Annotated in this window: 138 protein-coding genes, 4 tRNA genes and 1 pseudogene; 89 read left to right on the forward strand and 54 right to left on the reverse strand. The window is 49.3% G+C overall.

Annotated elements, in window-relative coordinates; translation table 11 throughout:
- Positions 1–327 precede the first annotated feature (327 nt).
- From I6E38_RS01550 to I6E38_RS01570, 5 genes are all read left to right on the forward strand, one after another.
- Complete coding sequence (locus I6E38_RS01550) at positions 328–948, forward strand: hypothetical protein (RefSeq protein WP_235392343.1); 621 nt, start codon at positions 328–330, stop codon at positions 946–948.
- A 48-nt stretch (positions 949–996) separates the two neighbouring features.
- A complete protein-coding gene (locus I6E38_RS01555; protein WP_235392344.1) occupies positions 997–2,787 on the forward strand; it encodes a tetratricopeptide repeat protein in 1,791 nt (596 codons plus the stop codon).
- Positions 2,788–2,791: 4 nt separating this feature from the next.
- Positions 2,792–3,301 (forward strand): hypothetical protein, encoded by a 510-nt coding sequence (locus I6E38_RS01560; RefSeq protein WP_235392345.1) that lies wholly within the window; start codon positions 2,792–2,794, stop codon positions 3,299–3,301.
- Positions 3,298–3,648, forward strand: a complete 351-nt coding sequence (locus I6E38_RS01565) for a hypothetical protein (RefSeq protein WP_158214790.1) — start codon at positions 3,298–3,300, stop codon at positions 3,646–3,648. Before I6E38_RS01560 ends, I6E38_RS01565 begins: the two co-directional genes overlap by 4 nt.
- Before the next feature lie 252 nt (positions 3,649–3,900).
- Positions 3,901–4,140 carry a hypothetical protein gene (locus I6E38_RS01570; RefSeq protein WP_235392346.1) on the forward strand — a complete coding sequence of 80 codons (240 nt, stop codon included), beginning with the start codon at positions 3,901–3,903 and terminating at the stop codon, positions 4,138–4,140.
- Positions 4,141–5,170: 1,030 nt separating this feature from the next.
- Here the strand turns inward: I6E38_RS01570 and I6E38_RS01575 are convergent.
- On the reverse strand, positions 5,171–6,625 hold the full coding sequence (locus I6E38_RS01575; protein WP_235392347.1) for a DUF3843 family protein: 1,455 nt from the start codon (positions 6,623–6,625) through the stop codon (positions 5,171–5,173).
- Between the two features lie 267 nt (positions 6,626–6,892).
- Positions 6,893–8,767 carry a TonB-dependent receptor gene (locus tag I6E38_RS01580; protein ID WP_235392348.1) on the reverse strand — a complete coding sequence of 625 codons (1,875 nt, stop codon included), beginning with the start codon at positions 8,765–8,767 and terminating at the stop codon, positions 6,893–6,895.
- Between the two features lie 417 nt (positions 8,768–9,184).
- Between I6E38_RS01580 and I6E38_RS01585 the strand changes: the two genes are divergently transcribed.
- Complete coding sequence (locus tag I6E38_RS01585) at positions 9,185–9,970, forward strand: hypothetical protein (protein ID WP_235392349.1); 786 nt, start codon at positions 9,185–9,187, stop codon at positions 9,968–9,970.
- A 71-nt stretch (positions 9,971–10,041) separates the two neighbouring features.
- Here the strand turns inward: I6E38_RS01585 and I6E38_RS01590 are convergent, their stop codons facing one another.
- The 3 genes from I6E38_RS01590 to I6E38_RS01600 form a co-directional block, all read right to left on the reverse strand.
- Positions 10,042–10,758 carry a porin family protein gene (locus tag I6E38_RS01590; RefSeq protein ID WP_235392350.1) on the reverse strand — a complete coding sequence of 239 codons (717 nt, stop codon included), beginning with the start codon at positions 10,756–10,758 and terminating at the stop codon, positions 10,042–10,044.
- The gene (locus I6E38_RS01595) at positions 10,755–11,873 is read right to left on the reverse strand and encodes a hypothetical protein (RefSeq protein WP_235392351.1); all 1,119 of its coding nucleotides are present in this window, start codon (positions 11,871–11,873) and stop codon (positions 10,755–10,757) included. The genes I6E38_RS01590 and I6E38_RS01595 overlap by 4 nt, the downstream gene beginning before the upstream one ends.
- Before the next feature lie 117 nt (positions 11,874–11,990).
- Positions 11,991–13,139 carry a PDDEXK nuclease domain-containing protein gene (locus tag I6E38_RS01600; RefSeq protein WP_235392352.1) on the reverse strand — a complete coding sequence of 383 codons (1,149 nt, stop codon included), beginning with the start codon at positions 13,137–13,139 and terminating at the stop codon, positions 11,991–11,993.
- A 180-nt stretch (positions 13,140–13,319) separates the two neighbouring features.
- On the opposite strand from I6E38_RS01600, the gene fldA reads away from it, so the two are divergent.
- Together fldA and I6E38_RS01610 are read left to right on the forward strand one after the other, a co-directional pair.
- Complete coding sequence (gene fldA / locus I6E38_RS01605; RefSeq protein WP_235392353.1) at positions 13,320–13,817, forward strand: flavodoxin FldA; 498 nt, start codon at positions 13,320–13,322, stop codon at positions 13,815–13,817.
- Positions 13,818–13,869: 52 nt separating this feature from the next.
- Positions 13,870–14,241 (forward strand): DUF2023 family protein, encoded by a 372-nt coding sequence (locus I6E38_RS01610; protein WP_235392354.1) that lies wholly within the window; start codon positions 13,870–13,872, stop codon positions 14,239–14,241.
- A 1-nt stretch (position 14,242) separates the two neighbouring features.
- Here the strand turns inward: I6E38_RS01610 and I6E38_RS15385 are convergent, their stop codons facing one another.
- Complete coding sequence (locus I6E38_RS15385; RefSeq protein ID WP_303645737.1) at positions 14,243–15,127, reverse strand: patatin-like phospholipase family protein; 885 nt, start codon at positions 15,125–15,127, stop codon at positions 14,243–14,245.
- A 202-nt stretch (positions 15,128–15,329) separates the two neighbouring features.
- On the opposite strand from I6E38_RS15385, the gene I6E38_RS01620 reads away from it, so the two are divergent.
- Positions 15,330–16,454 carry an AAA family ATPase gene (locus I6E38_RS01620; RefSeq protein WP_235392355.1) on the forward strand — a complete coding sequence of 375 codons (1,125 nt, stop codon included), beginning with the start codon at positions 15,330–15,332 and terminating at the stop codon, positions 16,452–16,454.
- Positions 16,455–16,599: 145 nt separating this feature from the next.
- Positions 16,600–17,262, forward strand: coding sequence for a DUF4476 domain-containing protein (locus I6E38_RS01625; protein WP_235392356.1), 663 nt, complete (start codon positions 16,600–16,602; stop codon positions 17,260–17,262).
- A gap of 40 nt (positions 17,263–17,302) precedes the next feature.
- On the opposite strand, the gene I6E38_RS01630 is transcribed toward I6E38_RS01625, so the two are convergent.
- On the reverse strand, positions 17,303–18,460 hold the full coding sequence (locus I6E38_RS01630) for a CD0519/CD1768 family membrane protein (RefSeq protein WP_235392357.1): 1,158 nt from the start codon (positions 18,458–18,460) through the stop codon (positions 17,303–17,305).
- A 97-nt stretch (positions 18,461–18,557) separates the two neighbouring features.
- The gene (locus I6E38_RS01635; protein ID WP_235392358.1) at positions 18,558–19,589 is read right to left on the reverse strand and encodes a porin; all 1,032 of its coding nucleotides are present in this window, start codon (positions 19,587–19,589) and stop codon (positions 18,558–18,560) included.
- A gap of 133 nt (positions 19,590–19,722) precedes the next feature.
- Between I6E38_RS01635 and I6E38_RS01640 the strand changes: the two genes are divergently transcribed.
- Positions 19,723–22,605: a chondroitinase family polysaccharide lyase gene (locus tag I6E38_RS01640; RefSeq protein ID WP_235392359.1), complete on the forward strand. Its 2,883-nt coding sequence runs from the start codon at positions 19,723–19,725 to the stop codon at positions 22,603–22,605.
- A gap of 64 nt (positions 22,606–22,669) precedes the next feature.
- On the opposite strand, the gene I6E38_RS01645 is transcribed toward I6E38_RS01640, so the two are convergent.
- Both I6E38_RS01645 and I6E38_RS01650 read right to left on the reverse strand, forming a co-directional pair.
- Positions 22,670–24,352 (reverse strand): RluA family pseudouridine synthase, encoded by a 1,683-nt coding sequence (locus I6E38_RS01645; protein ID WP_235392360.1) that lies wholly within the window; start codon positions 24,350–24,352, stop codon positions 22,670–22,672.
- Between the two features lie 39 nt (positions 24,353–24,391).
- Positions 24,392–27,793: a helix-turn-helix domain-containing protein gene (locus tag I6E38_RS01650; protein ID WP_235392361.1), complete on the reverse strand. Its 3,402-nt coding sequence runs from the start codon at positions 27,791–27,793 to the stop codon at positions 24,392–24,394.
- 337 nt (positions 27,794–28,130) lie between these two features.
- On the opposite strand from I6E38_RS01650, the gene I6E38_RS01655 reads away from it, so the two are divergent.
- The 5 genes from I6E38_RS01655 to I6E38_RS01675 all read left to right on the forward strand — a co-directional run bounded on the left by I6E38_RS01655 (position 28,131) and on the right by I6E38_RS01675 (position 37,951).
- Positions 28,131–31,109: a SusC/RagA family TonB-linked outer membrane protein gene (locus I6E38_RS01655; protein ID WP_235392362.1), complete on the forward strand. Its 2,979-nt coding sequence runs from the start codon at positions 28,131–28,133 to the stop codon at positions 31,107–31,109.
- A gap of 63 nt (positions 31,110–31,172) precedes the next feature.
- A complete protein-coding gene (locus tag I6E38_RS01660; protein ID WP_235392363.1) occupies positions 31,173–32,834 on the forward strand; it encodes a RagB/SusD family nutrient uptake outer membrane protein in 1,662 nt (553 codons plus the stop codon).
- An 85-nt stretch (positions 32,835–32,919) separates the two neighbouring features.
- The gene (locus I6E38_RS01665) at positions 32,920–34,305 is read left to right on the forward strand and encodes a DUF5111 domain-containing protein (protein ID WP_235392364.1); all 1,386 of its coding nucleotides are present in this window, start codon (positions 32,920–32,922) and stop codon (positions 34,303–34,305) included.
- Between the two features lie 20 nt (positions 34,306–34,325).
- Positions 34,326–35,375: a glycoside hydrolase family 53 protein gene (locus I6E38_RS01670; RefSeq protein WP_235392365.1), complete on the forward strand. Its 1,050-nt coding sequence runs from the start codon at positions 34,326–34,328 to the stop codon at positions 35,373–35,375.
- Between the two features lie 113 nt (positions 35,376–35,488).
- On the forward strand, positions 35,489–37,951 hold the full coding sequence (locus I6E38_RS01675; RefSeq protein WP_235392366.1) for a glycoside hydrolase family 2 TIM barrel-domain containing protein: 2,463 nt from the start codon (positions 35,489–35,491) through the stop codon (positions 37,949–37,951).
- Positions 37,952–38,174: 223 nt separating this feature from the next.
- Here I6E38_RS01675 and I6E38_RS01680 read toward each other — a convergent pair whose 3' ends face one another.
- The gene (locus tag I6E38_RS01680; protein WP_235392367.1) at positions 38,175–38,411 is read right to left on the reverse strand and encodes a fibrobacter succinogenes major paralogous domain-containing protein; all 237 of its coding nucleotides are present in this window, start codon (positions 38,409–38,411) and stop codon (positions 38,175–38,177) included.
- 724 nt (positions 38,412–39,135) lie between these two features.
- Positions 39,136–39,990 (reverse strand): helix-turn-helix domain-containing protein, encoded by an 855-nt coding sequence (locus I6E38_RS01685; protein ID WP_235392368.1) that lies wholly within the window; start codon positions 39,988–39,990, stop codon positions 39,136–39,138.
- A 189-nt stretch (positions 39,991–40,179) separates the two neighbouring features.
- On the opposite strand from I6E38_RS01685, the gene I6E38_RS01690 reads away from it, so the two are divergent.
- The 3 genes from I6E38_RS01690 to I6E38_RS01700 are packed head-to-tail and all read left to right on the forward strand — an operon-like array spanning position 40,180 to position 44,245.
- A complete protein-coding gene (locus tag I6E38_RS01690; protein WP_235392369.1) occupies positions 40,180–41,487 on the forward strand; it encodes a TolC family protein in 1,308 nt (435 codons plus the stop codon).
- A gap of 56 nt (positions 41,488–41,543) precedes the next feature.
- Positions 41,544–42,572 carry an HlyD family secretion protein gene (locus I6E38_RS01695; protein ID WP_235392370.1) on the forward strand — a complete coding sequence of 343 codons (1,029 nt, stop codon included), beginning with the start codon at positions 41,544–41,546 and terminating at the stop codon, positions 42,570–42,572.
- 5 nt (positions 42,573–42,577) lie between these two features.
- Positions 42,578–44,245: a hypothetical protein gene (locus I6E38_RS01700; protein WP_235392371.1), complete on the forward strand. Its 1,668-nt coding sequence runs from the start codon at positions 42,578–42,580 to the stop codon at positions 44,243–44,245.
- 119 nt (positions 44,246–44,364) lie between these two features.
- On the opposite strand, the gene I6E38_RS01705 is transcribed toward I6E38_RS01700, so the two are convergent.
- The 6 genes from I6E38_RS01705 to I6E38_RS01730 form a co-directional block, all read right to left on the reverse strand.
- Positions 44,365–45,279, reverse strand: coding sequence for a glutaminase (locus tag I6E38_RS01705; RefSeq protein WP_235392372.1), 915 nt, complete (start codon positions 45,277–45,279; stop codon positions 44,365–44,367).
- A gap of 29 nt (positions 45,280–45,308) precedes the next feature.
- Positions 45,309–46,607 (reverse strand): DUF2851 family protein, encoded by a 1,299-nt coding sequence (locus tag I6E38_RS01710; RefSeq protein ID WP_235392373.1) that lies wholly within the window; start codon positions 46,605–46,607, stop codon positions 45,309–45,311.
- A gap of 17 nt (positions 46,608–46,624) precedes the next feature.
- Positions 46,625–47,659 carry a Holliday junction branch migration DNA helicase RuvB gene (gene ruvB, locus I6E38_RS01715; protein WP_235392374.1) on the reverse strand — a complete coding sequence of 345 codons (1,035 nt, stop codon included), beginning with the start codon at positions 47,657–47,659 and terminating at the stop codon, positions 46,625–46,627.
- 163 nt (positions 47,660–47,822) lie between these two features.
- Positions 47,823–48,761, reverse strand: coding sequence for a HipA domain-containing protein (locus tag I6E38_RS01720; RefSeq protein WP_235392375.1), 939 nt, complete (start codon positions 48,759–48,761; stop codon positions 47,823–47,825).
- A 40-nt stretch (positions 48,762–48,801) separates the two neighbouring features.
- A complete protein-coding gene (locus I6E38_RS01725) occupies positions 48,802–49,125 on the reverse strand; it encodes a HipA N-terminal domain-containing protein (RefSeq protein WP_235392376.1) in 324 nt (107 codons plus the stop codon).
- 81 nt (positions 49,126–49,206) lie between these two features.
- A complete protein-coding gene (locus I6E38_RS01730) occupies positions 49,207–49,425 on the reverse strand; it encodes a helix-turn-helix transcriptional regulator (RefSeq protein WP_235392377.1) in 219 nt (72 codons plus the stop codon).
- Positions 49,426–49,621: 196 nt separating this feature from the next.
- Here I6E38_RS01730 and I6E38_RS01735 point away from each other — a divergent pair, with 196 nt between their 5' ends.
- The gene (locus I6E38_RS01735; RefSeq protein ID WP_235392378.1) at positions 49,622–51,163 is read left to right on the forward strand and encodes a YifB family Mg chelatase-like AAA ATPase; all 1,542 of its coding nucleotides are present in this window, start codon (positions 49,622–49,624) and stop codon (positions 51,161–51,163) included.
- A gap of 533 nt (positions 51,164–51,696) precedes the next feature.
- Here the strand turns inward: I6E38_RS01735 and I6E38_RS01740 are convergent.
- The gene (locus I6E38_RS01740) at positions 51,697–52,263 is read right to left on the reverse strand and encodes a 6-carboxytetrahydropterin synthase (RefSeq protein ID WP_094389332.1); all 567 of its coding nucleotides are present in this window, start codon (positions 52,261–52,263) and stop codon (positions 51,697–51,699) included.
- A gap of 5 nt (positions 52,264–52,268) precedes the next feature.
- The gene (locus I6E38_RS01745; RefSeq protein ID WP_094389333.1) at positions 52,269–52,685 is read right to left on the reverse strand and encodes a Fur family transcriptional regulator; all 417 of its coding nucleotides are present in this window, start codon (positions 52,683–52,685) and stop codon (positions 52,269–52,271) included.
- A 563-nt stretch (positions 52,686–53,248) separates the two neighbouring features.
- Here I6E38_RS01745 and I6E38_RS01750 point away from each other — a divergent pair.
- From I6E38_RS01750 to I6E38_RS01765, 4 genes and pseudogenes are all read left to right on the forward strand, one after another.
- A pseudogene (locus I6E38_RS01750) lies at positions 53,249–53,653 on the forward strand (magnesium chelatase subunit ChlI family protein); the annotation flags it as partial.
- A gap of 88 nt (positions 53,654–53,741) precedes the next feature.
- Complete coding sequence (locus tag I6E38_RS01755; RefSeq protein ID WP_235392379.1) at positions 53,742–53,993, forward strand: virulence RhuM family protein; 252 nt, start codon at positions 53,742–53,744, stop codon at positions 53,991–53,993.
- 9 nt (positions 53,994–54,002) lie between these two features.
- Positions 54,003–54,191 (forward strand): RhuM family protein, encoded by a 189-nt coding sequence (rhuM, locus tag I6E38_RS01760; protein ID WP_235392380.1) that lies wholly within the window; start codon positions 54,003–54,005, stop codon positions 54,189–54,191.
- 172 nt (positions 54,192–54,363) lie between these two features.
- The gene (locus I6E38_RS01765; RefSeq protein ID WP_235392381.1) at positions 54,364–55,671 is read left to right on the forward strand and encodes a uracil-xanthine permease family protein; all 1,308 of its coding nucleotides are present in this window, start codon (positions 54,364–54,366) and stop codon (positions 55,669–55,671) included.
- A 111-nt stretch (positions 55,672–55,782) separates the two neighbouring features.
- Here the strand turns inward: I6E38_RS01765 and I6E38_RS01770 are convergent, their stop codons facing one another.
- From I6E38_RS01770 to I6E38_RS01780, 3 genes are all read right to left on the reverse strand, one after another.
- Complete coding sequence (locus tag I6E38_RS01770; RefSeq protein WP_235392382.1) at positions 55,783–57,129, reverse strand: glutamate synthase subunit beta; 1,347 nt, start codon at positions 57,127–57,129, stop codon at positions 55,783–55,785.
- 261 nt (positions 57,130–57,390) lie between these two features.
- Positions 57,391–61,911: a glutamate synthase large subunit gene (gene gltB / locus I6E38_RS01775; protein ID WP_407936637.1), complete on the reverse strand. Its 4,521-nt coding sequence runs from the start codon at positions 61,909–61,911 to the stop codon at positions 57,391–57,393.
- Positions 61,912–62,120: 209 nt separating this feature from the next.
- A complete protein-coding gene (locus tag I6E38_RS01780) occupies positions 62,121–62,999 on the reverse strand; it encodes a helix-turn-helix domain-containing protein (protein WP_235392383.1) in 879 nt (292 codons plus the stop codon).
- 181 nt (positions 63,000–63,180) lie between these two features.
- Between I6E38_RS01780 and I6E38_RS01785 the strand changes: the two genes are divergently transcribed.
- A complete protein-coding gene (locus tag I6E38_RS01785; RefSeq protein WP_235392384.1) occupies positions 63,181–63,732 on the forward strand; it encodes a DUF3332 domain-containing protein in 552 nt (183 codons plus the stop codon).
- Positions 63,733–63,876: 144 nt separating this feature from the next.
- Here I6E38_RS01785 and I6E38_RS01790 read toward each other — a convergent pair whose 3' ends face one another.
- The 7 genes from I6E38_RS01790 to I6E38_RS01820 all read right to left on the reverse strand — a co-directional run bounded on the left by I6E38_RS01790 (position 63,877) and on the right by I6E38_RS01820 (position 72,112).
- Entirely contained in the window at positions 63,877–66,009 is a 2,133-nt protein-coding gene (locus I6E38_RS01790) for a S46 family peptidase (protein WP_235392385.1), read from the reverse strand.
- 24 nt (positions 66,010–66,033) lie between these two features.
- On the reverse strand, positions 66,034–67,533 hold the full coding sequence (locus I6E38_RS01795) for an oligosaccharide flippase family protein (RefSeq protein WP_235392386.1): 1,500 nt from the start codon (positions 67,531–67,533) through the stop codon (positions 66,034–66,036).
- A 127-nt stretch (positions 67,534–67,660) separates the two neighbouring features.
- Complete coding sequence (locus tag I6E38_RS01800; RefSeq protein WP_235392387.1) at positions 67,661–68,230, reverse strand: four helix bundle suffix domain-containing protein; 570 nt, start codon at positions 68,228–68,230, stop codon at positions 67,661–67,663.
- Between the two features lie 74 nt (positions 68,231–68,304).
- Positions 68,305–69,534, reverse strand: a complete 1,230-nt coding sequence (locus I6E38_RS01805; RefSeq protein WP_235392388.1) for a nucleoside recognition domain-containing protein — start codon at positions 69,532–69,534, stop codon at positions 68,305–68,307.
- Positions 69,535–69,627: 93 nt separating this feature from the next.
- Complete coding sequence (locus tag I6E38_RS01810; protein ID WP_235392389.1) at positions 69,628–70,209, reverse strand: DUF3109 family protein; 582 nt, start codon at positions 70,207–70,209, stop codon at positions 69,628–69,630.
- A 99-nt stretch (positions 70,210–70,308) separates the two neighbouring features.
- Positions 70,309–70,974 (reverse strand): uracil-DNA glycosylase, encoded by a 666-nt coding sequence (locus I6E38_RS01815; RefSeq protein WP_235392390.1) that lies wholly within the window; start codon positions 70,972–70,974, stop codon positions 70,309–70,311.
- Between the two features lie 13 nt (positions 70,975–70,987).
- Positions 70,988–72,112: a Fic family protein gene (locus I6E38_RS01820; protein ID WP_235392391.1), complete on the reverse strand. Its 1,125-nt coding sequence runs from the start codon at positions 72,110–72,112 to the stop codon at positions 70,988–70,990.
- Between the two features lie 213 nt (positions 72,113–72,325).
- On the opposite strand from I6E38_RS01820, the gene I6E38_RS15285 reads away from it, so the two are divergent.
- Positions 72,326–72,460, forward strand: a complete 135-nt coding sequence (locus tag I6E38_RS15285; RefSeq protein ID WP_262911530.1) for a hypothetical protein — start codon at positions 72,326–72,328, stop codon at positions 72,458–72,460.
- A 231-nt stretch (positions 72,461–72,691) separates the two neighbouring features.
- Here I6E38_RS15285 and I6E38_RS01825 read toward each other — a convergent pair whose 3' ends face one another.
- The 7 genes from I6E38_RS01825 to I6E38_RS01855 all read right to left on the reverse strand — a co-directional run bounded on the left by I6E38_RS01825 (position 72,692) and on the right by I6E38_RS01855 (position 80,863).
- The gene (locus I6E38_RS01825; protein ID WP_235392392.1) at positions 72,692–74,425 is read right to left on the reverse strand and encodes a calycin-like domain-containing protein; all 1,734 of its coding nucleotides are present in this window, start codon (positions 74,423–74,425) and stop codon (positions 72,692–72,694) included.
- A gap of 54 nt (positions 74,426–74,479) precedes the next feature.
- Positions 74,480–75,175 carry a porin family protein gene (locus I6E38_RS01830; RefSeq protein ID WP_235392393.1) on the reverse strand — a complete coding sequence of 232 codons (696 nt, stop codon included), beginning with the start codon at positions 75,173–75,175 and terminating at the stop codon, positions 74,480–74,482.
- A gap of 95 nt (positions 75,176–75,270) precedes the next feature.
- Entirely contained in the window at positions 75,271–76,437 is a 1,167-nt protein-coding gene (locus I6E38_RS01835) for a PCMD domain-containing protein (RefSeq protein ID WP_235392394.1), read from the reverse strand.
- A gap of 188 nt (positions 76,438–76,625) precedes the next feature.
- Positions 76,626–78,485, reverse strand: coding sequence for a DEAD/DEAH box helicase (locus I6E38_RS01840; protein WP_235392395.1), 1,860 nt, complete (start codon positions 78,483–78,485; stop codon positions 76,626–76,628).
- 40 nt (positions 78,486–78,525) lie between these two features.
- Positions 78,526–79,299, reverse strand: a complete 774-nt coding sequence (locus I6E38_RS01845) for a CPBP family intramembrane glutamic endopeptidase (protein WP_235392396.1) — start codon at positions 79,297–79,299, stop codon at positions 78,526–78,528.
- A 19-nt stretch (positions 79,300–79,318) separates the two neighbouring features.
- Positions 79,319–80,218 (reverse strand): bifunctional riboflavin kinase/FAD synthetase, encoded by a 900-nt coding sequence (locus I6E38_RS01850; RefSeq protein ID WP_235392397.1) that lies wholly within the window; start codon positions 80,216–80,218, stop codon positions 79,319–79,321.
- Positions 80,219–80,248: 30 nt separating this feature from the next.
- On the reverse strand, positions 80,249–80,863 hold the full coding sequence (locus I6E38_RS01855) for an HAD family hydrolase (RefSeq protein WP_235392398.1): 615 nt from the start codon (positions 80,861–80,863) through the stop codon (positions 80,249–80,251).
- A 166-nt stretch (positions 80,864–81,029) separates the two neighbouring features.
- Between I6E38_RS01855 and citD the strand changes: the two genes are divergently transcribed.
- From citD to I6E38_RS02095, 48 genes are all read left to right on the forward strand, one after another.
- On the forward strand, positions 81,030–81,311 hold the full coding sequence (gene citD, locus I6E38_RS01860; RefSeq protein WP_235392399.1) for a citrate lyase acyl carrier protein: 282 nt from the start codon (positions 81,030–81,032) through the stop codon (positions 81,309–81,311).
- 17 nt (positions 81,312–81,328) lie between these two features.
- Complete coding sequence (citE, locus tag I6E38_RS01865) at positions 81,329–82,216, forward strand: citrate (pro-3S)-lyase subunit beta (RefSeq protein WP_235392400.1); 888 nt, start codon at positions 81,329–81,331, stop codon at positions 82,214–82,216.
- A complete protein-coding gene (gene citF / locus I6E38_RS01870) occupies positions 82,213–83,754 on the forward strand; it encodes a citrate lyase subunit alpha (RefSeq protein WP_235392401.1) in 1,542 nt (513 codons plus the stop codon). Before citE ends, citF begins: the two co-directional genes overlap by 4 nt.
- Positions 83,755–84,013: 259 nt before the next feature.
- Positions 84,014–85,393, forward strand: a complete 1,380-nt coding sequence (locus I6E38_RS01875) for an ATP-binding protein (RefSeq protein ID WP_235392402.1) — start codon at positions 84,014–84,016, stop codon at positions 85,391–85,393.
- A gap of 123 nt (positions 85,394–85,516) precedes the next feature.
- Positions 85,517–86,074 (forward strand): RNA polymerase sigma-70 factor, encoded by a 558-nt coding sequence (locus tag I6E38_RS01880; protein WP_235392403.1) that lies wholly within the window; start codon positions 85,517–85,519, stop codon positions 86,072–86,074.
- 942 nt (positions 86,075–87,016) lie between these two features.
- Positions 87,017–87,586, forward strand: coding sequence for a citrate lyase holo-[acyl-carrier protein] synthase (citX, locus tag I6E38_RS01885; protein WP_235392404.1), 570 nt, complete (start codon positions 87,017–87,019; stop codon positions 87,584–87,586).
- Between the two features lie 59 nt (positions 87,587–87,645).
- Complete coding sequence (citC, locus tag I6E38_RS01890; RefSeq protein WP_235392405.1) at positions 87,646–89,484, forward strand: [citrate (pro-3S)-lyase] ligase; 1,839 nt, start codon at positions 87,646–87,648, stop codon at positions 89,482–89,484.
- 129 nt (positions 89,485–89,613) lie between these two features.
- The gene (locus I6E38_RS01895; RefSeq protein WP_235392406.1) at positions 89,614–91,854 is read left to right on the forward strand and encodes a hydratase; all 2,241 of its coding nucleotides are present in this window, start codon (positions 89,614–89,616) and stop codon (positions 91,852–91,854) included.
- 207 nt (positions 91,855–92,061) lie between these two features.
- Positions 92,062–93,276, forward strand: a complete 1,215-nt coding sequence (locus I6E38_RS01900; protein ID WP_235392407.1) for an NADP-dependent isocitrate dehydrogenase — start codon at positions 92,062–92,064, stop codon at positions 93,274–93,276.
- A gap of 379 nt (positions 93,277–93,655) precedes the next feature.
- Complete coding sequence (locus I6E38_RS01905; protein ID WP_235392408.1) at positions 93,656–94,609, forward strand: transporter; 954 nt, start codon at positions 93,656–93,658, stop codon at positions 94,607–94,609.
- A gap of 42 nt (positions 94,610–94,651) precedes the next feature.
- Positions 94,652–95,563 (forward strand): endonuclease/exonuclease/phosphatase family protein, encoded by a 912-nt coding sequence (locus I6E38_RS01910; protein ID WP_235392409.1) that lies wholly within the window; start codon positions 94,652–94,654, stop codon positions 95,561–95,563.
- A 151-nt stretch (positions 95,564–95,714) separates the two neighbouring features.
- The gene (locus tag I6E38_RS01915) at positions 95,715–96,038 is read left to right on the forward strand and encodes a DUF3467 domain-containing protein (RefSeq protein ID WP_235392410.1); all 324 of its coding nucleotides are present in this window, start codon (positions 95,715–95,717) and stop codon (positions 96,036–96,038) included.
- A gap of 158 nt (positions 96,039–96,196) precedes the next feature.
- On the forward strand, positions 96,197–96,631 hold the full coding sequence (locus I6E38_RS01920) for a nucleotidyltransferase substrate binding protein (RefSeq protein WP_235392411.1): 435 nt from the start codon (positions 96,197–96,199) through the stop codon (positions 96,629–96,631).
- Between the two features lie 2 nt (positions 96,632–96,633).
- On the forward strand, positions 96,634–96,951 hold the full coding sequence (locus I6E38_RS01925; RefSeq protein WP_235392412.1) for a nucleotidyltransferase domain-containing protein: 318 nt from the start codon (positions 96,634–96,636) through the stop codon (positions 96,949–96,951).
- 235 nt (positions 96,952–97,186) lie between these two features.
- A complete protein-coding gene (gene rpsL, locus I6E38_RS01930; RefSeq protein WP_094879331.1) occupies positions 97,187–97,570 on the forward strand; it encodes a 30S ribosomal protein S12 in 384 nt (127 codons plus the stop codon).
- A 145-nt stretch (positions 97,571–97,715) separates the two neighbouring features.
- A complete protein-coding gene (gene rpsG / locus I6E38_RS01935) occupies positions 97,716–98,192 on the forward strand; it encodes a 30S ribosomal protein S7 (RefSeq protein ID WP_235392413.1) in 477 nt (158 codons plus the stop codon).
- Positions 98,193–98,215: 23 nt separating this feature from the next.
- The gene (gene fusA, locus I6E38_RS01940; protein ID WP_235392414.1) at positions 98,216–100,330 is read left to right on the forward strand and encodes an elongation factor G; all 2,115 of its coding nucleotides are present in this window, start codon (positions 98,216–98,218) and stop codon (positions 100,328–100,330) included.
- Between the two features lie 272 nt (positions 100,331–100,602).
- Positions 100,603–100,908, forward strand: a complete 306-nt coding sequence (gene rpsJ, locus I6E38_RS01945) for a 30S ribosomal protein S10 (protein WP_007899799.1) — start codon at positions 100,603–100,605, stop codon at positions 100,906–100,908.
- A gap of 28 nt (positions 100,909–100,936) precedes the next feature.
- Positions 100,937–101,551 (forward strand): 50S ribosomal protein L3, encoded by a 615-nt coding sequence (gene rplC / locus I6E38_RS01950; protein WP_235392415.1) that lies wholly within the window; start codon positions 100,937–100,939, stop codon positions 101,549–101,551.
- A complete protein-coding gene (rplD, locus tag I6E38_RS01955) occupies positions 101,551–102,180 on the forward strand; it encodes a 50S ribosomal protein L4 (RefSeq protein WP_235392416.1) in 630 nt (209 codons plus the stop codon). The genes rplC and rplD overlap by 1 nt, the downstream gene beginning before the upstream one ends.
- 15 nt (positions 102,181–102,195) lie before the next feature.
- Entirely contained in the window at positions 102,196–102,540 is a 345-nt protein-coding gene (rplW, locus tag I6E38_RS01960) for a 50S ribosomal protein L23 (protein ID WP_235392417.1), read from the forward strand.
- An 8-nt stretch (positions 102,541–102,548) separates the two neighbouring features.
- Complete coding sequence (rplB, locus tag I6E38_RS01965; RefSeq protein ID WP_235392418.1) at positions 102,549–103,373, forward strand: 50S ribosomal protein L2; 825 nt, start codon at positions 102,549–102,551, stop codon at positions 103,371–103,373.
- A 17-nt stretch (positions 103,374–103,390) separates the two neighbouring features.
- Entirely contained in the window at positions 103,391–103,657 is a 267-nt protein-coding gene (rpsS, locus tag I6E38_RS01970; RefSeq protein ID WP_007899787.1) for a 30S ribosomal protein S19, read from the forward strand.
- 35 nt (positions 103,658–103,692) lie between these two features.
- Positions 103,693–104,097 (forward strand): 50S ribosomal protein L22, encoded by a 405-nt coding sequence (gene rplV / locus I6E38_RS01975; protein WP_235392419.1) that lies wholly within the window; start codon positions 103,693–103,695, stop codon positions 104,095–104,097.
- Positions 104,098–104,105: 8 nt separating this feature from the next.
- Entirely contained in the window at positions 104,106–104,831 is a 726-nt protein-coding gene (gene rpsC / locus I6E38_RS01980) for a 30S ribosomal protein S3 (RefSeq protein ID WP_235392420.1), read from the forward strand.
- A gap of 15 nt (positions 104,832–104,846) precedes the next feature.
- Complete coding sequence (gene rplP / locus I6E38_RS01985; protein ID WP_235392421.1) at positions 104,847–105,275, forward strand: 50S ribosomal protein L16; 429 nt, start codon at positions 104,847–104,849, stop codon at positions 105,273–105,275.
- Between the two features lie 3 nt (positions 105,276–105,278).
- On the forward strand, positions 105,279–105,473 hold the full coding sequence (rpmC, locus tag I6E38_RS01990; RefSeq protein ID WP_022158817.1) for a 50S ribosomal protein L29: 195 nt from the start codon (positions 105,279–105,281) through the stop codon (positions 105,471–105,473).
- A gap of 2 nt (positions 105,474–105,475) precedes the next feature.
- Positions 105,476–105,742 carry a 30S ribosomal protein S17 gene (gene rpsQ, locus I6E38_RS01995; RefSeq protein WP_094879342.1) on the forward strand — a complete coding sequence of 89 codons (267 nt, stop codon included), beginning with the start codon at positions 105,476–105,478 and terminating at the stop codon, positions 105,740–105,742.
- A 3-nt stretch (positions 105,743–105,745) separates the two neighbouring features.
- Positions 105,746–106,111 carry a 50S ribosomal protein L14 gene (rplN, locus tag I6E38_RS02000; protein ID WP_235392422.1) on the forward strand — a complete coding sequence of 122 codons (366 nt, stop codon included), beginning with the start codon at positions 105,746–105,748 and terminating at the stop codon, positions 106,109–106,111.
- A 21-nt stretch (positions 106,112–106,132) separates the two neighbouring features.
- Complete coding sequence (rplX, locus tag I6E38_RS02005; RefSeq protein ID WP_235392423.1) at positions 106,133–106,453, forward strand: 50S ribosomal protein L24; 321 nt, start codon at positions 106,133–106,135, stop codon at positions 106,451–106,453.
- Entirely contained in the window at positions 106,453–107,007 is a 555-nt protein-coding gene (rplE, locus tag I6E38_RS02010) for a 50S ribosomal protein L5 (RefSeq protein WP_007899758.1), read from the forward strand. Before rplX ends, rplE begins: the two co-directional genes overlap by 1 nt.
- 5 nt (positions 107,008–107,012) lie before the next feature.
- Positions 107,013–107,315, forward strand: a complete 303-nt coding sequence (gene rpsN / locus I6E38_RS02015) for a 30S ribosomal protein S14 (protein ID WP_235392424.1) — start codon at positions 107,013–107,015, stop codon at positions 107,313–107,315.
- Between the two features lie 87 nt (positions 107,316–107,402).
- Entirely contained in the window at positions 107,403–107,798 is a 396-nt protein-coding gene (gene rpsH / locus I6E38_RS02020; RefSeq protein WP_235392425.1) for a 30S ribosomal protein S8, read from the forward strand.
- 16 nt (positions 107,799–107,814) lie between these two features.
- Positions 107,815–108,381: a 50S ribosomal protein L6 gene (gene rplF, locus I6E38_RS02025; RefSeq protein WP_235392426.1), complete on the forward strand. Its 567-nt coding sequence runs from the start codon at positions 107,815–107,817 to the stop codon at positions 108,379–108,381.
- A gap of 19 nt (positions 108,382–108,400) precedes the next feature.
- On the forward strand, positions 108,401–108,745 hold the full coding sequence (gene rplR / locus I6E38_RS02030; RefSeq protein WP_235392427.1) for a 50S ribosomal protein L18: 345 nt from the start codon (positions 108,401–108,403) through the stop codon (positions 108,743–108,745).
- Positions 108,746–108,751: 6 nt separating this feature from the next.
- On the forward strand, positions 108,752–109,264 hold the full coding sequence (rpsE, locus tag I6E38_RS02035) for a 30S ribosomal protein S5 (protein WP_235392428.1): 513 nt from the start codon (positions 108,752–108,754) through the stop codon (positions 109,262–109,264).
- Positions 109,265–109,279: 15 nt separating this feature from the next.
- Positions 109,280–109,456, forward strand: coding sequence for a 50S ribosomal protein L30 (gene rpmD / locus I6E38_RS02040; RefSeq protein WP_235392429.1), 177 nt, complete (start codon positions 109,280–109,282; stop codon positions 109,454–109,456).
- A 23-nt stretch (positions 109,457–109,479) separates the two neighbouring features.
- Positions 109,480–109,926, forward strand: coding sequence for a 50S ribosomal protein L15 (gene rplO / locus I6E38_RS02045; RefSeq protein WP_235392430.1), 447 nt, complete (start codon positions 109,480–109,482; stop codon positions 109,924–109,926).
- A 4-nt stretch (positions 109,927–109,930) separates the two neighbouring features.
- Positions 109,931–111,268 carry a preprotein translocase subunit SecY gene (gene secY / locus I6E38_RS02050; protein ID WP_235392431.1) on the forward strand — a complete coding sequence of 446 codons (1,338 nt, stop codon included), beginning with the start codon at positions 109,931–109,933 and terminating at the stop codon, positions 111,266–111,268.
- A gap of 13 nt (positions 111,269–111,281) precedes the next feature.
- The gene (map, locus tag I6E38_RS02055; RefSeq protein WP_235392432.1) at positions 111,282–112,067 is read left to right on the forward strand and encodes a type I methionyl aminopeptidase; all 786 of its coding nucleotides are present in this window, start codon (positions 111,282–111,284) and stop codon (positions 112,065–112,067) included.
- 19 nt (positions 112,068–112,086) lie between these two features.
- Positions 112,087–112,305 carry a translation initiation factor IF-1 gene (gene infA, locus I6E38_RS02060; protein WP_004341775.1) on the forward strand — a complete coding sequence of 73 codons (219 nt, stop codon included), beginning with the start codon at positions 112,087–112,089 and terminating at the stop codon, positions 112,303–112,305.
- 12 nt (positions 112,306–112,317) lie between these two features.
- Positions 112,318–112,434, forward strand: coding sequence for a type B 50S ribosomal protein L36 (ykgO, locus tag I6E38_RS02065; RefSeq protein WP_007899708.1), 117 nt, complete (start codon positions 112,318–112,320; stop codon positions 112,432–112,434).
- Between the two features lie 96 nt (positions 112,435–112,530).
- Positions 112,531–112,911 (forward strand): 30S ribosomal protein S13, encoded by a 381-nt coding sequence (gene rpsM, locus I6E38_RS02070; protein WP_154535289.1) that lies wholly within the window; start codon positions 112,531–112,533, stop codon positions 112,909–112,911.
- An 81-nt stretch (positions 112,912–112,992) separates the two neighbouring features.
- Positions 112,993–113,382 carry a 30S ribosomal protein S11 gene (rpsK, locus tag I6E38_RS02075; protein WP_235392433.1) on the forward strand — a complete coding sequence of 130 codons (390 nt, stop codon included), beginning with the start codon at positions 112,993–112,995 and terminating at the stop codon, positions 113,380–113,382.
- A gap of 79 nt (positions 113,383–113,461) precedes the next feature.
- Positions 113,462–114,067 carry a 30S ribosomal protein S4 gene (gene rpsD / locus I6E38_RS02080; RefSeq protein ID WP_235392434.1) on the forward strand — a complete coding sequence of 202 codons (606 nt, stop codon included), beginning with the start codon at positions 113,462–113,464 and terminating at the stop codon, positions 114,065–114,067.
- Between the two features lie 11 nt (positions 114,068–114,078).
- Positions 114,079–115,071, forward strand: a complete 993-nt coding sequence (locus I6E38_RS02085; RefSeq protein ID WP_235392435.1) for a DNA-directed RNA polymerase subunit alpha — start codon at positions 114,079–114,081, stop codon at positions 115,069–115,071.
- A 6-nt stretch (positions 115,072–115,077) separates the two neighbouring features.
- The gene (gene rplQ, locus I6E38_RS02090) at positions 115,078–115,563 is read left to right on the forward strand and encodes a 50S ribosomal protein L17 (protein WP_235392436.1); all 486 of its coding nucleotides are present in this window, start codon (positions 115,078–115,080) and stop codon (positions 115,561–115,563) included.
- A gap of 169 nt (positions 115,564–115,732) precedes the next feature.
- Positions 115,733–116,365, forward strand: coding sequence for a ribonuclease HII (locus I6E38_RS02095; protein ID WP_235392437.1), 633 nt, complete (start codon positions 115,733–115,735; stop codon positions 116,363–116,365).
- A gap of 60 nt (positions 116,366–116,425) precedes the next feature.
- Here the strand turns inward: I6E38_RS02095 and I6E38_RS02100 are convergent, their stop codons facing one another.
- From I6E38_RS02100 to I6E38_RS02110, 3 genes are all read right to left on the reverse strand, one after another.
- Positions 116,426–118,348, reverse strand: coding sequence for a heparinase II/III domain-containing protein (locus I6E38_RS02100; RefSeq protein ID WP_235392438.1), 1,923 nt, complete (start codon positions 118,346–118,348; stop codon positions 116,426–116,428).
- Positions 118,349–118,507: 159 nt separating this feature from the next.
- Positions 118,508–120,247, reverse strand: a complete 1,740-nt coding sequence (locus I6E38_RS02105) for a RagB/SusD family nutrient uptake outer membrane protein (protein WP_235392439.1) — start codon at positions 120,245–120,247, stop codon at positions 118,508–118,510.
- A 20-nt stretch (positions 120,248–120,267) separates the two neighbouring features.
- Positions 120,268–123,414, reverse strand: a complete 3,147-nt coding sequence (locus I6E38_RS02110) for a SusC/RagA family TonB-linked outer membrane protein (RefSeq protein WP_235392440.1) — start codon at positions 123,412–123,414, stop codon at positions 120,268–120,270.
- Between the two features lie 522 nt (positions 123,415–123,936).
- Here I6E38_RS02110 and I6E38_RS02115 point away from each other — a divergent pair.
- Positions 123,937–127,890 carry a hybrid sensor histidine kinase/response regulator transcription factor gene (locus tag I6E38_RS02115; RefSeq protein WP_235392441.1) on the forward strand — a complete coding sequence of 1,318 codons (3,954 nt, stop codon included), beginning with the start codon at positions 123,937–123,939 and terminating at the stop codon, positions 127,888–127,890.
- A gap of 275 nt (positions 127,891–128,165) precedes the next feature.
- On the opposite strand, the gene I6E38_RS02120 is transcribed toward I6E38_RS02115, so the two are convergent.
- Positions 128,166–129,833 (reverse strand): S41 family peptidase, encoded by a 1,668-nt coding sequence (locus I6E38_RS02120; protein WP_235392464.1) that lies wholly within the window; start codon positions 129,831–129,833, stop codon positions 128,166–128,168.
- Positions 129,834–130,086: 253 nt separating this feature from the next.
- Between I6E38_RS02120 and I6E38_RS02125 the strand changes: the two genes are divergently transcribed.
- Positions 130,087–130,160, forward strand: a tRNA-Asn gene (locus I6E38_RS02125).
- Between the two features lie 255 nt (positions 130,161–130,415).
- On the opposite strand, the gene I6E38_RS02130 is transcribed toward I6E38_RS02125, so the two are convergent.
- The 4 genes from I6E38_RS02130 to I6E38_RS02145 form a co-directional block, all read right to left on the reverse strand.
- A complete protein-coding gene (locus I6E38_RS02130; RefSeq protein WP_235392442.1) occupies positions 130,416–131,777 on the reverse strand; it encodes a sodium-dependent transporter in 1,362 nt (453 codons plus the stop codon).
- 4 nt (positions 131,778–131,781) lie between these two features.
- Positions 131,782–133,140, reverse strand: a complete 1,359-nt coding sequence (locus I6E38_RS02135; protein ID WP_235392443.1) for a sodium-dependent transporter — start codon at positions 133,138–133,140, stop codon at positions 131,782–131,784.
- A 100-nt stretch (positions 133,141–133,240) separates the two neighbouring features.
- On the reverse strand, positions 133,241–134,788 hold the full coding sequence (locus I6E38_RS02140) for a sulfatase (protein ID WP_235392444.1): 1,548 nt from the start codon (positions 134,786–134,788) through the stop codon (positions 133,241–133,243).
- Positions 134,789–134,894: 106 nt separating this feature from the next.
- Positions 134,895–134,967 (reverse strand) — tRNA-Pro (locus tag I6E38_RS02145).
- A 247-nt stretch (positions 134,968–135,214) separates the two neighbouring features.
- On the opposite strand from I6E38_RS02145, the gene I6E38_RS02150 reads away from it, so the two are divergent.
- Together I6E38_RS02150 and I6E38_RS02155 are read left to right on the forward strand one after the other, a co-directional pair.
- Positions 135,215–135,287, forward strand: a tRNA-Phe gene (locus I6E38_RS02150).
- A gap of 89 nt (positions 135,288–135,376) precedes the next feature.
- Positions 135,377–135,462 (forward strand) — tRNA-OTHER (locus tag I6E38_RS02155).
- A gap of 1,353 nt (positions 135,463–136,815) precedes the next feature.
- Here the strand turns inward: I6E38_RS02155 and rnr are convergent.
- A complete protein-coding gene (gene rnr, locus I6E38_RS02160; RefSeq protein ID WP_235392445.1) occupies positions 136,816–139,011 on the reverse strand; it encodes a ribonuclease R in 2,196 nt (731 codons plus the stop codon).
- 568 nt (positions 139,012–139,579) lie between these two features.
- Here rnr and I6E38_RS15290 point away from each other — a divergent pair.
- The 5 genes from I6E38_RS15290 to I6E38_RS02185 all read left to right on the forward strand — a co-directional run bounded on the left by I6E38_RS15290 (position 139,580) and on the right by I6E38_RS02185 (position 146,034).
- Positions 139,580–142,729, forward strand: a complete 3,150-nt coding sequence (locus I6E38_RS15290) for a DUF4988 domain-containing protein (protein ID WP_262912305.1) — start codon at positions 139,580–139,582, stop codon at positions 142,727–142,729.
- 158 nt (positions 142,730–142,887) lie between these two features.
- A complete protein-coding gene (locus I6E38_RS02170) occupies positions 142,888–143,481 on the forward strand; it encodes a hypothetical protein (RefSeq protein WP_235392446.1) in 594 nt (197 codons plus the stop codon).
- A 64-nt stretch (positions 143,482–143,545) separates the two neighbouring features.
- The gene (locus I6E38_RS02175; RefSeq protein ID WP_235392447.1) at positions 143,546–144,661 is read left to right on the forward strand and encodes an OmpA family protein; all 1,116 of its coding nucleotides are present in this window, start codon (positions 143,546–143,548) and stop codon (positions 144,659–144,661) included.
- Between the two features lie 168 nt (positions 144,662–144,829).
- Complete coding sequence (locus I6E38_RS02180) at positions 144,830–145,150, forward strand: iron-sulfur cluster assembly protein (RefSeq protein ID WP_235392448.1); 321 nt, start codon at positions 144,830–144,832, stop codon at positions 145,148–145,150.
- A gap of 119 nt (positions 145,151–145,269) precedes the next feature.
- On the forward strand, positions 145,270–146,034 hold the full coding sequence (locus I6E38_RS02185) for a UDP-2,3-diacylglucosamine diphosphatase (RefSeq protein WP_235392449.1): 765 nt from the start codon (positions 145,270–145,272) through the stop codon (positions 146,032–146,034).
- Positions 146,035–146,375: 341 nt separating this feature from the next.
- Here the strand turns inward: I6E38_RS02185 and I6E38_RS02190 are convergent, their stop codons facing one another.
- Positions 146,376–146,963, reverse strand: a complete 588-nt coding sequence (locus tag I6E38_RS02190; protein ID WP_235392450.1) for a porin family protein — start codon at positions 146,961–146,963, stop codon at positions 146,376–146,378.
- A 163-nt stretch (positions 146,964–147,126) separates the two neighbouring features.
- On the opposite strand from I6E38_RS02190, the gene I6E38_RS02195 reads away from it, so the two are divergent.
- The 4 genes from I6E38_RS02195 to aat all read left to right on the forward strand — a co-directional run bounded on the left by I6E38_RS02195 (position 147,127) and on the right by aat (position 150,875).
- Complete coding sequence (locus I6E38_RS02195; protein WP_235392451.1) at positions 147,127–147,429, forward strand: ATP-dependent Clp protease adaptor ClpS; 303 nt, start codon at positions 147,127–147,129, stop codon at positions 147,427–147,429.
- A 58-nt stretch (positions 147,430–147,487) separates the two neighbouring features.
- Positions 147,488–149,704 carry an AAA family ATPase gene (locus tag I6E38_RS02200; RefSeq protein ID WP_475595047.1) on the forward strand — a complete coding sequence of 739 codons (2,217 nt, stop codon included), beginning with the start codon at positions 147,488–147,490 and terminating at the stop codon, positions 149,702–149,704.
- A gap of 70 nt (positions 149,705–149,774) precedes the next feature.
- Complete coding sequence (locus I6E38_RS02205; protein WP_235392452.1) at positions 149,775–150,146, forward strand: four helix bundle protein; 372 nt, start codon at positions 149,775–149,777, stop codon at positions 150,144–150,146.
- A 78-nt stretch (positions 150,147–150,224) separates the two neighbouring features.
- A complete protein-coding gene (gene aat / locus I6E38_RS02210) occupies positions 150,225–150,875 on the forward strand; it encodes a leucyl/phenylalanyl-tRNA--protein transferase (RefSeq protein WP_235392453.1) in 651 nt (216 codons plus the stop codon).
- On the opposite strand, the gene I6E38_RS02215 is transcribed toward aat, so the two are convergent.
- The 4 genes from I6E38_RS02215 to I6E38_RS02230 form a co-directional block, all read right to left on the reverse strand.
- On the reverse strand, positions 150,862–152,202 hold the full coding sequence (locus tag I6E38_RS02215; protein WP_235392454.1) for an MATE family efflux transporter: 1,341 nt from the start codon (positions 152,200–152,202) through the stop codon (positions 150,862–150,864). The genes aat and I6E38_RS02215 overlap by 14 nt on opposite strands.
- Positions 152,202–152,381, reverse strand: a complete 180-nt coding sequence (locus I6E38_RS02220; protein ID WP_235392455.1) for a DUF4250 domain-containing protein — start codon at positions 152,379–152,381, stop codon at positions 152,202–152,204. Before I6E38_RS02220 ends, I6E38_RS02215 begins: the two co-directional genes overlap by 1 nt.
- Positions 152,382–152,593: 212 nt before the next feature.
- Complete coding sequence (locus tag I6E38_RS02225; protein WP_235392456.1) at positions 152,594–154,582, reverse strand: glucosamine-6-phosphate deaminase; 1,989 nt, start codon at positions 154,580–154,582, stop codon at positions 152,594–152,596.
- A gap of 34 nt (positions 154,583–154,616) precedes the next feature.
- Positions 154,617–156,791 (reverse strand): GH92 family glycosyl hydrolase, encoded by a 2,175-nt coding sequence (locus I6E38_RS02230; RefSeq protein WP_235392457.1) that lies wholly within the window; start codon positions 156,789–156,791, stop codon positions 154,617–154,619.
- A gap of 199 nt (positions 156,792–156,990) precedes the next feature.
- Between I6E38_RS02230 and I6E38_RS02235 the strand changes: the two genes are divergently transcribed.
- Together I6E38_RS02235 and I6E38_RS02240 are read left to right on the forward strand one after the other, a co-directional pair.
- Complete coding sequence (locus tag I6E38_RS02235; RefSeq protein WP_235392458.1) at positions 156,991–158,172, forward strand: MalY/PatB family protein; 1,182 nt, start codon at positions 156,991–156,993, stop codon at positions 158,170–158,172.
- A gap of 29 nt (positions 158,173–158,201) precedes the next feature.
- Complete coding sequence (locus I6E38_RS02240) at positions 158,202–159,572, forward strand: UDP-N-acetylmuramoyl-tripeptide--D-alanyl-D-alanine ligase (RefSeq protein ID WP_235392459.1); 1,371 nt, start codon at positions 158,202–158,204, stop codon at positions 159,570–159,572.
- A 279-nt stretch (positions 159,573–159,851) separates the two neighbouring features.
- Here I6E38_RS02240 and I6E38_RS02245 read toward each other — a convergent pair whose 3' ends face one another.
- The 3 genes from I6E38_RS02245 to I6E38_RS02255 form a co-directional block, all read right to left on the reverse strand.
- Positions 159,852–161,537: a sulfatase family protein gene (locus tag I6E38_RS02245; RefSeq protein ID WP_235392460.1), complete on the reverse strand. Its 1,686-nt coding sequence runs from the start codon at positions 161,535–161,537 to the stop codon at positions 159,852–159,854.
- A 159-nt stretch (positions 161,538–161,696) separates the two neighbouring features.
- The gene (gene fucP, locus I6E38_RS02250; RefSeq protein ID WP_235392461.1) at positions 161,697–163,007 is read right to left on the reverse strand and encodes an L-fucose:H+ symporter permease; all 1,311 of its coding nucleotides are present in this window, start codon (positions 163,005–163,007) and stop codon (positions 161,697–161,699) included.
- 16 nt (positions 163,008–163,023) lie between these two features.
- Positions 163,024–164,421: a rhamnulokinase gene (locus I6E38_RS02255; RefSeq protein WP_235392462.1), complete on the reverse strand. Its 1,398-nt coding sequence runs from the start codon at positions 164,419–164,421 to the stop codon at positions 163,024–163,026.
- Positions 164,422–164,463: the final 42 nt, after the last annotated feature.

Consider the following 164,463-nt stretch of genomic DNA (forward strand, 5'->3'; position numbering starts at 1 on the left):
TTTGGTGGTCAAGCGCATCAATACTATAGGTAAAAAATGCGCAGGATTTTAAAGCGATTTTGAACACCCTACCCAAAGGGGTGTATTATATACATACCCTTAATGACCTCATGCGCTTATTTTGCGCATGAGGCATTAAGGGGTATCATATACTTACTCATCCACGTGGGGCTTCCGTCGTTGCTCGTTTCGACGAACAGGGCAATGCGAAGGCCTTCAGAATGTGGAACGAGCGGCAGACTGGCTCCACGTTTCTTATTTTTGTATATATGCCAGTTAGAATCGTTATCAACTCTGTGGTAGCCAAGAGTCAAAATTCGTCGAACTATGGCTATTGCATTAAGACATCCAATTGCAGCAAAAGTTAATGATAGAGCAAGTTTTTTACGCACTCTTTTAGAGGAATATCCAAGATTCTTGAATGAATGGGAGAATAGCACAGAGGAAGAATTTGCACAAACAGCTAAAGACAATGCTGATGGTGACAAAGAAACAGAGTCTACAATATATTCTTCGCTTTGTTCTGCATTTAATGATAATGCAGATAGAATGAATATATTTTATCAGTCGGTTTTCTTGATGTGCTATTCATATTATGAGAGTTGTGTAGCGCAACTAAGCAAAAACACGAAGACTAAAGAAGCCATACAAGCGATATGTAAGTCTAAGAATATCTCATTGTCAGAAGAGTCTCTCAATGCTATTGACTACTTGCAAAATGACATAAATGACTTGAGAAACAATATTTGTCATAATAATTTTGGAACATACCGTAAGACAAATTCTCTAAAAAGGCTGTCAGAACTTAATATTGGTTTTGATTATGATGACAATACTTTGATTTTTACAGATTCAAAGCTAATAATAGATGCTTTGGATAAGATGCATATGGTCCTACATGAATTGTGCGAAAAGCTGGGATATAAAACTAAATTTATTGGAAAGTAAAATTTCGTATTCGCAAATAGAATTGTTAACAATCTTATTATTAATCAAATGAAACATTATTTATTATTATTGTTTTGTATTTTTACTTCTATTTCTTGCATTAGTCAAGTTAAAATAATAATGGAGAAACATGGCAACGTATATTACATTCCAGGCAAAGTGAATGGACTTCCTATGAAATTCATTTTTGATACGGGAGCAAGTAATGTGTGTCTATCTTTGACAGAAGCTATCTTCATGTTGAAGAATGGATACATCAAAGAATCAGACCTTGGTGATAAAAGTTTTTCCCAAATAGCAGATGGTAATATCGTGGAGAACACAAAAGTTATTCTTCGCAATATCGAGATTGGAGGTATCACAATAAATAATGTAGCTGCCGTCATTACAAATAGTCTTGATGCTCCATTGTTGTTAGGCCAATCAGCCATCCAAAAGTTGGGACCAATTCAGCTTGATGGCAATATGCTTGTCATTGCTAATGGTAAGAATTTTCCATCAGAAGAAATGGCAATGAAGCTATATAAACAAGCTTACCAACAAGTGGAAGCAAAAGAATACAACAAAGCCATTGAAAGTTCGTTGGAGGGTATAAAAAACACGAACGATACAAAATTACTTGCTTCACTATATGACAATTTGGGAACTGCATATTATTTAAACGGCGACAAAGAAAAGGCAATAGAAAGCCTGAACCATGCTTTGGAGAACGACATGAATAATGTTCAAGCAAGGTATAATCTCGGCGTATATAGTTATGAAATGGGACTACTGGGACAAGCTTTGCGAGCCTTTAAATTGGTGACATCCAATCCTAACAGCAATAATACAGATTATCTTCCTGCGGCATATGCCTATTTAGGAGAAATACAGGGACTACAAGGATGCTATAAGGAAGGAGAAGAAAACTTCTTAAAAAGTATCCAGTTGCATCCAAGTTCAATGGCATATTTGGGATTGGCAGACCTTTATGGTGCGAAAAACGATTTTGCGAAAGCAGCAGAATATTATAAAAAAGGAATAGAGTATGAACCCAACCGCCCAAGCAACATAAAGCGCTATCATCAACTTGGAATGTGCTTATTTTTTGAAAATAGAACGAATGAAGCATACAATGCGTTCAACAAATGTATACAAACGTCTGTTTTGTACCATGATGTAATGAGTAAGTTAATAAATGAAAATGATAGCATAACTATACAACTTGCTTCGTTCTCCTTAAACGCAGGATTATGGGCAGCAAGGACTGCCCCCAGTGCAGCTGAATCGATAAAAAGGTATACTTTATTTATTGATACAAATAGAGAAAATGAACTCATTCGTGATGACTATTTTTTGCTGGCTAGCGCATATACATCATGTAAAGAGAAGGAGAAAGCTATTTACATATTAAATAAAGGGTTGGAAAAATATAATGACGATTCAGAATTGCTCTTTGCGAAATCATTTTGTTGTCAGCATTGGCAAGAAAAAATAGATATACTAAGAAAAGTGCTAAATAATGAGTATAGATATGAACCTAGAAATTTTGATTATGGAACAGTGTATAACAATATAGCATGGGAGTATTGTCTTCAAGAAAAATATAACGAAGGATTACCATATTCATTAAAAGCCATACAAAGAAATCCAGAACATGGCTACATTTGGGAAACCCTTGGGGAAATCTATTTTAACCTTGGAAAATATCAAGAATGTATAGATGCTATGACAAAATGCATCAAATGCAATGATACATCGCAATATAAATCAGCCTACAGATTTAGAGGACAAGCTTATATCCAGATAGGAAAATCTAAGGAGGGTAAAGCAGATATAAATAAATCTCAAAATATGTAATAGTATGAACAACAGAATTACGATAACAAATATAGCCAGATATTATGTAACAATAATATTTGTATTTATAACAACCTTGTGCAGCGCAAGAGGAAATGAACCTGGAAACAATCTTGGTAAGACAATTAGTGAATTACGTCAAGTATTTCCAAATGCACGTTATGTGCGTACTGAAGTTAAGGGCGACTTCTATACTGATGGCGAAGATCCATCAGAGGGATTAAGTTGTTTTTTCTACTTGAAGAACAATAGGGTTATTGAAGAGTGCATGATTATACAGAGTAATGATGGTTTCCCCAAGATGGTATACGACCAATGGATAAAAACATTCTCTAAGTATATGCAAGTTGCCGCGTTTGGAGATGGAGTTAACCATATGTGTTTTTCTACATTTTCTACGCATATAATGTTCTTTGCAGAGTATGGCAAAAACACAGCCTTATTGGTTTACCAAGCAGGTGGAGTTAATAATGGTATTACATATAACGATTTTATGAACAAATGGAGCAAATGAGATATATAAAAAAAACACTGCAAATATCTTTATTTATGATTGCTTTTCTTACAATGCAGTCATGCTATACCACTCAACTTGTTGATAGGTATGTGTCTGTTATAAACGATTTAAACGATAAATACATAGGTAAAACAAAAGAGTATATTATAGAAAACTTTCCAGTCTCTCCAACTGATGTTAAACGTTTAGACAATCAATATGAAATACTTATATTTGAAAGATACCGAAATCAACTTGTTGGTTATGGTATAACAAAATTCCTTTTAAAAAATGGGGTATGTTATAAAATAGAAACGAATGAATACAAATTAGAACAGCGATTAGAAAAAGTAAGCATTTTTTGATTGACCTATTATTGTTTTAGAGTCTGTCAATAGGCAATATGCATTCTTAGTATTCAATATCAAAATAGTATGGGGTGACTTTAAAATCACCCCATAATCCACTTACTTTTCTATGCCCGATGCAACAAAATATACAATCGAAATGACTGTATAAAGGAAACACGGCAAGAATATCCAAAGAAAAGCCTTCACCCAACCATTTGACAACCACACACCTTCATTTCTTAACATCATATTAGACATGTCATAGAAATGGCGAGTAAGGATTTCCTTATTTGCCTTTCGGTGGTCTTCAAGAAGTTTGGACTCATCGCCAATGAGTTTCTTTCTGTCATCTGTCAGTTTCTCAATGTCGGCATTCAAGGCTATATTCTTGTTGATGACATCCAGACAGTTCTGAGTAATCTCTTGCGCAAACTTAGAAAGGAAGGAAAGATTAGCAACACTACTATAGCTGGCAATAAATCAACTTGGGCGCTTGTAAATGGCTAAAATTTACAAGCGCTTACAAGGTTTTACACGCGGTTTTTACTTGCAATAGAGGATGTACGCATAACGTAAGTGCCTGATTATCTGGATTTATTGTTATACAGTGAGAGCTTGTAAGAAACAGAAAAATTCCGCAAGGTTTCCGTGTGCACAACTATCATAGACAAAGACATCGTATGGTATGGCGCTATAAATACTCTTGGCTATGCCAACAGAAGAGGACAATGTGATAAAAGTGGTAGACAACAAACTTTCCAATGAATTATTAGACATTCTGCTCACTTCCTAAATTCTGCGTAAACAATGCGTAAACCAACTGTTTGAGTTGGGGATGTTTACGTTGTGATATTCTCTGAAACTCCCCATCATTCCATAAGATGTTATAAGAAGAGTGGATTTTGTTTGGGTTTTAATGAGTAATTCCAAAGAATACTTTTGTACAATAATCAAAAATATACATGCCAGATGCGGTTATTTCAGCTAAAAGTTCTATATTTGCCATCGAAAGATGGGATTTTACTCAGTCCGTTGAGTAAAATTACTCAGCCGACTGAGTAAAATTACTCATTATGCTGAGTAAAACAACTTGAAGCATGCTGCATAGCTCTATATTCAATAGGACTTACACCATATTTCCGCTTAAAGGCTGTGCAGAGAATGCTGTCAGAATCCAAATCTCATCGGCAATTATAGCCTATTACCTCGTTGCTATCGTACAACATGATTTAACTGTCGTTGTCAACAGACAATGTGGGTGATTTTCGTTTAGGGAATTAACCCCATTGCTTTGGCAACCTTTCAGGCTTCTATGGCATTGCGACTTTTAGTTTCTGTAAAATGTTCTGGCGGTGCCTATGAGGTTCATCCGGAATATAGAGTGATTTGATTGTAACGACACAAGGCTACAACTAACGACACCAGTGAATATGTCCATTTACGATCGTGAAACTAATGTCTTTAGTGGAGTCTATAAGCATCTTTGCGAGCACGCTTACAAAGAAACTTCCTATACTTTGCAGTTTTAAACTTCTTGTCAATAATCATGGTCCCAATAAAGATGTCTGCGATGATGACGAGCAATAAAGTCTATATTACGTGTAAAAATAAACTTGCCCAATTCACTGGGATAGTTACCACTTAGATCACCATCCTGCAACATGTTGTTCTCAAGCAGATAATGGAGAAACTCAGGGTGCATGGCCCCCGTATTGATTAATGCATCCATAGTTTCCTTTTGCAATGTACGTGCGTCACATTTTCTATAGTATGGGTTGTAACTGCATTTTATCACATGAATAATATTAGGTGCAAAAATAATTCCTGCTTTCTCAGATATAAAGCCTACTTGTGGACCACTTGGCAAATGATGGCAAACCTCTGTCATATCCAATTCTGGCGAAATCTTAGTCAACCATTCTTTCAGTTCATTAGTGTCCTTAAAGAATGCAAGACGCTTCTCTTCCGCCCGTTTCATATATAAAGGATAGGCATGTTCGTAAGAGTTTCTTAATTCAGCCTGACGCTCGTGCATCTTGTCATACACCTCTTTCTTCGAGTTGAACAACACACCATTGATTTCCCAATCATTATCAGCATACTTCACAAGTGCTGTACAAATATATGAACCTTTAATGAAAACATCAGGATAAACATTCTTCAATTTGTACACTTCGTCCTTCGAGCTCTTCAGCACAGCATTTCCCGAATCCACATCAGAAACCTCAAATATATCCTGCTGACAATACTTAAGATTCCTCAGTTTTTCAGACTCCTCTTGCATGCAATTTTCTAAATACATATCTGCCAGCCACAGATGAGGCATCTCTGCCATTGGTCCTATCTCGCAATTCAAAGAGAAAGCCGTTTCAGCATAGTACATAGCTTCACCTTTACTAAACTGTCCTAAATACAAATCCAAATATTCCTCAAACCTATCTTCAGATAAAGGAGAGCAGAGCAGGTAGGAGCGACGAAGCCATATTAGCACATGCTTCAACTTGAAATAATCATTGGCCGTATCTGAGTTGTATATAAAATCATACAAAGAATCGTTCACATCAACCTCATCATCCTCGGTAAGTATATCCATAATAATATTTGCCGCATCCTCACCCATAGCTAAAGGATTGAGAAAGCGGTCGTCAAAATTTCTGGACAACACAAGCCATACCAACAGTTCTACTTCTTTGGCATTCACATCATTCTTATCAGGAACATGGGAATCAAAGAAAGGCAAAGAGTGTGTATATGCGAGCGAGTGCTTATGTACAAAGGCGTTCCATAACCCGATATCAGACATCTTGTCCTCATAGTAAATTGCCACATTAATGGCAATCTCTTTCTTCAGTTTATCTGCATCAGGCAAACTGATGTCCATATTCTTTATTCTATCATAAATACGATTTGCTACATCCACATACATGGGGCATGGCTGAATTCCAACCGGATAGTACGGAGAGAGATCATATGGAAATATTGTTCGTTTCATTTTATATTATGGTTGCAAGTGAGTATTTTATATAGTGGAAACACCATTGCGGTCATGGCTTGCCTTAAATGCATAAGGCAATGGCAAAAATAATGGCTTTCTCATACATCGCCAAATAAATGTAATATTTTTTGAGTCTATTTAACCATCATACTTTTTATAGAAACACAAACTTAACTTGAAAACGAGTCGTACATTATCTAATACAAGGGAAAAGTGGCAATATTGCTTTTGCCCTTACAAGGCGTTTGCTTTGATTCATTTGCATTATTCCAATATCGCTGACCCGGCACCATTTTGCTGTGAAGCCTCATTGTTTTGTTTTACGTGTTTGCCGAAGCCGAACACATAAGAAGCGCCCAATTTTACATAGCAATGACTATCCACTCCATAACCAGACTGCTTGCGGTCGAAATACCTGCTGTACATCTCATTGCTTGAATTCTTCCAGCTCCATGTGAATGGATTTGCAATCTGGGCCAATACATTCCATGATGAGTTTCCCCATCCTATACTCAAGGAGTAGGTTTCTTTATGTTTAGTCCATAATCCATTTATTTCACTTCCCGGTGCACTCTTATCTGAGAAATATTGAGCACCTATATTCCATCCACCGAAATACCAATAAGCTTGCAGCGAGTAGTTCACATCTACATGATCCGAGTTGAAAGGTTCGCCGTTATGGCAGAAAGGCATTGCTATTTGTCCTGCAATCTGCAATCTGTTTTGTAGCAGCCTCACTCGTCCGTAGGCTCCCGTTGTCAATGATGTGAAACCGCCCATAGGCTGTTCTATTGTTCGTAATATTCCGGTTGAGGATGGAGTATATACAAAGGCGTATCGGTCGCGTACCGACCATGCAGTGGCATAGACTGAAAAGCTGATACTGTTGTTCGGTATGCAGGTGTAAGTTATGCCATAGTCGAAACTCTTGTAGGGCTTAAGGGCAGGATTGCCGGTATAGCTCATCAACGGGTTTGACTGTACGACAGCCTCACTACGGTAAGACGAGAGTGGCACGGAGGTCATGTAGTGAAATACGGCTGAGATATAATTCTTTCCGTTGAACGAGTACTGAACCGATGCGTCTGCCCAAGGTTGGGTGGAATGTTCGATGGTTTGTCTATACTTCGAGTGGTCGTAATTGTATCCCACACCTAAATATATATAGTATTTATTCTTTGAAAATGAATAACCCAATCCCGGACCTATACGGTATGTAGTGAGTCGGTCGTACATGTCTGTAGTTCCTGAATATCTTGTCGAAGCTCTGTAAAACAGACCCTGACAGAAGATCTTCAGGTTTCCATAGTTGCCGAACGAGTGGTTGAACTGCAGTCTGGCGCGGACGGAATGAGAATCGTCCTCGGCATAATTGGGAAATTCAGCAGTCCCTTCTCTATAAAGGTTTGATTGCCGAGAATGGGTATATGAGTAGACGGGGTAGAAGTTGATTGTATTTCTCTTTCCCAGGATGAAATTCCAGTTGCCCGAATATGACAGAGAGTTCTGACGCATGGCTTCGTTCTTGTCGAAACTGATCAAGTCTATATTGTCGGGATAAATGCCGACAGTTCCCGTCGTGTTATTGATAGGCGTATGGTCGAAAGCTGCTCCGACAATGTTGCTGATAGTGATTTTATCGGTATTGTAGACAACTTTCAGGGTAGGCCACAATAATCTGTTGTGTCTATCGGCAGCTATGACCGATTCTGTCCGTCTGAATGTCTTTTCCGAGCCGTCATTCTGAGGAAGTCGGTAGGTCTCGAAGCTTTCTGCGAAATCATGTGTCGATTTACTATACGAAGCTCCCAATCCCAAATCAAAGGTGAATCTCTTTGACTGGAATTTACCAAAAAGGTTAATCTGACCGTCATTGGCTATAAAGCGTTCCGAGCCTAAAGTCTTTAAATAACCTCCATATTCATACCGTTTCATGACAAAGTTCACGACATGTGCATTACCAAGAAATCTTGGGTCGGATGGATAGTCGTAATATTCAACCTTTTTGACATCAGTAGTCCTCATGTTCTTTAAATCGTCTGTAGAAGCAGGAAGCCAGTCGATGAACACTCCCACAGACTTGTTGCTTACGGTGTTAATCTTTGTACCTGCTCCAAGTGCCAACTGAGGAATAGCCATGCGGTTAAGCAAATCTATTCCGCTTTGTGAAGCATTTTTCTGTTTTAAAGTAGGAAAATATGTTGAGACAGAGGCTGATATGTTTTGTTGATCAGCCTCAACCACTACCTCCTTTAATTGTATTGATAAAGAGTCGTTTGTTTTTACTTGTGCATCAAGAGTAAGGCAAAAACTTATACTGCAGAATAGCAAAAGCACTGTTTTGGTTAAGAGATATTTCATAAGCATTCTAAATTTTGTTTCAATCTAATATCTTCCTTTTGGGATGGTTTATTAGACTAACGTAAAAGGTATAGAATTATGAATGGTTATTAACTGTTTTTAAGTGTAATGAATCTAACAGTTCTCTTTAAAAATCGTATTTTTGCCATTAACAAAGACAAATGGTATTTCCGATAACAATAAGTGTGATATGTTATGAAGAAACTGATAGCTTTTTTAATATTCTTGTTGGCAGCAATGCAGGGGGCAACGGCGCAAGAAGTGCTGGGGCAGCAAATACCATTGCCTTTAGCTGATGACTATAAAAATACGGAGTTCCATCCTGTCGCGCCTTCCTACTCGGACATTCTAATGATGAAGGCGTTGTCTTCTTCCGAACTTCTTGCCATGCCTATAACACCACTTACGCCTATGCCGTTCGCTACAGAGCCACCGCTTGCCTACAAATATGACGCAAGCCATTCAGGGGCGATGTCGACAAAGATTTCAAAAGACTTGAAGTTTACTGCCGTTGGAACATACCGCAGTTACATAGGACTGATGGATGTGCAGTCGGTAAGTGGCAACATGCAATATAGCTTTGGAGCAATTAATATGCAGGGTGCGCTTATTGCCAACCGCTATCACTACTATAGGGGCATCATCTCGCAATACGGCATATCAGGACAGATAGTCTATAGCTTCAACCCAAATCTTTCAGCCACCATCTTTGGCACCTATTATAATACCAATCCATTCATCAGTATGGCGGCATTTCCATTCGTGCCTACAACAAGCTATGGTGGATATATGACCGTTGGCAACAACAGTTTCTATATGAACCTTGGCGTTGAACGCCGCTACAATACGTTCGAACACAAAATGGAGACAGTGCCTATCATTTCTCCTGCTTTCAAGATATCAAATAAAGTAACCATTGAACTGCCATTGGGCGACCTCGTGAAGCATGTTGTTGAGGATGTGGTTATGAAAAATCGCTGAACAGTAGGCTAATCGTATAAACAAGCTATTCCTATTTTGCTCAATATGAATGAGTGAAGTCCGGCTTCCTCCTACAGCGTGAACTTATATCCCGCCGTAATATACACAGCATGGTTGCGTGCCGAAGGTGAGTCGACCGTGGTGACCCAAGGGTCGTTTGACTTCAGGTTTATGGCCTTTCTGAATTCGAAGCAATATGAGGCGTCGAGGGTGATGTGCCGCCATTCATAGCTCAGGCCAAAGGGAATGCCAGCCACGATGTTGCGGAAGATGCTTTTCACACTCTCCGACTTCTTCTCCTTGTACGTCTCCCATAGATACATTGATGATGTGCCGTCGCCGAGATTCATGGTGCGAATGCTTTGTATGGTTATCTTGTCCTTTGCCGAGACGAGCAAGCCAGCCTGCACACCGATATGGGCTGCCAGTCCCTTCACGCCCGGGAAGTAAGCTTTTATCTGCAGAGGCACGGATACGTAAGTCACATCAAGTTTTTCATTTGCAGATGCGTATTTCTCTTTCTGCTCCTTGAATCTGGTGCCTATAAGACTGAAGTCGGCTCCCGTCGTCAGCGAGTAATACTGCGACAGTGGTATCTCCACGCTTGCTCCAAACGTGTATCCTGCTTTCCATTCCTTTGATGCTGTAAGTGCAGAGCCGTCCATCTTGGATATGGTTACACCTGCATGTGGAATGATTGACACACGGTGACCTTCGTTCTGAGCCGATGCCCACATAGGCAGCAGCGATATGACAACGGCAGATATGATATTTTTTATAGTGTTCATTTTCTTTTGTAAGTATATATTTCAGTTGTATTACACTGTTTACAGGTGAGCTTCATTTTGTCTTCTGTCTTGTCGCTGACGGTCCAGGTTTCTGTATAAAAACATTCGGGTATAATGAGTGCATTGATGTCTCCGGATTTAGTTATGTTTTCACCGTCCATTGTGAACCATTGGTCTAAGACAACAGTTCCAAATCTGTCCCATTTGTACGTTTTATGGTTATCCATAAAAGCGAGAGTATGGTAGAACAGCGAATTCCAACTGTCGTCATTCTGAGTGTCCATATCCGTGATACAGTTGCCATCCACAATGTAAGTATAGTGTGTGGTTACCCACTTGCCCAAGATGTATTCGGGCACAGGTTTCTTCATTATCTCGTCAGCCCGCAACATCTCTTCGGGCACGTCTTTCTTCACAAAGTGTTCCACACTATTATTATTGTCGCCATTGGCAAAGGCAAGCAATGAATTGTTACCCACGGCATACACATTCCAATTGGTTCCTGATGAGAGAATTGTGCAGTTGTCGTCGTCAAGTTCCACCTTAGCCGAATGATACTGCACGGTATGATGATAAGTCCCACTCCATATCTGTGATATGTCGGAGATATTGCCTTCTTCGTCTACGTAGAATCCACAGCCAGTCTCATTGTCCTGTTCCCAATAGCCCGTGAAGTCGGTCATGTTGAATCCCGACATCTTCATTCCTTCAAGTTCGCTTATCATCTTGTCGCCATCGCCAGGCAGCGACGTGAGTCTGTAGAAAGGCACCACAGATGTCTTGCCGTTATAGGCGAGATACATCTTTTGGTCGTCGTTTCCTGCCACGGTCACGTTGTAGTATTTGTCGTAGTCTTTTGGTAGTTGCATCTCATAGTGGTTGCCGTTCACACTCCACTTGCCCGTCTTGTATCCCAATTTATAAGGATTGTCAGTGACGCTGGTGTACATCCATTCTGTCACAGTATTGTCATTATGTACTACAATGCCTTGAATGGCACCGTCGCCATTTATGTCCTCACCTGCTATCTGCCAATAGCCAGTGATTGGCACATTGATGTCGGGTGATACTTTGGGGACTGTAAATGCTTGGTCGTCGCTGCATGATGTCAGCATAATGATGGCAAACAAGCATAATGAAAGGGTTGTGAAACAAACGTGTTTCATGATTTTGTGTATTTAGTTGTTAATATATTGCAAAACGCTACAAAGGTATAAATTTTACCTTTCCTCTCAACGCTCCTTCTCCAACTGTTTCAATAAAAACTCCTCCAACGTCTTCTTGTCGGGCAGCTGAAGCATATATGTAGACACGAAGAGTTGGTTGTCCATACCGGCAAGGGCATACTCCACCATTTTCTTTCCCTTGCGTGTGCAAAGGAGGATACCGATAGGAGGGTTGTCGCCGGGTTGCATCTCGTTCTCGCGGTAATGTGATACGTATGCGTTTAGCTGTCCGAAGTTCTCATAAGAGAATTCCTCGTTCTTTAATTCGATGATTACTCCGCAATGCAGAATGCGATTGTAGAACACAAGGTCGGGATAATAATACTCGTCGTCAATGATAATACGCTTTTGTCGAGACTCAAAGCAGAAACCCTTGCCAAGTTCAAGAATGAACTCTTGCAAATGACTGATGAGAGCTTCCTCCAAGTCATGCTCGTCAACTATATCCTGTGCCTTAAGTCCAAGAAACTCGAATGTGAAAGGCTGACGTATCTGCAACTCTGCGGAATCATGGCCTTGCACGGAAGGCAGCGACAATAGTTTGTCGGGATTGGCGCTTATACCAGCCCTAACGTATAGGTTTGTGCTTATCTGACGACGAAGCTCACGAACAGACCATGTACACTTGATGCACTCCTGCTCGTAGAAGTAGCGGGCGAGAGGGTCGTTGAGAGTCATAATCTCACGTAAATGAGTAAAAGACAAGTGAGAGATAATAGTTTTGCCTGGTGTTACAAATTGGTGCATCACTGTCGCACTTTTTTGTTTTCCAAAATCATCAGATACAGTTCGAAAAATATTAAGAGGTAGATTATCCGACATTTGTGGATAGAGTCTATAGAACTTTCTTGCCCATTTGAACAAAGTAGTTGTCATTCCCTTCCTATTCACTCTCTCCTCCAACTTCTTCAGCAGCTTCGCCCCATACTCAGCCCTATCCTTACCATTCTGTTCATATTCCACTATATAATATCCTATGAGCCAGTTGCGCATTGTCTGCATACGGTTTATCGCTTTGACAGCAGAAGAGAGGGCAGCATCGTGAGTTGTCTGAATTATGGAAGTCAAGTCGCCAAAGGAGTGAAGCGTGTTGCTCCAATCCTCAAAAGGAAGTTCCATGCCGTCATGGGTGTATGTTGATATTTCTTTCGCCATAATGTAGTAATTGTTTAGATTTTTACAAAGTTATAAAATGTAACTCATAATCAACAATACAATCTTCTAAAAAATCATAGAATTTAGGTATTGTGTAGTAGTTAAAACCGAGCTAATTTTGCAGCGGTGATAAGACCAAAACTTTAACCATAAATTTCTAAATAAAAACAACTGAAGATTATGAAGAAGACTGTAATCATCTATGGCACAAGCACCGGTACTTGTGAAGACTTGGCTGGCAGAATAGGAGCCAAATTGGGCGTAGACAACATCATCAACGTCACCGACCTTGACGACAGCGTTATTGCCGACAACGACAACCTGATTCTCGGCACATCAACATGGGGCGCAGGCGAGATGCAGGACGACTGGTATGATGGCATTAAGACGCTCAAGAATGCCAACCTTGAGGGCAAGACTGTGGCTCTTTTCGGCTGCGGCGACTCTGAGTCTTATCCCGACACTTTCGTGGGTGGAATGGCTGAGATATACAATGCTGTAAAGAAGGCTGGTGCCAACGTAATTGGAGCCGTGTCTACTGACGGCTATACATTCGACGACTCAGAATCGGTGGTTGACGGAAAGTTTGTGGGTCTGGCTCTCGACGAAGTCAACGAGGACAACAAGACCGATGAGCGTATCGACGCTTGGGTGGCTGAAATACAGCCTAATCTCTAACACACATATATTTGTTCTTACACTCACATTTTAATATCTCAAGTTTTCAATCATGCAGCAATCCACAGCATTACCCATAGACATGAAGGTTCTGATGAACCATATCTACGAATATCAGAAGGGAGTGCGCCGTATGGTGCTCTTCACTTTCAATAAGAAATATGAGGACTTTGCCATACGTAGACTGGAAAGCCAAAACATCAAATATGTCATCCAGCCAGTTGGCAACGAACGCCTGAATCTTTACTTCGGCAGGGAGGAGTGTCTTAATGCCATACGAATGATTGTGACACGTCCTCTCAACCAGCTCACTCCCGAAGAGGATTTCATGCTCGGTGCAATGCTCGGTTATGACATCTGTGCGCAATGCGAGAGATACTGTGAGCGTAAGGACAAATGCAACTGTAGTTGTAATTGCAACTGATTCAAGTGTTCAGAAACTCTTTTATCTGTGGAAGAAGCGATATAGCTTTTTCCTTTCCTGCTTCATATACCCTCCTCATCTTGTCCTCTTTAAGACTGAGTCTGCCAATGTCAAGTCTTTCGTCGGGACAGATGAGGAAAGTGTCGCCTTTCTTAAATTCAGAATGTATATAATCCAGTTGGTCGTTGTACATGATATGTCGTCTTGACATCAGTTCCGCCACCTTTGGATATTCCTTCAGAAACATCTTCATTGCCAGTCCTACATGTGCCTTCTTCTTGTAGTAGTCGGCTGGTTGTGTCAGAATCACCACATTTTTTCTGTATCCTTTAGCTTGAATGAACTTCAAGGGTATGCTGTCGGTTATTCCTCCGTCAAGATAGTGTCGTCCGTCAATCTCTACCGGACGCGCAAATATCGGCATTGAGGCAGAAGCCTGCATCCATCTCAATCCGATACCGTCGGCATCGTCTATCTCATGATATACGGGCAGGCCCTCGTCTATGTCTGTACACACGGCATAGAACTTCATGGGATTCTCCCGGTAAGCCTGGAAATCCATCGGGTCGTACTCGTATGGCAGCAGATGGTAGGAGAAATGCTCGTTGACATAGTTGCCAGTACGGAACAACGACCTCCAGCTCATATATTCCGGATTGTCCTTGAATCTGATATTGTATCTCAAGGCTCTGCCAGGCTGGTTGGACTTGTAGTTGCAGCCGAACAAAACTCCAGCCGAAACGCCTACTGCGGCATCAAACTTGATGCCGTTCTGCATAAAGACATCAAGTACACCGCTTGTGAACATAGCCCTCAAGCCTCCTCCTTCAAGAACAAGACCTATGGAAGACGCAGAGGGTGGTGTGGTGTTATATTCCTTTGTCATCTTTTATTCTTCCTTTTATTTTAATTGATGTCCACAAAGTTATAGAAAATTATTTACAATCCACAATAATTTTCCTTTTGGGATTTAACTGAATGAACTCCGAATAACAATATTTCTGTGAAAGTTCACAAAGTTGTGGTCCACGACTTTGTGAACTTTATTTTTTTCTTTAACTTTGCAATAGTAATAATGACTGAAAGTTATGGAAAAAGCTTTTGTATATGGTATGTCGGTAGGTGGCAACAACTTCACCGACCGAATTGAAGAAACCAAGCGCATCAAGCTTGATTTTGAAAATGGCATCAATGTTATTCTCATTTCTCCACGACGCATGGGAAAAACTTCGCTTATAAAAAAAGTTATTTCGGAGATAGACAATCCGATGCTTAAAATCGTATATATGGATATATATGACTGCCGTAGTGAATACGATTTCTATAATCGATTTGCCGAAACTATAATGAAATCCACTGGCAATCATCTGGAGCAAGTGATGGAGAACATTAAGCGTTTCTTGGTTAGAATTTCGCCAAAGCTGTCATTTAGTCCAGAACCTAATTCTGAGTTTTCTGTTTCATTGGGAATAACGCCAAAGGATTATTCTCCAGAAGAAATCTTGGATCTTCCAGAACGTATAGCTAAGGAACAGGGCATCAGACTTGTGGTATGTATTGATGAGTTTCAGCAGATAGGGGAGTTTCCCGATTCGCTGACTATACAAAAACGACTGCGTGGTGTTTGGCAGCACCATCAGAATGTGTCTTATTGTTTCTTTGGCAGCAAGAAGCATCTGATGGAGAACATTTTCCAAAGTCGTCGCATGCCTTTCTATCAGTTTGGCGAAATGCTACATCTCAAGTGCATTCCAACGGAATATTGGGTGCCTTTTATTTGTTCTCGATTTGAGAAGTTTGGCAAGAAGATAAGCGAAGAGTATGCCCGCAGAATCTGTCAAGAAGTTAGGAACTATTCCTCTTATGTGCAGCAACTTGCATGGAACGTGATGGCTGAAACGGAGAATGAGGTTGATGAGGAGAGTTTCACAGAAGGTCTGAAGGCCTTGTTGGAGCAAAACAGCAGTCTCTTTATACAACAGACGGAGGGGCTTACTACCTATCAACTCAACTTTATTCGTCTTTTGTGTAATGGCATTCATTCTGGATTTACCACTCAATCGGTCGCTGAGTCATATCCCCTTGGCAGCAAGTCGAATGTCGACCGCATAAAGAAAAGTCTGATAGACAAAGAGATTATTACTATTGAGAAGGATGGCGTATATCTTGCGGATTGTGTGTTTGAACTATGGTTTAAAAGAGAAATGATGTAGCTGGTAGCATAAGTAGCGTTGTTTTTAGGGATTTTCCCCTCAACTAATAGGGAATTTTCTCCATTCTGTCCGATATGAATAAGCTACTTTTGCAAGCATAAAAAAATAAAGCAAACAATAACTTTCAATAAAACGAATATTGCTTATGAAGAGAAATGAATGGATGGCAATTATAGTCACAAGCTTTATGATGTTAGCGGTATGCCTCTCGGCATCGGCAAAGGTGAATAAGACGGTGGAGCGAGGTATGACCAAGCAGGAGGTTATAGCCATACTGGGACAGCCGAAGCTCACGAGCTTCGACGCTTACGGCGACAAGTGGGAGTACTACAAGATGAATGTCTTAACAGGCGAGAGCAAGCGCATCGTCGTAGGCTTTGACCTTAACGGTAGGGTAGTGGCTTATGAAACTAAATTTTGGGATGACAACACTAATAGCGAAATCGGAAGCTGCAATCAGCGACCTACTCTTCCTCCATCTGGAGTAGGTCCTGACGGTCCGATTTATTACGGCTACTGTCTCGACGACGCCTCCTTCAGCCGACTGTACAACAAGGTGAAGAATGCAAACTTCGACGACAACAAGTTCGACCTGATAGAGGTGGCAAGTCTCGGCTGTTACTATTCATGTGCCCAGACAGCCCGCATGATGAGGCTCTTTACGTTCGGCGACAAGCAACTCAGAGTGCTCCGCATGATGGCTCCACATATTGTAGACCCGCAGAACGCCACTGACATCTACAATGTGTTGACATTCGACAGCGAGAAATCAAAGGCAGGAGAGATTATAAGAAATTCAAGACAGTAATAAAAAAAGTAGCGGAGGCCTCATACCTCCGCTACTTTTTTTATCCTGCAACACACATATACAGAGCGAACATCCAGTGGGCACTGATGGCTGCTACGAGTCCGCCGCAGAAATGCGCCATGATGGCTTTGGGTGTAAGGTCGCGATAGCCGATGGAGTCGAGCATGGCGGTATGGGTGCTGAGGAATCCGCTCCAGCACATACCGATGGCCGTGAATACGGCTATGGCATTGCCGTCAATCCATCCGTGAGTGATGAATCCCGGAATCAGACTGAGGGCTGCACCTACCGCTCCGAGAGCAGTAATCGGGAAGGCTACGAGGTGCGGGTCGTGGAATCCGAACAGCCACTCGAATACGAAGTCAATCTTATTGGCAAGCCAAGGCAGCAGTTCTACGCCCTGATAGGCAGCGCCGTTGTACGTTCCGTCCACAGCCGGACCGAACGTAAATATCATCACAAAGGTAGAGATGATGAGCACGCCGGGGATGATGGCAATGCCCACCTCTACACCGCTGCGTCCGCCGTCGAGCATAGCGTTGAGCAGACGGATGAATACGGTCTTCTCGGTCTTCTTGTCTTCCTCCTCTTCTTCCTTTATATCTTCCTTCGATACGGCATCCTCAACGGCATATTGCGGATAGGCCTTGAGCACGAAGCGCTGCATCAGCCGTGTGGAGCATACGCATCCGCAGCACGCTCCTACAAGTCCTATGAGCGGGGCGACGTAATATCCCTGGCTTGCCATGAACACTATGACGAGCAGTCCCATTCCGAATGCCGTGCCGAAGTTGGTGAGCGATATGAACTGGTACTTCTTGAAGTAGCTTGCAAAGCGCTTGTCGTTGGCAAGCGAGATGATGGCGGGATTGTCCGATAGGAATGTCATCACGGCGCCCAACGATGTCACGCCGGGCAGATTGAATATAGGGCGCATCAGCGGACGCAGCGTGCGCTCAAGCAAAGCCACCACGCCAAACTCCACAAACACTCTGCCCAGGGCACCCGTTATCACACATATACTCATCAGATAGAACACGGTGTTGAGCAAAAGGTCGTGGGCTGTCTTCATGATTGTGTTGAGCATGTTGGGTACGCCCATTATTATGCCCAGATAGCCGAACAAGACTATTACTGACGCGATGCACCACACTCCGCTCGGAATGAGTGTCTTGCTTTTTTGATTGTTCTTACTCATAGTTCATAAATTATTAACCATTGTCCATTAACTTCACGAGCGAAGCGAGTTATCTTCCTATAACTTCCAATAACTTCTTTCGCTTGCGAAACTTAGGTTATTTGCTTTTCCACGACAGCAGATGCAGTTTGGCTATGAATGCCAGTCGCACAGTAGTCTGATTGTCTTTCATTGTTCCGGCAGGGTTGGTGTTGGTGCCGGTAGAGTGCGATACGGCAAGGCTTACACGCACGTCGGGCTTGCCCTTTGTGGGGAAGTATTCCAATCCACCGCCGTAGGCAGTCATCTCAGTGCCCGGCAACACACACTTGTCAGCTTCGGTGTCGGTGCGGTTCACGTCGTAAGCGAACTTGCCGAACAGTCCGAGATGCGGAATAAGACGGTAGTCGAGGCGCGCCATCACCGAACAGTCCTTGAAGAAGTAAGTCTGATGGCTTGCCGCACGGTTCATAAAGTCGAGTTCCAGAGAAGCATTGCCTGCGTTGAATTTGTTGCCGAGGGCAATGTACGAGATAAATTTACCGGGCATATACTCAATCATATTTGCCGAATAGAGAGTGTTGAGCCAGCCATAGTTGCCTGCCCAGTGCAGATGATAAGCCATCATGTCGCGGTTGGCAGGAGTGTTGAATAGGCTTTGTGTCACCTGACCGGTGAAACGGCTCTTGCCGTTGGTGGTAGTATATGTAGCGCTGGCGCCAAACTGGAACGGAGCGATGTTGTTCCAGAATTCCGAAGCGAGGTATATGTCGATAGGGCAGCGGTCGTACTCATATCCGCCTACCATAGCCACCTGCTTACCGGCTGCTACGTTCCAGTGGTTGCTCAGCTTATAGTCGAGATATACCCAGTCGGTGCCGTCAAATCGGTCGTTTTCGTTCTTCTTTTGGTTGATGCGCTGACGCCAAGAGTAGGTGAGGCGGTCGGTAATCTGTCCGCTTACGCTGAACATAAAGTAGTCGCCTTTGAATCCCGAGGCATCGTGGCGTATCTGGTGGTCGACGCGGTCGTTAAGATAACTCACGCGAGTCTGAAGGTCGATGTTTACGCTGGGCTTGAATTCGCCATCGGCAAGCGATGGTGTTGCCACACTGAGCAAACCCGCAATGAGGACATGGTATGGTCTCATATAATGAATAATTAGTTTAATAGATTTTGGGTTATTATTAACATTGCAAAAGTAATAAATAAATTTGATTTGTCAGAAATATCTTGTAATTTTGTGATATAAATAATAAATTACCGTATCTAACCAATTTACTATGACACAGAAGATCTTAAAATTGCTATTGTTCTTATTATCGTTCAGCGCTGCGGCTTCAGCCCAATTCGTAGGGTTTGAGGACCGGATTCCGCAAAACTTCAAATGCACGAATCCCCAGGAACTCACCCTTTCTACAGCCTATTATAAGGAAGGTGCGAAGAGCTTGGAATGGAATTTCACACCAGGCAGCGTGATTGACGTTGCTGCTGAAAAACCCTTCGCTGCGAACGACGCTGGCGGCATAATGTTATGGATATACAACGAGCGGCAGCAAAGCGACTCGTTGCGATTCGAATTCTACGCCCCCAACGGCGACGTATCTTATCGGTTTGCTTTCCGCCTTTATTCTGCCGGATGGCGTGCCTGCTGGATTGGCTTCAAAAACATGCAGGGCGACAAGAAGAACCATAACGTTGCCGGCTACCGCATCATTGCTCCCGAGCGCAAGGGTAGGGTATATCTCGACCGCCTCACCTTCCCAGTGAAGAAGATAAACGACCGCACCACTCCCGACCTTCAGATGCCCAGCAACAATTCGCTGACCTATCGCGACCTCTGGCACTGGTGCCGTGTGTGGCAGTGGGAACAGTACAAGTACGACATTCCTTTGGCCAAGCAGCTGACAGCCGACGAGAAGCAAGACCTCGCAACTGTTGAAAAGCGACTCACTGAGGCTCTCAACGTGCGCGTAGCTCCAAAGAAACAGGTAGAGAAAGCTTACGCTACATTCAAGAAAGTGAATATACGCAAGAGCGGCGACGGCTTCACCGGTGCTCCGATTGTAGCCCCCGATGAACTCAATCGCAAGAATGGCGAGATAACTCTCAATGATGTTGAGGACATGCTTGCAGGTTTTGCTCTTGACGCCTATTGCAATCACTCGGCTGAGGCATCCAATAATTACTTCCTCGTTTGGGACTATGCCATCAATCAGGGATTCGCCTTCGGCAGCGGAATGGGCACCAACCATCACTACGGCTATCAGATTCGCCGCGTGTACAACACCGCATGGCTCATGCGCGATGCTATATGGCGTTCGAAGAATCGCGACAACATACTCTCGGCACTCATCTTCTGGTCGGCATTGCAGGAGACTCGCGTCCCTGCCAAAGCAGGACGTGACGAGCTGCTCGACTCGTGGCACACTCTGCTCATGGCAAAGACCGTATCGTCTTTGCTTATGGTCAATCCGTGCGAACGTGCCCGTGCCCTTGCCGGACTGACACGTTGGCTCAGCGGAACACTTCAGTATACTCCCGGAACAATAGGCGGCATCAAGGTCGACGGCACCACCTTCCATCATGGCGGTTTCTATCCTGCCTACACTACGGGCGTGCTTGCCATGATAGGCCAGTACATCTCGCTCACCAACCATACTCGTTACGTGCCTACGGTTGAGGCTCGTCAGGTGCTGAAGCAGGCTTTCCTCTCAATGCGCAATTACAGCAACATGTACGAGTGGGGCGTAGGCATCAGTGGCCGCCATCCGTTCGGCTCGTCGATGAAGGACGACGACATAGCCTCGTTTGCATATCTGGCACTTGCCGGCGACCTCTCGGGCGAAGGCAACAAGTTCGACCATCATCTTGCAGCCGACTATCTGCGCCTCTGCAAGAAGAACACTCCCGAAGCTGCCTACTTCCGTAAGGAGGGCATCAAGCCTGCCAAGGCTCCGCAGGGATTCTTCGTGTACAACTACGGTTCGGCAGGCATCTTCCGCCGCAGCGACTGGATGGTGACGCTGAAGGGCTACACCACCGACGTGTGGGGTTCGGAGATATACAAGAAGGACAACCGCTACGGCCGCTACCAGAGCTACGGCTCGGTACAGATTATGGGCTATCCGTCGCGTAAGGCGAGCGGTTTTGACGAGAATGGTTGGGACTGGAACCGCCTGCCCGGTACCACTACCATTCATCTGCCGTTCGATATGCTCGACAGTCCGCTTCCCGGCACTACTATGGCACACAGCAAGGAGAACTTCTCCGGAACGAGTTCGCTTGAGGGAATGAACGGTATGTTTGCCATGAAGCTAATGGAGCGCAAGATGAAGAACTTCACTCCCGACTTCGTAGCACGTAAGTCGGTGTTCTGTTTCGACAACCGTATGGTTTGTCTCGGCACCGGCATCAACAATAGCAATGCCTCTTATCCTACCGAGACCACTCTCTTCCAGAGCACATTCACTAAGGGCAAGAGCGACATTTATGTTGACGGTAAGCTGAAGGATGCCGCTTTCAGCATGGAGCTGAACGACGGCAAGGCACACTGCATTCAGGACGGCTACAACAACTACTACATCTTCAATTCAGGCGACGTCCGTGTGCAGATAGCCGAGCAGGAGTCGTGCCACGAGAAGACCCGCAAGCCAACTCAAGGAACGTTTGCCTCGGCATATATCAACCACGGTGTGTCGCCCAAGGATGCCTCATACGAATATCTGGTACTCGTACAGCCCACCAAGCAGGAACTTGACGCTGCCCGCAGCAAGGCGCCTTATCAGATACTCTGCAAGGACAACACTGCCCACGTTGTGACGGACAAGCTCACGGGTATCACAGCCTACGCTGCCTTCGACACCTATCAGCCGCAAGGCGACAAGCTGTTCAGTCTGATCCCTGCCGAGACAATGGTGATGCAGAAGGCTTCGGACAAGGGTGTCGTGATGAGCGTGTGCGACCCTAACCTGAATATCTCGGAGAAGACATTCACCACTAAGGAACCAAGCCGACCCATCGTGAAGAAGATTGTGATGAAGGGCAAGTGGAACCTGGCACAGCCTAACGACAAGGTAAAGGTACAGACCACAGCCACGGAGACAACTCTCACTGTGACTTGCCAGCACGGTCAGCCGGTGGAGTTTAGGATGATTAAGGGATAAAGCCCTACCCTGGAAGCCCCTCCCCGTAGGGAGAGGAGTGATGTGCTATGCAGGAGGTAAGGCACTAATAAAATGGAAAGGCTGACTCCGATTTCCATTGCATTCTACGCCCCGTAACGGGGTGAGTGATTTCAAGTTCGGCGGCATTCAGATACATTCTGGGTGCCGCCGTTCCGCGTCCATACAGCGGGTCGCCGAGTATCGGGGTGGCGAGTCCGAGAGGGTGGGCACAGTGTACGCGCAACTGATGTGTGCGCCCCGTGTGGGGAAATAGCCATACGAGGGTGCGATGGTTTTGTGTGCTTACGACACGATATGTGGTGACCGACGGTTTGCCATGCTCCATGTCGACACGTTGGCGCGGACGATCCGTTATGTCGGGCATCAGGGGCAGACTGATGGTGCCCTGCTGCAAGGCAGGAACGCCGTCGAGCACAGCCTCGTAGCGCTTGGCTGCGGTGCGGCAGGCAAACTGCTGCTGCAAGGAATGATAGGCTTCGAGGGTACGGGCTACAACCATCAGTCCGCTGGTGTCGCGGTCGAGCCGGTGCACCATTATCGGATTGCCGTCATACTGGTGCCAACGCTGGCGCATTATCGACTCTACGCTCTCCACATTGTCCTTGCCCGGCACCGAGAGCATGCCTGCCGGCTTGTCGACAACGCATATTGCGTCGTCCTCATACACTATCTTCAGCTCTTCCGATGCGGTCGCTGTGAGCGGATTGGGTTCTACGTCGAGCCCCTGAAGCATGTGCGTCAGTATGGGCAGACACTTTGAACGGCATGCGGGATAATAGCTCAGATGATGGCGTATCTCCTGCCGTGGCGACTCGCCCCACCAGAATTCAGCCATGCACACGGGCTGTAGTCCGTGGCTGTAGGCATACTGCAACAGTTTGGGTGCGCAGCAGTCGCCAGCCCCGGCTGGTGGAATGCCGTGTGTGGTGGTGCTGAATATGTCGATGAGGTTGCGCTCTTCGCCACGCGCGTTGAGCATGCGGTATTGCATGAAGAGCCACCGTTGCAGTTCGTCGCTCATGCTGCGGCGGCGCTGTCGCAATGCAGCTATGCGCTCGTCGTATTGAAATGTAAGGGCATGGGCAGCCGAGAGTTCCATGTCGAGACGTTGTTTCAGTCGGCGCAGGTCGGCTTTCAGCGTCTGGCTCTCGCGCGTCATGGCAGCCGTTTCAGCCTCGCTGATGTGCACGAGTCCTGCCTGGGCATCGCTGCGACGGCGGTCGCGCTCAGCCTTGGCGCTTGCTATGTGCTGCTTCATGGCAGCAATACGGTCGGCAGCCTTCTGTCGCAGCGCCGCTTCTTCGGCTTTGACACGCTTGTATTCATCCGAATGGCGTATGCAGTCTATCTCTCTGTTGATGTCGGATATGCTGCGTTCGGTCACCTTAAAGTGTCCGTCGGGCTGTTGGGCATCGAATACGGGTGGCACAAAGTAAGCCCAGTCGTTGCGTCCGGCAAGCAATCCGGAGTAAGCGGCAATAAATCCTAACTCGCAACTCCTAACTCCTAATTCGTAATTCCTAACTCCTAATTCGTATCTCACCACCAGTACACCGAACATTTTGCCACAACTCGTCTCGCCCTGCCATACGCCCGACTCGACGATGTGGTGCTCGACTTCGGCGGCGGCAAGGCGGCATAGCGGATGCGGCTCGTAGCAAAACGGGAAGGTGAACTGGTGGGGTGGCTGTATGTCGGTATTTAAATGATGTACGATTTTATTCATAGTGACAAGTAGACGAGTAGACGAGTAGACATGCTTTGTCTACCCACGTGAATACTCATTTGGCGTGATGCCGTAGGTTTTCTGAAACACTTTTGAGAAATAGCTTGAGTTGGAGAATCCCACCATATACATCACCTCCGACACCGAGAACCGTCCCTCGCGCAGCATGATGGCGGCGCGTTGCATGCGTATATGGCGAATGAATTCAACGGGAGTCTTGCCCGTCATCTGCTTCACCTTGCGATAGAGCAGCTTCGAACCCAGTCCGAGCAATTCCTGGAGGCGCGTAACGTTGAAGTCGGAGTCGGCTATATGCGCCTCTACGGTGTCTGTAATCTTGGCGAGCAGACGAGCGTCGGCAGTGTCGATGTCAATGTCTTTTGGTGTTGCGGTGTCGCTGCCAGCGTGCTGAGTTGACGTTGAGGCTGTCTGAGCAGGTGCAAAGCCGATAGTCACGACGGTAAGGTTGTCGGTGCTCTCCACTGCTGTCAGCGCCCCTTGCTGCTCGGCAAATTCACGAACGAGGGCGAGCGTGTTGGTGGAGTCGGGCTTGCTGTTGTCGGCTACTGAGTAGTAGCGGTTGAACACAAACGGTATGTCGGTCTGATGTATCGTCATGCCGGGTATCGACACGTTCAGCTTCACCCTCTTGTCGTCGGCTGTAAGGGTCAGGTGTAGGGGCTCGTCGTCGGTGCGGTTGTTGACGGCGAAGTCGATAAGCTCAGCCAGTACGGGCTGCAGGCGCACCACGTCGACACACACGTAGGCAGTAGGCACATCGGTGCGATAGTCAATCTCCACCGCCTTGCCGTAGCGCGAGCGTGCATCGTCGGCTGCGCGTCGGCAGAAATCAACGATGTCGAGCGTTGTCTTCGGTGTATAGTCGGAGTCGGTTTTGGATTGCTGCACGTCGAGAGCCTTATACACAAGCATGTTCATGTCAACTACGTCGTGGCGCATCTGCTCCAGTCGACGCACGCCGCTGGTGTCCTTTTCGGCATGAAGCATGTCGAGCACCGAGCCGAACAGCGAGCCGAGCGGCTGCTTGATCTGTCTCGACAGATTGTCGAAGAACTGCGAGCGTGCTGCCGACTCCTGCATGATGCGCTCCTTGGCGGCACGCTCCTCGTGCAGACGGCGTCGCATCATGTAGAAGTTCATTATCCACACGAGCAATGCTGCAATCACAAGCAGATAAACAATCTTAGCCCACAGCGACCAGTACCATGGCGGAAGGATGGTAACGCCATAGCTGAGCACGTCGTCGCTGGCTTCGCCCAAGGCATCAATCTGGCGCACTTCAAGCGTATAGCTGCCCGGAGGAAGGGCGTTGTAGCTTATCTCGTGGCGCTCGCCGTGCATGTATTGCCACGTGCGGTCGATGCCTTTCAGACGATAGGCGTACACGCAGGGTTGCTGTCCCGAGAAGGGAAGGTCGGACAGTTGGAACGTGACGTTGTTCTGTGTGGAGGCGAGCGTCACTGCCGACAGATATGCCGTGCTACCCTCTTCGGGTACAAACGACTTGCCGTCGACCATCATGCCCGACATGAACATGTGGCTGTGCTGCCGCTTCTCGTTCATACGGGCAGTGGGTATGCTCACCACAGCGTCGTTGCCGCCAAGCAGAACGCTGCCTGACACGCGGTCGTAACAGATGGCAAGCGGACGGAATCCGGGCACGGCGAAGCGTAGCGATGTTCCGTCGGCACGCAATATGCAGCAGTCGTTGCCCATGACAGCCCACATGTCGCCCTCTACCTGACACAGCATTGCAGAGGCTTCGTCTCCATATCCGGCTATGCTGAAGCTGCGGTCGGCGCCGGCAGAGATTCCGAAGCGGCGTATCTCACCATCCATTGCCGCCCAGAGGTTGCCCTCGCGGTCGGCAGCAAGGTCGTTGATGATGCGGTCTTTGCCTACGACGTGCTCCACACGCATCGTCTTGGGGTCGATACGGTCGAGTCCGCGGTCGTACATTCGCGCCCATATGCGGCCGCGTCCGTCCCTGACGAGCTGCCACACGTGTATGCCCTGCAACTGCGAGAGCAGATGTCGGTCGGCTACTACCACGCCATCGGTGGCGTTGAGCAGCTTCTGCTTAGCCACCACGAAAACGCCTCCCATATACGAGCATATCCAGTAGCGTCCCATTCCGTCGTCCACAACGTCGTAAGCCCACGCCGTGCTGTAGCGTCGCGAGTGGTCTACCACCACGACGTTGCGCATCTGTCGTGTCTGCGGATTGTATATGTTGAGTCCGTGGTCGGTGCATACGAGCACACGGCCTTCACGGTCTGAATAGACACGGCGCACACGGTTGTGCGACATATAGTGTGTAGTTGAGGTCTGCCGATACCACGCCATGTCGGCACCCGCATCGGGCAGGAATCCATGCCGTGCGCTGTAGCCGATGAGTCCGTTGGTGCCGCCGAGCCACAGCATATTGTCTGTGCTGCGGAATATGAGATGCAGACAGTTGCCGTCGCCCGTACGTGTGATGTCGCTGAGCGGAGTGTAGGTGTAGAATGGGCGCTGCTGTATGTGCGACACGCCCTGGTCGGTGCCAGCCCAGAGGTTGCCCCAGCGGTCGCTGAACACCGCCCACACTATGTTGTTGGCTATGGAGCGAGCCGAGCGCGAGTCGTGCAGAGCATGGCGCACGGCATTTGTTACCTTGTTATATATGAACATTCCGTTGTCTGTGCCTGCATATATGTTGTCGCCGTGCAATGCAAGCGACTTGATGGAGTTGCCAGTGAGCGGCGCTACGGGCTGTAATGTGTGCCAGTCGTAACGGAAGAGCGCGCCTTCGGTGCCTATCCACACGTCATTGGTGCCACGGTCGGGGGCGAGAGCGTTGACGAGCGGCTGCGGACTGTTGCCTATTGATATGCGGCGCACGCTGCCATTGGGCAAGCGTAGCGCCAGTCCGCCTAAGGTTCCGACAAGCAGTCCGCGAGGGGTGGACAGCAGCGAGTACACGTTCTGCAACTGTCGGTTCTCCAGACGTATGTCGTTGGCGGCGAGGCTGCAGCTGTACAGTCCCGTCGCGCTGCCCATCCATAGGCGTCCTTCGTGCATAGCCACGGCACGAATGTCCTTGGGCGACTGACCGAGGGGTTGCTTGTAGCGTCCGCTTCGTATGTCGTATACGAGCAGTCCGCGCTCCGTTCCCATATATATGATGTTGTGGCTGACGAGCATCGAGTGTATGCGTGTGGCTATCGTAGTGCCGTTGGCAGAAGTGTTGTGCGGTATGGTGCGGTAGCCGTCGTACGAGTATAGTCCGCCCTCAGTGCCGAGCCATACCATTCCCTGCTCGTCCTGTGCAATGGAGCACACGGTCGATGCCTCGGCAATGGATATATTGCTGAAGGTCTGGGCTGAAGTCAGCGCTGAGAGTAGTGTAAGGATAAAGGTAAAAAGTAAATTCTTCATTCCAACGTTAGTGGATTATGGTGTATTTTTTATGTTTTTGTTTCACGGCGTTAAATTACAAAAAAAATGTCAGACACGGAAGACATTTCGGTCTTTTGCTCTTTACATTTTTGCCAAACCCTTTGTTTATGGGCGTTTGCGGGCGTTTTTGTCTGTTTTGTTTTGTCTTTTGTCCAATATGTAATGCGGTGTTTTTATCAACTGTCGTAATTTTGCAACCGACGAAAAACCTATCCGTTTCAAATCTTCAAGTGAATAAGTGAAAAGGGAAAAGTGAAAAATTCTCTACCGTAAGGAATTAAAATTTAAAACCATAATTTACCTAAACGTTTTCAACATGAACCAAACAAAAGGAAACAAATGTAGCCGTTTCTTTGCGTTGCTTCTGGCCGGTGTTCTCTCGGTAGCATCGCTTTCGGCGCAGGCGCAGAACCGCACCATCAAAGGATGCATCACCGACGCCAATAACAAAGAACCGCTTATGGGCGCCACCATCACATTGGACGGAGGCAAAACGGGTGCCGTGACCGATCTCGACGGCAACTACACTCTCGTCGTTCCGGCAGGAACCAAGCAAATCACAGTATCTTATATTGGTTATATAGCCAAAACCGTGCAGCTCAACGGCGACGTAATCAACATCACACTCGACTCCAACGACCGTCAGTTGGGCGAGGTTGTGGTGGTGGGTTATGGTACCGCACGCAAGAGCGATCTTACGGGTTCGGTGGCAACTGTCAGTGCCAAGGACTTCAACAAGGGCTCTATTTCGTCGCCTGAGCAGCTCATCAATGGCAAGGTTTCGGGTGTTCAGATCATGTCGAACTCCGGTTCGGCATCGGCAGGTAGCACTATTCGCGTACGTGGTGGTGCTTCATTGAACGCTTCTAACGACCCGCTTATCGTGCTCGACGGTGTGCCTTTGGAGCATGGCGGAATCTCGGGCAATAGCGACAACTTCCTCAGCATGATCAATCCGGCCGACATCGAGAGCATGACTGTGCTGAAGGATGCTTCGTCGACAGCCATCTATGGTTCGCGTGCGTCGAACGGTGTAATAATCATCACCACAAAGAAGGGACAGCAGGGAGGCGTGAAGGTCAACTTCAACACTACCAATAGCATCCAGACTCGCGCCCAGATGGTGGAAATGCTGAGCCGCGACCAATTTGTGAACGTTATCAACCAATATGGCACCGACAACCAGAAGTCGCTCTTGGGCGATGCCAATACCGACTGGAACGACGAGGTTTATCGCACTGCTTTCGGCACCGACAACAACTTGAGCGTCAGCGGTAGCATGGGCAAGTGGCTGCCGTTCCGCGTGTCGGTGGGCTATTTCAACCAGAGCGGATTGGTACGCAAGGACAATGTGGAGCGCTGGACGGGCAACGTTGTGCTCACCCCAAGCTTCTTCCAGGATCACCTGAAGCTGACCATCAACGCCAAGGGAACGCTCAACAACAACTCGTTTAATAATGGCGGAGCCGTCTGGGCAGCCGCAACATTCAACCCCACCATACCCGTTTATTCTGGCAATAATAGCTACGGCGGATTCAACGAGGCTCTCGATGCCGACGGTTATCCCGTGAATGCTGGTGTGAGAAACCCTCGCGGACTGGTTGACCTATATGATTCGAAGAGCAAGGTGAGCCGCTTCATCGGTTCGATGGACGTAGACTATAAGGTTCACTTCCTGCCCGAACTCAAGTTCCACGCCACTGTCGGAGCCGACTATGCCAAGGGCGACGGCACCATCTATGTGCCGGGATATGCAGCCCAGGCATTCAACAAGGACGAGTCGTTGAGCGGTAGCGACTACAAGTATGGTCCGCAGAAGAACGAGAACCGTCTGCTCACTCTCTATGCCAACTACGCCAAGTACTTCGACGAGCTTAAGAGCAACGTAGACCTCACCGCCGGTTACGACTATCAGTACTGGAAGAGCACCACACCTCTTTATTATACCAAGAGTGGAGCAGGCACAACGCTGTCTACAGTGAAGGCTTCCGACTATCGCCACGTGATGCTGTCGTACTACGGTCGTCTGAACTATTCGTTCGACGGTAAGTATCTCCTTACAGCTACTGTTCGTCGCGACGCTTCTTCACGATTCTCTAAGGACACCCGTTGGGGTACCTTCCCGTCAGTAGCATTGGGCTGGACATTGACCGAGGAGCCGTGGCTGAAGGACAACAAGGTGCTCTCCAACCTCAAGCTCCGCGCCTCGTACGGTGTTACGGGCCAGCAGGAAGGCATCGGCAACTACAACTATCTGCCCGTCTACACTTCGAGTGTGACTGGTGCCGAGGCGCTCATCAACGGACAGTACATCAAAACTTATCGCCCGGAGGCATACGTAGAGAATCTGAAATGGGAGACAACATCATCTTGGAACTTCGGTGTTGACTTCGGATTCCTCAAGGGAAGACTCACTGGAGCTGTCGATTTCTATACACGTAAGACAAAGGACCTGCTCGCTTCGGTACCGACAGCAGCCGGCACCAACTTCTCGAAGACAATCCTCACCAATGTGGGCAATGTGGACAGCAAGGGTGTTGAGGTTTCGCTCAACGCTACACCTATCCAGACTAAGGACTGGGAGTGGAACCTGAGCTACAACTTCACATGGCAGAACATGAAGGTGAAGAACCTCTCGCTCACCAAGGGTGGCAACCAGACCAATGTCAAGGTGGGCCCGTCGATCGATGCTTATCAGTTCCAGGTACTCACTGAGGGCTACGAACCGTACATGTTCTATGTATATCATCAGCTCTACAACCGCGAGACGGGCAAGCCAATCGAAGGCGCTTATGCCGACCTTAACAAGGATGGCGAGATAAACGAAGCCGACCTCTACCGCTATCATTCGCCCGCTCCTAAATATATTATGGGTCTCAGCACTTCGCTCCGCTACAAACAGCTTACGCTGGGCATGAGCTTCCGCGCCAACATCGGCAACTACGTATATAACGGAATGGCTATGAACGCTGGCGCATGGGAGACCGTGAGCTACAACAACTCACAGCTCAACAACCTCAACGCAAGCTTCCTGAAGACCGGATTCAAGACCCGCCAGTATCTGTCGGACTACTATGTGGAGAACGCTTCGTTCCTTAAACTCGACAATCTCAGCCTCAGCTACAACGTGGGCAAGATAAGCAAGTGGGCATCGCTCACCGTGTCGGCTATGGTTCAGAATGTGTTCACAATCACGGGATACTCGGGAGCCGACCCTGAGGTGCCCAACGGAATGGACAACTCGTTCTACCCACGTCCACGCACTTACTCACTCAGCCTCGGACTGCAGTTCTAAGGGAAGAGTGAAGAATTAAGAGTGAAGAATCCTAATGCTTTAAATACTAAAAAGAAAACTATAATGAAACTAAAGAATATATTATACGGCGTGATGATGGGAACTGCGGTGCTGACCGGCACTACAAGTTGTGTTTCCGATCTCGACCAATATCCTAAGACGGAAACCACCTCGAAGGATGTCTATACTTCACTGGCCAACTACGAAGCGGTGCTTGGCAAGATATACGCTTCAATGGTAACGAGCGGTCAAGGCAAAGGCGGCGACAACAAAGACATGGAGTCTGTACTGAACGCTGGCAACGGTTTCGACTATATGCGTATGTTTATCAATCTGCAGGAGTGCGGAACCGATGAGTTTGCCTCTACCTGGCTCACTGGCGAGCAGACCACCGGACTGAGTTATCTCTCATGGGATGCCAACGACGCTTGGGTGTCTGACATGTACTATCGTATATATTACAACATCGCACTCTGCAACGAATTCCTGCGCAATGCCAACAGCGCCAACTTCTCGGGTGCTGACGCTGAGAAGATGAAGGTGTATAAGGCTGAGGCACGTTTTATGCGCGCACTGTTCTACTATCACGCCCTCGACTTCTTCCGCAACATCCCTATGGTGACCGAGAACGACCCCGTGGGCAGCTATATTCCTCCACGCTACACCGCACAGCAGACCTTCGACTATATCGAAAGCGAACTGAAGGACTGCGTAGGCGACATGCTTCCTGCCTCTACATGTCCTTATGGCCAGGCTTCGCAGGGCGCTGCCTACACTCTGCTTGCCAAGCTCTACCTCAACAGCGAGACCTATACTGGCGTGGCTAAGTATGCCGAGTGTAAGGAGGCTTGCGAGAAGGTGATGAACATGGGCTACTCGCTTGAGTCGGACTATAGCAAACTGTTCAATGCCGACAACCATAAGCGCACCAACGAGATTATCTTCGCTCTGCCCGTAAGCGCTGAGCATACTGTGAGCTGGGGTGCTTCTACCTACTTGGTTTGCGGACAGCTGAGCATGTCGAATGCCAATCAGAATGTTGCTGACTTCGGCGCTACAAATGGCTGGAGTTCGTTCCGTCTGCGTCCGGAGTTTGTCGACAAGTTCACACAGACCGACATCGACGGCAATGGTGACAAGCGCTGCAAGTTCTTCACCAACGGACAGAGCAAGGACATAACAAGCATGACCGACGAAAACGCTGGCTATCTCTCGGAGAAGTGGAGCAATGTGAAGGACGACGGCACAACAGCTTCTAATTCATCCAACGACGGTGTGGAGACCGACTTTCCGCTCTTCCGCCTTGCCGATGTGTACTTGATGTATGCCGAGTGCGTGGTTCGCACAGGTGGCGACTGGGACAACTGGGCTGGCGGTACTGATGCTACCGACCCTACGGTGATTGCTTCGCGCAAGCAGGGCGCTATCTACTGGATAAACCAGCTGCGTGAGCGTGCCGGCAATACGGATGTATGGGCTAACAACTTCGACAACAACGACGCTCTTCTACAATTCATACTCGACGAACGTGCCCGCGAGCTGTATCATGAGGGCTACCGCCGCACTGACTTGGTTCGCTTCGGCGAGTTCACTACGAGCAAGTACGTATGGCAGTGGAAGGGTGGCAGCCACGACGGTCAGGCTGTAGATAGCAAGTACAACATCTATCCTATACCTAACACCGAGCTTACTGCCAACCCCAATCTTCATAATGAAGGATACTAAAAAGGGAAAAGTGAAGAGTGAAAAGTGAAGAATCCTATAGTTTTATAGATTAATTACTAATCATAAAGTTCAATTTACATAAAACATGAAAAAGATATTTGGAAACTTGATTATGCTTCTCTGCGCACTCATCGCCTTGGTGAGTTGCGACGAGAGTGGCGACAAGATATACTTGGATGGCTTCAAGGCATCCAATTTGATGGCATCGGCATCGGACGTTAAGCTGTCGGTCGACAACAGCAAGGACATCGTGCTGTCGATGGCTTGGCAAAACCCTACATTGCTTTCGAGCGACGACACTAAGCCGGCAGGCAACGGCACGCTGCTCACTTATCTCCAGGCTTCAGCCTCAGAGGACTTCGAGACGGTGAAAGAGTATACCGTCAGCAATCTGTCGAAGGCTTTCGTGGGCACCGACCTCAATGCTGTGGCAAAGGATTTGGGATTGACTCCAGGCGAGAGCGCACCTCTTTATTTCCGCATCAAGAGTCAGATGGGCGCCAATATGGATGCTGCCTACAGCAACGTATGTCAGGTTAATGTGACACCGTATCTCATCGACATGAGCTACATAAACATTCTGGACAAGGATAAGGACAATGTGCTGACCCATCTCTACTCGCCCGCATCTGACGGAATATACACCGGTTATATGAACGCATCGGCATGGTTCAACTTCTATGGTAAAGAGAACGATGGAACCGTATGGGGCAACTCGGCTACAGACGGCACCTTCGCCATCGACAACACCGAGAGCGCATGGAACTTCTGGTTCCCCGGTGTTGCTGGCATCTACTACACCGTGATCGACACAAAGGCTAAGGAATGGAAGGCAACTCTCTTGAAAACAGTGAAGCTGAACGGTGAGGACATGACTTACGATGCTCCTAACTATGCTTGGGTGAAGGTTGTAACGACAACTGCCGACAACTCGCCTATCACCATTGCTGCTACGGGTGCCGAATACAGCAAAGCTACCGACACCGATGATGCCGCTGCTGTAGCCAAGACATTGAACTACACTCTCGCCGATGGCAAGATGACCGATTCGGATGCTGCGGGTAGTGTGAACATCAGTAAGGCTGGCACATACACCATCACCGTTAAGGTGGGCGAGAAGAGCGAATTGACTTACTCAATAGAGTCTGGCGACAACTCAACTCCAGAACCAGAGGCAAGCAACACGCTCTGCATGTTCACAAAAGACGGCAGCTCACTCCTTGCCGTTATGACCAAGGTGAGCGACGGTGTCTATACCTGCAAATACAAACCGAGCGCTTGGGAGAACTTCCGCTTTATCTTTGTAGGCGACGGAAAGGACGATAAGCAGACATGGTATGGTGCCGATGGCGAGCAGTTCAAGCTGACTTCGGACGGCACAGCTTGGGATATTTGGTTCGGTGAAGAGAATGGCGAGACAGAGTTTACAGTCACTGCCGACCTCAACACCATGACTTGGAAATACGAATAACTAATAAACGACAAATAGCAATGAAGAATATTATAGGAAAGACATTATTGCTGGCATCAGCTTTGCTGTTCTCTATAACAGGCACAAGTTGCAGCAACGACGACAATGCTACTCCCGAGAAGGAGAAAACATACGACATGAGCGGCTTCGCTAAGGGTGCCGACGTGAGTTGGCTGACCGAGATGGAGCAGAACGGAAAGAAGTTTTACGATGCCAACGGAAAGGCAACGGAGTGTATGGCGCTACTTCGCGACCTCGGAACCAACTCTGTACGTCTGCGTGTATGGGTGAACCCTGACGGCGGATGGAACGCCAAGGACGACGTTCTGACCAAAGCTTGGCGCGCAAAGAACCTCGGCATGCGCCTGATGATTGATTTCCACTACTCTGATTCGTGGGCTGATCCGGGCAAACAGAACATCCCTGCCGCATGGAACGACTTCAAGGACGACCTCGACAAGATGAAGGCTGCCGTGGCAGCACATACAACCGACGTGCTGAAGACTCTTAAGGACAACGGCATCGACGTGGAGTGGATACAGATAGGCAACGAGACACGTGTGGGCATGCTTTGGCCGCTCGGCCTTGTAAGCAACAACAACTTTGCCAACTATGCTGCTCTCAACAATGCTGGATACGATGCTGCCAAGTCGGTTTATCCCGATGCACAGTGCATCATCCACATCGACCGCGGCAACGAGATTGGCGGATTCACATGGATGTTTGACGGGCTGAAGTCTGCCGGTGCCAAGTGGGACGTTATCGGAATGTCGCTCTATCCCGAAGACGACAACTGGCAGACCGCCACCGATGACTGTCTCGCCAACATCTCAACCCTCGCCACACGCTACAACTGCAAGGTTATGGTCAGCGAGATTGGTATGCCGTGGGATTCGGAGAATGCCGCTGCCATGATGAAGAAGATGGTGGACGGCTGCAAGGCAAAGCCTGAATGCCTTGGAATTTTCTACTGGGAACCCGAATGCTACGGCGGCTGGAACGGATACAATAAGGGAGCGTTCGACTCTAACGGCAAACCGACTGATGCGCTGAAGGCTTTCGCGAATTGAGAGTTCAGAATTGAGAGTTCAGAATTATGATTAGCATTTGTGAATGACTGAATATACGTTGTTAACGAATATAATCGATACTCAATATATAATCAACATTTAATATATAATCAATGAATCGTTTAAATACATTAATATCTAACATGCTCAACAGCATACCTCTCCCCTCCCTGCGGGGGAGGGGCAGGGGGTGGGGCTTCTGTGGCTTCTGCGCCCTTTCTCTCGCTGCATCCCTCACAGCTTCTGCCCAACGCAGCACAATCAATCTGAAGACATGGCAGTTCTCGCGCGACAGCGTCAACTACAATCCCGTCACTGTTCCGCACGACTGGGCTATCAACGGACCCTTCGACAAGAAGTGGGACCTTCAGTTTGTTGCCATTGAGCAGAACGGCGAGAAGGAGAAGACGGAGAAGTCGGGTCGCTCGGGTGCTCTGCCTTGGATTGGCAGGGGATTCTACAAGACTACCGTCAACTTGAAGCGCTTGCCCAAGACAGCTGTACTGGAGTTTGACGGAGCCATGGCAGACCCTCATGTGTATATTAATGGTAAGCTTGCGGGCCACTGGGCTTACGGATATAATGCCTTCCGTGTTGATGCTGCGCCATACTTTAAGAAGGGCAGAAACGAGATTAGCGTGAGTCTCAACAACCGCGAGGAGAGTTCGCGATGGTATCCCGGTGGCGGAATATATCGTCCCGTGCAACTCGTGACTAATGCCGACGCAGCCACAATCAATCCTTGGGGCTGCTACTTCCGCACAGAGTCTATTGCCGACGGCAAGGCTGAGGTGAGCATCTGTACCAATATAAACAATGTAGACAAGACTCTCTCTATAGAAAACCAGCTCGTCGACAATGCTGGCAAGGTGGTGGCGCAGTTCAAACACGGCGACTTCGACGCTCAGGGCAATGTGGTTAAGACGCTGACTGTGGACAATGCACAGCTATGGTCGCCCGAATCGCCTTATCTATATAAGCTCGTCACACGCCTGTATCGCAACAACAAGCTTATAGACCAGACTCAGCAGAAGGTCGGCATACGCACAGTAAGCGTGTCAAGGTATGACGGTTTTCAGCTGAATGGAGTTTCGCGCAAGATAAAGGGAGTGTGTCTGCATCACGACCTCGGTCCGATAGGTGCCGCAGTGAACAAGGCTGCACTCATCCGACAGATACGCACGATGAAGGATATGGGTTGCGACGCCATACGCACGGCTCACAATATGCCGTCGACATGGCAGATGGAGATATGCGACTCGATGGGTATGATGGTGATGGCTGAGAGTTTCGACATGTGGATTTATCCTAAATGCAAGAACGGATATGCCCTCAACTTCAAGCAGTGGGCTGACAAGGACATAGAGAACCTTGTGCTCAACCACCGCAACCATCCCTCAATCATAATGTGGAGCATTGGCAACGAGATACCAGAACAATGGAGCGAGGAGGGCAGAAATATCTCCAAGCACTTGCAGGACCTTTGCCATAAGTTCGACCCTACACGTCCGGTGACGCAGGGAATGGATCGTGCTGAGGATGCCTTGAAATCGGGCTTCGCCCAAGTGATGGACGTTCCGGGATTCAACTATCGTGTACACAAGTACGACAAAAATATAAAACAACTGCCTAAGGGATTCCTCCTTGGTTCGGAGACAGCCTCTACAGTCAGCTCACGTGGTGTGTATAAGTTCCCAGTTGAGGCTTCCGACTCGAAGACATATGCCGATGGACAATGTTCAAGCTATGATGTGGAATATTGTCCGTGGAGCAATCTGCCCGATGATGATTGGCGCATGCAGGACGACCGCGACTATGTGATAGGCGAGTTCGTATGGACCGGCTACGACTATCTGGGCGAACCGTCGCCCTACGACGAGTATTGGCCGTCGCGCTCGAGCTACTTTGGCATCTGCGACCTTGCGGGTCTGCCCAAGGACCGTTACTACTTGTATCGCTCACACTGGCGCAAGGACGACGCTACGCTGCACGTTCTGCCGCACTGGACATTCCCCGGACGCGAGGGCGAGACTACACCGGTGTATTGCTACACGTCGTATCCGATGGCAGAACTCTTCGTCAACGGCAAGAGTCAGGGACGTATTACGAAGAATCTCGGCTCGCGACTTGACCGCTACCGTCTGCGTTGGAACAACGTGAAGTACGAGCCGGGCGAGATTCGCGTTGTGGCTTACGACTACGACGGCACGCCTAAGGCAGAAAAGACGATACGCACGGCTGGCGCTCCGGCTCGCATCGTGCTGAAAGCCGACCGCAACAGCATCTCGTCGAAGGGCGAAGACCTCTCGTTTGTAACCGTATCGGTAGTTGACAAGGACGGCAATGCGTGTGCCACGGCTACCAACAAGATGAAATTCCATGTGACGGGCGCTGCCAAGTTCCGCGCAGCCTGCAACGGCGACGCGACATCGCTCGTGCCATTCAACTCAACCGAAATGCCGCTGTTCAGCGGTGAACTCGTGGTTGTTGTGGAAGGACTGAAGCACGGCACGGCAACGCTCAGCGTGTCGGCAGAGGGAATGCCAATGGCAACACTACCGATAACGGTAGAATAATATAGAGAAATTTCGCAAGTTTGCCGCTCGGCTTCGCCGCTTGCTTTGCAAGAACTTGCTCTGGCAGTAGACAAGTAGACAAGATACAAGTAAACAAGGAGAAATGCTTTTTCTCTAAAAATAGTTGTTTGCAAGGCTTAAACTGGTAAGGCAAATCTCCTTGTTTACTTGTATACTCGTTTACTGACAGTATGTCGAAGACATACGAAACTTGAGTTATAGATTAATCTGATACGGGGCGGACGACGAGTCCGTATGCACGGTTTGCTCCGCTGTATTTGGTCTCTACCTTTGTTTTGTTTACATACATATAGTAGGCGTGCTTTGGGTCAGTGGTGTAGAGCGACGACGACCAATAGGCACAAAGTGTACCTTTGCTTTCGCGTTGTATGTTTCGTACGTCGCCTGCTGCGGGGAAGAATACGCGCTTGGTGCGGTCGGCTGAGGCTACGCACAGCACGCCACTGACGCTGTATGTAGTGCCGTCAATGGTCTTGGGGGCTTCAATCCAGGAATGTGCGTAATGATTGAGTTTTTCACACCTCTACCTCTCACTTTGGAGCGCTGCTCCATGACAATATTTGCATTTTCTATCGCTCAAAACTACGAGTTGAACGCACAAGGAATTCCTTGGCTCGGAATTCGTGAGTTTTGAGCGATTTGTGTTATGTGGCTTATAGTCAGTAAGTTATAATGTTTGCGGCTTCGGCGGACAATTTTTAGCGAAGCAAAAATGCTTCTTTTTGTTTCAACGGGACTCCTTTTGCCTTCTCACTGTAGTCCTTTTAGAAGTCAAAAGGGCTACAGTTGCATAGCAAAAGGACTACATTTGGAAGTGAAAGAAGCTCCGAATTGGGAGTAGGGTGGTGTCGGGCACAGTAAAAACCACTAAAAACGCTCTCTCCAATCTCTATAATCGATTTTTCATTTGTAACACTTTTTTACTGCCTGTACAATATTTGCATGAAGCCCCACCCCCTTGCCCCTCCCCCGTAGGGAGGGGAGTGGTATGATTTGTAAGCTTGTGTAGGAGGAGAGTGTGTCAAAACAGAAGTTAGAGGAAGTTTGGGCTTTGCCCGTAGTTAATAGAAGTTAGCGGACATATGTATAAATTGCTGAAAGACAAAGCATTTGTCCGTTAACTTCCATTCATCGTAGATGGATTAACTTCTTCTTAACTTCCTCTAACTCCTATTCTGACACGCCCTCCTTCTGAACTGTTGCGGTGTCATGCCCGTGTGCTGCTTGAAGTAGCGGCAGAAGAACGATAGGTCGCTGAAGTGATAGTCCCAAGCTATTTGTTTTATGGATTTCTCCTCGGTGGTGAGCGACTGCTTTATCTGCAACACCACATACTGATTGATAATAGTCTTGATGGTGTGGCTGGTGATGCGCTGCGTCACCATGTTAAGGTATTTGGGCGAGATGTTGAGCAGTTCGGCGTAGAAGCTTACGTCGCGCGACTCGCGGTAGCGGTGCTCCAGTTCGCGCATAAATCGGTTGAAGAGTTCCTTGGTGCGTGGTGTGCCGTTATCCGTAGTGCGCTTTATCGGGTTGCGATACAGATAGTCGTAGAATCCGAGGAAGAAAGCCTTCAGCTGCAGCAGCACCAGTTGGTCGAGACAGGTGCAGCCCTCCTGCTCGAAGTACATACGTAGCAGTGCGAACATATTGCTCACGATGCTTGTCAGCGTGGCCGACTCGGTACGGCAACGGTCGGCCTTCAGTTCGGAGTATACGGTATGCTCCAGTTGCAGACTGGCTTCGCGCAGCAGCGAGGCGGCATAGCGCAGCGTCTCCGCCTTGAACTCCTCGCTCTTGCTTGTTATCGACACCACGTCGCTCGGAAACAGCGTTATCACCGCGCCGGGATTCAGCCGCCATTCCGTGAAGTTCACCCTGATGTCAGCCTCGCCCTCCCTGCATAGCATAATCATTCCGTAGTCGATCACTACGTACTCGCCCAGCCATTCGTCCAGACTGCGCGTCTTGAGTGAAGCCTGGCGGTTGGGGCGCATTTCTATATCCTTCAGTTCCATATATGTAAATAATCAGATGCGAGTATTCTGTTTTATGCTGCAAATATCGCTATTTTAGATGATAAAACGGCATAATAGTTCCGAAATATCCCATTCCTGTGGATATTTCATAAATCATTTGCGTTGCGAAAATGCGTAACTTAGCACTCGCAAAATCAATGTATTTTTATTTTAAGCATCATCGTAATAATGAAGAAAAGATTATTATGCGCTGTCTGCGTATGTCTGTTTTCGTTTGGAAGTGGCATGGCTCAGACACAGCGCAGCATGACAATTGACCAACTATTCAGTCTGATTGAGAGCGGCAGCAATGTGCTCACGGCGCAGAAGACGGGCGTCGACGTAGCCAGCCGTGCCGTGGAGGAGGCCAAGAGCAAGCGCCTGCCCGACATCAACGCATCGCTGTCGGCAAGCTACAACGGCAACGTGCTCATGACCGACCGCGACTTCTCAAACGCCAAGGGCATAACACAGCCCCACTTCGGCAACTCCTTTGCGCTTGAGGCGCAGCAGGTGGTGTATGCAGGCGGAGCCATAAATAGCGGCATACGACTCGCCGAACTGCAGAAGGCACGTAGCGAGAACTCAGTACAGATGACTCGCAACCAGATGCGATTTGTCGCTCTTGGACAGTATCTGGAGCTGATGAAACTCAGCAACGGCATCAAAGTGTACGACAGCAACATCACGCTGACCTCAAAACTGATTGACGACATCAAGTCAAGACAGAAGCAGGGCATGGCACTGAAGAACGACGTGACACGATACGAGCTGCAAATGGAGTCGCTCAGACTCGGCAAGCGACGCCTGGAGGACCAGAAGGGCATCGCAAACCACCAACTTTGCAACACGCTCGGGCTTACTGATGTTGACATTGTGCCCGACATGAATCTTGAAGCCATTGGCGACAACCTCGATTCGGAGCAATTGCTGCAAACCGAAGCAGCTAATCTTTCGCCCGTATTGCAGCAGACGGCTATCGACGTGAAGATGGCTGAACAGCAGCTGAAGCTGAGCAAGAGCGAACTCCTGCCCAAGATAGCCGTCGTAGCAGCCGACAACTTCGCCGGACCGTTTACTTACGACATTCCGCCAATCGACAAGAACTTCAATATATGGTACGTAGGTGTGGGTGTGAAATATTCGCTCAGTTCGCTCTTCAAGGCCAACAAGACCATTCGCCGAGCCAAGGAGCAGCTGCGACTGAGCAACACCGCCCACAGCGTTGCCGCCGAAACTGTCAACAACAACATGCAGCAGGCGTATACAATGCACAAGCAATCGTTTGTAGAACTGCGCACTCAGCAGAAGAGTGTGGAGCTGGCACAGCAGAACTATCAGGTCGTGAACAATCGCTATCTGAACCAGCTGGCACTCATCACCGACATGATCGACGCGTCGAACATAAAGCTCAACGCCGAACTGCAGGAAGTGAACGCACGCATCAACATAGCCTATACTTACTACAACGTACGCTATGTGGCAGGAAACATATAAAAATATCGGTAGGAAACAAACAATAATGACAACACCAATAAAATAACAATAACGACATGGACAAGAAACTTTTGCGAACCATATACAACATCTTCGTACTCGTACTGCTGCTCATCGGAGCATGGCTTGTGGTGAATCATTTCGTGCATTTCGGCGACGGCGAGTTCACCGACAACGCCACCGTGCAGCAGCACATCACACCCGTCAACACACGTGTGGGCGGATTCATCAAGGAGATACGATTTAACGAATATCAGCCCGTACACAAGGGCGACACTCTCGTGATTATTGAGGACAGCGAGTTCCGCCTTCAGCTGGCGCAGGCCGAGGCAAACTTGCAGCGCGAAATGGCTGGCGGTGAGGCCACGACTTCGGGCATCGGCGTGACACGTCAGAACATGAGCGTGTCGGATGCCGGCATAGACGAGGCTCGTGTACGGCTCGACAACGCACGCCAGGACGACCAGCGCTACGCCCAACTGCTCAAAGCCGACGCTGTGACACAGCAGCAGTACGACCAGATACACACCAACTATCTCGCTGCCAAGGCTCGCTATGAGCAGGTGGTGCGCAGCCGTGCCACACTGAACCGTGTCGAGCAGGAGCAGGGCCATCGTCTGTCGCAGAACAAGGCTGCCATCGACGTGGCGCAGGCACAGATCAAGCTCGCCCGACTCAACCTCTCGTACACCGTCATCACGGCTACAGCCGACGGCGTGGTGGGCAAGAAGAACATACATGTAGGGCAGCTCGTGCAGCCCGGTCAGGCCATGGTCGACATCGTGGACAATTCCGAACTGTGGGTAGTGGCAAATTATCGCGAGACCCAACTGCCCGGTATCAGCCTCGGAGCAAAGGTGAGCATCAAGGCGGACGCTGTGCCCGACGTAGAGTTTGAGGGCACCGTGGAGCGCATAAGCGACGCTACGGGTTCGGCTTTCTCCGTGATTCCGCAGGACAATGCAACGGGCAATTTCGTCAAGGTGGAGCAGCGCATTCCGGTGCGCATACATCTTAAAGGCGACAAGGCGAACATAGCCAGACTGCGTGCAGGCATGAACGTGGAATGTACTGTCAACAAATAGCGCCTATGGACAACAACACTAATAACAAGCATGCGGCTGGCGGACCTCCCATGACGTTCGCCATGCCCATGTATCACGACTTTGTGCCCAAGTGGATAAGGCCGTGGATATACGTCGTTCTGGCGTTCTGCTTCCAGCTGTCCAACGGCATGTATCTGGGTGCAATGAACAATATAGTGGGCGAGTGGGGCATAATGCGCGAGGACGTGCAGATGTGTCTATACGCCACACTCATCGGTATGGCGCTATACTTCCCCGTACTCTTCCGCATGAAGTTCCGCTTCAGCAACAAGCTGCTGCTCATGATGTCTGCCGCCGTGATTGTAGTGTGCAATATTTTGGCAACATTCCGTATGCCGCTGCCGCTGCTGTGGGCGCTGTGTGTGGTGTGCGGCATGGCTAAGATACAAGGCACCTTCGAGTGTATGTCGAACATTCAGCTGTGGATGACGCCCAAGCGTGACTTCGGCGTCTTCTTCCCTATACTGCACATCATTCTGCTCAGCTCCATTGAGGTGGCTGGCTATCTTGCCGCATGGTTTGCCTTCGACATGCACTGGACCTACATGCACTGGCTCGTCATGGCGCTGATGCTCGTCGTTCTGCTTGTGCAGGCGCTGCTGACGTGGCCCTTCCACGCCATGCCGCAGATTGTTCCGCTCAAGGGCATCGACTGGATGGGTGCGCTGCTGTGGTGTGCGCTGTGGCTGCAGGTGGCTTGGCTGCTCAACTATGGCGACTGGCTCGACTGGTGGCACTCGTCCGACTTCCGCCTTGTCATGGGCACTATGCTCATCACACTCGCCGTGTGTCTGCAACGCATGATGCACCATCCCAAGCCGTACATCGAACCTGCCATGTGGACCTATCACAATGTGGTGCCCGTCATACTGCTCATCGGAGTGGTGGAGGCGCTTTTCTCGTGCGAGCATGTGCTCGAAATGGTGTACTACGAGGAGGTGATGCACTACGCCGACCATACCTACGAGGCGCTCAACCAGTGGTCGCTGCCGGGCATTGTGGCAGGATGTCTGTTCTCGATAGGCTGGCTCAAGCTGATGCGATGGAATGTGTACAAGCTGATAGCGCTGGCGCTGGTGGCGTTCTGCATCTATGCCGGCGGATTCTACGTGCTCGTCGACTCCAACATCAGCATCGAACAGCTGCGCATACCAATCCTCTGGCGCGGATTCAGCTACGCCGTTCTGTGCATTTCTTTTATGTGGTGTCTGCATGCCATCATGTCGTTCGAACACTTCTTCCAGGCGTTGTCGGTGTTCAACGTGCTGCACATGTTTGTCGGCGGACTCGTCGGTGCGGCGCTGCACGGACGTGGCATGAAGTATTACGTTGCCGACGGATTTGCCCGTTGTTCGGGTTATGTCGACAGCGTGCGCATGAGTGCCAGGGCGGTCGACTTTCCGCAGATGATGAATGGTATTGTGGAGGGATTTCTGGCGCAAAGCGTCAAGATTATGTTCGGATGGACTCTGATAGCCGGACTCTTCTTTGCTGTCCTCATGCTGTTGTGGGATATCCCGATGGTACGCCATCAGGTGAAGCACATTCCGGCATGGCCCGTAGTGGGAATGAGAGTGTTGCGCGGTGTGCAACGACAGCGACGGCTGAAGCGGCTGCGCCACTTGCGGCGGAGTTTGAGAGTTGAGAGTTGAGGGTTGAGAGTTGAAAGTTATGATTACCTTTTTTGATAATAAATAGAAAAAGACTTTGTATAACAAATCATTTCATAACTCTCAACTTTCAACTCTCAATTCTCAACTAAAAAATTCTTTCAAAATATTGATTCTTCAGTTTCGGACGTGAACAACTCCAATGCCTTTATTCCCATGATGGAGTTGCCCTTTGAATTGAGTCGCGGACTCCATACCGCAATAGAGTAGCGTGAGGGATAGAGTGCTGCAATGCCTCCACCCACGCCACTCTTGCCGGGTAGTCCGACAAGGAACGCGAAGTCGCCTGCCTCATCGTAGAAGCCGCAGGTCTGCATTATGGCATTGATACGCTTCACTCTTGATACGGTGAGATTGACACCGGCGTGCGAGAACGGTTCGTTGCTCTTGGCAAAAGCCAAGAAAGCGTGCGAAAGGTCTTCGCAACTCATCTCTACCGAACACATCGTACAATAGAATTGCAGAACGTCGTGAACGTTGTTCTGCAAGTTGCCGTGATGCTTCAGCAGATAGGCTATGGAAGCATTCAGATAGCAGCAACTCATCTCCGAACGCGTCACTTCCTCGGAGTAGTTGATGTTGGGATTGCCGGCGAGAGTGCGTACAAACTCAATGAAGAATTCTTTCGGGTTGTCGATATGCGTCAGAATAACGTCGGCAGTGACCAAGGCACCGGCATTGATGAAAGGATTGCGAGGCTTGCCGTGCTCGTATTCCAATTGTACAAGCGAATTGAAAGCCGAGCCAGACGGCTCCTTACCTATTCTTGTCCATAGCTCTTTGCCCAAAATGCTTAAGGCTATGGCAAGCGAGAAAACTTTGGCTATACTCTGTATGGAGAACTTCACATCAGATTCGCCAAGACGATAGGTTCGGCCGTCGAGCATTCGTAGACAGAGTCCAAACTGGTCGGGATTGACATTTGCCAATGCCGGAATGTAATCGGCTTGTTTGCCTTCGTGAGCGTATATCTCAATCTCTTTTCTTATCTTCTCTAATAAAGGTTGGTAGTCCATATTTCCAGTATTATTTTGTTAGGTAACGTTTATTGTTTGGAGCGCAGTTCCCAATATCCGAACCTGCATCGCAGACAGTCCTTGCGCTCGCAATAGCGGGCGTGCAGTTGTATGAGCGACTGGGTGTCGGCGGCGTTGTCGGCTGTTATGCCACACTCTTGCCATAGGCGTATGTGGGTGTTGTCTTCGGGCGGTAGCGACTGGAGCAAATCGTTGGCGCGTGCCATGAGCAGTTCGTCCTTGCGATGGCGACCGTAGGCGTAGAGCATGGGCACTATGGCGTTGATAATGAGCAGGTCGATGGATGCCGACGAGAGATGCTTGGCATTAGAGCGCGACTCATTGCCGAAGGTGTAGTGGGTGCGCCAGTAGGAACTTACTTCGGTTTGCAACGCTTCGCGCATATCGCTTAGCGAAGCACAGGTGACGATACGGCTCAGGTCGGCATGGCGCGAGCAGTATAGCTGGGCGAGTTGCGAAAGACGTATATAGGGAAAGTTCTGCGGACGCAGACGCAGGAAACGCCACGTCTGACGCGGCATGGCTGTGAGCGAGAACTTATGGGCGAGATATTCCCACTCGCTTTTGAGACGCACGAAGTAGGGGTCGGCAGTGGCAGCAGTACGCTGACGGTCGGTCATGGCTTCGGTGTCGAGCAGACCGGCAAAGCCTATGAACAGTGCCTCGACCTGAAACGAGTCGTCGCGATGGTGTGCCACCTGCATGAAGGGCAACTGCGCTGCCCACTGCTCGAACGCCTCGCTGTTGACACCGAAGCCGAAGCTGCGTGCTATGGTGGCGAAGAACGCCTGCTCCCACGACCCGCCCGACGCCCGGACGCGCTGCTCTATGGCGGCACACTTGTCGGCAAGACGCTCGGCTCCGAGGGCGCTCATCCATGAGTGGACGGTGAGCCGTGGCAGCTGCATCACCGTGTTGCGGCACGGTGGATAGCGGTCGGCTGCAAGCAGACGGCGATAGTTCTGCATGATATATGGCGGAACGTGCAGCTCCATTTGTGGCGGGCGCGAGCCGTCGGCAGTAACTACGTCGGCATCTATCACCGATGCCACGTGCAGCACTACATTGTTATAAGCCGGGTCTTGGTCGTGCGAGTGCATAAACCAGTCGGCTGAGCGCTCGTGTATCTCCACGTTGCCCACCCACATGGTGCCGTCGATGCGCAGCTTGGCGTTGAAGAAGTCGGGCCCCGAATGCGTGTTGTGCAGTCCGGGATCGATGATTTCCACCGTTCTTCCGTCGGTGGTGCGCAGTTCATGCAGCGGCATTATGCGGTGCTTCCATATATAGTGCAGTAGTTGTTCCATAGATTCGGTTTAGGATATTAGTCGAACAGCGACGGTTCTGCGGCGTTGCTGCCCGTCATTGGGCGTCCGAGATGCTGGTAAGCGAGTGGTGTGACCATGCGTCCGCGCTGCGTTCGCTTGATGAATCCCTCCATGATGAGATACGGCTCGTACACTTCCTCGACGGTGCCGGTGTCTTCGCCGATGGCGGTGGCTATGGTGCTGACGCCAACAGGACCTCCGTGGAACTTGTCGATGATGGTCAGCAGTATCTTGTTGTCAATCTCGTCGAGACCATACTGGTCGATGTTGAGCGCCGAGAGCGACAGCCGTGCTATGTCGCGGTCGATGCGTCCGTTGCCCTTCACCTGCGCAAAGTCGCGCACACGGCGCAGCAGGGCGTTGGCTATACGGGGCGTTCCGCGTGAGCGGCGTGCTATCTCTATGGCGGCATCGTCGTCGATTGGTACCCGCATTATGGCTGCCGAGCGCTTTATAATCTTCTGAAGCATCTCGGGGCCGTAATATTCCAGGTGCAGATTGATGCCGAATCGGGCGCGCAACGGGGCTGTAAGCAGACCGCTACGAGTGGTAGCTCCGACGAGCGTAAAGGGATTAAGGTCTATCTGGATGGAGCGTGCCGACGGTCCCTTGTCTATCATTATGTCGATGCGATAGTCTTCCATTGCCGAGTATAGATACTCCTCGACGACGGGCGACAGACGATGTATCTCGTCGATGAAGAGCACGTCGCGCGGCTCAAGCGATGTGAGTATGCCGGCAAGGTCGCCCGGCTTGTCGAGCACGGGTCCGCTTGTTATCTTGAATCCCACGCCGAGTTCGTTGGCAATGATGTTGCTCAGTGTGGTCTTGCCTAGTCCCGGAGGACCGTGCAAGAGAGTGTGGTCGAGCGGTTCGCCACGATACTTGGCAGCCTCAACGAACACCTCAAGGTTGTCAACCACCTTCTGCTGTCCGCTGAAGTCGCCGAATCGCAGCGGTCGGAGGGCGTTTTCAAAGTCCTTTTCGCCCTTACGCGCCTGCTCCTCGCGTATATCGAAATCTTCTTCCATTATGCTTTATTAAAATCGTTATCTTCTGCAAAGATAACGATTTTTATTAAGAAAGGCTTTGTAGAGCCAAACTAAATTGTAAGGTTGATTTAGTGCGCCTTCGCAAATCATTGCGACCGTTGTTTTTGTCAAATATTAATAATGATGTAGTGTATGTATAACATCACTTCAACCTCAGCATTCTGCCTATTATCAACCGCTTGTATTGCCGCTTGAAATCGTCGGGCAGAAACGATATGTCGATAAGGTCGAGCCACTTGATGAGCGCCTTGCGAAACTTCTTGGCAATGTTGTCGAGCACCTTTTCGTTCACTCCCGACGCTATTATCGAATTCTCGAAGTCGCTGCGCTTTATCCTTGCCTTCTTGCCATTGAGCGTAAGCGCAAGTTCTTCCTTGTCCTCGGGCATAACGATGGCTGTCGAAAGGAGGTCGTAGGCGGGCGTTAGCGTGTAGCCGAGGGGGGTCTTGTAGAGCGAGAAGTTCTTGAGGTGCATGTCCGAATTGCCCGTTATCCACGAGAATACCACCACTTCCCAGTAGTTCACGAGGTCGAGTTGGGGCGTGGCTGAATACTTCTTTATCTGCTTTGCTATCTGCTCGTACGACCCTTTGTACTTGTATTCCGTCAGACGTTCGGACAGTTGGCACATGTCTTCCATTGCTATCTTCATGCCATTGCGCTCGCGGTCGATGCGACGGGTGATGTAACACAGCTCGCCGTCGGCAAAACGGATGAGCGAATGGGGCACTACGGCTATCTTTGCAGCCTCAGCCATGTGCATGGTGAGGTCTTCCAGCTCCGGCAAAGCACGATAAGCGTCGGTCTGAGGTTTCAGTATGTAGCGTCCCCAAAGTCCTACTATGGTGAAACGGTCGGGCTCGTTGCGTCCGCCGGGGTTTACATCGAGCGACAGTTTGGCCTGAACACCGGTCAGCGTTGTCTGCGCCCGCACTACTCTTTTTGCCAAATCAGCAATCTGACTGCGACGATAAGGCAGAGACGGGGCCTCCTTCACGCCGAAAAGCTTGCGTGCGCAGGCTGGATGGAAGTCGGTTTGTCCTTCTTTCAGTGGCTTATAGCAGTATAGACATCTGTTCATAGTCAATGGAGTGTTAATGTGGTTAGGTGGGTTTGTTGGGTTAGACATCTTCTACGGGCACTACGCTTACCGCCCCGATGCAGTCCTTGCAGCATGCAAGCAAGAGCGACATGCGGTCGCGCTGGTTGATTTTCCAGCTGCGTTCGGCAATGTTGAGCAGCCATCCTTCGGGAATTAGTCCGTCGAAGAATGGGAACAGCACCTTGTCTTCGTATGGTTCGCTGCGCAGGGGCATTGTAAGGCTAATCGGTTCGACGTCCAACCGCTGCAGATAATCAGCATCGTAGACAAACGAAAATCCGTTTTCGTCCTCGGTAAGCAGTCCGGCATACCGATCGTACATGTAAATCTTGGCACTCTTCATGATTACTCGTATTTTATAAACATTTATACTCGTCAACTCGTTTACTTGTGTACTTGTCAACTCGTCTACTTGTCAATTCGTCTACTCGTCACCCATTCTACTTGCTGTCGGCACCGCCCCCAACTCGTGTCCGAACAATGCCAGCACTTGATTTACTTTGTCGAGACGCAGCGTTGGTTTGCCTTGCTCAAGCTCGCGAACGAACCTCAGTCCCACTCCCGACTTCTCTGCAAGGTCTACCTGGGTGAGATTGAACATCTTGCGACGCTCCTTTACGAATGTTGATATTGGTGTATCCATATCGAATAGTTATGTTGAATTATACCCTTTCGGGTGCAAATATAACGAATTTATTTTATATTGCACCCGAAAGGGTATAAAATTATGATACCAATATTATTAAAATTAAAAAATTCCGTACTGTTTCTTTGTAAAATCCATGCAAAACCGCTACTTTTGTTTTTTATATATTAACCTTTCAATCCAACTTACTATTATGCTCGTAAAGACTTATTCTGCTGCTGTGAACGGCCTTGATGTGACCACTGTGACTGTTGAAGTGAACATTGTACCCGGTGTGATGTACCGCATGACGGGACTCGGCGACATGGCTGTAAGGGAAGGTCGCGACCGCATAGCATCTGCCGTTCAGTTCAACGGATATAAGTTTCCGCACGGCGACATCACCATAAACCTTGCTCCTGCCGACCTCCGAAAGGAGGGAAGCTCGTTCGATCTGCCGCTTGCCATTGGCATTTTGGCGGCAAGCGGAGCCATAACAAGCGACGTGCTCGACCAGTTTATGATGGTAGGAGAGTTGGGGCTTGACGGAAACCTGCAACCTATAAAGGGTGCGCTGCCTATAGCCATAAAGGCACGTAAGGAGAAACTGAAGGGATTGATTGTACCGAAGCAGAACGAACGCGAGGCTGCTGTGGTCAACAACCTTGAAGTCTACGGCATGGAAAACATCCTTGACGTGATAAAACTGCTTACCGGCGCATCGGTGTTTGAGCCTACTATTGTTGACACACGGCGCGAATTTTACGAGCAGCAATACCAATACGACCTCGACTTTGCCGACGTTCGCGGCCAGGAGAACGTGAAGCGTGCCCTGGAAGTAGCTGCGGCGGGCGGTCACAATCTTATCATGGTGGGCCCACCGGGGTCGGGCAAGTCGATGATGGCAAAGCGTCTGCCGTCCATACTGCCTCCGTTGTCGCTTGCCGAGAGTCTGGAGACAACGCAGATACACAGCGTTGCTGGCAAGTTGAAGCGCGGAACGTCGCTCATTTCGCAACGTCCGTTCCGCTCGCCACATCATACTATTAGCGAAGTGGCGCTCGTCGGCGGTGGCACGAACCCCCAGCCGGGCGAGATTTCATTGGCTCACAACGGCGTTCTTTTTGCCGACGAGTTGCCGGAATTCAACAAGCAGACCCTCGAAGTGCTGCGCCAGCCGCTCGAAGACCATAAGATAACCATCTCACGATCTAAATATACTGTTGAATTTCCATGCTCCTTTATGTTCATCGCTTCGATGAACCCATGCCCATGCGGCTATTACAACGACCCAACGCACAAATGCTGCTGCACGCCGGGACAAATACAGCGCTACATGAACAAGATTTCGGGCCCGCTGCTCGACCGCATTGACATCCAGTGCGAGATAACGCCCGTGCCGTTCAAGGACATCTCGAAAGCGCAGCCCGGCGAGCCGAGTGCCGCTATCCGTGAGCGCGTCATCAAGGCACGCGACATACAGACCGCCCGTTACAAAGACTTCAAGGGCGTACACTGCAATGCGCAGATGACCGAGCGCATGATTCACCAATACGCCGAACTCGACAATGCCGGCATGGACCTCCTACGCATGGCGATGGAGCGCTTCTCACTGTCGGCACGCGCCTACAGTCGCATACTGAAGGTGGCGCGCACCATCGCCGACCTCGACGCCAGCGACAGAGTGCAGCCACACCACCTCGCCGAGGCCATAGGCTACCGCAACCTCGACCGTGGCGATTGGGCGGAGAGGTAGTCAGCCGAACCTTAAGGACCTCACGAACGTGCGTCCCCCCTCAAGAAAAACTTGGTGATGCCACGATGCTTCCCTTAGCAAGGATAAAGAATAATCACTATTATTGCTGTTCGGTAAAACTAATAATGAGGTCAAAGACGGGCTGAAAGCCCAAAAGCACATAGCCCAGGGCATCGCCCTGGGTAAGCATTATATCCCCACATCTCCATCCGCCCTGAAAGGGCAAAAGCCTAATTATTAAGGTGTTGCCCTTACAGGGCGCACTACTCAACCTATACACTCAACACCCAGGGCGTTGCCCTGGGCTATGTGATTGTTGGGCTTTCAGCCCGCATAGTATACAGGCAAGCCCCTTTAGTAAATATTGCTATAAAACACTGAACAACAAAACAATATAAGGGTGAATTATTGTTTACCGGACAGCAATAATTATTTTTCTAACTTGTAAAAAACGGGGCTGCGCCGTAAACCTTAATTACGACACAGCCCCATATTTTCATCATCGCTTTATTTTATATGCAGCTTTACGTGGATTATTTTTTACGATAACCACATTTTGGGCATACTCCATCCGCATTGAGGGCGACACCGCAAAGAGGACAGCGGTCGATGTTATTCTTTGTGGTAAACTCGGCAGACGCGGCATTCACACCGCTTGTGAAAGTGATTTTAGCGATGTTCAGTTTGTCTTTCAACAAGTCATATACAATCTTAATCATACCTTCCACTGTCATGGTTTCTTTGGTAACAACCAGACGGGCATTGGGGTAAGCCGTTGCCAATTCGGTCTTGAAGGCCTCTCCTTTCATTTTGTTTTGCGGATGGCCGTTTTTGATGCCTTGCTTTTCATACACATCAAGAATGGCAGGAAGCAAAGGGTCATCTTCGCGGAGCACCAAGGCATGGTCAAAATTCTTCAACAGGCTCCATGCTACCTTTTGGATTTCATTACAAGGGTACACCATGTTTACACCTTCTTCAACCGTATCTTCCACCTCAATGGTCAGTGTGCCAGTGTGACCGTGAAGATACTGGGCTTCGCCTTGGAAGCCATAGAACCGATGTGCATACTGCAAATCGAAAGTCGTGATACTTCTCATACTTTTTACTTTTTAGAGTTTAACTTTGGGTTATTTATCGTTATCTGCACCTGTATTCGGCTAATGTCAACCGATGCAAAATTCTTTTCTTTCAAATACTGTCGTATCAATTCCGTAAGCCCTTCATCCATATAATCCAAGATGCTCTCTCCCTCGAATATGTGGTGATGCTCTGTCACGGTAATGTCATAATAGCTTTTCCCCACTTCGGGATGGAACACAAGTGATAACAGATTAGCCTTGCAAAACGAATCAAGAATGCGATAGATGGTTGAGATGGTTATCTCATTATCTTTGGATTGCACACACTTGATTATTTCATCAATGGCAGCATGACGCAATTCCATCATAACCTCATAAACCACTTTACGTTGCGGAGTGATTTTTAGGCCTGCGTTCTTTATAATCTCCGTACTTTCCATTCCTCTCGTATTTTGATGCAACAAAGTTAATGATAATATTTCGCATTTGCAATTTTTTTATCAACAAAATTGCTGCTTTTTGAAGAATAAAACCGCATCACCTATTTATCTGTTCGAAGATAGTGGCATACTGGTGGGGGTTCACATATAATGATGTGGTTCCCGAGTGTTATATTATCACTATGGATGGTCTTGAATCGGAACCTTTCGCCGACGTTGCGCCCTACATTTTTGAGGATCTGGGACGCGCCTATGCTGTCGTAAAGAAGCAATACCGCAATACAGACCTCAAAAAACATGTTATCGGACTCAACCTCGTCGAAATATATTCCTTAGATTCTGTCTATCAGAAATTCACCTGGCCCATGTGGGAATGTATAGAGTCTATGCACAATGGAGCAATTCTAATCAAAAAGACTCGACTAATTAAACAAAAGTATTATCTTTGCATCGTGAACATAAACAATGGCCATTCATCTATGTCCTTGATAAATCATCGTAGGCGTAGTGCTAGATGGCATGGAGCGAGCCAAAAAGTGGGACAATCAGCGGCCCCTCTTTTCTTAGACCGAATAGACATTCAATGCGAGATCACTCCCGTGCCGTTCAAGGACATATCGAAGGCCGAACCGGGCGAACCCAGCTCGGCAATACGCGAGCGTGTGATCAAGGAGCGCGACATTCAGACTGCACGCTTCAAAGAATACCGTGGCATTCATTGCAATGCTCAGATGACAGAGCGCATGATTCACGAGTTTGCCGAGCCCGAAGACGCTTCCATCGCTCTTCTGCGCACAGCCATGGAGAAGTTCTTGCTGTCGGCACGCGCCTACAATCGTATTCTGAAAGTAGCACGTAGTATTGCCGATCTTGACGGTTCGGAGCGTGTAGAGGTGCAGCACATCAGCGAAGCCATTGGTTATAGAAATCTCGACAGAGGCGATTGGGCAGAGCGAAGGTTGTATTAGAAAGGTAAAAGAGTTGAAAAGTAAAAAAGTAAAAGGGTTAAAAAGTAAAAAGGACTTTTTGATCTTAATTTGATAAAAGAAAACAAATATGAACAATCAAATAGAAATATACCGTTCGCAAGACGGCAGCGTACAACTTAACGTTAAGTTGGAGAATGAGACAGTGTGGCTTACACAAAGTCAGATGGCTGAGTTGTTTGGAGTAGATAGAACTTCAATAGTACGTCATATTCGTAATATCTATAAATCGGAAGAACTCGAAGAGAATTCAACTTGTGCAAAAAATGCACAGGTTCGAATAGAGGGACAAAGACAGATAGTTCGAGAAATACCATATTAAAATCTTGATATGATTATTTCCGTAGGATATAGAATAAATAGCAAGAATGCAACATCGTTTCGTCGTTGGGCAACCTCCGTTCTCAAGCAATACCTCATCAAAGGCTACGTCATCAACCAGCAGCTCAAGCTCGACCGATACAACGAGCTTAAGGACGTGGTGCGGCTGATGGGACGTGCCATTCCCTCGTTGCACTAACCTTGATGATTGCAGAGAGCCGTACAGAGGAGAAGGATGTAATGGTTAAGGTTGTAGTGAACTTGATAAACAAGGAGAACCAATAAAGCATTTTTTTTGTAACTTTGCACCCTATATTGTGCAAAGTCGCAATTTCTGAGTGATATATCAATTCACTTTACATATAAAAACAATGTCAAATTCCTCTGAGAATCTCTACCGACTTGACGGTAGAGTACCGTTGGGAAAAGCTCTCCCGTTCGGTCTACAGCACGTGCTGGCCATGTTTGTCAGCAACATCACTCCAATCATGATTCTTGCCGCTGCCGTCGGACTCGACAGCGCAGTCAGTGCCGCGCTCATACAGAACTGTATGGTGATTGCCGGTATCGGTACTCTGGTGCAGCTCTTCCCCGTATGGCGTATAGGTTCACGTCTGCCTATCGTCATGGGCATCTCGTTCACGTTCCTCTCGCTTGCCATCGGCATTGCCGGAACATACGGTATGGGCACGCTTATAGGTGCCGTCATCGTCGGCGGACTTGTTGAAGGACTGCTCGGACTCTTCGTCAAATACTGGATTAAGCTCATCCCGCATGTCGTTTCGGCTACTGTCGTTACGGCTATCGGCTTCTCGCTCCTGCCCATCGGAGCCAACTCGTTTGCAGGAGGTATGGGTGCGCCCGACTTCGGCAGCATGAGCAACTGGATTGTGGGCACTGTAACGCTTCTTGCCTGCCTGCTCTGCCAGGTGTTTGCCAAGGGTTTTCTGCGCTCGCTCTCGGTTCTTGTGGGCCTCATCGTGGGCTATGTGCTCGCCTGCTTCATGGGAATGGTCAACTTCGACAGCCTCAGCGGACATTCCATCATTGCCCTGCCGCGCTTAATTCCCTTCACTCCCGAATTCAACATCGGCGCCATCCTCTCTGTAGTAGCCGTATATCTGGTGTCGGCTACTGAGACTATCGGCGACACTTCAGCACTCTGCAACAGCGCCTTGAAGCGCGACCCTGAGACCAAGGAGATGGGTTCTGCCATCTGCTGCGACGGTTTCGTCAGCTCTGTATCGGGTCTGTTCGGCTGTACTCCAATCACATCGTTCAGCCAGAACGTAGGTCTGGCAGCCATATCGGGTGTCGTAAACCGCTTCACTATCGGCGTAGGTGCCATGGTGATGATTATCGGCGGCGTGTTCCCCGCTATCGGTGCCGCCCTTACCACAATCCCGCAGGCTGTGCTCGGCGGCTGTACTATCATGATGTTCGGAAGCATTCTGTTTGCCGGATTCGGCATGATGGCACGCGCAGGTTTCTCACAGCGCAACATGGTCATTGTCAGTCTGTCGCTCAGTGTAGGCCTTGGCTTCACCCAAGCCACCGGAATGTTTGCCATATTCCCCGAAATCGTGCGCACCGTATTTGCCGAAAACTGCGTGGCTGTAGTGTTCCTGCTTGCCGTTATACTCAATCTTGTATTGCCTAAGAAGGTGATGGGCGAGTAAGCCAATCGCTTTAAGGACAAAAAATAACGGGGTCGTTGCCTCTTCGGCGACGACCCCGTCTCTATATAGCTGCATTATGTTCTGTTTCAACAACAGGACGTATAAAAGCAATTACTTCGATAGGAAATTATCTATTTCAGCAGCTATTTTCTTTCCGCTTGCCATAGCTCTTACAACAAGCGATGCTCCATTTGCTGCATCGCCCGCTACGAATACGTTCGAGGCAAACTTTGGTTGCTCGGGCTTGAGGAATCCCATTGCGAGCAACACCATTTCACACTTTATTATTTCTGGCTTGCCCACTGGCTCCATGAGCGGACGTCCGCCATCGGGGTTGGGTTTCCATGTTATTTCTTGTACACGTACTCCGGTAAGCTTGCCGTTCTTGTCGCCGAGGAACTCCAACGAGTTGATGTTCCAGCGGCGTGTACAACCCTCCTCGTGCGACGAGGTAGTCTTGAGTGTACGAGGCCAGTTTGGCCAAGGATTCTTCGGGTCGTCGGGTCCGTCTACGGGTCGCGGCATAATCTCTATTTGCGTCACCGACTTGCATCCCTGACGGTGTGCCGTGCCGATGCAGTCTGATCCGGTGTCGCCACCGCCTATTACGAGCACGTCTTTGCCCTTGGCGTTGACCAGTTCTTCCTTCTTGAACTCCATACCAGCCAATACGCGGTTTTGCTGTGAGAGCATTTCGAGGGCGAAGTGTACGCCCTTCAGTTCGCGTCCGGGAATCTTGAGGTCGCGTGCAGTAGGTGTACCGGTTGATACAACGTAAGCGTCGAATCCTTCGGGCAGATGTTCTACGTCGACTGGCGAGTTGTATTTGAATACGATGCCCTCTTCTTCGAGCAGGGCGATACGGCGGTCGATGACAGCTTTGTTGAGTTTGAAGTTAGGAATGCCGTAGCGCAACAAGCCGCCTGCGCTTTCGTTCTTCTCCATCACGGTGACCGAGTAGCCCATGTGGTTGAGGCGGTTGGCAGCCACGAGTCCGGCTGGTCCGGCTCCTATGACGCATACTTTCTTGCCGTTGCGCTCGGGTTGTTCTACTCGTACGTAGTTCTCCTGAAATGCGTGTTCGGTAATGGCACACTCGTCTTCGCGGTTGGTTGTAGGTTCGTGCTCAACGAGATTGAGCACGCAAGCCTTCTCGCACAGTGCCGGACAGATTCGTCCGGTGAACTCGGGGAAGTCGTTGGTTGAGTTGAGCAGGCGATAAGCCAGCTCCCAGTCGCCCTTGTAGAGAGCGTCGTTCCATTCGGGTGCCTTGTTGCCCAGCGGACATGCCCAGTGACAGAAGGGTACGCCACAGTCCATACAGCGTGATGCCTGCTGACGGCGGTCGTTGCTGTTGAGTGTTTGTTCGACTTCACCAAAGTCGTGAATGCGGTCGTGTATGGGGCGGTAGCCCGCCTCTTTGCGGTGTATAGTGAGGAATGCTTTTGGATTGCCCATAATTCCTAATTTTGAATTTTGACTTTTGACTTTTGAATTGTTGCGACTTGCAGTCGCAATTTTGAGTTTTGAGTTCTGAATTTTGAGTTGTGCGCTTTGCGCATTTTGAATTATTCAGTTTTGAGTTTTGGGTTGTTCAGTATTGATTTTAACATGATTCTATCAATCAATTCAAAATTGAACAATTCCTAATCGGCTCTGTCCGATAATTCAAAATTCAAAATTCAAAACTCAAAACTCCGATTTGCGCTCTCGCGCAAATCAGTAGTCTCTCTGCATGTCTGCAATCTTCTGTTGCAGCTTGCGTACCTGCTCTTCCTGCAGCACACGCTTATACTCGATGGGGACAATCTGTATGAAGTCCTCCACGTAGTGGTTCCAGTCGTCGAGCATGGTGCGTGCGAGTTTCGAACCGGTGTATAGGTAGTGCTGGCGTATGAGTTCGTGCAGCTCCTTGCGGTAGTTGCTGTCGTCGACAAGATTGATTTCGACCATATCCATATTGCAGAAGTAGTCGAAGTTGTGGTTCTTGTCCCAAACGTAAGCTACACCACCAGACATACCGGCGGCGAAGTTGCGTCCCGTCTCGCCCAATACTACTACGCGACCGCCCGTCATATACTCGCAGCAGTGGTCGCCTGCGCCTTCGATTACGGCTGTGGCTCCCGAGTTGCGCACTCCGAAGCGTTCGCCAACCTTACCGTTTATGTAGAGTTCGCCGCTTGTTGCGCCATACAGTCCGGTGTTGCCGGCTATGATGTTGTCCTCGGCTGCGAAGTTGCTTCTTATCGGCGGGAGTATTGATATGCGTCCGCCTGAGAGACCCTTGGCGAAGTAGTCGTTGGCTTCGCCTTCCAGTTTGAAGTCGACACCCTTAACGAGGAATGCGCCGAAGCTCTGTCCTGCCGAGCCCTTGAACTTCACGTTGATGGTCTTGTCGGGCAGTCCTGCCTCGCCATACTTCTGAGCTATCATTCCGCTGAGCATTGCGCCGACGGCACGGTCGGTGTTCTTGATGGCGAAATCGAGCGAAACCTCGTCCTGACGTTCTATCGCGTTCTGCGCTCCACGTATCAGATGCTGGTCCAATACGTCGCCAAGCTTGTGTCGTTGCTGTGCTGTATGATAGAGCGAGCAACCGTTGGGCTCCTGGAACAGAAGTCGGTGGAAGTCGAGCAGAGCCGACTTGGGGTTCTTCTCGTCCTTCTTGGTGACGACGAGTTCGGTGTGTCCTACTATCTCGTTGAGGCTGCGATAGCCCATCTGAGCCAAGTATTCGCGAACCTCTTGTGCCACGAAGGTGAAGTAGTTGACCAGATATTCTGCCTTGCCGCGGAACAGCTTGCGCAGTTCGGGGTTCTGTGTGGCTACGCCCATTGGACATGTGTTGAGGTTGCATTTACGCATCATCACACAACCGAGCACGATTAGCGCTGCAGTACCGAATCCGAACTCTTCTGCACCGAGCAGAGCCATGAGCACGACGTCGCGTCCAGTCTTCAACTGGCCGTCCACTTGCAGACGAACCTGACCGCGCAGACCGTTCTTGACGAGTGTCTGCTGGGTCTCAGACAATCCGATTTCGGGCGAAATACCTGCAAATCGCATGCTCGATGCGGGCGAAGCGCCGGTGCCGCCTTCGGCTCCTGAGATGACGATGAGGTCGGCTTTGGCCTTGGCAACGCCAGCTGCGATGGTGCCAACGCCACTCTCGGCAACGAGCTTCACGCTGATGGCTGCCTTAGGATTGACGTTCTTGAGGTCGAAGATGAGCTGAGCCAGGTCTTCAATAGAGTAGATGTCGTGGTGAGGAGGAGGCGAAATGAGCGAGATTCCGGGAATAGAGTGACGCGTCTTGGCAATCACCTCGTTCACCTTGAAGCCCGGCAGCTGTCCGCCTTCACCCGGCTTGGCACCCTGCGCCACCTTAATCTGTATCTCCTCGGCGTTGACCAGGTATTCTGTAGTTACGCCGAAGCGTCCCGAAGCAACCTGCTTGGTCTTGCTCGAAAGCGAAACGCCGTCCACAGTCTCGTGGAAACGCTCGCTCAACTCACCGCCTTCGCCTGTGTTTGAGCGTGCGCCGAGCTTGTTCATGGCAAGAGCCATTGCCTCGTGAGCCTCCTTTGACAGAGCTCCGAACGACATGGCACCCGTCACGAAGTGTTTAACAATGTTCTCGACGGGTTCTACCTCGTCGACTGGTATCGGATTTTGTTTGAAATCGAAGAAGTCGCGGATGAAGATAGGTTCTTCTTTCTCGTCGACAAACTTCGTGAACTCTTTGTATTTAGCGTAATTGCCAGTGCGTGTGGCAAGCTGAAGTGTAGCGATGGTTTCGGGGTTCCAGGCGTGGCGTATGCCGTCTTTGCGCCAGTGGAATTGTCCGAGGTTGGGCAGGAAGTCGAGTTTCTTGTGGTTGTTGAAGGCCTTGTTGTGCATGCTGATTGCGTCGCGGGCGATGGTTTCGAGTCCAACGCCGCCTATAGTGCTCACTTCTGTACCGAAGTAGGTCTTCAACAACGCCTCCGACAGACCTATGCTCTCGAATATCTTGGCTCCGCGATATGAGCGGATGGTTGAGATACCCATCTTTGCCATAATCTTCAACAGACCCTTCTTCACTGCCTTGATGTAGTTGGCTTCGGCTGTCGGATAGTTCTCTTGAATCTTTCCGCGCTTCACAAGGTCGTCGAGTATGGCGTATGTCATGTACGGACAGAGTGCCGAAGCACCGTAGCCCAAGAGTAATGCGGCGTGCATCACCTCGCGAATCTCACCGCTCTCTACGATAAGTGCGGTCTGAACGCGCTTGCCTACAGATATCAAGTAATGGTGAACGGCACTCACTGCGAGCAGCGAAGGAATTGCTGCATGATTCTCATCGACATCGCGGTCGCTGAGGATGATGTAGTTGTAGCCGTCGTCGACGCTGCGTTCGGCCTTCTTGCAGAGTGCATCGAGCGACTCGCGCAGTCCGTCTTCGCCCTTGCTGCACTCAAACAGCATAGGCAACTTGACTGTGTTAAATCCCTTGTAGCGTATATTGCACAGTATATCGAGCTGAGTATTGGTCAGAATGGGGTGGGGCAGGCGCACCATCTTGCAGTTCGACTCGTCGGGCGAGAGAATACCGGAGCCCACGCGACCAATATATTCCGACAAAGACATGACCAATGACTCGCGGATAGAGTCGATGGCAGGGTTGGTAACCTGCGCAAACTGCTGGCGGAAGTAGTTGAAGAACACTTGCGCGTGGCCGCTCAGTACAGCCAGCGGAGTGTCGTTGCCCATTGAGGCGGTAGGTTCCTGACCGTTGGTAGCCATCGGAACGATTGTGCCGTCGACATCTTCCTCGCCGAATCCGAACATCAGTTCCTTGCGTGTGAGGTCGTCGACAGAGTTGTCAACCTTACGTCCGGAGTGCAGTTTTTCAAGTTGTATACGGTTAGTTGATAGCCACTGACGGTAAGGATGGGCGCTTGCGAGGCGCTCCTTAATCTCACCGTCGTAGTAGATTTTGCCCTCCTGAGTGTCGATAAGGAGAATCTTGCCTGGTTGCAGGCGTCCCTTTTCGGCAATCTCAGTCGGGTCAAAGTCCATGACACCCACTTCGGATGCCACGACCATGGTGTCATTCTTGGTAATAGTATATCGTGCCGGGCGCAGACCGTTGCGGTCGAGCATTCCTCCGGTGTATCTTCCGTCGCTGAACAGCAGTGCGGCAGGGCCGTCCCACGGTTCCATAAGTATAGAGTGATACTCGTAGAAAGCCTTCAAATCTTCGGGTATCGGGTTCTTGTCGTTGAAGCTCTCAGGCACCATCACAGCCATGGCGTGCGGCAGTGAGAGTCCGCTCATCACGAAAAACTCGAATACGTTGTCGAGACTTGCAGAGTCTGACATGTCGGGCTGTATGATAGGTGATATGCCACGGATGTCGCCCAATGCCTCGCTTGAGAGCACGCTCTCGCGTGCCTTGAACCAAGAGCGGTTGCCGCGGATGGTGTTTATCTCGCCGTTGTGTGCCAGAAGGCGGAACGGCTGGGCAAGGCTCCATGTTGGGAACGTGTTGGTAGAAAAGCGCGAATGAACAAGCGCCAGTCCTGAAGTGAAGTAATTGTTGGTGAGATCGGGGTAGTACTGGCGTACCTGCATTGACGACAGCATACCCTTATAAACTATGTTTCGGCTCGAAAGCGAGCAGATGTAGAAGTCCTTGTTATTGACACGGTTTTCAATGCGCTTACGTATAATATATAATGTGCGCTCAAAAGTGGGCACCTTGTCGTCGGTCACGCCCGTAATGAAAACCTGCTTGATGGCCGGTTCGGTAGCAAGTGCCGACACGCCGAGGCATTCGGGATTGGTAGGCACAGTGCGCAGGTGCATGAGCGAGAGTCCTTCGCGCTCGATTTCTTCAATCATTATTGACAGAATGGCCTGCTGCTGTGGCTCGTCTTTAGGAAGAAAGACGAGACCTGTGCCGTATTTGCCCTTCTCAGGCACCGGAATGCCCTGCAACAGTATGAATTCGTGAGGAATCTGAAGCATGATTCCCGCACCGTCTCCAGTCTTGTTGTCGGCACCTTCGGCTCCGCGGTGGCGCATATTCTCAAGTACGCGCAGCGCGTTGTCTACTAATTCGTGGCTCTTGTTACCATGAATATTCACTACCATTCCTACACCGCACGCGTCGTGTTCGTAGGCGGCATTGTAAAGTCCTGAAAATTTCTCACCAACCATTGCATGGCTGGCTTGATGGCCTTGTGTTTTTCCCATCTCAATTGCTTTTAATTAGTAAACCATTGAAAAACCTATCAAAGTGTTTGCAAATTTAATGATTTACTTTCAAAAAGCAATATAAAAATCGAAAAAATAAATACTGTTTTTGATTTATAGCAAGAAAGATGTATTATTTTGTAATGTTATCGACATGTAAAGTACCGTTTTGTAACATAGCTGCATGTTTATTGCTACGGAATGTAACTTCAACTGCGTCTGTATTCCGACGGCGACATACCCACATGCTCCTTGAAATACTTGCCGAGGAACGACTGATTGGAGAAGTTAAGGCTTTGTGCTATCTCCTTGATGCTGCGTTGTGTGTTGCGCAGAAGCATGCGCAGCTCCATCGTAACGTATGCGTCTATCCACTCGTTGGGTGTTCGTTTGGACACGTTCTTTACCGTTTCCGACAGATATTTGGGCGATATGCAGAGCTGTTCGCTATACCAGCTAACACGACGCTCGCTGCGGAAGTTATTTTCGACAAGCAATATGAATTTGGTGAAAATCTCTTCGGCACGTGTGTTTCGCTCGTCTTTCTGCGACTGTACGTTGTATATCACATTGCTCACCTCATAAACCATAGAAAGGAACATCGACTGCATCATCTCACGGCGGAAGTGGTTGTCGGGTTCGTCAATCTTCTGGTTCATGCATGTCAGTGTGTTGCGTATGAAGCTTGCCTTCTCAGCCGGCAGGCTGAACACGGGGTGGGTGCGTGCAAATAGGAAAAGCTGTGACAGTTCGTGCACGCTCTTAATGGTCTCGTTGAAGAAGTCGTAGCTGATGATGATGCCCATGCCACGGCAGTCGGGCGACACAGTGCAGTCGTAGATGACGCGTCCCTGATTGATGATGATAAGGTCGCCGGCTACGACGTTATGTTCTACAGAATCGACAACGTATCGTCCTGATCCTTTTGTGCACAATGCCAAGAGCAGGCATTGTATACGACGCGGCTCGCGAGGCAAGGGTATATTTGCAATCTCGTCCAGTATTAATATGTCATTGCCGATATGGTTGCCTCCGCACATGCGTATGGCGTATTCTACTGTTATGTCTCTTAAGTCAGGTAAGGTCATCTATGTATGGTTTATATTAGTATAAAATAATTGCAAATGTACTAAATAAATCTGATATACCGAGATTTTTTTTAGTTATAACTTGTCAATGTGTTTGTGCATAAAACTGTTAAATAGGCATGGATATAACCAACGATACGTTTTTTTTACTAACTTTACGGATGTTTTAAATTATATGCTTATGAAAATCAGACATCTTAAGGTCTCGGCGCTATTGCTTGCCGCCACCTTGCTAACAAGCTCGTGCGTTGGTTCATTCTCACTGTTTGGCCGTGTTGCCAAGTGGAACACCCACGCTACAAACTCGAAGTTTCTCAACGAGATTATATTCATTCTTATCTCGCCGGCTTATGCTGTGTGTGCAGTTGCTGATGCCTTGGTGCTTAACACAATCGAATTCTGGTCGGGGAGCAACCCTATGGCTCAGAAGGTGGGCACTGTGCAGGAAGTGACGGGTAAGGACGGACTGATTTATGCAGTTAAGACGCTGCGCAATGGTTATGAAATAACTTCGCCAAATGGTGAAGTTGTTAGTTTCATATACGATAAGAAGACCAATTCGTGGTCGCAGGAGCAGGATGGCAAGCAGGTTGAGATTTTCCGCTTCAATCCTGACGGTACTATCCAGGCACGTCTCAGCGACGGTCAGACATTACGCGTTAAGCCAGATGAGGCAGGCGTGTTCGAAGCCCGCATGGCTGTCAATGGCGCTCGCTTCTGGGCTAGCCGATAACTCTTTTTTATAATATAAGTTGAGAGTTGAGAATTGAGAGTTGAGAGTTATGATTACCGATTTTTAATATTTAAAATCATAGCATTAATAACAATGCAAATCATAACTCTCAACTCTCAATTTTCAACTCTCAATTGTTTTTTTTTACTTCTCGCCCGAAACGCCCATTTCCTTGAGCAGACGATCAGCATGTCCCCATTTGTCCATGAGGAAGAGTACGTAGCGGATGTCTACACCGATGCAGCGAGCCAGACGCTTGTCAAACCAGATGTCGCTTGACAATGAGTCCCAGTTGCCGTCGAATGCCAGACCGATAAGGTTGCCCTTGCCGTCGAACATGGGCGAACCAGAGTTACCGCCGGTGATGTCGTTGTTGGTGAGGAAGCAGAGCTGCATCTTGCCAGTTGTCTTGTCGGTGTACTTGCCGAAGTCGTTGGCAGAGAGGAGCTGCTTCATGATAGGCTCAGCCTGGTAGTCGATGGTGCCCTTTTCGCCCGACTCCATCTTGCGAACGATTGAGGCAGCGTCGGTGTAGTAGCCCGACGGATTGCCACCGAGCAGATAACCGCCTACCTGACCGTAAGAAAGACGCATGGTGAAGTTGGCATCTGAGTAGTGGGGCAGTTCCTGCTCCATGCGCACCTTGGCGTCGCAGAGATACTTCTCCTGCTCGGCTATCTCCTCGCGGAGCGGCATGAGCTGCTTGCGGCAGTTGTTCATCATCTCGTTAATCTGCTTGCCATACTGATAGCCGGGGTCTTTGGCGAGAGCCTTCTCGTCGAGCTTGATCTTCTTGCCGCTCTTCATCACTACCGAAGTCTGGTACAACCAGTCGACATACTTGCGCGAATCGCCGCCGAACTTCTCCTCAATGGTCTTGTAGAAGGCCGGAAGCTGGTCGGCAGATACATACTTGCGGAAGTTGTCGATGAGCGCTGCCTGCACGTCTTTGTCAAGAGCTGCGTCCCATTCGGCGCTGTTGTCCTCGAATACATAGGTCGACTTGCCCTTCTTGGCAGCCTTGCTGTCCTTTGCAGGCACCATCATAGCCAGACGTATGGCGCGTGAGTTGAACTCAGAAGTGCCGCCGAATGTCTCGCGCAGAGCTGTGAACTCCTTAGTAACGTCAAGCTGCTTGGCATAGAGCTGTGCCATCTTGTCGAAGTCGAGCTTACCCTTGAGGTAGCCGGTCCACTTCTGATACTCCATGATGCGGTCCTCAAAGTCGGCCTTCTGACGAACGATACCTACAGAGTCGATACACTTGTTCATACCCAGTGAGTTCTTCCAGTAGTTGGAACTCTGTGCATACTTAGAGTCGTACTTGATGCGTACAGCCTCGTCGGCACGCATGTGCTTGATCATAACGTCCTGCTTCACGCCGCGTACTTGTGCACGTGGAGCGTTCTCAGCGTCGCGCATCTGGCGAATGCCGTAGCTTGAGAGATAGCGTTCGGTCGAACCGGGATAGCCGATGGTCATGGCGAAGTCGCCTTCCTTATATCCGTCCATCGAAACCTTTGTCCAGTGCTGCGGGTGATAGGGCACGTTGTCCTTCGAATATTCTGCCGGTCCGTTGGTCTTCGGGTCGGCGTAGATGCGGAATACAGAGTAGTCGCATGTCTGGCGCGGCCACATCCAGTTGTCGGTCTCGCCTCCGAACTTGCCCATTGACTTAGGAATGGCGAACACCAGACGCAAGTCGCGGAATGTGCGGTAGGTAGTGGCGTAGTACTTGTTGCCCTCGTAGAACGGCTTTATTTCCAGGTCGAGAGTCTTGTCCTTAGCGTGTACCTCCTTGATCATTTCGTTCTCCACCTCGTTCAAGAGCTTGGCGCGCTCGTCGTTGGTCATGTTCTTGATGCCACGCTTCTCCAGTTCGGGAGTGATGTCCTTCTGTTCAACCATGAAACTTACGAACATGCTCTTGTTGGGCAACTCCTCGGCGAACGACTTTGCGTAGAATCCGTTGAGCATGTAGTCGTGCTCAACAGTAGAATGAGAACGGATGGCTTCAAAACCACAGTGGTGGTTGGTCAGCACGAGTCCGTCGGGCGATACGACAACGCCCGAGCAGTAGCCCGAGAAGTTGACAACCGACTTCATGATGGCGTCTTCGCCCTTGTACAGCTTCTCGTAGGGAGCCGAGAATCCGTACGTCTTCATCTGCTCGTACACTGCGTGTGGCAGGTTGTAGAGCGTCCACATGCCTTCGTCGGCATGGGCGGCGGCTGATGACAACAGCATGGCAGCCGCGAGAATAAGATTCTTTTTCATTTAGAGATTGTTATTGATTGTTGATTATTTCCTAAAATATTTTCCCACAACGGGCAGACTCTTCAGCGGCATATCATGATATATGATGTACGCTACGAACATTATCACGAGCACAGTGTTTACTGCGAGCGCTGCCCAGTTGGGCAGATGCTCGTTGGCGAAGTTCATGCAGAAGTAGAACAGCACCGTTATAGCCACGTAAACGCCTATCGACTTGAGCGGATAATTTATCGGATACTTCTTCTGACCCACAATATACGACAGCACCATGGCCGTTGCGTAGCCTGCAAAACCAGCCCATGCGCACGCCATATAGCCGTATCGCGGCACGAACAGCACGTTGACGGCGATGAGCACGGCGCATCCTGCGCCCGAGAACCAGGCTCCCCAGATGGTCTTGTCGATAAGCTTGTACCAGAACGAGAGGTTGAAGTACACGCCCATCATTATCTCGGCAGCCATCACAATGGGCACAACGCGCAGTCCCGACCAGTAGTCGCGGCCGATGATATGCTTCAGTACGTCGAGATAGCCTATCACTACGAGGAACGCCAGCAGAGTGAATATGATGAAGAACTTCATCGCCTGGGCATACGTTTCGCGGTTGTCCTTGTCCTTCGATTTGCCGAACACGAACGGTTCGTAGGCGTAGCGGAACGCCTGTGTGATCATTGCCATAATCATGGCAATCTTCGATGCGGCGCCATATATGCCCAACTGGGCGTGAGCGTCGCTACGTTCGTAGATGTAGGGGAAGAGAATCTTGTCGGCAGTCTGGTTGAGAATGCCGGCTATGCCGAGCACCAGTATAGGCCATGAGTAGGAGAACATGCGGCGCAGCAGCGCCTTGTCAAACTGGTATTTGATGCCCACCAGCTCCTTCCAGAAGAAGAACGTGAGCGCTGCCGAGCAGAAAAGGTTGACATAGAAGGCATAGCCAGCGCCTATCGTCGGGTCGTATATCTGTGCGATGAGTCCCGTCGCGCCGTTGCTTTCGTATATGGCAGGCAGCACGAGGAAGAACATCAGATTGAGTGCTATTGCCATAAAGATGTTCAGAAGCTTCAGGGTAGCGAACTTGATAGGGCGTTTCTTGTATCGCAGATAGGCGAAGGGGATGCACTGGAAGGCATCTATCGCCACCGTGACAGCCATCACCCATATATACGACGGATGGTCGGCATAGCCCATGAACGATGATATCGGGCTGATGAACGTAAGCACCAGCACCACGAACAGCAGCGATGTGAATCCTACAGACATCAATGTTGTAGAGTATACCTTCTGCGGATCCTCGCCTTCCTTGTTGGCGAAGCGGAAGAAGGTGGTCTCCATTCCGTATGTGAGAATCACCATCAGCAAAGCCGTATAGGCATATACGTTTGTGATGATGCCATAGCCTCCACTCGCGGCAGACAGTTTTGCCGTGTACAAAGGTACAAGCAGATAATTAAGAAATCTGCCTACGATGCTGCTAAGACCGTAAATGGCGGTGTCCTTAGCAAGGGATTTGAGATTTGCCATATTGACTTTTTGTTATTGTTTTGTATGTTTTGTATGTTTGGTAGGTTTTGTAGGTTTTGGCTGCTGCCTACTATACCTACTATACCTACGCCACCTACCAAACCCACCAAACTAATCCTGCGCACACCTATCTTTTTCCGTTTCTCCAGTCAACTCTTGCCTTGTATCTCTGCTCCTTTATTCCACCTTCTTCCAAGAACTTGCGGTTCTGGTAGTCGATGAGTCCGCGTAGCATGGCGAGAGTCTGATGAATCACTATCAGAGCGATGTTGGCTATTTCTTCAGCGCAGCGTCCTTCTATCTGCCTTCGATACCATGCGCTGTCGTTGATGCGTCGGCACAGTGGCTGTGCCATCCGGTATTTGGGATGCTGAGGCCCCCATATCTCCAGACCATGGTTGCGCAGATAGTCCTTGTAGTCCTCTTTGAGTTCCTCAAGGCTGCCCTTGGCTATTACCGTCAGTTTATGTTCAATCTCGGTAGAGCCTTCAGCGTCGCTATAGCCTTCTACTATGTTCTGCTTGCCCGAGCGTGCCGCCTGCTGCATTTGGTCGACCGTGCGGTCGTGACTGCGCTCAAGAAATCGGCTTACGAAGTAGAAAGTGATGTCGTAGACGCACTCCGACTTACGGAAAACAATCAGCGTCTTGTAGCTGTCGGGCTGATTGGTAGGACGGTTGAATGGATTTTGCTGCATAGGGGTGGATTCTTTTATTGCTTGATTTCTATTACTTAACTCTTTTACTCTTTTACCTTTTTACTTTTTTACCTTTAAAAGAACATGTAGCAGATAGCTATCGCCGCTATAACTCCAGCCAAGTCTGCCAGCAGTCCGCAGGCTACTGCGTGACGGGTATAGCGTATGCCTACGCTGCCGAAGTAGACGGCGAGGATGTAAAAGGTGGTGTCGGTAGAGCCTTGGAAGATGCAAGAGAGTCGGCCTACGAACGAGTCGGCACCGTAGGTGGTCATAGCGTCGACCATCATGCCGCGTGCTCCGCTGCCCGAGAGAGGCTTCATCAGCGCCGTAGGCAGAGCGCCCACGAAGTCGGTGTTGCCACCCAGAGCCGCAACGGTCCACTTGATGCCGTCCACCAGCATGTCCATTGCGCCCGAAGCACGGAACACCCCGATGCCCACGAGTATAGCCACGAGATAGGGGATGATTCTGACGGCAGTGTTAAATCCGTCCTTTGCACCCTCGATGAAGGCGTCGTAGACGTTCACCTTCTTGCGCATGCCAGCCAGGATGAACATCACTATGATGAGCATCAGCAGGATATTAGCCACCGAAGTGCTCACAACGTTCATCTGCGCCTTGTCCATCTGTGCGAAGCCCCATATTATAGCAGCCACCACAGCCGACATGCCGCCGAGCGTGAGCAGCATTGTACGGTTGATGAGATTGATGCGCTGGTAGAGCGAGGTGAAGACGATACCCGCCAGCGTAGAGAAGAACGTGGCGAGAAGAATGGGCACGAAGATGTCGGTAGGTTGCGCTGCCCCCATCTGCGCACGATACACCATGATGCTCACGGGAATCAAGGTGAGTCCCGACGTGTTGAGCACGAGGAACATAATCATCGGATTGGTGGCGGTGTCCTTCTTCGGATTCAGCTCCTGCAGTTGTTCCATAGCCTTCAGTCCGAGCGGAGTGGCAGCGTTGTCAAGCCCCAGCATGTTGGCAGCCACATTCATGAAGATGCTGCCCGTGACGGGATGACCCTTCGGAATGTCGGGAAACAGACGTGTGAACACGGGCGACAGCACGCGCGCCACAACGTTTATGACGCCGCCTTTCTCGCCAATCTTCATTATGCCGAGCCACAGCGAGAGTACGCCGGTGAGTCCGAGCGAGATTTCGAACGCAGTCTTCGACGTGTCGAACGTGGAGTTCATAATGGCTGGAAACACCTCGGTGTCGCCCATAAACACCAGCCGCACGGTGGCAATGACGAATGCTATGAGGAAGAAGGCTATCCAGATGTAGTTGAGTACCATATTTTCTGAGATACGTTGTTATTATTATAATAGGTGCAAAATTACCCATTAAATTTGGAATATCTCAATAAAATCGTCATTTTTGCGTCCCGTCTACTTATAAGCCTTGATGTATTCGTCGGCTACGGCACACAGTTCGTCGTACCATTCCTGACCGAAACGGCGCACCAGCGGACCCTCAAGGAAGCGGTATACACGCAGTCCCAACTCCTTGCCCTTCTTCACTGCGTCCTCGCATACGTCCCAACGGTTGTAGTTGAGAGCCACGGTGCCGTCCTTGAAACGCTTCTCGCGGATAGGGTAGAGGGCGCATGATATGGGCTTGATGAACTGGGTCTTGCCCTGGCGGTAGGCTCGTTCGAGCGCGCACAGACAGCAGTTGCCCTCGTAGCAGGTGAACACGCAGTCCTTGCCGCCCACAATACTCGTCACGAGGTCGCCGTCGCGGTCGGTGTAGGCTACGCCCTGATGGTCGACCACAGCCTGCGCCGATGCCGACATGTCGCCCCACACCGTGTCAAGAGCTGACTCAATGCCGGCTATCTCGTCCATAGTCACGGGTGCTCCGGCGTCGCCTTCCACACAACAGATGCCCTTGCACTTGTCCAGATCGCAGCAGAACTGCTCGGTGATGATGTCGCTCGACACCAATACATTCGAAATTTCTAATATCATATAATTTATCTTTCAAGTCTTTATCAATATGCAATTCTAATGAGGAAATCACAATTCTCAACTCTCAATTTTCAACTTTCAACTGAAACGTCAGTTTCCTTACCACTCAATCGGTGCTATTCCGTTCTGTTCGAGATAGGCGTTGCAGCGTGAGAAGTGGTGGTTGCCGAACCATCCGCCGCGGTTGGCTGAGAGCGGTGAGGGGTGAACCGATTCGAGGATGAAGTGGCGCGAGCGGTCGATGAGTTGCGCCTTGGAGCGCGCATATCCGCCCCACAGAATGAATACGAGGTGCTCGCGACCGGCTGAGAGAGCACGTATGGCGGCATCGGTGAACGTCTCCCATCCGTGGCGCTGGTGCGATGCAGCCTGGTGGGCACGTACAGTCAGAGTGGCGTTGAGCAGCAATACGCCTTGTTTAGCCCAACGGGTAAGGTCGCCCGAGGTAGGAATCGGCTTGCCCAGGTCGTTCTGTATCTCCTTGAAAATGTTCTGCAACGACGGCGGAAACGGCACTCCGTCGGCAACGGAGAAGCTCAGACCCTGCGCCTGACGAGGTTCGTGGTAAGGGTCCTGACCTATTATCACCACCTTCACCTTGTCGAACGGACACAGATTGAAGGCGTTGAAGATGAGGCTACCCGGCGGATAGCAGGTCTGGGTGGTGTATTCCTGGCGCACGAAGTCGGTGAGCTGGGCGAAGTAAGGTTGCTCAAACTCCTGCTGCAAGTGCTCGTGCCATGAGGGTTCTATCTTTACGTTCATATATGTAAGTGTATTATTCGTTCAATTCATAGTTTGTATTTCTACCGCCATCGTCGGTTTTCCGTAGTACGCCTTTATTGACAAGGTCGTTCAAGTCGCGTGTTGCAGTGTCCTGCGAGCAATGGCATATCTTATACCATTTTGAAGAATTCAGCTTGCCTTCAAATCCGTCAAACAGTCGGTTGAGCATTTTGCGCTGGCGCTCGTTGAACGGCGTCTGCTCATGCCGGTTCCAGAATTGGCGTTTGCGTACAACGTTCTCGGTCTTGGTGAGCGATGCGTTGATAGCGTCCTTCAGTGTACTGAGAAACCACGCCACCCATTCCGTCACGTCCATTCCGCCCTTCTGCGCATGCTCGAGGCAGTCATAGTAAGCCTTACGGTTCTGTAGAATCTGCGACGACAGACTGTAGTAGCGCTTGCCCGTATGGTCTGCCCGCGACAGCAGCATCTCGGTGATGGTTCGGCATATACGTCCGTTGCCGTCGTCGAAGGGATGAATGGTGACAAACCATAAGTGGGCTATAGCCGCCTTTATGAGCGGATCGGTCTTGGAGTCGTCCGCCTCAATCCATTCGAGCAGGTCGTTCATCATGCGTGGCACCTCTTCTGAAGGCGGAGCTTCATAGTGTACACGTTCCTTTCCCATCGCTCCCGACACCACTTGCATTGCCTCCTTGCCTTCACGCCATTTGCCTACACTGATTTTGTACATTCCGCTGTATCCGTTAGGAAACAGAGCGTGGTGCCATCCGAACATACGCTCAAAGCTAAGTGGACGGCTGAAGTTGTGTGTAGCATCGAGCATCACCTGCACAACGCCCTCTATGTAGTGGTCGGTTGGAGGCAATCCGTCGTATTTCAATCCGAGTTGGGTGGCAAGCGAAGAGCGCACGCTGTCGGCGCTGAGCATCTGACCTTCAATCTTTGACGAGTGTACAATCTCGGAAGTCATCGTTTCGAGCATTGATGTGTTCTGCTCTTCAAAGCCGAACATCGACACGCGTCCCATAAGCTGACCGCGCAGCAAGTTTGTCTCAGCAACAAGACCTGCCAAAGCCTGCATGTCTACCGTCATGCTTGGCCAATCGGCGTGTTGCCATATATATTGTGTTGCTCCGTTGTATTTGTGTGCCATATCTGAAATGTTTTATTGGCAAATTTACGATTTATCGACGATTACCGCAAGTTTTGCGGAGATTAACTGGTTTATTCTCCGCAAATTTGCGGAGAATAATGCCGCAAGCAATGAGTAGGAGAAGGATGTGTCAAAAGTCAAAGCAGCACGCCCCGAAGGGGCAGAAGCCCATAGCCCAGGGCAACACCCTGGGTAAAAGTATCACAAAAACCAATGCGCCCTGCAAGGGCAAAAGCGTTAATTATCAATGCTTTTGCCCTTGCAGGGCGTTTTGCTATTTTCAATCCGTACACCCAAGGCGCTGCCTTGGGCTATGTGCTTTTGGGGCTTTCAGCCCGCTTTGTTTGACTTTTGACACATCCTCCTGAGCAAGCAACGTCGCAAATGATTAATAACAAGAATACTCAAGCTAACTGCTCAGGCTATGGCGGGGACGCCATAGCCTCCTACAGATTGCCTTGTTCTTGTCTTTTCGACTTTTGACTTTACTTGCTATAATAAAAAAAACTGCGGCACAGAAGCTTTTTTGCATTGCTTCTGTGCCGCAGTTGTTATTGCGAACTGTCGTTGTCGACGTGTTTACTTCATCACCTTGATCATCTTACCGTCCTTACCGCGAACGATATTGATGCCCTTCTGCATGGTCTTAAGCTGACGACCAGAGAGGTCGTAGATTGCGCCATTGGCAGTGTTGGTGCTGGTTGTGATGCCGTTGATGCCTACAGTACCGTCGAACTTGATTGTATAAACGGTCTTGCTTGACGGATTAACGTCGTAGTCGTTACCCTTTACGGTGATTGTAGCAACGTTGTTTGCCTCGTCCTTTGCTACGTCGTAAGAGGCACCTACACCCTTTACAGTGAACTCAACCTTGTCGAAGTCCTCTGCAAGTTTACCATTCAATGTGTATTCTGTTGTTCCCTCATCAAAGTTGGCAACCGGAGTGCCGTTGTATGTCAGGCTATTAAGAGCGTGATAGTACACGAGCTTAACGTTGTCGATGGTGAGCGAGTTTCCCTTGATAATGCTCTTGCGGTCGCCGAAGTAGTCGTTGGCAGCAAATATCACATTGATATGCTCAGGTACGGCAGTATCGTCATTGTATGTGAAAGGTATTGTCATGCTCTTCCATGTGCCTTTAGTGCTCTCTGAGATTGGCTGCTCGAGCTTGGCAATGAGCTTTGCGTCTTCTGATGGTTTAGCAGGGTCGCCTAATGTAGCAGATGTTTCGTTGCCAAGGATGTTGCGGTCACGGTTGACCATGGTGCATTTAGTTGCAGTGCCATATTCTAAAGGATTCAAGCTTACAGCTGTATTTCCAGGAACATTTGTTTGTGTCCATGTGCCCTTCCATAGGTAGGCTATGGCAGTCGCATTCTCTTTGCCATTAGAGTTGTTGCGTTGATAGTCGAAGCTAATAGCATCAGGACGATATGTAAACTCAAGTCCACCGAACGTTCCTCCGTCTGCATTGCGTACATTAATTAGTTTTGTTTCAGCTGTCGCCCAAGGCGTACCCAATGACATATATGCAGGAATCATTTGTCCGGCCTTTTCCTGATTTGTTAGCTTAACGGCAACTGTAGTGCCATTGCTACCTTCGGCTTTTGCTCCTGCTACTACTGCTCCGAGGGCTGTTTGTACGTTCGATATATGCCATCCTTTAGGCTGTGTTCCAGATGATTCTGTATTACCTTTGCTGTCCCAAGGTATGCAAGTCTCCCAATCGCCACTGAAATCATTAAGTTGTGGAGCTGTTGCAGTAGGAAGAGTGTAAGATTCCGACTTGAAATCAGCCTTAACCGGTATTTCACTATATCCCAGATCCTCTTCTTCATCAATAAGTCTTACTGTCAGTTGGCTTATGTCTGTTGTCAAGACATAATTGTCTATAGTAGACTTCATGGTTATTATAACCTTGTTGTCTTTCAAGATGCCATCCATTCCGCCATTAGTGACGGGCGCATCTTTGTCTGTACACTCCAATGTGATTACTCCATTACTTTCTTTAGGCTCAAGATTAGAAATGGTAGCGTCACCAATATTCAATGTCTGACCAGCAACTGTTACAGAGAAATCCTTCAGGACAAAAGTATATGTACCGTTAGATTCTTTTGAAACAACAATTGTTGCGTCAGTCGGATCTAAATGTCCGCCATATACTTCGATGTTCAATTTTCCTTTATATGTTACTGTTTCTTGCGCAGCTTTAGCTTCAGCCTGCTGCTCAGCAGCCATATTCGCCTGAAAACTTGTGGCGTTAGCGTTTACTGCGAGAGCAAGCGCGAAAGCCGGGAGTAAAAATCTTTTCATAATTATTCCTTTCTTATAAAATTGTTGTCTTGTTTTATATTATATAATGTTATATTACAGTTTGTACATCAGTCCTACGCTGCCGTAGATGGGGTAGAGCTTTTGTTCAATTGTCTTGAATCGCTTATGGAATATGGCAGAAAGTCCCCACGCCAAATCGGCATAAGCGCCCACGCGCTTTGAGAAATACCAGTCGGCTCCCACGTCAACACCAAACTGCCAGTGGCGCAAATCGTCTGTGAAGTCGTAGTCGCCACGCTCTCCGTCGTCATGTCCCAATTCTACTTTCTGTCCCGTTGGATCGCCCTCACGCAGATAGCCGTCGTAGGCATAGCCCGAGAAGTCGTTCGACATTACGTAAGAGAAGTAAGGTCCTGCTTTAAGGCGTACTTTCTTCGACACGTTATATGTGGCTTGTATCGGCATGGTAAGCATCCATTCGGTCACCTTTGTAACGACTTGTCCCGTGAACATACCCTCAATCACCTGGTCGCCGTAGCGCATCTCCATATGATAGTTCTTCACACGGGCATCGGTTTGCATACCCTTGTTCTCGTAGTGGAATCCAGCCATAAGTCCCCAACGCTCAGTCAGAGGCTTGTAGGCGTCGAGTCCTACTGTCATGTTGTTGCCCAATGTGAACTTGTCGAGTGTGCGTATTGTGGCTGGCATGCCCAGTGGAGCTGTGCCACCGATGTTGTAGCCCAGTCGCACGTGATAGCGCAGGTCGTCGAAAATGCCTATTGCCATACTTTGTACTGTAGTAAGTGCTAAGAGCAATAAGGCAAGAATATATCTTTTCATATCTGTTGCGGTGTTAGATGTTGTTGCTTGTAGCCGACTGTTTATTCCTCGTCGACAAGTACATGGAGTTCGTCAACGAGTAGTTGGCTGCCAACAGCTCCCTGGAAGTTGGCGCCCTCTATGCTCGATGTACATACAACAGCAAGGCTATAGCCACGGTTGGCAAGGATGACGGGGTCGATTTCCGCAAGATAGTTGAACACTACTTCAAATTTATGCCATCCACCTTCGGTCTTGTTTATCTCGCCAGCCTCGGCAATTGCAACAATCTGCTTGCTCGTCTTTACGTTGGTGCCGTCAAGATAGAATATCTGGTCTTCGCCATTCTCGTCCTTTATGGTGTTGCGGAACAATACGGCATAGATGTCGCCTTTGTCCACTACACCTTCAAGCACCTCCTTTTTGCGGTTGGTAACCTTCTCACCCGGAGTATACTGATAATAGCCGCTAAACTTAAGAGGCTTCTTGGTAATCACGCAGAAGTCGCCTGAGCCGAAATGGGTTGACTCCAAAGGCTTTGTTGTAGCCGTATTACTGATAAATTCGCCCGTGAAAAGGTTTCCCGCAGCGATAGGCATCTTGAATAAGTTGCCTGCTGTACCCGTTGAACGTGTAGTAAGGCATACGCCATGACCCTTATATCCCTCTTCGAGAGGGACTGTCGGATATTTATCTGGTGCCTTATTACCACCCACAATGGCAAAACCTGCGTTGCCCGAAGCCCAGTTGAGCAGTCGTGTACCGTCCTCAGTGAGGTCGGTCCAGATGTAATACTTGTTCTTGTCGGGTTCGAGGAAGAAGTTTTCGAAGTCGTACGAAGGCGAGTGGTCAGCCACTTCGTTTACACGTACGGTATAGGTACGACTCCAAGCCTTGTCTTCAGAAGTCACGGTATAAGTAACACCGCCATTAGAAAAGTCTTGAGTAGAACCGTTTTCAGGAGAAATTGTAGCACCCGGAGTAATCTGAAACAATGGTGCCACGGCTGTGCGGTCGGTGCCTTTGCGCACCGAGAACGTCACTACATTGGCAGTCTGGTCGGTAGTAGCCAATGTATCGGTTTTCTTGACGAACATATCAAGCGGTTCGTCAACATGTATATAAGCTTTCTCGATGTCGCATTCGGCATTGAGCGGTTCTTCCTTAAAGCAGGAAGTAAGCGTCATTGTAGCCGCAGCGAAAGCGAGCAAGATATGCGATTTTGTCATATACGGAAATCTAATGATGTGATGCTATCATCGTGAAATTCATTTCATTACACGGATATTTCGTGTGCAAAGTTACGAAAAACTATGCATACGCATCAAGTTTTCATATATTTTTAGACTTTTGAGTCCCTTTTAGACAATATTATGTGTGATTAATCACAGCGTCGACTGTGATTAATCACTATTAATTACTTCTTCTTACGAGGTTTGCGACGTGCCCATCCCTCCTCCGAAAAGTCGGGTTCGTCGCCCACAAGCTTGATGTCGGGATTGTCGATAAACTGTCGCCAATCGTCCTGACGGCCGCTTTCGTAGCGCGAACCGCCACGGTTTGCGCGAGGCTTGCGCTCGTTTGAGGCACGCTGACTGCGCTCGTTAGAACTGCGACGAGTACGTCTGCCCTTGCCTGAAGGAGTGCTGTCGGCATCGTTGCAACGTACGGTTCTGCCACGATACTTGGCTCCGTCGAGCGCGCGCATCACCTTGTTGGCATCCTCCTCGGGCACCTCAATATATGATATGCGACCCAGCAGGTCGATATGTCCTACGTCCTGACGGCCGTGTACATTACGGTTGATAAACTGCATCACCTCGCCCGGATAGAAACCGTCGTCCTTGCCAAGGTTGATGAACAGTCGGCGATAGCCCGACTCCGGTGCACGCTTCTCGCGCTTGCGTCCGTCGCGACCCTCGTTGCGGTCCTTGCGGTCACGCTGTGTAGAAGGTTTTACAATCTCGGGAGCGTTGGCGTAGTACTTCAGGAACTTGCCGAACTCCAGCGAAACGATGCGCTTCAGGATGTCCTCCTTGTCGAAATACTCGAAGTGGCGGTTGATGTCCTCCATGAACGGAGCAATCTGATCCTCGTCAACGTCCACCTTCTCAATCTCGTCGATAGCCTTGAACAGCTGCTTAGAGCATATCTCCTGCGGAGTAGGAAGCGTTCCGTCGACAAACTCCTTGCCTATAGTGCGCTCCACTTCGCGCACACGTCCGCGCTCCTTGGTGTGGATGATGCTGATAGATGTGCCCTTCTTGCCGGCACGTCCGGTACGTCCAGAGCGGTGGGTGTAGCTCTCGGTGTCGCCCGGCATACCATAGTTGATGACGTGAGTGAGGTCGTCAACGTCCAGTCCGCGTGCAGCCACGTCGGTAGCCACGAGCAACTGTGTGATGTGCTGGCGGAACTTCTGCATGGTTATGTCGCGCTGCTGCTGCGAGAGGTCGCCGTGCAAAGGCTCGGCATTGTATCCGTCGCGTATGAGCTTGTCGGCTACTTCCTGCGTTTCCGCCTTGGTACGGCAGAAGATGATGCCGTATATGCGCGGATAGAAGTCGACGATGCGCTTCAGGGCAAGATACTTGTCCTTGGCGTTCACCATATAATATATGTGGTTGACGTTCTCGGCACCCTCGTTGCGCGAACCCACTACAATCTCCTTGTGGTCGTGCAGATAGTTGAGAGCAATGCGTTCGATGTCCTTGCTCATAGTAGCCGAGAACAGGAGTGTGTTGCGGTCGGCAGGCACGTTGTCGAATATCTCGTTGATAGAGTCGGAGAAGCCCATGTTGAGCATCTCGTCAGCCTCGTCGAGCACCACGTTGCGCACCTCTTGCACCTTCGCTGCGCCACGGTGCATGAGGTCGATGAGGCGTCCCGGAGTAGCCACTATAATCTGAGCCCCGTGCTTCAGGGCGTGAATCTGGTCGATAATGGAAGTGCCGCCATATACGGCAACGATGTTGATGCCCTTGATATACTTGGCAAACGACTTCAGGTCGTCGGCTATCTGTAGGCACAATTCACGCGTGGGCGATATCACTACGGCCTGCGTGCTGCGGTTGGTGGGGTCGGTACGTTCGAGCAACGGAATTCCGAATGCTGCCGTCTTGCCCGTGCCGGTCTGTGCCAGAGCAATGACGTCGTTGCCGTTGCCCAGCAGATAGGGTATCACTTCTTCCTGGACCGGCATGGGGTGCTCGAATCCTAACTCCTCAATGGCGCGGCGAATCTCCTCGCTTACGCCCAATTCTTCAAATGTCTTCAATGTAAAAATCTAAATCTGTATATAATAAATAATGTATATGCTAATTTTTCTTCAGCCGCATATTTAGCTGATACAATGCTGCTCCGAATATCATCAGCGAGAAAACCACGCTCAGCCACACCCTGGTCATGTCGCCACCGTAGAATTCGCGTAGCGTCATGTCGTCGGCTCCGTGGTACATACGTTCCATAATATACGAAAGGCTGTTGTTGGTGAGGTGCATCACCACGCCCGGCACGATGCTGCGTGTGCGCACGTACATCCATCCGAGCATCAGTCCCATGGCGAAAGCGTTGAGCCCTTGCAGCATGTTTCCGTGTACCAGACCGAACAGTGCAGCCGATGTGACGATGGCAATCCATCGCTTCTCATTGCCCGTAAGGTCGAGCAGGCGGCGCAGTATGGCTCCACGGAACACCATTTCTTCGGCTATCGGCACCAGCACGCCAATTGCTATGAATCCCATATCGTTGTGCATCATGCCCTTAAACATCTGCTTGTATATCTCGGGCAGTTGCAATCCGGTGGCATCAAGCGCTGCCGTAAGCGGAATGGAGGAACCGATGGTGAGGCATATTACCCAGAACAATGTGAACCATGGACGGGTGTTAAGATATATGCTGTTGAGCGGTGCCCATTTACGCCATCCGTACAGCGCTATTGTGATAATGCTGGCTGCGATAGTCGACACGATGTTCACCATAGGGGTGATGGCTTTAGTCTGAAAACCTATCATTGCTGCCATCATGCAGACATACTGTATGATTAGAAAAGCAACGAGATACCATGCCGTATCCAATAATGTACGTTTCATAAAATATGGGTTTTGATGGTTAATACCTATATGCCAGCGTCGCCTCACGGTCGCGCTGAAGCTGGGCCTTCAGCTCATCTACGCTGTCGAACTTCTGTTCGCCGCGCAGTCTTTTGCAGAACTCTATACGGGCATGCTGTCCGTATATATTGGCGTTGAAATCGATGATGTGCGTCTCTATAGTCTGTCGAGAGCGCTCGAATGTCGGGTTGGTGCCTATATTGGTCATCGCCTTGATCCACGGACCGCCGTCTACGCATATTCGCGTAGCGTAAACGCCGTCGTTGGGCAATAGTTGGCAGTCGCAGTCGGGGCGCAGGTTGGCGGTGGGGAAGTCTATCTTGCGTCCTTCGGCAAACCCGTGCTCCACGGTTCCTTCTATTTCGAATCGCCGTCCGAGAAATGTTGCAGCAGTGCTTACGTTGCCTTCGGCAAGCAGTCGGCGCACGAGCGACGACGACACACGCATTCCCTCCACGTCAATCGGCGTGTTCTGCACCACATTGATGCCCATGTCCTTGCCGTAGCGCACATAGTCGTCAAAGCCCTCAGCACGGTTGTGTCCGAAACGGTTGTCGTAGCCTATGAGCAGCGTGCCCACACCCAGTTGACGGTGTAGCACCTCAAGCATGAAGTCGTGAGCCGACAGCGCTGCCATACTTGTGTCGAAGTGGAGCACCTCGACGCGGTCGGCACCAGTGAGGTTGAGCAGTCGCAGCTTCTCGTTGAGCGGTGTGATGAGTTGCGGCACATAGTCGGCATGCACCACCTGGCGCGGATGTCGGTCGAAGGTGATTACCATCGACTTCAGTCCGTCGCGGTGAGCCATTTCGTTGAGTCGGTTTATGAGGAACTGATGCCCCTTGTGTACACCGTCAAAGAAACCTATAGTAGCCGCAAAAGATGCGTTATGTTCCAATGGATTGATGTTGCTGAAATGTTTGTGTCCTTAAATCTCGTACAGCCATCTGTGGCCCGATGTCTCGTGCAGGGTACTGATGCCCGCCTTTTCGGCAGCGATGCAGTTAGCCTCGCTGTCATCGATGAATATTGTTTCGGCAGCATTGATGCCTGCAACGGTCAGAGCCTCGTTGAAAATCTCCACGTCCGGTTTTGCCAGATGCATTTCGTACGAGAGGAATATATGTTCGAAATAATCAGTGGCACGCAGTCCGCAAGCCGTGAAGAAGTAGTCGCGACAGCGGTTCCAGTGCATTGAGTTGGTGTTCGACAGCAGAAACAGTCGGTAGCCCTGCTGTTTCAGACGTGCCAGACGCAGCAGTTTCTCGTGCGGAATACCGGTGAGCAACTGGTTCCACGCCCATACTATGTCCTTGTCGGGCGTGTCGGTATGGGCAATGCGTCGCACCTCGTTGCAGAACTCGCCCTCGTCGATGTGTCCAAGCTCGGTTTCGAGGAACAGATCCTCAGTACGATGTTCCTCAACATACGAGGCAAGCACCCCGCATCCTATCTCTCTGAACGCATTGATACAGCGTTCCGGATTCAGCCCGACGAGCACTCCGCCCAGGTCGAAGATGATGTTCTTGATGATTTTGTCCATAACTATGTGCAAAATTACTGCTTTTGCGCTGAACGGCAAAGAAATAGAGCGGTTATCAATAAAATTATTGCTTTTTTCGATTGCCATTACATTTTAAATGTGTAACTTTACCCACGTTAAACCTGATGATTTTATTTAACTTTTTAATAACATAACTGCTATACCTATGGAATTAAAACAGGCTACTGCTGGAACCATGGAGTCCGGCGACATTATGATTCAGATTGCCCCGAGCGACCGCCCGGGACTTGACATCCAACTGCAGAGTTCGGTTGCCTTCCAGTTTGGCGACCAGATCAAGAACGTGATACACGAGACACTCGAAGGTCTTGGCATCACTCAGGCCGAGGTACACGCCACCGATAAAGGCGCGCTCGACTGCACTATACGCGCTCGCACCACTGCGGCTGCTGTAAGAGCAACGGGATGCGATGTGTGGAAAGACTAACCTAAGAAAATATAACTATGAGACTAAGAAGAACTATGATGTTCGTGCCTGGCAATAATCCTGGCATGATGCAGGACGCGTATATCTACCGTCCAGACTCCATTATGCTCGACCTTGAGGACTCAGTCACTATGGCCGAGAAGGACGCTGCGCGCCTGTTGGTGCACAACGCATTGAAGACCATCGATTATGGCACCACCGAAATGGTTGTGCGCATCAATCCACTAAATACTCCTTATGGCAAGAAGGACATCGAGGCCGTTGTTAAGGCTGGTGTTCACGTTATACGTATGCCTAAGACCGAGACCGCCGAAGAGGTTGTTGAGGTGGAGCGCGAGATTGAAAAGGTAGAGCGCGAGATTGGTTGCCTCGGCCGCACACAGATTATGGCGGCTATCGAGAGCACACTCGGCGTTGTCAATGCCTACGCCATCGCCACCGCTTCCAAGCGCATGATGGGCATCGCTCTTGGTGCTGAGGACTATTGCGCCAACCTTAAGACACAGCGCTCGCCCGAAGGTATGGAGCTGCTTATGGCTCGCCAGACCATCGTTGTGGCTGCACGCGCTGCTGGCATCGATGCTCTTGATACAGTATATAGCAACCTCAACGACATGGAGACATTCCGCAAGGAGGTAGAGCTGATTCATCAGCTTGGATTCGATGGCAAATCGATTATCAACCCACGTCAGATTGAAATTATTAACGAGGTGTTCACACCTACACAGAAAGCCATCGACAAGGCCCTGGCAGTTATCGCCGCCATCAAGGAGGCTGAACGCAAGGGCTCAGGAGTTATCGCCGTTAATGGTAAAATGGTTGACCGCCCGGTTGTTATCCGCGCTCAGCGCGTGATTGACCTCGCCATGGCTTCGGGCGTAATTAAAGAGGAGGACTTGGCATGAGCACACTGAAAGAAAGACAGACCCTCATAGGTCAGATGGCCCAGGCTATGGGCAAGAGTATATATAACGAAGTTGAGCCGAAGCTCAAGGAGATTGCTCCGCGTATGGAGTTGCAGCGCAAGAGCCCCAAACTCGTCACACTCGAGGAGGCTATTCGCCGCTCTGGTTTGCGCGACGGCATGACTATCTCGTTCCATCACCACTTCCGTGGAGGCGACAAGGTAGTCAATATGGTTGTCGACAAGCTCGCTGCTATGGGCTTCAAGAACCTTCACCTTGCTGCTTCAAGTTTGCAGGACGTTCACGCTCCGCTCATCGACCATATCAAGAATGGTGTAATCACCGAGATTTCTACATCTGGTCTGCGTGGCGATTTGGCACGTGAGATCTCGCACGGACTTATGGAGCATCCCGTTGTGTTCCGTTCGCATGGCGGTCGTGGTGAAGCTATTGCTTCAGGCGAACTCCATATCGACGTAGCATTCCTTGGTGCTTCTTCATCCGATCCTCTCGGCAACGCCTGCGGATATTCGCGTTCGCCCAACGCCAAGAGTATCTGCGGTTCGTTAGGTTATGCATTGCCCGACGCTCATTATGCCGACAAGGTAGTGATTTTGACCGACGACCTCGTTGCCTATCCCAATACACCTAACTCGATTTCTGAGCACGACGTTGACTTCGTTGTTGAAGTGGACAGCGTAGGCGACTCTTCCAAGATTGCTTCAGGTGCTATTCGCGATACAAAGAACCCACGCGACATCCTTCTCGCCAAGCAGGCAGCCAAGGTTATTGTCAATAGTGGTTATTTCAAGGAGGGATTCTCTATCCAGACCGGTTCGGGTGGTGCTTCGTTGGCAGCTGTCAAGTACATCCGCCAGAGCATGATCGACCAAGGCATCAAGGCTTCGTTCGCACTTGGTGGCATCACAGCCCACATGGTTAAGATGCACGAGGAAGGACTCATAGAGCGTCTCATCGACGTTCAGTCGTTTGACAAGGTTGCAGCAGAGTCATTGAAGAACGACCCAACACACAAGGAGGTTGCCTCTTACGAGTATGCAAGTATGCACGAGGAAGGCTCGGCTACCCACTGTCTCGACATCGTTATCCTCTCAGCCCTTGAGGTTGACGTTCACTTCAACGTTAACGTGCTCGTAGGAAGCGACGGTATTATACGCGGAGCGGTAGGCGGTCATCCTGACACAGCAGAAGATTCAGCGCTCAGCATCATCGTTTGTCCTATGCTTCGCGGTCGTATTCCGTGCATCGTCGATGAGGTTACGACACTCATCACGCCGGGTCGCACAGTCGACGTAGTCGTTACAGAGTATGGCATTGCTGTCAATCCGTTGCGTCACGACATCGCTGAGCGTATGCGTCAGGCAGGCTTGCCTCTCGTTACACTTGAAGAGCTCCGCGACCGTGCCCTCTCTATCATCGGCACACCGGCTCCGTTGCCGTTCGGCGACAAGGTTGTAGGCGTAGTACTCAACCGCGACGGTTCGGTACAGGATGTAATCAAGAACATCGAAGAGTAAAGGTAAAGTGATATATTTAAGTTAAGCTCAGAGAGTTTGGAGTTGAAAGCCATAGCAGGCTTATTGATTCCAAACTTTCTTTTTTTATTGTGAATAACGGAATAATTCCTGAAAACAGTACCTTAAAACACGGAATAATTCCTGAAAACAGCATGTAAAAACATGGAATAATTCCTGAAAAGTCTTGTTTTGCTTGCTTTTTATTGTTATCTTTGCAACTGTAACATGCAGAATATCAATAAGTAAAAGGAATTAATATATGCTATATAGAAAGTTTGCAAGACGTTTGGAGGAATTCCTCAATAATGAACCTCGTAAAATTCTGCTTGTCAATGGCGCAAGACAGATAGGAAAGTCGTATATCATCAGATATGTCGGAAAGCAGCTGTTCAAGAATTTCGTTGAGATAAATCTGAAGGCAGACAAGGAAGGTATGGGCATATTCCAATCGGTGAGAAGTGTCGACGACTTCTATCTACAGCTGGGCGCCATTGCTGGCGACAAGCTCGGCGACAAGCAAGACACTATTGTTTTCCTTGACGAGATACAGAGCTATCCTCACTTGATGACCATGCTGAAATTTCTGAACGAAGAAGGCAGATATCGCTACATTGCGAGTGGTTCGGAACTTGACGTAGCTCTTGCACAGACTCCATCCGTACCTATAGGCAGTATCGCTATAGAGCAGATGTATCCTTTGGATTTTGAGGAGTTTCTGCTTGCCATGGGATGTGGTCAGAATACAATTGATGGAGTAAGGCGAAGCTTTGAGAATCGACAGTCGCTCAACGATTCCATGCACAACTATATGCTTCAACAGTTCAAACTATATCTGTTGGTAGGAGGTATGCCCGATGCAATAAACAAGTTTTTGGAAAACCGTAACATAACGCAAGTGCGCAGCATTCAGCGCGACATCCATACTCTGTATCGGATAGACGCTTCGCAGTATGACGAGGAGAAGAAACTTGTGATACGCAATATTTACGACCTTATACCTTCCAATATGGAGAACAAGAAGAAGCGTATCATTGTAAAGAACATAGAGGGAAAATCCGGACACAAGCAGTATAGCGACTATGCCGAGGAGTTTGAGTATCTCACCAACTCAGGTGTAGTATTGCAGGTGCGTGCCATAAGCAATCCTAAGTTCCCGTTGTTGGAGTCAGAAAGCAAGAATCTCCTGAAATTATATCTTAGTGATGTAGGGTTACTGACAAATTTGCTTTTTGGAACTAATGTCAATGCTGTGCTTGGTGATGTGCTTAGTATAAACCTTGGGTCGGTGTATGAGTCGGTAGTGGCGCAGGAACTCCATGCCCATGGCTTCCAACTGCATTATTACGACAACAAGCAGCGTGGCGAGGTCGATTTCCTTATCGACGACTATGATAGTCTTACGGTGTTGCCTATAGAAGTTAAATCGGGCAAGGACTATAAGGTGCATAGCGCTCTCGACCGTTTTATAGCCACTCCCGACTATCACATCTGTCGTGCAGTCGTTTTAAGCAATGAACAGAAAGTGTATGATGATAAAGGCATAACATATATGCCCGTTTATTACGTAATGTTCTTTAAGAATCTGTCTGTTGCAGACAGTGACTGCATTATTCCTGAAATTCCGACAGTGCCAGAATAGTTTATTTTAGTTCCCCGAAAAGACGACATTTATAACAAAATAATTCCTAAAGTTGCCAACAATTTAAAAAATATGTATATCTTTGCGATTTGATAAGATATTATTGCTATTTAGCATACTATTATGAACACTGATTTTAAACATCTCGACCTTTTTACTCCCGAGGGCTTTCGTAAGCTATATGATGCTTGCTACGAGTCGTTGGCTGTCTATGCAGTGCGTATGACTGCAAACAGTGAGGCTGCCGAGGACATCGTCCAGTCAGTGTTTGTCGACTTATGGGAACGAAGCGATGAAATTGACGATGACACCGACATTCGCGCTTTCCTTTATATGAGTGTGCGCCATCGTGCACTCGACTTCATACGCCACCAGAAGGTGAAGTGGCGTTATGCTGAAATGCTTTCGGGAATTCCCGAAGGCACAGACAACCCCAACGATGACGACGATTTCTTCACGGCTGAGGTATACCAGCGACTGTTCAATGCTATCGACGAACTGTCGCCGCGTCAGCGTGACATTTTCTCAATGTACATGAGCGGTAAGAAGAACCACGACATTGCCGATGCTATGGGCATAGCCGAAGAAACCGTACGTGTACACAAACTCAGAGCCATTCAGTCGCTCCGCCAACGTCTCGGAACAAACGAACTGTTGCTGATGCTCACATTAATAGTATAAGCATATCCTATATGATGTTATGTGGGATAGTAGTAGATGTTTCTGCTATTTAAATGAAAAATGTGCGTCGGACGGGAGTCCGTCGTTCCAATATTTGCATTCCTAACCGCTCAAAACTGCGAGTTGAACGCACAAGGAAATCTTTGGCGCGAAATTCTCGAGTTTTGAGCGGTTTTTGTTATGTTGTTTATACTCAATGAGTTATTAGAATTGAGACGTTGAGGCGCGAATTGTCGCAACGTAAAAACGCTACATTTTATGGCAAAAGGACAACTTTTGCACTCAGACTGTAGTCCTTTTGCCTTCCAACTGTAGCCCTTTTGAGTTGTAAAAGGACTACAGTTGCAGGGGAAAGAAGGCTTGAATGAGCAGTAGGGTAGGGATGAACGTTGAAAAAACCATCAAAAACCGCTCACCAAATCTCTATAATCAGATTTTTATTTGTAACACTTTTTTACTGCTTGTACAATATTTGCATCCCCCTCATAGGAGGCTATGACGTCCTCGCCGTAGTCTGCGCAAGCTGAATGTCAGCAAGTTATAGCTGATTGCGCAGACTATAGCGGGGACGCTATAGCCTCCTATGATTTTACATTTGTCAAGCAAAGTAGTCTATAATGAAGGATTGTATGAATTTTTCGCTCCAAAAATTTGTTTGTTTCGAGCAAAAGATGTAACTTTACGCCATAAAATTAAATCTATACATACCACTCGCGTGAGCGTAAGTATCGAAGGCGGTTCTTTTCAGCATTTTATGGAAGGGAGTGTTGTCGTATTTACGTGGATAGTATTAAAAACCATTGCGGTGGATGCCCTCATTCCCTATTCATTTTGCTTTAAGATCGCCCTCACAATGATAAAAACATTTGTGAGAGATACGTCGTATATATGGCTCAATGCCATTAGCCGAATAACCCTTTAAATACTCATGAAATGAAAAATATGCCTATTACGCTTGACGAACTTCTGGCGAGCCGCGACGCACGCCATGCTATGCAGCAAAAACTGATGGCTGAACACTCGGGAAAGACACTGGTGTGTCTGACGGTGGTTATGCCAGGAAGCGTGAAGCGTAATCAGCAATCGCTCATTGTAGCACGTGCAGCCGTGAAGGCTATGCGAAAAGCATATAATATAAGTGATGACCTATTACCTGAAACAGAATTACTAACCAATGAACTAAAGACTGAAGCAGGGGAATGCCTTGTAGAACGCGACCTTAATACAGGCTACGAAGCCTATCTGATTACCCCGCTGCCATTGCTTGAAGCCAAGCGCGTGGCGGTAGATATTGAGGACACACATCCGTTGGGTCGACTCTTCGACATCGACGTGATTGACGCACAAGGCATTCCGGTGTCGCGTGACAGAGTAGGAGGACAGCCACGTCGCTGCCTCGTATGCGACCATGAAGCCAGATATTGCATGCGAATGCGATGGCACACACAAGAGGAAATATGGGCAAGGATAAAGCAGATGACTGACGACTATGCCTTGCAACAGCAAGCTTAAATCTTTACGAATCAAACAACTAACGATTATCATTAACATTTAACAATCCGCATCTTACATTGGAAATAATACAGCTCAATCCAGCCATACCGCGCCAACGTCGCCGCATAGAACAGTTTCTGGGCGACAACGGCTTGCGTCTTGACGATGTAGACTACTACGCCACTCTCGTCGACGAGACGACCGACGAAATAGTAGCCGGTGGTGGACTAAAGGGAGGCGTAATAAAATGCGTGGCAGTGGCTGACGGACACAAGGGTGAGGCTGTAGCCAACCAGATTGTGTCGCACCTGATAGCACAAGCCAACGCCGATGGACATCAATGTGTGAAACTCTTCACCAAGCCGCAAAACCAAAGGATGTTCGAGAGCATGTCGTTCCGACTCCTCGCCGAAGCGCCAAAGGCTATACTGATGGAGACGGGCATTGGAGGAATAAAGAGGTACAGTGAAGAGTTGAAAAGTGAAAAGGGAAAAGTGAAAAGTGAAAAATCCAATGGCAAACTTCACCATCTCAACCCCTCAACTCCACAACCGATTGCTCCGCCCAGCGGTATAATCATAATGAACTGCAACCCGTTCACGCTCGGCCACCGCTATCTGATAGAGCAGGCGGCACAGCAAGTGGAGACGTTGTATATACTGGTGGTGAGAGAAGACTGCTCGATGTTCAGCTATGACGAACGAAAGGCTATTATCAGCCGTGGAGTGGCACACTTGGACAATGTAGTGGTGTGCGACGGTAGCGAATACTCAATCAGTGCAACCACATTTCCAACGTACTTTCTGAAGTGTCTGTCGGATGCGTCAGACACTCAGATGACACTCGACATCGACCTATATAGACGACATATAGCTCCGGCACTGGGCGCAACGGTGCGCTTCGTGGGAACCGAACCCGACGACCCGTTGACCCGACGCTACAACGAACTGATGAAGAGCATGCTGCCCGACGTGCGCGAGGTGGCACGACTGCAGCAGAGTGGGGTAGCGGTGAGCGCATCAAGAGTGCGCAAGGCGATAGTGGAGAATCATCTCGCACAGGCTGCACGACTCGTTCCGCCAACCACCGTACCTTATATAGTAGCCCACTTGGCAACACGGGCACTGAAGGCAGAGCTGAACACTACGCCAAAGCCGGGACTCGTGGACACCCACGACAGCGGAGCACACCGCGATATGGACCACGCACTGATGATGCGCAGCATACGTGCAATGCATCCATACTTCGTAAGGCTCGCCACACTGGGCTACGACAGCCCCCAACTGCCCGCCCACGATGAAATAGTGCGCATAGGCATAGAAGCCGAGAAGGCTATGTTCAATTCGACGGGAGGCGTGAACACCTACAAGGGAGCGCTCTTCTCGATGGGACTGGCAGTGACAGCAGCGACATATATAATAGGTAGAGGCGAAGTGGCAACTACTACTCACGGGAAAGAGTATGTGCCGAACAGCTTGATCTCTACGACAATAATACAATTGGCCAACGGTTTTCCCGACACCAGCGGCACACATGGCAGCCGTGCCAAACAGCTTGCCCAGGCAGGGCGCAAGCTAAAGAGTGCGCTCGACAATGCCCGCGAAGGCTACAGCCAACTCTTCGGCGAATGGCTACCATTCTACGAGACACGCATCAAAGGCGATGACTCGTACGTAAAGCACAAGACCCTGCTGCGTATCATGTGCGACCTCGACGATACCAACATCGTATATCGCACCGACTACGACACGATGCTGCAAGTGAAGACCGAGGCAAGACGCTTGCTTGAGGACTTCACGGAGGCAGGAATAGAAGACATGAACCGCGACTTTGTGAGTCGGAACATATCGCCTGGAGGCAGTGCCGACATGTTGGCGTTGGTTGTCTTTTTGTTCGGAATAACCCGAAAAGATTGAATTATTTGCAACAAATATACCGAAAAAGTGTATTTTTAATACCTTTTAGGTGATTTTGTTAACGCAAACAATGGAGAATGATAAATAATTACTAACTTTATATTTTGAAAATCTAAAAACATTGACATTATGGTGGAACTTATCAATCATGGAGTCTATCTCCTTAACGGAACTGAAATCCGCGACAACTATCAGGGCATGACCCCCGATGAGGCCCGCGAGAATACAATCACATACGGTATTTTGCGTTCGCACGATGTCGACGGTGGTAAGGGCAACAAGATGCGCATCCGCTTCGATGCTATGATGTCGCACGACATAACATACGTTGGTATCATTCAGACTGCACGCGCCAGTGGACTCGAGGAGTTCCCGCTGCCTTACGCAATGACCAACTGCCACAACTCACTCTGCGCTGTGGGCGGAACTATCAATGAGGACGACCACGTATTCGGTCTCTCGGCTGCCAAGAAGTATGGCGGTATCTACGTTCCTGCCAATCAGGCTGTTATCCATCAGTATGCCCGCGAGATGATGGTGAAGTGCGGCAACATGATACTCGGCTCTGACTCACACACACGCTATGGCTCATTGGGCAACATGGGTGTCGGCGAAGGTGGCGGTGAGCTTGTCAAGCAGCTTCTTAAGAACACATGGGATATCAACGCACCTGAGGTGGTATTGGTATGGCTTGAGGGCGCACCTAAGAAGGGTGTTGGTCCGCACGACGTTGCCATCTCGCTCGTTAAGGCTACATTCGAGAGCGGCGTGGTTAAGAATAAGGTACTGGAGTTTGCTGGCCCTGGCGTCAAGAACCTGCCTATCGACTTCCGTAACGGTATCGATATCATGACTACTGAGACCACTTGCTTGAGCTCAATCTGGGTGACCGACGAAGAGGTGAAGCACCACTACGAAATCCACGAGCGTCCGCAGGACTATCGTGAACTGAAGCCGGGCGACGTAGCTTACTACGACATGATGATACGCATCGACCTCTCTACACAGGAGTCGATGATTGCACTGCCGTTCCACCCGTCGAACGCTGTTACAATCCATGAGCTTCAGGCCGACCCGGTAGGTATACTTACACGCATAGAGGAAGACGCAAAGAAGCGTTTCGGTGATAAGGTGGACGTACATCTTGTTGACAAGGTGGTTGACGGTAAGGTACAGGCCGACCAGGGTATTATCGCTGGCTGCTCGGGCGGTACATACGACAACCTCGCTGAGGCTGCCGCTATCCTTAAGGGCAAGAACATCGGCAACGACTACTTCACAGCTTCGGCTTATCCGCAGTCAACTCCGGTTTCTATGGCAGTGACACGCGAGGGCATCACAGCCGACCTGATTGAGGCAGGCGTTGTGATGAAGCCTGCATTCTGCGGTCCGTGTTTCGGCGCAGGCGACGTTCCTTCAAACAACGGTTTGAGTATACGTCATACAACACGTAACTTCCCCAACCGCGAGGGATCGAAGCCGGGTCAGGGACAGCTCTCATTGGTAGCCCTTATGGACGCACGCTCTATAGCTGCTACAGCTGCCAACGGCGGTGTTATCACAGCAGCTACCGACGTAGAATACGAGAACACACACAAGCCATACGTATACGACGACAAGATTTACAAGTGCCGCGTATATAACGGATTCGGCAAGGCTAAGCCAGAGACCGAACTTCGCTATGGTCCGAACATCAAGGACTGGCCTAAGATGTATCCGATGCAGGAGAACATGCTCGTAGAGCTTGCTGCCGTTATCCACGACCCGGTGACAACAACCGACGAACTCATTCCTTCAGGCGAGACAAGCTCTTACCGCTCTAACCCGTTGAAACTCTCTGAGTTTGCCCTCTCACGCCGCGTACCTGAGTATGTAGGACTGAGCAAGGAGATACAGAAGCAGGACCTCGCACGCCGTGAGGGTAATGTAAGCGAGAATGTGGCTGAGGCATTGAAGGCTGTAGGCGCTACTGCTGAGAATACATCGTTCGGCTCATGCGTATTCGCTAATCGTCCGGGCGACGGTTCGGCACGCGAGCAGGCTGCCAGCTGCCAGAAGGTGCTCGGTGGCGACGCCAACATCTGCTACGAGTATGCTACAAAGCGCTATCGCTCTAACTGTATCAACTGGGGTATCGTACCGTTCACCATCGCTAAGGATGTAGAATTCAACTACGAACCGGGCGATAAGGTATTCATCCCTGGCATTCGCGAGGCTATACTCGCTGGCAAGGAGGAGATTGACGCTCAGGTAATCACCAAGGACGGCGTTAAGCCTATCCACCTCTTCTTCCAGAACCTGACAGCCAACGAGCGTCAGATCCTGGCAGACGGATGCTTGATGAATTACTATGCTTCATCGAAAAGATGAAGCAATTAGGAATTTTGAATGTTGAGTTTTGAATTGTCGGCTACGCCGATTTTGAATTATTCAATTTGGAATTGGCAGACAACAATTCAAAATTCAAAACTTAAAATTGCCTTTGGCAACAATTCAAAACTCAAAATTCAAAATTCAAAATTGCGCTCCGCGCAACAATTCAAAACTCAAAATTCAAAACTCAAAAATCATACTACTATGGAAAAGAAAATTCAGATGACCACTCCGGTTGTGGAGATGGATGGCGATGAAATGACCCGTATATTGTGGAAGATGATCAAGGATGAGCTTATCCTTCCGTTCGTTGACCTCAAAACAGAATATTACGACCTCGGACTGGTAAAGCGTGACGAGACTGGCGACCAGATAACAAAGGATGCTGCTGAGGCTACAAAGCGTCTTGGTGTGGCTGTGAAGTGCGCCACCATTACACCTAACCATCAGCGTATGGACGAGTACAAGCTCCACCAGATGTGGAAGAGTCCGAACGGCACTATCCGTTCTATTCTCGACGGTACCGTTTTCCGTACTCCTATCACTATCCCGAGCATTCATCCCGCAGTGCGCAACTGGGAGAAGCCTATCACTATCGCACGTCATGCATACGGCGACGTATACAAGAGCGTTGAGATTCGCGCTGACGAGCCGGGCGTTGCCAAGCTTGTATTCGACGGCGAAAGCGGCAAGCACGAGGAGGTTGTAGTGCATACATTCAAGGGCGCTGGCGTGCTCCAGGCTATGCACAACACCGATAAGTCTATCCGTTCGTTTGCTCACTCATGTTTCAAGTTCGCTCTTGACACCAACCAGAGCCTCTGGTTCTCTACAAAGGATACCATCTCTAAGAAGTATGACGCTCAGTTCAAGATCATCTTCTACGAAGTGTTCGAGGAGTATAAGGAAGAGTTTGAGAAGCGCGGATTGGAGTTCTTCTATACTCTTATCGACGACGCTGTAGCTCGTGTTATCCGTTCGAAGGGCGGTTTCATCTGGGCTTGCAAGAACTACGACGGCGACGTTATGTCGGACATGGTCTCTACAGCATTCGGCTCATTGGCAATGATGACTTCTGTACTCGTTTCGCCTGACGGCAAGTATGAGTATGAGGCAGCTCACGGCACAGTGACACGTCACTACTACAAGTACCTTAAGGGTGAAGAGACATCTACCAACCCGATGGCTACTATCTTCGCATGGAGCGGTGCATTGCGCAAGCGCGGCGAGATGGACAACCTGCCCGAACTCGTTAACTTCGGTAACCAGCTTGAGGCTGCTTGCTTCGATACCCTCAACGAAGGCATCGTAACTAAGGACCTCGCTGGATTGATGGAAGGCGTTACTCCGCAGACTAAGACTTCTGCCGGATTCATCGCTGCAATACGCGAGCGTCTGGAGAAGAAGCTTGAGGCATAAACTGATTGAAGCGAGGGCGTGTCAAAAGTCACAGCAGCACGCCCCGAAGGGGCAGAAGCCCATAGCCCAGGGCAACGCCCTGGGTAAAATGTCCCAAATAACAATGCGCCCTGTAAGGGCAAAAGCGTTAATTATCAATGCTTTTGCCCTTGCAGGGCGTTTTGCTTTTATCAATCCGTAAGCCCAAGGCGCTGCCTTGGGCTATGTGCTTATTGGGCTTTCAGCCCGTATAATTGAGTTATGACACACCCTCCTGAGCAGTTAGCCAGTGCATATTAGTTGTCACAAATATCGTATGAACCATATTTATTGATATTTGCCCTTTATATTGCCATTTATTTTGTACTTTTGCCCTTGCTTAACGCAAAGTAATGACTATATGCAGGTGATTAGATTCATAAAAGACTGGACTCTGCCGGTAGCTATTGGCACCGGCATAATCGTTTATCTGATTTTTGCACTCGTGCCTGCGCTCGACGGATTTGCAACGGCAGCCGAACCAGTGTTCGACACGATGCTCCCGACGTTCATGTTCCTTGTTTTGTTCGTGACGTTCTGCAAGGTCGACTTCCACAAGTTGCGCCCCGTGGCTTGGCACTTGTGGATAGGCGTGTTTCAGGTGCTGACAGTTGCAGCGGTTGTGGCAGTAATCATGGCTTTTAATCTTACGGGCGACAGCCTGACGCTTGCCGAAGCTGTGCTGACATGTATCATTTGTCCTTGCGCTTCGGCAGCTGCCGTTGTCACGCAAAAACTCGGAGGCAACCTTGAGGAGATGACTACATACACCTTCGTCTCCAACCTTATCACAGCGCTGCTCATCCCCGTTTGCTTTCCGATGATAGACAAGGCTGCCGACATACATTTCTTAGAGGCATTCACGCTCATATTATATAAGGTATTCACGGTGCTGGTGGTGCCGATGATATTGGCATATCTCGTGAAGCATCATGCCAAGCGACTATGCGAGTGCATTACATCTGTGAAAGACCTTTCGTATTATCTTTGGGGATGTTCGTTGCTGATAGTTTCGGGCACCACGATGAAGAACATCCTTCATGCCAACACAACTGTGACATTCCTGCTAACTATCGCAGCGTGCTCGCTACTGCTATGTCTGTTCCAGTTTGCCTGCGGCAGGGCGATAGGCTCGCGCTTCGGTCAGACAATCAACGCTGGTCAGGCGCTCGGACAGAAAAACACGGCATTTGCAATATGGATTGCCTGCGCCTATCTCACGCCGCTGTCGTCAGTTGGTCCCGGATGCTATATCCTTTGGCAGAACATAATAAACAGTTGGGAGATATGGGACGCGCAGCGCAAGCGCAGTTGAACAAGACTTCAATCATAATTATAATAAACCTAAAAACAAGAAATGAAACAAATCATTATGTCGCTGCTGTTTGTCATGGCAGCAATGGGGCTGAATGCCCAAAACCTTTTTGTCGGTTCGTACAATATACGCTACCAGAATAATTCGGATGCTAAGAACGGAAACAGCTGGCAACAGCGTTGTCCGCGTGTTTGCGGCATCATCAACTTCGAACAACCCGATGTGTTCGGTGCTCAAGAGGTTCTGTATCCGCAGTTGAAGGACATGCTCGCTACGCTCGACGGCTACGAATATATAGGTGTAGGTCGTGATGACGGCAAGCGTGGGGGTGAGTATGCCGCCATATTCTACAAGAAAGACAATATTCGACTGCTCGACAAAGGACAGTTCTGGCTGTCTGAGGACACAACACGACCCAATCTCGGATGGGATGCGGCATGTATCAGAATATGTACTTGGGGAAAATTCGAGGACAAGCGTTCGCACATGAAGTTCTTCTATTTCAACCTCCACATGGATCATGTGGGCATAGTGGCACGTCGTGAGAGTGCAAAACTCGTTGTGCGAAAGATACGCGAGATAGCAGGCGATGCGCCAGTGGTACTCACGGGCGACTTCAATGTAGACCAAAACAACGAGATATATGCTATCTTCACTAATTCGGGATTGCTACGCGACAGCTATACCGCAGCCCGTCTGCGCTATGCCGAGAACGGCACTTTCAATGCTTACAACAACGATACCTACACCGACAGTCGTATCGACCACGTGTTTGTGTCGTCCAATTTCCTCGTTGACAACTACGCAATTCTCACCGACTGCTATTGGACAGCGCCAAAAGTAGATGAGGCAAACAAGGCAAGCGACGCTCCGCAGGAGATAGACTTCCGCCCGGCACAGCGCCTATTGCCGTCAGACCACTATCCCGTTTTTGTGAAATTGAAAATGAAATAAATCGTATAAAAATTTGCAGGTTAGCATACAAAATGCTATCTTTGCATTACAAACATACGCCCCACGAAGCCAAACCATGCAAGGTTATGGCTGCGCGGGGCGTATTGTTTTGAGTTAAACAACGTATTTTTAAACCTAAACAAATAAGAAAATGGAAGAAAACAACCAGAATCAGCAGCCCCAGGGTCTTCAGATTGAGCTGAAGCCGGAAATCGGAGTAGGAGTATACGCTAACCTCGCGCTTATCACTCACTCTTCGTCAGACTTCATCCTCGACTTCACATGCATGCTTCCCGGTATGCAGCAGCCGCAGGTTCGCAGCCGCGTAGTGATGGCTCCCGAGCACGCAAAGCGTCTTTTGATGGCCCTCAACGATAATATCGTAAAATACGAGCAGAACTTCGGCAAGATCAATCTGCCCGAACAGCAGCAGCCACGCACAGCTACTCCGTTTGAGCAGCCGGCAGAGGCATAATCGTTAAGTAACGAGAGAACAAAGAGATTACGGCAGACAGGCTTTTTATTTTAGCTTGTCTGCCTTTTTTGTTGCATTTTTTTTGTTGTTATGTTCTGATTCTCGCTATTTTTCTGTAAGTTTGCAACATTATACATTATATGATATAAACGGTAGACATGACAGATTTATCACGTTGGGAACAACGACTTGAAAGTTATCACAAAGCATTATCGCGTTTGGCTGAAATTGTTAACGCAAGTAAGTTGCGAGCGCTCAATGATTTTGAGCGTGACGGGCTTGTACAACGTTTTGAGCTTACGCATGAATTGTCGTGGAAGTTGATGAAAGCGTATGCTGAGTATCAAGGTTATGATGGTATCGGTGGTTCACGTGATGCCACGCGTAAAGCCTTCGAAATGAACTTAATACCTGACGGACAGATATGGATGGATATGATAAAAAGTCGTAACGAGACATCGCACAATTATAATGGGGATATTGCTAGTGATGTAGTAGATAATATACTGAATGTATTCTATCCCGAGCTGACAGCTTTTTACTATAAAATGAATGAGTTGGCGACATCAACTCCTAATGATATATTTGCCTAATAATGAGAGACTTTGGATTAGGTGTCGACAATCTTCGAGCAATTGTTAATGTCTTGTCGTCGGTAAAAAATGTACAGCGCGCCCTGATATATGGGTCAAGGGCAAAAGGAAATTTCCGTTCCAACTCTGATATTGATATAATGCTGGAAGGCGAACGCTTGACTATCGGTGATTTGTCTATGATAGATGCTCGGCTGGACGATTTGCTGTTGCCATGGCAGATTGATCTGTGTGCGCGCAACCGTGTCGGCAATAAAGCCCTGCTTGATGAAGTGGATAAGTGGGGAGTGGTTGTGTATCAACGCTCTACAAGTTTTTGAGATTTTAATTTGTAATTATTGGCTAAGATGGGCTTATTTGTTTTCGAATTGTTAACAAATCGTTAAAATAGCCTGTAAAACCATAAATTTATACCACAGCAGTAAGATTGTAATTTTATATATTAGGTATTTTCAAGAAAAGTTCGTACCTTTGCACCCCGAAAACGGCTTGATATTAGCTGTTTTATAAGATCGACAATTGAAATAAAAAATATATAAATTAAAAATTAGAATTATGCCTACAATTTCACAGTTGGTAAGAAAAGGCAGAAAGGTGCTCGTAGACAAGAGCAAGTCACCGGCTCTGGATTCATGTCCTCAGCGTCGTGGTGTTTGCGTTCGTGTTTACACTACAACACCTAAGAAGCCTAACTCGGCAATGCGTAAGGTTGCCCGTGTACGTTTGACAAACTCTAAGGAAGTTAACTCATACATTCCGGGAGAGGGTCATAACCTTCAGGAGCACTCAATCGTATTGGTTCGCGGTGGTCGTGTAAAGGACCTTCCTGGTGTACGTTATCACATCGTTCGCGGTACACTCGATACGGCAGGTGTTGCAAACCGTACACAGCGTCGTTCAAAGTACGGAGCTAAGCGTCCTAAGGCAGCCAAGAAGTAATCAGAAGATAATTTAATTGTCGGACGTATTTTTTAAAATCGTTTTGCTGGAGAATTGTTAATAGACAGGTTGAGTAAATGCCCAAGAGAGGGCGTTGAAGAACAGTAAGAAACAACCCCACGCAGACAAATTTTTTCAAAACAAAATGAGAAAAGCAAAACCAAAGAAGCGCGTGATCCTTCCGGATCCGAAATTCAACGACCAGAAGGTCTCTAAGTTTGTAAACCACTTGATGTATGACGGTAAGAAGAATACCTCATACGAAATCTTCTACAATGCACTTGACGCAGTTCAGGAGAAGATGGCTAAGGAAGAGAAGTCGGCTCTCGAGATTTGGAAGCAGGCCCTCGACAACATCACTCCGCAGGTTGAGGTAAAGAGCCGCCGTATCGGTGGTGCTACTTTCCAGGTTCCGACAGAGATTCGTGCGGAGCGCAAGGAGAGCATCTCAATGAAGAACCTTATCGCTTTCGCTCGCAAGCGTGGTGGTAAGAGCATGGCTGACAAGCTTGCTGCTGAGATTATGGATGCATACAACAACCAGGGTGGTGCTTACAAGCGTAAGGAAGATATGCACCGTATGGCCGAGGCTAACCGCGCATTCGCTCACTTCAGATTCTAATATAATAATAAGGTAAAAGGAAAATGGCAAATCGCGATTTACATTTGACTCGTAACATCGGCATTATGGCCCACATCGATGCCGGTAAGACCACTACTTCTGAGCGTATCCTGTTCTACACAGGTAAGACTCATAAGATTGGTGAGGTTCACGACGGTGCTGCCACAATGGACTGGATGGTTCAGGAGCAGGAGCGTGGTATCACTATCACATCTGCTGCTACAACATGTAACTGGAACTATCTTGGCAACTCGTACAAGATCAACTTGATCGACACTCCGGGACACGTTGACTTCACCGCTGAGGTAGAGCGCTCACTGCGTGTACTCGATGGAGCAGTTGCTACTTATTCTGCAGCCGACGGTGTTCAGCCACAGTCTGAGACAGTATGGCGCCAGGCCGACAAGTACAACGTTCCTCGTATCGGTTACGTTAACAAGATGGACCGTTCAGGTGCTGACTTCTTCGAGACAGTACAGCAGATGAAGGACATCCTCGGTGCTAATCCTTGTCCTATCCAGATTCCTATCGGAGCTGAGGAGAACTTCAAGGGCGTTGTAGACCTTCTCAAGATGAAGGCTATTCTGTGGCACGACGAGACAATGGGTGCTGAGTACGATGTTGAGGAAATTCCTGCCGACCTCGTTGACGAGGCTAACGAGTGGCGTGACAAGATGGTAGAAGCTGCTGCCAACTTCGACGACGCTCTCATGGAGAAGTATCTCGAGGGTGAGGAAATCACTGAGGAGGAGCTTATCGCAGCTATCCGCAAGGGTACAATCTCAATGGAACTTACTCCTATGCTCCTCGGTTCTTCATACAAGAACAAGGGTGTTCAGCCACTTCTCGACTACGTTTGCGCATTCCTTCCTTCACCTCTCGATACAGCCGCTATCGTAGGTACAAACCCTGACACTGAGGAAGAGGAGGATCGTAAGCCTTCTGAGACAGAGCCTACTTCGGCTCTTGCGTTCAAGATTGCTACCGACCCGTTCATGGGCCGTTTGGTATTCTTCCGCGTATACTCAGGTAAGGTAGTTGCTGGTTCTTACGTTTACAACCCACGTTCACGCAAGAAGGAGCGTATCTCACGTCTGTTCCAGATGAACTCAAATAAGGAAATTCCTATGGAATCAATCGACGCTGGTGATATCGGCGCAGGTGTAGGTTTCAAGGATATCCGCACAGGTGATACTCTCTGCGACGAGGCACATCCTATCGTGCTCGAGTCAATGACATTCCCTGATACTGTAATCTCTATCGCAGTTGAGCCGAAGAGCCAGGCTGATATCGCTAAGCTCGATAACGGTCTTGCCAAGCTTGCTGAAGAGGACCCGACATTCACCGTTCGTACCGACGAGCAGAGTGGTCAGACCATTATCTCTGGTATGGGTGAGCTTCACCTCGACATCATCATCGACCGTCTGAAGCGTGAGTTCAAGGTTGAATGTAACCAGGGTAAGCCTCAGGTTAACTACAAGGAGGCTATCACTAAGCCTGTACAGCTCCGCGAGGTTTACAAGAAGCAGTCAGGTGGTCGTGGTAAGTTCGCTGACATCATCGTAACAATCGGCCCGAAGGACGAGGATTACAAGGAAGGCGACTTGCAGTTTGTTAACGAGGTTAAGGGTGGTAACATTCCTAAGGAATTCATCCCCTCAGTTCAGAAGGGCTTCGAGAACGCCATGAAGAACGGTATCCTCGGTGGCTATCCTATGACTGGCATGAAGGTTGTCCTCACCGATGGTTCATTCCACCCGGTTGACTCTGACCAGTTGTCATTCGAGCTTGCTGCCCTCAATGCTTACAAGAACGGTTGCCCGAAGGCAGGTCCGGTTCTTATGGAGCCTATCATGAAGGTAGAGGTTGTTACTCCTGAGGAGAACATGGGTGACGTAATCGGCGACTTGAACAAGCGTCGTGGTCAGGTAGAAGGCATGGAAGAGGCTCGCTCTGGCGCCCGTATCGTTAAGGCTATGGTGCCACTGTCAGAGATGTTCGGTTATGTAACCGCTCTCCGTACCATCACTTCAGGTCGTGCTACAAGCTCTATGGAGTACGATCATCACTCTCCTCTGTCAAGCGCTATCGCTAAGGCAGTGCTCGAGGAGGTTAAGGGTCGCGCAGACCTCGTGTAATCAGCACGTTAAACGAGAAGAATTCAGAATTGAAGAATACAGAAGTTAAGCCAAATGTTTGGCAAACCAAGCAAATGGCTTAACTCCTGACTCCTCTCTTCAGGTTTATCTCACAAGATAAAAAACTAAAGGGACATGGGGCGTCGCTTAGCGAATGACTCTTAAGTGACGTACCCCACCTCCTTTTTTCGGCTGTTCAGCACTCCAAGTTGAGACCATAATCACGCTGAACGCGCCAATTAAGAATTGCATTATAAACTTTAAATACAATTATGAGTCAAAAAATTCGTATCAAGCTGAAGAGCTACGACCACAAGCTCGTAGACAAGTCAGCTGAGAAGATCGTAAAGGCTGTGAAGGCTACTGGTGCTATCGTAAGCGGTCCAATTCCATTGCCTACACACAAGCGTATCTACACTGTAAACCGCAGTACTTTCGTTAACAAGAAATCACGTGAGCAGTTCCAGCTCTCTGACTTCAAGCGTCTTATCGACATCTATAGCTCAACAGCTAAGACAGTTGACGCTCTTATGAAGCTCGAGCTTCCCAGCGGTGTAGAAGTAGAAATCAAAGTATAGTAATTTTCATTTTTAATATTCATTTGAAATGCCAGGATTAATTGGAAAAAAAATCGGAATGACATCCGTTTTCAGTGCCGACGGTAAGAATGTTCCGTGCACTGTTATCGAAGCTGGTCCATGTGTTGTAACACAGGTCAAGACCGTTGAAACAGACGGTTACAAGGCAGTTCAGCTGGGCTATGGTGAGGCTAAGGAAAAGAACACCACTAAGCCTATGATGGGCACCTTCAAGAAGGCAGGTACAACACCTAAGAAGCACTTGGCCGAGTTCAAATTTGACGAGGAGTACAACCTCGGTGATGTTATCACCGTAGATCTCTTCGCAGATGTAGAATACGTTGACATTGTAGGCACCTCTAAGGGAAAAGGTTTCCAGGGTGTTGTTAAGCGTCATGGATTCGGTGGTGTAGGTCAGAGCACTCACGGTCAGGACGACCGCGCTCGCAAGCCGGGTTCTATCGGTGCTTGTTCTTACCCAGCAAAGGTATTCAAGGGAATGCGCATGGGCGGCCAGATGGGCGGCGACCGCGTTACAACCCAGAATCTCAAAGTGTTAAAGGTAATCTCGGACAAGAACCTCATTATCGTTAAGGGTTCTGTAGCCGGATGCAATGGTTCAACCGTATTAATCAAGAAATAATGGAAGTTAGCGTATTAAATATCAACGGTCAGGAGACCGGAAGAAAGGTTCAGTTGAACGACGCAATCTTCGGAATTGAGCCTAACGATCACGTTCTCTACCTCGACGTTAAGCAGTACCTCGCTAACCAGCGCCAGGGCACAGCTAAGTCAAAGGAGCGTAGCGAGGTTAGCGGTTCTACCCGTAAGCTTGGTCGCCAGAAGGGCGGCGGCGGTGCTCGCCGTGGTGATATCAACTCACCGGTGCTCGTAGGTGGTGGCCGCGTATTCGGTCCGAAGCCACGCAACTATAGCTTCAAGCTCAACAAGAAGGTGAAGGCTCTCGCTCGTAAGTCAGCTCTGTCTTACAAGGCTCAGGAGGCTGCTATCGTAGTAGTAGAAGACTTCGCAATGGAGGCTCCAAAGACTAAAGATTTCGTAAACATTACTAAAAATCTGAAAGTTGAGGGCAAAAAGCTCCTTCTTCTTTTGCCGGAAGTAAATAAAAACGTATATTTGTCAACTCGTAACTTGCAGCGTGCTGAAGTGATGACAGCAACAGCCCTCAATGCCTACAAGGTTTTGAACTCAGACGTGCTCGTAATCACTGAGAATTCGCTCAAGGCTATCGACTCAATCTTAACAAAATAATAGGAGGCAACAGACATGACATTCATCGTAAAACCGTTGGTTACCGAGAAGATGACCAAGATCACTGACAAGTCTTCTGTAGCCAAGACATATAAGGTTAAGGGTCAGGAGCGCACAAAGAAGGCCGAGACAAAGTATGGCTTCATCGTGCTTCCCGAGGCTAACAAGCTTGAGATTAAGAAGGAAATCGAGACACGTTACAACGTTACTGTACTCGACGTGAACACAATGGTACATGCTGGCAAGCGCCAGAGCCGTTACACACGCAAGGGTCTCGTTCGTGGACAGAAGAACTCGTTCAAGAAAGCTATCGTTACTCTGAAAGAGGGCGATGTAATTGATTTTTACAGCAATATCTAAAATAAAAAATGGCAGTACGTAAATTTAAACCGGTTACACCGGGACAAAGACACAAGGTTATTGGCACGTTCGAGGAGATTACTGCATCCGTGCCAGAGAAGTCTCTCGTTTTCGGAAAGCGCGCTACTGGTGGTCGAAACAACACCGGTAAGATGACAGTTCGCTACATGGGCGGCGGTCACAAGCGTAAGTATCGTCTGATCGACTTCAAGCGAGAGAAAGATGGTGTTCCCGCTGTAGTGAAGACAATCGAGTATGATCCGAACCGTTCGGCTCGCATCGCTCTCCTGTTCTACGCTGACGGCGAAAAACGTTACATTATTGCTCCTAACGGACTGGAAGTAGGCGCTAAGCTTATGTCTGGTGCAGAGGCTGCACCTGAGGTAGGTAATGCTCTTCCGCTCGCAAACATTCCCGTTGGTACTGTGATCCACAACATTGAGTTGCGTCCAGGCCAGGGTGCTCTGCTCGTTCGTTCGGCTGGTAATTTCGCTCAGTTGACTTCTCGTGAAGGCAGTTACTGTGTTATTAAGCTCCCTTCTGGTGAGACACGCCAGGTGTTGAGCGCTTGTAAGGCCACAATTGGTAGTGTAGGAAACTCTGATCACGCTCTTGAGCAGTCAGGTAAGGCTGGTCGCTCTCGTTGGTTGGGCCGTCGTCCTCACAACCGTGGTGTTGTTATGAACCCTGTTGATCACCCGATGGGTGGTGGTGAAGGCCGTCAGTCTGGTGGACACCCACGTTCACGCAAGGGCTTGTATGCTAAGGGTCTCAAGACACGTGCACCTAAGAAGCAGTCTAACAAGTATATCATCGAAAGAGCTAACAAATAATCAAACAAGAGTAAATTATGAGTCGTTCATTAAAAAAAGGTCCATATATCAACGTGTCGCTTGAGAAGAAGATTCTCGCCATGAACGAGAGTGGCAAGAAGACAGTTGTCAAGACTTGGGCCAGAGCATCAATGATCTCACCTGACTTCGTGGGACACACTGTTGCAGTTCATAACGGAAACAAATTTATCCCTGTTTACATCACTGAGAACATGGTAGGACATAAGCTCGGCGAGTTCTCTCCGACACGTCGCTTCGGTGGCCACTCAGGTAACAGAAAGTAAGCGGGTTTAAACCATTTTAAATATAGAAACAAATAATGGGAGCAAGAAAACATATATCGGCTGAAAAAAGAAAAGAAGCCCGTAAGAACTTGTACTTCGCAAAGCTCAACGGCGTTCCTTCTTCACCACGCAAGATGCGCTACGTTGTAGACATGGTTCGTGGCTTGGAGGTTAACCGCGCACTCGGCGTACTCCGCTTCTCTAAGAAGCAGGCTGCTGTTGACGTTGAGAAACTGTTGCGTTCGGCTATTGCAAACTGGGAAGCTAAGAATGACCGCAAGGCTGAGGACGGCGAACTCTTCATCTCTAAGGTGTTCGTTGACGAAGGTGTTACTATGAAGCGCATGCGTCCGGCTCCGCAGGGTCGCGGCTACCGCATCCGCAAGCGTAGCAACCACGTTACTCTGTTTGTTGATACCAAAACTAATGACGAAAAATAATAAGTAGAATGGGACAGAAAGTTAATCCAATAAGCAACCGTCTCGGTATTATCCGCGGCTGGGATTCAAATTGGTTCGGTGGCAAGAGCTTCGGAGACAACCTCGTAGAGGATAAGAACATCCGTACTTACCTCAACAAGCGTCTTGAGAAGGCTAGCGTTTCAAAGATCGTTATCGAGCGCACACTGAAACTCATCACTATCACAATCTGCACAGCCCGTCCGGGTATCGTCATTGGTAAGGGTGGTCAGGATGTAGACAAGCTCAAGGAAGAGCTCAAGAAGCTCTACAAGAAGGACATCCAGATCAACATCTTCGAGGTGAAGAAGCCTGATCTCGACGCTACTATCGTGGGCAACAACATCGCTCGCCAGGTAGAGGGCAAGATCGCTTATCGCCGCGCTATCAAGATGGCTATCCAGAACGTTATGCGCGCTGGTGCCGAGGGCGTGAAGATCCAGATCACTGGCCGTCTGAACGGTGCCGAAATGGCACGTAAGGAAATGTACAAAGAGGGACGTACCCCACTGCACACTTTCCGCGCAGACATCGACTATTGCCAGGCAGAGGCCCTCACTAAGGTAGGTCTCCTCGGAATCAAGGTTTGGATTTGCCGTGGCGAGGTTTACGGTGACCGTGACCTCACACCTAACTTCACTCAGGAGAAGCAGAACGGTGGTTCAAACAACGGCCGTGGTAACCGCGGTAACCGCAAGAGAAACAATAACCGTTAAAAGTAAAAGACTACAATGTTACAGCCAAAAAGAGTAAGATATAGAAGACCTCAAGATGGACGTGGCAATAAAGGCAACGCTCACAGAGGCACACAGTTGGCTTTTGGTTCATTCGGCATCAAGACACTTGAGGCAAAGTGGATCGACAGCCGTCAGATCGAGGCTGCCCGTGTTGCAGTAAACCGTTACATGCAGCGTCAGGGTCAGGTCTGGATCCGCATTTTCCCGGACAAACCAATCACTCGCAAGCCTGCCGACGTACGTATGGGTAAAGGTAAGGGTGATCCCGCAGGATGGGTAGCACCGGTTACTCCCGGACGCATCCTCTTCGAGGTGGAAGGCGTAAGCTTCGACATCGCTAAGGAGGCTCTTCGCCTCGCAGCCCAGAAGCTGCCGGTTAAGACTAAGTTCATTGTAAGACGCGACTACGACAAAAACGCTTAATTTATGAAGATCAAAGAAGTAAGAGAAATGGATGCCAAGACATTGGCAGAAACTAAGGAGAACCTCCAGGAGAAGCTCGCTCAGATGAAGCTCAACCACACAGTTACTCCGCTTGAGAATCCATCACAGATTAAAGCTGTTCGTCGTGACATAGCACGTCTGAATACAGAGATCCGCCAGAGAGAACTTAACAAATAACAATGGTCCAGATGGAAACAAGAAATTTAAGAAAAACAAGACAGGGTGTCGTTATCAGCAACAAGATGGATAAAACCATTGTTATTGCAGCTAAGTTCAAGGAGAAGCACCCTATTTATGGTAAGTTCGTCCAGAAGACAAAGAAATACCATGCTCATGACGAGAAGAACGAGGCTAACATTGGCGATACAGTTCTCATCATGGAGACCCGTCCCTTGAGCAAGACCAAGAGATGGAGATTAGTACAAATCGTAGAAAAAGCTAAGTAAAATATGATACAGTCAGAATCAAGACTTACAGTATGTGATAACAGCGGCGCTCGTGAGGCTCTCTGCATCCGTGTCCTCGGTGGCACACGCCGTCGTTACGCAAGCGTAGGAGACGTTATTGTCGTTGCTGTCAAGAACGTTATCCCATCAAGTGATTTGAAGAAGGGTGCGGTATCTAAGGCTTTGATCGTTCGCACAAAGAAGGAAATCCGTCGTGCTGACGGTTCATACATCCGCTTTGACGACAACGCATGCGTACTGCTCAACAACGCAGGTGAGCTCCGTGGTAGCCGTATCTTCGGCCCGGTAGCCCGTGAGTTGCGTGCAGTGAATATGAAGGTCGTTTCTTTGGCACCTGAGGTTCTTTAATGATTAAAACGCAAACAAGTAATGAGTAAGTTACATATTAAGAAAAATGATACAGTCGTTGTTCTTGCCGGTGAGGATAAGGGCAAGACTGGTAAGGTGCTCAAAGTGCTGGTTGAGAAGAACCGCGCACTCGTTGAAGGTGTGAACATGGTTTCAAAGAGCACCAAGCCTTCTGCTAAGAACCCTCAGGGTGGTATCGTTAAGCAGGAAGCTCCGATTCACATCTCTAACCTGAGCCTCGTTGACCCGAAGAGTGGCAAGGCTACTCGCGTGGGCATCAAGGTTACAGAGGATGGCAAGAAAGTACGCATCGCTAAAAAGTCTGGGGAGGAAATCAAATAATGGATACAGCACAGTTAAAGAAGTTCTATGCTGAGAGCATCGCTCCAGCACTGAAGGAGCAGTTCAACTACTCTTCATCAATGCAGATTCCAGTTCTGAAGAAGATCGTCATCAACCAGGGTCTTGGCGACGCTACTCAGGACAAGAAGATCATCGACGTAGCCATCAACGAGATTTCTACTATCGCTGGCCAGAAGGCAGTTGCTACATATTCTAAGAAGGATATCGCTAACTTCAAGCTTCGTAAGAAGATGCCTATCGGCGTTATGGTAACTCTCCGTCGTGAGCGCATGTACGAGTTCCTCGAGAAGCTCGTTCGCATCGCACTTCCCCGTATCCGCGACTTCAAGGGTATCGAGAGCAAGTTCGACGGCCGTGGTAACTATACACTGGGTATTCAGGAGCAGATTATCTTCCCTGAAATCAATATCGACCAGATTGACCGCATCCAGGGTATGAACATCACATTCGTGACCTCTGCCAACACAGACGAAGAGGGCTACGCTCTCCTCAAGGCATTCGGTCTTCCATTTAAAAACGCTAAAAACGATTAAGCAATATGGCAAAAGAATCAATGAAGGCTCGTGAGGTAAAGCGTGCCAAGCTCGTTGCTCGCTATGCTGAGAAGCGTGCCGCTCTGAAGAAGGTCATCGCTACATCTGAGGATCCTGCAGAGGCTTACGAGGCTGCTCGCAAGCTCCAGGCTATTCCTAAGAATGCTAACCCTATCCGTCTGCACAACCGTTGCAAGATCACCGGTCGTCCGAAGGGTTACATCCGCCAGTTCGGCATTTCTCGTATTCAGTTCCGTGAGATGGCTTCACAGGGCCTTATCCCGGGCGTAAAGAAGGCAAGCTGGTAAACCACGCGCCACACATAAAGCTGGTAATTCAATTTTTTCACTTTAATATTGTCGGGGTAGTCCCGATTAATTAAACATTTTTATAAAATGACAGATCCAATAGCAGATTTTCTGACAAGACTCAGAAACGCAATCATGGCTCATCACCGTGTTGTAGAGGTGCCTGCATCTAACTTGAAGAAAGAGATCACAAAGATCCTCTTCGAGAAGGGTTACATCCTCAACTACAAATTCGTTGAGGACGGTCCTCAGGGTACAATCAAGGTAGCTCTCAAGTACAACGCTGCCACAAAGACCAACGCTATCACTTCGCTGAAGCGTGTGTCTACTCCTGGTCTCCGCAAGTATGTCGGATACAAGGACATGCCGAGAGTAATTAACGGATTGGGTATCGCAATCCTCTCAACTTCTAAGGGCGTTATGACCGATAAGGAAGCTTCTGCCCAGAAGATTGGTGGTGAGGTTCTTTGCTATGTTTATTAATTGGAGGATTTAGAATATGTCAAGAATAGGAAAATTACCAATTAGTATCCCTGCTAACGTTACCGTCACTTTCGCTAATGACGTTGTAAGCGTAAAAGGTCCTAAGGGCGAGATGTCACAGAAGATAGACCCGTCTATCATCACTAAGATTGAGGATGGCCACATCACTTTCGAGGTAGATGAGAACAGCCCTGTAAACTATAAGCAGAAGTCAGCCTTCCATGGTCTCTATCGTTCACTCGTTAACAACATGGTTATCGGTGTAAGCGAGGGCTATACAAAGGTTCTCGAGCTTGTCGGAGTCGGTTATCGTGTTTCTAACCAGGGCAACCTCATCGAGTTCTCCCTCGGTTATACTCACCCTATCTTCCTCGAACTTCCTTCAGAGGTTAAGGTAGAGGCTAAGAGCGAGCGCAACCAGAACCCGGTTCTTACTCTGGAGTCTTGCGACAAGCAGTTGCTCGGTCTTATTTGTGCTAAAATTCGTTCTTTCCGCAAGCCTGAACCTTACAAGGGCAAGGGTATCTTGTTCAAGGGAGAAGTCATCCGCAGAAAGTCTGGTAAGTCAGCTTCAGCTAAGTAACATTTTAAATTTTACGATCATGACAACAAAGAAAGTAGAAAGACGAATCAAAATCAAATATAGAGTTCGTAAGCGCATCAGCGGTACTGCTGAGCGTCCCCGTCTGAGCGTGTTCCGCAGCAACAAGCAGATTTACGCACAGGTTATCAACGACTTGACTGGCACTACCATCGCTTCAGCTTCATCTCTCGGACTCGAGAAGATGCCTAAGAAGGAGCAGGCTGCTAAGGTTGGCGAGCTCGTAGCCGCTAACGCTATCGCAGCAGGTGTTTCTGCAGTGGTTTTCGACCGTAACGGTTATCTCTATCACGGACGTGTTAAGGAGCTTGCTGACGCAGCTCGTAATGGCGGTCTCAAATTCTAAACGATTATGGCAATGAATAAAGTAAAAAATTATAATGACGTTGATCTGAAGGACCGTCTCGTGGCTATCAACCGTGTAACTAAGGTTACCAAGGGTGGTCGTACATTCACATTCGCTGCTATCGTCGTTGTTGGTGACGGCAAGGGCGTAATTGGCTACGGTCTGGGTAAGGCCGGCGAAGTTACCGCTGCTATCGCTAAGGGTGTTGAGGCAGCTAAGAAGAACCTCGTTAAGGTTCCGGTGCTCAAGGGCACTATCCCTCATGAGGTAGAGGCTCGCTTCGGCGGCGCTCAGGTGTTCATGCGTCCGGCTGCTGCCGGTACCGGTCTTGTAGCCGGTGGTGCTATGCGTGCCGTTCTCGACAGCGTAGGCGTAAAGGATATCCTCGCTAAGTCTAAGGGTTCTTCTAACCCCCACAACCTCGTGAAGGCTACTATCGCTGCTCTCTCTGAGCTCCGTGATGCCTACACAGTAGCAGGTCAGCGTGGCATTTCTATGGACAAGGTGTTTAACGGTTAATAGGAGATTCATACAATGGCAACAATAAAAGTACAGCAGATAAAGAGCAAAATCGGTTATCCGAAGGATCAGAAGGCTACTCTTCAGGCTCTTGGACTCCGCAAGATCTCTCAGATTGTTGAGGTTGAGGATACTCCGAGCACCCGTGGTATGCTTCGCAAGGTTCACCACTTGGTAACTGTAGTTGAATAATAAAATCATTAATGGAACAAATTATGAAATTAAATAATTTAAAGCCTGCTGCAGGTTCCACACACTCACGTCGTCGTATCGGTCGCGGTCCTGGTTCAGGACTCGGTGGTACTTCTACCCGTGGACACAAGGGTGCCAAGGCACGTTCAGGTTACAAGAGAAAGATCGGTTTCGAAGGTGGTCAGATGCCTTTGCAGCGCCGTGTTCCGAAGGCTGGTTTCAAGAATATCAACCACAAGGAATACTTCGCAGTAAACCTCTCTACTCTCCAGAAGCTTGCTGAGGAGAAGAACCTCACTAAGATCGGACTCGAGGAGCTCCAGGCAGCTCACCTCACTAACGGCAAGGAGCTTGTTAAGGTTCTCGGCAACGGCGAACTTAAGGCTAAGCTCGAAGTAGAGGCTCACGCTTTCTCTAAGTCAGCTGAGGAAGCTATCAAGGCAGTAGGAGGTAACACAACTATTATCTAAGTAGATGAAAAAGTTTATTGAGACACTAAAGAACTGTTGGAGAATTGAGGATCTGCGTCAGCGGCTCCTCATTACTCTCCTGTTTACGGCTATTTACCGTTTTGGCTCGTTCGTTGTGCTTCCTGGCATCAACCCGAGCAAGTTGGATCAACTTCAGTCGCAAACAGCGGGTGGTCTTATGTCACTGCTCGACATGTTCTCTGGTGGAGCATTTTCCAATGCGTCTATCTTTGCGCTTGGAATTATGCCATACATCTCAGCTTCTATCGTTATGCAGCTTCTGGCAGTGGCAGTGCCTTACTTCCAGAAGATGCAGCGCGAAGGTGAGAGCGGCCGCAAGAAGATTAACTGGTACACGCGTATTCTTACTGTGGGTATCCTTCTCGTACAGGCTCCCTCTTACCTTCTCAACCTTAAGGCTCAAGCCGCTTCGGCTCTCGCCTCAGGTATCTCATGGCCTATGTTCATGATTCCGGCTACGATTATCCTCGCTGCTGGTTCTATGTTCATCCTTTGGCTCGGAGAGCGCATCACTGACAAGGGAGTTGGTAATGGTATCTCAATGATCATCATGATTGGTATTATCGCACGTCTGCCACAGGCATTCGTGCAGGAACTGGGCTCACGGTTCACAGCTATTTCAAGCGGCGGACTTGTGATGTTCATCATCGAGATCTTGGTTCTGTATGCAGTAATATGTGCTTCAATCATGCTTGTTCAGGGTACCCGAAAAATACCTGTACAGTACGCCAAGCGTCTCGTAGGTAATAAACAGTATGGCGGCGCTCGCCAGTACATACCTCTGAAATTATTTGCAGCTAACGTAATGCCTATCATCTTCGCTCAGGCACTGATGTTTATCCCATTGGCATTCGTACGCTATCAGAGCGATGGTGGTTCATCTTGGGCTCAGGCTCTTATGGACAACCGCAGTCTGCCTTACAACTGCATCTATGTGATTCTCATCATAGCGTTTACGTATTTCTATACAGCTATCACTTTGAATCCTACACAGATGGCTGAGGACATGAAACGTAACAATGGCTTTATCCCTGGCATCAAGCCTGGTAAGGACACAGCCGAATATATTGATACAATCATGACTCGCATCACTTTCCCGGGTTCATTGTTCATAGCATTCATCGCTATCATGCCGGCTCTCGCTGGACTTTTGAATGTTCAGCAGGCTTTTTCGCAGTTCTTTGGCGGTACTTCACTGCTCATTCTTGTTGGTGTTGTTTCTGACACCATTCAGCAGATCAAGAGTCACTTGCTGATGCGTCATTATGACGGATTGCTAAACTCTGGTCGCACTCGCAACGGAGTAGTTTCTGCATATTGATTTTATCTTTGAAATGAAGATATTTCTAAAAACAGAAGATGAAATTGAGCTGATGCGCAAGGCTAACCGATTAGTCGGAGCAACTCTTGCGGAATTGGCCAAACATATCAAACCAGGCGTGACGACCTTTCAACTGGATAGGGTAGCGGAGGAATTTATTCGTGACAACGGTGCTGTTCCAACGTTTAAGAATTTCCCCAATCCATTTGGAGGGCCGTTTCCCGCAAGTATCTGTACCTCTGTCAACGATGTCGTTGTACATGGAATTCCCGATGAAAAGACAATTCTCAAGGATGGAGATATAATTTCTATCGATTGTGGCACACTTCTTGCTGGTTATAATGGAGACTCTGCTTACACGTTTTGTGTCGGTGAAGTCAGCCAAGATGTCAGAGATTTACTGACAGTGACACGACAGTCACTGACAAAAGGTATTGAAATGGCTGTGGCAGGAAATCATGTCGGTGATATCGGCGATGCAATCCAAACTTTTTGTGAAGCCCATGGATATGGAGTGGTGAGAGAACTCACCGGGCATGGCATTGGCAAGCAAATGCATGAGGATCCGCAGATACCCAATTATGGAAGGCGTGGCAATGGCGTCATGCTTAAAGAAGGCATGTGCATAGCTATAGAACCTATGATAACCATGGGCGATAGAAAGGTATGGCTTATGCCCGACCGCTGGAGTATCTGTACGCGCGACGGGAAACCAGCCGCTCACTTTGAACATACAATTGCTATAAGGAGAGGCAAGGCTGAGATACTGTCTACGTTTGAAGAAATAGAACATTCCTAATATAGATTTTAAATTATTTATGGCAAAACAATCCGCAATTGAGCAAGACGGCACAATCGTTGAGTCGTTGTCCAATGCAATGTTCAGAGTCGAGTTGGAGAATGGTGTGCAGATTATCGCCCACATCTCAGGCAAGATGAGAATGCACTACATAAAAATCCTACCCGGTGACAAGGTGAAGGTCGAAATGAGTCCGTATGACTTGACTAAGGGTAGAATCGTTTTCAGATACAAGTAACATTTTAAATATATGAAAACAAGAGCATCATTAAAGAAACGTACACCCGACTGCAAGATCGTTCGTCGTAAGGGTCGTCTGTTCGTTATCAACAAGAAGAACCCTAAGTTCAAAATGCGTCAGGGTTAAAACTCATTCCGAGGACTGGACATTTGTTACTCGTGACGAGGACAGTCTGGAACTCAAAAATAAACAAATTAATTAATCAATCAATTTTATTAAACAATGGCAATAAGAATTGTTGGAGTAGATTTGCCCCAGAACAAGCGTGGCGAAATCGCATTGACCTATATCTATGGTATCGGTCGAAGTAGTTCAGCAAAGATATTGGACAAAGCCGGCGTTAGCCGCGACCTGAAGGTCAGCGAGTGGAACGACGATCAGGCTGCCAAGATCCGCGAAATTATCGGCGCTGAATTCAAAGTAGAAGGTGATCTCCGTTCTGAGATCCAAATGAATATCAAGCGACTGATGGATATTGGTTGCTATCGTGGAGTTCGTCATCGTAACGGTCTTCCTGTTCGCGGTCAGAGCACAAAGAACAATGCCCGTACTCGTAAGGGAAAGAAGAAGACTGTTGCTAACAAGAAGAAGGCTACTAAGTAAAATTTAGTTGAAAGCAAAGTCATGTACTGTCAGTGACTGACGGGAAGGCTTTTAACTTTTAACTTTTAACTAAACAAAATTATGGCAAAGAAAACAGCAACATCTAAGAAAAGAAATGTAAAGGTTGACGCTATCGGACAGCTTCATGTTCATAGCTCGTTCAACAACATTATTGTATCTTTAGCAAATAGCGAGGGACAGGTAATTTCATGGTCATCTGCAGGTAAGATGGGCTTCCGTGGTTCTAAGAAGAACACACCGTATGCAGCCCAGATGGCAGCAGAGGATTGCGGCAAGGTAGCATTCGACCTTGGTCTGCGCAAGGTAAAGGCTTACGTTAAGGGTCCGGGTAACGGTCGTGAGTCAGCTATCCGTGGTGTACACAGCTGCGGTATAGAGGTTACAGAGATCGTTGACGTTACTCCGCTTCCACACAACGGATGCCGTCCTCCGAAGCGTCGTAAGGTCTAATTTTCCCTTTGTAGACTCTTATAATTTTAGGTCTGCAACTCTTAAAAGATACAAACAACAATAAAGCATATTATTTATTATGGCTAGATATATAGGTCCGAAATCTAAAATTGCACGCCGTTTTGGTGAACCCATCTTCGGCGCTGACAAAGTTTTGTCCAAGAGAAACTTCCCTCCTGGACAGCATGGCAACAACCGTCGCAGAAAGCAGTCTGAGTACGCTGTCATGTTGGCAGAGAAGCAGAAGGCAAAGTACACATACGGTGTTCTCGAGCGCCAGTTCCGTAACATGTTCGAGAAGGCAGCTAAGGCTGACGGCATCACCGGTGAAGTTTTGCTTCAGAATCTTGAAAGCCGTTTGGATAACGTAGTGTTCCGTTTGGGTATCGCTCCTACTCGTGCAGCTGCTCGTCAGCTCGTTGGTCACAAGCACATTGTGGTTGACGGACAGGTAGTGAACATTCCTTCATATGCAGTTAAGCCGGGTCAGGTTATCGGTGTTCGTGAGAAGTCTAAGTCTCTCGAAGTAATCGAGGCTGCTCTCGCTGGTTACAACCACAGCAAGTATCCTTGGATCGAGTGGGACCAGAACACAAAGAGCGGTAAGTTCCTCCACAAGCCGGAGCGTGCCGATATCCCCGAGAACATTAAGGAACAGTTAATCGTTGAGTTGTACTCTAAATAATCATTAAATTAATGGCGATATTAGCATTTCAAAAACCTGACAAAGTTGTAATGTTGGATTCCAACGACAAGTTCGGCAAGTTCGAATTCCGTCCGTTGGAGCCAGGATTCGGTGTTACCATCGGTAACTCCCTGCGCCGCATTCTGCTTTCGTCGCTGGAGGGCTATGCTATCAATACCATCAAAATCTCTGGTGTTGAGCATGAATTCTCTTCAGTTCCAGGCGTAAAGGAGGATGTAACTAACATTATCTTGAATTTGAAGCAAGTAAGATTCAAGCAAGTAGTAGAAGAATTCGAGAACGAAAAAGTTAGTATCACCGTTGAGAATTCAACTGAGTTCAAGGCAGGTGATATAGGCAAGTATCTGACTGGATTTGAAGTGTTAAACCCTGATTTGGTGATTTGTCATTTAGATGTCAAAGCTTCTATGCAGATTGATCTGACTATCAATAAGGGCCGTGGCTATATTACGGCTGATGAGAACAGAGCATACTGCACTGACGTTAACGTAATTCCAATCGATTCTATCTACACCCCAATCCGTAACGTGAAGTACGCTGTAGAGCCTTATCGTGTTGAGCAGAAGACCGACTACGACAAGCTCGTGCTCGAAATCACTACGGACGGTTCCATTCACCCGAAGGACGCACTCAAGGAAGCTGCTAAGATCCTCATCCAGCACTTCATGCTCTTCAGCGACGAGAAGATTACTCTCGAAAGCCCGGAGCACGAGGGAAATCAGGAGTTCGACGAGGAAGTACTTCACATGCGTCAGCTCTTGAAGACCAAGTTGGTCGACATGAACCTCTCGGTTCGTGCGCTTAACTGCCTCAAGGCTGCCGATGTTGAAACTCTTGGCGACTTGGTTCAGTACAATAAGACTGACCTCTTGAAGTTCCGTAACTTCGGTAAGAAATCGCTTTCAGAGCTTGATGATTTGCTCGAGAGTCTGAATCTGTCGTTTGGAACTGATATTTCTCAATACAAATTAGATAAAGAATAAAACAAAATGAGACACAATAAGAAATTCAACCACTTGGGTCGTACTGCATCTCACCGTAACGCTATGCTCGCTAACATGGCTATCTCGCTGATTATGCACAAAAGAATCACTACGACTCTCGCCAAGGCAAAGGCCTTGAAGATGTATGTAGAACCGCTGATCACACGCTGCAAGGATGATAGCACAAACTCTCGTCGTGTAGTATTCAGCTACCTCCAGAACAAGTATGCTATCAAGGAACTCTTCAGCACTGTTGCTGAGAAGGTAGGTGACCGTCCCGGTGGTTATACACGCGTTATCAAGCTCGGTACACGTAAGGGTGACGCTGCTGCTATCGCATTCATCGAGCTCGTTGACTTCGACGAGAACATGGCTAAGACTGCTAAGGCTGGCAAGAAGACTCGCCGTAGCCGCAAGTCAGCAGAGGCTGTTGAGGCACCTGCTACAGAGGCTCCTGCAACTGAGGCTACAGAAGAGGCAAAGGCTGAATAATTCGCATTATCGACTTTATCTCAATAAAAGAGGGCTGGTTGAACTTAAAAGTTCTACCAGCCTTTATTTTTCTTGTGTTTTCTATCCTGTTTTTACTTATCATCTTTAACCTTTTTCTACCTCTTACTACGTTAACTGAACGTATATCAGGTATTGATTATTGTTATATATGAAGAAATCAGTTTCCTCTAATCATCTCTTGCCTCATTATTATTCCAATCTTATTGAGGCAGGATGTGATGAAGCCGGTCGTGGTTGTCTTGCTGGTAGCGTATATGCTGCCGCTGTAATATTGCCCAAAGACTATGATAACCCCTTGCTAAATGACTCCAAGAAACTCACTGAGAAGCGACGAAAGGTGCTACGTGACCAGATTGTACGTGATGCTGTGTCTTGGGCTGTAGGTGTTGTTACTCCCGAAGAGATAGATAAGATAAATATCTTGAATGCCAGTTTTCTTGCTATGCATCGTGCCCTTGACCAGCTTACAATTCGTCCTGAGGCAGTTATCGTTGATGGTAATCGTTTTAATCCATACCGTGACCTTCCTTATACTACCATCGTCAAAGGTGACGGTAAGTATCAGTCGATAGCTGCTGCAAGCATTCTTGCCAAGACATTCCGTGATGAATATATGGATAGCTTAGCCAACGAGTATCCTTACTATGACTGGCAAAAAAATAAAGGCTATCCTACGAAAGCCCATCGAGAAGGAATTCGTGATCATGGTCCTTCACCATATCATCGTATGAGTTATAATCTGATGGGAGCTACGCAATTGGAACTTAATTTTGACGACTAAAACGTGTCCCTCTACAAATTTCAAGGGACACGTTTACGAATGTCTAATTGATATTATTCTTTACTTCTTACTTATTTCATACTTGTATATGCCGCTTTTCGCTGTGGTCTTGGCCTTTAGCGAGAGACGGTATATTTTTTTGCCCCAAACGTCTGAGAGACGCTTGTCGTTCAGCTCGATGGTTTCTATCGACGGCTCGAAGGTGTTGGTGTCGTAGTTGAGCTGGGCCTTCACGCCCTTGACATTGATGCTCACTACGCCATTCTTGCTTATGTCGACGTCGCCCCATGTCAGGAAGTTGACGATGTTGGCAGCCTTTGTCTGACTGAGCTTGAAGTTGTCGCTTACCGTCAGTTTGCTCTTCTTGAGCTGATATGAACGCACCCAACTGTCTACACAAGCCTCCTTAGGATAAGCACTGGCAAGCTCCACGCTGAAACTCATTGTTCGGCGGTCGGCACGTGCGTTAGTTGCCTTATACTTCTTGCCATACATCTCGGGTACACCGTTAATCATCGGAATGTTGTGGTAGTTGCCCTGCATTGTCCATATAGTGTAACGCTCTGATGAGAATGTCTGGCGTGTATATGTGCCCACACCAGCGTCAATCATTATTGGCGTGTTGTCGAAGTAGAGCACAAACGAGCCGATATCGTTGTGGTTGTGGCTCTCGTCGTTGTAGCCGCCCTTACCCGCAAAGAAAGCTTCGGCATTGCGCATGTAGCAGAACTCGGTCTGCGGATACCAAGTGAAGGCATCTGCCTTATATCCGCCCTTAGCCTGGCTCATCTCCTTAAGTACCTTCAATGCCTCAATCTGCTTGTAAGTGTCGAGCCATACCGATGTTACAGTCTCCGGTTTCTCCTTGAAGCAGTCTACAGCCATGTCCATCATCTCTCTGCTGCCTAATGCCTTGCCGCAACGGTATACCAGTGCCATATAATTGCTCACGTGTGCCGACGCATCTGCAAAGTTCACGGCATAGCCGTTGCCAATGTACGATTTGGCTACAAATTCGCCCATGTCCTTAACGAGCTTGTTGTTGAAGAGCGACACCTTGCCGCCGGTTATCATCTGCAATTCCTGCAGATAGTCGAACAGTTTGCCGAAGGCGTGTCCCCAATATGTGGCGCCTTCCTCGCAGGCTCCGTCAGCCTTTACGTAGTTAAGGTATCGGTCTACCGAAATCATTGACTTGTATACAGCCTTAGCAAGCTTGTCACGGTCGTTCTCAAGCAGCATGTAGCACAGCAGGGCGTTGGCGTTGCACCAAGGATTCCAGTTGTTGACAAATACAGTAGGGCTTTCCTTCCATGCCATCCACCAGAAGTCAGTACGGTTGATAAACGGGTCGAGTTCGCGTTTCTGCAGTTCATGACGCAAGCGCATAGAGATGATAGGGTCTATCTTGTCGAGCTGGTCGTGTAAAAAGTAGTATGTCCACGACAGCATCTGTGCCAGTCCACCCTGCTTCAGTTCGAGCACGTCGGTGCGATAGTCGGGTATTGCGCGTCCCGACTTCTGGAAGCGCACGAGGTGGGCCGATTCAGCCCATGTGGTCTGTTCGCAGAAGTAGAACACGCCATCCATAATGTCTGTTAGGAATCGTCCCTTACCCTCAGCAAGCTCAGCCATAAGCAATTTGCCGAATGCTGTAGAGTTGCGATTGTTGGGTTTCTCCATAATGTCGCGGCTGCCCGACTTCTCAAACTCCAGATATTGGCTTGCCTTAACCACCTCCCACTTGTAGTCGAGACATTTCTCGCCTGTCTTTATAATGTTGTCGCGATAGTCGCCAAGCAGATTGTTCCAACCATTGCGGTCAGAGTAGGCAGGGTAGGGCACCCACTTCTGGTCCATCACAAGACTGGCTTTAACCTCAGCCTCTGTTGCAGAGCGTTGCAGCAAGTCGCGCTTCTCGTAGGCATTTGTGCCCATCAGCGAGGCGGCAAATACAGCTAATATTAAAATGACTTTTTTCATATTACGTGAGTTTCTGCTAAAACAAAAGGCCGACAGAAGTTATCCTGCTATAGTATAACTTCCGTCAGCCTTTCATTATTTACCTATAAATTATTTTATAAAACCAATTATACATTACATAAGTTTTGCATGTCTTTGACATGCTGTCTTCAATCAGCTTTAGTTCTCACCCCAACCTGGGTTCTGGATGAGTTCAGGATTCTTCTCGCGTTCGCCCGACGGGATAGGCCAGAGATAGTCGCGGCTTGAAACACCATGAGTGTAGCGTATAGAGCCGGTAATTTCCTTCTCAGGCTTACCGTTGAGAGTCTCGAGCAGTCCCCAACGCTTCATGTCGTCGAAGCTCTGTCCCTCGGCTGCAAGTTCTACGGCACGCTCATGGCGCAGACGTGTGAACACTTCGTCGTGAGTCTTCACGTTGACTGGGCTTTCCTCGCCCTGCCATGTCAGTGCAGGCATTTCTACCGACGGACGCTGGCGCACCTGGTTGATATAATCAATAGCAACAGCATCATTGTTCAATGCCCACTCGCACTCTGCCATCATCAGCAACACGTCGGCGTAGCGTATAAGCGGGAAGTTGATAGGAGTATCGGCACGGTTGTTCATTGCACCGTTCATGTCGCCTTCCGGAACGAACTTGCGCCACAAGTAGCAGTCGTAGTTGCCGTTTACACGGATTACGCCATTGCCGTCGTTAAGACCCTTTGTAGGCAGTACGAATTCACTTGGAGCCACCTTGTTCTTGTACCATCCCAAATAGCTGCTGTACGGAGTGATAAGCGATGCAGCCATACGTGGGTCGCGGTTGGCGTACATCTGCTGCAGCTTCTCCTTGTACGGAGTATATGCAACTACTTTTGAATTCTTGAAGGTCGAGTTGAACACCTTCTTCTTAGTAGCGTCGTTGGTTTCGTAGTCTTTGGCTACGGGGTCGTCCTTGAAGAATTCCTTCCAGCTGAACTGGCGTCCGTCCTTCCACTCGTACGAGTCGGCGAATGTTGTAGCCACCATCACGTTGTTCCAGCAAGAGCCATAAGAAGCGCGTGAACCCATGTAGAAGCACATAGGCATACCGTAGTCGGTACCTACACCGCCCATGTTCTGAATGGCGAAAATCATCTCTTTGCTCTCGTCGCCTCCGGGGAGGAAGAGTCCGGCGTAGTCGTTGTACAGCTCGTAGCCACCGTGCTCGATTACATCCTTAAAGCACTCTTTGGCTTCTGTATACTGCTTGTTGTAGAGATATATCTTGCCCATAAGAGCACGTGCAGCATACTTTGTGGCGCGTCCGTAGTCGGCCGACTCCCACGACTGTGGCAGCACATTGTATGCCTCGTTCAAGTCGTCGATAATGAACTTGCGAACATCGTCGGCACTGCTGCGTGGCTTCTTCATTTCAGAATATTCTGTAGTAACGTCGGTGGTCTCGTCGTACAGAGGCACACCACCGAAGTAGTTGAGCAGTTCGTTGTAGAAGAGGGCGCGCATGAATCGTGCCTCAGCTTTGTATTGAGCCTTGAGCTGGTCGCTCATGTTGCAGTTGTCAACGTTGCGGATTACGATGTTGGCACGTGCTACTGATTCGTAGAGGTTGGTCCAGCGGTAGTTCACCCATGTATCTGCCATATCGTAAGTGCCGCAGGCAAACTTCTGGAACGACTGATTGTCGTAGCCCATGGCTACTCCGCCCAGTACGTCCATAGAGAATTTCAGTCCGAATACGTGGTCGGCCTGCATACGGCTGTAAACGCCCATCATTGCCGACTTGGCATGGTCTTCAGTCTTGAAGTATGTGGCTGAAGAGAGCTTGTCGGTAGGATATCTATCCAGATCGTAGCAACCTGTCAGAGACATAGTCAAGGCAAGTGCTGCTGATAATATTGTTATCTTTTTCATAATGAATTTTCGCTTAATGGTTAGAATGATATGTTAAGACCCAGTGTGCACTGCTTCATTGTAGGATAGTTCATTCCGCTTACTTCGGGGTCGAAGCCCTTGAAGCTTGTGAATGTGAAGAAGTTCTCCAAACTGCAGTATACACGCACGCGCTGCACATTTATCATCTGTGTGAGGTTCTGCGGAACGGTGTAGCCGAGCTGGATGTTGCGTATCTTCAGGAATGAGCGGTCCTGCAGATAGAAGTCGCTGGGCTTGGTGTTGCGTGTGTCCTGATACTGTATCAGACGTGGATACTTGGCGTCGGTGCGACCTTCATACCAGCGGCCGTCTGCTACTTCTTTGTTGATTTGGTAGCCATAGCGCACGGTAGGAGTGTTGTATGCATCGTTCATCCAGAATGTCTTGATGCCGAGCTGTCCCTGAAGCAATGCCGAAACGTCGAAGCCCTTGTATGCAGCGTTGAGGTTGAGGCCGAATGTGAACTTCGGGTTGGTGCCGTCGCTCACGATCTCCTTATCCATAAGAGTGATGCAACCGTCGCCGTCGATATCCTTGTAGAGGAAGTCGCCCTTCTGAGGCTTGCCAAGTGCCTTGAATGCGTTAGGATTCTTAGCTATCATTTCGTCTACAATCTTCATGTCCTCGTCGGTCTGCAGGATTCGGTCTACGCGCATCAGATACTGTGAGTTGATGCTGTGTCCTTCCCAGATGAGGTTGGCACCGCTGATTGACATGCCGCCCTTGTCCTTGCCTTTGAACTTGTCTACATTATTAGTAATGTAAGCGAAGTTGGCGTTTGCACCATAGGTGAAGTCGCCTATCTTGTCCTGCCATCCGAGTGTGAACTCAATACCCTTGTTGGTCACCTCTGCACTGTTCTGCTTAGGCAGTGCTGTTGTACCGTGTACGCCCGGAGCCGGGAGGTTGATAAGGATGCCAGTAGTCTTCTTGTTGAAGAAGTCGATAGTACCGGTCAGGTGGTTGTTGAAGAATCCGAAGTCAAGACCTACGTTGAATACCTTGGTCGACTCCCATGTAAGGGCTGAGTTAGAGATGGCTGCAAGTGCAAGACCAGGTACCATAAGGTTGCCGAGCACGTAGTTGTTGCCGCTTGTGGTGTAGAGCGACTGGTAGTCGTAGTTGCCTACCGAGTTGTTACCCAGTGCACCGTACGACAGGCGAAGCTTCAAGTTGCTCAGGTTGCCACCCAATACGCCTTCCATAAACTTCTCCTGGTCGATACGCCATGCTGCTGATGCTGACGGGAAGTAGCCCCAACGGTTGTCTTTAGAGAAGCGTGACGAACCGTCGGCACGGAGGTTGAACTCGAAGAGGTACTTCTCCTGCCAGTTGAGGTTCAGTCGGCCGAAGAATGAGCGCATAGCCCACTCTGTGCTTGAGCCTGATGATGTCGACTCGCCGGTAGCACCGTTGATAACGTCCATTGAGAGGTCGGTCAAGTCCTGGCGTGTTGCCGAGAAATTCTTCGAGCGGTAGAGCTCGTTAGAGAGACCAGCCATAGCTCCGATAGTGAGGTTGTTCTTGAACATCTTGGTGTCGTAGCGTGCCACGAGGTCGTTGAAGTAGCGTTCTATCTTGCTGTCGGTATATTTGATTGATGTCTTGCCACGGTTGGTCCATGTCTGCTCGTCGGTGAGGAAGTTGTATGCATTGAGGAATACCGGCTTGCGGTGAGTCTCGCGGTCGAGGAATTCGTAGCTGTACGAACCGGTGAGCGAGAAGCCCTTGAACGGCTTCAATGTGGCAGTGAAGCGTGGACGAACGTTGTTCTTGCGGTCCTGACCTGCCCACTTGTTAAGACGGATGAGCGGGTTGTTGTTGGCACACTGGCCGCTGTCCTCGCTGTTGTTCAAAGCACCGTAGCGTCCGTCGGGAGCGCGGAAAACCATACCCGGAGTTGTAGCCGCTGTATATGTGAAGATGTTGTCAATCTCCTCAGCACCCGGTTCCAGGTCGCTCACGTAGCCACCAATCTGCATGCCGATGTTGAGCCATGATGTCACGTCGGCGTCCATGTTGAGGCGTACGGTGTACTTCTTCATACCGGCATTCTCCAAAACGCCAGGGTTGTTCATGTATCCGAACGAGCCGTAGAAGCGAATCTTGTCGCTACCGCCGCTGAGTGATACTACGTGGTTGGTCGATGTCGACGGCTTGAATGTCTCGTCAATCCAGTTGGTGTTAGGATATTTCAGAGGGTCGTTGCCATTGCGCCATTCAGCGATTTTATCTTCTGAGAAGTACTGGTTCTTGCCCGACTTAGGGTTAGAGTTGTAGTAGCCCTCGTTGATAAGTTCCATGTAGTCGGCATAGTTTGACACCGGAGTCAGAGTCTTGCGGATAGACTGGAAAGATACGTATCCGTTGTAGTCGACCTTGATTTTTCCCGATTTACCCTTCTTTGTAGTGATAAGGATAACGCCGTTGGCTGCACGCGATCCATAGATTGAAGCCGAGGCAGCATCCTTCAATACTGATACCGACTCTATATCCTGCGGGTTAACGGTGTTGATGCCCTGCTCTACACCGTCGATGATGATAAGAGGTGCCGATGAGTTGAGTGTACCCTGACCACGCACAAGGATTGATGCGTTGTCATCGCCCGGACGGTTGCTGCTCGATGAAACGTTTACACCGGCAGCTAGACCTGCGAGGGCCTGCGAAACGTTGGTGACGGGACGGCTCTCAGTCAGCTCGTCCATATTGATGGATGCAACAGCACCCGACATGTTCACCTTTTTCTGTGTGCCGTAACCTACAACAACAACTTCGTTGAGGCTCTTTGAGTCGGACTTGAGAGTTACCTTGAGCGACTTCTCGCCGTTGTACTTCACCTCCTGTGTCTGGAATCCGATGTAGCTGATTACGAGTGTCTGGCCCTTCTTCAAGCCTTTCAGTGTGAAATCGCCATCAATAGATGTAATGGTGCCTACGGTGTCCTGTCCCTTAATCTTGATAGTGGCGCCAATGATTGGCTCGCCCATATCGTCAAGGACGATACCCGTAACGGTTGTAGACTCCTGCTGTACGTTGGCAACATTATTTGTTGCCGGCGACGTGGCAGTTGCATTTCCAAATGCTGGATACATGCTGGCTGTAACACCAAGCATCAAGCCTTTCAGTAAAAGATTTGATTTGTGCATAGATCTTTTGTTTGGGTTTTTATTTCAGATTTAGTATAATTTTATTTCAGATGTAGTATACGCTTACTTCTGTTGTAGTGTGCTCTTACTTCAGATGTAGTGTACGTTTACTTCAGATGCTGTGTGTGCTTAATGGCTCACTGGTTGTTTTAGGTAAATTTTATCTTTCGGTTGCAAATTTAGAATAAATAAAGCATGAATGCCGTATACAAATATACGTTTTGTGTGTATTTTTCGTACGTATCTCGTTATTTAACTTATCCTGCCATCCTGCCAATAATGAGTTTCTTTTACGTTGCGAATCTATTGTTTTTTGATGTGTCTACCCCCATTTAGCATGCTTTTTATTTCGTAATAATAGGTTGTGTGAAAATTTTGAAAGTATACTTTTGTTTGTTTAGTTTAAAATTTGTAATTTTACGCCCACTACAACCATAAAATTATACAATGTTATACATTAGGTTTATAAAACGATTATTACTAATACTAATTGTCTGCTTATTCGCTCTCAATATCCAAGCCATGCGTTTCCGTCATCTGTCGATGCCGGATGGACTGTCGCAATTGTCCGTATTGTCGATATATCAAGACCGTCTTGGACGTATGTGGTTTGGCACTGAGGAGGGCGTAAATATATTTGATGGCAATACGGTTACGGCTATAAAGAAGTTTCGCGGCATGAATCCGCACAATATTGAGGTGCGACGTATTTGTGGCGACGACAACGGCAACGTGTATTTTCTTCTCGGCCGTTCGGTCGTAGCCATCGACTATCTTACCCAAGGCAGCAAGGTGATTGTCCCCGACGGCGTGTCGGCTCTTGCGTGTCATGCGGGCCATCTCTACTATGCTCGTAAAGGCCATCTCTGCTCTTATCGTATAGCCGACAAGAAGACAAAAGTCATTGCTTCAACGGAGGGTGCCCGTCCCAATGCCATCTACATCGACCGTCGTGGCACGGTGTGGGTTGCTGCTGTCAACGGTCTATACACGTTGTCTACGAAGACCCGGAGATTGACACCCCGACTCAGCGGACCTTATATCGAATACATCTTCCAGGACTCGCATGGCAACATTTGGGCATCATCGCGCGACCGTGGATGCTATCGCATTGCGTCCGACGGCACTACCACACAATTCTCGGTCGACGAAAACACTGCCAAGGCTGAGAACAACAATGCCGTGCAGCACAACAAGGACTGGCGCACACAGAATCATATCAGCAGCAACAGTGTGCGTGAGATTACCGAGGATAGCAACGGATATATATGGATTGGCACCTTCTTGGGCCTCAACCGTTTCGACCCCACAACTGGTACATTCAATGTATATATCCACACCAACAATTCGCAGAGCATAAGCCATCAGTCGGTGTTTCCGCTTGTCAGAGACAGCGAGGGCACTATCTGGGCTGGTACTTATTATGGCGGAGTCAACTATTTCACTTCCGACAACGACTCGTTCAAGTTCTATGCGGCTGATATCAACAACCCCAACTGCTTGTCCAATCCGTTTGTGGGACATATCACCATCGACAAGCGTGGCGATATATGGGTGTGTACTGAGGGCGGCGGACTCAACCGCATCGACCACGCCACTCATACCGTGACCTACTATATGACGGGCAACAATGCCAATTCGCTGCCACAGAACAATCTGAAGGATATAGTCTACGAACCCTCGCGCGACCGTCTATATATAGGTACGTATATGGGTGGAGTGTCAGTGCTCGACATCAAGAGTGGCAAGTTCACCAATCTGCTCTCTCTCTATCCTGAGGAGACGAAGCGTTCGGGCAATCGCATCGTCGACATGACCCGATGGCACGACCGTGTGCTCTTCACCACGCTCGGCGGATTGTGGATGCTCAACCCCGACACGTATAAGGTGGAGGAACTCATCCCTCAACTGAATGATTATGGCGAGCGTCGCATCTATACCGACCGTCGTGGCTATCTGTGGGCGGCAGACGGGTCGGGACTGTACAAGATTTCTGTGCAGTCGCGCCGTGTGCTGCGCTATTATGAGGCAGGCAAGGCAGGATTGGGCGAAGTGGGATTCACTGATATCCGCGAGGACAGCAATGGTCGCATCTATGTAGCGTCGGTAGGCGGCGGAATATACCGCCTCGACGAGAAGAAACATACGTTTCAGGTGTTCGACACCGACAACAGCGACATTATGAGCAACTTCTGCTATGCCTTTGCCAATGTGGGCAAACAGCTGATATATAGCACCGAGCATGGCATTGGCGTGCTCAATACCACCGACGACTCCTTCCGTAATGTCGAGTTCTCGCACGACTTCCCCCTTGTTGGCATCAATCGTGGCTGCGGATTGTTTGCTGTGGGCAACACCATATTTGTGGGTGGCACCAATGGAATGGTGGCTATGGACGTGAGCCGTCTGCTTGCCATGCGTTCTTACGGCCGTCTGTATTTCTCGCGTCTGTATATCAATGGCAAGGAATGTCTGCCTGGCGACGGCACCGACATTCTCGACAAGGCAGTCTATCTCACCGACGAGATACACCTCAATCACGATCAGAACAATATCACATTCGGCTTTGCCACCGACAACTATACACGCAGCTTCAACCAGCCGCTTTTCGAATACCGATTGCGTGGCTACGACAATACATGGTATACCACCACTGGCCACAGCATATCCTATCCGAAACTGCCTGCCGGCAACTATACGCTTGAGGTACGAATGAAGCCATCTACATGGCAGACCGAAGGCGACGTGGAGAAGTTGACTCTGAAATTGAAGGTAAGCCCGCCGTTCTATCTCTCTACCTTGGCATATATCATATACATTGCCATATTCTTTAGTCTTATTTGTGCGTTCTATTATTTCAAGCGCTCACAGCTGCTGCTTGAGACGTCGCTCGCCATCGAGAAGAAAGACCGTCAGAACGAGGAGGCTCTCAGCAAAGCTAAGTTGCAGTTCTTCACAAGTATATCGCACGAGTTCCGCACGCCGCTCACGCTCATCATTGCCAAGCTCGACTATGTGATGCAGAATGTACAGAAGAGCACCGCCATAGCCCGAAGCTTGAAGAGTGTCAATCAGAATGCGAGCATGATGCTCGAACTCGTCAACGAATTGCTCGACTTCCGCAAGATGGAGCAGGGCTATACCCATCTGAGTGTGGGCAAGCACGACCTCGTGGAGTTTGTCAAGGACATCACGATGGCGTTTGACGATATGGCGCGCACCAAGTCTATCACCTTCACGTTCTCGTCTACGTCGCCACGCATAGAGTGCTGGTTCGACCAGCGTCAGATGCAAAAGGTGGTGTACAATCTCGTGTCCAATGCCTTCAAGTACGTCAGTCAGCAGACGGGCACTATCGAAGTGCAGCTCGACCAGGACGACCGTCATGCCTTATTGCGTGTCATTGACAATGGCGTGGGCATTGCCTCTGCCGACATCGACCGCATCTTCGACCGCTTCTATCAGGCCAACAATGGTCAGACCAAGGCGGTGGCTACACGTGGCACTGGAATCGGATTGGCGCTTGTCAAGAACATCGTTGAGCGTCATCATGGCACTATCAATGTTGTCAGTTCTGAAGGATATGGTTCGGTGTTTGTCGTACAGCTGTGCAAGGACAGCACCCAGTTTGCCGCTGACGAGATAGAGACGGTTGAGGCTCCTGCTGATGAGCCAAAGGTGATAGAAGAGTCAGTCGCAACCGAAGGCATGGCGAAGGTGCTGGTGGTAGAGGACAACGACGAATTGCTCGCCACGCTGCGCGACATCTTCTCGCCATTGTATCATGTCGTCGTTGCCCACAACGGCAAGGAGGGACTCGACATGACGCGTGCCGAGTCGCCCGACATTGTGGTGAGCGACGTGATGATGCCCGTAATGGATGGCATGGAGATGTGCAAGGCTATAAAGAACGACATATCTGTGAGCCACACGTTGGTGCTTCTGCTCACCGCCATGAGTGCGTCGGAGCATGAGGTGGAGGGACTGCGCTGCGGTGCCGACGACTATGTGGCTAAGCCGTTCAATCCCTCGGTGCTGCTTGCACGTGTTGCGGCATTGCTGCGCATGCGCTCGCTTCTGCAGCAACGCTTCTCTAAGGGCAATATGCGCATGGCTGATGCTCAGCAGTTTGCTGTCAACAAGCTCGACCGCGAATTCATGCAGCGTTGCGACGAAATTGTCAACAAGCATATTGCCGACTCCGACTTCTCGGTCGACAACATGGCGCGTCAGTTGCTGATAGGCCATACGAGTTTCTTCACGAAGTTCAAGGCTATTACCAGCATGACTCCCAATGAATATCTGATTAAGCAGCGCCTCTCACGTGCTGCCGACTATCTGCGTGATGATCCTACGGCAACGATAGCCAATGTGGCATACAAATACGGATTCAATTCGCCACGCTACTTCTCACAATGCTTCAAGAAGGCCTATGGAGCGAATCCTACGGAATGGCGTGAGAGTTTTTCTAATTGAGAGTTGAGAATTGAGAGTTGAAAGTTATGATTACCTTTTAAAGCTATATATAGCTAAAAATATTACAAAACAATACATATCATAACTCTCAACTCTCAACGAGGGTGTGTCAAAATGGGAGTTATAGGAATTTAAGAAGAAGTTAATCCATCTACGATGGATGGAAGTTAACAGACAAATGCTTTGTTTTCAGCAAATTATACATATGTCCGCTAACTTCTGTTAACTTCGGGCGAAGCCCAAACTTCCTTTAACTTCTATTTTGACACACCCTCCTATTTTTTCGGTTGCAACAGCTTTTGGTATTCCTCGGCGTTGCCGAGCAGACGTGCGGCTTCGGCAAACTGCTTGTCGTTGCGCAGTGAGTTTTCGAGCGAACCCTTCTCGAAGTAGTATGCAGCCATGAGGTCGGCGGCTATCAGTTCTTTTATCTTCTGCTTGTTGTACGGATAGTCGAGGTCTTTGGCTATGTTGTGCTTCAGCTTCTGGCGCAGCGCCTCAAACTCAGGTTTTGCGTCGTCGTAGTAGCCCTCGAAGCGAGCCAGATTCTCCAGCTCCTTGAGTATCTTCTCGCTCACCTGGTCGTATGTGAAACCGCTCTTTATCACACGCTGCTTGAATTGCTCGTAGTCGGCATCCGACAGTTCGAAGTCCTTAGGACTTGCCACTGTGGGGTGGGCGGCTATGTAGTCAATCTCGTAGTTGAGCAGAATGTCGGTAGTGTCAACACGCGAGAGATAGAAGGCGATGTTGGGCAGCGAGTCGGGCTTCACCTCGATATCGGGCTTGATGCCACCGCCGTCGCGCACAATGCGTCCGGCAGCAGTGCGAAACTCATGGGTGAGCGAGTCGGGCACGTTCTCGGCTACATATCCGTTGTCAGTGTGCTTGTAGCGCAGAGCCTGTATGCATCGTCCCGATGGAATGTAGTATTTTGCAGTGGTCAGCTTCAGTTTTCCGTTATATGGCAGCGACACGTTAGGTATCTGCACCAGACCCTTGCCGTATGTGCGTGTACCCATGATTACGGCGCGGTCGTAGTCCTGCAGCGTTCCGCTCGTTATCTCGCTGGCACTGGCTGTAGCCTCGTTGACGAGCACCACGATAGGCATCACGGTGTCAATCGGTTCTACTGTAGTGTTGTAGCTGCTGTTGGCGTTCTTCACCTTGCCCTTCATCGAGAGCAGGTGGCGGCCCTTCGGTAGGAACATGTTCAGAATCTGCAATGCTTCCTGCACCGAGCCTCCACCGTTGTTGCGCAGGTCGAGCACCAGTCCCTTCATGCCCTGCTTCTTCAAGTCGATAAATGCGCGGCGCACGTCCTTGGCGCTGTTCTCTACATATTGGTTGTAGTTGATATATCCGATGCCATCCTTCTGCATGCCGTAGTAGGGCAGATAAGGCATCTGGATGGCTTTGCGCTGCACCTTGACGGTCATCTTCTTGCCCGTCGACGGACGCTCAATCTTCATCACCATTGTTGTGCCAGGTTCGCCGCGCAGGTGGTCGCTTACGTAGGCAGTGCTCTTCTCAGCCATCGACTCGCCGTCGATGCTCAGAATGATGTCGCCCTTCTTCAGTCCGGCTTCGGCAGCCGGCATACCCTCGTAAGGCTCGTTTATGATGACACGCTTGCGTGTGAAGCTATAGCTTATTATCGAGCCGATGCCAGCATATTTGCCCGTCATCATCTGCTTGTATTCAGCCGCCTTGTCCTCGGGGAAGTAGTCTGTGTACGGGTCGAGCGAGCGCATCATCGAGCGTATAGCCGTTCCGATGGTCTTGTCGGCGTCGAGCGAGTCGACGTACATCAAGTCGAGGTTGCGGTAGATGGCATTGAAAATGTCAAGGTTCTTTGCCACGCGGAAGTTGTGGTCGCTGGTGTTCTGTGCCAGTATTGGCATAGCCACAGCCATGAGTGCCATCAGCATCAGGCTGCGCATTGTTTTGGTGTATTTGCGTAAGTGCATATTGTGTTTATGAAATGTTGCTTTATTAATAATATGTATATGTCAATAGACTGATGCAAAAGTAATACATTAACCTCACAAAACACTCGTTTTGTACCTTATTTTACGTATTGACAAAGAAAAATCACATAATTTGCGAAAATTTCTTGCAAAAAGTTTGGAGGAAAGGAAAAATACCACTAACTTTGCACCCGCAATCAAGAAAACAAGGTTGCAGAGATATAATGCTTCAATAGCTCAGTTGGTTAGAGCACCTGACTGTTAATCAGGGGGTCGTTGGTTCAAGTCCATCTTGAAGCGCAAAAGAAAAGCCTCGCAAGTCGAAAGATTTGCGAGGCTTTTCTTTTTTAGTTGAGAGTTGAAAATTGAGAGTTGAGAGTTATGGGGTGAGTTGATAATTGAGAGTGGAGAGTTGAGAGTTATGATATGCTGTGTCGTCAATAATAATTTGTGAACATACTTGTAAATGTTTATAGGCAATCATAACTCTCCACTCTAAACTCTCCACTCTAAACTTTCCACTCTCTAAACTCTCAACTTTCAACTGGAAAAGTTTTATATCACTCCTGCCTGATGCAGGAACACTGCGATGATGCATATTGGGCACACGAAGCGTACGGCGAAAAGGTAGATGCGCCATACGTGGCGCGACACGGTGCCGCTGTTGGTGAACTCGCGGTGTACCAGGCGGCGCGGAACAATCCATCCTAATAGTATACTTGTGAGGAAAGCGCCGAGTGGCATGAGTATCTGTGCCGTGAAGAAGTCGCAGCAGTCGAGCAGCGACTTGCCGAAGAACACGAACGCATCGGACGCTCCGCACGACAGCGCACACATTATACCTATCACACAACATATTGCGGTCTCGATGGTGGCACCCGTTCGGCGCGACACGTGCAACTCCTCGTACAGAAAGGAGGTGCCTATCTCGTGCATGGAGATGGTCGAAGTGAGCGCAGCCAGTGCCAGCAGCATGTAGAAAAGTACGCTTATCACGTAGCCTATGACGGGCATTGAGCCGAACGCTTCGTGGAAGACGTTGGGCAGAGTGATGAATATCAGCGACGGACCTGAGTCGGGATTGATGCCTACGGAGAAGGCGGCAGGGAATATCATGAGTCCGGCGAGTATTGCCACAAGCATGTCTATCAGTGCTATCTGGCAAGCCGTCTTCGAGAGGTTGGCGCTGCGCTTGAAGTACGAGGCGTATGTACACAGGCATGCCGTGCCCAGCGACAGCGAGAAGAATGCCTGTCCCAGTGCGTCGAGGAATACGTCGCGGTTCATCTTCGAGAAATCGGGGTTGAGCAGGAAGTCAACGCCGCGCCACGCTCCGGGCAACATGCACGAGGCAATGACGATGATGATGAGCAGGATGAACAGCGTAGGCATGAGCAGATTGGACACTTTCTCTATGCCACTGCGCACGCCCTTCACCACAACGAGGTGTGTCAGCACGATGAATGCAACCGTCCATACGGCTGGCATGATCGGGTCGGTGGTGAATTCCTTGAAGTATTCAGCCACGTAGGCTGCGTCGCCGCTGATGCCACCCATAAGCGACGCGTACAGATATTGCAGACACCAGCCGGCTATGACGGCATAAAATCCGAGTATTATCATCGACGTGATGGCTCCCATCACGCCCACCAGCATCCACCACTTGCCCGAAGCCAGGCGGCGATAGGCTCGTGCAGCGTTCGATCCGGCGTGTCTGCCGATGATGAACTCGCTTATCATGCCCGGTATTCCGAGCATGAGTACACATATTATATATACCAGTATGAACGCAGCGCCGCCGTCGTGGCCCGTCATATACGGGAAGCGCCACACGTTGCCGAGGCCCACTGCCGAGCCTGCCGTTGCAAGCACCGCCCCGAATTTGGTGGCGAAGCCTGCTCTTGAATTATTGCTCATAGTGTTAGATTATGCCGAGTTGGTTGAGGAATATGGCTACGATGCACACGGGGCAGACGTAGCGTATCAGCAATATGTACACGCCGAAGAGCGTAGAGCGCAGGGTTCCCCAGTTGGTGAACTCGTCCTTAACGGTCTGGCGCGGCACTACCCATCCCATGAATATACATGTCAGGAATCCGGCTATAGGCAGCATTATCTGTCCGGTGACAAAGTCGAAGAGGTCGAACAGCGACTTGCCTCCTATCACGAGCCAGTCTCTGCCGCCTATCGACAGCGAGCACAGGGCACCGAGCACGCACAGCGACACCGTGACGAGCGTTGCTGCCTTCTTGCGTGTGGTGTGCAGCTCTTCGTAGAAGAAGGCTGTCGACACCTCGTGGAGCGAGATGAGCGATGTGAGTGCAGCCAGCGACAGCAGCACATAGAACATGATGGCTATCACTGAGCCTATAATAGGCATTGTGGCAAAAGCTTCCTTGAATACGTTGGGGAGGGTGATGAATATCAGCGACGGACCCGAGTCGGGATTGATTCCAACCGAGAAGGCGGCTGGAAATATCATCAATCCTGCCAGAATGGCTATGAGTGAGTCGATGGCAACGATATTGACAGCCGACTTCATGAGGTTGGCTTTACGCGAAAAATAGCTTGCGAAGGTGCAGATGCAGCCCATGCCGATGCTGAGCGAATAGAACGACTGGCCCATAGCGGCAAGAAATACGCTTGAGTCCATCTTTGAAAAGTCGGGACGTAGCAAGAATTCCACGCCCTTACCGGCTCCGGGCAGCATGCACGAGCCTATTACAACCACTACGAGCAGCACAAACAGCGTCGGCATCATCATCTTTGACGCACGCTCTATGCCGCTGCGCACACCGTGTATTATCACGAAGTGGGTCAGCGCGAGTATTGCCACCGTCCAGAATACGGGACGTATGGGCGAAGCGGAGAATTCCTGGAAGTACTGGGTGATGTACTGCGGATTGCCGTTAAGCTCGCCGAATGCCGAGGCGAAGATGTATTGCAGGCACCATCCAGACACTACTGCATAGTAGCTTGTGATGATAAATCCGGTGAGCACGCTCATGCAGCCCACCAACCGCCATGCCTTTGCAGTGCCTATCTCGCCGTAGGCGCGTCCCGTATTGGCTGCTCCGTGGCGGCCTATGATGAATTCGTTCATCATGCAGGGTATGCCGAGCACCAGCACGCACGCTATATATATAAGTATAAAGGCGGCTCCGCCGTTCTGGCCGGTCATGTATGGAAAACGCCATACGTTGCCCAGTCCTACCGCCGAACCCGCCGTTGCGAGAATCATTCCCAGTTTGCTTCCGAAGTTTACTCTTTCTTGTGACATGTGTTTTTATAATTTATATCCTATCGAGGGTGCAAAATTATAAAAATTATTCGATAATTCGAAGCAAACCGTAACTTTATACGCCTTTTATCGTGTCATTTTATACTTCATCGGGCCATGGACATGGCTTTCCGTCAGACTTGAACGTGGGTCGCTGGGCACCTACACGGCGCAGGTATTCGCCCAGTTCGCGCGACAGACGCTTCACGATGTCCTTGTGTTCGGCAGCCACATTGTGCTGCTCGCTTATGTCGGCAGGAATGTTGAAGAGTTCTTTTCTGCCCGTGTCGTAGTAGTATATCAGCTTCCACTCGTCCTTGCGTATGGCGCAGTTGAGATTGATGCCGGGTCCGTTGTTGCCCCAGATGTTGGGGAAGTTCCACACCAGTGCACGGCCTTTCGACGTGTCGCCCGTCTCGCGCAGCATCGGTACGAACGAGAGTCCGTCTACCGGCGCTACGGTCTTGTACTTGTTTACGCCAGCCATTTCGAGAATGGTGGGGTAGAAGTCTTCAATCATAGTGTACTTGTCGCACTTCGATCCGGCGCGTGTCACGCCCGGCCACGATACTATCATAGGCTCGCGTATGCCACCCTCGTACAACGAGCACTTGCCGCTGAGCAACGGATAGTTCTGATGATACAGTTCGCCGTCGCGCCATGTGGGGTTGGTTGCGAGTCCGCCGTTGTCGCTCATGAAGAGTATGATGGTGTTGTCCTTCTCGCCGTTGCGCTCCACCCAGTCCATAAGGTCGCCCAGACTCTTGTCCATACCCTCGATGAGCGAAGCGTAAGCCGCCTCCTTATCGCTGAGGCCCTTGCGCACATACTTCGAGAAGAAGCGTTCGTCGCGGTCGATAGGTATGTGTATGGCGTAGTGCGACATATACAGAAAGAAGGGCTGGTTGTACTTCTTTGCCTTGTCAAGTGCTCCTATAGCCTCCTTGGTGAGTGCTTCGGTGACGAAAGTTCCGGTGCCCCAGTACTTCTCCAGTCCCGGTATAGACATCAGCGAAGTAGGTTTGCCGTCCTTGGTGTGTCCGTAGTTCAGCTCGCTCAGGTATGTGGCGAGTCCTCCGGCAGCGTGTCCGGCAATGTTCACTTCAAATCCCCAGTGTGTAGGATTCTCGCCCGGGGTGTCCATAGCGCCGAAATGCGCCTTGCCGCAATGTATGGTGTGATAGCCGCTGTGGCGCAGCAGTTCTACGAACGATGTGCCCACATAGGTGTGTGGAGTGCCTGCCACCTGCGATACGCCGTTGATGTTCCAGTCGGGACAGTCCACCACGTCGCTCGGGAAGTCTACCGACTTGTCGCGTTCGAGCGTCCAGTTGGTCACACGGTGGCGTGCGTTGTTGGCGCCCGTGATGAGGCTGCAACGCGAAGGTGAGCTGACGCTGGCGGCATAAGCCTGCGTGAACATCATGCCTTGGCGTGCCAGGCGCTCCATGTTGGGCGTCTCGTACACCTTATTATATTGTGTGCGCTCGGTCCAGAAGGGTAGTGAGGTGTCCTGCCAACCCATGTCGTCGACAAGAAACAGAATGATGTTGGGGCGACGTGCGCTGCTCGCGTTGTCGTTGGGGGCTGCAGCTGCTGTGGCGGTGACGGCAAGCGATGCTGCTGCGAAAGCTAAAGATTTGTTCATAAGCTGAAGTTTTTAGTATCTCGGGTTATAACTGCAAAGTTACTAAAAGTAGTGTAAAGGGCAAAAAAAAGACAGCTGAAACAAATTGTTTCAGCTGTCTTTAGGGTCGGGATGACAAGATTCGAACTTGCGACCCCTACGTCCCGAACGTAGTGCGCTACCAACTGCGCTACATCCCGATTGCTTCGGTTGCGACATTTATGTCTCAAAAGCGAGTGCAAAGGTACAGGTTTTTTCTGATATACACGCAATTTTTTCGTAAAATCTTTCCAAAGAAGTGCATTTTATGTGGAATGTCATGCCCGTAGAGTGGGTTTGAGCAGTTTTTTGCACTAATTTTAGTGTTTGTGTATAAAAATACTGATAAAAAGTTGCGGGAACCAACAAAAAGCATTACCTTTGCACTCGCAATTCAGAAATGCAGTTGGTGCCATAGCTCAGTTGGTAGAGCAAAGGACTGAAAATCCTTGTGTCCCCGGTTCGATTCCTGGTGGCACCACAGTTAAAAAGCAGTTACTCAAACGAGTAGCTGCTTTTTTTGTTGCCTTAAACTTTAATCTTTGCCCCCTTGTTGTTGTCCGTTTGTTTGGTGCCATAGCTCAGTTGGTAGAGCAAAGGACTGACATTGTCTATAAATTGGCCTTGTGTCCCCGGTTCGATTCCTGGTGGCACCACAGACGAAAGAGGGTGTGTCAAAATAGGAGTTAGAGGAAGTTAAGAAGAAGTTAATCCATCTACGATGGATGGTAGTTAACAGACAAATGCTTTATTTTCAGCAATTTATACATATGTCCGCTAACTTCCGTTAACTTCGGGCGAAGCCCAAACTTCCTTTTACTCCTATTTTGATACACCCTCTTTGTGTTTTATGTTGTTGTGTTGTGATTACGGATATAAACAAAAAAAAGACGGATCCCATCGAATAGTGATGAAATCCGTTTTGTCTTTTTATAGTGCATATCGAAACGAAAGGTGAATTCGTACACACTTCTTTCATGGTGCAAAGGTACTCATTTGCTCTGAAACCAACAAACATTTTTTCCGTTTTCTTTTGTCGTTGCCTCTTTATTCTGTTTATTTAGAATATAATAATTTACATATTAACATGCATTAACACGAAATGCCAGTTCTTTGTTCTATTAAGGAGCGGATTGCAGGGCATTTAATCATTGAGAAACCATTGATTTACAAATACTTTTATCCTTACATATATTGTATAAGCATAGCTATTACTAGGATGAGTACATTTAATCATTGTTTTAGCAGTTTCATCATTGCCGGGAGCGGGGACGCCCTCGTCCCCGACAAAGCGATCGATTCCCCTAATTCTTTCGGGGACGAGGGCGTCCCCTCTCCCAGTCTTTACATCTTTTGCAATCGCCTTGCCGGTTACAGAGAAGTTCCTCTACTCTGCCATGATTGTCAAGCCTCTCCTACTATATGTAAAGATAATTCAGAACTGTTACTTAATCCAAATTTGCTATATAAAAGATATGTGCAAATATTGTGTCGACGGTAAAAAAGTGTTACAAATGAAAAATTGATTCTGGAGATCTGAAGAGCCGTTTTTGTGGCGTTTTGCAGTGCTCGTCACCATGTTTTTTGTCAAATGAGCCTTCTTTGTCTTCCAAATGTAGTACATTTGGAAGGTAAAACGAATACATTTGGGATGCGATTGGGCTATAAATGGAATGCAAAAGTAGTACATTTGCAACGAAATGTACTACTTTTGCATTCCTGATAATTGCTCACTTACACCCATTTGTCGTGTAACGTATTGGATATAAGTGAAATAAAGCTGCACGCTCAAAACTCACGAATTTCGGGCAACAGATTTCTTCGTGCGTTCAACTCGCAGTTTTGAGCGGTTGGAAATGCAAATATTGTGTATTCGCTACGCGATTTTTGAGTTTTTGATTTTTGAGTTTTGAATTGGTCGCCTACGGCGATTTATGAATTGTTGAATTATGAATTTTCAATACCATTCATAACTTTCAACTCTCAATTCTCAACTCTCAACTGAATCCCTACTCTGCCAGCGTGAAGTCGAGCTGTTTCTTTTCGAGATTGGCTTGCGCCACCTTAATCTTTATTGGGTCACCCAGCTGGTACTTGTGGTGATGTCGGCGACCCACGAGGCAGTAGTTGCGCTCGTCGAAGTCGTAGTAGTCGTCGTCAAGATCGCGCATGGGCACAAGTCCCTCGCAGTGGTTCTCGTCTATCTCGCAGTAGATGCCGTACGACTGGATGCCCGAGATGTGTGCATCGTAGACATTGCCGATGCGTTCCGACATAAACTCCACAGCCTTGTACTTTATCGAGTCGCGCTCGGCATTGGCTGCAACCTGCTCCATCTCCGATGAGTGTTCGCACAGCTCCTCGTAGTGTTCCTTGTTGGCAGAGCGTCCACCTTGCTGATAGCGTGTGATGAGACGGTGCACCATGGTGTCGGGATAGCGACGGATGGGCGACGTGAAGTGAGTGTAGTAGTCGAACGCCAGACCGAAGTGTCCGATGTTGTGGATGGAGTACTTAGCCTTCATCATGGCGCGCAGAGCCACGGTCTGTATGAGGTTTTGCTCGCGCTTGCCCTCACAAGCCGACATAAGCGTATTGAGCGACTTCGCCAATGCGCCCTTCGTGCCGTCGGTCTTCATCTTATATCCGAACTTCACCACGAACTCGCGCAGCGTCTCCAGCTTCGTCGGGTCGGGATTGTCGTGTACGCGATAGGGTAGGGTCTTGGGCTTCTTGCCCTTCGCCACCTTGCCTACCGACTCAGCCACCGTGCGGTTGGCGAGCAACATAAACTCCTCGATGAGCTTGTTGGCATCCTTCGAGCGCTTGAAGTAGCAGCGCGTTGGCTTGCCGTTCTCGTCAACGTCGAAGTGCAGTTCCTCACGGTCGAACTTCACGGCACCGTTCTTGAAGCGTGCCGCGCGCAACTTCTTAGCCAGACGGTCGAGTTGGATGAGTGCGTCAGCGTTCTCGCCACGGTATCCGCCCTTAGGTGCTGGAGGAGCAGGGTTGCCCGTTCCGTCCACCACGCCGTTGTCTTCGAGCAACTGCTGCACCTCCTCGTAGGCATAGCGGCGGTTTGACTTTATCACGGTGTGTACGATGCGGTATTTCTTTACGTTGGCGTCGTCGTCGAGATTGAAGATGACGGAGAACGCTAATTTCTCCTCGTCGGGGCGCAACGAGCAGATGAAGTTGCACAGACGTTCTGGCAGCATCGGAATGGTGCGGTCGACGAGGTATATACTCGTGGCACGCTTCACCGCCTCCTTGTCTATCACCGACCCCTCCTTGACGTAGTGGCTCACGTCGGCAATGTGTACGCCTACCTCCCACAGTCCGTCCTTAAGCTTCTTTATAGACAGGGCGTCGTCGAAGTCCTTGGCGTCCTTCGGGTCGATGGTGCAGGTGAAAGTGTCGCGGAAGTCCTCGCGCTCGGCATAGTCTTCGGGCGTAATCTCAGCCGAAATCTTCTCGGCTGCCTCCTCCACATTCTTCGGATACTTGTACGGCAGACCGTATTGCGCGAGGATAGTGTTCATCTCGACGTCGTTGTTGCCAGCCTTGCCCAGCACGTCCACCACCTCGCCAATCATGTTGCGATGGTCCTGGTCGGGCCATTCCACGATGTGAACGACAGCGTTGTCGCCGTCCTTGCCGCCCTTCAGCTTGCGTCGCGGAATGATGATGCTGTTGGCAAGTACGTTAGATGGCGAGATGAGCGTGCACAGGTCGTGGTCGAACGACAATCGTCCGACGAACGTATCCTTTGCACGCTTGAGTATTTCGATAACCTGCGCCTCCTTGATATGGTTCTTGCGTCGTGCCATACATGCAAAACGCACGCGGTCGCCCGTCAATGCCCACATCGAGTTGCGCTCTGCCACGAAGATTGGTTTGTCCGAATCGTCGGGCATTATGCTGTTCTTGCCGTTGGTCTTGCGCTGGAACACGCCTTCCTGCACCTGGCCCTTCATGTTGAGCTGGTAGGAGTTGTCGCTTACCTTGGTGATGAAGTCGTCCCACGCCATCTCCTCCATTATGTCGATGGCGAGCATCTTGAGCGGGTGGGTGTCAAGATGCAGGGTACGGAAAATCTCCTTGAACGACATTGTCTTGCCGGGATTGGAGGTGAAGAGTTCCTCAAGTTTCGGGACAAGCTGTTTCTTGGTCATGCGCTTGCCGCCCTTTTTTCCTTTTCCCATAGTCGTGTATTTTTTTAAGTGTTTTGTCTTAGTCTATGCAAATAAACAAAAAAGTTTTGACATAGACGGTGTTTTGCTTCGAAAACGTGAGCCGTGTAGTAAAAAAACAACAATATATGTGCTTTTTTTCACATTTATACGCTGTTGCTGCGAATATTGTTTCATTGTGTTTGCGCGGTTTGCGATTTTTTTCGTAACTTTGCACTCTCTAAACTAAAGCAAATAATTATGAACAGTATATCACCCCTCCTGACCCTAAGACGACCATCTTTGTCATTAGAAGCGACAAGGCGGCCTGGGGACTATACCTTATTTATTATATATGCGCTTTTAGCCACTTGATATAAAACAGACATTTTTGTGACAATAACAAAAAAATAATCAATTTTATTTGTGTGATACGGAAATTCTTTCTATTTTTGCACAGAAATATATTCCAGCAGGAGGTTTTTACTCGAATGCTGGACAAAACGACCTAAAAGGGTTGCGAGAAAGTACTATTAATACAGAATCTTTAGCAATAGAAGATAAATATTTTAATATAATTAATTTTTTTAACATTTGTCGTATGAATAAAAAATTTTTAGGCGCGTTGCTTATTGGTGCACTGACAGTGACATCAACTGGCACACTCGTTTCATGTAAGGATTACGATGACGACATCACTAATCTGCAGAATCAGATCGATGCTAACAAATCAGCTATCGAGAAGATTGAGGCTCTTATTAAGAGTGGTAGTGTCATCACAAATGTCACTCAGGATGGTGCTGGCGTTAAGTTCACTTTGAGCAATGGTCAGAGCTATACCGTTAGCAACGGTAAGGATGGCGTTGCTGGTGCTACTGGCGCAGCTGGTAAGGATGCTGATGTTTGGACTATCGGAACAGATGGTTACTGGTACAAGAATGCTGAGAAGACCGATTTCTATGCTCTTGGTTCTAAGGGTGACAAGGGTGACCAGGGCGAAGCTGGCGCTCAAGGTCCTCAGGGTCCTCAAGGTCCTCAGGGCGAAGCTGGTGCTCCAGGTGCTCCAGGTGAGGCTGGCCACTACTATCGTCCGAATACAAACGGTACATTCGATGAGTACAAGGCTGATGGCACATTCGTAAAGCATACTGATATCTCTTGGCTCGGTATGGGTATCTCAGCTGTTGATTATGGTACATACGTAACTCTCGGTAACGTAGTTATCAACGGTGAGCTTAAGACTATCCGTGTAGCTAAGGGTGCTGCTCTTCGTGCACTCGTTTTCAACCCTGAGGAGTACTATCAGGGTATTGAGGCTATTCAGGTTGACGCTTATGAGTACAACCCGATTACATTGTTTAAGCTTGACGCTAAGAAGCCTCTCCACCTTACAAAGGGAACTTCTTCAAGCCTCGTAGCTAAGGACTATACTGATGTTGCAACAGACGCTACTGTATCTTACGTTCCTAACGTAAGCCTTGGTTACTATCTCAACCCGTCTAACGCACTCGTTGATCTTAAGGATGTTAGCAAGTTCAACTTCATCGTTAAAGATGTTAACTACACACGTGCTAACGATTTCCTCTTCGGTAACGACTTCCAGGTAAATTCAGTAGAGGCTGATCAGGCTACAAAGGGTCTTGTATATGTAAATGCAAGCGTTAACGAGAATAATCAGGCCATCAAGAATATCTTGGAGAATAATGCTGTTACTGTAGCTGCTCTCCGCTACAACGATGGTGACACTGTAGTTACTTCTGACTTTGCAGCTCTCCACCGTGCTCTGACAAACAAATTCGACATCATTTACGGTGCTGACCGTTCTGGTATGCGATTCGCAGGTTACATCACTGATAATGCTATTGATGAGGCTCGTGCTGCATATTATTCTAATAACACAACATTCTCTGTAGCATACAACGAGTCTTTCGACTTCAATACAACTATCCGTGCCGCTTATATGCCTAACGGTGAGCAAATGCAGGTAATGTCATACCGCAAGCAGAAGGCTGCTGGCTTCGAGTTCCAGTACGAGCTCGTTCCTTTCACTTTGGGTGAAGAGAATACTGATCAGAATGCTCACGTGAAGCTTGAGAACAGTGTTCTTACTCCGGTAAACAAGCGTTCAAGCATTGGTCGTACAGCTCTTGTTCGTGTTAAGCTTGTTGATACAAAGCACGACAATAAGGTCGTATCTGTAGGCTACGCTGCTGTTAAGATTACTGACGTAAAGGCTGAACCTATTGATGGTGGTACATTCTCATTCAACAACAAGTATGAGCTTGTTTGTGGTACTAATGACTTTGCAACTCTTAAGGTAACATGGGATCAGATGGAGTCTATCTTCGATAAGCTCGGTATCTCACGTGAGGAGTTCAAGAAGACTTACTACCTTGATCGCGAGTGGCGTGGTACTACAGCTTATGTTGCTAAGCAGTTCCCTGATATGGTTACAGATCAGCCACTTAATCAGGCACATGCCTTCGGTGTTGTAAACAAGACAGTTCGCGACAACTGGGAAGATGAGACAAACGTTCTCGTTTGGACTATCAGCAACAATGAGGCTTACGATTTCGTTGCTAACAAGGAGAATGTAGAGAAGAAGGTTATTGTACGCTTTGTACCTTATAATGGTACTACTAAGTACAACAATGTATACGTAACTCTTACATGGAAGCCTGCAAGCCGCAAGATTACTCCAGCTTGGAACATCACTATGGCTGACAAGGTCGAGTCTACATGGTTCGATGGCGTTTCTAACAATAAGGGTGAGGCTGCTCTCCACGCTCACGTAGAGGCCGCTAAGGCTGATGCAACAGACAACTTCGTATTCTCAGTTGCTCAGTCAACATTCAAGGATGCTACTGGTAAGACCGTTAGCGATCCAGTTGATGTTCTGAAGGCTAAACTCAAAGCTGCTGGTTATGAGGATTTGGCAAACAGCGCTAAGCTCGTTTACAAGTTCGATAAGGGTGTTACTCTCAATGCAGGTAGCGCTGAGGAAAACAAGGCTGATTATTATCTCGTTGGATGCACTGACAATGCTGTATTCGCTCAGGATGCTCGTCTGAAGAGCAATGTAACAGTTACAGGTACTAAGATTGCCGAAATTAACAATACAACTGGTGTTATCACTTATCTGAAGAATAAAGTTGCTGAGGATATCTTGAACTACGCTGCTCATAGCGAGCTTGCTAAGGGTAAGACATTCGAGGCTCCGGTTATCATTACTGCTACAACATGTGCTCCTGCTGAGGACGCTATCACAATGACTGGCAACAAGTTCTTCGTGAAGTTCCTCCGTCCAATCACTGTTACAAGTGCAGCTGCTACAATCATCGACTCTAAGCCGAGCTCATATAAGGCTAAGGCTACATTCAACTTCATTGACTGGCGTGATTATGATAACAAGAAGGTTTACGAGACCAGCAACAAGGCATTCGACTTGTTCGATTACTATAAGGTAGCATCAATTGCACAGGATAAGGATCGCAAGGTAACAAGTAACTTCTCTGGTACATGGGCTGAGCTTAACACTGATGACTTTGTAGTTACATATTCAGGTGTTGCTACTCTCATGGATGGTGTTGCTAATGATAAGGCTAAGACCTTCGGTACTATCAATTATGAGAAGAAGACTACAGTTGCTGTTCACGACTTCCAGGTTAAGGTTCCTGTTGTAATCACATACGACTGGGGTAAGATCTACACTGAGATTGTTGTTAACATCAAGAAGACTGATAACAACTAATCTGTACAGAACAGCTACAACGTATAATAGCCTGCGTTATCCGTTGACAAAGAGCAACATCATGCCGTAGGCTATATACAACACATAATGGGGCAGGTAAGACAAAGACATATCTTTAAGCTTACCTGCCCCTTTTTGCTTTAAATTATTTGATGACTATGAGAAGAAGTAAATTTTGCCTCCTGCTTCTTGCTGCCTTTATAATGGTGGTGATAGGAGGCTTCACATCATGCAACTCTAAGAAGGAACAGAAGGGTCCACAACCCACCGAGTTTGAGATGGGTATGACCAGTCAGGACTCCATCGCCGTGCGCAACCTCGTAGACGAATTCTTCAGCCTTGTAAAGCAAAAAGACTTAGCAGGAGCTACTCAGATGCTCTATCGCATCGATTACAAGAATCCTAAGTCAGAGCCACAGCCTCTCGACAATAAGGAGATTGAAAATATGATGGGTATGCTCAAGTCAGTTCCTATGGAGAGCTATACCATTGAGTATATCAAGTTCAGTGAGTCCTACGAAAACGAAGTTCTGTGCAACGTTATGATTAAGAAGGGCAATGGCAAGGATATTCCTGACATCACTACTAAGATGTTCTTCAAGCCAATGCGTTGGCTCGGACAGTGGTGCTTGGGCGTAATGGACTCAGACCATGGCGACCGCACAGTTATTGATCCGCTGAAGCGTGACTCTATGGAGAAGGAGTATTCTGCAGAGATGAAGGCAAAGAAGGCAGAGGAGAAGAAAAAGTAACCTTTTTGCATTCTTGCTGAATCCTTTATCTATGAATAACAACTTTAATAAAAAATAAAAGACAATGAAAGCAGTTAAAACTATTATGGCAGCTGCACTGCTCGGAATGAGTACGTCAGCTATGGCACAGGCCACTTATCTTGAGGCTAATGGTGACACCACTGTTTTTAAGAAGCATGTATTTATGCAGCTTCAGGGTGGTGCTCAGTACACTCTGGGTGAGGCTAAGTTCGGCGATTTGATTTCGCCGAATGTGCAGTTCGGTCTTGGCTATCAGTTCAATCCTTGGTTTGGTGCTCGCATTGCTGTCAATGCTTGGCAGAGCAAGGGTGGCTTCAACGGCAAGGTTCATGATGGCACAAACGGTAACATCGTTTACAAGTACAAGTACGTAGCTCCTACCGTTGACTTCATGTTCAACCTCTCGCAGGCTTTCTGCGGCTACAACCCGCACCGCGTGTTTAACGTTACAGCACTTATCGGCGCTGGCGCTAACGTAGCATTCAGCAACGACGAGGCTCAGAACGTAGCTGCAAGTGGCTATAAGATGCAGTATCTCTGGGACGGCACCAAGGTACGCCCCGTTGGTAAGGCTGGTTTGGCACTCGACTTCCGTCTTTCTGACGCCGTTTCGCTCGGCATCGAGGCTAACGCCAACGTCCTCACCGATATGTACAACTCAAAGAAGGCAGGCAACTGCGACTGGTACTTCAATGCACTCGCCGGTATAAAGATCAATCTCGGCAAGAGCAAGAAGAGCCATCCTTATCAGGAGCCCGTTCAGCCGGCACCTGTTGTAGAGAACAAGTATGTTGAGCCTGCACCAGCTCCTCAGCCAGAGGTGAAGAAGGAGGAAATCCGTCGCGATATCCACTTCAAGATCAACTCTTCAGTAGTCAACCAGGCTGGCAAGGACAAGATTAAGGAGCTTGCCGACTTCATGAAGAATCATGAGGACGCTAAGCTTACCATCGTAGGCTATGCCGACAAGAACACAGGTACAGCAGCTTACAACAAGCGCATCTCAGAGCGTCGTGCACTCTCTGTATTCAACATCCTCACCAAGGAGTATGGCATCCAGGCACACCGCATCAGCTATACCTTCAAGGGTGACGTTGAGCAGCCGTTCCCGTCAAACGACGACAACCGCGTTGCTATCTGCGTAGGCACTGCTGAGTAAACAAATACGACAAATCAAATCGTAGATTTCAATTCTTCGAAGTCCGGATCTTCCGTTTGTGTGTGAACATAAACGGAGGTATCCGGACTTTTTTTGTATTTCTTCCCGTATTACAGAATTTTTAATTAAATTTGCAAGAGACTATCATTATAACAATAATACATACAAATGACACAGGAAGAAAAGACTCAGATAGAGGAGCGCATCGTTGATGTGCTGAAGACTGTTTACGACCCCGAAATCCCCGTCAACATATACGACCTCGGACTCATCTATAAGATTGATGTCAAGGACGACGGACATGTTGACATCGACATGACATTCACAGCACCGTCGTGCCCCGCTGCCGACTTCATTCTCGAAGACGTGCGCCTGAAGGTTGACTCGCTCGAACACGTTAAGTCGTCGAACGTCAATCTCGTGTTCGAACCCGAATGGGACCAGAGCATGATGACCGAAGAGGCTCGCGTAGAACTGGGGTTCGATTAATCGAGTTTTGAATTTTGAATTTTGAGTTTTGAATTGGTCGGCTTTGCCGATTTTGAATTATTCAATTTTGAATTGATTGGCTGCGCCGATTTTGAATTGTTCAATTTTGAATTGACAGGATGAAGAACGTATATTTCCTTTCTGACGCCCACCTCGGGTCGTGGGCTATAGAACACAGCCGCACTCAGGAGCGCCGGCTTGTGCGTTTTCTTGACTCGATAAAGACCAAGGCACGTGCCATATATCTGCTGGGCGACATGTTCGACTTCTGGTATGAGTGGCGTTATGCGGTGCCCAAGGGCTACACGCGCTTCCTCGGCAAACTGTCGGAGCTTACCGATATGGGCGTTGAGGTGCACTACTTCACGGGCAACCACGACATCTGGTCGTATGGCTATCTGCACGACGAGTGCGGAGTGATAATTCATACGCGTCCGGAGACGGTGGAGATATACGACAAGGTGTTCTATCTGGCGCACGGCGACGGACTGGGCGACCCCGACCGCAAGTTCAAGTTCATAAAGCGTGTGTTCCACAACCGCCTCTGTCAGGTACTGTTCAGTACGCTCCATCCGCGCTGGAGCATGTGGTTCGGACTCACTTGGGCTAAGAACTCGCGCCTCAAGCGTGTCGACGGAATGGAACCGCCCTACATGGGCGAGCAGCGCGAGCACCTCGTATTGTACACCAAGCAATACATGAAGACCCATCCCAACGTAGACTATTTCATATATGGCCACCGCCACATCGAGCTCGACCTAATCCTCTCGCGCAAGTCGCGTATGATGATTCTCGGCGATTGGATCACGCAGTTCACGTATGCAGTGTTCGACGGCGAGCATATGTTCCTCGAAGAATACGTTGAGGGCGAAAGCCAACCTTGATTTATAGTTGAGAGTTGAGGGTTGGAAGTTGAAAGTTGAGAGTTTAGAGTTGAGAGTTATGATTACAGTAAAACTCTCAATGATGGTGTGTCAAAACTCAAACAACACGGGCTGAAAGCCCAATAAGCACATAGCCCAGGGCAACACCCTGGGTGTTGGGAATTGATGAAAACAAAACGCCCTGTAAGGGCAAAAGCATTGATTATTAACGCTTTTGCCCTTACAGGGCGTATGTTGGTTGCTATATTTTACCCAGGGCGATGCCCTGGGCTAAATGCTTCTGCCCCCTTCGGGGCGTGCTGCTTAGACTTTTGCACACCCTCTGTATAGTTTGTGAGTTATTACAAAGCGAACTTGTAGCCCAGTGTGAACTGGAATACGCTGTTCTTTGAGTCAGAGCCATCCATAATCTTGCTTACGCCGAGGTTGTAGCGAGCGTCGATAACGAAGTTGTTGATTTCGTACGAGAGACCTACAGGGATAGAGAAGTCAACGCTCTCAATACCGTCGAGTTCGGTAGAAACCTTAGTGCCACCTTTTTCAGCAGAAACCTTGCTTGTTACGTTGAAGCCAGGCTGGATACCGAGCTTAACAGCCAGGCCCTTAGCAACGTAAACGTTGGCAAGGATAGGAATGTTGATATAGTCGAGTTTAACGGTAGCGTCAACGTCAAAACCTTCTACATTTACCTCGCCCTTGCATCCCTGCATAGAGTAGAGAGCACCTGCCGAGAGACTGAAGATGTCACTAACCTGATATTCGAACTCTGCACCGGCAACAGCACCTACGCGGATGTCACCGTCACCCTTAGTCACGTTAGCCAAGTTAAGACCTACCTTAGGCTGGATTGTGAATGTACCAACTGCGTGCTGTGCGAATGACGATACGGTTGCAAGCGCCATTACTGCCATTAAGAATAACTTTTTCATACCAAATTGTGTTTTTGTTAATGAATAATTAGTTGTTTTAGAGGTATGGTTGCAAAGTTATGCCAAAAATGGATACCAAGCAAGCGTTTTTTGTGGAAATTTGCGTCATTTTATCTATAATATTGTTCTTTTTGTAGATTTTTATTTGTAAGTTTGTACAATTATGGCAAAACAACAAACTTCAGTGCGCAATCGCACCAATACCGACCTGCGCGAACCGCGTCGCTACAAGGTGATAATATACAACGACGACTTCACCACAATGGAGTTTGTCGTTCATGTCCTCAATACAGTATTCTATAAGAGTCAGCCCGAGGCTGAGGCGCTCATGCTCGACGTGCACGAGCGTGGGAGTGCCGTAGTGGGTGTATACAGCTACGACATAGCCACATCGCGTGTGCGCAAAGCCACTATTATGGCGCGCGAGCAGAACTTCCCCCTCCGACTGGAATGCAAACCCGAATAGACCACCGGGCAAACCCTAAAGCCAACCGTTTTTAAGACCATACGTAAGATTACAAATTTTGAAAAATAGCAATAATACATCAGCCGCCATGCGCATGGCAATAGAGTCGTGCGACACGTGGCGCCACGAGTTCGTGACGCCCGAACACGTGCTTCTTGCCGTCAGCCGTCAGGAGCCGTTTCAGGTCGCCTTGCTCGATATCAATGTCGACCCCGAGGAATTTTCGGCTGCCATAGGTGAATATCTCGACTCGCTTGACCGTGTGCCCGAAGGCGTGCACTACACCATCGAAGGCTCGCACCAATTCTCCGAGATGATGACTCTCTCTGTGCGTCAGGCACAGTATGCCGACATCGACGTTGTCGACGTGCCACAGCTCATAGCCGCCATGCTTATGCTCGAAGAGTCGCGCGCTGCCTATGAACTCAATCGCTTTATAGGCGACAATCAAGGCGATTTCATGGCGTCGCTCGTGAGCTACTACGATGCGCAGAAAGCCATCGACAATGGTGAGGCAGTGGAAACGGCTACCGAGTCGCGCCGTCAGGCATGGCGCGAGTTTGTGACGTGCATATCCGACACCTACACCCAGCACAATCCGCTCATCGGACGCGAGGCAGAACTGGAGCGCACCATACAGGTGCTCTGTCGTAAGGACAAGAACAATCCGCTGCACGTCGGCGAGGCAGGTGTCGGCAAGACAGCGCTGGTGTACGGACTGGCAGCTCGCATTGCTCGTGGCGACGTGCCCGACCGCCTCAAGCAGTCGCGCATTTACATGATGGACATGGGAACGATGATAGCAGGTGCACAATTCCGCGGCGACTTCGAGAAGCGCATCAAGCAGGTGATGGAAGGACTCACCGCCGAAGGTCACGCCATACTCTACATAGACGAGATACACAACATGGTTGGAGCAGGACGTTCGGGCGGCGACGCTTCGCTCGATGCCTCCAACATGCTCAAGCCCTACCTCGAAAGCGGCGAGATACGCTTCATCGGCTCCACTACTTACGACGAATACAACCGCTATATAGCAAGCCAGAAGTCGCTGGTGCGCCGATTCCAGCAAATTGACATTGCCGAACCGTCTATCGACGACGCCGTGCGCATACTGGAAGGACTGCGTCCGGGCTACGAGAAGTTCCACGGAGTGAAGTTTGCCACGGGTGCAATGGAGTTTGCCGTGCGCCAGACAGCCCGACACATCAGCGACCGCTTCCTGCCCGACAAGGCAATCGACCTCATCGACGAGGCAGGAGCCTATCGCGAGACCCATCCGCTCACCACGCAGAAACGCCAGACCGTCGACCGCCGGTTGATGGGCGAGATACTTGCCAAGATGTGCAAGATAGACGCTGCCGCGCTGCGCGACACCAGCAATGTGGCGTTGCAGACTTTGTCGGACGACATGCGTGCCGAGATATTCGGACAGGACCGTGCCGTGAACGAGGTGGTTGAGGCTGTGCAGATGGCTAAAGCCGGACTTGGCGACGACGACAAACCGATGGCGTCGCTGCTGTTCGTTGGTCCTACGGGTGTGGGCAAGACCGAGGTGGCACGCACTCTGGCACGTTGCATGGGCGTTAATCTGGTGCGTTTCGACATGAGCGAATATGCTGAGAAGCACGCTGTGGCAAAGCTCATCGGTGCGCCGGCAGGATATGTGGGCTACGAGGACGGCGGACAATTGACTGCCGCTCTGCGCAAGTCGCCCAACTGCGTGTTGCTGTTCGATGAGATAGAGAAGGCGCATCCCGACATATTCAACATTTTCCTTCAGATGATGGACTACGCAACGCTCACCGACAACCACGGTCAGCGAGCCGACTTGCGTGGCACCATAATAATAATGACATCCAACGCTGGTGCCCAGTACGCCTCGCGTGCAAGCATCGGATTCATGGGTGGAGTGTCGCGAGGCGAGGCAATGCTCGCACAGGTGAAGAAGACGTTCAAGCCCGAGTTTATCAACCGTCTTAACGACATCGTTGTGTTTGGCGACATGACCCGACAGATGGCGTTGCTCATCCTCGATAAGAAACTCGCCAAGCTGCAGCTCAAGCTCACCGCCAAGAACGTGACGATGCACCTCACCGACTCAGCCCGACAGCTGCTGCTCAATCGTGGTTTCACCCCCGAGTACGGAGCACGCGAGATTGACCGCGTCATAGGCTCTATGCTCAAGCCGCTGCTTATGCGCGAGCTGCTCTTCGGAAGCCTGAAAAAGGGGGGAGAGTTTAATGTTGAATGTGGAATGTTGAATGTTGAATGATTGCCTACGGCAATGTTCAATGTTGAATGATGATTTAATGTTTATTTGTTTAACCACAATAAAATATAATATGAGTGACTTTGGTTCTTTAGTAGAAGAGAAATGTATGAATTTCTCAATACGTATTGTTGGTCTGTGCCGTTTTTTAAACGAAGAAAAGCATGAGTACCGTATTGCAGACCAGATGTTCAGAAGTGGTACAAGTATTGGTGCGAATGTTGCAGAAGCGCAATGTGCAATAACCAAAAATGATTTTGTTGCTAAAACGTATATTTCCTTGAAGGAGTGTAATGAAACGCTTTATTGGTTACGTCTTCTTGAAAGAACAAAGTATATAAACAAGCAGCAGTTTGACTCCATATATAAGGATTGCGATGAATTGAAACGTATGTTGGTTGCTATAACGAAAACAGCACGGCAGAATATTGCGACCAAACAATAAGCATTCCACATTCTACATTGTACATTGTAGTGCAACGCGCTACAACCATTCCACATTCCACATTCCACATTCCACATTATGATATACAGAATAGGTAAAGAACTGATATTTCCGCGTCCCGTCGACGTAGAGCCCGACGGACTGCTGTGCGTAGGCGGCGACCTTAGTATCGACCGCCTGCTACTGGCATACAGCAACGGCATATTCCCGTGGTATTCGTTTCGCGACGAGAAGGAGCCGCTGTGGTATTGTCCGCAGCAGCGCTTCGTCATTTTTCCTGACGAGATACACGTGTCGCACTCTATGCGCACGCTGATGAACAAGGGAGTGTTTGAGGTGTCGATGGGCGAATGTTTCGACGGAGTGATAAGCGGATGTGCCGCTGCCAACGGACGCAACGTGCACGAGGGTGCATGGCTGGGCGACGAAATCATACGTGCCTATACCGAATTGCATCGACAGGGTTTTGCGCAGAGCGTGGAGGTGTGGCAGGACGGCAAGCTTGTGGGCGGACTTTATGGCGTGACAATTGGACGCGCATTCTTCGGCGAGAGCATGTTCTCGCTCGTGCCCAACGCCAGCAAGCTGGCACTGATATACCTTGCCGACTTCATGCGTGAGCATGGCGGCTCGATAATCGACTGCCAGTTTGAGACTCCTCACCTCAAGTCGATGGGCGGACGATACATTTCCTATAAAGAATATATGGATATAATCAGCCGCGACTGATTATATCCATCATTTTTCTGAACCTCCACCACATCATGATGCCGGCACTCGTCAGTCCGAAGGGGAACGCCATCCATACGCCAACGAGTCCGTAGCCCATTACGAATCCGCACAGATAGCCTACGGGCAGCGAGATGACGAAGAAGGCTATGAAGGCAATCACCATAAGCGGCTTCACGTCGGCTATGCCGCGCAGCGCGTTGGCATAGTTTATCTGCAAGCCGTCGCCAAACTGATAGATGAAGAAGGGCAGCATAAGCGACAGCACTGATGACGACACCTCAGCCGAGTCGGTAAACCACGAGCCGATGTCTTTGCGCAGGAGGAATATTATGCCTCCCAACAGCACTTCGAGCAGCACCATAAGACGCAGTCCGGCAGTCACTACGTGGCGCGTATTGAGCGTGTCGCCCTGACCGTGGAAATAGCTTGTGCGCACAGCCACGGCAGCACCGAGTCCGTAATACACCATAAACGTGAACTGCGATATGGTGGACATTACCTGATGCGAAGCCAAAGCGATAGTGCCAAGCCATCCCACCATGATGATTGACAGTGAGAACGAGGCTGTCTCCATACCCATTTCCAAAGCTATCGGAGTGCCGAGCGTGCTCAGTCGTCGCACCAATTGGCGAGACCATCCGAGGCTGAAGAATCCCTCACGGTATTGTTGCATACTGCGTTTGCAGAGGAATACTGTGAGGAATATGCCCACCATGACTATACGGGAAACCAGTGTTGACACACCGGCGCCTACAACTCCCATTTCGGGCATTCCCATCTTACCGTATATCAATATGTAGTTGCCGATGATGTTGAGCAGATTGCCCGACAACAATATCCACATCGACGTGCGCGTCTCGGTGATGCTGTCGGTGAATTGCTTGAAGGCATTGAACAGCATGACGAAGGGCAGTGATGCCAGCAGCACCAGATAGTAGGGCCGCATGTAGGGTAGGAGTTCGTCGGGTTGCCCAATGTTGGCAAGATTGAAGTAAAGTATGGTCAATGCTGCCATCATTATCACCGCTGCCAGAGTGTTGGCGAGCAGCGAGCAGCGCAAAGCCTGACCTGCTTCGGCCAGTTGCTTGCGCCCGAACAGACCGCCCACGATAGGCGTAAGGCCGTAAGAGAATCCCGTACCGGTGATGATTACGAGGTTCATGATGTTGTTGACGAACGAGGCAGCACCCAGTTCGCTGGTGCTATGATGGCCCACCATCATGGTGTCGGCAAAACTGAGAATAATCATTCCCAGCTGACCTATCATGATAGGAATGCCAATGGATAGCAGCGTGCGGTAGTGGTTGTTGTATTGTGAAGTCATTACCAGAATTTGTTCTGTTGTTCGTTGTATTCGAACCCTGCAGCAGCCAGGCGGTCGATAATTTCTTTCTTGTCGACGTGGAGGTCGTCGCACAGAGCGTCGAGCGACGGATAGATGTCGCGCAGACGCATATTGATGACGCTGAAGAGCATCATCGGGTCTTTGGGTAAGTCAAGCATGATTTGAAAAAAAAATTATTTGTTCATTATCCTTAATACTGGGTGCAAAGGTACACAAACATTTTTTATTTAACGACAATACAGACAATGTTCGACAATTTTTATAATATTCAAGTGTGCAACTGATAATATTGCATCTCCTATTGTCGATCATTGTCTGTATTGTCGTTCAAACAACAAGGGTAGAGCGTGTTGCTCTTGTCTCCTTTAAATTACGGATTGTATCGTACGAAAGCCTCCATTGCCTCGTAGCAAGCCAGTCCCAGACTGTGATAAAGCTCGGCAGTGGCGTGGTTGCGGTCTTCGGCACGCTGCCAGAACAGGCGCTCGTCGTTGCCGAGGAACGGTGCGCTCTCCATCTGCGATGAGTGCTTCAGGATGCTGTTGCGCTTTGCACGAAGCTCCTCAGGCGACATAGGCACGCACATTTCGATGTTCTCGATTTCCCACTCAGCCCATGCTCCACGATACATCCATACGCGGCAGTCGTTGATCCATTTGGCGCCAGCCTGCTTCTCAAGGTCGAGCGCAGCCAGTACGGCGTCGGTACACTTGCGGTGAGTGCCGTGCGGGTCGGCAAGGTCGCCGGCTACGTATATCTGATGAGGCTTTACCTTCTGCAGCAGTTCGCGTACTATCTCCACGTCCTTCTCGGTCATAGGCAGCTTCTCAATCTTGCCCGACTCGTAGAAGGGAAGGTCGAGGAAGTGAACCTGCGAGAGTGGAATGCCGTTGTAGGTGCAGGCTGTGCGAGCCTCGCCTCGGCGTATGAGACCCTTAATCTTGCGTACGGCAGCAGTGTCCATGTCCGATGCACGCTTCTCCTTGAAGAATCGCTTGATGTCGGCATACATATTCTTTATAACTTCGTCCTTGCTGTCGCAGAAAATCTGGTTGAAACCGTTGACGAAGTGCATGAAGCGTGTCACCTCCTCGTCGCCCACAGCGATGTTGCCCGATGTCTCGTATGCGATATGGATGTCGTGGTTCTGCTGAACGAGTCGGCGTATTGTGCCACCCATAGAGATAACGTCGTCGTCGGGGTGGGGCGAGAACACTATCACGCGCTTCTGAGCAGGCATGGCACGCTCCGGACGGTTGGTGTCGTCGGCGTTAGGCTTGCCGCCAGGCCATCCAGTGATGGTGTGCTGCAGGTCGTTGAAAATCTTGATGTTGCAGTTGTAAGCCGAGCCGAAGCGTGCCAGCAGGTCAGACAGTCCGTTCTCGTTGTAGTCCTTGTTGGTGAGCTTCAGGATAGGTTTGCCCAGAAGCTGGCAGAGCCAAACCACAGCGGCGCGTATAGTCTTGTCGTTCCACTCGCAGTTGGTGACGAGCCATGGGTGGATGATACGTGTCAGTTTGCTGGCAGCAGCGAGGTCGCAGATGAGCTTGGCGTCGTTGTGTGTCTGTACGAATGTAGCAGGAATGGCGTCGGTAATCTCGCCCTCGATAATCTTCTGTACGATGTCGGCCTTCTCCTCGCCCCATGCTGTGAGGAACAGCTTGTGGGCAGAGAGCAGTGTGCTGATGCCCATGGTGATAGAGCACGGCGGAACCTGCTCAAGAGTGCCGAAGCTGTTGGTCATCTCGTCGCGCGACATCTGGTCGATCAGAATCAGGCGGCTTGCAGAAGAAATGTGCGAGCCAGGCTCGTTACAGGCGATGTTGCCCATACGGCCTATGCCGAGCATGGCAATGTCGATGCCTCCCTCAGCAGCGATGAGCTGTTCGTAGGTGCGGCAGTGCTCATATACGTCGTCCTGGGCAATGTATCCGTCGGGAGTGTGTATGTTCTCTTCCTTGATGTCGATGTGGTCGAGCAGACGCTCGCGCAACTGTCCGATGGCGCTGTGCTTGCTGTCGGCGTTGAGTGGGAAGTATTCGTAGGCGTTGAACACCACTACATTGTCAAAACTCAGTCCTTCCTCCTTGTGGCGGCGTGCCAGTTCCTGGTAGATAGGAGTGAGCGACAGACCAGTGCCGAGAGCCAGCACACACTTCTTGCCGGCTTGCTTCGAGCGCTTTATTTCCTTCTCTACGGCATCGGCTATTACCTTGGCACCCTCCTCTATCTTCGGGTATATGTCGGTAAAGATTTTCTCGCAACGTGTCATTTCCGAACGTTCAACTGCCGTACGAGGGCGGTAGTACTGCTCGGGTACTTTGTTAAGTACAATCTGTGAGCTTAAATGAAGATTCATAACAGTAGAAATTAGATTTATGATTGCTTTTTTGTTACGGACGGTTCACGCTCTTTGTGCCCCACTTCGAGGGCTTTGCGCCCATGGTGAGTTCGAGCGTTCCGCCACGTGTTATGTCCTTGAAGTCGATATACGACTTGTAGTATCTGCGTCCGTTGAGGCGTGCCGACTGCACATATATGTTGCGGTCGGAGTTGTTGCGTGCAACGACGGTGAATGTCTTGCCACCGCCTACATCGACCTTTGCCTTGCTGAACAGCGGCGAGCCGATGATGTAGCGTCCGCCTACGGGGTCAACCTGATACAGACCCAATGCCGACGTGATGTACCATGCCGACATCTGACCCACGTCCTCGTTGCCCGAGAGTCCGTCGGGCTGGTCGTGATACATCTCGGTGAGCATCTTGCGCAGTAGCGGAGCAGCCTTGTCGGGTCGTCCGGCGTAGTTGTACATATATATCACGTGGTGTGACGGCTCGTTGCCGTGGGCATACTGTCCGGTCATGCCCGACATGTCGGGCGAGGCGTTGGCTCCGGCGTCGCCCTCAGCGATGAACAGCGAGTCGAGCTTGCTCATGAACTTGCTGTCCGAACCGAACAGCTTGATGAGTCCGTGCACGTCGTGCGGCACGAGGAATGTGTACTGCCAGGCGTTGCCTTCGGTGTAGTCGTTGGCGCGGTGCTCGGCGTTGAAGGGGTCGAACAGCGTGCGGAACTTGCCGTCGGTGCCTATAGCGCGCATAAATCCCGTAGCGGGGTCGAAGTATTTGGCGTACGATCGTGAGCGGTTGTAGAAGTACTGGCGGTCGGCTTCTTTGCCCAGCATGGCAGCTATCTTGGCTGTAGCGTCGTCGGCAATGCAGTATTCCAGCGCATTGGCAACGGTCTCGTTGGTGGGCACCTTGTCCCAGGGTATATAGCCGTACTTCTTCAGAATGTCAAGGCTGCGTATGTCGGTGCTCTGTGTCGTCTTGAGAGCCTCGAACACTTCCTTCTCGTGTCCCTTGGCAAATCCCTTCAGCGTGAGGTCGGCAAGCACGATGGCTCCAGGATTGCCTATCATACAGTCGGTCTCATTGCCCATCAGATGCCATACGGGCAGACGGCCCTGCTGGCGGTAGATGTTGAGGAATGTCTGCACGAAGTCGCGCTGCATGTCGGGGAATAGGAACGACATGAGTGGGTGGGCGGCACGGTAGGTGTCCCACAGCGAGAGGGTGGTGTAGTTGGTGAAGTCGCCACGATGCACCTTGCCGTCGGCACCGCGATACTGTCCGTCGAAGTCGTTGAATGTCATGCACGAGGTCATGAGGTGATACATGGCAGTGTAGAATATACGGCGACGGGTGTTGTCCTTGGTGTCTATCTGTATGCGAGAGAGTTGGGTGTTCCACTCGTCGTCCACCTTGCTTACCACAGCGTCGAAGTCCCATCCGGGCATCTCGAATTGCATGTTGGCTTTGGCTTTGTCAGGCTCGACGGGCGATAGCGACACCTTTACAATCAGTGGTGTGTCGAGGCTGTTGAACGACAGCAGTGCACGGTACATCGAATCGGAACGCTCCACGTATACGGGGCGTGAAAATTCCATTGCGAAATATATACGGCGGTCCTTAGCCCAACCCGTAGAGCGGCGATAGCCTATGAGTCGTGTGGGCGACTCCTGCGACAGCATACAGTCGGTAGGAGTGTCCCATCCTATGCACTGCGACAGGTCGAGTGCCAACTGCTGCTTGGCTCCCTTGCCGAATGTATAGCGGTGCATGGCGCAGCGCTTGGTGGCTGTCAGCTCTACGAGCACGTCGGGGTCGGTGAGTCGCAGCGAGTAGTAGCCGGGATGCATGCGCTCGTTGTCGTGGGTGAAGAAAGTGGAGCGCTGGTCGGGATTGCTTATGGGCAGCAGGGCTATGTCGCCCAGGCAGCCTATGCCCGTACCCGATAGGTGCATGTGGCCGAAGCCTATAATCTCGTTGTCGCTATAGTGATAGCCCGAAGTCCAGTCCCATCCGCGCAGTGGCTCTGTTGGACCTACGATGACGAGTCCGAAGGGAGCGTTGGCACCCATCACGGTATGGCCGTGGCCACCCGTACCAATATATTGGTTGACATATTGCGTGAGATTATCGTTGGCAGCACTTGTATTTTGTATTGTAATACTGAACAATACTGCCACCAATGCTGCAATTCGTAGTAGATGTTTTATATTCATAGCGTGGTAATTAGTAACTGCAAATTTACGGTTTTTACTTATGTATTTGCATTCGTGATGTAAAATTTTTCTGTTAAAAAAAACAAGTTATGTGCAAATGTTGCTAAATGTAAAACATAATGACAAGTTATTGACGATTAGATAAGCAATAAGAATGTACTTTTGTAGTGTAATAAAAATAACACGCATACATATTTATATGTCTACAAAATACAACTTCGACAAAATCATCGACCGCCACGGCACGGGTGCTTTGGCTGTTGACGTACTCAACGAACGCTACGGCCGACCTGACCTTACGCCGATGTGGGTGGCAGACATGAACTTCGAGACTCCTGAGTTTATCACCGACGCACTGCGCCGCCGTCTCGACCACTCGCTCTACGGATACACCGATATGCCTGCCGACTTCTGGCCTACGGTGACAAAATGGATTGCCGACCATCATCAGTGGAATGTCGACAGCGGATGGATGCGATTCATTCCGGGCATCGTCAAGGGCATAGGCTTCGTTGTCAACGTGTTCTGCAAGCCCGACGAGAAGGTAATCATCCAGCCGCCGGTATACCATCCGTTCCGCCTCACTCCGCTGGGCAACAAGCGCCAGGTGGTGATGAATCCGCTCATCATGAATGAGGACGGATCGTACTCGATGGACTTCGAGGGTCTTGCCAAGGTGGCTGACGAGAAGTGCCGCGTGCTGATACTCGCCAATCCTCACAATCCGGCTGGCATCGTGTGGGATGTGGACACCCTCAGCCGCCTTGCCGACTTCTGCTGGGAGCGCGGCATCATTGTCATCTCGGACGAGATACATTGCGACATGGCTCACAAGGGATTCAAGCACCATCCGTTTGCGTCGGTTTCGGAGCGTGCAGCCCAGTGCAGCATCACATTCGGAGCACCGTCGAAGACATTCAACATTGCCGGTATAGTCAGCTCTTACTGTGTTGTGCCCAACGAGGAGTTGCGCCGCCCGTTCTTCGAGTGGCTCGACGCCAACGAACTCAGCGAGCCTACCATCTTCTCGCCCATTGCCACTATTGCAGCATTCCAGAATGGTGAGGAGTGGCGCCAGCAGATGCTGGAGTATGTTGAGGCCAACATCGACTTCGTGGACAACTTCCTCAAGACACGCATTCCGCAGATAAAGGCGCTGCGTCCGCAAGCCTCGTTCCTCATCTGGCTCAACTGTCGCGACCTCAATCTCGACCACGACGCGCTCAACCGTCTCTTTGTTGACGGCGCACGTCTGGCTCTCAACGACGGCGAGATGTTTGGCGAGGAGGGTCGCGGATTCATGCGTATGAACATTGCGTCGCCCCGCGCCGTGCTGCAGGACGCCATGGAGCGTCTGGAGCAGGCTGTGAAGGCATTGTGATATTTACGATAACAAAACAAGGAATGATTATGGAAATCACCGAACTGTATAAGATATTCAGCGAGCACCCCGTCGTAACCACCGACAGCCGCGACTGTCCCGAGGGTTCGTTGTTCTTTGCGCTGAAGGGCGCATCGTTCGACGGCAACAAGTTTGCCGCCATGGCACTCGACAAGGGTTGTGCCTATGCCGTAGTTGACGAGGCGGAGTATGCCCCCGAGGGCGACTCGCGCTACATTCTGTGCGACGACTGCCTGACTACGCTCAAGCAGCTTGCTCTATACCATCGCCGCACGCTCGCCACGCCGATTATCGGCATCACGGGCACCAACGGCAAGACCACTACCAAGGAGCTCACCGCTGCCGTGCTTCAGCAGAAATACAATGTGCTGTACACTCAGGGCAACTTCAACAACGACATAGGTGTGCCCAAGACGCTGCTTCGCCTTCGTCCGGAGCATGAGATTGCCGTTGTGGAGATGGGTGCGTCGCATCCTGGCGACATCAAGGCTCTCGTCGACGTGGTAGAGCCCGACTATGCCATCATCACCAATGTGGGTCGTGCACATCTGCAGGGCTTCGGCTCGTTTGAGGGTGTGATACATACTAAGGGCGAGTTGTACGATTTCATGCGTGCTAACCACGGAATCGACAATACTGACAATGGAAAAATGCTGTGTGGCAGCAAGGCTCCGCAGAGCTGCGTGTTCATCGACAGCGAGAATCCTTATCTCAACGGCATAGCTGAGGGACTGAACCTCGTGCGCTACGGATGCAAGGACGACGACCAACTGTGGGTGAGCGGACACGTAGACAGCTGCTCGCCGATGCTCAACTTCACTTGGCGACACAACGACGGCACTGCCGTTGGTGCTCCGCACGCTACGCCGACCCATCTGATTGGCGAGTACAACATAACCAACATGCTTGCTGCCGTGAGCATAGGCTTGTACTTCGGTGTGCCTGCCGACAGCATCGTTCAGGCGCTGAGCAGCTATGTGCCGTCAAACAATCGCTCGCAGTTTGAGCAGACTGCCGACAACCGACTCATCGTAGATGCCTACAACGCCAACCCGACGAGCATGGCTGCCGCCCTGCGCAACTTCGCCGACATCGATGCCAAGGGCAAAATGGTGATTATAGGTGATATGAAGGAATTGGGAGAGGTGAGTCACGACGAGCATCAGCGCATTGTCGACCAGCTCCGAGAGATGACGCTCGACCAGGTATGGCTCGTAGGTTCGGAGTTTGAGGGATGCGACACACCGTCCGGCTTCCGCCTTTTCGACAATGTGGAAAAGGTGAAGGAGGCAATAGCTGCCGACAAACCGCACGACAAGTACATCCTCATAAAGGGCAGCAACGGCACCAAACTGTTCCAGTTGCCAGAGCTGCTGTAGATGCGTAAAGACCTTCTTTGTTTTCCAAAAGGACTACTTTTGAAAAACAAAGAAGGTCTTATTGCGAGGGTGTATCAAAATAGGAGTTAACGGAAGTTTGGGCTTCGCCCGAAGTTAACGGAAGTTCTTGCTAAGGCAAGCGGCAAAGCCGAGCGAGCGGACATATGTATAAATTGCTGAAAATAAAGCATTTGTCCGTTAACTTCCATCCATCGTAGATGGATTAACTTCTTCTTAACTTCCTCTAACTACTATTTTGACACACTCTCGATAGGATTTTTAGAATTCGTCAACCTTCTGCGCCTTGCGATAAGCGTCGAGTTCCTTCTGCAGCTGCTTGGTTATCTTCTCATAACCGGGCTTGCCATAGAGGTTGTTGAGCTCGTGCGGGTCGTTCTGCAGGTCGTACAGCTCGTTGTAGTTCACCTCGTTGTCCTTCGGTTCGAAGTAGCCAATGCTGATGAGCGACTTGAGTGTAGCGTTCTCTGCGGTACCCTCCATACCCTGATACTTGTTCTCAGGCACTGCGTCGAGTCCTCCCTTGCCATAGAAGTGGATGAGCTTGTAGCGGTCGGTGCGTACACCGTCGTGCTTGCGCACCATGTGGTAGGTAGGATAGTCGTAATAGTGGTAGTAGATGCTTGAGCGCCATTGCTTCTGGGCATCGCCGTTGTCGAAGATGGGGAGAAGCGAACGGCCTACCATTTCCTGCGGCTTCTTCACGCCGGCGAGTTCGAGGAACGTCGGAGCATAGTCGATGTTCTGCACCAACTTGTGGCAGACGCTGCCCGGCTTGGTATGTCCAGGATAGCTGATGATGAGCGGTGTGCGCAGCGACTCCTCGTACATGAATCGCTTGTCAAACCATCCGTGCTCGCCCATGTAGAATCCCTGGTCGGAGGTGTAGACGATGATGGTGTTGTCGGTGAGTCCGTTCTTGTCAAGATAGTCGAGCACACGGCCCACGCTCTCGTCAACACTTGCAATTACCGACATGTAGTCGCGAATGTAAGCCTGATACTTCCAGTTGTCGAGATCCTTGCCCTTGAGGTTGGCTTCGAGCAGTTTGCGGTTGCGTGGGAAGTAGTAGCATCCCCAAGCCGAGCGCTGTGCCGGAGTCATACGGTTGATTTCGCCCATGAGAGCGTTGTAAGAGTCCTTGCTGTCCTCGTTGTTCATGTCGAGCATCTCGGGCACCTTGAAGTCCTGCTCCCAGCGCATGTGCTTCGTGACGCTCATCTTCTGGGTGCGCACAGCCTCGCCGCGTGTGGCGTAGTCGTCGTAGAATGTCTCTGGCATAGGGAACTCCACGTTGTCGTACTTTCCGAGGTTCTTGATGTTGGCCTGCCAGTTGCGGTGCGGAGCCTTGTGGTGCAGCATGAGGCAGAAAGGCTTCGACTTGTCGCGATGGTCCATAAAGTCGATGGCATGGTCGGTAGAGAGGTCGGTGCTGTAGCCTTCCTCAACGATGTATTTGCCGTCGGGGGTGTCGGTGCCACGATACTGCGGGTTCCAGTACTGGCCCTGGTCGTTGTAGATATGGTAATAGTCGAATCCCTTAGGGTCGCATCCCATATGCCACTTGCCGATGATGGCAGTCTGATAGCCGGCATCCTGCAGCAGTTCGGTGAAGAAAGTGCGCGATGTGTCAATGCCCTCGCCCAGCTGGCGCTGTCCGTTCTGATGGCTGTAAAGTCCGGTCATCAAGCATGCACGCGACGGAGTTGACAGCGAGTTCTCAACGAATGCCTTGTCAAAACGCATTCCGCGCTCGGCTATACGGTCGATGTTGGGCGTAGGTGCGAGCTTGCCAATGGCGTGTCCATAGGCCGAGATGCACTGGAAGGCATGGTCGTCGCACATGATGTACACAATGTTGGGGCGTTGTGCTGCAGCCTTCTTCTGTGCCTGCATTGTGGCTGCGAGGCACGAAAGGGCTGCTACTGAAATAATGGATTTGTTCATCAGAATGAATTATTTGTTATTTATAATGTTATATTTTAGTTGAGAATTGAAAGTTGAGAATTGAGAGTTATGATTAGCTTGATAGCTGTTCTTTTGCTACAATCTATCAATTGTACAACATATCATAACTTTCAACTCTCAATTCTCAATTCTCAATTCTTAGAGTTTTCCCTTGCTACGCATGTACGTGCGCTGTCCGTATATGGCTATCACCACGAAGCAGATGAACGGCAGGATGAACGAAACGTTGACGGCTGGCATGCCGAAGAGTTCGCCCTTGTCGATAATCGAAGCCTGGAGCGGGGGCAGCACGCTACCTCCGAGGATTGCCATGATGAGGCCGGCAGCACCAAACTTGGCGTCGTCGCCCAGCCCGGTAAGCGCAATGCCGTAGATGGTGGGGAACATGAGCGACATACAGGCACTCACGCCGACGAGGCAGTAGAGACCGTATATGTTCTGCAGGGTGATGACTCCCACTACCAGTGCGCCACCGGCGACGGCAAGAAGCATAAGCAGCTGTCCGGTGTTGACGTAGCGCAGGAGGAAGGTGCAGATGAATCGTGAGCAGCAGAATATCACCATTGCGATGATGTTGTACTGCTGCGACATAACCTCGGCAGCCTGTTCGCCCATTCCCTCAGCCATGAGTACGCGTGTACCATACTGGATGATGAAGGTCCAGCACATAATCTGCACGCCTACATAGAAGAACTGGGCTATGACGCCCTCGCGATAGTGTGGCATGGTGAAGATACGGCGCAGTGTGGGCAGGAAGTTTATCTGCTTGTTCTTGTCGCCATTCTTAGGCATAGGCCAGAACAGGATGAGGGCGAACATGGCAATGATTACGAGTCCGATGGTGAGGTATGGACCTATGAGCACCGAAAGGTCGTACTCCTTCACTGCCTCAAACTCGTCGGGCGACAGATTGGCGCGCGTTGCGGTGTCGAGCGGATTGAGCTTGGCCTGGATGAAGTTCATAGCTACGTACATGCCCAGCAGCGAACCCATCGGATTGAACGACTGTGCCAGGTTGAGTCGGCGGGTGGCTGTTTCTTCAGTTCCCATCGACAGGATGTAGGGATTGCTCGATGTCTCAAGAAACGAGAGTCCGCACGTGAGTATGAAGTAGGCGGCGAGGAACGGATAGTACTCGCCCGTCATCTTGGCGGGATAGAACAGGAAAGCGCCCAGAGCGTAGAGTCCCAGACCTACGAGCACGCCAGCCTTGTAGCTGAATCGGCGTATGAACATGGCTGCGGGGAACGCCATGGCGAAGTAGCCGCCATAGAATGCCACCTGCACCATTGCGCCGTCGGTGGCCGACATGCGGAATATCTTGGAGAATGCCTTGACCATTGGGTTGGTGATATCATTGGCAAAGCCCCACAGTGCGAAGCACGATGTTATGAGCACAAAGGGCACGACGTAGCTCACGCCGTCCTTTGATAGGATAGATTGTTTCATTAGATAGGTGGTTGTTTTAGTTTATCGTGATGCTTCTCATCTCGTTGATGTCGCTCACTTCGCCCTTGGCGAGTGCCTGGGTGAGTATGTTGCCGATGGCTGTAGCCTCTACAGGTCCTGCCTCTACAGGTATGCCGATAGCCTCTTGTGTGAGTCGGTTGAGAAGCTTGTTTTGCGATCCGCCTCCGATGATGTGCAGAGTCTTGATAGGCGAGGGCAGCATGGCGTTGAGTGCGCGTGTGGCTTCGGCGTATTTGGCTGCGAGTGATTGCAGTACGACGCGTGTGGTGTCGCCCTTCGACTGCGGTACCTCCATGCCGTGGCTTTTGCAATAGTCGCAAATGGCTTGCTGCATGGATTTGGGGTTTTGGAATTCGGGTGCGTCGACGGGTATGATGGACTTGATTGGCGAGCGGTCGGCGGCTGCGAGCAGCGGGTCGTATTTCTGTTCGTCGCCCTCGTCGCGCCATTCTGCCATCAGACGCTGCAAGAACCACAGTCCCGTGATGTTCTGCAGGAATGTAATCTTGCCGCCTATGCCACCCTCATTGGTGAATTGTGCGCTGCGTGCCTCTTCGGTGAGTATCGGCGCGTCAATCTCTACACCGAGCAGCGACCATGTGCCCGAGCTGATAAAGGCAACGGGATGCTCGTCGGCCTTGGCTGGTACGGCTGCAACGGCACTGGCTGTATCGTGCGAACCGACAGCTATAACGTCCACTTCGCCCAGTCCGGTCTCCTCTGCAATGTCGCGGCGCAGACGTCCGCGCACTGTGCCTGGCATCACAATAGGGCAGAAGAGGTGGCGTGGCAGACCCAGACGGTCTATCAGCTGCCAGTCCCATGAGCGTGTCTGGGCGTTGAGCATTTCGGATGTTGAGGCTATGGTGTATTCGGTGTTTGCCTCGCCCGTAAGGAAGAACGAGAAGAGGTCGGGTGTGAAGAGCATGCGGTCGGCTATCTGCAATTGCGGGGAGTCGGCTTTCTTCATGCTGAGCAATTGGAACAGAGTGTTAATCTCCATCACCTGAGTGCCGTTGACGGCATAGTGTTCGGTTGGGTCGGTAGTGCTGAAGAATTCTTCAGCCATGCCCTGGGTGCGCGCGTCGCGATAGCACACAGGATTGCCGATGAGGTTGCCTTGACGGTCGATGAGTCCGAAGTCGACACCCCATGTGTCCACGGCAATGCCAGCCACGTCCAGTCCCAGCTGTGCGGCTTTGCGCAGTCCGGTCTTCATGTCCTCGAAGAGAGCCGGGAAATCCCAGTATACATGTTCGCCCAAGCGCACCTGTCGGTTTTGAAAGCGGTGAACAAGTTGCATGGTGAGCTGCTTGCGTCCGCCCTCATTGGTTATAGTTCCGGCAATGACACGGCCCGAGCCGCCGCCGAAGTCGATAGCTAAATAGGTCATTGTTGTTAGGGTAAGAAGCCCCATTCGGCCCCACCCTCAGCC

Origin of the sequence: Leyella stercorea, from assembly GCF_021531355.1 — a bacterium.
Lineage (GTDB): Bacteria > Bacteroidota > Bacteroidia > Bacteroidales > Bacteroidaceae > Prevotella.

Excerpts from the sequence above, each read along its gene's own strand:
- I6E38_RS01705 (WP_235392372.1), bottom strand. The coding sequence starts at position 45,279 with ATGGACTACCAACCTTTATTAGAGAAGATAAGAAAAGAGATTGAGATA.
- I6E38_RS01915 (WP_235392410.1), top strand. The coding sequence starts at position 95,715 with ATGGAAGAAAACAACCAGAATCAGCAGCCCCAGGGTCTTCAGATTGAG.
- I6E38_RS02185 (WP_235392449.1), top strand. The coding sequence starts at position 145,270 with ATGAAGAACGTATATTTCCTTTCTGACGCCCACCTCGGGTCGTGGGCT.
- I6E38_RS02170 (WP_235392446.1), top strand. The coding sequence starts at position 142,888 with ATGAGAAGAAGTAAATTTTGCCTCCTGCTTCTTGCTGCCTTTATAATG.
- I6E38_RS01755 (WP_235392379.1), top strand. The coding sequence starts at position 53,742 with ATGAACAATCAAATAGAAATATACCGTTCGCAAGACGGCAGCGTACAA.
- rplR (WP_235392427.1), top strand. The coding sequence starts at position 108,401 with ATGACAACAAAGAAAGTAGAAAGACGAATCAAAATCAAATATAGAGTT.
- I6E38_RS01625 (WP_235392356.1), top strand. The coding sequence starts at position 16,600 with ATGAAGAGAAATGAATGGATGGCAATTATAGTCACAAGCTTTATGATG.
- I6E38_RS02120 (WP_235392464.1), bottom strand. The coding sequence starts at position 129,833 with ATGCGCAGCCTGATGCTGATGGCACTCATGGCTGTGGCTATGCCAATA.
- rhuM (WP_235392380.1), top strand. The coding sequence starts at position 54,003 with ATGATTATTTCCGTAGGATATAGAATAAATAGCAAGAATGCAACATCG.
- I6E38_RS02140 (WP_235392444.1), bottom strand. The coding sequence starts at position 134,788 with ATGAACAAATCTTTAGCTTTCGCAGCAGCATCGCTTGCCGTCACCGCC.
- I6E38_RS02115 (WP_235392441.1), top strand. The coding sequence starts at position 123,937 with ATGCGTTTCCGTCATCTGTCGATGCCGGATGGACTGTCGCAATTGTCC.
- rplD (WP_235392416.1), top strand. The coding sequence starts at position 101,551 with ATGGAAGTTAGCGTATTAAATATCAACGGTCAGGAGACCGGAAGAAAG.
- I6E38_RS02215 (WP_235392454.1), bottom strand. The coding sequence starts at position 152,202 with ATGACTTCACAATACAACAACCACTACCGCACGCTGCTATCCATTGGC.
- I6E38_RS01560 (WP_235392345.1), top strand. The coding sequence starts at position 2,792 with ATGAACAACAGAATTACGATAACAAATATAGCCAGATATTATGTAACA.
- I6E38_RS02095 (WP_235392437.1), top strand. The coding sequence starts at position 115,733 with ATGAAGAAATCAGTTTCCTCTAATCATCTCTTGCCTCATTATTATTCC.
- I6E38_RS01700 (WP_235392371.1), top strand. The coding sequence starts at position 42,578 with ATGGACAACAACACTAATAACAAGCATGCGGCTGGCGGACCTCCCATG.
- I6E38_RS01790 (WP_235392385.1), bottom strand. The coding sequence starts at position 66,009 with ATGAAAAAGAATCTTATTCTCGCGGCTGCCATGCTGTTGTCATCAGCC.
- rpsQ (WP_094879342.1), top strand. The coding sequence starts at position 105,476 with ATGGTCCAGATGGAAACAAGAAATTTAAGAAAAACAAGACAGGGTGTC.
- I6E38_RS01575 (WP_235392347.1), bottom strand. The coding sequence starts at position 6,625 with ATGAAACGAACAATATTTCCATATGATCTCTCTCCGTACTATCCGGTT.
- I6E38_RS01830 (WP_235392393.1), bottom strand. The coding sequence starts at position 75,175 with ATGGCAATAGGCATTTTCGACGACCTGCGCTATCACGTGCGACTGGGC.
- I6E38_RS01765 (WP_235392381.1), top strand. The coding sequence starts at position 54,364 with ATGTCAAATTCCTCTGAGAATCTCTACCGACTTGACGGTAGAGTACCG.
- fldA (WP_235392353.1), top strand. The coding sequence starts at position 13,320 with ATGAAGAAGACTGTAATCATCTATGGCACAAGCACCGGTACTTGTGAA.
- I6E38_RS01895 (WP_235392406.1), top strand. The coding sequence starts at position 89,614 with ATGGTGGAACTTATCAATCATGGAGTCTATCTCCTTAACGGAACTGAA.
- I6E38_RS02085 (WP_235392435.1), top strand. The coding sequence starts at position 114,079 with ATGGCGATATTAGCATTTCAAAAACCTGACAAAGTTGTAATGTTGGAT.
- rplF (WP_235392426.1), top strand. The coding sequence starts at position 107,815 with ATGTCAAGAATAGGAAAATTACCAATTAGTATCCCTGCTAACGTTACC.
- rpsJ (WP_007899799.1), top strand. The coding sequence starts at position 100,603 with ATGAGTCAAAAAATTCGTATCAAGCTGAAGAGCTACGACCACAAGCTC.
- I6E38_RS01620 (WP_235392355.1), top strand. The coding sequence starts at position 15,330 with ATGGAAAAAGCTTTTGTATATGGTATGTCGGTAGGTGGCAACAACTTC.
- I6E38_RS15385 (WP_303645737.1), bottom strand. The coding sequence starts at position 15,127 with ATGACAAAGGAATATAACACCACACCACCCTCTGCGTCTTCCATAGGT.
- rpsG (WP_235392413.1), top strand. The coding sequence starts at position 97,716 with ATGAGAAAAGCAAAACCAAAGAAGCGCGTGATCCTTCCGGATCCGAAA.
- I6E38_RS02240 (WP_235392459.1), top strand. The coding sequence starts at position 158,202 with ATGGAAATCACCGAACTGTATAAGATATTCAGCGAGCACCCCGTCGTA.
- I6E38_RS01695 (WP_235392370.1), top strand. The coding sequence starts at position 41,544 with ATGGACAAGAAACTTTTGCGAACCATATACAACATCTTCGTACTCGTA.
- citF (WP_235392401.1), top strand. The coding sequence starts at position 82,213 with ATGAGCACACTGAAAGAAAGACAGACCCTCATAGGTCAGATGGCCCAG.
- rplC (WP_235392415.1), top strand. The coding sequence starts at position 100,937 with ATGCCAGGATTAATTGGAAAAAAAATCGGAATGACATCCGTTTTCAGT.
- rnr (WP_235392445.1), bottom strand. The coding sequence starts at position 139,011 with ATGGGAAAAGGAAAAAAGGGCGGCAAGCGCATGACCAAGAAACAGCTT.
- I6E38_RS02245 (WP_235392460.1), bottom strand. The coding sequence starts at position 161,537 with ATGAACAAATCCATTATTTCAGTAGCAGCCCTTTCGTGCCTCGCAGCC.
- I6E38_RS01780 (WP_235392383.1), bottom strand. The coding sequence starts at position 62,999 with ATGACCTTACCTGACTTAAGAGACATAACAGTAGAATACGCCATACGC.
- I6E38_RS01815 (WP_235392390.1), bottom strand. The coding sequence starts at position 70,974 with ATGAACGTAAAGATAGAACCCTCATGGCACGAGCACTTGCAGCAGGAG.
- I6E38_RS01685 (WP_235392368.1), bottom strand. The coding sequence starts at position 39,990 with ATGGAACTGAAGGATATAGAAATGCGCCCCAACCGCCAGGCTTCACTC.
- I6E38_RS01825 (WP_235392392.1), bottom strand. The coding sequence starts at position 74,425 with ATGAAAAGATTTTTACTCCCGGCTTTCGCGCTTGCTCTCGCAGTAAAC.
- I6E38_RS01655 (WP_235392362.1), top strand. The coding sequence starts at position 28,131 with ATGAACCAAACAAAAGGAAACAAATGTAGCCGTTTCTTTGCGTTGCTT.
- I6E38_RS02220 (WP_235392455.1), bottom strand. The coding sequence starts at position 152,381 with ATGCTTGACTTACCCAAAGACCCGATGATGCTCTTCAGCGTCATCAAT.
- ruvB (WP_235392374.1), bottom strand. The coding sequence starts at position 47,659 with ATGGAAGAAGATTTCGATATACGCGAGGAGCAGGCGCGTAAGGGCGAA.
- citE (WP_235392400.1), top strand. The coding sequence starts at position 81,329 with ATGAGACTAAGAAGAACTATGATGTTCGTGCCTGGCAATAATCCTGGC.
- I6E38_RS01800 (WP_235392387.1), bottom strand. The coding sequence starts at position 68,230 with ATGCAGCAAAATCCATTCAACCGTCCTACCAATCAGCCCGACAGCTAC.
- I6E38_RS01610 (WP_235392354.1), top strand. The coding sequence starts at position 13,870 with ATGCAGCAATCCACAGCATTACCCATAGACATGAAGGTTCTGATGAAC.
- I6E38_RS01925 (WP_235392412.1), top strand. The coding sequence starts at position 96,634 with ATGAGAGACTTTGGATTAGGTGTCGACAATCTTCGAGCAATTGTTAAT.
- I6E38_RS02195 (WP_235392451.1), top strand. The coding sequence starts at position 147,127 with ATGGCAAAACAACAAACTTCAGTGCGCAATCGCACCAATACCGACCTG.
- I6E38_RS01770 (WP_235392382.1), bottom strand. The coding sequence starts at position 57,129 with ATGGGCAATCCAAAAGCATTCCTCACTATACACCGCAAAGAGGCGGGC.
- I6E38_RS02100 (WP_235392438.1), bottom strand. The coding sequence starts at position 118,348 with ATGAAAAAAGTCATTTTAATATTAGCTGTATTTGCCGCCTCGCTGATG.
- I6E38_RS01740 (WP_094389332.1), bottom strand. The coding sequence starts at position 52,263 with ATGAGAAGTATCACGACTTTCGATTTGCAGTATGCACATCGGTTCTAT.
- I6E38_RS01795 (WP_235392386.1), bottom strand. The coding sequence starts at position 67,533 with ATGGCAAATCTCAAATCCCTTGCTAAGGACACCGCCATTTACGGTCTT.
- I6E38_RS02205 (WP_235392452.1), top strand. The coding sequence starts at position 149,775 with ATGAGTGACTTTGGTTCTTTAGTAGAAGAGAAATGTATGAATTTCTCA.
- I6E38_RS01855 (WP_235392398.1), bottom strand. The coding sequence starts at position 80,863 with ATGGACAAAATCATCAAGAACATCATCTTCGACCTGGGCGGAGTGCTC.
- I6E38_RS01670 (WP_235392365.1), top strand. The coding sequence starts at position 34,326 with ATGAAGAATATTATAGGAAAGACATTATTGCTGGCATCAGCTTTGCTG.
- I6E38_RS01910 (WP_235392409.1), top strand. The coding sequence starts at position 94,652 with ATGAAACAAATCATTATGTCGCTGCTGTTTGTCATGGCAGCAATGGGG.
- I6E38_RS01550 (WP_235392343.1), top strand. The coding sequence starts at position 328 with ATGGCTATTGCATTAAGACATCCAATTGCAGCAAAAGTTAATGATAGA.
- rpsL (WP_094879331.1), top strand. The coding sequence starts at position 97,187 with ATGCCTACAATTTCACAGTTGGTAAGAAAAGGCAGAAAGGTGCTCGTA.
- rplW (WP_235392417.1), top strand. The coding sequence starts at position 102,196 with ATGACATTCATCGTAAAACCGTTGGTTACCGAGAAGATGACCAAGATC.
- I6E38_RS02175 (WP_235392447.1), top strand. The coding sequence starts at position 143,546 with ATGAAAGCAGTTAAAACTATTATGGCAGCTGCACTGCTCGGAATGAGT.
- I6E38_RS15290 (WP_262912305.1), top strand. The coding sequence starts at position 139,580 with ATGAATAAAAAATTTTTAGGCGCGTTGCTTATTGGTGCACTGACAGTG.
- rpmD (WP_235392429.1), top strand. The coding sequence starts at position 109,280 with ATGGCAACAATAAAAGTACAGCAGATAAAGAGCAAAATCGGTTATCCG.
- rplE (WP_007899758.1), top strand. The coding sequence starts at position 106,453 with ATGGATACAGCACAGTTAAAGAAGTTCTATGCTGAGAGCATCGCTCCA.
- I6E38_RS01570 (WP_235392346.1), top strand. The coding sequence starts at position 3,901 with ATGGCGAGTAAGGATTTCCTTATTTGCCTTTCGGTGGTCTTCAAGAAG.
- I6E38_RS01725 (WP_235392376.1), bottom strand. The coding sequence starts at position 49,125 with ATGAAGAGTGCCAAGATTTACATGTACGATCGGTATGCCGGACTGCTT.
- I6E38_RS01675 (WP_235392366.1), top strand. The coding sequence starts at position 35,489 with ATGAATCGTTTAAATACATTAATATCTAACATGCTCAACAGCATACCT.
- rpsD (WP_235392434.1), top strand. The coding sequence starts at position 113,462 with ATGGCTAGATATATAGGTCCGAAATCTAAAATTGCACGCCGTTTTGGT.
- I6E38_RS01630 (WP_235392357.1), bottom strand. The coding sequence starts at position 18,460 with ATGAGTAAGAACAATCAAAAAAGCAAGACACTCATTCCGAGCGGAGTG.
- rpmC (WP_022158817.1), top strand. The coding sequence starts at position 105,279 with ATGAAGATCAAAGAAGTAAGAGAAATGGATGCCAAGACATTGGCAGAA.
- I6E38_RS01730 (WP_235392377.1), bottom strand. The coding sequence starts at position 49,425 with ATGGATACACCAATATCAACATTCGTAAAGGAGCGTCGCAAGATGTTC.
- rplB (WP_235392418.1), top strand. The coding sequence starts at position 102,549 with ATGGCAGTACGTAAATTTAAACCGGTTACACCGGGACAAAGACACAAG.
- rpsS (WP_007899787.1), top strand. The coding sequence starts at position 103,391 with ATGAGTCGTTCATTAAAAAAAGGTCCATATATCAACGTGTCGCTTGAG.
- I6E38_RS02135 (WP_235392443.1), bottom strand. The coding sequence starts at position 133,140 with ATGTCACAAGAAAGAGTAAACTTCGGAAGCAAACTGGGAATGATTCTC.
- I6E38_RS01875 (WP_235392402.1), top strand. The coding sequence starts at position 84,014 with ATGCTATATAGAAAGTTTGCAAGACGTTTGGAGGAATTCCTCAATAAT.
- I6E38_RS02180 (WP_235392448.1), top strand. The coding sequence starts at position 144,830 with ATGACACAGGAAGAAAAGACTCAGATAGAGGAGCGCATCGTTGATGTG.
- I6E38_RS01600 (WP_235392352.1), bottom strand. The coding sequence starts at position 13,139 with ATGGCGAAAGAAATATCAACATACACCCATGACGGCATGGAACTTCCT.
- I6E38_RS01835 (WP_235392394.1), bottom strand. The coding sequence starts at position 76,437 with ATGACAAAATCGCATATCTTGCTCGCTTTCGCTGCGGCTACAATGACG.
- I6E38_RS01580 (WP_235392348.1), bottom strand. The coding sequence starts at position 8,767 with ATGGCTATTCCTCAGTTGGCACTTGGAGCAGGTACAAAGATTAACACC.
- fusA (WP_235392414.1), top strand. The coding sequence starts at position 98,216 with ATGGCAAATCGCGATTTACATTTGACTCGTAACATCGGCATTATGGCC.
- I6E38_RS01595 (WP_235392351.1), bottom strand. The coding sequence starts at position 11,873 with ATGCTGACATCATGCAGCGACGACCAAGCATTTACAGTCCCCAAAGTA.
- I6E38_RS01845 (WP_235392396.1), bottom strand. The coding sequence starts at position 79,299 with ATGAAACGTACATTATTGGATACGGCATGGTATCTCGTTGCTTTTCTA.
- I6E38_RS01635 (WP_235392358.1), bottom strand. The coding sequence starts at position 19,589 with ATGAGACCATACCATGTCCTCATTGCGGGTTTGCTCAGTGTGGCAACA.
- fucP (WP_235392461.1), bottom strand. The coding sequence starts at position 163,007 with ATGAAACAATCTATCCTATCAAAGGACGGCGTGAGCTACGTCGTGCCC.
- citD (WP_235392399.1), top strand. The coding sequence starts at position 81,030 with ATGGAATTAAAACAGGCTACTGCTGGAACCATGGAGTCCGGCGACATT.
- I6E38_RS01665 (WP_235392364.1), top strand. The coding sequence starts at position 32,920 with ATGAAAAAGATATTTGGAAACTTGATTATGCTTCTCTGCGCACTCATC.
- I6E38_RS01585 (WP_235392349.1), top strand. The coding sequence starts at position 9,185 with ATGAAGAAACTGATAGCTTTTTTAATATTCTTGTTGGCAGCAATGCAG.
- I6E38_RS01785 (WP_235392384.1), top strand. The coding sequence starts at position 63,181 with ATGAAAATCAGACATCTTAAGGTCTCGGCGCTATTGCTTGCCGCCACC.
- rpsK (WP_235392433.1), top strand. The coding sequence starts at position 112,993 with ATGGCAAAGAAAACAGCAACATCTAAGAAAAGAAATGTAAAGGTTGAC.
- I6E38_RS01660 (WP_235392363.1), top strand. The coding sequence starts at position 31,173 with ATGAAACTAAAGAATATATTATACGGCGTGATGATGGGAACTGCGGTG.
- I6E38_RS02110 (WP_235392440.1), bottom strand. The coding sequence starts at position 123,414 with ATGCACAAATCAAATCTTTTACTGAAAGGCTTGATGCTTGGTGTTACA.
- rpsH (WP_235392425.1), top strand. The coding sequence starts at position 107,403 with ATGACAGATCCAATAGCAGATTTTCTGACAAGACTCAGAAACGCAATC.
- I6E38_RS15285 (WP_262911530.1), top strand. The coding sequence starts at position 72,326 with ATGCGCCCTGCAAGGGCAAAAGCGTTAATTATCAATGCTTTTGCCCTT.
- I6E38_RS01745 (WP_094389333.1), bottom strand. The coding sequence starts at position 52,685 with ATGGAAAGTACGGAGATTATAAAGAACGCAGGCCTAAAAATCACTCCG.
- rplO (WP_235392430.1), top strand. The coding sequence starts at position 109,480 with ATGAAATTAAATAATTTAAAGCCTGCTGCAGGTTCCACACACTCACGT.
- I6E38_RS02235 (WP_235392458.1), top strand. The coding sequence starts at position 156,991 with ATGTCTACAAAATACAACTTCGACAAAATCATCGACCGCCACGGCACG.
- ykgO (WP_007899708.1), top strand. The coding sequence starts at position 112,318 with ATGAAAACAAGAGCATCATTAAAGAAACGTACACCCGACTGCAAGATC.
- I6E38_RS01900 (WP_235392407.1), top strand. The coding sequence starts at position 92,062 with ATGGAAAAGAAAATTCAGATGACCACTCCGGTTGTGGAGATGGATGGC.
- I6E38_RS01805 (WP_235392388.1), bottom strand. The coding sequence starts at position 69,534 with ATGGTACTCAACTACATCTGGATAGCCTTCTTCCTCATAGCATTCGTC.
- I6E38_RS01590 (WP_235392350.1), bottom strand. The coding sequence starts at position 10,758 with ATGAACACTATAAAAAATATCATATCTGCCGTTGTCATATCGCTGCTG.
- I6E38_RS01735 (WP_235392378.1), top strand. The coding sequence starts at position 49,622 with ATGCTCGTAAAGACTTATTCTGCTGCTGTGAACGGCCTTGATGTGACC.
- rpsC (WP_235392420.1), top strand. The coding sequence starts at position 104,106 with ATGGGACAGAAAGTTAATCCAATAAGCAACCGTCTCGGTATTATCCGC.
- I6E38_RS01710 (WP_235392373.1), bottom strand. The coding sequence starts at position 46,607 with ATGGAACAACTACTGCACTATATATGGAAGCACCGCATAATGCCGCTG.
- rpsE (WP_235392428.1), top strand. The coding sequence starts at position 108,752 with ATGGCAATGAATAAAGTAAAAAATTATAATGACGTTGATCTGAAGGAC.
- I6E38_RS01720 (WP_235392375.1), bottom strand. The coding sequence starts at position 48,761 with ATGAACAGATGTCTATACTGCTATAAGCCACTGAAAGAAGGACAAACC.
- rplX (WP_235392423.1), top strand. The coding sequence starts at position 106,133 with ATGAGTAAGTTACATATTAAGAAAAATGATACAGTCGTTGTTCTTGCC.
- I6E38_RS01650 (WP_235392361.1), bottom strand. The coding sequence starts at position 27,793 with ATGAAGAATTTACTTTTTACCTTTATCCTTACACTACTCTCAGCGCTG.
- rplQ (WP_235392436.1), top strand. The coding sequence starts at position 115,078 with ATGAGACACAATAAGAAATTCAACCACTTGGGTCGTACTGCATCTCAC.
- I6E38_RS02130 (WP_235392442.1), bottom strand. The coding sequence starts at position 131,777 with ATGAGCAATAATTCAAGAGCAGGCTTCGCCACCAAATTCGGGGCGGTG.
- I6E38_RS02225 (WP_235392456.1), bottom strand. The coding sequence starts at position 154,582 with ATGAATCTTCATTTAAGCTCACAGATTGTACTTAACAAAGTACCCGAG.
- I6E38_RS01565 (WP_158214790.1), top strand. The coding sequence starts at position 3,298 with ATGAGATATATAAAAAAAACACTGCAAATATCTTTATTTATGATTGCT.
- I6E38_RS01880 (WP_235392403.1), top strand. The coding sequence starts at position 85,517 with ATGAACACTGATTTTAAACATCTCGACCTTTTTACTCCCGAGGGCTTT.
- I6E38_RS02190 (WP_235392450.1), bottom strand. The coding sequence starts at position 146,963 with ATGAAAAAGTTATTCTTAATGGCAGTAATGGCGCTTGCAACCGTATCG.
- I6E38_RS01640 (WP_235392359.1), top strand. The coding sequence starts at position 19,723 with ATGACACAGAAGATCTTAAAATTGCTATTGTTCTTATTATCGTTCAGC.
- I6E38_RS01920 (WP_235392411.1), top strand. The coding sequence starts at position 96,197 with ATGACAGATTTATCACGTTGGGAACAACGACTTGAAAGTTATCACAAA.
- secY (WP_235392431.1), top strand. The coding sequence starts at position 109,931 with ATGAAAAAGTTTATTGAGACACTAAAGAACTGTTGGAGAATTGAGGAT.
- I6E38_RS01820 (WP_235392391.1), bottom strand. The coding sequence starts at position 72,112 with ATGGCACACAAATACAACGGAGCAACACAATATATATGGCAACACGCC.
- I6E38_RS02230 (WP_235392457.1), bottom strand. The coding sequence starts at position 156,791 with ATGAATATAAAACATCTACTACGAATTGCAGCATTGGTGGCAGTATTG.
- infA (WP_004341775.1), top strand. The coding sequence starts at position 112,087 with ATGGCAAAACAATCCGCAATTGAGCAAGACGGCACAATCGTTGAGTCG.
- I6E38_RS01555 (WP_235392344.1), top strand. The coding sequence starts at position 997 with ATGAAACATTATTTATTATTATTGTTTTGTATTTTTACTTCTATTTCT.
- gltB (WP_407936637.1), bottom strand. The coding sequence starts at position 61,911 with ATGGGAAAAACACAAGGCCATCAAGCCAGCCATGCAATGGTTGGTGAG.
- I6E38_RS01645 (WP_235392360.1), bottom strand. The coding sequence starts at position 24,352 with ATGAATAAAATCGTACATCATTTAAATACCGACATACAGCCACCCCAC.
- I6E38_RS01905 (WP_235392408.1), top strand. The coding sequence starts at position 93,656 with ATGCAGGTGATTAGATTCATAAAAGACTGGACTCTGCCGGTAGCTATT.
- citX (WP_235392404.1), top strand. The coding sequence starts at position 87,017 with ATGCCTATTACGCTTGACGAACTTCTGGCGAGCCGCGACGCACGCCAT.
- I6E38_RS01810 (WP_235392389.1), bottom strand. The coding sequence starts at position 70,209 with ATGATATTAGAAATTTCGAATGTATTGGTGTCGAGCGACATCATCACC.
- rplV (WP_235392419.1), top strand. The coding sequence starts at position 103,693 with ATGGGAGCAAGAAAACATATATCGGCTGAAAAAAGAAAAGAAGCCCGT.
- I6E38_RS01690 (WP_235392369.1), top strand. The coding sequence starts at position 40,180 with ATGAAGAAAAGATTATTATGCGCTGTCTGCGTATGTCTGTTTTCGTTT.
- aat (WP_235392453.1), top strand. The coding sequence starts at position 150,225 with ATGATATACAGAATAGGTAAAGAACTGATATTTCCGCGTCCCGTCGAC.
- I6E38_RS02105 (WP_235392439.1), bottom strand. The coding sequence starts at position 120,247 with ATGAAAAAGATAACAATATTATCAGCAGCACTTGCCTTGACTATGTCT.
- I6E38_RS02255 (WP_235392462.1), bottom strand. The coding sequence starts at position 164,421 with ATGACCTATTTAGCTATCGACTTCGGCGGCGGCTCGGGCCGTGTCATT.
- rplN (WP_235392422.1), top strand. The coding sequence starts at position 105,746 with ATGATACAGTCAGAATCAAGACTTACAGTATGTGATAACAGCGGCGCT.
- rpsM (WP_154535289.1), top strand. The coding sequence starts at position 112,531 with ATGGCAATAAGAATTGTTGGAGTAGATTTGCCCCAGAACAAGCGTGGC.
- rplP (WP_235392421.1), top strand. The coding sequence starts at position 104,847 with ATGTTACAGCCAAAAAGAGTAAGATATAGAAGACCTCAAGATGGACGT.
- map (WP_235392432.1), top strand. The coding sequence starts at position 111,282 with ATGAAGATATTTCTAAAAACAGAAGATGAAATTGAGCTGATGCGCAAG.
- rpsN (WP_235392424.1), top strand. The coding sequence starts at position 107,013 with ATGGCAAAAGAATCAATGAAGGCTCGTGAGGTAAAGCGTGCCAAGCTC.